The 230,686-nt window shown below is 67.9% G+C and carries 200 protein-coding genes (1 of these 200 cut by a window edge); 89 read left to right on the top strand and 111 right to left on the bottom strand.

What is annotated here, in order from left to right; all coding sequences use genetic code 11:
* The 4 genes in view from ABD231_RS14540 to ABD231_RS14525 are tightly spaced (at most 6 nt apart) and all read right to left on the bottom strand, a layout consistent with a single transcriptional unit that may run on beyond the window.
* Positions 1-900, bottom strand: the 5' portion of a protein-coding gene (locus ABD231_RS14540) for an ROK family glucokinase (RefSeq protein ID WP_344150680.1). Its footprint begins 60 nt before the window's first position; only the first 900 of its 960 coding nucleotides appear in the window; it begins with the start codon at positions 898-900; its stop codon lies off the left edge, out of view.
* A complete protein-coding gene (locus ABD231_RS14535; protein WP_344150677.1) occupies positions 891-1,271 on the bottom strand; it encodes a hypothetical protein in 381 nt (126 codons plus the stop codon). The genes ABD231_RS14540 and ABD231_RS14535 overlap by 10 nt, the downstream gene beginning before the upstream one ends.
* The gene (locus tag ABD231_RS14530) at positions 1,268-2,557 is read right to left on the bottom strand and encodes an ArsA family ATPase (protein ID WP_344150674.1); all 1,290 of its coding nucleotides are present in this window, start codon (positions 2,555-2,557) and stop codon (positions 1,268-1,270) included. The genes ABD231_RS14535 and ABD231_RS14530 overlap by 4 nt, the downstream gene beginning before the upstream one ends.
* Positions 2,558-2,563: 6 nt before the next feature.
* On the bottom strand, positions 2,564-3,457 hold the full coding sequence (locus tag ABD231_RS14525; protein ID WP_344150671.1) for an SRPBCC family protein: 894 nt from the start codon (positions 3,455-3,457) through the stop codon (positions 2,564-2,566).
* A gap of 118 nt (positions 3,458-3,575) precedes the next feature.
* On the opposite strand from ABD231_RS14525, the gene ABD231_RS14520 reads away from it, so the two are divergent.
* On the top strand, positions 3,576-5,363 hold the full coding sequence (locus ABD231_RS14520; RefSeq protein WP_344150668.1) for an AMP-dependent synthetase/ligase: 1,788 nt from the start codon (positions 3,576-3,578) through the stop codon (positions 5,361-5,363).
* A gap of 1 nt (position 5,364) precedes the next feature.
* On the opposite strand, the gene ABD231_RS14515 is transcribed toward ABD231_RS14520, so the two are convergent.
* A complete protein-coding gene (locus ABD231_RS14515) occupies positions 5,365-5,916 on the bottom strand; it encodes a TetR/AcrR family transcriptional regulator (RefSeq protein WP_344150664.1) in 552 nt (183 codons plus the stop codon).
* Positions 5,917-5,986: 70 nt separating this feature from the next.
* Here ABD231_RS14515 and ABD231_RS14510 point away from each other — a divergent pair, with 70 nt between their 5' ends.
* The 5 genes from ABD231_RS14510 to ABD231_RS14490 all read left to right on the top strand — a co-directional run bounded on the left by ABD231_RS14510 (position 5,987) and on the right by ABD231_RS14490 (position 10,957).
* Entirely contained in the window at positions 5,987-6,958 is a 972-nt protein-coding gene (locus ABD231_RS14510; RefSeq protein WP_344150661.1) for a saccharopine dehydrogenase, read from the top strand.
* Positions 6,959-7,418: 460 nt separating this feature from the next.
* A complete protein-coding gene (locus ABD231_RS14505; protein ID WP_344150658.1) occupies positions 7,419-8,324 on the top strand; it encodes an ABC transporter ATP-binding protein in 906 nt (301 codons plus the stop codon).
* On the top strand, positions 8,321-9,073 hold the full coding sequence (locus ABD231_RS14500) for an ABC transporter permease (RefSeq protein ID WP_344150655.1): 753 nt from the start codon (positions 8,321-8,323) through the stop codon (positions 9,071-9,073). The genes ABD231_RS14505 and ABD231_RS14500 overlap by 4 nt, the downstream gene beginning before the upstream one ends.
* Positions 9,074-9,089: 16 nt before the next feature.
* On the top strand, positions 9,090-10,337 hold the full coding sequence (locus tag ABD231_RS14495; protein ID WP_344150652.1) for a histidine kinase: 1,248 nt from the start codon (positions 9,090-9,092) through the stop codon (positions 10,335-10,337).
* A complete protein-coding gene (locus ABD231_RS14490; protein ID WP_344150649.1) occupies positions 10,334-10,957 on the top strand; it encodes a response regulator in 624 nt (207 codons plus the stop codon). The genes ABD231_RS14495 and ABD231_RS14490 overlap by 4 nt, the downstream gene beginning before the upstream one ends.
* Before the next feature lie 43 nt (positions 10,958-11,000).
* Here ABD231_RS14490 and ABD231_RS14485 read toward each other — a convergent pair whose 3' ends face one another.
* From ABD231_RS14485 to ABD231_RS14465, 5 genes are all read right to left on the bottom strand, one after another.
* On the bottom strand, positions 11,001-11,558 hold the full coding sequence (locus ABD231_RS14485; protein WP_344150646.1) for a hypothetical protein: 558 nt from the start codon (positions 11,556-11,558) through the stop codon (positions 11,001-11,003).
* Between the two features lie 77 nt (positions 11,559-11,635).
* Positions 11,636-12,463, bottom strand: a complete 828-nt coding sequence (locus ABD231_RS14480) for a carbohydrate ABC transporter permease (protein WP_344150643.1) — start codon at positions 12,461-12,463, stop codon at positions 11,636-11,638.
* On the bottom strand, positions 12,460-13,500 hold the full coding sequence (locus ABD231_RS14475; protein WP_344150640.1) for a carbohydrate ABC transporter permease: 1,041 nt from the start codon (positions 13,498-13,500) through the stop codon (positions 12,460-12,462). Before ABD231_RS14475 ends, ABD231_RS14480 begins: the two co-directional genes overlap by 4 nt.
* A complete protein-coding gene (locus tag ABD231_RS14470; protein WP_344150637.1) occupies positions 13,497-14,738 on the bottom strand; it encodes an extracellular solute-binding protein in 1,242 nt (413 codons plus the stop codon). The genes ABD231_RS14475 and ABD231_RS14470 overlap by 4 nt, the downstream gene beginning before the upstream one ends.
* Positions 14,735-15,946: a hypothetical protein gene (locus ABD231_RS14465; RefSeq protein WP_344150634.1), complete on the bottom strand. Its 1,212-nt coding sequence runs from the start codon at positions 15,944-15,946 to the stop codon at positions 14,735-14,737. Before ABD231_RS14465 ends, ABD231_RS14470 begins: the two co-directional genes overlap by 4 nt.
* Positions 15,947-16,049: 103 nt before the next feature.
* Between ABD231_RS14465 and ABD231_RS14460 the strand changes: the two genes are divergently transcribed.
* The 3 genes from ABD231_RS14460 to ABD231_RS14450 all read left to right on the top strand — a co-directional run bounded on the left by ABD231_RS14460 (position 16,050) and on the right by ABD231_RS14450 (position 19,301).
* A complete protein-coding gene (locus tag ABD231_RS14460; protein ID WP_344150631.1) occupies positions 16,050-17,774 on the top strand; it encodes a glycoside hydrolase family 36 protein in 1,725 nt (574 codons plus the stop codon).
* A 13-nt stretch (positions 17,775-17,787) separates the two neighbouring features.
* Positions 17,788-18,777 (top strand): LacI family DNA-binding transcriptional regulator, encoded by a 990-nt coding sequence (locus ABD231_RS14455; RefSeq protein WP_344150628.1) that lies wholly within the window; start codon positions 17,788-17,790, stop codon positions 18,775-18,777.
* Positions 18,778-18,845: 68 nt separating this feature from the next.
* Positions 18,846-19,301, top strand: a complete 456-nt coding sequence (locus ABD231_RS14450; protein WP_344150625.1) for an RICIN domain-containing protein — start codon at positions 18,846-18,848, stop codon at positions 19,299-19,301.
* Here the strand turns inward: ABD231_RS14450 and ABD231_RS14445 are convergent.
* Positions 19,256-20,470: an MFS transporter gene (locus ABD231_RS14445; protein ID WP_344150622.1), complete on the bottom strand. Its 1,215-nt coding sequence runs from the start codon at positions 20,468-20,470 to the stop codon at positions 19,256-19,258. The genes ABD231_RS14450 and ABD231_RS14445 overlap by 46 nt on opposite strands.
* Positions 20,471-20,537: 67 nt before the next feature.
* On the opposite strand from ABD231_RS14445, the gene ABD231_RS14440 reads away from it, so the two are divergent.
* From ABD231_RS14440 to ABD231_RS14430, 3 genes are read left to right on the top strand one after another with little or no spacing between them, the layout of a single operon-like run.
* Complete coding sequence (locus tag ABD231_RS14440) at positions 20,538-21,515, top strand: ArsR/SmtB family transcription factor (RefSeq protein WP_344150619.1); 978 nt, start codon at positions 20,538-20,540, stop codon at positions 21,513-21,515.
* An 18-nt stretch (positions 21,516-21,533) separates the two neighbouring features.
* The gene (locus ABD231_RS14435; protein WP_344150616.1) at positions 21,534-22,178 is read left to right on the top strand and encodes a hypothetical protein; all 645 of its coding nucleotides are present in this window, start codon (positions 21,534-21,536) and stop codon (positions 22,176-22,178) included.
* Positions 22,179-22,238: 60 nt separating this feature from the next.
* Positions 22,239-23,198 (top strand): EamA family transporter, encoded by a 960-nt coding sequence (locus ABD231_RS14430; RefSeq protein ID WP_344150614.1) that lies wholly within the window; start codon positions 22,239-22,241, stop codon positions 23,196-23,198.
* Here the strand turns inward: ABD231_RS14430 and ABD231_RS14425 are convergent.
* The 7 genes from ABD231_RS14425 to ABD231_RS14395 form a co-directional block, all read right to left on the bottom strand.
* Positions 23,191-24,360: an alanine--tRNA ligase-related protein gene (locus ABD231_RS14425; RefSeq protein WP_344150612.1), complete on the bottom strand. Its 1,170-nt coding sequence runs from the start codon at positions 24,358-24,360 to the stop codon at positions 23,191-23,193. The two genes, ABD231_RS14430 and ABD231_RS14425, sit on opposite strands and share 8 nt — an antisense overlap.
* A 194-nt stretch (positions 24,361-24,554) precedes the next feature.
* Positions 24,555-25,652, bottom strand: coding sequence for a glycosyltransferase family 4 protein (locus tag ABD231_RS14420; RefSeq protein WP_344150610.1), 1,098 nt, complete (start codon positions 25,650-25,652; stop codon positions 24,555-24,557).
* Positions 25,649-26,851 carry a M48 family metalloprotease gene (locus ABD231_RS14415; protein WP_344150608.1) on the bottom strand — a complete coding sequence of 401 codons (1,203 nt, stop codon included), beginning with the start codon at positions 26,849-26,851 and terminating at the stop codon, positions 25,649-25,651. Before ABD231_RS14415 ends, ABD231_RS14420 begins: the two co-directional genes overlap by 4 nt.
* Positions 26,844-28,325: a hypothetical protein gene (locus ABD231_RS14410; RefSeq protein ID WP_344150605.1), complete on the bottom strand. Its 1,482-nt coding sequence runs from the start codon at positions 28,323-28,325 to the stop codon at positions 26,844-26,846. Before ABD231_RS14410 ends, ABD231_RS14415 begins: the two co-directional genes overlap by 8 nt.
* A gap of 98 nt (positions 28,326-28,423) precedes the next feature.
* Positions 28,424-29,473: a C40 family peptidase gene (locus ABD231_RS14405; protein ID WP_344150602.1), complete on the bottom strand. Its 1,050-nt coding sequence runs from the start codon at positions 29,471-29,473 to the stop codon at positions 28,424-28,426.
* Between the two features lie 222 nt (positions 29,474-29,695).
* Entirely contained in the window at positions 29,696-29,953 is a 258-nt protein-coding gene (locus tag ABD231_RS14400; protein WP_344150599.1) for a hypothetical protein, read from the bottom strand.
* A gap of 93 nt (positions 29,954-30,046) precedes the next feature.
* The gene (locus ABD231_RS14395) at positions 30,047-31,354 is read right to left on the bottom strand and encodes an NYN domain-containing protein (protein ID WP_344150596.1); all 1,308 of its coding nucleotides are present in this window, start codon (positions 31,352-31,354) and stop codon (positions 30,047-30,049) included.
* 177 nt (positions 31,355-31,531) lie between these two features.
* On the opposite strand from ABD231_RS14395, the gene ABD231_RS14390 reads away from it, so the two are divergent.
* Positions 31,532-33,307, top strand: a complete 1,776-nt coding sequence (locus ABD231_RS14390; protein ID WP_344150593.1) for a DEDD exonuclease domain-containing protein — start codon at positions 31,532-31,534, stop codon at positions 33,305-33,307.
* Positions 33,308-33,348: 41 nt separating this feature from the next.
* Here ABD231_RS14390 and ABD231_RS14385 read toward each other — a convergent pair whose 3' ends face one another.
* On the bottom strand, positions 33,349-35,487 hold the full coding sequence (locus tag ABD231_RS14385; RefSeq protein WP_344150590.1) for an HNH endonuclease signature motif containing protein: 2,139 nt from the start codon (positions 35,485-35,487) through the stop codon (positions 33,349-33,351).
* A 115-nt stretch (positions 35,488-35,602) separates the two neighbouring features.
* On the opposite strand from ABD231_RS14385, the gene ABD231_RS14380 reads away from it, so the two are divergent.
* Together ABD231_RS14380 and ABD231_RS14375 are read left to right on the top strand one after the other, a co-directional pair.
* Positions 35,603-35,890 (top strand): Lrp/AsnC family transcriptional regulator, encoded by a 288-nt coding sequence (locus ABD231_RS14380; protein ID WP_344150587.1) that lies wholly within the window; start codon positions 35,603-35,605, stop codon positions 35,888-35,890.
* Positions 35,891-35,939: 49 nt separating this feature from the next.
* Positions 35,940-38,750: a DUF2510 domain-containing protein gene (locus ABD231_RS14375; protein ID WP_344150584.1), complete on the top strand. Its 2,811-nt coding sequence runs from the start codon at positions 35,940-35,942 to the stop codon at positions 38,748-38,750.
* Positions 38,751-39,090: 340 nt separating this feature from the next.
* Here ABD231_RS14375 and ABD231_RS14370 read toward each other — a convergent pair whose 3' ends face one another.
* Complete coding sequence (locus tag ABD231_RS14370) at positions 39,091-39,564, bottom strand: hypothetical protein (protein ID WP_344150581.1); 474 nt, start codon at positions 39,562-39,564, stop codon at positions 39,091-39,093.
* A 1,092-nt stretch (positions 39,565-40,656) separates the two neighbouring features.
* On the opposite strand from ABD231_RS14370, the gene ABD231_RS14365 reads away from it, so the two are divergent.
* Positions 40,657-41,160, top strand: a complete 504-nt coding sequence (locus ABD231_RS14365; protein ID WP_344150578.1) for a hypothetical protein — start codon at positions 40,657-40,659, stop codon at positions 41,158-41,160.
* A 34-nt stretch (positions 41,161-41,194) separates the two neighbouring features.
* Here ABD231_RS14365 and trpD read toward each other — a convergent pair whose 3' ends face one another.
* From trpD to ABD231_RS14350, 3 genes are read right to left on the bottom strand one after another with little or no spacing between them, the layout of a single operon-like run.
* Positions 41,195-42,238 (bottom strand): anthranilate phosphoribosyltransferase, encoded by a 1,044-nt coding sequence (gene trpD, locus ABD231_RS14360; RefSeq protein WP_344150575.1) that lies wholly within the window; start codon positions 42,236-42,238, stop codon positions 41,195-41,197.
* A gap of 8 nt (positions 42,239-42,246) precedes the next feature.
* The gene (locus ABD231_RS14355) at positions 42,247-42,663 is read right to left on the bottom strand and encodes an Rv3143 family two-component system response regulator (protein WP_344150572.1); all 417 of its coding nucleotides are present in this window, start codon (positions 42,661-42,663) and stop codon (positions 42,247-42,249) included.
* 44 nt (positions 42,664-42,707) lie between these two features.
* Positions 42,708-43,625 (bottom strand): cytochrome c oxidase assembly protein, encoded by a 918-nt coding sequence (locus ABD231_RS14350; protein ID WP_344150569.1) that lies wholly within the window; start codon positions 43,623-43,625, stop codon positions 42,708-42,710.
* Between the two features lie 19 nt (positions 43,626-43,644).
* Here ABD231_RS14350 and ctaE point away from each other — a divergent pair, with 19 nt between their 5' ends.
* The 6 genes from ctaE to ABD231_RS14320 all read left to right on the top strand — a co-directional run bounded on the left by ctaE (position 43,645) and on the right by ABD231_RS14320 (position 51,295).
* The gene (ctaE, locus tag ABD231_RS14345; RefSeq protein ID WP_486336020.1) at positions 43,645-44,358 is read left to right on the top strand and encodes an aa3-type cytochrome oxidase subunit III; all 714 of its coding nucleotides are present in this window, start codon (positions 43,645-43,647) and stop codon (positions 44,356-44,358) included.
* A complete protein-coding gene (gene qcrC, locus ABD231_RS14340; protein WP_344150563.1) occupies positions 44,355-45,248 on the top strand; it encodes a cytochrome bc1 complex diheme cytochrome c subunit in 894 nt (297 codons plus the stop codon). Before ctaE ends, qcrC begins: the two co-directional genes overlap by 4 nt.
* Complete coding sequence (gene qcrA / locus ABD231_RS14335; RefSeq protein ID WP_344150560.1) at positions 45,245-46,294, top strand: cytochrome bc1 complex Rieske iron-sulfur subunit; 1,050 nt, start codon at positions 45,245-45,247, stop codon at positions 46,292-46,294. Before qcrC ends, qcrA begins: the two co-directional genes overlap by 4 nt.
* 5 nt (positions 46,295-46,299) lie before the next feature.
* Positions 46,300-47,979 carry a cytochrome bc1 complex cytochrome b subunit gene (qcrB, locus tag ABD231_RS14330; RefSeq protein WP_344150557.1) on the top strand — a complete coding sequence of 560 codons (1,680 nt, stop codon included), beginning with the start codon at positions 46,300-46,302 and terminating at the stop codon, positions 47,977-47,979.
* Between the two features lie 95 nt (positions 47,980-48,074).
* Positions 48,075-50,519, top strand: a complete 2,445-nt coding sequence (locus ABD231_RS14325; protein WP_344150554.1) for a hypothetical protein — start codon at positions 48,075-48,077, stop codon at positions 50,517-50,519.
* A complete protein-coding gene (locus ABD231_RS14320; RefSeq protein ID WP_344150551.1) occupies positions 50,519-51,295 on the top strand; it encodes an FG-GAP repeat domain-containing protein in 777 nt (258 codons plus the stop codon). Before ABD231_RS14325 ends, ABD231_RS14320 begins: the two co-directional genes overlap by 1 nt.
* Here the strand turns inward: ABD231_RS14320 and ABD231_RS14315 are convergent.
* From ABD231_RS14315 to ctaC, 4 genes are all read right to left on the bottom strand, one after another.
* Positions 51,292-52,527 (bottom strand): L,D-transpeptidase, encoded by a 1,236-nt coding sequence (locus ABD231_RS14315; RefSeq protein WP_344150548.1) that lies wholly within the window; start codon positions 52,525-52,527, stop codon positions 51,292-51,294. The genes ABD231_RS14320 and ABD231_RS14315 overlap by 4 nt on opposite strands.
* A gap of 115 nt (positions 52,528-52,642) precedes the next feature.
* Entirely contained in the window at positions 52,643-53,038 is a 396-nt protein-coding gene (locus ABD231_RS14310) for a cytochrome c oxidase subunit 4 (protein WP_344150545.1), read from the bottom strand.
* Positions 53,035-54,804 (bottom strand): aa3-type cytochrome oxidase subunit I, encoded by a 1,770-nt coding sequence (gene ctaD / locus ABD231_RS14305; protein ID WP_486336019.1) that lies wholly within the window; start codon positions 54,802-54,804, stop codon positions 53,035-53,037. Before ctaD ends, ABD231_RS14310 begins: the two co-directional genes overlap by 4 nt.
* Positions 54,801-55,658 (bottom strand): aa3-type cytochrome oxidase subunit II, encoded by an 858-nt coding sequence (ctaC, locus tag ABD231_RS14300; protein WP_344150542.1) that lies wholly within the window; start codon positions 55,656-55,658, stop codon positions 54,801-54,803. The genes ctaD and ctaC overlap by 4 nt, the downstream gene beginning before the upstream one ends.
* 130 nt (positions 55,659-55,788) lie before the next feature.
* Here ctaC and ABD231_RS14295 point away from each other — a divergent pair, with 130 nt between their 5' ends.
* The 4 genes from ABD231_RS14295 to ABD231_RS14280 are packed head-to-tail and all read left to right on the top strand — an operon-like array spanning position 55,789 to position 58,394.
* Complete coding sequence (locus ABD231_RS14295) at positions 55,789-56,904, top strand: cysteine desulfurase family protein (RefSeq protein ID WP_344150539.1); 1,116 nt, start codon at positions 55,789-55,791, stop codon at positions 56,902-56,904.
* Positions 56,901-57,113, top strand: coding sequence for a sulfurtransferase TusA family protein (locus tag ABD231_RS14290; RefSeq protein WP_344150536.1), 213 nt, complete (start codon positions 56,901-56,903; stop codon positions 57,111-57,113). The genes ABD231_RS14295 and ABD231_RS14290 overlap by 4 nt, the downstream gene beginning before the upstream one ends.
* 13 nt (positions 57,114-57,126) lie before the next feature.
* Entirely contained in the window at positions 57,127-57,681 is a 555-nt protein-coding gene (locus ABD231_RS14285; protein ID WP_344150533.1) for a GNAT family N-acetyltransferase, read from the top strand.
* Positions 57,678-58,394, top strand: a complete 717-nt coding sequence (locus ABD231_RS14280; protein WP_344150530.1) for an SIR2 family NAD-dependent protein deacylase — start codon at positions 57,678-57,680, stop codon at positions 58,392-58,394. Before ABD231_RS14285 ends, ABD231_RS14280 begins: the two co-directional genes overlap by 4 nt.
* Here ABD231_RS14280 and ABD231_RS14275 read toward each other — a convergent pair.
* Both ABD231_RS14275 and ABD231_RS14270 read right to left on the bottom strand, forming a co-directional pair.
* Complete coding sequence (locus ABD231_RS14275) at positions 58,387-61,134, bottom strand: beta-N-acetylglucosaminidase domain-containing protein (protein WP_344150527.1); 2,748 nt, start codon at positions 61,132-61,134, stop codon at positions 58,387-58,389. The genes ABD231_RS14280 and ABD231_RS14275 overlap by 8 nt on opposite strands.
* Positions 61,131-64,706 carry a glycoside hydrolase domain-containing protein gene (locus ABD231_RS14270; protein WP_344150524.1) on the bottom strand — a complete coding sequence of 1,192 codons (3,576 nt, stop codon included), beginning with the start codon at positions 64,704-64,706 and terminating at the stop codon, positions 61,131-61,133. The genes ABD231_RS14275 and ABD231_RS14270 overlap by 4 nt, the downstream gene beginning before the upstream one ends.
* A 227-nt stretch (positions 64,707-64,933) precedes the next feature.
* Between ABD231_RS14270 and pulA the strand changes: the two genes are divergently transcribed.
* Positions 64,934-70,531 (top strand): pullulanase-type alpha-1,6-glucosidase, encoded by a 5,598-nt coding sequence (pulA, locus tag ABD231_RS14265; protein ID WP_344151218.1) that lies wholly within the window; start codon positions 64,934-64,936, stop codon positions 70,529-70,531.
* Here the strand turns inward: pulA and ABD231_RS14260 are convergent.
* A complete protein-coding gene (locus tag ABD231_RS14260) occupies positions 70,524-71,426 on the bottom strand; it encodes a diacylglycerol/lipid kinase family protein (RefSeq protein WP_344150521.1) in 903 nt (300 codons plus the stop codon). The genes pulA and ABD231_RS14260 overlap by 8 nt on opposite strands.
* A gap of 36 nt (positions 71,427-71,462) precedes the next feature.
* On the opposite strand from ABD231_RS14260, the gene ABD231_RS14255 reads away from it, so the two are divergent.
* From ABD231_RS14255 to ABD231_RS14240, 4 genes are all read left to right on the top strand, one after another.
* Positions 71,463-72,809, top strand: coding sequence for a serine hydrolase domain-containing protein (locus ABD231_RS14255; protein WP_344150518.1), 1,347 nt, complete (start codon positions 71,463-71,465; stop codon positions 72,807-72,809).
* A gap of 141 nt (positions 72,810-72,950) precedes the next feature.
* Positions 72,951-73,655: a hypothetical protein gene (locus tag ABD231_RS14250; protein ID WP_344150515.1), complete on the top strand. Its 705-nt coding sequence runs from the start codon at positions 72,951-72,953 to the stop codon at positions 73,653-73,655.
* 49 nt (positions 73,656-73,704) lie between these two features.
* On the top strand, positions 73,705-74,880 hold the full coding sequence (locus ABD231_RS14245; RefSeq protein WP_344150512.1) for an ArgE/DapE family deacylase: 1,176 nt from the start codon (positions 73,705-73,707) through the stop codon (positions 74,878-74,880).
* Between the two features lie 107 nt (positions 74,881-74,987).
* Positions 74,988-77,492, top strand: coding sequence for a PEP/pyruvate-binding domain-containing protein (locus ABD231_RS14240; protein ID WP_344150509.1), 2,505 nt, complete (start codon positions 74,988-74,990; stop codon positions 77,490-77,492).
* On the opposite strand, the gene ABD231_RS14235 is transcribed toward ABD231_RS14240, so the two are convergent.
* A complete protein-coding gene (locus ABD231_RS14235) occupies positions 77,489-78,199 on the bottom strand; it encodes a TetR/AcrR family transcriptional regulator (protein WP_344150506.1) in 711 nt (236 codons plus the stop codon). The two genes, ABD231_RS14240 and ABD231_RS14235, sit on opposite strands and share 4 nt — an antisense overlap.
* A gap of 81 nt (positions 78,200-78,280) precedes the next feature.
* On the opposite strand from ABD231_RS14235, the gene ABD231_RS14230 reads away from it, so the two are divergent.
* Entirely contained in the window at positions 78,281-79,720 is a 1,440-nt protein-coding gene (locus ABD231_RS14230; protein WP_344150503.1) for a DHA2 family efflux MFS transporter permease subunit, read from the top strand.
* Here ABD231_RS14230 and ABD231_RS14225 read toward each other — a convergent pair.
* A complete protein-coding gene (locus ABD231_RS14225; protein ID WP_344150500.1) occupies positions 79,717-80,316 on the bottom strand; it encodes a hypothetical protein in 600 nt (199 codons plus the stop codon). The two genes, ABD231_RS14230 and ABD231_RS14225, sit on opposite strands and share 4 nt — an antisense overlap.
* A complete protein-coding gene (locus ABD231_RS14220) occupies positions 80,306-80,836 on the bottom strand; it encodes an RNA polymerase sigma factor (protein ID WP_344150497.1) in 531 nt (176 codons plus the stop codon). The genes ABD231_RS14225 and ABD231_RS14220 overlap by 11 nt, the downstream gene beginning before the upstream one ends.
* 142 nt (positions 80,837-80,978) lie before the next feature.
* Between ABD231_RS14220 and ABD231_RS14215 the strand changes: the two genes are divergently transcribed.
* Both ABD231_RS14215 and ABD231_RS14210 read left to right on the top strand, forming a co-directional pair.
* Positions 80,979-81,515 (top strand): hypothetical protein, encoded by a 537-nt coding sequence (locus ABD231_RS14215; RefSeq protein ID WP_344150494.1) that lies wholly within the window; start codon positions 80,979-80,981, stop codon positions 81,513-81,515.
* Positions 81,512-82,003, top strand: a complete 492-nt coding sequence (locus ABD231_RS14210; protein WP_344150491.1) for a hypothetical protein — start codon at positions 81,512-81,514, stop codon at positions 82,001-82,003. Before ABD231_RS14215 ends, ABD231_RS14210 begins: the two co-directional genes overlap by 4 nt.
* Here ABD231_RS14210 and ABD231_RS14205 read toward each other — a convergent pair.
* From ABD231_RS14205 to ABD231_RS14150, 12 genes are all read right to left on the bottom strand, one after another.
* Positions 81,975-82,937, bottom strand: a complete 963-nt coding sequence (locus tag ABD231_RS14205; RefSeq protein ID WP_344150488.1) for a glycine betaine ABC transporter substrate-binding protein — start codon at positions 82,935-82,937, stop codon at positions 81,975-81,977. The two genes, ABD231_RS14210 and ABD231_RS14205, sit on opposite strands and share 29 nt — an antisense overlap.
* Entirely contained in the window at positions 82,934-83,743 is an 810-nt protein-coding gene (locus tag ABD231_RS14200) for an ABC transporter permease (RefSeq protein ID WP_344150485.1), read from the bottom strand. Before ABD231_RS14200 ends, ABD231_RS14205 begins: the two co-directional genes overlap by 4 nt.
* Complete coding sequence (locus ABD231_RS14195; protein ID WP_344150482.1) at positions 83,740-84,900, bottom strand: ATP-binding cassette domain-containing protein; 1,161 nt, start codon at positions 84,898-84,900, stop codon at positions 83,740-83,742. Before ABD231_RS14195 ends, ABD231_RS14200 begins: the two co-directional genes overlap by 4 nt.
* Positions 84,893-85,567, bottom strand: a complete 675-nt coding sequence (locus ABD231_RS14190) for an ABC transporter permease (RefSeq protein WP_344150479.1) — start codon at positions 85,565-85,567, stop codon at positions 84,893-84,895. The genes ABD231_RS14195 and ABD231_RS14190 overlap by 8 nt, the downstream gene beginning before the upstream one ends.
* An 80-nt stretch (positions 85,568-85,647) precedes the next feature.
* Positions 85,648-86,004: a HesB/IscA family protein gene (locus ABD231_RS14185; RefSeq protein WP_344150476.1), complete on the bottom strand. Its 357-nt coding sequence runs from the start codon at positions 86,002-86,004 to the stop codon at positions 85,648-85,650.
* A gap of 107 nt (positions 86,005-86,111) precedes the next feature.
* Positions 86,112-87,206, bottom strand: coding sequence for a glycerate kinase family protein (locus ABD231_RS14180; protein WP_344150473.1), 1,095 nt, complete (start codon positions 87,204-87,206; stop codon positions 86,112-86,114).
* A 170-nt stretch (positions 87,207-87,376) separates the two neighbouring features.
* On the bottom strand, positions 87,377-88,567 hold the full coding sequence (nadA, locus tag ABD231_RS14175) for a quinolinate synthase NadA (RefSeq protein WP_344150470.1): 1,191 nt from the start codon (positions 88,565-88,567) through the stop codon (positions 87,377-87,379).
* A 58-nt stretch (positions 88,568-88,625) separates the two neighbouring features.
* On the bottom strand, positions 88,626-89,813 hold the full coding sequence (locus ABD231_RS14170) for a glycosyltransferase (protein WP_344150467.1): 1,188 nt from the start codon (positions 89,811-89,813) through the stop codon (positions 88,626-88,628).
* Positions 89,813-90,244, bottom strand: a complete 432-nt coding sequence (locus tag ABD231_RS14165) for an FAD synthase family protein (RefSeq protein WP_344150464.1) — start codon at positions 90,242-90,244, stop codon at positions 89,813-89,815. The genes ABD231_RS14170 and ABD231_RS14165 overlap by 1 nt, the downstream gene beginning before the upstream one ends.
* Positions 90,244-90,978 carry a CDP-alcohol phosphatidyltransferase family protein gene (locus ABD231_RS14160; RefSeq protein ID WP_344150462.1) on the bottom strand — a complete coding sequence of 245 codons (735 nt, stop codon included), beginning with the start codon at positions 90,976-90,978 and terminating at the stop codon, positions 90,244-90,246. The genes ABD231_RS14165 and ABD231_RS14160 overlap by 1 nt, the downstream gene beginning before the upstream one ends.
* Positions 90,975-91,406, bottom strand: a complete 432-nt coding sequence (locus ABD231_RS14155) for an adenylyltransferase/cytidyltransferase family protein (RefSeq protein ID WP_344150460.1) — start codon at positions 91,404-91,406, stop codon at positions 90,975-90,977. The genes ABD231_RS14160 and ABD231_RS14155 overlap by 4 nt, the downstream gene beginning before the upstream one ends.
* Before the next feature lie 68 nt (positions 91,407-91,474).
* On the bottom strand, positions 91,475-92,686 hold the full coding sequence (locus ABD231_RS14150; RefSeq protein ID WP_344151215.1) for a glycosyltransferase family 4 protein: 1,212 nt from the start codon (positions 92,684-92,686) through the stop codon (positions 91,475-91,477).
* 90 nt (positions 92,687-92,776) lie between these two features.
* Between ABD231_RS14150 and ABD231_RS14145 the strand changes: the two genes are divergently transcribed.
* Together ABD231_RS14145 and ABD231_RS14140 are read left to right on the top strand one after the other, a co-directional pair.
* Positions 92,777-94,483 (top strand): right-handed parallel beta-helix repeat-containing protein, encoded by a 1,707-nt coding sequence (locus ABD231_RS14145; RefSeq protein ID WP_344150458.1) that lies wholly within the window; start codon positions 92,777-92,779, stop codon positions 94,481-94,483.
* Between the two features lie 196 nt (positions 94,484-94,679).
* On the top strand, positions 94,680-96,491 hold the full coding sequence (locus tag ABD231_RS14140) for a right-handed parallel beta-helix repeat-containing protein (protein ID WP_344150455.1): 1,812 nt from the start codon (positions 94,680-94,682) through the stop codon (positions 96,489-96,491).
* 1,467 nt (positions 96,492-97,958) lie between these two features.
* On the opposite strand, the gene ABD231_RS14135 is transcribed toward ABD231_RS14140, so the two are convergent.
* Together ABD231_RS14135 and ABD231_RS14130 are read right to left on the bottom strand one after the other, a co-directional pair.
* Positions 97,959-99,338 (bottom strand): mannitol dehydrogenase family protein, encoded by a 1,380-nt coding sequence (locus tag ABD231_RS14135; RefSeq protein ID WP_344150452.1) that lies wholly within the window; start codon positions 99,336-99,338, stop codon positions 97,959-97,961.
* Positions 99,335-100,351, bottom strand: a complete 1,017-nt coding sequence (locus ABD231_RS14130) for a LacI family DNA-binding transcriptional regulator (protein ID WP_344150449.1) — start codon at positions 100,349-100,351, stop codon at positions 99,335-99,337. The genes ABD231_RS14135 and ABD231_RS14130 overlap by 4 nt, the downstream gene beginning before the upstream one ends.
* Positions 100,352-100,512: 161 nt before the next feature.
* Here ABD231_RS14130 and uxaC point away from each other — a divergent pair, with 161 nt between their 5' ends.
* Both uxaC and ABD231_RS14120 read left to right on the top strand, forming a co-directional pair.
* Positions 100,513-101,919, top strand: a complete 1,407-nt coding sequence (uxaC, locus tag ABD231_RS14125; RefSeq protein ID WP_344150446.1) for a glucuronate isomerase — start codon at positions 100,513-100,515, stop codon at positions 101,917-101,919.
* A 51-nt stretch (positions 101,920-101,970) separates the two neighbouring features.
* The gene (locus ABD231_RS14120; protein ID WP_344150443.1) at positions 101,971-103,521 is read left to right on the top strand and encodes a right-handed parallel beta-helix repeat-containing protein; all 1,551 of its coding nucleotides are present in this window, start codon (positions 101,971-101,973) and stop codon (positions 103,519-103,521) included.
* Positions 103,522-103,530: 9 nt separating this feature from the next.
* Here the strand turns inward: ABD231_RS14120 and ABD231_RS14115 are convergent, their stop codons facing one another.
* Together ABD231_RS14115 and ABD231_RS14110 are read right to left on the bottom strand one after the other, a co-directional pair.
* Positions 103,531-104,877 (bottom strand): O-antigen ligase family protein, encoded by a 1,347-nt coding sequence (locus ABD231_RS14115; RefSeq protein WP_344150440.1) that lies wholly within the window; start codon positions 104,875-104,877, stop codon positions 103,531-103,533.
* A gap of 7 nt (positions 104,878-104,884) precedes the next feature.
* Positions 104,885-106,510: a Wzz/FepE/Etk N-terminal domain-containing protein gene (locus tag ABD231_RS14110; RefSeq protein ID WP_344150437.1), complete on the bottom strand. Its 1,626-nt coding sequence runs from the start codon at positions 106,508-106,510 to the stop codon at positions 104,885-104,887.
* Positions 106,511-106,654: 144 nt separating this feature from the next.
* Here ABD231_RS14110 and ABD231_RS14105 point away from each other — a divergent pair, with 144 nt between their 5' ends.
* The 4 genes from ABD231_RS14105 to ABD231_RS14090 all read left to right on the top strand — a co-directional run bounded on the left by ABD231_RS14105 (position 106,655) and on the right by ABD231_RS14090 (position 112,452).
* Positions 106,655-108,856 (top strand): LamG-like jellyroll fold domain-containing protein, encoded by a 2,202-nt coding sequence (locus ABD231_RS14105; RefSeq protein WP_344150435.1) that lies wholly within the window; start codon positions 106,655-106,657, stop codon positions 108,854-108,856.
* 145 nt (positions 108,857-109,001) lie between these two features.
* Complete coding sequence (locus tag ABD231_RS14100; protein WP_344150433.1) at positions 109,002-110,522, top strand: WD40 repeat domain-containing protein; 1,521 nt, start codon at positions 109,002-109,004, stop codon at positions 110,520-110,522.
* Between the two features lie 99 nt (positions 110,523-110,621).
* Positions 110,622-112,145 carry a fibronectin type III domain-containing protein gene (locus tag ABD231_RS14095; protein WP_344150430.1) on the top strand — a complete coding sequence of 508 codons (1,524 nt, stop codon included), beginning with the start codon at positions 110,622-110,624 and terminating at the stop codon, positions 112,143-112,145.
* Between the two features lie 103 nt (positions 112,146-112,248).
* Positions 112,249-112,452: a hypothetical protein gene (locus ABD231_RS14090; protein WP_344150427.1), complete on the top strand. Its 204-nt coding sequence runs from the start codon at positions 112,249-112,251 to the stop codon at positions 112,450-112,452.
* 1 nt (position 112,453) lies between these two features.
* Here ABD231_RS14090 and ABD231_RS14085 read toward each other — a convergent pair whose 3' ends face one another.
* Genes ABD231_RS14085 through ABD231_RS14065 form a run of 5 tightly spaced genes read right to left on the bottom strand, consistent with a single transcriptional unit; the run spans position 112,454 to position 117,933 of the window.
* The gene (locus ABD231_RS14085; protein ID WP_344150424.1) at positions 112,454-113,725 is read right to left on the bottom strand and encodes an MATE family efflux transporter; all 1,272 of its coding nucleotides are present in this window, start codon (positions 113,723-113,725) and stop codon (positions 112,454-112,456) included.
* Positions 113,726-113,754: 29 nt separating this feature from the next.
* A complete protein-coding gene (locus ABD231_RS14080) occupies positions 113,755-114,531 on the bottom strand; it encodes a WecB/TagA/CpsF family glycosyltransferase (RefSeq protein WP_344150421.1) in 777 nt (258 codons plus the stop codon).
* A complete protein-coding gene (gene gmd, locus ABD231_RS14075; RefSeq protein ID WP_344150418.1) occupies positions 114,528-115,517 on the bottom strand; it encodes a GDP-mannose 4,6-dehydratase in 990 nt (329 codons plus the stop codon). The genes ABD231_RS14080 and gmd overlap by 4 nt, the downstream gene beginning before the upstream one ends.
* Positions 115,514-116,443, bottom strand: a complete 930-nt coding sequence (locus tag ABD231_RS14070; RefSeq protein ID WP_344150415.1) for a GDP-L-fucose synthase family protein — start codon at positions 116,441-116,443, stop codon at positions 115,514-115,516. Before ABD231_RS14070 ends, gmd begins: the two co-directional genes overlap by 4 nt.
* Positions 116,443-117,933, bottom strand: coding sequence for a sugar transferase (locus ABD231_RS14065; RefSeq protein WP_344150412.1), 1,491 nt, complete (start codon positions 117,931-117,933; stop codon positions 116,443-116,445). Before ABD231_RS14065 ends, ABD231_RS14070 begins: the two co-directional genes overlap by 1 nt.
* Positions 117,934-118,173: 240 nt before the next feature.
* On the opposite strand from ABD231_RS14065, the gene ABD231_RS14060 reads away from it, so the two are divergent.
* Positions 118,174-118,491, top strand: coding sequence for an IucA/IucC family protein (locus ABD231_RS14060; protein WP_344150409.1), 318 nt, complete (start codon positions 118,174-118,176; stop codon positions 118,489-118,491).
* A gap of 396 nt (positions 118,492-118,887) precedes the next feature.
* Here the strand turns inward: ABD231_RS14060 and ABD231_RS14055 are convergent, their stop codons facing one another.
* From ABD231_RS14055 to ABD231_RS14000, 12 genes are read right to left on the bottom strand one after another with little or no spacing between them, the layout of a single operon-like run.
* The gene (locus tag ABD231_RS14055) at positions 118,888-120,039 is read right to left on the bottom strand and encodes a glycosyltransferase family 4 protein (protein ID WP_344150406.1); all 1,152 of its coding nucleotides are present in this window, start codon (positions 120,037-120,039) and stop codon (positions 118,888-118,890) included.
* A complete protein-coding gene (locus tag ABD231_RS14050) occupies positions 120,036-121,319 on the bottom strand; it encodes an MATE family efflux transporter (RefSeq protein WP_344150403.1) in 1,284 nt (427 codons plus the stop codon). Before ABD231_RS14050 ends, ABD231_RS14055 begins: the two co-directional genes overlap by 4 nt.
* The gene (locus tag ABD231_RS14045) at positions 121,316-122,503 is read right to left on the bottom strand and encodes a polysaccharide pyruvyl transferase family protein (RefSeq protein ID WP_344150400.1); all 1,188 of its coding nucleotides are present in this window, start codon (positions 122,501-122,503) and stop codon (positions 121,316-121,318) included. The genes ABD231_RS14050 and ABD231_RS14045 overlap by 4 nt, the downstream gene beginning before the upstream one ends.
* 1 nt (position 122,504) lies before the next feature.
* The gene (locus ABD231_RS14040) at positions 122,505-123,467 is read right to left on the bottom strand and encodes a glycosyltransferase family 2 protein (protein ID WP_344150397.1); all 963 of its coding nucleotides are present in this window, start codon (positions 123,465-123,467) and stop codon (positions 122,505-122,507) included.
* Complete coding sequence (locus ABD231_RS14035; protein ID WP_344150394.1) at positions 123,464-124,117, bottom strand: phosphatase PAP2 family protein; 654 nt, start codon at positions 124,115-124,117, stop codon at positions 123,464-123,466. The genes ABD231_RS14040 and ABD231_RS14035 overlap by 4 nt, the downstream gene beginning before the upstream one ends.
* A gap of 9 nt (positions 124,118-124,126) precedes the next feature.
* Complete coding sequence (locus ABD231_RS14030; protein ID WP_344150391.1) at positions 124,127-125,443, bottom strand: glutamate-1-semialdehyde 2,1-aminomutase; 1,317 nt, start codon at positions 125,441-125,443, stop codon at positions 124,127-124,129.
* Positions 125,440-125,988, bottom strand: coding sequence for a dTDP-4-dehydrorhamnose 3,5-epimerase (gene rfbC, locus ABD231_RS14025; protein ID WP_344150388.1), 549 nt, complete (start codon positions 125,986-125,988; stop codon positions 125,440-125,442). Before rfbC ends, ABD231_RS14030 begins: the two co-directional genes overlap by 4 nt.
* A 4-nt stretch (positions 125,989-125,992) precedes the next feature.
* A complete protein-coding gene (locus tag ABD231_RS14020) occupies positions 125,993-127,111 on the bottom strand; it encodes a class I SAM-dependent methyltransferase (RefSeq protein WP_344150385.1) in 1,119 nt (372 codons plus the stop codon).
* A complete protein-coding gene (locus tag ABD231_RS14015) occupies positions 127,105-127,758 on the bottom strand; it encodes a PIG-L deacetylase family protein (protein ID WP_344150382.1) in 654 nt (217 codons plus the stop codon). Before ABD231_RS14015 ends, ABD231_RS14020 begins: the two co-directional genes overlap by 7 nt.
* The gene (locus ABD231_RS14010) at positions 127,758-128,588 is read right to left on the bottom strand and encodes a sugar phosphate nucleotidyltransferase (protein WP_344150379.1); all 831 of its coding nucleotides are present in this window, start codon (positions 128,586-128,588) and stop codon (positions 127,758-127,760) included. Before ABD231_RS14010 ends, ABD231_RS14015 begins: the two co-directional genes overlap by 1 nt.
* A 27-nt stretch (positions 128,589-128,615) precedes the next feature.
* Positions 128,616-129,845, bottom strand: coding sequence for a methyltransferase domain-containing protein (locus tag ABD231_RS14005; protein WP_344150376.1), 1,230 nt, complete (start codon positions 129,843-129,845; stop codon positions 128,616-128,618).
* On the bottom strand, positions 129,845-130,921 hold the full coding sequence (locus tag ABD231_RS14000) for an NAD-dependent epimerase/dehydratase family protein (RefSeq protein WP_344150373.1): 1,077 nt from the start codon (positions 130,919-130,921) through the stop codon (positions 129,845-129,847). The genes ABD231_RS14005 and ABD231_RS14000 overlap by 1 nt, the downstream gene beginning before the upstream one ends.
* A 160-nt stretch (positions 130,922-131,081) precedes the next feature.
* On the opposite strand from ABD231_RS14000, the gene ABD231_RS13995 reads away from it, so the two are divergent.
* Positions 131,082-131,855 carry a class I SAM-dependent methyltransferase gene (locus ABD231_RS13995; protein WP_344150370.1) on the top strand — a complete coding sequence of 258 codons (774 nt, stop codon included), beginning with the start codon at positions 131,082-131,084 and terminating at the stop codon, positions 131,853-131,855.
* Here the strand turns inward: ABD231_RS13995 and ABD231_RS13990 are convergent.
* Positions 131,834-132,400 (bottom strand): RBBP9/YdeN family alpha/beta hydrolase, encoded by a 567-nt coding sequence (locus ABD231_RS13990; protein ID WP_344150367.1) that lies wholly within the window; start codon positions 132,398-132,400, stop codon positions 131,834-131,836. The two genes, ABD231_RS13995 and ABD231_RS13990, sit on opposite strands and share 22 nt — an antisense overlap.
* Between ABD231_RS13990 and ABD231_RS13985 the strand changes: the two genes are divergently transcribed.
* The 12 genes from ABD231_RS13985 to ABD231_RS13930 all read left to right on the top strand — a co-directional run bounded on the left by ABD231_RS13985 (position 132,395) and on the right by ABD231_RS13930 (position 149,148).
* Positions 132,395-132,943, top strand: coding sequence for an Lrp/AsnC family transcriptional regulator (locus ABD231_RS13985; RefSeq protein ID WP_344150364.1), 549 nt, complete (start codon positions 132,395-132,397; stop codon positions 132,941-132,943). The genes ABD231_RS13990 and ABD231_RS13985 overlap by 6 nt on opposite strands.
* 89 nt (positions 132,944-133,032) lie before the next feature.
* Positions 133,033-134,355, top strand: coding sequence for a nucleotide sugar dehydrogenase (locus ABD231_RS13980; RefSeq protein ID WP_344150361.1), 1,323 nt, complete (start codon positions 133,033-133,035; stop codon positions 134,353-134,355).
* On the top strand, positions 134,352-135,575 hold the full coding sequence (locus tag ABD231_RS13975) for a glycosyltransferase family 4 protein (RefSeq protein ID WP_344150358.1): 1,224 nt from the start codon (positions 134,352-134,354) through the stop codon (positions 135,573-135,575). The genes ABD231_RS13980 and ABD231_RS13975 overlap by 4 nt, the downstream gene beginning before the upstream one ends.
* Before the next feature lies 1 nt (position 135,576).
* Complete coding sequence (asnB, locus tag ABD231_RS13970; RefSeq protein ID WP_344150355.1) at positions 135,577-137,493, top strand: asparagine synthase (glutamine-hydrolyzing); 1,917 nt, start codon at positions 135,577-135,579, stop codon at positions 137,491-137,493.
* A 12-nt stretch (positions 137,494-137,505) separates the two neighbouring features.
* On the top strand, positions 137,506-139,776 hold the full coding sequence (locus ABD231_RS13965; protein ID WP_344150352.1) for a bi-domain-containing oxidoreductase: 2,271 nt from the start codon (positions 137,506-137,508) through the stop codon (positions 139,774-139,776).
* On the top strand, positions 139,773-141,725 hold the full coding sequence (locus ABD231_RS13960; RefSeq protein ID WP_344150349.1) for a heparinase II/III family protein: 1,953 nt from the start codon (positions 139,773-139,775) through the stop codon (positions 141,723-141,725). The genes ABD231_RS13965 and ABD231_RS13960 overlap by 4 nt, the downstream gene beginning before the upstream one ends.
* Before the next feature lie 153 nt (positions 141,726-141,878).
* A complete protein-coding gene (locus ABD231_RS13955; protein WP_344150346.1) occupies positions 141,879-143,090 on the top strand; it encodes a Wzz/FepE/Etk N-terminal domain-containing protein in 1,212 nt (403 codons plus the stop codon).
* Positions 143,087-144,709: a YveK family protein gene (locus ABD231_RS13950; RefSeq protein WP_344150343.1), complete on the top strand. Its 1,623-nt coding sequence runs from the start codon at positions 143,087-143,089 to the stop codon at positions 144,707-144,709. Before ABD231_RS13955 ends, ABD231_RS13950 begins: the two co-directional genes overlap by 4 nt.
* On the top strand, positions 144,706-145,938 hold the full coding sequence (locus ABD231_RS13945) for a hypothetical protein (protein ID WP_344150340.1): 1,233 nt from the start codon (positions 144,706-144,708) through the stop codon (positions 145,936-145,938). The genes ABD231_RS13950 and ABD231_RS13945 overlap by 4 nt, the downstream gene beginning before the upstream one ends.
* Positions 145,938-147,137 (top strand): glycosyltransferase, encoded by a 1,200-nt coding sequence (locus ABD231_RS13940; RefSeq protein WP_344150337.1) that lies wholly within the window; start codon positions 145,938-145,940, stop codon positions 147,135-147,137. The genes ABD231_RS13945 and ABD231_RS13940 overlap by 1 nt, the downstream gene beginning before the upstream one ends.
* A gap of 45 nt (positions 147,138-147,182) precedes the next feature.
* Positions 147,183-148,775, top strand: a complete 1,593-nt coding sequence (locus ABD231_RS13935; protein WP_344150334.1) for a right-handed parallel beta-helix repeat-containing protein — start codon at positions 147,183-147,185, stop codon at positions 148,773-148,775.
* Positions 148,776-148,824: 49 nt separating this feature from the next.
* The gene (locus ABD231_RS13930) at positions 148,825-149,148 is read left to right on the top strand and encodes a hypothetical protein (RefSeq protein ID WP_344150331.1); all 324 of its coding nucleotides are present in this window, start codon (positions 148,825-148,827) and stop codon (positions 149,146-149,148) included.
* Positions 149,149-149,193: 45 nt separating this feature from the next.
* On the opposite strand, the gene ABD231_RS13925 is transcribed toward ABD231_RS13930, so the two are convergent.
* The 4 genes from ABD231_RS13925 to ABD231_RS13910 all read right to left on the bottom strand — a co-directional run bounded on the left by ABD231_RS13925 (position 149,194) and on the right by ABD231_RS13910 (position 152,724).
* Positions 149,194-149,790 carry an RNA polymerase sigma factor gene (locus ABD231_RS13925; RefSeq protein WP_344150328.1) on the bottom strand — a complete coding sequence of 199 codons (597 nt, stop codon included), beginning with the start codon at positions 149,788-149,790 and terminating at the stop codon, positions 149,194-149,196.
* A gap of 45 nt (positions 149,791-149,835) precedes the next feature.
* Complete coding sequence (locus ABD231_RS13920) at positions 149,836-151,362, bottom strand: sugar transferase (RefSeq protein ID WP_344150325.1); 1,527 nt, start codon at positions 151,360-151,362, stop codon at positions 149,836-149,838.
* 274 nt (positions 151,363-151,636) lie between these two features.
* Complete coding sequence (gene pspAA / locus ABD231_RS13915; RefSeq protein ID WP_344150322.1) at positions 151,637-151,912, bottom strand: PspA-associated protein PspAA; 276 nt, start codon at positions 151,910-151,912, stop codon at positions 151,637-151,639.
* A complete protein-coding gene (locus ABD231_RS13910; RefSeq protein ID WP_344150319.1) occupies positions 151,909-152,724 on the bottom strand; it encodes a PspA/IM30 family protein in 816 nt (271 codons plus the stop codon). Before ABD231_RS13910 ends, pspAA begins: the two co-directional genes overlap by 4 nt.
* Before the next feature lie 165 nt (positions 152,725-152,889).
* On the opposite strand from ABD231_RS13910, the gene ABD231_RS13905 reads away from it, so the two are divergent.
* From ABD231_RS13905 to ABD231_RS13845, 13 genes are all read left to right on the top strand, one after another.
* The gene (locus ABD231_RS13905) at positions 152,890-153,480 is read left to right on the top strand and encodes a DUF3043 domain-containing protein (RefSeq protein WP_344150316.1); all 591 of its coding nucleotides are present in this window, start codon (positions 152,890-152,892) and stop codon (positions 153,478-153,480) included.
* A gap of 18 nt (positions 153,481-153,498) precedes the next feature.
* Positions 153,499-154,509 (top strand): aldo/keto reductase family protein, encoded by a 1,011-nt coding sequence (locus ABD231_RS13900; RefSeq protein WP_344150313.1) that lies wholly within the window; start codon positions 153,499-153,501, stop codon positions 154,507-154,509.
* Positions 154,506-154,715, top strand: a complete 210-nt coding sequence (locus tag ABD231_RS13895; RefSeq protein ID WP_344150310.1) for a hypothetical protein — start codon at positions 154,506-154,508, stop codon at positions 154,713-154,715. The genes ABD231_RS13900 and ABD231_RS13895 overlap by 4 nt, the downstream gene beginning before the upstream one ends.
* Positions 154,716-154,741: 26 nt before the next feature.
* Positions 154,742-155,437, top strand: a complete 696-nt coding sequence (locus ABD231_RS13890; protein ID WP_344150307.1) for an SCO2322 family protein — start codon at positions 154,742-154,744, stop codon at positions 155,435-155,437.
* On the top strand, positions 155,437-156,525 hold the full coding sequence (locus ABD231_RS13885; protein WP_344150304.1) for a CbiQ family ECF transporter T component: 1,089 nt from the start codon (positions 155,437-155,439) through the stop codon (positions 156,523-156,525). The genes ABD231_RS13890 and ABD231_RS13885 overlap by 1 nt, the downstream gene beginning before the upstream one ends.
* Positions 156,522-158,132 carry an ABC transporter ATP-binding protein gene (locus ABD231_RS13880; protein ID WP_344150301.1) on the top strand — a complete coding sequence of 537 codons (1,611 nt, stop codon included), beginning with the start codon at positions 156,522-156,524 and terminating at the stop codon, positions 158,130-158,132. The genes ABD231_RS13885 and ABD231_RS13880 overlap by 4 nt, the downstream gene beginning before the upstream one ends.
* Positions 158,129-158,938, top strand: coding sequence for an ECF transporter S component (locus ABD231_RS13875; RefSeq protein ID WP_344150298.1), 810 nt, complete (start codon positions 158,129-158,131; stop codon positions 158,936-158,938). Before ABD231_RS13880 ends, ABD231_RS13875 begins: the two co-directional genes overlap by 4 nt.
* Positions 158,931-159,458 carry a bifunctional adenosylcobinamide kinase/adenosylcobinamide-phosphate guanylyltransferase gene (locus tag ABD231_RS13870; RefSeq protein ID WP_344150295.1) on the top strand — a complete coding sequence of 176 codons (528 nt, stop codon included), beginning with the start codon at positions 158,931-158,933 and terminating at the stop codon, positions 159,456-159,458. The genes ABD231_RS13875 and ABD231_RS13870 overlap by 8 nt, the downstream gene beginning before the upstream one ends.
* Positions 159,455-160,228, top strand: coding sequence for an adenosylcobinamide-GDP ribazoletransferase (gene cobS, locus ABD231_RS13865; RefSeq protein ID WP_344150292.1), 774 nt, complete (start codon positions 159,455-159,457; stop codon positions 160,226-160,228). Before ABD231_RS13870 ends, cobS begins: the two co-directional genes overlap by 4 nt.
* Positions 160,229-160,587: 359 nt before the next feature.
* The gene (locus ABD231_RS13860) at positions 160,588-161,772 is read left to right on the top strand and encodes an ROK family transcriptional regulator (RefSeq protein WP_344150289.1); all 1,185 of its coding nucleotides are present in this window, start codon (positions 160,588-160,590) and stop codon (positions 161,770-161,772) included.
* A 114-nt stretch (positions 161,773-161,886) separates the two neighbouring features.
* Positions 161,887-162,963, top strand: coding sequence for a substrate-binding domain-containing protein (locus tag ABD231_RS13855; RefSeq protein WP_344150286.1), 1,077 nt, complete (start codon positions 161,887-161,889; stop codon positions 162,961-162,963).
* A gap of 136 nt (positions 162,964-163,099) precedes the next feature.
* Positions 163,100-163,915, top strand: coding sequence for an ATP-binding cassette domain-containing protein (locus ABD231_RS13850; RefSeq protein WP_344150283.1), 816 nt, complete (start codon positions 163,100-163,102; stop codon positions 163,913-163,915).
* Entirely contained in the window at positions 163,912-165,210 is a 1,299-nt protein-coding gene (locus ABD231_RS13845) for a sugar ABC transporter permease (RefSeq protein ID WP_344150280.1), read from the top strand. Before ABD231_RS13850 ends, ABD231_RS13845 begins: the two co-directional genes overlap by 4 nt.
* Positions 165,211-165,363: 153 nt before the next feature.
* Here ABD231_RS13845 and ABD231_RS13840 read toward each other — a convergent pair whose 3' ends face one another.
* From ABD231_RS13840 to gcvT, 7 genes are all read right to left on the bottom strand, one after another.
* Positions 165,364-166,422 (bottom strand): ABC transporter ATP-binding protein, encoded by a 1,059-nt coding sequence (locus ABD231_RS13840; protein WP_344150277.1) that lies wholly within the window; start codon positions 166,420-166,422, stop codon positions 165,364-165,366.
* A gap of 20 nt (positions 166,423-166,442) precedes the next feature.
* A complete protein-coding gene (locus ABD231_RS13835) occupies positions 166,443-167,573 on the bottom strand; it encodes an ABC transporter ATP-binding protein (RefSeq protein ID WP_344150274.1) in 1,131 nt (376 codons plus the stop codon).
* A gap of 32 nt (positions 167,574-167,605) precedes the next feature.
* On the bottom strand, positions 167,606-168,598 hold the full coding sequence (locus ABD231_RS13830) for an ABC transporter permease (protein ID WP_344150271.1): 993 nt from the start codon (positions 168,596-168,598) through the stop codon (positions 167,606-167,608).
* A 94-nt stretch (positions 168,599-168,692) separates the two neighbouring features.
* Positions 168,693-170,450 (bottom strand): ABC transporter substrate-binding protein, encoded by a 1,758-nt coding sequence (locus ABD231_RS13825; protein ID WP_344150268.1) that lies wholly within the window; start codon positions 170,448-170,450, stop codon positions 168,693-168,695.
* A gap of 41 nt (positions 170,451-170,491) precedes the next feature.
* Positions 170,492-171,499: an ABC transporter permease gene (locus ABD231_RS13820; RefSeq protein WP_344150265.1), complete on the bottom strand. Its 1,008-nt coding sequence runs from the start codon at positions 171,497-171,499 to the stop codon at positions 170,492-170,494.
* A gap of 387 nt (positions 171,500-171,886) precedes the next feature.
* On the bottom strand, positions 171,887-174,736 hold the full coding sequence (locus tag ABD231_RS13815) for an AfsR/SARP family transcriptional regulator (protein WP_344150262.1): 2,850 nt from the start codon (positions 174,734-174,736) through the stop codon (positions 171,887-171,889).
* Between the two features lie 102 nt (positions 174,737-174,838).
* Positions 174,839-175,945 carry a glycine cleavage system aminomethyltransferase GcvT gene (gene gcvT, locus ABD231_RS13810; protein ID WP_344150259.1) on the bottom strand — a complete coding sequence of 369 codons (1,107 nt, stop codon included), beginning with the start codon at positions 175,943-175,945 and terminating at the stop codon, positions 174,839-174,841.
* A gap of 97 nt (positions 175,946-176,042) precedes the next feature.
* On the opposite strand from gcvT, the gene ABD231_RS13805 reads away from it, so the two are divergent.
* Positions 176,043-177,536 carry a leucyl aminopeptidase gene (locus ABD231_RS13805; RefSeq protein WP_344150256.1) on the top strand — a complete coding sequence of 498 codons (1,494 nt, stop codon included), beginning with the start codon at positions 176,043-176,045 and terminating at the stop codon, positions 177,534-177,536.
* A gap of 17 nt (positions 177,537-177,553) precedes the next feature.
* Here ABD231_RS13805 and ABD231_RS13800 read toward each other — a convergent pair whose 3' ends face one another.
* Together ABD231_RS13800 and ABD231_RS13795 are read right to left on the bottom strand one after the other, a co-directional pair.
* Positions 177,554-177,850, bottom strand: coding sequence for a cupin (locus ABD231_RS13800; RefSeq protein WP_344150253.1), 297 nt, complete (start codon positions 177,848-177,850; stop codon positions 177,554-177,556).
* A 6-nt stretch (positions 177,851-177,856) separates the two neighbouring features.
* Entirely contained in the window at positions 177,857-178,531 is a 675-nt protein-coding gene (locus tag ABD231_RS13795) for a DUF2848 domain-containing protein (RefSeq protein ID WP_344150250.1), read from the bottom strand.
* Positions 178,532-178,622: 91 nt separating this feature from the next.
* Here ABD231_RS13795 and ABD231_RS13790 point away from each other — a divergent pair, with 91 nt between their 5' ends.
* Positions 178,623-179,927, top strand: a complete 1,305-nt coding sequence (locus tag ABD231_RS13790) for an MFS transporter (RefSeq protein WP_344150248.1) — start codon at positions 178,623-178,625, stop codon at positions 179,925-179,927.
* On the opposite strand, the gene ABD231_RS13785 is transcribed toward ABD231_RS13790, so the two are convergent.
* The gene (locus ABD231_RS13785) at positions 179,914-180,552 is read right to left on the bottom strand and encodes a GntR family transcriptional regulator (protein WP_344150245.1); all 639 of its coding nucleotides are present in this window, start codon (positions 180,550-180,552) and stop codon (positions 179,914-179,916) included. The two genes, ABD231_RS13790 and ABD231_RS13785, sit on opposite strands and share 14 nt — an antisense overlap.
* Positions 180,553-180,581: 29 nt before the next feature.
* On the opposite strand from ABD231_RS13785, the gene ABD231_RS13780 reads away from it, so the two are divergent.
* Positions 180,582-181,352, top strand: a complete 771-nt coding sequence (locus ABD231_RS13780) for a carbon-nitrogen hydrolase family protein (RefSeq protein WP_344150242.1) — start codon at positions 180,582-180,584, stop codon at positions 181,350-181,352.
* A 7-nt stretch (positions 181,353-181,359) separates the two neighbouring features.
* On the opposite strand, the gene ABD231_RS13775 is transcribed toward ABD231_RS13780, so the two are convergent.
* Complete coding sequence (locus tag ABD231_RS13775) at positions 181,360-181,677, bottom strand: hypothetical protein (RefSeq protein ID WP_344150239.1); 318 nt, start codon at positions 181,675-181,677, stop codon at positions 181,360-181,362.
* A 160-nt stretch (positions 181,678-181,837) separates the two neighbouring features.
* Here ABD231_RS13775 and lpdA point away from each other — a divergent pair, with 160 nt between their 5' ends.
* From lpdA to ABD231_RS13760, 3 genes are all read left to right on the top strand, one after another.
* Positions 181,838-183,229, top strand: a complete 1,392-nt coding sequence (lpdA, locus tag ABD231_RS13770; protein WP_344150236.1) for a dihydrolipoyl dehydrogenase — start codon at positions 181,838-181,840, stop codon at positions 183,227-183,229.
* Positions 183,230-183,384: 155 nt separating this feature from the next.
* A complete protein-coding gene (gene sucB, locus ABD231_RS13765) occupies positions 183,385-185,289 on the top strand; it encodes a 2-oxoglutarate dehydrogenase, E2 component, dihydrolipoamide succinyltransferase (RefSeq protein WP_344150233.1) in 1,905 nt (634 codons plus the stop codon).
* 129 nt (positions 185,290-185,418) lie between these two features.
* On the top strand, positions 185,419-186,309 hold the full coding sequence (locus ABD231_RS13760; RefSeq protein WP_344150230.1) for a TIGR01777 family oxidoreductase: 891 nt from the start codon (positions 185,419-185,421) through the stop codon (positions 186,307-186,309).
* Between the two features lie 187 nt (positions 186,310-186,496).
* Here ABD231_RS13760 and ABD231_RS13755 read toward each other — a convergent pair whose 3' ends face one another.
* On the bottom strand, positions 186,497-188,932 hold the full coding sequence (locus ABD231_RS13755; protein WP_344150227.1) for a protein kinase domain-containing protein: 2,436 nt from the start codon (positions 188,930-188,932) through the stop codon (positions 186,497-186,499).
* 72 nt (positions 188,933-189,004) lie between these two features.
* On the opposite strand from ABD231_RS13755, the gene lipB reads away from it, so the two are divergent.
* Complete coding sequence (gene lipB, locus ABD231_RS13750; protein WP_344150224.1) at positions 189,005-189,721, top strand: lipoyl(octanoyl) transferase LipB; 717 nt, start codon at positions 189,005-189,007, stop codon at positions 189,719-189,721.
* A gap of 379 nt (positions 189,722-190,100) precedes the next feature.
* Here lipB and ABD231_RS13745 read toward each other — a convergent pair whose 3' ends face one another.
* Positions 190,101-190,313 (bottom strand): helix-turn-helix domain-containing protein, encoded by a 213-nt coding sequence (locus ABD231_RS13745; RefSeq protein ID WP_344150221.1) that lies wholly within the window; start codon positions 190,311-190,313, stop codon positions 190,101-190,103.
* Positions 190,313-190,792: a DUF2975 domain-containing protein gene (locus ABD231_RS13740; protein ID WP_344150218.1), complete on the bottom strand. Its 480-nt coding sequence runs from the start codon at positions 190,790-190,792 to the stop codon at positions 190,313-190,315. Before ABD231_RS13740 ends, ABD231_RS13745 begins: the two co-directional genes overlap by 1 nt.
* Positions 190,793-190,935: 143 nt before the next feature.
* On the opposite strand from ABD231_RS13740, the gene ABD231_RS13735 reads away from it, so the two are divergent.
* A complete protein-coding gene (locus ABD231_RS13735; protein WP_344150215.1) occupies positions 190,936-192,672 on the top strand; it encodes an MFS transporter in 1,737 nt (578 codons plus the stop codon).
* 17 nt (positions 192,673-192,689) lie between these two features.
* Here ABD231_RS13735 and ABD231_RS13730 read toward each other — a convergent pair whose 3' ends face one another.
* The 3 genes from ABD231_RS13730 to ABD231_RS13720 form a co-directional block, all read right to left on the bottom strand.
* On the bottom strand, positions 192,690-193,652 hold the full coding sequence (locus ABD231_RS13730) for a LysR family transcriptional regulator (protein WP_344150212.1): 963 nt from the start codon (positions 193,650-193,652) through the stop codon (positions 192,690-192,692).
* Between the two features lie 108 nt (positions 193,653-193,760).
* A complete protein-coding gene (locus ABD231_RS13725; protein ID WP_344150209.1) occupies positions 193,761-194,933 on the bottom strand; it encodes an ABC transporter permease in 1,173 nt (390 codons plus the stop codon).
* Positions 194,930-195,811 (bottom strand): ABC transporter ATP-binding protein, encoded by an 882-nt coding sequence (locus tag ABD231_RS13720; protein WP_344150206.1) that lies wholly within the window; start codon positions 195,809-195,811, stop codon positions 194,930-194,932. Before ABD231_RS13720 ends, ABD231_RS13725 begins: the two co-directional genes overlap by 4 nt.
* Before the next feature lie 231 nt (positions 195,812-196,042).
* Here ABD231_RS13720 and ABD231_RS13715 point away from each other — a divergent pair, with 231 nt between their 5' ends.
* The gene (locus ABD231_RS13715) at positions 196,043-196,924 is read left to right on the top strand and encodes an RNA polymerase sigma-70 factor (RefSeq protein ID WP_344150203.1); all 882 of its coding nucleotides are present in this window, start codon (positions 196,043-196,045) and stop codon (positions 196,922-196,924) included.
* Between the two features lie 43 nt (positions 196,925-196,967).
* Here the strand turns inward: ABD231_RS13715 and ABD231_RS13710 are convergent, their stop codons facing one another.
* Complete coding sequence (locus tag ABD231_RS13710) at positions 196,968-197,153, bottom strand: hypothetical protein (RefSeq protein ID WP_344150200.1); 186 nt, start codon at positions 197,151-197,153, stop codon at positions 196,968-196,970.
* Entirely contained in the window at positions 197,150-197,890 is a 741-nt protein-coding gene (locus tag ABD231_RS13705; RefSeq protein ID WP_344150197.1) for an SDR family oxidoreductase, read from the bottom strand. Before ABD231_RS13705 ends, ABD231_RS13710 begins: the two co-directional genes overlap by 4 nt.
* Positions 197,891-198,007: 117 nt before the next feature.
* Between ABD231_RS13705 and ABD231_RS13700 the strand changes: the two genes are divergently transcribed.
* Entirely contained in the window at positions 198,008-199,147 is a 1,140-nt protein-coding gene (locus tag ABD231_RS13700; protein ID WP_344150194.1) for a low temperature requirement protein A, read from the top strand.
* Here ABD231_RS13700 and ABD231_RS13695 read toward each other — a convergent pair.
* A complete protein-coding gene (locus ABD231_RS13695) occupies positions 199,119-199,781 on the bottom strand; it encodes a response regulator (RefSeq protein WP_344150191.1) in 663 nt (220 codons plus the stop codon). The two genes, ABD231_RS13700 and ABD231_RS13695, sit on opposite strands and share 29 nt — an antisense overlap.
* The gene (locus ABD231_RS13690; protein WP_344150188.1) at positions 199,778-201,124 is read right to left on the bottom strand and encodes a sensor histidine kinase; all 1,347 of its coding nucleotides are present in this window, start codon (positions 201,122-201,124) and stop codon (positions 199,778-199,780) included. The genes ABD231_RS13695 and ABD231_RS13690 overlap by 4 nt, the downstream gene beginning before the upstream one ends.
* Positions 201,125-201,180: 56 nt before the next feature.
* Between ABD231_RS13690 and lipA the strand changes: the two genes are divergently transcribed.
* The 3 genes from lipA to ABD231_RS13675 all read left to right on the top strand — a co-directional run bounded on the left by lipA (position 201,181) and on the right by ABD231_RS13675 (position 204,338).
* Positions 201,181-202,119, top strand: coding sequence for a lipoyl synthase (lipA, locus tag ABD231_RS13685; protein WP_344150185.1), 939 nt, complete (start codon positions 201,181-201,183; stop codon positions 202,117-202,119).
* Between the two features lie 17 nt (positions 202,120-202,136).
* Entirely contained in the window at positions 202,137-202,832 is a 696-nt protein-coding gene (locus tag ABD231_RS13680; RefSeq protein WP_344150182.1) for a DUF4191 domain-containing protein, read from the top strand.
* Between the two features lie 225 nt (positions 202,833-203,057).
* Positions 203,058-204,338, top strand: a complete 1,281-nt coding sequence (locus tag ABD231_RS13675; protein WP_344150180.1) for a class I SAM-dependent methyltransferase — start codon at positions 203,058-203,060, stop codon at positions 204,336-204,338.
* Here ABD231_RS13675 and ABD231_RS13670 read toward each other — a convergent pair.
* Both ABD231_RS13670 and ABD231_RS13665 read right to left on the bottom strand, forming a co-directional pair.
* Positions 204,335-204,853 carry a hypothetical protein gene (locus ABD231_RS13670; protein ID WP_344150178.1) on the bottom strand — a complete coding sequence of 173 codons (519 nt, stop codon included), beginning with the start codon at positions 204,851-204,853 and terminating at the stop codon, positions 204,335-204,337. The genes ABD231_RS13675 and ABD231_RS13670 overlap by 4 nt on opposite strands.
* A gap of 59 nt (positions 204,854-204,912) precedes the next feature.
* Positions 204,913-205,371 (bottom strand): RDD family protein, encoded by a 459-nt coding sequence (locus ABD231_RS13665; RefSeq protein WP_344150176.1) that lies wholly within the window; start codon positions 205,369-205,371, stop codon positions 204,913-204,915.
* A gap of 192 nt (positions 205,372-205,563) precedes the next feature.
* Between ABD231_RS13665 and glnA the strand changes: the two genes are divergently transcribed.
* The 3 genes from glnA (at position 205,564) to ABD231_RS13650 (ending at position 208,806) form a co-directional block, all read left to right on the top strand.
* Positions 205,564-206,988: a type I glutamate--ammonia ligase gene (glnA, locus tag ABD231_RS13660; RefSeq protein ID WP_344150174.1), complete on the top strand. Its 1,425-nt coding sequence runs from the start codon at positions 205,564-205,566 to the stop codon at positions 206,986-206,988.
* Between the two features lie 179 nt (positions 206,989-207,167).
* On the top strand, positions 207,168-207,443 hold the full coding sequence (locus tag ABD231_RS13655; RefSeq protein ID WP_344150172.1) for a hypothetical protein: 276 nt from the start codon (positions 207,168-207,170) through the stop codon (positions 207,441-207,443).
* 322 nt (positions 207,444-207,765) lie between these two features.
* On the top strand, positions 207,766-208,806 hold the full coding sequence (locus ABD231_RS13650; RefSeq protein ID WP_344150170.1) for an LLM class flavin-dependent oxidoreductase: 1,041 nt from the start codon (positions 207,766-207,768) through the stop codon (positions 208,804-208,806).
* On the opposite strand, the gene ABD231_RS13645 is transcribed toward ABD231_RS13650, so the two are convergent.
* From ABD231_RS13645 to ABD231_RS13625, 5 genes are read right to left on the bottom strand one after another with little or no spacing between them, the layout of a single operon-like run.
* Positions 208,795-209,349, bottom strand: coding sequence for an HAAS signaling domain-containing protein (locus tag ABD231_RS13645; protein WP_344150168.1), 555 nt, complete (start codon positions 209,347-209,349; stop codon positions 208,795-208,797). The two genes, ABD231_RS13650 and ABD231_RS13645, sit on opposite strands and share 12 nt — an antisense overlap.
* The gene (locus ABD231_RS13640; RefSeq protein WP_344150166.1) at positions 209,346-209,696 is read right to left on the bottom strand and encodes a PadR family transcriptional regulator; all 351 of its coding nucleotides are present in this window, start codon (positions 209,694-209,696) and stop codon (positions 209,346-209,348) included. Before ABD231_RS13640 ends, ABD231_RS13645 begins: the two co-directional genes overlap by 4 nt.
* Before the next feature lie 52 nt (positions 209,697-209,748).
* The gene (locus tag ABD231_RS13635; RefSeq protein ID WP_344150164.1) at positions 209,749-211,320 is read right to left on the bottom strand and encodes a DUF6297 family protein; all 1,572 of its coding nucleotides are present in this window, start codon (positions 211,318-211,320) and stop codon (positions 209,749-209,751) included.
* 28 nt (positions 211,321-211,348) lie between these two features.
* Positions 211,349-211,990, bottom strand: coding sequence for a heme ABC exporter ATP-binding protein CcmA (gene ccmA / locus ABD231_RS13630; protein WP_344150162.1), 642 nt, complete (start codon positions 211,988-211,990; stop codon positions 211,349-211,351).
* Complete coding sequence (locus ABD231_RS13625) at positions 211,987-212,622, bottom strand: O-methyltransferase (RefSeq protein ID WP_344150160.1); 636 nt, start codon at positions 212,620-212,622, stop codon at positions 211,987-211,989. Before ABD231_RS13625 ends, ccmA begins: the two co-directional genes overlap by 4 nt.
* A gap of 90 nt (positions 212,623-212,712) precedes the next feature.
* Between ABD231_RS13625 and ABD231_RS13620 the strand changes: the two genes are divergently transcribed.
* On the top strand, positions 212,713-213,693 hold the full coding sequence (locus ABD231_RS13620) for a carbohydrate kinase family protein (protein WP_344150158.1): 981 nt from the start codon (positions 212,713-212,715) through the stop codon (positions 213,691-213,693).
* 8 nt (positions 213,694-213,701) lie between these two features.
* Here ABD231_RS13620 and ABD231_RS13615 read toward each other — a convergent pair whose 3' ends face one another.
* The 9 genes from ABD231_RS13615 to ABD231_RS13575 are packed head-to-tail and all read right to left on the bottom strand — an operon-like array spanning position 213,702 to position 223,323.
* Positions 213,702-214,388, bottom strand: coding sequence for a GntR family transcriptional regulator (locus ABD231_RS13615; protein WP_344150156.1), 687 nt, complete (start codon positions 214,386-214,388; stop codon positions 213,702-213,704).
* 45 nt (positions 214,389-214,433) lie between these two features.
* On the bottom strand, positions 214,434-215,711 hold the full coding sequence (locus ABD231_RS13610; protein WP_344150154.1) for an alpha/beta fold hydrolase: 1,278 nt from the start codon (positions 215,709-215,711) through the stop codon (positions 214,434-214,436).
* On the bottom strand, positions 215,708-216,529 hold the full coding sequence (locus ABD231_RS13605; RefSeq protein ID WP_344150152.1) for an ATP-binding cassette domain-containing protein: 822 nt from the start codon (positions 216,527-216,529) through the stop codon (positions 215,708-215,710). Before ABD231_RS13605 ends, ABD231_RS13610 begins: the two co-directional genes overlap by 4 nt.
* Positions 216,526-217,329 (bottom strand): ABC transporter ATP-binding protein, encoded by an 804-nt coding sequence (locus ABD231_RS13600; RefSeq protein ID WP_344150150.1) that lies wholly within the window; start codon positions 217,327-217,329, stop codon positions 216,526-216,528. The genes ABD231_RS13605 and ABD231_RS13600 overlap by 4 nt, the downstream gene beginning before the upstream one ends.
* On the bottom strand, positions 217,326-218,309 hold the full coding sequence (locus tag ABD231_RS13595; protein WP_344150148.1) for an ABC transporter permease: 984 nt from the start codon (positions 218,307-218,309) through the stop codon (positions 217,326-217,328). The genes ABD231_RS13600 and ABD231_RS13595 overlap by 4 nt, the downstream gene beginning before the upstream one ends.
* Positions 218,306-219,265, bottom strand: coding sequence for an ABC transporter permease (locus ABD231_RS13590; protein ID WP_344150146.1), 960 nt, complete (start codon positions 219,263-219,265; stop codon positions 218,306-218,308). Before ABD231_RS13590 ends, ABD231_RS13595 begins: the two co-directional genes overlap by 4 nt.
* A 6-nt stretch (positions 219,266-219,271) precedes the next feature.
* Positions 219,272-220,966, bottom strand: coding sequence for an ABC transporter substrate-binding protein (locus tag ABD231_RS13585; protein ID WP_344150144.1), 1,695 nt, complete (start codon positions 220,964-220,966; stop codon positions 219,272-219,274).
* Positions 220,963-222,810, bottom strand: a complete 1,848-nt coding sequence (locus tag ABD231_RS13580) for a glycoside hydrolase family 127 protein (RefSeq protein ID WP_344150142.1) — start codon at positions 222,808-222,810, stop codon at positions 220,963-220,965. The genes ABD231_RS13585 and ABD231_RS13580 overlap by 4 nt, the downstream gene beginning before the upstream one ends.
* 57 nt (positions 222,811-222,867) lie before the next feature.
* Positions 222,868-223,323, bottom strand: coding sequence for an ester cyclase (locus tag ABD231_RS13575; RefSeq protein ID WP_344150140.1), 456 nt, complete (start codon positions 223,321-223,323; stop codon positions 222,868-222,870).
* An 81-nt stretch (positions 223,324-223,404) separates the two neighbouring features.
* Between ABD231_RS13575 and ABD231_RS13570 the strand changes: the two genes are divergently transcribed.
* Entirely contained in the window at positions 223,405-223,998 is a 594-nt protein-coding gene (locus tag ABD231_RS13570; protein WP_344150138.1) for a TetR/AcrR family transcriptional regulator, read from the top strand.
* A 658-nt stretch (positions 223,999-224,656) separates the two neighbouring features.
* Here ABD231_RS13570 and ABD231_RS13565 read toward each other — a convergent pair.
* A complete protein-coding gene (locus ABD231_RS13565) occupies positions 224,657-227,176 on the bottom strand; it encodes a polynucleotide kinase-phosphatase (protein WP_344150136.1) in 2,520 nt (839 codons plus the stop codon).
* A complete protein-coding gene (locus ABD231_RS13560) occupies positions 227,173-228,579 on the bottom strand; it encodes a 3' terminal RNA ribose 2'-O-methyltransferase Hen1 (protein ID WP_344150134.1) in 1,407 nt (468 codons plus the stop codon). The genes ABD231_RS13565 and ABD231_RS13560 overlap by 4 nt, the downstream gene beginning before the upstream one ends.
* Before the next feature lie 225 nt (positions 228,580-228,804).
* On the opposite strand from ABD231_RS13560, the gene ABD231_RS13555 reads away from it, so the two are divergent.
* A complete protein-coding gene (locus tag ABD231_RS13555) occupies positions 228,805-229,116 on the top strand; it encodes a hypothetical protein (protein WP_344150132.1) in 312 nt (103 codons plus the stop codon).
* A gap of 27 nt (positions 229,117-229,143) precedes the next feature.
* Here ABD231_RS13555 and folE read toward each other — a convergent pair whose 3' ends face one another.
* Entirely contained in the window at positions 229,144-229,755 is a 612-nt protein-coding gene (folE, locus tag ABD231_RS13550) for a GTP cyclohydrolase I FolE (protein ID WP_344150130.1), read from the bottom strand.
* Positions 229,756-229,830: 75 nt separating this feature from the next.
* Between folE and ABD231_RS13545 the strand changes: the two genes are divergently transcribed.
* Complete coding sequence (locus ABD231_RS13545; RefSeq protein WP_344150128.1) at positions 229,831-230,526, top strand: helix-turn-helix transcriptional regulator; 696 nt, start codon at positions 229,831-229,833, stop codon at positions 230,524-230,526.
* Positions 230,527-230,686 lie beyond the last annotated feature (160 nt).

The following is a 230,686-nucleotide window of genomic DNA, read 5'->3' as shown; positions in this document are numbered from 1 at the left end:
GCCCAGCTGAGCGAGCCCGAACGACGGGTGCGGCCGGTTGGCCTTCGCCGGAAGGTTCTTCTCGAAGGCGACCTGGGCCGACTTCATCAGCAGCTCCTTGGCCGCGCTCACACCACCACCGATGACGATCGTGGTCGGGTCGAACAGCGTGGCGATACTCGCCAGCCCTTCACCCAGCCACCGGCCGAGATCCTCCAGCAGCTCCATCGCGCACGGATCCCCCGCGGCGGCCGCCTCGGTGATCATCGGCCCAGTCAGCTCAGCCGGATCAGTGATCCCGCCCACGCTCAGCATCTGCGCAGCGGCCAGCGAGCCAGACTCCGCCTGCGCACGCCCCTCGCGCACCAGCGCCCGCCCAGACGCGTACTGCTCCCAGCAGCCCCGCGCTCCACAACCACACCGATGACCACCCGGTACGACGCGCATGTGGCCGAGCTCGGCGGCGACACCATGCGCGCCACGCAGCAGCTCGCCGTCGATCACCACGCCACCGCCGATACCGGTACCGACCGTGATGCAGACCATGTGCTCGGCGTCCCGCGCGGCACCGAAGGCGAATTCGCCCCAGGCCGCGGCGTTGGCGTCGTTCTCGACCACCACCGGGATCTTCAGCTGCTCAGCGACCCGCGCCCCGAGCGGCTCGTCCCGCCAAGCCAGGTTCGGCGCGAACAGCACAGTCGACCGGTCCGACGAAACGAACCCGGCCGCACCGATCCCGACCGCCTCCACCTCATGGGCGGCGATCAGTTCAGCGGCCGCGTCGACGATCGCCGCAGCGGTGGCGTCGACCGAGTCGGCCGGGGTGTCGCGATGGGTGCGGGCACCGATCGTGCCGTCCGCGTCCACGACACCGGCGGCGATCTTCGTCCCGCCGACATCGATACCGATGGTCAGTCCCATGGTTCGGGGTCCTCACTCACGTCGATCCGGTCCACCTTCGGCGGAGCCGGCTCCTCTTCAGACTTCGAGGAACGCGACGCTGCGTCCTCCTGCTTCTGCCGGGCGACCTCGGCCGCCGACTCCAGCAACGTACGGACCGAGCCGAGCACGTGGGCGGCGGCTGTCGAAAGCTGCTCGATCGTCTCCGGGCTGGTGTTGCGCACCTTGTTGATCAGCTGGCACACCGGGCACCAAACACAGTCCGGCCCGGCCTTGTGCTCATGCGAATCAGCCGGCTCTTCAGCTGTGTGCTCACCAGCAGCAGCCTGCAGTACGGCGAACAGCTTGGCGGCCTCCTCGGCGACCGACCCCACCGTTTCCTTGGGGCTCACCGGCTCTCCCCAATCGCAGCCTCGCGCGGCTCCTGCTGAGCGTTGTACTCAGCCGTCAGCCCCTGAGCCAGCTCGGACGCCGTCTCGATCGGCAGCGGTCGCGCCACCTCGCGCGGCGAGAACCGCACCTGCAGCCGCCCGTCATCCAACCGCGCCCCGGCCACCACACCCCGGGCAAGCGCCGCCGGCAACGGCAGCACCCGCCGGTAAGACCCGACCGTGATGATCAGCTCATCACCGTGACGCGCCAGCTCGAGTTCCGAAGCGGAGGCCAACGGCAACGGCATCGTCAGCGTGTACGTCCGGCCGTCGGTGTCGATGTGCCGATCCACCCACAACGAAGTCTCTTCGGTAGCCCGCGCGAACGGATCATCCCCGCCGTACATCTCGACAGCGAAAGCGGCCAGCTCCTCAACACCCACCGGCTCACAAACCCGGTACGGCGACTCCCAAATCGGCAACGGCCGGAACGAATCGGCCACCTCTTCCAGGATGCCGCGTTGAGCCGCGACCCACTGCCGTCGCCAGGTGTCGGCGCCGGCCGCCGGGAACACCCGGTTGGCCACCACGCCGTCGACCCGATACCCGTACAGGGACAAGCGTGTGAGCGAACGGCGAGCCTCCGCCACCACCACGGCCTCCGGCGTCAGCACCAGCCGCACCGAAGCGTCCGGGCCGGCCAGCAACGCGCGGATGTCCGCCAGGTCGCTCTGCAACCGGCGCAGCGCGTCGAAGACGGTGTCGTCCGGCATCGGGATACTCGACGACCGGCTCAGGAACGGCCGGAACGTCCGCATCACCTTGCGCTCGGCGTTGAAGATGCGCTCCATGTACCAGTTCAGCGCATCGGGCAGTGCGAGCAGCCGCAGCGTTTCGGCGGTCGGCGCGCAGTCGACCACGATCACGTCCCAGCGGCCGGACCGGACGTGGTCGCGCACCTCGAGCAGCGCGAGCACCTCCTCGGCGCCCGGCAGCACAGTCAGCTCCTCGGCCTCGATCGGGTCCACGCCGACCATGTGCAGCACGGACCGCAGATAGGCCTGGATGTCGCCCCACGACCGCTCGAACCGGCGTTGTGCGTCGATCTGCTGGACGAACAGCAGGTCGTCGATCTCGGTCGGCTCCTGGCCGACCTCGGAGTCGAAGGCGTCCGACAACGAGTGCGAGGCGTCCGTCGACAGCACCAGCGTGCGCAGCCCGCGCAACGCGGCGAGCGTGGCGGTGCCCGCGGCCGACGTCGTCTTGCCGACGCCACCTTTACCTGTGTACAGCAGTACCCGAGTCACGTCTGATCAGGACTCGACGCGCTTCTTGAGCCCCTTCAGGGCTGTGTCGATGATGACCTTCTCGGCCTTGCGCTTGAGCATGCCGATCATCGGGATCGCCACGTCTACAGCCAGCCGGTACGTCACTTCGGTCCCCTCTGCCCCCAGGTCGCGCAACACGTACGCGCCGTCCATCCCCTTGACCATCTTGGCCTCGACCAGCGTCCAGGTGACCTCGTTGCGGGACCAGACATAGTCCAGCGTGTACTCGTCGGAGATCGCGCCGGCGTCGACCTTGAACCGGACCTGCTTGGGCCGGCCGGCCTCGTCGGTGGACAGCACCTGGGTCTCCCGCATCGAGTCGGCCCACTCCGGGTACGCCGCGAAGTCCGCGATCACCGCCATGATCTCTTTGGGGGTCGCGTTCACCACGATGGTCGAGGTGGTCTGTTCCGCCATCGATTCACCTCTTCGCTGCCGGGCCTGCTCAAACGGGTACTGATCGTGCGGGAGTTGCTCAGAGCGAGAGACTATCGCGGGTTGGTGCCCGGTACGTCGCTCGCCTGCGGCGCGGCCCGCTTCGGCTTCGTCCTTGAACGCCCACAACCGCTCCCGGTACTGCGTCACGTACCGTTCCCGCACCCTGGTCAGCGCCCGGCCCCGGACCGGCCGGGCCGGATCGACCCGCAGGTACCAGTGCACGACGACCCCGTCCCGAACCGGCTCCAGCCACCACTCCGCCGTACCGATCGCGGCCCCGGTGACAGCCCAGCGGACCCCCTCCAGACCGCGCCGCTCGGACGGCGTCAGGGTGAGCTCCGGCCACCATTCGTGCCACAGGGTGTCGGAGCCGAGCCGCTCGGCGACGTAGGCTGGATCAGCAACGACCAAGTCGTCGCAACTGATGTCGAGCGTGGGCATGACCGAAAACCTACCTAGAACCTAGTTCCCTGGGTCACATAAACCTGGCTACTTCCGGGTAGGTGACTGTAGCGTGCCGCGAAAGTCGACAATTCGTGACCGACTGAGGAGACCGTGGATGCGTGAGTACGCCGTTCCTGCTGTGACTGAGCCGCCCACCGGCAGCCTGAGCGACCCGGTGTGGGCCAACGCGTCCTCGCATCCCGATTTGCCGGTCTTCAGCCGCCGGTCGGGTGAGGCCTGGCAGGACGTCACCGCGGCCGACTTCGCTGCCGAGGTGATCGGGGTTGCCAAGGGCCTGATCGCGGCCGGTGTGAAGCACGGCGAGCGGGTCGCTCTGCTCAGCCCGACCCGCTACGAGTGGACCCTGATCGACTACGCGATCTGGAGCATCGGCGCGGTCACCGTGCCGATCTACGAGACCTCGTCGCCGTCGCAGGTCCAGTGGATCCTGACCGACTCCGAGGCCGTGGTGGCCGTCGTCGAGAACGCGACCCACGGCGCCGTCGTCGAGTCCGCCCGGGCCGAGGCCCCGGCGCTGCAGGAGGTCTGGCAGATCGAGGCCGGCGCCGTCGACCAGCTCACCGAGCTCGGCCGCCAGATCTCCGACGCCGAGTACGACAAGCGCCGTACGGCGGTAACGCCTGACGACCTGGCCACGCTGATCTACACGTCCGGGACCACCGGCCGGCCGAAGGGCTGCCAGATCAGCCACGGGAACTTCCTCGCCGAGCTGACCCCGGCGGTCAAGATCCTCGACGAGCTGTTCGACACCAACGGCGCGAGCACGCTGCTGTTCCTGCCGCTGGCCCACGTCTTCGCCCGGATCATCCAGGTCGGCTGCGTGATGAAGCGGGTCAAGGTCGCGCACAGCCCGGACGTGAAGAACCTGGTCGCCGACCTCGGTTCCTTCCAGCCCACCTTCATCCTGAGCGTGCCGCGGGTGTTCGAGAAGGTTTACAACTCGGCCAGCCAGAACGCGCACTCCAGCGGCAAAGGCAAGATCTTCGACGCCGCCGCGGAGACCGCGATCGCCTACTCCCAGGCACAGGACAAGGGCGGCGCGTCCTTCGGCCTCAAGGCCAAGCACGCCCTGTTCGACCGCCTCGTCTTCAGCAAGCTCCGTGCGGTCCTGGGCGGCAAGGTCCAGTACGCCGTCTCCGGCGGCGCGCCGCTCGGCGACAAACTCGGTCACTTCTTCCGCGGCATCGGCGTACCGGTTCTCGAGGGCTACGGCCTCACCGAGACCACCGCCGCGGTCGCGGTGAACCTGCCGGACGACATCCGTATCGGCACCGTGGGCCGGCCGCTTCCTGGTGTGACGGTCGGCGTTGCGGACGACGGCGAGCTGCTCTTCAAGGGCGGCCAGGTGATGTCGGGCTACTGGAAGAACGACGAGGGTACGGCGGCCGCGATCGACTCCGACGGGTGGTTTCACACCGGCGACCTGGGTGAGTTCGACGTCGACGGTTTCATCAAGATCACCGGGCGCAAGAAGGAGATCCTGGTCACGGCCGGCGGCAAGAACGTCGCCCCGACCGTGCTCGAGGACCAGATCCGCCTGCACCCGCTGGTCAGCCAATGCATGGTCGTCGGCGACGGCAAGCCGTTCATCGCCGCGCTGATCACGATCGACCCGGAGAACATCGTTCCGTGGGCGACCGCGCACGACAAGCCGACCGACGTCGCCTCGCTGACCAATGACGCCGACCTGATCGCCGAGATCCAGAAGGCGGTCGACGAGGCGAACGGCACGGTCTCCAAGGCCGAGGCAATCCGCAAGTTCCAGATCCTGCCGATCGACTGGACCCAGGAGTCCGGCGAGCTGTCCCTGAAGCTCTCGCTGCGCCGCCACATCGTGATGGCGAACCACGAGGCCGACGTCGAGGCGCTCTACACCAAGTAGTTCAACGCATCAGGCCGGCGAACGCAGTCACTGCTTCGCCGGCCGTGATGCGTCCGTGGTTCAGCTCGACGGTCAACGCCTCGGCCGCGCCCAGCAGGCCGAGGCACCGCAACCGCAGCGCCTTGGGTGCGAGCGATGAGTGCGGCTTGAGCGCCCCCACCATCAGCTTCACGTAGTCGCCCAACAGCTCATGCTGGGCGGCCTCGGCCTCTGGATCACCCTTCAGAGCCGCAGACACCGCCGCAAACTCCGGCAGATCTGTCGCGCAAGCGAAGTAGGCCGCACTCAGGACATCCGCGGTGTCGGCCGCTGACGCAGCACCCTCGAGCGCCTGCGTGACGGCGGCCCGATGCTGCTCGTCGAGCAGCCGATAGAGCGCCAGCAACAACCCCGAGCGAGTCCCGAAATGGTCGTACACGATCGGCCGGCTGACCTCCGCCGCCTCGGCGAGCGTAACCAGCGTGAGCCCGTCGGTCCCCCGCTCGCGGACCACCGCAAGGGCAGCCTCCAGCAGCTGATCGCGCCTTGCCTGTTTGGACATCCGAGCCGCCATGACCCTCCTTGCGTCGCCCCAGATCCTAAGCTACAACTTGTAGCCTACAAAATGTAGCTTAGGAGGAATGATGCACCCGGTACTCATGCTCGGCGGCTCAGGACAAGCAGGTTCCAGTACGGCGGCGATGCTCCGCGACTGGTATCCCGACCTGCCCCTGACCATCGCCGGCCGCGATCTCGCCCGCGCCCAGGGTGTCGCCGACACCCTCGGTACGGCGACCGCCACCACGACCGACCTGTCCCGACAAGACCTCGGTCTGGCGGAGGCGACGTCGTACTCGGCCGTCGTCGCGACCGTCTGGGACCAGCACCTGCACGGTCTGCGCTACGCCCAGGACCACGGGATCCCGTACCTGAGCATCTCCAGCGGCCTGACCGACATCGCCCCCGAGGTGATCGCAACCGCCCAGCGCCCCACCACCGCCCCGATCCTCCTAGCCAGCCACTGGGCCGCCGGCGCGATCACTCTCGTCGCGCTCGAAGCAGCCCGCGAATTCGGCCCGGTCGAAACGATCGAGATCACCGCGATCCTCGACGACCAAGACGCCGGCGGCCCCGCCTCAGCCACCGACATGGAACGCCTAGCCGACGCATCCCCCGCCGCCCTCATCCGCGAGAACGGCACCTTCCGCTGGATCGCCGACACCGCAACCAAGGTCGAAGGACTCGACGGCACCACACTCCCCGGCCAGTACGTCGGCATCCTCGACGTACCAAGTCTCGCCCTCGCCACCGGCGCCCCCAACGTCCGCTTCGCCTTCGCCATGGGCGAATCCACCGGCCGCCGCCACCAAGGCACCCCGTCCCACGACGTACGCATCCGCCTGTCGACCGCCTCCCGCACCACCACCCACAACTTCACCCACCCCGGCGGCCAACGCCCCGTCACCGCCGCCGGCATCGCCCTAGGCGTAGAACGCCTCCTAACCCTCCAAGGCACCCCCGTTGCCCCCGGCATCCACTCCCCCGAGTCCCTCATCAACCCCACCCATGCCCTAACCCGCCTCCAATCCACCGGCGCCCTCCTCACCCAGCACTAGCCGGAACATCTTCGGCGCCCACACCCCCGAAAATCTTCCGACCAGCGCACATCACGCACCCCAGCCCAAGCCCGTCGGCCCCAGGCGACGCGAGCCTCGGTAGCCGGCCTCGCCATCCCGCCCAGCCATCCGCGCGGCCCGCCCACTTGCTTTGTCGGCCGCTTAGCGGTCGAGTCGGCGCCGTGGGCTCGGCCGGGAACGTCCGCGGATGGTTGCTCACCCCGAGCCCTCAAGCCCTCGAACCGGAGATGGGTCCACCCATCAGGTTGTGGGTTCCCCACCCTCATGCGGGTGCAGAACCCACAACCTCGTGGGTCAACCCATGAGATGGCGCCGGGGAAGGGGTTGGCGTGGGTGACGAAGTGTTGGCAGGGAGGGGGTGGGGGTCAGCCGATTGGGGGATGGGGGGTTGAGCTCAACGGGGGATGTGGTGGGCGGGGGTGGAACCGAGACTCGGGGTATGGAATCGGTCGTGGAAGTTCAAGGGCTGCGGAAGTCTTATGGCGGGCGGGTGGTGGTGGACGATGTTTCGTTCACCATTGGGGAAGGGGAGATCTTCGGGATTCTCGGGCCTAATGGGGCTGGGAAGACGACCACTGTGGAGTGCATCTCGGGGTTGCGGGTTGCGGACGGTGGGCAGGTGCGGGTTGCTGGGCTGGATCCGGCTCAGGATCGGGTCGCGGTGACGAAGGTGCTGGGGTCTCAGCTGCAGGAGAGTGAGTTGCAGGCGAAGCTCACCGTGCAGGAGGCACTTGAGCTGTACGCCGCTTTCTACCCGGACCCGGCGGATTGGCGGGCGCTCGCGGAGCGGCTGGGGCTTACCAGCATGCTGAAGAAGCGGTTCGGCACGTTGAGTGGTGGGCAGAAGCAGCGGTTGTTCATTGCGCTCGCGTTGATCGGCAATCCGCGCATCGTCGTACTGGATGAGTTGACGACCGGGCTCGACCCGCGGGCTCGCCGGGACACCTGGGAGGTTGTCGAGGACGTGCGGGCGCGTGGAGTGACGGTTCTGCTGGTCACGCACTTCATGGAGGAAGCGCAGCGGCTGTGTGACCGGATCGCCCTGATCGACCAAGGGCGGATCACCGCGCTCGACACCCCACATGGACTGATCGCACGGTCCGCGGGCTCGACCGTCATCTCCTTCACGCCGTCCGCGCCCGTGGATGACGAGGAGCTGGCTGCGCTACCCGCGCTCGCGTCGGTCGAGCACAAGAACGGGCGGATCACGTTGAGCGGCACCGACGACACTGTCAACGCGGTCATCTCGCTGCTTGCCCGGCACCGCATCACCGCGCATCAGCTCCGCGTCACCGACGCGACCCTCGACGACGCCTTCCTGAACCTGACCGGAGCCACCTCATGAGCGCCGCCACTTCGCCGTACGCCGCTGTTCTGCGGACCGAGACCCGGCTCTTCCGGCGTGAACCCGGGGTCCTGTTCTGGGGGCTGGCGTTTCCGTCGATCCTGCTGGTGATTCTCGGCTCGATCCCGTCGTTCCGGAATCCCGAGGCGGGTCTCGGCGGTCTGCGGACGATCGACGTCTATGTCCCCGTCCTGGTACTGGTCTCGGTGATCACAACCAGTCTGCAGATGCTGCCGCCCGTGCTCACCGGCTACCGCGAGCGCGGCATCCTGCGCCGGATGTCGACGACGCCGGTTCGCCCGGCCGCTCTGCTCTCGGCGCAGATGATTCTGGCCGGTGGTGCAGCCCTGGCCTCGGTGGTGCTCTGCTTGGCGATCGGCCGGCTCGGGTTCGGCGTCAAGCTACCGAGCCAGCCGCTGGGCTACGCGCTCACGCTGGTTCTCACTGCGACGGCGGCGCTATCGCTGGGCGCGCTCATCACGGCTGTGGCGCGGACTGCCAAGATCGCCTCCGCGATCGGCACTGTGGCCTACTTCCCGGCGCTGTTCACCGCCGGCGTGTGGGTGCCGGTGCAGGCGATGCCGAACGTGATGGCACGCATCGTCACCCTCACCCCGTTCGGTGCCGCGGCCGAGGCGCTCGGCGAGGCGGCGCGCGGCGACTGGCCTGCCTGGTCGCATCTCGGCGTACTGGCTGCCTGGGCCGTGGTCCTGTCGGCGGCCGCGATGCGCTGGTTCCGCTGGGAATAGCGTGCAGACTGTGGTCGTGACGACAGCGGGCGACTCCATCGATCGGCGCCGGGCCCTGTTCACCCGGCTGGCGCCGCCCACGCTGCTCGCGCTGTCCGGCATCCTGGCGATCGTCACCTCCGACCTGATCACGCCGGAGCTCTGGAAGCAGCGCCTCGTCCTCGCGCTGGTCGGCGGGGCCGTGGTCCTCCAGCTGGGCTGGCTCTGGGCGGGCCGTCGACGCTCCGAGCCGGACTGGGTCTCTGTTACCTACTTCGTGCTCCGCTGGATGCTGGGTGCCACTCTCGCGCTGCTGAACGGTTTCTTCGCGTTCTTCATGGCCGCGGGGTACTTCGATGCGCACGCCCTCGTCCCCGGACGTCGCCGGCGCCGGCTCGCGCTGTTCGCGTGTTCGGTGCCGATCTCGTTCGCGCAGATCGGCGGTATCCCGACCGACGGGGCGATGGGGTGGATCGTGTTCGGCTGCCTGCTCGGGGTCAACAACGGATTGCTGACCTTCGTCGGGCGGCTGTCGGAGCAGGAGGAGGAACGGTCGCGGGCGCGAGCCGTCACCATCGCCGAACTCCAGCAGGCACACGAAGAGAACGCCGCCCTGCACGCGCAGCTCCTCATCCAGGCGCGCGAGGCCGGTGTCGCCGATGAACGCCGTCGGCTGGCCGCGGAGATCCACGACACGCTGGCCCAAGGCCTGACCGGCATCATCGCCCAGCTGCAGGTCGTCTCAACCACGACCGATCAGAAGGTCGCGGACGAGCATGTCGCCCGGGCGACCGACCTGGCCCGGCACAGTCTCGGCGAGGCCCGCCGCTCGGTTCAGAACCTCGCTCCGGAAGGGCTCTCGTACGACGGTCTCCCGGAGGCGCTGCGCAAGACGGTCGACCAGTGGACGAAGCGCACCGGCGTACCGACTGTCCTGACGGTCACCGGGTCCGCGCAACGGCTGCACGGCGAGATCTCCGCGACGCTGCTCCGCATCACTCAGGAGGCACTCGCCAATGTCGGCAAACACGCCAACGCGTCCCGAGTCGGCGTCACGCTCAGCTTCATGGACGGCGAGGTGACGCTCGACGTGCGCGACGACGGCGCGGGATTCAATCCGCTGGACCTTCCGAACCGCACCGGCACCGGCGGGTTCGGTCTGGACGGTATGCGCGCCCGCGCCGAGCGCATCGCCGGCTCACTCACGGTGGAAGCAGAACCAGGATCCGGTACGGCGGTCTCCGCCCGCGTACCGTTGGTCGTCGACGAACGGGGAACCACGTGATCTCGCTACTACTGGTCGACGACCATCCGGTGGTGCGCAACGGGCTGCGCGGCATGTTCGAGTCGGTCCCCGGCTTCACCGTGCTCGCCGAAGCGTCCAACGGTGTCGAGGCGGTCGCACTCGCGGCCGAGCTCGATCCGGATGTGATCCTGATGGATCTGCGGATGCCCGGTGGCAGTGGTCTCGAGGCGATCGCGGAGCTGCAGCGACGCGGCGCCCGGGCGAAGGTGCTGGTGCTCACGACGTGGGACACCGACACCGACACCGTGCCCGCGATCGAGGCCGGTGCGACCGGCTACCTGCTCAAGGACGCGCCGCCGGAGGAGCTGTTCCTCGGCGTGCGCGAGGCCGCGGCTGGGCGAGCGGTGCTCTCCCCCGCGGTCGCCAACCGGCTGGTCTCCGCCGTCCAATCGCCGGCCCCGAGCCCGTTGGCGGCCCGGGAACGCGAAGTACTGGCCTTGGTTGCGAAGGGCACCTCGAACCGGGAAATCGCCCGCGAGTTGTTCATCAGCGAGGCCACGGTGAAGACGCACCTCAGCCACATCTTCACCAAGCTGGACGTGAACGATCGGGCCGCGGCGGTTGCAAAGGGTTACCAGCAAGGGATTCTGGGTTCCTAGTGGACCCGGTCCGCCGGCAGGTGCGGACCGGACCACCAACCAGCTAGTTACAGATGGTCGGTGACATCACCGTGGTGGGGCTGTCCCAGGCGGCGCACCGGACGGTCGAGTGGCCGTACCAGTTGTGGCCGAACTCGTGCGCTACCAGCAGCGCATCGTCGTTCACACCGCCCATGTACAAGGCGATTCGTTGCCCGGCTCCCCAGTTGCAGCCGACAACATTGCTGCCACCACCGCAGTCGGTGATGTAGCCGTTGCGGCACTCGATCGGAGTACCGCCACCTTCCCGAAGACCCTGCCAGGCTGCTGCACCCTGCCGGATGGCAGCTGCGTGCGACTGACAGGAGGCGGTGATGGTGTAGTTGCGCTGGCTCGGCACCGACCAGCCGCCGGGCGGCGGAGCCAGTACTTTCGCCTTGCCCTTAAGGTCTGCGGGCATCGGGACCACGGAGGTGCCGTGCGGCGCCGAAGCGCTTTGGGCGGTTGTTGTTTCCTGGGCGGGGGACACAGACGCTCCGGCCAGACTGACCGGAGCGGCATACGTGACGACGGCGAGGACCACACTGGCCAGGCCGGACAGCATCAACAGCTTGCGCGCCATTGATTTCTCCTTCTGTGGTGGGGGCGGTTGCCTCACAGGAGGGCGGAGGCAGAAGGTGGCTCCACGTTACCGAACAATTACTTTCCGCCGGTGAAGGTAATCCCTTGCGTGATGTGCTTCTGGGCCGCGAAGAACAGCACCAGGCAGGGCAGTGTGATCAGCAGCGAGGTTGCCATCAGCAACGGGGTGTCCGTGCCGTTCACCGATTGGAACCCGGCCAGGGCCAGCGGCAACGTTTTCCACTGGTCGGAGTTGATGTAGATCGCCGGTCCGAGGAAGTTGTTCCAGTACCCCATGAACAGCAGGATCGAGACCGCGACCACGGCCGGCCTGGCCAGCGGCAGGTAGACCAGCCAGAACGTCCGGAACCAGCCGCACCCGTCCACCACCGCCGCATCGGCCAGCTCGGACGGCATCCGCGCGAAGAACTGCCGGAACAGGAAGATGAAGAACGGCGACCCGAAGAACGCCGGCAGGATCAGCGGATAGAGGGTGTCTATCATCCCGAGGTTGTTGAAGAGCATGAACTGCGGAACCATCGTCACCTCCCCCGGCAGCAGCATCGTCGCCAGCACGATCCCGAACACGATCCCCGAGAACCGCACCCGCAACCGCGCGAACGCGAACCCGGCCAGCGTGCAGGAGAACACCGTCCCGACGATCGGGATCAACGTGGTCAGCACCGAGTTCAGCGTGTACCGCCAGAACGGGAACGACGTCACAGCGCGCCGATAGTTGTCCCACAGGAACTCCTGCGGTACGACGCTCGCCCCGGAACTGCCCACGCCGGCCAGGGACCGCAGTGAGGTGGCGATCATCCACAGGAACGGGTACACGAACACCACCGAGCCGACGACCAGTACGACGTACAGGCAAACTGTGGAGAGCAGGCCCCGGCGCTTCATCGTTTCCTCCGACGCGTAGTCAGCTCGGTCTCGTAATAGACGGCGAAGGCACTCCCCCGCAGCGTCACCGTGGTCAGCGCCAGGATGACGACGAACAGGATCCAGGCCAGCGCGGACGCGTAGCCCATCCGGAAGTTCTGGAACGCGTTGTCGTAGAGGTAGTAGACGAAGAACAGCAGCGAGTCCTTCGGGCCGCCGTTCGCGACGAAGCCCTGGGTGAAGATCTGCAGCGAGCCGATGATCCCGGTGAGGGCGTTGAACAGGATGATCGGCGACATCTGCGGCATGGTCACATGCCAGAACATCCGCAGCGGCCCCGCGCCGTCGATCGCGGCCGCCTCGTACAGGTTCGTCGGGACGTCCTTGAGGCCGGCCAGGTAGATCACCATCGCGCCGCCGACCGTCCACAGGCTCATCAGGATCACCGTCGGCAGCGCCCACGACGCGTCGTTGAACCAGCCCGGTCCCTCGATCCCGACCTTGCCCAGTACGTCGTTCGCCAGCCCGTACTGCGGGTTGAACACCCAGAGGAACAAGACCATCTGGGCCACGCCGGACACCAGGCTCGGCAGGTACCAGACGGTCCGGAAGAACCGCATCCCGGGCAGTTCGGTGTTCAGCAGCAGCGCGACCACGAAGGCGAGCGCGGTCTGCAGCGGCACGCTGATCACGCCGTACAGAAGTGTCACCTTCAGCGCCTGCCCGACCCGCGGGTCCTGGAACGCCTCGGTGTAGTTGGCGAATCCGACGAATTGCGGTGGCGTGATCAGATCCCACGAGGTCAGGCTGACGTAGATCGACGACACCATCGGCCCGACCGTGAAGATCGCGAACCCGATCAGCCAGGGCGAGATGAACATCCAGAACGCGATCGTCTTGTCGGCCCGCGGCCACCGTCGCCGCGCCCCGTACGCCGCCAGCCCGAGGACGGCGTACAGAGCGATCAGCAGGAGCAGGAACGGGACCAGCGGGACGAGGACCGCAGGCACACCCCACGACGCTGCTAGGTCCCGGATCCAGCCGATTGTCGGGTTCACTTCTGCAGCGCCGCCGTGCACTTGGTGGCGAGGTCGGGCAGCACCTTGGCGACATCGTCCTTGCCGGTGCCCAGCGGCGTGTAGCTGTTCATCCCCTTCTCGGCGTCACCGGAGATCTGCGCCTCCCTGGCGACCGAGGGTCCGACCAGGCCTGTCTTCAGCGCGGTCGTGAACGCGGCCAGGTTCCGGTCGGCCGGGAGGACCTTCTCCAGCGTCGCGGTCGACGCGGCGATCACCGGTACGCCGAGGGCCGTGTTCCCCTGGATGAGCAGATCCTGCGCGGCCTGTGCGGTCCCGGCGAACTCGACGAACTTCTTCGCCGTCTCGAGTTGCTTACCGGTCGCCTTCTTGCTGATCGCGAGCCCGTCGACCTCCATCGGGAATCCCTTGCCGGGGACCGGGACCAGCGTCCAGTTCGGCTTGGCGATCTTCGCGAAGTCGGCGACCGTCCACGGCCCGAAGTCGCTGAACATCGCCAGCCGGCCGGCCGCGAACCACTGCGCCTGATCCTGACCCTGTACGTCGGTCGACGTCGGAGCCAACCGCTCCTTCTGCAGATCGACGACGTACTGCGCGGTCTTCACACCGGTCTCGTCGCCGAAGGTGCACGCGGTCACGTCAGCGTTGTAGTAGCCACCCCCGGCGGCGGTGAGCCAGCCGCGGTACCAGAGGTTGCTCGAGCCGAACACGCGCGCCTTGCCGTCACCGTGGGACAGCTTCGCGGCGAGCGCCTTGAACTCGTCGAGCGTCAGCGGGGTCGTTGCACTCGGCAACGGGACTCCGGCGGCCTTGAAGGAGTCCACGTTGATCGCCATCACCTTGGGCTTGGCAGCGAACGGCATCGCGTAGTACTTACCCTCGAACTGCAGCGCCGACGAGATGTTCGGCTGCACATACTGGGCCGGATCAACCTGCTGCTCGGCGAAGCTGGGCACGAACCCCGCCAGACTGCTGTTGCTGATCTCCATCACGGTCGACTGGGTACCGCCCGCGATCGAGGTCTGGATCTTCTGCTCGTAGTCGGCCTGGATCCAGTTGGTCGTCACCTTGGTCCCGGGGTTGGCCTGCTCGAACGCGGCCGCGATCGCCTTCAGCGAGGCGGCCTCGGAGTTCGTCCCCCAGAACGAGAACGTGATGTCGGCGGAGTCCTTGGACGTGTTGCTCGCGGGCTGGCTGGTCGTGGCGCAACCGGCCGCGAGCAGGAGCGCGGCGGCGGCTGGGATCAAACGAAGCTTCATGCGGGGTCCTTAAGGGTGAAGCGGGCCGTCCGGCCCGGTTCGAGGGGATGTGTTTCGGCGCCGACAGTCACCGGCAGCGCGCCAGGTCCGCTGTGCACGGTGACTTCGGTGGCGTGCCGGGCTTCCTGGGTGATGCGCAGATCCCAGTCACCGATCCGCACGTGGTCAGCGGTGAGCCGGCCGATCTCGGCAGGCAGATGGGACTCGATACTCAAGGCCGCGCCTTTGCTGGGACGCAGTCCGAGCAAACCCGCGACCAGATGTTCGACGACGGTGAACGAGATCTCCGGATAGTCGTCCCGGCTGTCGATCAGATGTTTGGTCCAGCGCCAGGCGGACTCGTCGCGCCCGTACTTGAACAGCAGTTCCGGGTAGTAGCTCAACGATTCGATATTCTTCGGCGGATCCGAGTTCATCTTGGACTCGAGCCAGTCGAGCGATTGCTCGTTCCCGCCGAGCCCGAACATCGGCGCCAGCGTGTGCGACTCCAGCCCCCAGTCGAAGTCCAGGCCGTCCTTGGTGACCCCGCGCGCATAGTGCTCGCCGTTCCACCAGGTCTGGTACGTCGCCTGGATCCGATCCGCCTCCGCGTCCCGGCCGAGCTTCCGCAGTACGGCGTAGTGCGTCGCAAGCCCGTCGCCCGCGATCAGCAGAGGCGCTTCGCGCTCGTTGTAGGTCGCGGTGCCGAGGAAGATGTCGGCGGTACCGCCGGCCTCGGGGATGCCGTCACCATCGGCATCGTGAGCCGTGACGAATTCGCCGACGCTCGTCTCGTAGTAGGCCGCGAGGTCGGGGTCGTCGAGCCATCGGCGGTCGCCGGTCCAGTCGTACTGTTCCAGCGCCCGGTAGCAAAGGTCGAACACCGCGGGGATCTCCCGGACGAAGTGCTCGTCGTCGTGATAGTCGAGGGCCGCGATCCGGCCGTCGAAGTGGAACGCCCAGATCGGGAACCATTTCCGGGCTGACGTCGCCGACCGGGCGAAGTGCCGGAACATGGCGAAGTTCTCCGCGTCCAGACCGAGCAGGTGCGCACCGGCGGCCTGGTGGCAGATGTCGCGCGAGTAGAACAGCTCCCGGGACGGATAGCCGGCCCAGTACGACGGGAGGTTGCCCGGGGCCGCGTCGGTCTGGACCCAGTCCAGGGCGCGTCGCGACGCCCAGGCGAAGGCGTCCTCGACATAGCTGGAGTCGGAGCTCACAGTGAGCACTTGCGCTCCTCATATTAGCGGTAAAATTCCTAGCTAAAGTAAGCAGGTAGACCAATTCCGTCAATACTTCAGCCCAGCCGGTTTTACCGCTATAGTCGCCGCCGTGACGACATTCGAGATCCTGGCGGGGTCCGTCCGACGGACCGGTACGGCGACCGGCGCGCGATCGGTGACCGCGCTGCCGGCCGAGGTGCCCGGCGTACTGCGTTTCGAGGTGGTCGCGGACGGGCCGGTGACTCTGCAATGGACGTGGCCGACCGGGGCGGCGGTGACGTTCTGGCGGGCCTCGCAAGGTGCGCGCCGGGAGCTCCCGACCGACTGGGGATCGCGGCGCCGGATCCGCTCGGTCCGGTCCGCGCCGGTCGGCAGCCTGGTCGACGACCAGGACCGCAGTCTGCTGACCGTGTCGCTGTCCGCGCACGTCCGCGGCTGCGAGTTCGCGATCGGGGTGAACGAGGAGACCGCCGAGCAGCTGATCGAGTTGGTTGCCGACGACATCGAATCAACCAGCTTCGTGCTGCGGATCGATCTGCGCGACGTGCACTTCGCCGAAGCGCTGCGCGGCGTCACCGCCGAGTGGACAAACGACCTCGGCGACCGGATTGCCGCCGTACCGGAGATCGCGCGGCAGCCCATGTACTCCACCTGGTACAGCGACCATCAGCACGTGTCGGCCGCAGCCGTCGAGCACCACGCTCGCGCCAGCGCGGCGTACGGGTGTGCGGCGATCATCGTCGACGACGGCTGGCAGACCGACAGCACTGCGCGCGGGTATGCGTACTGCGGTGACTGGGAGCCGACCAGCGGCAAGTTCCCCGACATGACCGAGCATGTACGCCGGGTGCACGAGCTCGGACTGCGTTACGTGCTGTGGATCGCGCCGCCGCTGATCGGGGTGCACTCGAAGGCGTGGGAGCAGCTGAAGGACCGCGTGCTCGGATTCGCCGACGGCGAGGTCGTGGCGGTGCTGGACCCGCGCTACCCCGAGGTGCGCGAGCACCTGGTCGAGTGCTGCGTCCGGCCGGTGCGCGACTGGGGTGTGGACGGACTCAAGATCGACTTCATCGACTCGTGGGCGTGGGACGGTCCGGTCCCGGATGCACCCGAGGCCGACTGCACGTCGATCGACGAGGGTGTCGAACTGTTGCTGCAGGCGGTGCGGGACGCGCTGGGCGATGAGGTGCTGATCGAGTTCCGGCAGGACTACGTGAACCCGCGGCTCTGGCAGTTCGGCACGTTCCTGCGCGCCGGCGACTGCGCGATGGACCCGGTGGAGAACCGAGTCCGCACTATCGACAGCAGATTGCTCGCCGGGGATCGCGCAGTGCACTCGGACATGCTGATGTGGCATCCGTCAGCCACGCCGGAGACGGTGGCGCAGCAGTTCATCGGTGCGCTGTTCAGCACCGTGCAGGTTTCGATGGAGCTCGAATCCTTGCCGGCATCGCATGACGCTGTCGTTCGGTACTGGCTAGCGTTCATGCGCGAGCACTTCGAGGTACTGCAGAACGGTGTCCTGCTGCCGTCGCGGTCGGACGCGCGCTATGCGCAGGTCCGGGCTGTCGGAGCGACGACTGTGGTGGCTGCGTTCACCAACCCGGTGGTGCAGCTCGCTTCGTCGGATCGCTCAGTCGTCCTGGTGAATGGTGGTGGCGAACCGCGACTCCTGGTCGAAGGTGCAGGTCCCGGACCGATTGACCTCGTAGTGTCGGACTGTTCGGGCGCAGAGGTCTACCGCCGTACGACGACTCCGCCTGCCGGACTGTGGGTGGTCGACGTACCGACGGCCGGGGTTGCCCGCATCGACCGGCTCTGCATCAATCAGTGAGGGAGGGGGCTGGATGGTGTCACGACCACGCCGTACGACGGTTGCGGATGTCGCCCGGCTTGCCGGGGTGTCCGCGATGACGGTGTCGAACGTCCTGAACGCACCGCACCGGGTCAGCGACTCGACGGTCCAGACGGTGCAGGCGGCGATCGACGAGCTCGGCTACACCCCGAACCACGCCGCTCGGGCGCTGTCGTCGGGACGCAGCCAGGTGATCGGCCTCCCGCTGTACGACGAGGTCAGCGAGGAGAACCCCGGTCTCGGCGGCTTCCTGCACGGTCTACTCGACGGCCTGGTCCGGGCCGCGGCGGTCTCCGGGTACGGCGTGCACGTGACCACGCCGACCGCGGGAGCAACCGAGATAGCGCTCTACGAGAAACTGATCGCCGCTCGCCAGGTCGACGCGATCGTCGTACTGGAGACGATGCCGCACGACGAGCGGATCGAGTTCCTCAGCCAGCGGCGGTTCCCGTTCGTCGCCTTCGGCCGCACGGGACCGCAGCACCGGCAGTGCTGGGTCGACGTGGACAACGAGACCTCGATGGCCGGCATCGCCCGGCACCTCCGGGAGAGCGGCAGAGAGAGCGCTCTCTACCTGCGTACCGACGGCTCGCTGCCCTGGATCCACCAGCGTGAACAGGGCTTCGTCCGCGAGTTCCCGCGCACTGAGGTTCGCTCCTTCCGGACGCTGGAAGAGGTCGCCGGCTACGTGTCAGAGAGCGCTCCCCCGGATGTTCTCGTCGCTGACAACGACGCGTTCGCGGTGGTCGCGATGCGCGCCCTGCAACGCCGTGGCCTACAGGTCGGCGAGGACGTCGCGGTCACCGGCTTCAACGACTTCCCGTTCGCCAGCATGCTCGACACTCCCCTGACCACCGCCCGCATCCCGCTACGCGACATCGCCTCCTGCCTCTTCGACCGCGCCCTCCTGGAGATCACCGGGGCACCGGATCAACCCGGCAGCCTGGTCACCGCTCCCCTGATCATCCGCTCCAGCGCCTGATTTCTGCGTAGGTTTCCAGCCTGGTCAAAAACGTTGAAAGCGCTTCCCCGCTGCCTACAGTTACTCGAATGCAGATTCGAGCAGCAGGTCTCAGCGCAATCATGTTGGCGGCATTGGGCACGTTGATCGCCCCGGCCGCGTCCGCAGCTCCAGCCTCGGTGACCGCGGCGGTCTATGTCCGGAGCGAAGCCACCAACCTCTGCCTCACGGCGTACACCGACGTCCTGGAAGTCCAAACGACGGTCTGCCAGGGATTCAACGAACAGAAGTGGGAATGGGTGCGCTCGGCGCAGCCCGAGTTCGGGATGCTCAGGAACGTCGCGTCGGGACGCTGTCTCGACGCCAACACGAGCGGCGCCGTGTACAGCAACTCGTGCAACATCAACAACACCTATCAGTGGTGGGCCCGCCAGCCCGACACGTCCATCAGGCACGGCGCCAGCGGTCGGTACCTCGACAGCAACGCGGCCGGCGACGTCTACACCCTCCCCCGCAACGGCAGTGCGTACCAGCGCTGGTACTGAGCGGCTAGGGCGCGGCGCGCGATCATCAGCGTGACGACGGTTCCGCACACGCCGGCGGCGGCGATGGTGAGGTTGGGGGCGACGAAGCTCCCGACCACACCGGCCAGCGCGATGCTCACGCCCTGAATCGCCATCAGCCCGCTCGTCTGCACGGTGAAGAGCCGACCCCGGTACGCCGGATCGGCCGCCTCGAGGATCATCGGATCAACCGCCTGGTTGAACGCATACCCAGCACCAGCGACCGCGAGCAGCACGGCCGCAACCGGCACGGACGGTTTGGCCAGAAAGGCGATTGCGGGCAACTGACTGGCCAGCAGTAGTGGAACGACGAGCCGTCGCCGCAAGGAAGGGGTGAACCTTGCGACGACGAGCTCGCCGAGTACGGTGCCGGCCGCATACCCAGTGAAGAGTGCCCCGGCAGCAGCCGGTGCAGCGCCAGTCTGGGCCGAATAGGCGACCGCCAGCCCATCAGGAACCGCGGAGAATGCCGGTGCCACCCAGGTCAGCAGGATGAGCGGTCGCAACCGCGGGTGAGCGAAGACGTGCCGCAGACCCGACCACGAGTCGCGCACAGTACTGCGACTCCGCTCGCCTGCGGGTGAGTACGGCGTACCGAGTCCGATCAGCAAGGCGGACACGAGGAACGTCACGACGTCGACCGCGAGCATCCAGGGCGCGCCGACCGCCGCCACCGCGGCCGCACCGAGCGCGAACCCGGTCAGCACCGCCACCTGACTGATTGCCCGCAGCAACGAACGGCCGATCGGGAACAGGTCGACCGGCAGCAGGTACGCCAGACTCGCCGAGCGGGCACCGGCGAAGATCGGCGCGATCACGCCGGTTGCCAGCAGCAATCCCAGCAGCGAGCCGACCGGCAACCCCGGGATCAACATCAGCGCAATACATAGCGCACTCAACACGTCGCAGACCACCAGAACGCGGCGCGCCGGGAAGCGGTCGGCGATCGATGACAGCAGGATGCCGCCGATGGCGTACGGGAGGAACGAGCAGGCCAGGACGAGGGCCGAGAGCAACGGTGAACCGGTGCGTTCGAAGATCAGGATCGACAACGCCACTTGGGCCGCAATCGTGCCGAGCATCGAGATGGCATGGGCAACGAACACATTGCGCAGACCGGGAAGACTCAGGACAGTTCGATAGGACCTCACAGCCGAAGACTGTCCGACCTGCACCTCTGCAACCTAGACTTTTGGTTGTGCCCGAAAGTTCGGCCGGATGACCGTCCTGCATTTCACCCAGAGCGACGCGTTGCGCTGCCGGTTCGGAGCGTCGCCGCTGTGGGAGACCGTGTCCGCCGTACGGGTCCTGAACGGGATCCGGCACCGGCCGATGTACGCGCCCTGGGTATCCGCCAAGGCCGAAGCCGCCGCAGGCCTGGACCTCAGCGGACTGCGCGCTGTTCAACCACGCGTCGGTTTCTCGCCGGACTTCCTGACCCCGCCACCCAAGGCGTCCCGGGCGAAGATCAGCACTGAGCTGGCAAGGATCCGCAGTACGCCGATCGACCGGGTCCGGCGGGAGCTGATCCGCTCGCGCGACGAACTCAACAACCCCGGAGCCCCTGAGATCGACCGGATGCTGACCAATCCGGCTCGCGCTCGCGATCGGCTGGCCGATGAGATCGAGAGTGCGTGGCACGCGCTGATCAAGCCTGACTGGCCGAAGATCAGCCGGTTCCTCGAGGACGACATCGCCTATCGCGGCAGCCAGCTCACCGACGGTGGACTGGCCGCGCTCTTCGACGATCTGCACCCGACGCTGAGCTGGGCGGATGATCGCCTGATCGCGGACCGCTATCGCGAACCCGACGCCAGGCTCACCGGCCAGGGCCTATTGCTGGTCCCTGGAGTCTTCGCCTGGCCGTATCTCGTGATGATCGTCGACCCGAACTACCAACCATCGCTGATCTATCCGGCCCGCGGTGCGGCCCGGCTCTGGTCCGACGCGCCAGCTCCCCCGGATCCACTCGCCCGGTTGCTCGGTCGAACTCGCGCCACGCTGCTGGTCGCGCTCGACCCACCGGCCACGACCAGTGCACTCGCTGCGGAGTACCGGTTGGCGCTGGCAACGGTTGCCGAACACCTGGCCGCGCTCCACGACGCCGGGCTCGCGACACGCCGCCGTACCGGTCATCAGGTGCACTACCGGCGTACCGAAGTGGGTCAGGCGGTCATCGACGCATCTGTACAGTGACACGGCCATACTGTCGGGATGAAGATGCGGCACATCCGGCGGTGGCCGGCCTCGCTCGCGGTGGTCGCCGTACTGATCCTGCAACTGCTGGTGCCGACGCAGATCGCCGCGTTCCCGCGCTGGGTGATGCCGGCGCTCGGCGCGTTGCTCCTGCTCCCGCTGATCTGGATGAACCCGTTCCATCTGCGCCGCGACGAGCCATGGCTGCGCTGGGTCGAGCTGGCGCTGCTGGCGGTCCTGGTACTGGCGAACGCGATCTATCTGGCTGAGCTGATCGTCTATCTGAACTCCGGTGCCGCCACCAACGGCATGGTGCTGGTGAAGGCGGCGGCGCTGATCTGGGCGACGAACGTCGTTGCCTTCGGCGTCTGGTACTGGGAGGTCGACCGCGGCGGGCCGTTCGCCCGGGCGCCTGAGCACGAGCGCACCGAGGAGCGGGCGGATCTGCTGTTCCCGCAGATGACCGTCGATCTGCCGGGGTGGGGGAAGTGGCTGCCTGGGTTCACGGACTATCTGTTCGTCGCGTTCACCGCGGCGACGGCGTTCAGCCCGACTGACACGATGCCGCTGACCGCCCGAGTGAAGGTGCTGATGGCGATCCAGTCGGCGATCGCCCTGCTGACCATCGCGGTCGTCGCCGCGCGCGCCGTCAACGTGCTGTGAGACGTGCTGCTGTGAGATGGGCCTCGACAGTCATGTAATGGGCATGAGAACGTTATGCTCATGTACAGCACGAAGTCGGTGGGGCTCGGTTTCGCGATCTTTTCGGCCGTGACTTTCGGTGGCTCCGGACCGTTCGCGAAGGCATTGATCGGCGCGGGTCTGACCCCGCAGCAGGCCGCCTGGATCCGGATCCTGGGCGCGGCGCTGCTGCTGGTCCCGCTCGTCCTGGTCCTCCGCGGTAGCGCGGGACTGCGCGCCGCGCGGGCGTCCTGGAAGCCGCTGGTGCTGTACGGACTGACCGGGATCGCCGGTTGCCAGACGCTGTTCTTCATCGCGGCCAGCAGGTTGCCGGTCGGGGTCGCGCTGATGCTCGAGTTCTCCGGTCCGGTGCTGGTCGTGCTGTGGCTGAAGTTCGGTCAGAAGGTCGCGGTTCCGCGATCGGCCGCGATCGGCGTCGGAATTGCCCTGCTCGGGCTCGCCACGGTGGCCGAGATCTGGTCCGGGCTCACCATCGACCTGATCGGGTTGCTGGCCGGACTCGCCGCTGCCGCGTGCCAGGCGACGTACTTCATCCTGATCGACAAGCTGACCGGCGTCGCCGACCCGCTCGTGATGACGGCCGCCGGCAGCGTGGTCGGTGCGGTCCTGCTCACACTCATCTCCTCGCCGTGGACTGTCCCGTGGCATGTCCTGGTGGACAGCGTCGCGATGGGCGACCGGCATGCACCGGGTTGGCTCCTGGCTGCATGGCTGATCGGGGTCAGCACTGTGGTCGCCTACCTCGCCGGAGCGGCCGCCGTACAACGGTTGTCGGCGGCTGTCGCAGGTGCAGTCGCGTACGTCGAAGTTGTCGCCGCCAGCCTGTTTGCGTTGATCCTGCTGAACGAGCGCCTGACCACCAACCAGGTCATCGGCGGTGTGATCGTGCTGATCGGTGCCTTCGTGGCCCAGTCGTCGGTGGGGAAGGTTGCTCCTGAGGCTCACCGGCCCACCGACGTACTGGATCCCAGCCTCACCTGAGAGAGTCCACGAGCTCGCGGGGCAGGCCGTGGGTTTCGTGCAGGTACTCGTAATCGGTCTCGTCGAGCGACTTGTGGAACCGCTCGTGGCTGAGCACCTTGCGGCCCCGATCGAGCAGGTTGCTGAACCGGATCTCCTCATCGATCAGGATCCGCCGGACCAGCGTCACCGACTCACCCTGATGGAAGTGGTTCAGCGTGTGCTCGAACAGCTCGAGCGGCAGGTCCGACAGCGACCTGGACTCGTCACCACTCCACAGGATGGTGAGCACCCGGCGGATCAGGCGGCGCAGGACGTAACCACGCCCGGTGTTGGACGGGTGCACCCCGTCCCCCACGATCACGATGCTCGACCGCAGGTGGTCGATCACGATGCGCTGCTCCTCGGTGGTGAGGCTCCACAGTCGCGGGATCTGCCGCATCCACGGTTCGAACAGCGAGGTCTCGTACACGGAGTCCTTGCCTTCCAGCAGCATCGTCAACCGCTCGAGGCCGAGACCGGTGTCGATGTTCTGCTGCTGCAGGGTTTCCAGCGAACCGTCGTCGTGGCGTCGGTACCGCATCATCACGTGATTCCAGACCTCGACCCAGCGGTCGTCGGTCGTCGGCGTACCGATCGGGTCTCCGTCACCGGTCCACACGAACATCTCCGAGTCCGGACCGCAGGGACCGATGGGGCCGTTCGACCACCAGTTGTCCTCGGTGGTCAGTTCGATCGGCAGGCCGAGCTCCTGCCAGGTCTGCAACGACTCCTGATCGAGCGGGACCTGACTGTCCCCGCCGAACACGGTCACGTACAGGCGGCGGGGGTCGATGCCGAAGCCCTCGGTCAGCAACTCGTACCCCCAGCGCAGCGTCTGGCCGCTGCCGTAGTCGCCGAGCGACCACGAGCCGAGCATCTCGAACACGGTCAGGTGCGTCGGGTCGCCGACCTCGTCGAGATCCGTCGTGCGCAGACAGCGCTGGATCCCGACCAGCCGGCGACCCATCGGATGCGGTTCACCTTCCAGGTACGGCGTCAGTGGATGCATCCCCGAGGTCGTGAACAACACCGGATCGCCGAGCCGCGGGATGAGCGTGGACCCGGTGGTCGGGATGTGCCCGTGCTGCTGGAAGAAGTCGATGAAGGTGCGAGAAATTGTCTTCTGGAGCGTGGTGGTCATGGTTCTGGTCCTTTTGGTGAGAAGACCGGAACCGAGTCACCTGGCGTCAGAAACGACAAAACCGGCGAACCGTTTCCGGTCGCCGGTGGTGGAAGAAGATGTCAGGCAGCGGCAGCCGGAGAGCACGAAGCTCGTACGGCTGCTACAAGGCTGAACATCTGATGCATACGAGCGAGAGTACACGAACGCACCAGCTAGATGTCCAGTAGTTCTCTCAGCGTGGCCCCGGACCGTTGCCAGGACCACTCCTCTTGAACCCACCGCCGCCCAGCCGCCCCCATCCGCTGCGCCTTCGCTGGATCCTCGAGCAGCTCCACGATCCGCACCCCGACAGCCACCGGGTTGTACGGGTCCACGAGGTAGCCGGTCTCCCCATGCCGGACGGTATCCGCAGTCCCCCCGGAGTCCCCGATCACCACCGGCTTCCCGGTCGCCGACGCCTCCAACGTGACAATCCCCAGCGCCTCCGGCTCAAACCCGAACCGCCGGGTCCGCGTCGGCATCGCGAACACATCAGCAGCATCCAGGTACGGCGGAATGTCCCTCCACGGCACAGGCCCGGTAAACACCACCTCGTCGCGTACTCCGCTAGCCGCAGCCAGCCGCTCCAGCCGAGCGCGATCAGGCCCGCCGCCCACCAGGAGAAGCCGGGCAGACGGCACCGCCGCCAACACCCCAGGCCAAGCCCGAATCAACGTGTCCTGCCCCTTACGAGCCACCAGCCGAGAAACACAAACCACCAGAGGCCCATCCGTACGATCACCTCCGCAGCCCGGGAAGAAGCGCGTGGTGTCGACTCCCGGGGTCAGGCGGCGCATTCGGCGTACTGCGTCCGGTGACAGCGCAGGCGCGATCTGCTCGGCGCACCAGGACGACACCGTGGTTAGCGTGTCAGCGGCGTCGGCTATTCGGCGGAGGGCTTGGCGGGTGCCGGGGACAGTCGCCCACCAGGTTTCGTGACCGTGGCTGATGGCAACGATTCGGTGGGCGCCGGCGCGGCGCAACGACGGTCCCATCAGACCGAGGGGTGCGGCGGCACCGAACAGCACGCGGTTGGCGCCGTACTGGCTCATCAGCTCGACGGCACGCCGAGTCACCCTCGGGGTCGGCAGCAGCATCGACGTGCGGTCGCGGATCACCGGGAACGGCAGCGTGGCGTCGTACTGGGCGTCGCCGGGCTCGCTCGACGTGTAGACGACCAGGTCGGGTAGCTCGTCGCACAACGATCGGACGAACGTCTCGATCCCACCCTGCCGCGGCGGGAAATCGTTGGTGACAACGAGAACCGTCATCGCTGCGCGGCCCAGGCACGCCCCATCGCGATCCGCTCCGGCGCAGTCGGGTGGGAGGCGAACATCCAGTACCGCCACCGGCTCGGCGTCAACCCGGAGATGTTCGTCACCGCGAGATTGTGCTCCATCGCGATGAAGTTCTGCGGATCGTTCGTGAGCCGCAGCGAGTGATAATCCGCGCGCGCCTCGATCCGCCGGCTGACCAGGTTCTGCACCGGCAGGGAGACCGTCGTACCAATCGCGATCAGCGCCAGCAACGCCGCCGTACGCCGTGGATCCGCCATCCTTGCCCCGAGCAACGCGCCCAACAGGACAACCCCGAACGCAGCACCCAGTACGCCGATCAGCGTCCCGTGCAGCACGTCATCCTCAGCCGCATGCCCGAGCTCATGCGCCACCACCAACCGCGTCTGAGCAGGCGGTGTCTCCTTCAGCAGCGTGTCGTAGACAACCAACCGCCGCGTCGACCCGAAGCCCGAAACATAGGCATTCAACGCAGTCGTCCGCCGCGACGCATCAGCAACCAACACATCCTCGACCGGTACGCCGTCCTCCGCCGCGAGCCGCAGGAAGTCATCCCGCTGCGCCCCCGCCGGCATCGACGCAAAGTTGTTGAACCGCGGCTCAACCAGCACCGGATAAGCGAACGAAACCCCGAGCACCAGCAGCGCGGTAACAATGCCCGCAGGCACCCACCAGCTCGTCCGCCGACGCCGCGCCAGCCCGATCAAACAGACCGCGATCACGGCGATCGCCAGCGCCGCCAGCAGCCAGTTCACCGCCCGATCGCGAGCCCACAATCCCCACCCCTGAACCGACAGCCCGTACTCCCGGGTGACCCGCTCGGCCAAAATGTCGGTGGGCAACGTGATGATGCTGGTGAGCAGTCCGAGACCCGCGATCAGCACCGGTACGGCGACATACCACCGGCTGATGCGGAGAGCGTCGTACCAGCGGCGCCCGAGCGGGCTGAAGCCGATCACGAGGGGGGCGACCACCGACAGCACCCACGAGGTAGTTGACCACGGCAACAGCTCGGCTCGGAACGCTTGCTGGCGGGCGATCTCGGCCGGTGTGAAGTCCTGCGCCGGATTAGGCCTCGGCAGGTCGATCAGGTGCCAGGGGGTCGTGCTGACGATCACCACCGCCAGCGCGGCCGCGAGGACGAGAGCCGTAACCCGCGGCGCCCACTTAGACACCAGCGAGCCTCTTGAGGTACTTCTGCCACTCGACGACGAACTCCTGCTCGGTCATCCCCAGGTTCGACTTGAACGCATCAGCCAGCCCGGTCGAGCTCTTCGACGCGTGCACGGCGCGATAGAACTTCACCAGCGCCGACTGCCCCTCGCGCTCCGCGATCAGCCGGCAAGCTAGCCACGCCGACTCATACGCCTGCGACAAATCAGCCGACGACGCGGCGAACGCGTTCGTATCGGGCAGCGTCGCCGGCACCTTGCCGGCCCGGATCGCCTTGAACAGCTCCTTCGCCGCCGACTCGTCCTGCACCGGCACAGCGGTGAACGCGACATAGTCGGCGAACCCCTCCGCCAGCCACAACGGCACCGGCGACGCGGTCGCCGTCGATGCGACGTGCGTGGTCTCATGCGTCAGCACGATCCGGCGGCCCTGCTTGCCGAGCTCCTCGAACAGCTTCGGGTTGGCCACGATCCGCACCGGCGCACCACTCTGCGGCTGATCGAGCTCGGCCATCGTGACGGCCGCGATCTGCGTGTACGTGTTCGGTGCCGCGCCGAGCACGGCCTCCATCTGCGACTGCTTGGCCGGCAGGTACACAACCACCTTCTGCGGCCACGCCTTGCCCCACACCTTGCTCACCGACGTGACCGCCCGGTCCGCGACCGCGACGTACGCCTTCGCCTGCGCCTCGGACTTCAGGCTGATGACCAGGCTGCGCTCCCCCTTGGCGACATCGAGCGCACCCAGCGTCCACACCGGACGCCGCTGCCCCGCAACGAAGCGCTCCGAGAACGAAGCGGCGTACGTCTTCCCGTCCCGGGTGACGAACGTGACCGGAAGAATCGCGCGCGCCGGCTTCACGTCGTACCCGACGAGCTGCCAGGAGACCTCGACCTGCGCGAGCCAGGACGCCGTACCACCGAGCTCCGCCGTGCGATCGGGCGGGAGCGCACCGATGTCGTCGCTGATGTAGCGGAACTGGAAGGTCCCGATCGGCAACTGCTCGAGATTCGCGAAGATCGTCCGCGCGCTCGCCTTGAACGCGGTCGACTGCGGATCAACCGTATCCAGGAAGTCGCTACGGTCATCCTTCTTCACCGCATCGGCCATCGCCTGCAGTACGGCGCCACCGTCGGTAGCCCGCTGAACACCGGCTGCCGCCTCGTCATCAGGCGTAGTCGAGGTCTGCGGATCATGCGAGCCGACCGGCGCATTCGGATCCGCAGGCGCATTGGCGACCTGCCGAAGACCCGCATACCCCGCCCCGGCCACCAGACAGACCGCCAGCCCAATGGCGACCTTCTTGACGATCACTCCACTGAACGGCGACGGCGCCTTAGGCTCCGCCGGCCTGAGCTCGTCCTGGACGTGCTCGCCCTGGCCGACGTGCTCGACAGCGGGCATCGGCACGGTATCGCCCTGCTCGTCGATCACTTCGACCCCTCGCTGCTCACCTGCCCCAGTCAGGCGCGACACTACGTGCCTCCTCCGACAGTAGAGCACTTGGACGGTCGTGAAACGACTCGGCTCCGGGGACGAGACCCCGGAGCCGGTGAGTATCGCAAGCTGACGGGTCAGCCCGGCCGAACGGCTGTGTTGTACGGCATCAGGTCGATCGGGTCGGTCTTGACCGGCTTGCCCGGACGGGAAGCGTGCACGATCCGGCCGTTGCCGATGTACATGCCGACGTGCGAGATCGGGCTGTAGTAGAAGACCAGGTCGCCCGGCATCAGCTGGCTCTTGCTGACCCGGCGGCCCTCGCTGGCCTGCGCCTTCGAGGAGTGCGACAGGGAGACGCCCGCCTTGCCCCAGGCGTACAGCATCAGACCGGAGCAGTCGAACGAACTCGGTCCGTCCTCACCCCACACGTAGGGGTCGCCCATCTGGTTCATCGCGACCTGAACCGCGACCCCGGCGCGGCCGTTGACCGGCACCGGCAGGTCGTCCATCCGGTCACCATCACGGCTGGGACGCGCGTCGCGGGCCTTCTCGGCTTCCTTCGCGTTCTCTTCGGCGATCCGGCGCCGCTCCGCGTCACTGAGCTTGGAGAGAACCTTCTCCGCCGCCTTCAGGTTGGACTTGGCCTCGGCGATCAGCTTGTTCTGCTGCGTCTGCACTGCCTGCAGCTGCGCGAGCTCGCTCTGGGCGCTGCTCTGCAGGTCGGCAACCTTGCCCTGGGCGTCCTGGAACTTCCGCAGTACGGCGTTCTGCTGGCCGGCGAAGGCCTGCGCGGTGGAGGCCTGGCTGAGGAACTGGTCCGGGTTGGAGGACAGCAGCAACTGCGCCGTCGTCGACATCCCGGAGGTCTGGTACCCGGCAACCGCCAGCGAGCCGATCTGACGCTTGACCACGTCGACCTGGGCCTGCTGCTTGTTGATCGCACCCTGCAGAGCTTTCAGCCGAGCCTGCGACGCGGTGATCTGCCCGCGGAGGTCGTTGGCCGACTCACCGGCTTCCTCAGCCTTGTGCTGCAGTGCAGCAACCTGCTTCTTCGCCTCGTCCAGTGTCGGCTTCGGATCGGCGTCCGCTCCCGACTGGATGAACAGCACACCGGCGACGACAGCGGTGCTGGTGATGGCGGCGAGGGCGATTCCCTTGGTGCGGTTGATGCGTCCGGTGGACACAGCCCGGTCGGTCCCTTCCTCTGCTCGACGCCGTCCCCGTCAACCACGCCGGTGGTTCTACAGGCTTAACGCCCGTACCACCCGCGAGGTCACTCCCTCGGCTTCCGCGCTGCCCGGCCGGTCCTATCAACCGGCACCCTGAGGCAACAGGACGTAACAGTAGTGACCGTTTCGTGACCGGTGCAATTCGCCCCTCGGGTTTGATCCAAACTTAACGTCGGATCACCCCAGGCCGACGGCCGTTTCGCCTTCACCTGCAGCGGTTTCGGCAGCAGCGTCGACCTCGACACTGCTGACGGCGTGCACCAGCCGTAACGGAGGCACCAGTCCGGACTCGGCGAGCGCGTCCAGGGCGGCCCGCTCTTCGTCGTCGATGCGGATGGGAGTAGCGCGTTCGGCGGCGAAGCCGAGGACTACTGTTACCACGCAGTCCTGGCAGCCGGGACCACGCATCAGACAGGCGTCGCAGTCGATCAGCACAACGTCCTCCAAAGTGGGGAAGCACCCGGACTTGCGTCCGGCTGAGAAGGACGCTAGAGAACGCCGCCGACAGTTTCTGATCGGCTGCTGAAATCAGGCGCGGGCGATGCGGCTGATCAGGCTGGTTGCGGACAGTGAGCGGGCGCCGAGTTTTCCGACACTCTCGGCTACCTCGCGGTCGGTGGAGACGACGACGATCGGGCGGCCTGGGGGTTCGGCGCGGACGAGTTGGCGGATGACCTCGTCGGCGATGACGCCGGCTGGGCTGAATCGGACGCGGACGCCGCGGGGTGGATTCAGTTGCACGGGGCCGGATAGTTCGGCGCCGTCGAAGACGACGGTTACTTCGATCCGGCGTTGGGCGACCAGGGCGCCTAGTGCTGTGACGAGGCGCTGGCGTTGGGAGTGGAGTGGTGAGGTCGGCCAGGCGGTCTTGGTGACGTTGTAGCCGTCGATGATGAGGTGCACCTGTGGAAGGGCCAGGAGCTCGTCGAACAGGGCTGGGTCGTCCTCGGGCGCGGTCCGACCGACTGGGGCGGCCTCGGGCTCGGTGCCGGCGACTGTGTCGGCCGGGCGCAGGTCACCGCCTGGTGGGAGGGCCAGCTCGCGGCGGAGACCGCTGGCCGCCTCTAACACGGTGTCCAGCAACAGGCGGGTGCGCGTCGACGCCAGCTCGCGCTCTTGACCCGCCGTACGACGGGCTGCGTGTTCGACTGCCTCTAGCTCGGTGATGCGGGCTCGTAGTCGGCGGAGCTCGCGTTCTACCTCGTTGCGGGCGGCATCGACGCGCTCGTCTGCCGTCTCGGCTTCGGTCGTGCGTTGCTCGAGGTCGCTCTGGAGGCCGGTGATGCGTTGGCGGGCCTCGTTGAGTTTGCGGCGCAGGGTGACGTTCTCGGCCTTGAGCTCGTTCACCTGTTCGCGTAGCCGCTCGCGGACTTGGCGAGTCTCCGTGCGGGCTTGATCGAGCTGGTCCGACAGCCGGTTGATGGCCTCGTCGTCCGCTCGTGGCGTCTCGGCCGGGAGCTGGGCGGCTGCGGCGATTCGCAGCTCCCACTCGTCGGGGCGCAGCAAGTAGGCCAGTGCGGCGACCTCGACCGGGTCGGCCATCGGCACCGGGATGCCCTCGGCGACCGCATCACCGAGCTCCGCGTGCTCCCGGCGTACCTGGAACGCGGTCAACCGGCGGAAATGCTCGTCGGTCTCGAGGATCGGGCCGAGCACGGACGCCGAGAGCTTGGCGCGCTTCGCCGGGGCGAAGCTCGCGAACCGGCGCAGCGGCGCCGGGACATCGGTCGCGGGAAGCTGGCCGAGCGCCTGCGCGGCAAGAGTGAGGACTCGTTGCCGGACGGGTTCGGGCAAAGTCGTAGCGGCGGAGCTCGCGGCGGTGCCTGCCTCAGTCACCGGTCCGCAGTCCGGCTGGGGTGACGGCCATCGCCTGCGGCCCGTGATGCAGACCACACCGAACCGGCATGAGGGCCGATTTCCCGGTGATCGCCTGTGTACGCATACCGAGAGGGTAGTCGACTCGCTCGCGTGTCACCTGCGGAATTGTCGGTGGCGGCTCTTAGCGTCGTTGCCATGACCAGCCCGCCGCCGCAGACGCCGCTGCCGATCCGTGGCGTGCAGCCGAGTTTCGACGACCTCGGGACGCCGCTGCACAGCATCACGTTCTGCGTGGTCGACCTGGAGACGACCGGCGGTGCGCCCGGCGAGTCCGGGATCACCGAGATCGGTGCGGTGAAGGTGCGGGCCGGTGAGGTGGTCGGCGAGTTCCAGACGCTGGTGAATCCCGGCGAGCCGATTCCGGCGTTCATCGCGGTCCTGACCGGGATCACCAACCCGATGGTTGCCTCGTCACCCCGGATCGACTCGGTACTGCCGGCCTTCCTCGAGTTCGCCCGCGGCTGCGTGATGGTGGCGCACAACGCGCCGTTCGACATGGGCTTCCTGAAGCACGACAGCCTCGTGCACGGGTACGACTGGCCCGATTTCACCGTCGTCGACACCGCGCTGCTCGCGCGTCGCGTGATCACGCCGGACGAGGCGCCCAACTGCAAACTCGGGACGCTGGCCAAACTGTTCCGCGCCACCACGACCCCGAACCACCGTGCCCTCTCCGACGCTCGTGCCACCGTCGATGTGCTGCACGGATTGTTCGAGCGGGTCGGATCCCTCGGCGTACAGACGCTCGAGGATCTGCAGACCTTCAACTCGCGCGTCGCCCCCGCCGTACGGGCCAAGCGGCACCTGGCCGAGTCGTTGCCACATGCACCGGGTGTGTACCTGTTCACCGACGACCGCGGCGAGGTGCTGTACGTCGGCAAGTCGAAGGACCTGCGGAATCGCGTCCGCTCGTACTTCACCGCCTCCGAAACCCGCAACCGGATCGGCGAGATGGTCGGGATCGCCACCGCCGTCCGCGGGATCGAATGCGGCACCTCGTTGGAGGCCGAGATCCGGGAGCTCCGGCTGATCGCGGAACACAAGCCGCGGTACAACCGGCGCTCCAAGTTCCCGGAGCGGCAGCACTGGCTGAAGGTCACCGTCGAGCCGTTCCCCCGGCTTTCGCTGGTCAAACAGGTGCGTGACGACGACGGCGGCTACCTCGGCCCGTTCAGCTCCCGCAAAACCGCCGAGCGCGCGATGGCCGCACTGCACGAAGCCTTCCCGATCCGCCAATGTACGGCGCGGATGTCGCGGACACCTCGGTTGTCGCCGTGCGTGCTGGCCGAGATGGGTCGCTGCGTGGCCCCTTGTGACGGCCGCATCTCCACCGATTCGTACGGCGAATTCGTGCACAACCTGCGAACCGCGCTGACCGCCGACCCGACCCCGGTCATCGACGCCCTCGACCGGCGCATCGACGTACTGTCTGCCGACGAGCGTTTCGAGGACGCGGCCGTGCATCGCGATCGGTTGAGCGCGTTCGTGCGGAGTTCGGCGCGGATGCAGCGGATGGCGTCCGTCACCAGCTGCGCCGAGATCTGCGCGGCCCGCCGTACCGACGATGGCGGGTGGGAGCTGCACGTGATCCGGCGCGGCCGACTGGCCGCGGCCGGAGTCAGCCCGCGCGGGACGGATCCGCGGCGGTACCTCGACATGCTGCGAGCCTCCGCCGAAACGGTCCTGCCCGGCATCGGCCCGGTCGCCACCGCCTCCCCCGAGGAGATCGACCTGGTCCTGCGCTGGCTGGACCAGCCCGGAATCCGCCTCGTCGAGATGGATGGCACCTGGACCTGCCCGATCACCGGCGCCGGCCGCCACCTCACCCGCATCGACAACGCCAACGCCGACCTCCACCACCCGACCGAACGCCGCCGCCTCCGCCCCCTCGGCCCGGCCCGAGCCAGCTGAGCGGTACGAGCGCTCCAGGGAATGTGCCGAAGTCGGCACCGCTAGAACGGCGGCGGATCCACGAGCGGCTGACCGGTCAACGAGAACCGTGACTGGGTCGACAGCGGGTTGGCAGGCGTCGCGTTACCGGATGCAGGCTGGGGCGACGGCCGCGATCTGCTGAGTGCGGACGGCGGACCGTCGTACGGAGGTTGCGCCGAGGCTGGGGGTGTTTCGGACCGCTGGGTGATCGGGCCGCGGGCTGGTGGGACAGTGGTGTAGCGGTGACCGGTGGGAGCAACCAGGGTGATCGAGCCATCCGGGTGGTTCTCGGTCTTCCAGCCCCAGCGCGGGGTGTCTTTGATGACGTGGTGATATTCGCAGTACGGCGCTAGTCCGGCCAGGCTGGTACGGCCCGTGACGGCGAACGGGGTGCCGTGGTCGCGATCGCATTCGCGGGACGGCCGATTGCAACCGGGCCAGGCGCAGACCGGATGCCGGGCGAGCAGCGTCTCGCTGACCGGCGGGGCTGGGTCGTGGCGGGTGGTCGACGCTTCCAGGACGACACCGGTCGCCGGGTCGGTGAGGAGGCGCCTCCAGGTCCCGCCTTCGGCGATTCGGCGTGCCATCTCGGCGGAGATCGGGCCGTACCCGGTCAGTTCGCACGGATCGTCGTCGAGGCCGAGCAGTGTGTTGACTGGAATCAGCACCTCGATGTGTGGGCGGCGGCGATGCTGGTCCGGCAGACGGCGTTCGAGCCAGTCCAGTCCGTTGTGGACAATGTGGCCGAACAGGTCCGCCACTACATCAGCCCTTCGCTGCTCTGCGCTCCGCCGATCACGCTCGGTCGATTCGGCGGTTTCGGCGGTTTCGGCGGTATCGGCGGTATCGGCGGTTTCGGTGGTATCGGAGGTCTTGGCGCGCACGGAGGCTACGGGAGGGCGGCCCTCGGCGTCACCGCGAGCGCCGGGCTCACGATCGGAACCGCCACTCGCGGGATCGGCTGGTGCAGCAGCAGGCGCGGGCTCCGGGGGCGCGTTGGACGTGCGCTCAGCACCCGGGTCTGACAGCGTCGACTCAGGGGCGGTCGGCCGGCGAGCCATGGGACCTGGGGCGTTCGCAGCGGGGTCGGCGGTGTGGGTCGGGGTGGGGTCGGCGGTGCGGGCCTGGGCGGGATTGGGGCGCTTTGCCAGGTCGGACATGGCCTGGATTGCTACCCACATCTGCTGAATCTGGTCGGCGGTGTGGACGACCCACAGGCCGGCCATGCCGTTGGGCAGGGGGACGATCTTGCAGGTGCGTTCGCCGACGGCCGCTCGATGACGGTCGGCTTCGGTGGCGGCTTGGTGCTTGGCGACCTGGCTTCGGAGAGACCGGCGGAGGTTCGCGTTGGTCTGCGACGGCGCCCGACGCAGGACGTGGGCCTCGACCGACCTTGCGTCGTCGTCGGACAGTCCTCGGGTTGCTTCGGAGATGGCCAGAGCCTTCGACCATGAGAGGGCGCCGGTCCGCAGCGCGGTCATGGTGGCAGCGACGGGGCCAGTGAGATGCAGGGCGGTCTCGATGTGCCGGGTGGCGGTGTTCGTCGACAGGTGTAGTGCTGCGCCGATCTCAGCGGCCCAGGAGCGCTCCGGGTCGACTGGTCGGCCTGACGAGTCGATCACCTCAGGGCGCGGCGTCTCGGCCTCCTGGGCTTTGCGCTGGCGAAAGAACGACGCCATGGAGCCGGCCTTCAGCGCCTCGGCCCAGGACGCCAGCCGCGAGGTCGCCTTGAGGTACTCGATCAAGGCCATCGGTGACAGGCATTGAGGGCGGACCTGTTCCAGGGCAGCCGCCAGGTCGCCGCCGGGCGGCAGGAACACCCAGGCCGGAGCGGACTGGCGCAGCATGAACCGCTCGGCTTCGTCCTGGTCGGCGGACGCCCACAGCTCCCACTCCAACTGGTCGACGGCCGACATCGGCGGGAGGTCGTCGTCGTACAGATCCTCCTCGGTGATCACCGTCGGCGCCTCCGGGTCATCGACGTCGAACACGTTGTCGTAGATGTCGTCGGGTGGCTGGTACGGATCGCTGGGTGGGAAGAAGGTGCCCGCCGGCCGGGAATCGGGCGGCGGAACGATGGCGATCTGCCGGCCCGCTCGGCTCGCGAAACTCCCGGCGAGCTTCTGCTCGTCGGGGGCGCAGGCCGAGTGAATCGTCATGCACTCATATTAGAACACCCGTTCGAATGCGCCAAATCGATGGGTTCTCCGCTGCTCCGGGGGTGGCCGCCACTATGCTTCGGCACGTCCGAGTGTGCTTCGAGGAGAGGACGACATGGTCACCGCGATCGTGTTCATCAAGGCCGATGTCGCGCGGATTCCGGAGGTCGCCGAGCAGGTGGCGGCCATCGCGGGAGTCAGCGAGGTGTACTCCGTGACCGGCGGGCTCGACCTGATCGCGATGATCCGGGTCGCCCACCACGACGAACTCGCGACGGTGATTCCGGACCGCGTGAACCGGGTTCCCGGCGTACTGAGCACGGAGACGCACATCGCGTTCCGCGCGTACTCGACGCACGACCTGGAGGCCGCCTTCAGCCTGGGCCAGGAGGACGGTGTCTGAGGCTCGGAACCACGCCCTTTCTGACACGCGCTGAAGTTACGGTGAACGTATGAGCAACCCTCCCGCAGGCTGGTACCCGGACCCGACCGGGCAGCCCGACACCATCCGCTGGTGGAACGGGAAACAGTGGACCAATCGCACCGAGAAGGAAACGGTCGGTTCCACGGAGCCTGAGACGGTGGATGAGCCTGTCCCGGCTGAGCCTGAGGTAGTCGCTGAGCCTCAGCAGGGTGTGTGGGGGGCTACTGCGTCTACGCAGGAGGGGTCTGGTCCGACATGGGGTGCGACGCAGACTGGGTGGGATACGACTTCACCTCCGCAGCAGGGTGGTTGGTGGCCTAATCCGGACGAGCCGGAGAGCGGGCCGCGGTTGGCCGCGGTCGGGCCGGTGGATGGTGGCGCGACAGTCGAGGTACGTGCGGGTGACGGGCTGACGCCGTTCGAGCGGGCGCGGGCCACCTGGAACGCTCCGGAGATCGCACCGGCGCCGCCAGAGCACTGGACGCAGCAGCCGATTCCCGAGGTGGTTGAGCCCGCTCCCACGTCGCAGTCTGAGGAGCAGATGGCCCCCAACGGGTGGACCCTGCGACTCGCCGACACCCCCGAGGCGGACGCGCCACACGCCGACCCCCAGGCTGGCGCGGCAGCAGATGCGCAGGCAGACACGGCAGGTGTTCACGCGGACGCTCAGGCGGACGCGGCGGCAAGTGCTCAGACGGATGCCGGTACGGCGGCGGGTGCTCATGCGGGTGCCGGTACGGCGGATGCGGCGGCTGGTGCTCACGCGGATGCTGGTGTGGCGGACTCGGGTGATGCTCGGTGGGGTGCTTCGAGTAGTGATTGGGGTGTCGAAGGCGAAACCGACGTCCAGGCGGGCGTCAGTGCTGCTGGCGGTTGGGGTACTGAGGCGGATGTTCCGGCTGAGGCTGGTGGTTGGGGTGTGGAGGCTGACACCGGAGCGCAGACCGCGGCCAGTGGGTGGGGCGCGGAGGCGGACGGTGGGGCGCAGGCTGGTACGACGGGAGCTTGGGCAACCGCGGCCGGCGGCGGTGACGAGGTAGCGGCTGGCGCTGGTGACGTGGCGGCCGCTGGTGGTGAGCAGGGGTGGTCCGACGTGAGTTGGACCCAGGCCCCGAACGCCGCCCGCAAACCCCGCGAGACGAGCGCCGCGGAGCAAACCACCGAGATCCCGACCGCTGAGCCCGACGCCGAAACCACCCAGGTCCAGCCGACCTGGGGAGCACAGACCGGTGACGGTGGTGCGCAGGCTCAGCCGACCTGGGGCGAACAGCCTGGTGACGAAGCTACCCAAGTGCAGCCGTCTTGGGGTGGGCAGAGCGGTGACGAAGCTACGCAGGTGCAGCCGACCTGGGGAGCGCAGACAAGTGACGGGGCCGCGCAGGCTCAGCCGACTTGGGGTGCACAGTCCGGGGACAACACAATCCAGGCACAGTCGAGCGGGCAGCGCGGCGACGACGCCACCCAGGCGCAGCCGACCTGGGGCGGGCAGGCGAATGACGGGGCCGCGCCGGCGACCTGGGGTGCACAGACCGGTGGACAGGCGCAGTCGGGCTCGGGTGGGCAGACGGGTGATGGGGGCGCGCAAGGGCAGTCGGGCTGGGGAGTCGATCCGGATCTGGAGCAGGGGCCGGCTCAGCAGGGCTGGGGGGTTGCGGCTTCGGAGGGGAACACTCAGCTCTGGGGTGTGGATGCGGCTGCCGAGGGCAAGTCGTCGGAGGCTGCGGGTGCTGCGCCTGACAACCAGGTGAGCTCCTGGGGTGGGCAGCAAACTGCGAGTGGTGAGCAGGCGGGCGACGTGTCCTGGGGTGCGCAGTCCTCGGGTGGTGGTCAGCAGGGTGGGGCTGGTGGTTGGGGGGCTGGGCAGGGGGATGGTGGGCCTTGGGGTGGGCAGCAGGCTAGTGGGTGGGGGGCTGGAACCGAGCAGGGCGCGAGTGAGCAGAAGCAGGCTGGTTGGGGGGCTGGGCAGGGCGGGGCGGCTACTACTCAGGCTGAGGGTGGGCCTTGGGGTGGCGGGCAGCAGGCTGGTGGATGGGGTGCGGGGCCGGGGAGCGGTGGGCCTGGTCGGGGTGGGGGTAAGGCCACCAAGAAGAAGTCTGGTGGGAGTTCGAAGAAGAAGTCTTCGGGTGGGGGTGGCGGGCGGTCGGGGGCTAAGTTGCCGTTGATCGTCGGTGGTGGGATCGCGTTGGTGATGCTGGTGGTCGCCGCGGTGTTCCTGATCGTGAATCCTGGTGACAAGAAGAAGGCGGATCCCGGGCCGACGACGCCGACCAGCCAGCCGACGAACCAGCCGACCGGCGCGACCAAACCCGGTGAGTCGAAGAATCCGAAGCTGCACGAAGGTGAGCGGATTGCGGCGACCGCGATCTCGTTCCCGCGTCGTACCGGGTTGTGGTCGGACCGCAAGCGGCTGGTACCGCAGTTGCTCGACTCGAGCGGGCAGTACATCGTGCTGCAGCAGAAGTTCGACGGGACCAACAACTGGTACGCGAACATCTTTGTCGGTGCCTTGGGCAACCAAGCCGGGTACGGCGGGGACCCGAAGGCGAGCGCGCTGGCGCTGGCGAACGAGGTGCCGGCGTCGCTGTACGGCGGGATCGCGATCACCCGGAAGCCGGGGCTGAACGGCCAGGTGAAGCGGTCGGACAAGTCCGGCTGGTTCGTGCAGCAGACGATCACCGCCAAGTCGGGCAAGGTGACCGCCCGGGTGCTTACCCTGACAGTGGCCGTTTTTGACCTCGGGGACGGGACGGCCGTCGCGTACATCAGCGACATCCCCACCAACCGCCCAGACCTGAAGGCGGCCGAAAGCCAGGCCTACAAGGGAATCAACGTTGGCTGACAACGAGAACAACTATCCGCCCCCACCACGGTCCGGCCGGCACAGCGCACCACCACCGCCGCCCGTAGCCCCCGCACGCCCGCCAACGGAGGCGGAAACGCCGCCGCTCGCCGGTGGCACTCCCCCGGCCGCGGGCGGTCCGGGTGCTCCGCCAACCGGTGGGCTGGGCAATGCGCCGGTCGCGGGTGGACTGGGTACTCCCCCGGTTTCGTCGGGTGGATCGGATGACGTGTTGATGGGGCAGTCGCCTGCGCCTGCGCCGCCACCACCTCCGCCACCGCGCTCCCCCGCGCAGGGGTCGCCGGTGGGTCAGGCTCCGGGGTATGCGCCGCAGGGCGGATCACAGCCGGGACCGCAGTTCGCGCAGCACCCCGGGCAGGGCGCGCAACCGCCTGCACGTCCGTACGGCGACCAGTCCGCACCCTCCGGCCCACCGGCACAGCCGGCACAGCCGGGTCACCCCGTGCAGGCAGGTCAACCGGGGCAGCCCCGTCAGCCAGCACGGCCGGGAGACTCCGGAAACCCAGTGCAGCCGGCGCCGCCACAGGTGCCAGGTCAGCCTGGACAGCCGGTGCAAGCGGCTCAGCCAGTGCAGCCGGGACAACCCGGTCAGCGGGTGCAGGCGGGTCAGCCTGGGCTGCCGGGACAGCCCGGACAGTTGGGTCAGCCAGTGCAGGCAGGTCAGCACGTGCAGCCCGGTGAGTCCGCACACCCAATGCAAGCGGGTCAGGCGAATCAGGCGGGTCAGCGTGGGCTGCCGCCGGGGCAGGAAGGGTTTGGGCCGCGGCCTGGGCAGATGACGGCTGGGCCGCATGGCCGACCGCCTGTGCATGGGGCGGCCTCGGCACCGGCTGGGCCGGCGGGTCCCCAGGGTCCGCAGGGCGGGCAGGGAGGTGTGCCGCAGGGCAACGGGTCAGGTGGACCGCAGGGTCAGCGGTCGGGCTCTCAGCCTGCGGTGGGCCCGACGTGGTCGCAGGCTGGGCCGGCGGGTCCCCAGGTACCGCAGGGCGGGCAGGGTGTTCCGCAAGGCAACGGACCGGGTGGGCCGGCAGGTCCGCACGGGAACGAGCCAGGCGGGTTGCCGGGTCAGCGGGCGGGCACTCAGGCCGGAGTTGGGTCTGCTGGACCGCAGGGTGGGCCGGCAGGTCCGCAGGGCGCGCAGTGGGGTGTTCCGCAGGGCAACGGGCCAGGTGGGCCGCAAGGGCAGCGGCCGGGCAATCAGCCTGGCGGTGTGCCGGGTGGGCCGCAGGGCGGGCTGGCTGGATCACAAGGCGGGCCGAGTGGGCCGCAGGGCGCGCCGGCTGGATCACAAGGCGGGCCGAGTGGGCCGCAGGGCGCGCCGGCTGGATCACAAGGTGGGCCGAGTGGGGCTCAGGGTGGGCCGAGTGGTCCTCAGCAGGGTGGGCCGAGTGGGGCTCAGGGTGGGCCAGTGCAGTACGGGCCTCGGGCTGGGCAGGCGGGTGCGCCGGGTGGGCTGCCGTCGTACGCGCAGCAGGCTCAGCCGGCGTCTGCGCAGCAGGTTGGGCGGCCCTCGGCTGCACAGCAGGGTGGGCAGAGGGCTGGTGGGCCGGGCGCTGGGTCCGGTGGCGAGCAGGCTGGTGGGGTGGCGCAGCAGGCTGGTGGGGCTGGGACGGGAAGTAAGCGGGTTGGGGTGCCTGAGGCTGAGGGGTATGGGGTGGTTTTGAGGCCTGGTGGGGATTCGGGGGCTCGGGCTCGGTTGGTTGGGGCTTTGGTTTTGGTGGTGGCTGCTTTGACGGCTACTGCGTTGAGCGTCGGGTGGATCTGGACTCGGGCTGATGCGGTTCAACCCGTCTCGTTGCCTTCGGGGAATCCGGGGTTTCGGACGGTTAGTCCTTCGGTCAAACCTTCGGAGACGCCGCCGCCTCGGGGAGAGGTGTTGGGGGCGTTGATCGTTGCTGCCAACAAGGACACGATGCCGATCATGGGGTCGGCGTGGACGAACACCGGCGAGCGGTCGGGGCAGTACGGCGGGGCTGCGATCTGGCTGACCGTGCACGAGAACTACAACAAGGAAGCCGACTGGGGGAACTACGTCTCGTTCGGTCAGCTGACGCCGACGTTCAAGGTGACCAGTACGCCGGCCGGGTTGAAGGCGGCCGCCACCCAAGCCGGGTCGCGGGCGATCATCGGGCTGTACGGCGAGGGCGCGAAGATCTCCGGTACGACGCACAAGGCGATCACCGTGGATGGGCACAAGGGGCACGAGATCACCACGCGGGTGGCGGTCAAGGCGCCGAAGCTGAAGGAGACGTTCTCGACTGTGCTGATCGCGGTCGTCGACCGCGGGGACGGTACGGCGGCGGTGTCGATCGGGGACATCGCAGGGACGACGCCGACGTGGATTCAGGTGTGGCGGACGAAGGTCAGCGAGATCAAGATCAGCCGTTGAGAACCGGCGGGACGCGAGTCCCGCCGGCCAACAGCTAGCCGCGCACAGTCGCGCAGGCGGCGATCCAGCGGTCCAGGACGTCCTTGGCCGCGCCGGAGTCGATCGCCTCGGCGGCGAGGTCCATCCCGGCCCGGATCCGCGCGGTGATCGGGCCCTCGACCGGGGTGTAGGCGGCAAGCGCCGCCCCGGCGTTCAGCAGAACGACGTCGCGCACAGCGCCCGCTTCGCCTTCGAGCAGCGACCGGACGACCTTGGCGTTGTACGGCGCGTCCGCACCCTTCAGCGCATCCGCCGACACCGGCTCGATGCCGAGATCGCGCGGGTCGACCGTGAACGGCCCTTCCACCTCTCCGCCACCGACGTTCCACACCTGCGACGTCGTACGGGTGGTGAGTTCGTCCAGCCCGTCGTCGCCGTGGAAGACCAGCGCGTCGATCCCGCGCCGGGCCAGTACGCCGGCCATCAGCCCAGCAACGCGGGCATCGCCGACGCCGACCGCCTGGGCGGACGGGTCACCGGGGTTCGCCAGCGGCCCAAGGAAGTTGAAGGTCGTCGGTACACCGAGCTCCCGCCGCGGTACGGCGGCATGCCGCAGCGCGGGGTGGAATGCGGGCGCGAAGCAGAAGGTGATCCCGGCCTGCTCCCCCACCTCGGCGACCTGCGCTGCGGTGAGGTCCAGCGGAATCCCGAGCTCCTCCAGTACGTCGGCCGCTCCGCATGCCGAGGATGCGGCGCGGTTGCCGTGTTTGACGACCTTCGCACCGGCGCCGGCGGCAACGATCGCGGACATCGTGCTGATGTTGACGGTGTGGGCCTGGTCGCCGCCGGTACCGACGACGTCCAGGGTCCGGCCGGGGACCGAGATCCGGGTCGCGAAGTCGCGCATGGTCGTGACCAGGCCCTCGACCTCGGTGACTGTCTCGCCCTTGGCGCGGAGTGCGATGACGAAGCCGGCCAGCTGGGCCGGGGACGCGGCGCCGGACAGGATCTGCTCCATCGCCCACGCAGTGGCGGTGACCTCGAGGTCCTCGCCGCGCAGCAGCGGGTTGAGGACCTGCGGCCAGGTGTAGGCGGCCATCGCCGGGATCAGGTGGTGGCGGGCAGCTTGGCGACCACGGCGCGGAGCAGGTCCGCGGTGACCTCGGCGAACCGGACCGGGTCGATCGGGTGCGAGACCGCGGCCTCGGCGCGCGACCAGGTGGCCAGCCAGGCGTCCTGCGGACGGCCGGTGATGACCAGGACCGGCGGGCAGTTGAAGATCTCGTCCTTCAGTTGCCGGGCGATCCCCATGCCACCGGCCGGCACTGCTTCGCCGTCCAGGATGGCCAGGTCGATCCCGCCCTTGTCCATGGTCTTGATCACGGCCGGCTCGGTCGCACACTCGACGTACTCGAGGGCAGGCAGATCGGCGGCCGGGCGCTTGCCCAGCGCGAGCCGGACGGACTCCCGCGTCGTACGGTCGTCGCTGTAGACGAGAACCTTCAGCGGACGCTCTGAGCTCATCGATTCATCCCAAGCTGTGAAAAAGGCGACTGGACAGCTGAATGCTACCGGGGTGTCTGTTCAGCCCGGCGCGCCTGTTCCTCCAACCGGTCCAGGCGGCGGTCCTCGCGGCGCGCCTCACGCTGCGAGTCGCGCACCCACTGGACGAACAGAACGCCGAAGAACACCAGCCCGACGATGTCGCCGGAACCCCACAGCAGGCCGCCGGCGATGAACTGGTCGTGTAGTGGCGAGGGCGGCCAGGAGCGTTCGAAACTCGTGTACCAGTCCTCGGCGATCAGCTTGTTCGCGGACATGATCGTGATCCCGAGGAACGCGTGGAACGGCAACGTGAGGAACGTCATGATCAGCCGGAACGGGTAGATCACCCGCCCCGGGACCGGATCGATGCCCAGCAGCGGCCAGAAGAACAGCGATCCGACCAGCACGAAGTGGAAATGCAGCAGGTCGTGCAGCGCGGTCGAGCGCAGCGTGGCGTCGTAGATGCCGCTGAAATAGAGCACCCAGGGGCTCAGGACGAACAGCGTGAAGCCGATCAGCGGGAAGCAGGCGACCTTCGCGATCCGCGAATGCAACACGGAGAGCAACCATTTCCGGGGCCGCTGGGGCAGCGTCCGCAGCGCCAGCGTGACCGGCGCGCCGAGCGCCATCATCAGCGGCGTCAGCATCGACAGGACCATGTGCTGAGCCATGTGCACGCTCAGCAGCACCGTGTCGTAAGTGCCCAGCGCCGATTGGGTCGCGATCACCGCGCTGCCCAGCCCCAGTCCGACGAACGCGACGGTCCGCCCGACGGGCCATTTGTCACCGCGTTTGCGGAGCTGGCGGACGCCGTACAGGTAGAGCGCACCGGCCGCGATGATCACGGCGAGTAACACCGGTTCGAAGGTCCAGGCCGTCAGCAACCGCAGGGGTGTGAACGGCGCGATCTGGTCACCGGGCCCGGCGTGGAGAGGAAGCACCTTTCAACAGTAGTGCGACATGCATGGGGGTGGTCGTAGTACTTCCGGGGTGGACCGACATAATGACGGCGTGGCCACTGCAACTGCGCTCCCAGCGTCTCGTGAACACGGACACCACGACCGTCCCAGCATGGTCAGTGTCGGCACGATCGTCTGGCTAGCGAGCGAACTGATGTTCTTCGCCGCTCTGTTCGCGGCGTACTTCACGATCCGGTCGGTGACGACCGCGACCGCGGCGCCCGGGACGGAGACGCTCTGGGACGCGTCGACGGAGATGCTGAACATCCCGTTCGCGCTGACCAACACGCTGATCCTGGTGCTCTCCTCGGTGACGTGCCAGTTCGGCGTCTTCGCGGCCGAGCACGGCCGGGTCGGCCGGGTCGGCTCCGCGGCGAACTTCCTCAAGTGGGGGATGCGTGAGTGGTTCATCCTCACGTACCTGATGGGCGCGGTCTTCATCGCCGGCCAGGTGACGGAGTACGCCACGCTGATCCACGAGGGCATCACGATCTCGTCCTCGCCGTACGGGTCGGTGTTCTACCTGACCACCGGCTTCCACGGCCTGCACGTGACCGGCGGCCTGATCGCCTTCGTGTTCGTCCTGGCCAGGACCTACATGACCCGCAAGTTCACCCACGAACAGGCCGTCTCGGCGATCGTCGTGTCGTACTACTGGCACTTCGTCGACGTGGTCTGGATCGCCCTGTTCGCGACCATCTACCTGCTCAAATGAGTGAGAAGAGAACCTCCTTGTCACCGGCGCGCTTTCTCTCCGCGCGACGACGGCACCGGTCCGCCGGCCTCGTCGTGCTCCTGTTCGGCCTCCTGGCAGTGGGCTCGGCGTACGCCGCGTTTGCCCCTGGCAGCGCGGTGGCCGACAACTCGGCCCAGTCCCAGCAGATCGAAGAGGGCAAGAAGCTCTTCGCGGTCGGCTGCTCCAGCTGTCACGGCCTGAACGCCGAAGGCAGCGGGAACGGCGAGGGCAAGATGGCCGGCCCGTCGCTGATCGGTGTCGGTGCGGCCGCGGTCGACTTCCAGGTCGGCACCGGCCGGATGCCCGCGATGCAGCCGGGCGCCCAGGTCCCGCGGAAGACTCCCACCTACACGCCGGAGGAGATCGAGGCCCTGGCCGCGTACGTCGCCTCGCTGTCCCCGGGCCCGGCCGTTCCGGCGACCGACGCGTACGACATCAGCAAGGCCACCGACGAGCAGGTCACCCGTGGTGGCGAGCTCTTCCGGACCAACTGCACGGCCTGCCACAACTTCGCCGGCAAGGGTGGCGCGCTGCCCAACGGCAAGTACGCGCCGTCGCTGATGAACGTCGACCCGAAGCACATCTACGAGGCGATGCTGACCGGTCCGCAGCAGATGCCGGTCTTCTCCGACCAGGTGATGCTGCCGGAGGACAAGCGCGACATCATCGCGTACCTGCACGCGCTGCAGGAGCAGAAGGACCCGGGTGGCTTCGGTCTCGGCCGGCTCGGCCCGGTCTCCGAGGGTCTGTGGGGCTGGCTGGTCGGTATCGGCCTGCTGGTCGTGGTGGCGGTCTGGATCGGCGCCAAGGGCGTGAAGGCCAAGGGCCCCGGCGCAGCACACAAGGCTGAGGGGGCGAGCGCCGAATGAGTGACAAGAACCTGCCTGTGAAGGCGGACGACGAGCACCACGGCACGGTCGAGGTGGCCGAGCCGATCGCGGATCCGGGTCTGGAGCCGCACGAGTACCGGATCACCGATATCGACCCGAAGGCCGCCGACCGGGCGGAGCGTCAGGTCGCGACGATGTTCACGCTGGCCGGCCTGCTGGCCCTCGGCGCCTGCGTCGCGTACTTCGCGATCCCGCGGGACGCGATCCTCGAGTTCGGTCCGCTGTCCGGTAACGCGAACAACATGACGCTGGGCCTGTGCCTGGGCGTCGGGCTGTTCCTGATCGGCGCCGGGGCGATCCAGTGGGCCAAGCAGCTGATGGTCGACACCGAGATCGTCGAGCTGCGGCACGACGCCAACTCGTCGCCGGAGCAGAAGGCCGACATCATCGAGGGCTTCAAGGAGGGTGCGGCCGAGTCCGGCTTCGGCCGGCGCAAGCTGATCCGCCGCTCGCTGCTCGGTGCGATGGGCCTGCTCGGTCTGCCGGCCATCGTGCTGCTGCGTGACCTCGGTCCGCTGCCGGGCCGCAGCCTGTACAACACCATCTGGGCCAAGGGCATCCGGGTCGTCAACGACGTCACCGACCGCCCGATCAAGCCGTCCGACCTGGTCGTCGGCCAGCTGGTCAACGCGCAGCCGGCCAACCTCACTCCGCTGCAGGAGGAGAGCGCGGTCGAGTACCAGAACGCCAAGGCGAAGGCCGCGGTGATCGTGGTCCGGATCGAGCCGAACAAGATCCGCACCAAGCCCGGTCGGGAGAACTGGGGTATCGACGGCATCCTGTGCTACTCCAAGATCTGCACCCACGTGGGCTGCCCGATCTCCCTGTACGAGCAGACCACGCACCACGTGCTCTGCCCGTGCCACCAGTCGACGTTCGACCTGGCCGACGGCGCGAAGGTGATCTTCGGGCCTGCTGCCCGGCCGCTGCCTCAGCTACCGTTGGCAGTGGACGCAGAGGGCTACCTGGTCGCGCAGAGCGGCTTCACCGAGCCGGTCGGCCCGAGCTTCTGGGAACGAGGGTGACACCAGTGTCAGACACGAAAGAAAAGCCTGCCGCGACGGCGGAGTTTCCGCCGCCGGTCAAGTGGGTCGACGACCGCCTGGGGATCGGCAAGATCGGCCGGAAGAACCTGCGCAAGGTCTTCCCGGACCACTGGTCGTTCATGCTCGGCGAGATCGCGCTGTACAGCTTCATCATCCTGATCCTCACCGGCATCTTCCTGACCTTCTGGTTCAAGCCGTCGATGGCCGAGGTCGAGTACCAGGGTTCGTACAGCCTGCTCAAGGGCCTGCACATGTCCGAGGCCTACGCGTCGACGCTGGACATCTCGTTCGACGTCCGCGGCGGTCTGCTGATGCGGCAGATCCACCACTGGGCGGCGGTGCTGTTCATCGCCGCGATGATGGTGCACCTGCTCCGGATCTTCTTCACCGGCGCGTTCCGCAAGCCGCGTGAGCTGAACTGGGTGATCGGCTTCGGGATGCTGTTCCTCGGCATCATCGAGGGCTTCATCGGCTACGGCCTCCCCGACGACCTGCTGTCGGGCACCGGGCTGCGCATCACCCAGGGCATGATCCAGGCGTCCCCGATCATCGGGACCTACCTGAGCTTCTTCATCTTCGGCGGCGAGTTCCCGGGTGACGAGTTCGTGTCCCGGTTCTTCACCGTGCACGTGCTGCTGATCCCGGGGTTGATCCTGGCCCTGGTCACGGCGCACCTGTTCCTGGTCGTGTACCACAAGCACACCCAGTACGCCGGTCCCGGGCGGACCGAGAAGAACGTCGTCGGCTACCCGCTGATGCCGGTCTACATGGCCAAGGCCGGCGGCTTCTTCTTCGTCGTGTTCGGCATCACCGCGCTGATGGGCGCGCTGCTGCAGATCAACCCGGTCTGGCTGTACGGGCCGTACAACCCCGCCGAGGTGACGGCCGGCTCACAGCCGGACTGGTACATGGGCTGGCTGGAAGGCTCGGTCCGCATCATGCCGGGCTTCGAGTCCCATTTCTGGGGCGTCACGCTCAGCTGGAACCTGCTGATACCGGCGCTGCTGATACCACCTGCCTTCGTCACGCTGGTCGCGCTGTATCCGTTCATCGAGAGCTGGATCACCGGCGACAAGCGGGAGCACCACCTGCTGGACCGGCCGCGCAACGTGCCGACCCGGACCGGTATCGGTGCCGCCTTCATCACCTTCTACGGCCTGCTGTGGATCGGTGGCGGTAACGACCTGGTGGCGACCCACTTCGACGTGTCGCTGAACAAGGTGACCTGGTTCCTGCGGGTCGCGGTGTTCCTCGGTCCGGTGCTCGCCTTCTGGGTGACGCGGCGGATCGCGATCTCGCTGCAGCGCGCCGACCAGGAGCGGCTGTTGCACGGTCTGGAGTCGGGCATTATCGTCCGCTCCCCCGACGGCGGTTACTCGGAGCGGCACACGCCGATCTCGAACTTCGAGGCCTACGAGCTCACCGCGCACGACCGGCTCGTCCCGTACGAGGTGGGTCCGGAGACTGACGACAACGGGGTTCGCGCTCCGCGCCGGGCACTGAACAAGGTGCGCGCCAAGCTGAGCCGCTTCTACTACGCGGACGCGGTGCAGAAGCCGACCGCGGCGGAGATCGAGGACGCGCACTCGCACGGTCACGACGACGACGTGCACGAGCTGACCGAGACGGACGCCTTCCACGAGGTCACGCCCGACAAGCACTGACGCAGTACCGAGAACGCCCCTGGCTGAGGCCGGGGGCGTTTTTCGTTGTGGTCTAACTGCTTGCGCGCGTCTTCGGTATGTCGAAAACTTCTTCCATGCCGCCCGAACTGTCTCGACGACGCGCCCTCCAACTGGCCGGTGCTGCGACTGCTGCCGGTCTGACATCCACCAGCACAGCAGCCAGTACGGCGGCCGCCGCGCCTGCCGCAGCTGCCCACGCCCAGCAGGCTCAGGCGGCGGGTGTGTTCGGCGAACCAAATGTCCAGGAGGCCCTGCGGTGGTGGGCCCCACAGCGGGGTGTCTGGACCCCGGTCGGGTGGAAATCGCACCTGTTCCGGTTCGACATGTTCTACAACGGCACCATGGTGTGCCAGCCGGCGGTGGCGCTGCCGGTCGGTCACCCCAAGCCGTACCTGGACGCCTACGTCAACAAGGACTTCCAGGTGACCCCCGTGATGCCGGACCGCGGGGTCATCCCGCCGATGCCGACCGGGCGCTACTACCTGTACAAGGGTGACTTCGGAGTCGGCATCCAGGGCTGGCAGCAGGACAAGCACACGCCGGTGCTGTGGACCGAGCACCGGCGGCAGGAGGGCGTCGTACTGCGTCAGTCGGTGTTCGCGCATCTCCGCGGTGCTCCTGACGTCCAGACTGCGCTGGAGCCGATCTACGCATGGACGCGGTTCTCGATCGAGCAGGTGAGTGAGGTGCGGCCGCCGGCGTCGTTCTCCTTCGTTCTGCGGCTCAGCAAGGCATACATCAAGCACCGGATCGATCCGCCGCAGCAGCAGGACGCCTTCGTCACCATGGAGGTCATCCCGGCAACGGCTCCACTCGACACCACTCTGAAGATCGAGCAGGTCTTCAACCCCGGACCGGAGCCTGTGCCCGCCCGGGTCTTCGACGGCGCCGGACTGGTCCGGATGGCCGTCAGCGTGCCCGGCGCGACCACGCTGACCGGCGCCAACGGGGTGTACGACCTCACGGTGAACATCCAGGCTCGCAAGGGCGCGTACGTCGACGTACTGGTGCCGATGCTCCCCCAGCCGCGCGCTGAGATCGACGCTGAGCTAGCCCTCGGGTACGCCGGTGCTCTCGCGCAGGCGGAGACGTATTGGGCCAGGAAGCCGGCCACCGCCGCGTCCGTCAGCACGCCGGAGCCGTATGTCGACCAGTTCTTCCGTCGCAGCGTGCAGTTGGCCGAGATCATCGGCGAGAAGAGCCCGGACACCGGCAAGCACACCTTCCTGTCCGGCTCCTACGGCTACGACATGCTGTGGAGTACGCCGACCTCGATGGTCAGCCACATGTTCCTGGACCTCCTCGGCTACCACGACGTGGTGGCGTCGCATCTGGAGCTCTATCTGGCGGTCCAGGGTACGGTGGAGCCGCCGGGTGACGACTACAAGCAGTTCTCCCGTGACGGCTTCTTTGCCACCCCAGCGCAGCTGCAGCCGTTCCACTGGCTCAGCGACCACGGCGCGATCCTGGAGGCTGCGGCCAGGCACGTGCTACTCAGCGGAGACCAGGCCTTCCTGAACCGCTGGCTGACTCCGATCGTGAAGGCCTGCGAGTTCATCCAGCGGGCGTGTCAGTACCAGGGGCATGCGGCGGTGAAGGGGCTGATGCCACCGGGCAAGGCGAACGACACCGCCCAGGTCCAGCAGGCGATCTCGAGTCAGGCCTGGATCCACCGTGGTCTGCGGACCGCAGTACAGCTGCTGCAGCGGATCTCGCACCCGCGGGCGAACGAGTTCGCGCAGCTCGCCGACTCCTTCCGGACCATCTACGCGAACACACTTCGCCAGGAGGCGACGACTGCGCCGCGGTGGACCGATCCGAGCGGCGTCAAGCATCCGATCCTGCCCAGCAAGTTCTACGGCAACGAGAGCGCCTGGCCGGACCTGGAGGCGTTCGACGGTGGCGCCCTGATGTCGGTGTACGCCGATCTGCTCCCTGCCGACGATCCGCTGATGACGTCGTTCGTCGAGTTCTTCCGGGTCGGCCCCAACGTGGCCAACTTCGACCCCGCACACCACACCGCGCTCGACCGGGTCGTCCTGGACCACGAGCAGAGCAGCGGTGAGCCCTGCTACAGCTGGAACCTCTTCCACAGCTGGCAGCGAGGCGACCGCGCACACTTCCTCGAAGGGCTGTACGGGCTGCTCACCGGCGCGATCTCGCCGGACACGTTCATCTCCGGCGAGCACCGGCACGGCATGTACGGGACGCTCTTCACCCAGCCGCTGATCACCTGGGCCGCCCGGCACGCGGTGATCGACGACGCGGTGACTCTTGGTGAGCTGCACCTGCTGCGGCTCTGCCCGCTCGCCTGGATTTCGAAGGACTCCGAGACGGTGTTCGACAAGATGCCCACGCTGTTCGGGCCTTTGTCGCTGCGTTTCCGGCTGTCCGCTGATGGCAAGACCCTGAACGTCACCCACTCCGCCCTGGCGCAAAGCCCGAGCAGGATTACGGTTCACCGGCCACCGGTCCCCGGACTGGAGCGGTTGGTCGTCAACGGAACGGAGGTCAACTGATGATCGACGTCACTGGCGACGGCAAGGCCGACATGGTGGTCCGCCGGAACGGCCGCCTCATCGTGTACCCGCACAACGGTCAGTCGGCGAGCAATCCGTGGACGACTTCCTACGACACCAACACGACGGGGTGGGACATCGCCCGGGTGATCTTCCTGGCCGACGCGACCGGCACCGGCAAGGCGGATCTGGTGATGGTCCGCAACGACCAGACCCTCCACGTGTATCCGCACAACGGGCTGAGCGGGAACGCGGCCGGCTGGAATTCGCCGTACGCGACCGGCCTCACCGGCTGGGACATCGCGGACTGGATCGGGATGGGTGACCTGACCGGTGACGGCAAGCCCGACCTGGTGAGCCGCCGCCGCGACGGCAGCATGTGGACCTACCCGCACAACGGCAAATCCGGTACGGCGGCCAACTGGACCGGACCGTTCAGTGTCGGGGTGAACTGGAACTCGGCCACCGCCCTGCTCGTCGGTGATGTCACCGGCGACGGACGTGCCGATCTGGTGGCCCGGGACGGGTCCGGGAACCTGACTGTCCATGTGACCGCGACAGGCGCTCAGATCGCCGCAGGGAGCGGCTGGGGGCTGGCCAATGTGATGTTGCTGCAGGACGTGACCGGGGACGGTCGGTTGGACATCACCGTCCGTGACAGCGATGGCGCCGCGTGGGTCTATCCTCACAGCGGCGCCACCACCAGCAATCCCTGGTCCCAGGGTCGCTACTCCGCCGGCGGCGGCTGGCAGGGAGCGAGCCTGATGGCCCTCTAGCTCAGTGCTGAGCCTTGCTTGTACTTCTCGTAGGGCAGGTTCCAGTCGGTCCAGCCGTTACCGGCGGTCATGTACCGCTTGGTGCCGGTCACCACGACGGGGTCGCCGCGCAGCGTCTGGTTGAAGAACCATTGACCGTTGGCCAGGCTCATCCCGACGCAGCCGTGGCTGACGTTGGCGCTGCCCTGGCTGCCGCTCGACCACGGGGCGCCGTGGATGAACTCACCGGAGCTCGTCACCCGCTGGGCCCACTTCACGTCGTGGATGTCGTAGTACTCCGGGTCGCCGGGCTGAATGCCGACGGTCCGGGCGTCCATCCGCTTGGTGGCGAACTTCTCCATGATCACCTTCACCCCGCTGCGGGTGGTGAAGCCGTCCTTGCCGGCGGTGATCGGGATGGTGCGGGCCAGCTTGCCGTTGATGGTCACCGTCATCGTGTGCTTCGCTACGTCGACCTTGCTGACCACCGACTTGCCGATCGCGAACTTGATCTCGCGGCTGGCGGCACCCCAGGTGCCGTTGCCGGCGTTCACCCCGGCGGTCTTGATCAGCACCGTGACCTTGGTGCCGGCCGGCCAGTAGGCCTTCGGCCGGTAGTTGACCTGCTTGTTGTTCACCCAGTGCCAGCTGCCCTCGACCGGGACCGAGGTCTTGACCTCGAGCCGCTTCTCGACCGCGGCGCGGTCGGTGACCGGGTTGTTCCAGTAGATCTGGATCGGGAGCGCGACGCCGACGGTCTCGCCGTTCAGCGGGACGACCGAGGCCTTCAGGTTCCTGGTCGCCTTCAGGGTGGTGAAGCTCGAGGAGATCGGCACGTTCGCGCCGTCGGTGCCCTCGGCCGAGCCGGTCAGCGTGTACGTCGCTCCGGGCTTGACCCCGGGGCCGGCCGTCCACTGGGTCTTGTCGGCGTTCAGGGCGCCGTCGACGGTGTCACCGTCGTCGTCCTTGAGCGTGACCGACTTGATCGTGCCCACCGAGGTGGTCACGGTCACCGGCTTGTCCGGCGCGACCGCCTTGGCGCCGTTCGCCGGGACCACCGCGACATTGGCCGCGGCCGGGTTGTCCGACGGCGTCGCCGAGGTGCCGGGGGGCGTCGACACACCCGGCGTACTGCTGCTCTGGGTGCCACCGGGGCCCGGCTTGGCGCCGCCCTCGGTGTCGCTGCACGCGGTGCCGGCCAGCAGCATCGCCGCGATTCCCACCACGGCCAGGCCGTGTTTCCTGCTTACCATTCCCCAGTTCTCCCCTGTATCCGTCAACCGCCGCCCAGCGTAACCCGTCGTTCCTCAGACGCACGAAAACGCCGTCCGGTTGGCCCGGACGGCGTTCTCATGATGGTTTCAACTACTAGTGGGCGTGATCCCCGCGGTAGTACTCGAAGATGAAGCCCGACAGCGTGACGATCCCGATCGCGCACCCGGCGATGAACAGCCACCAGCCGAAGACCAGGCCGAGCACGACCACCGACAGCGTGAGGGCGCAGAACAGCGGCCACCACGAGTGCGGCGGGAAGAAGCCGAGCTCACCGGCCCCGTCCACGATCTCGGCTTCCTTGCGGTCCTCCGGACGGGCGTCCATCCGGCGGGCGGTGACGCTGAGGTAGAACGCGATCAGCAGCGACAGGAAGAACGTCATCACCAGTGCGGTGGTCCCGGTCGGGTCCTCCGACATCAGCCAGTAGATCGGCGTGACGACCAGTACGAACACGCTCAGGAGTCCGAAGACCCAGGCCTCGACCTTCACGCGCCGTCCTTCCCTTCGTTCTTCGCCGCGTTCTCCTCGAGCAGGGCCACGCGGCCCTGGTCCTCGCCGGCATCGAGCAGGTTGTCAGCTGCGGCCCGGTTGGCCGGGTACTCGGCGAGCGCCAGCTCCGGGTGGTGCAGGTCGAAGGCCGGGCTCTCGGACCGGATCCGCGGCAGCTTGTCGAAGTTGTGCCGCGGCGGCGGCGAACTGGTCGCCCACTCCATTGATCGGCCCCAGCCCCACGGGTCGTCGGTGTTGACCAGCGGTGCCTTGCGGGACTTGTAGACGTTGTAGAAGAACGGCAGCATCGACAGGCCGAGCACGAAGGCACCGACGCTGGAGACCTCGTTCAGCGTGGTGAAGCCCTCGTTCGCCCCGTACGACGCGTAGCGCCGCGGCATGCCCTCGACGCCCAGCCAGTGCTGCACCAGGAACGTCGTGTGGAAGCCGATGAACAGCAGCCAGAAGTGCAGCTTGCCGAGGCGTTCGTCGAGCATCCGGCCGGTCATCTTCGGCCACCAGAAGTAGAACCCGGCGAACATCGCGAACACCACCGTGCCGAAGACGACGTAGTGGAAGTGCGCGACCACGAAGTACGAGTCGGACAGCTGGTAGTCCAGCGCCGGCGAGGCCAGGATGATGCCGGTCAGGCCGCCGAACAGGAAGGTCGTCAGGAAGCCGATCGACCAGAGCATCGGGGTCTCGAACGAGACCGATCCGCCCCAGATCGTGCCGATCCAGTTGAAGAACTTCACCCCGGTCGGGACCGCGATCAAGAACGTCATGAACGAGAAGAACGGCAGGTTCACCGCTCCGGTGACGAACATGTGGTGGGCCCACACCGCCACCGAGAGGATGCCGATACCGAGCGTCGCGGCGACCAGGCCGATGTAGCCGAACAGCGGCTTGCGGCTGAAGACCGGCAGGATCTCGGTGATGATGCCGAAGAACGGCAGCGCGATGATGTAGACCTCTGGATGCCCGAAGAACCAGAACAGGTGTTGCCAGAGCAGTGGACCGCCGTTCCCGGCGTCGAAGACGTGAGCCCCCAAGGCTCGATCCGCCTCCAGCATCAGCAGCGCGCCGGCCAGGATCGGGAAGGCGATCAGGACCAGGATCGACGTCACCAGGATGTTCCAGGTGAACATCGACATCCGGAACATCGTCATCCCCGGGGCGCGCATGGTGATGATCGTGGTGACGAAGTTCACCGCACCGAGGATGGTGCCCAGACCGGCCATCCACAGACCCATGATCCACAGGTCACCGCCGATGCCCGGCGAACGGACCGCGTTCGACAGCGGGGCGTAGGCGAACCAGCCGAAGTCGGCGGCACCACCGGGGGTGAAGAAGCCGCTGATCGTGATCAGGCCGCCGAACAGGAACAGCCAGAAGCTGAACATGTTGAGCCGCGGGAACGCGACGTCGGGAGCACCGATCTGGACCGGCATGATCACGTTCGCGAAGCCGACGAACAGCGGCGTCGCGAAGAGCAGCAGCATGATCGTGCCGTGCATCGTGAAGAGCTGGTTGTAGACCTCTTCGTTCACGATCTGCAGACCCGGCTTGGCCAGCTCGGCCCGGATCAGCAGCGCCATCACGCCGCCGATCAGGAAGAACGCGAACGACGTGATCAGGTACAGGTGACCGATCAGCTTGTGATCGGTCGTCGTCATCCACTTGACCGCGATCTGGCCCTTGCTACGCCGCCGCGGCAGTGCCGCACTCGTCCCGATGGCGCCGGAGCGCTCGGCGAAGTCGGTCATTTCCCGCCCTCCTGCTCACCGTGACCAGGAATGGTGGTCGCGTCCTTGCCGCCGACGGCGGCACCGGTCTGGCCGCGGTCGGCCAGTTCCTTGAGGTGCTGGTCGTACTCGGCGCGGGTGACCACCTTGACACTGAAGATCATCCGGCTGTGGTAGAGCCCGCAGAGCTCGGCGCACTTGCCGGCGAACGTACCGGTCTTGGTCGGCGTGACCTCGAACTTGTTGGTCCGGCCCGGGATCACGTCGAGCTTGAAGTAGAACGACGGGACCCAGAAGGAGTGGATGACGTCCGGCGAGGTCAGGTCGAAGTGCACCGACTCGTTCACCGGGAGCCACAGCTCGGCGGGCTTGTCGAGCGTTCCGGTCTCCCAGACGCCCTCCTGCCCGTTGACCTGCTCCTTGTAGTTGAAGGTCCACTGCCACTGCTGGCCGACCACGTTCACCGTGTGCTGGGGCGTGCCCGACATCCTGGTGATCTGGTTGCCGTGCTCGACGGTGTAGAAGAAGAGCACCCCGATGATCGCGAACGGGGCCAGCGTGTACAGCACCTCGAGCGGCAGGTTGTACCGCACCTGCTTGGGTGCCTCGTCGTTGCGCTTGCGGTAGCGCACCACGACGTACAGGATCAGGGCCCACACCGCGACGCCGATGATCAAGGCCGCGATCCACGCGCCGATCCAGAGACTGCGGACAGCCTCGGTCCGGTCCGAGGCGGCCTCGGGGAGACCGAGTCGTTTCCACTGCTCAGTGGTCTCCGACGAACAACCGGTCAGCAGCACGGTGCCGAGCACCGTTGCCGCCGCGGCCAGCAGCCGTCGTTTCGCCGGACGTGTGGCGCGGGCAGGACCTGCCATGCGCTCCTCCACTCCGGACGTGCCGTTCGAACCCACGGGGCGCCTTTCCCTTCCCAAGTGAGACTGACGACCAAACACTACTGGACACCAAACGCCGTCCTGCGCATAGGTAGGCCTTAGCGTTTCCCCTGTGGATGAGCGTGGGTACTTGGACGCTGCGTCGGCGGAGCCTCTGCATCCGGCCGCGCGGGAAATGTTGCTCTCGGCAGTGGATTCCGGGTGGGCCGATCCGGTCCGCCTGTACCACGAGGGACGGACGGCCCGGCTGCTGCTGGACAACGCCCGGGCGGTACTTGCCGAGGGCGTCGGAGTGCGCCCTGACGAGCTCTACCTGACTACCTCCGGTACGGCGGCCATCCGCACCGGACTGTCCGCCGTACTGGCTGCTCGGCGGCGGGTCGGGGCGGCTGTCATCCACAGCGCGGTGGAGCACTCCGCCGTACTGCATACGGCTGGTGACGCCGGTGTGGAGGTCGGGGTGGACCTGCTGGGCCGGGTGGACCTGGAGGCGTTTGCCGAGGCGGTCCGGCAGCCCGGGGTCGCGGTGGCGGTGCTGCAGTCGGCCAATCACGAGGTGGGTACCCGGCAACCTGTTGAGGCGGCAGCAGCGGCCTGTGGCGACGTACCGCTGTTGGTCGACGCAGCGGCGTCGCTCGGGCACGACGTCGTACCGGGTGGGTGGTCGGTGCTGACGGCGAGTGCGCACAAGTGGGGTGGTCCGGCCGGTGTCGGGCTGCTGGCGGTTCGGAAGGGCACCCGGATCGCTCCGGCCTGGCCGATGGACGAGCGGGAGGACGGCCTCTCCCCCGGGTTCCCTGACGTTCCCAACCTGCTGGCTGCGGCGGCCGCGCTGCAGGCCCGGCTGGCGGAGGCTGCGGAGCTGGACCGGCAGCACCGGGCCTGGATCGCGGAGATCCGGCAGCGGGTGGCCGCGGATGTTGCTGATGTCGAGGTGGTGGGTGATCCGGAGGACCGCCTGCCGCATGTGCTCATGTTCTCGTGTCTCTACGTGGACGGCGAGGCGTTGGTCACCGCACTGGACGCTTCGGGCTTCGCTGTTTCCAGTGGCTCCGCCTGTACGTCGAGTACGTTGCGACCGTCACATGTGTTGGCGGCGATGGGTGTGCTCACCCACGGCAATGTCCGGGTCTCGCTGGCGCGGACGACGACGTACGGCGAGGTCGACCGGTTCTGCAGGGTGCTGCCGGGGATCGTGGCGCGGATCCGGGCGGAGGTTGGGATGTGAACGTGGAGCTGGACTGCCGTGGGCTGCTCTGCCCACTACCGGTGATCAAACTGGCCAAGGCACTACCGACTGTCGCGGTGGGCGAGACCGTGACCGTGCTGGCCGATGACCCCGCTGCGGCGACAGATATCCCCGCGTGGTGCCGGATGCGGTCGCAGGAGCTGGTTTCGGCCGCCGAAAATGTGTATGTGGTCCGGCGGGTCAGCTGACACACTCCGCTGCGTGACCGACTTTGCTGACAAGCCGACGCTGACCGGGGAACTCGTCGTACTGCGACAGGTGACCGAGGACGACTACCCCGCGCTAGCCGTCGCTATGGACGACCCGGATGTGGCTCGGCTGACGGGCAGCCACGAGGAGATCGGCGAGGAGCGGGCCCGGCAGTGGTACCGGACCCGGCAGGACCAGACCGACCGGCTCGACCTCGCGATCGTCGACAAGGCTTCCGGGCTGGTTGTCGGTGAGGCGGTGCTGAACGAGTGGGACCCGGACAACCAGTCCTGCAACTTCAGGATCCTGATCGGGGCATCCGGGCAGGGTCGTGGGCTCGGGACCGAGGCGACCCGGCTGATCGTCGGCTACGGGATCGAGAAGATCGGCCTGCATCGGATCAGCCTCGGTGTGTACGCATTCAACCCGCGGGCCCAGCGTGCCTACGAGAAGGCCGGGTTCGTCGTCGAGGGCGTGTTCCGGGACGCGTTGCTGTGGGACGGCGAGTGGGTCGACGAGGTCATGATGTCGGTCCTCGCGACAGAGTGGATACAGTCCGGGGCGTGATCGACGCTGCGCACATCGCCGTACTGACCGGGGCAGGGATCTCCACTGCCTCCGGGATCCCGGACTTCCGGGGGCCGCAAGGGGTGTGGACGAAGAACCCGGCGGCCCAGGCGATGTTCGACATCGACGAGTACGTCGCTCGGCGCGAGGTGCGGGTGGAGGCGTGGAAGTTCCGGCTCGCCGCACCGGCGTGGACGGCCGAGCCGAACGCCGGTCATCTCGCACTGGTCGAGTTGGAGCGGCAGGGCCGGCTGACCGGTCTGATCACGCAGAACATCGACGGCCTGCATCAGAAGGCCGGGTCGGCACCGGAGTTGGTTCACGAACTGCACGGCACGGTCTGGTTCGTCGACTGCCTGCAGTGCGAGCGGCGGATCCCCATGGCCGACGTACTCCCCCGGCTGGACGCCGGTGACGAGGACCCGGCGTGTGAGGTGTGTGGCGGCATTCTGAAGTCCGCCACGATCTCGTTCGGCCAGGCGCTCGACGTGGTCGTCCTGGACGCCGCAGTCGCCGCCACCGAGGCTGCTGACGTGTTTGTCGCGATCGGCACGTCATTGCAGGTCTACCCGGCCGCAGGGCTGTGCGACATTGCCCTGCGAGCGGGTAAACCACTCATCATCCTGAACGCGCAGGAGACGCCGTACGACGAAGAGGCGGCGACCGTGCTGCGCACTCCGATCGAGACGACCCTGCCCGGCTTGTTCAGCTGAGCGAACCGCCCAGGTCGGCCCAGCCGCTCCACCCCGAACCGAGGGCGGACTGCCACGACGTCCGGAGCTTGCCGTCGGCATCGATCGTGAACGTCACGCCGGCTCCTCCGACGCTGTCGATGTTGCGGACGTCGGAGTAGGCCACCTGCTCTCCATTCAGCTTCCCATCCTGCCAGTTGCCGCCGGGAGTGAGCTGCCACATCACCCAGCCGCGGTTGTCGGCCCCACGGACGGACAGGCTGAGTCCGCCGGTGTTGTCGAGGGTGACTCGTGGGTTGCCCTGGGCGGTGATGCCACCCAGCCGGGCCAGTCCGGTGAAGGCGGCGCCCCGGGACGGCTGCCAGGTCGTGGAGACCGCGTTCTCGGGGGTCCGGTAGAAGACGCTGAACGCGCCGCTGTAGCTCATCACCAGGTCCGGGTCGGAACCGATCGAGCCCGGTAGCTGCTTCCACGGCACCCAGGCGCTGCCGATACTCGGCTGCCAGCTGTTCTGCAGCTTGTTGTTCGTGTCTCGCACCACCATGACCATCAGACCGTCAAGACTGACGTCCACCGCGGGCTTGCCCACCATGGTGGTCCCGCCGATCTTCTCGAACCGCCAACCACCGTCGCGCTGCCAGATCGTGACTGGCACACCGTCGGTACCGCGGACGAACAGGCTGATCAGTCCGTCGTCCCCGACCACGGCGGCCGGGTCACCACCGACGACGAGGTCCACCACGATCTCCCAGGCGCTCCAGTCGCCGCCCGGGGCGCTCTGCCGACTGGTCCGGATCCGGCCGTCGGCGTGGCGCACGAAGGCTGTCAGCCCACCGTCGCGCCGGACCACGACCTCTGGCTTCCCAGCGGCGTCCACCGGCCACAGGTTGACGAACGGATCCCACGTGCTGCCGGCGGTCCGCTGCGACGTGCTCTGGATCATGCCGTTGCGGTTCCGCTCGAACACCGACATGGCGCCGTTGTCGTGCCGGACGACGTCGGTCCCCCGCGCAACGCCGGCGAGATCGAGCAGGTCGTCCAGAGTGCCCGGCACCGCGAGCCGGAACGACGTGTTCGCGTCGTTCAGCGCGGCGTAGATCTCTTCGCGCCGGGCCCGGTAGCCGGTCAGGTCACCAGCAGCCTTGGCCTGCAGCGCCCGTACGGCGGCAATACCGGCCCGGCTCCTGCGTTCGGTCCGGGCCAGCCAAGGCTCGGAGTCGCGCAGGAACGATGGATTGCCGAGCCCGGCCCGCAACTCCGCCGGAGCGGCACCCAGACGAGCGAGGTAGTCGGTCAGTGCAGCAGCCGGAGCGGTCAGGTCGCGGCTGCCTCGATAGGCGTCGATGAATGCGCGCACGTGTGGCGTGAGAGGCGCCGACGAGTCAGCGGTGAGTGCCGAGCCTGTGTGTACCTCGGCGTACCGGCGCAGCGCATCAGCGGCCGGACCACCGAGCTCGGTGAGAATCCGCTGCCAGGCCGCCTGCGGCTGGTAGGCGGTGGGGTTCCAGGCGTACTCCGCGGCGGTACCCAGGGCGATCAGTGACGGCTCCGCCTCCTGCATCTCGTTGATCAGGAAACCCGTCGCGTACTGCGGCAGTCCGGCGTCCCGACCGACGAGCGGACCGAGGTGCTGGGCTGTCGGGGTGTAGTCGTTCACCGGGTAGTTGTCGAAGATCAGCAACTTGCGGCCACCGAACGCCGCCGACGCCGCAGCCGCGTCGTCCGTGGTGATCGTCGGTGACACCACCTCCCGACCGGTCCAGAAGATGTCCACGTCGGTCGGGATCAGTGCGGCGAACCGGGTGCGGTACGGCGTCGTGCCGGTACCCCAGTAGTCGGTCGGAACGGTGAGCAGCCGGGCGCCGGGGTGGAACTTGACGAAGCGTTCGTAGACGTCGTTGACCACATGGGCCTGGGCCGCCCCGAGCGGGCTCGCATCGGAGCCGAAGTAGCGCTCGTCCTCAGGACAGCGGAACTCGCCGCCGACGTCGTCCCAGCCGATCGCGAACGTCCGCTCGCCCAGGTCCCAGAGCTGCTGGTACCTGGCGATGAGTGCGTCCTTGTCCGCTTGACGGATGTGGCAGATCCCGTACCGCTTCGCGATTTCCGGCGAGGCGTTGGCCTCGGGGTTGATCCGGTAGATGAACTGCACCTGGTTCGCCTTGGCGCGCTCGATCGCCGCGCGCATCCGTTCGGCATCCGCGTCGGCGTAGCGCGTGCGCCACTCGGCACCTGCGGTGTGCGGGTCGCCACTGACCGTGTACTGGAACGCGTTCATCCGGTGCCGGCCCAGGAAGTCCAGGTGGTTCAGCAGGTCGGCCTGCTGCCAGGGCTGGCCGTAGAACGACTCCATGCCACCGCGGAGTGCGAACGCCGGCTCGTCGACGATCGCCACGCTGGGCACCGAGCCGGCCTTGGTCAGCTGGGCGAGCGTCTGCTCACCGTAGAAGGTGCCGGCCGCGTCATGGCCGACCAGGACTGCCAGTTTCTCGCCCTGATACGAACCGACGCCGAGGACATAGCCACCGGGTTTCAGACCGGCGGCGGACGGCAGGGACCAGGCCGACAACGCACCGGCGGCGCGTGCGCTCGCCGTACCGGTCTCTCTGACCACGGTCGGCCCGGACAGGTCGGAACCGAGGCGGCGGATCGACTGTGGTGCTGGAGACAGGGTGGGCAGGTCGTCTGCTGCGGCGGCCGGGGCTGTTGTGGTCAACAACCCCGCGCCGAGCGCAGCGACCAGTAACCAGTGGCGCTTCACCAGGTGTCCCGCTTGAAGCCGGTCGTCGGGTCCCATTCCCAGTGGCTCAGGGCTGTGGTCGACTGGGCGAAGATGTGCTGCTGGTTGTTGTAGACCGACGCGGCCGGGTCGGACTGGACCTGACCACCCCAGTTCGCGAAGGTGATCTTGTCGGTCGGCTGGTCCCACCACCAGTGGTACAAGGTGTCGTCAGCACCTCTGGCCACCACGTGTTGCTGGGTGCCGTAGCGGTAACCGGCCGGAGTGCCCTTGAAGGCGGCCGGTGCGCCGGTCCACTTGTCGCTGCGAAGTCCGTCCACGTCGGACCACCAATGGAACAGCTGTCCGTCGGCGGCCTTGGCGAAGGCGTGGTTCTGGCCGTCGTAGGTGAAGGTCGTCGGATCGGAGTACGCCTCGCCGCCCCAGGACTCGACCTGCGGTTGGGGAGCGTCTGCCTTCCACCACCAGTGATACAAGCGGTTGTCCGTGCCCCGGGCTACCACGTGCAGCTCATCGCGGGCGGCGAAGGCGGACGGCTTACCTGCGATCGGTACGGCGGCCTTGGGCCAGGTGTTGACCTGCTGACCGCTCGCTGCGTCCCAGGACCAGTGCGTCAGACCACCGTCAGCCGAGCGTGCGAAGACGTGGCGCTGGTTGCCCCAGACCACCGGTGCCGGGTCGGAGTAGGCCGCCCCACCCAGGTCGGCCGTCTGGACTGCTGCCTGCCCTTCGGTCCAGGACGAGGTGAGCAAGGTGTCGGTCTTGCTGCGCGCGAAGACGTGCTGCTGGTTGTCGAAGGCCAGGCCGACCGGCTTGCCCTCGACCGGACTGGCGGCGGGCCACACATCTCGCTCCACACCGATTCCCGGAGAGAACCACCAGTGCTGGATCCCGTTGGTTGCCGGTGCGAACACGTGGTTCTGGTACTTCCACGCGAACGCCGACGACCCTGCCGGCTCCTCCGGCCCCACGGCCGAGCCGGAGCCGTACACCTCCAGCTCGTCCATCAGGGTCACCGTGCCGGGGTCCGTGCCGCGGTGATTGAACGACACCCGGACCCAGCGCGCCTGCACCGCCGGGAACGCGATGTCGTACCAGACCTTCGACTGCCCGGCCGGGTCGACACCGGTGACCGTCTTGCGCGCGGTGTAGTTGGTCCCGTCCGTGCTGGTCAGAACCGTCAGCTCGTCCGGACGGTAGTGCTGGTACTCCTCGTAGGCATGCACCTTCGCCTCGGCGACCCGCTGCACCGAGCCGAGGTCGATGGTCATGTCGGTGTAGCGGTTGGCGTTCTTGATCGTCTTCCAGCCGACGCCCCGCAGGTCCGACCAGTCATCCCCGATCTGGCCGTCGGTGAGCTGGCGATTGCCCTCATCCGGCTGATCGTCCGGGTTCGGCAGCAGGTGGTACGTCTTGCCGGCCGCCAGGTTGGCCTGGGCCAGCCGGTGCCCGGAGACCTCGAACGAGTTCAGCTGGTACGCCGAGCTTCCGCCGGTCACCTCGAGTCGCAGGTAGCGCGCTTTGCCGACGAATCCGATGAAGTCGTCACCGCCGTCACCTGTGGTGGTGGAATAGGCGTCCACCCAGTTGGTGCCGTCGTACGAGGTCTTGACGCGGTAGTTGTTCGCAGGAGCGGCGGACCACTTGAGGTGGATGCCGTCCAGCCGGCTCTGGTTCCGCAGGTCGATCTGGAGCCACTGCGTCCCGGTGGCCGGGCGCCAGCCGGTGACGTCGTTTCCGTCAACCGCCTTGCTCGCCTCGAACCCGGCGCCGGCAGACGAGCTGCTGGTGGCGGTCTTGTCGAGCGCGTGGTCCTGAGCGATCACCGGCAGGCCGGCTGCCGCATCCAGGGCCATCCGGCGGATGCGCTGCTGGAAGGTGGTGTCCATGACGTACTTGTCACCGCGCTGCGCCATGCTGGTGGCAAGGTCCTTGGCCAGGCCGGGGTTGCGCTTCCCCAAGAGGTTCAGGATTTCCCAGTCCTCGATGCCGTCGCGCAGCGACTCGTAGCGGGGCGAGGACTCGAAGGTCATCCGGCTCGGGTTGGTGTCCGCCCGGACGATGAAGCCGTCGCCCTTGCCGGGCTGGTCGTTCATCGGGTACTGCCAGTTCATCCAGGCCCAGTGCAGGTAGCCGGTGACACCGCGCGAGTAGGCGTACCACATGGTCATCCGCTGGTGCCATTGCGGCTGGTCGACGAACCTGTTCAGGAAGTTCCCGGCCGGACCGATGCAGTTGTACAACCAGAGCTGCTTGCCGTGGTCGTCCCGCTCTTTGTCGTACGTGGCCCGGTGCCGGTCGTACTCGTCGAGGATGGGGATGATGACGTCGGCTTCCTTGGACTGGTCCACGCCCGACCAGAGCATGGCGTCACCGATCTTCACCTCGGGCCAACGGGCGCGGATGGTGCGCTCGAGGGTGAACCACGTCGGGCTGCCGGCCTCGTCGGAGACGTGGTGCCACCACATCTTGTCCCAGCCCTTCTCGATCAGGTGCGCCCGCAGTGCGGGGAAGAACTGGTCGTTCCACTTGGTGGCCGGGGTGGAGTCCCAGTCCACCCAGCTGAAGGAAGCCTGCGTGGTCCCCGGAAGGGTCTTCCCGAGCACCTCGGTGAGGAACTTGCCCTGTGGCCGATTGGGGTCGTACCACGGCGACCTGCGGTCGTCGTGCGGCCCGGACATCGTGAAGCCTTCCAGGCGCTTGATGTGCCCGGCCCGCATGATCCGCTCGACCACCTGGTCGAAGCGTGTCCAGGTGAACTGGTAGTTGCCCGCGTCGTCCACCTTGCTGCCGCCCTCGCGGAGCAGGTGGATCACCGGCAACTGCAGGTTGTTGCCGCGGTACCTGGCCTGCATGGCGGCGTAGTTGTCGACGATCTTCCACCAGGCGTCGTCGTACCGCTTGACGTGGTAGGTGAGCTCCACCGTGTCGCCGGCACCGTGGTCCCAGGAGGACGGGCCGAGCATGTTGTGCCACAGGACGTTCGTGAACTCGCTGTCCTTGGTCGGCGGGATCACCACGTCGCGCACGTTCGCCGTGATCGGGACCTGGATGTCTCCGACGCTGGTCCGGACCGTCACCGTGCCGGTGTAGAGACCACCGGCGGCCGTGGTCGGGATGTAGGCGCGGATCCAGATCGACTGGGTCTTGTCCGGCTCGACCGCTAGCGACGGGTCGTTCTGCAGCCGGTCCGGAAACAGACCGGCGCCGGTGCGGAGCAGCGGCGTGACCGACGAGTTGTAGTTGAGGCTCTCGTAGCCGACGAAGTTGTAGCTCAGGTTGGACGCCGCGATAGAGCCCGCGGGACCGGTCAGCGCCGTGAAGTCGACACCGGTGATGGTGTACGCCGGCGAGCGGCGCAAGACGATCTGCGCTCCCTCGTAGTCGTTGCGAGCCGTGTCCAGGGTCAGGTCCTGGCCGGACTCGGCGGACGGCCGGCTGTCGCGGAAGACCGAGGTGTACGCCGACTCCGTCCAGACCGACAGTCCACCGGCAGACGGACGTACTGCTTGGGCGGGCGGGTTCGGTGGACTGATCGTCACCACCAACGCACTCGCGAGCGCAAGCGCGAAAAGCTTCCAGGGACGGCGCACGGGGACCTCCTGCACATCGGGCGGACGTCCATCGTCAACCGCTGCGAGCGAGAGCGCCAAGCATTGGTCTAGACCTTTTGATCCTGGTGAAATCACCGTCCGTTTTGTGACGTTCGAAGCCTTCCGTGCCTCTGTAGCCCGGGCTAGCGTCCCCGGGGACCAGGCACTGGGAGGGGACAGCAATGCGCGGGTTGAGGCGTTGGACAGCAGGGATAGCGGCCGCAGTGATGGTGCTCTCGGGGCTGGGGGCTCCAGCACAGGCACAGGTGTCGGCGGACAGGGTGATCACGCTCGCCGGCTCACTGCAGAGTGAGCTGGGTTGTCCGGGTGACTGGGACCCCGCCTGCACGGCGAGCAGTCTCGGTACGGCGGCGCCGTACACGAAGGTGTTCGACGTACCGGCCGGGTCGTACGAGTACAAGGTCACCGTCAACGGGAGCTGGGACGAGAACTACGGCGCCGGTGGGGTGCTGAACGGACCGAACATCCCACTGCGGATCGAGGGACCGGCCAAGCTGTCGTTCAGCTACGACGACAAGACGCATGTGGTGTCAGTGCGACCGGTGGAGCTGGCCGGGCCGGGAGTGACAGCAGCCGACAAGGCACTGGCCACACCGAGCCTGCGACAGGACCTCACCAAGGAGCGGTTCTACTTCCTGATGGCGGACCGCTTCGCCAACGGGGACAAGAGCAACGACTCCGGCGGTCTGACCGGCGACCGGCTGCAGACCGGGCTCGATCCGACCGACAAGGGCTTCTACCACGGTGGTGACCTGACCGGAGTCATCCAGAAGCTCGACTACATCAAGGCACTCGGTACGACGTCCATCTGGCTCACGCCGTCGTTCAAGAACCGGCCGGTGCAGGGTGCGGGCGCCGACGTGAGTGCGGGGTACCACGGCTACTGGATCACCGACTTCACCCAGATCGATCCGCACCTGGGAACCAACGCGGACATGAAGCAGCTGATCGACCAGGCGCACCGCAAGGGGATGAAGGTCTTCTTCGACATCATCACCAACCACACCGCCGATGTGATCGCATACCAGTCCGGTCAGTACGGCTACATCCCGAAGTCGACGACGCCGTACAAGGATGCGGCCGGGAACGTCTTCGACGACAAGGCCTATGCCGATGGTGACACGTTCCCGCCGCTGGACCGCAACACCTCGTTCCCGAACGTGCCGGTCTTCAAGACGCCGGCCGACGAGACCGTCAAGGTCCCGGCCTGGCTGAACGACCCGACGCTCTACCACAACCGCGGTGACTCGACCTTCGCCGGCGAATCGGCCGAGTACGGCGACTTCGTCGGGCTCGACGACCTGTTCACCGAGCAGCCGCGAGTGCGGGACGGGATGATCGACGTCTACAAGACCTGGGCCGAGCTGGGCATCGACGGCTTCCGGATCGACACCGTCAAGCACGTCAACCTCGAGTTCTGGCAGAAGTTCTCACCCGCCATCCTCGCTGCGGCTCGTAATGCCGGCTCCAAGAAGTTCTTCATGTTCGGCGAGGTGTTCGACGCGGACCCGAAGTTCATGTCGACCTACACGACCGCCGGTGCACTGCAGGCGACGCTGGACTTCGGGTTCCAGCAGAACGCGGTGACCTTCGCCAAGGGCGACCCGGCGACGAAGGTCCGAGACTTCTACGCGAACGACGACTACTACACCGATGCGGACTCGAACGCGTACCAGCTGCCGACGTTCCTCGGGAACCACGACATGGGCCGGGTGGGCACGTTCCTCAAGCAGGGCGGTGCCAACGGGCCGGAGCTGCTCGCCCGCGACAAGCTGGCGCACTCACTCATGTACCTGACGCGCGGCCAGCCGGTGGTCTACTACGGCGACGAGCAGGGCTTCACCGGTCGGGGTGGTGACAAGGACGCACGGCAGGACATGTTCGCGACCAGCACCGGCGACTACGCCGACGACGAGGTTGTGGACGGCACCGGTACGACGACGATCGGCACCAAGGACCGGTACGACGTCAACGCGCCGATGTACAAGCACATCGCGGCCATGGCAAAGGTGCGCGCGCAGTACCCGGCACTGTCGGACGGCCGACAGGTGCACCGGTACTCGTCGAACGCCGGTGGGCTCTACGCGTTCAGCCGGATCGGTGCGGACAACGTGGAGTACCTGGTGGTCGCCAACAACGCGACCACGGCCAAGTCCGCGACCATTCCGACGTACGGGTCGCACACGTGGCTCAAGCCGGTCTATGGCGGCGCCAAGCCGGTGCGGACCGACCGCGAGGGGCGGGTGCTGCTCAGTCAGCCGCCTCTGTCGGTGACTGTGTACCAAGCTCAGAGCAAGGTGCCTGCACCTTCCAAGGCTCCTGCTGTCTTTATGAGCGCGCCTGAGCCGGGTGGAGTGGTTGGAGGGCGTGCTGAGATCGGTGCGGCCGTTCCGGCGAACACACCGGTCACCGTGACCTTCGGCTACCGCCCAGTGGGTACGACGGCTTGGCAGCGGCTCGGCTCTGACGACAACGCGCCGTACCGGGTGTTCCAGGACGTCAGCGGCGTGCCGAAGGGGACACTGCTCGAGTACCGGGCTGTACTGCGGGACTCGGCGGGCCACTACTCGGTGTCGGGCTCGTACGGCGTGGTCGGCGACGCACCGAAGCCGGGTGGCGGCGGTGAGACCGGACCGGTCGTCCAGCCGGCCAATGTGAGTGTGCCTGGTGATCACAACAGCGAGATGGGTTGCCCGGCGGACTGGTCGCCGGACTGCGACCAGGCGCAGCTGGTGCTCGACCCGAAGGACAAGGTGTGGAAGCGCACCTACACGATCCCGGCCGGTGAGCACGCGTACAAGGCAGCGCTGAACAAGAACTGGGATGTGAACTACGGCGCCGGTGGTAACCAGAACGGCGCCAACATCTCCTACACCGCGCCGGCCGGGCCGGTGACGTTCTACTACGAGCAGGGCCGGCATTTCGTCACCTCCACTGCGGAGGGGCCGATCATCACTGTGCCTGGCTCGTTCCAGTCGGAGCTGGGCTGTCCGGCCGACTGGGACCCGTCCTGCATGCGACCCTGGCTGACGGACGCCGACGGTGACGGTACCTACACCTGGTCGACGAGTGAGATCGGAGCAGGCAGCTATGAGGCCAAGGTCGCGCACAACCTGTCGTGGGACGAGAGCTACCCGGCTCAGAACGTACCGATCACCGTGCCGGGTGATGGACTCGTCGTCACGTTCTCGTACGTGCTCGCGACCCATGCGCTCACTGTGACGACCACCAAGCCCGGTGCGCAGCCGGACCTCAGCCAGGCCAAGGCGTACTGGCTGTCCCGCGACACCCTCGCCGTACCGGCGGTCGCCCATCCGGAGCGGTCGCGTTGGCGGCTGCACTGGTCGACGACCGGCGGGCTGAAGGTCGACGCGGATGACATCGGCGGTACGTCGGTCGGGTTGCGCTACGACCCGCGTGAGGTGCGCCCCGGGTACACCACGTTGCGGCTCGACCAGGGAGACGTACGGAAGATCCTGACCGGACAGCTCGGACTGGCTCAGTACGACGATGCTGGGCGGCTGCTGGATGCGACCGGTGTACAGATCCCCGGTGTGCTCGACGATGTGTACGGATCAGCCAGCGAACGCACGTATGGCGTGAGCTGGAGCGGAAGCACACCGACCTTCACGCTGTGGGCTCCAACTGCCCAGGGCGTGGCACTGCTGGTCGGCGGGCAGCGGTTGCCGATGCAGCGCGCTGACGACGGCTCCTGGTCGGTCCGGGGCGCGCGGTCGTTCAAGAATGCGCCCTACCGCTATGAGGTGCAGGTGTACGCGCCCAGCACCGGCAAGGTGGAGACGAACGTCGTCACCGACCCGTACTCGGCCGCACTGACCACCGACTCAACCCATTCGGTCGCAGTGGATCTCAACGATCCCGCTGGCAAGCCTGCGCTCTGGTCGAACACTGCTGCACCGAAGTTGGCGCAGTCCGTCGACTCGACGATCTACGAGCTCCATGTCCGGGACTTCTCGATCAGCGACCCGACTGTGCCGGCCGCTCATCGCGGCACGTACCTCGCCTTTGCGGATGAGGGTGATGGGACGAAGCATCTGCGGACGTTGGCGAAGGCGGGTCTGAACACGGTTCACTTGTTGCCGACGTTCGATATCGCCTCGATCCCGGAGACTGGTCAGCAGACACCTGTCTGCGATCTCAAGTCGTTCCCGGCGGACTCCGAGCAGCAGCAGGCCTGTGTGAGCGCGGTGGCAGCTAAGGACGGTTTCAACTGGGGCTACGACCCCTTCCACTGGCTGGCGCCGGAGGGCTCCTACGCGACACAGAAGGACGGGCTCGCGAGAGTCGCCGAGTTCCGCACCATGGTCGGTGGACTGCACCGGTCCGGGCTGCGCGTCGTACTGGACCAGGTCTTCAACCACACGCCCGCAGCCGGGCAGGCGCCGACGTCCGTGCTGGACAAGGTCGTGCCCGGGTACTACCAGCGGCTGAACGCGACCGGCAAGGTCGAGACCTCGACCTGCTGCAGCAACATCGCCACTGAACACGCCATGGCGGAGAAGATCATGGTGGACGGCACTGTGAGCTGGGCGCGCAACTACCGCGTCGACGGGTTCCGGTTCGACCTGATGGGGCACCACACCAAGGCCAACATGCTGAAGGTGCGGGCCGCGGTCGACAAACTGACGCTGGCCAAAGACGGTGTCGACGGCAAGAGCGTCTACCTGTACGGCGAGGGCTGGAACTTCGGTGAGGTCGCGAACGACGCCCTGTTCGTGCAGGCGCGTCAGGGCAATCTCGGTGGCACTGGAATCGGCACCTTCTCCGACCGGCTGCGTGATGCGGTCCGGGGCGGCGGTCCGTTCGACGACAACCCGCGGGTGCAGGGCTTCGGCTCCGGTGCGGCCAGTGACCCGAACGGCGACCCGATCAACGGCTCGGCGGCGGACCGGGCCAAGCGCCTCGCGCACGACACCGATCTGATCCAGCTGGGCCTGGCCGGCAACCTGCGCTCGTTCAGCTTCCGCTCGGCAGAGACTGGCGCGACGGTGCGCGGTGATGCGGTCGACTACAACGGCTCCCCCGCCGGGTACGCCGACCAGCCGGCTGAGGTGGTCACGTACGTCGACGCGCACGACAACGAGACGCTCTGGGACACCCTGACCTTCAAGCTGCCAACGGACTTGCCGATGGCAGACCGGGTCCGGATGAACACGCTGTCGCTGGCGACGACCGCACTCGCGCAGACGCCGTCGTTCTGGCATGCGGGTGCAGACATGCTGCGCAGCAAGTCGCTGGACCGGAACTCCTACGACTCCGGCGACTGGTTCAACACGCTGGACTGGACCGGCGCCGACAACGGCTTCGGGCACGGTCTGCCGCCGAAGACGGACAACGAGGCGAAGTGGGCCTACATGAAGCCGCTGCTCGGCAATCCGGCGTTGAGGCCGAGCGCGACCGACGTACAGACTGCTTCGGCGGCCGCTGCGGACCTGTTGAAGCTGCGGTTCTCCACACCGCTCTTCCGGCTCGGTTCGGCGGACCTGATCAACGCCAAGCTCAGCTATCCGGTGAGTGGTTCGACACCTGGTGTTGTCACGATGCGCATCGACGACACCGTCGGTCCGAACGTCGACCCGGCGCTCAAGGGCGTACTGGTCGTCTTCAACAGCACCGGGTCGACTGTCACGCAGACAGTGCCCGGGCTGGCGGGACAGCCGGCGGCGTTGTCCCCGGTGCAGGCCGGCGGCTCTGACCCGGTGGTGAAGCAAACCACCTGGACCGCCGCGTCCGGCACGATCCAGGTGCCGGCGCGCACAGTCGCCGTACTGGAAGTTAGGTAGTCGGTACCCGGACCACTAGCGATGACGGATCGACCTCGGCCGTGAGAGTGCGGCCGGGGTCGATCATGTCGCCGTCCAACTGACGCCGGGCCACGCGGTCCGTCGTGACCTGGATACGGTGGCCGGTGAAGCGCTCCAGGTGACGTTCGCGCCAGGGCTTGATGACCAAGCCCAGGACGAGCCGCGGCCAGTGGCTGATGCGTCGGGGCGCCAGGACGACCAGGTCGATGACTCCGTCGTCCGCCGTGGCGTCCGGCAGCAGTGGGATGTTCGCCTGCAGCGTGCCGACGTTGCCGATCACCACAGTGCGGGCGCGGCGGCGGATCGGCGGCCGGTCGTCGACTGTGAGCTCGACCCGGACCACGGGGTGGTTGAGGTTCTTCACCGTCGACCATACGTACGCCGCCCAGCCCACCCGCTTCTTCAGATCGTCCGGGGCGTCGTCGATGATCGCGGCGTCCAGCCCCAGACCGGCCATCACCACGAACCGGTCGTCCGGCAGGTTGTCGCCGGAGATCCGGACGCTGTCGATCCGGCGATCGGTCCCGTCGAGGACCTCGGCGAGCGCGGTGTCCAGATCGAGCGAGATGCCCAGGTTGCGGGCGAGCAGATTGCCGGTACCGGCGGGCAGGACCGCGACCGCGATCCCAGTACCGGCCAGCTCGGCGCAGACCACCCGGACCGTCCCGTCACCACCGGCCACCACGACCAGGTCGACGCCCGCGGCGATCGCCTCCTGGGCCATCGTGACGCCGGCATCTTCGGCCGTGGTCTCGAACCAGGACACCGCGCCGGCACCGCGCGCGGTCAAGGCATCGCCGACGGTACGGCGGAACTGTTCGACGTCTGCCTGCTTGATCGGGTTGACGATCACGGCCGCATGCCAAGAACTCAACTGATTTTGTCCGTCCGGGAAGATAGCGTGCCTGGGGTGAGCAGCCTTCCACGCAGTACCCCAGAGGACCAAGGACTATCCGCCGCCGCGATCGACGCGTTCGTGGCCGCCATGGACGCGTCCGAGCAGGAGTTCCAGACCGTGATCCTGCTGCGGCACGGACACGTCGTGCTGGAGGCGGAGTGGGCGCCGTACCGGCTGGCCGATCCGCACACGCTCTACTCGGTGTCGAAGAGTGTCACCGCGATCGCGATCGGGCTGGCCGTCGACGCCGGGCTGCTGACGATCGACGACAAGGTGGTCTCGTTCTTCGGGCCCGAGGACCTGCCGGAGACGATCAGTGACAACCTGGCCGCGATGTCGGTGCGGCACCTGCTGACGATGAGCACCGGGCACTCCGAGGACACCGTCGAGAAGATGAGCCAGGACCGCGGGTGGGTGCGGTCGTTCCTCGGTTTCGAGGTGCAGCACGAGCCCGGTGCGCCGTTCGTCTACAACAGCGGCGCGACCTACATGCTGTCCGCGATTCTGCAGCGGGTGAGCGGTGAGACGCTGCTCGACTACCTGCAGTCGCGGCTGTTCATGCCGCTCGGGATCACCGAGGCGACCTGGGGATCGTCGCCGGAGGGGATCAACTTCGGCGGCTGGGGGCTCAGTCTGAGCACCGAGTCGATGGCGAAGATCGGGCAGCTCGCGCTGCAGCACGGCGTCTGGGAGGGTTCGCAACTGGTCCCTGCCGAGTGGATCGAGGCCGCGACCACCAAGCAGGTGTCCAACGACAACCAGACCAACACGGACAGCCGACTGGGCTACGGCTTCCAGTACTGGCGCGGCCGGCACAACACCTACCGGGCTGATGGCGCGTTCGGTCAGTTCATCCTGGGCATCCCCGATCACGACGCGGTGGTCATCGTCACCAGCGCCGCCTCCAACATGCAGGCCGAGCTGGACCTCATCTGGGATCACCTGCTGCCTGCCCTCGAAGGCAAAGAGGTGCCGGTCGTGGCACGCCCCGAGGTGCTGGAGATCCCGGCACCGACCGGCCCAGCAGCGCAAGGTGGCGACGGGCAGACCTACACCTTCGGTAAGAATCCGGGTTTCCTGGAGTCGGTCCGCTGGGACGCCGACGGCAGCGCGTCCCTCACCTTCGGGTCGGACACCCACCTCTTCACCGCCGGCGGCTGGCGCGAGAGCGACGCCGGCAGTGAGCGGGTCGTTACTACTTCGTACGGCGACGGTGACGCACTGGTAGCGACGATCCGCTGGCTCGAGGGGCCGCACTCGGCGCGTTTCAGCTGCCGGATCGCCGACGGGCGGATGACGCTGGACGGCCGGCTGAATGTGTCGTTCGCACCGACGGAGTTCACTCTCACCTCGGAGTGAGGGCCCAGGGCAACGGGTGCTGACCTGATCGGGCAACGCGGTCCCGCCGAACATGCACGATCAGGTCGATCCCCCACCGGGGTGGGCTTCGGCTGTCTAGCGTGGCGGACAGCCAAAGTCATCACACCTTAGGGGACCTCCATGCGCTCCACCCTGTCGTTGCTCGCGGCAACTGGCCTGCTGGCGACCGGCCTCGCGGCCGCCGTACCCGCTCAGGCCGCCGCACCCGCTGCCCCGCAGGCCGCCGCTGAACTGCCGACGTGCTACCCGGCGGTGCCGGAGCGGCTCGTCATGAACAACCGCCAGACGCACTACACGATCACCTACGGCAAGGGCTGCCCGGCGAACCTGTACAACGCCGACTGGCACGGCCGTCAGAAGGGTGACCCGGACAACATCCTGATCGAGTTCCTCAACGGCAGCCGGCAGGCCAAGTTCACCCTCTACTCGGAGGTCTCGCCGGTCGGCGTCGTGACCTTCACCGGCGACGAGGACGGCGAGGACTCCGAAGGCAACGCGGTGGCGAAGCTGGCGACCTTCAACCGGATGAACAAGTTCGTCTCGGCCGTGGACCTGACCGTCACCAAGTCGCGCGGCGTCTACACACTGAACACCGCGGCCGGCAACTACCGGCCGGCGATCAACAAGTTCGTCCCGTGGGGCGGCAAGGAGATCGTCCTGCAGTACAAGCAGGCCGGTACCTCGACCTGGAAGCAGCTCACCAAGGTGAAGGCGGGCTCGAACGGCAAGGCCAGCTTCCGGTGGAGCTCGGCCGCCACCTTCAGCTTCCGCGCCTACATCGCCGGCAACAGCGTCGTCTGGGACGACTACTCCCCCGTCCGCTAGCCACGATTCCTTCCCCACCCCACCACCCCGGTCGTTAGGGTTGGGCGGTATGACGACCGCCGAAGAACAGCGTCTGCTCGCCCGGATCGACGAGGACCTGCTGCTCAGGGTCTGTACGGCGTTGGTCCGGGCGACCGGCCAGAATCCGCCCGGTGAGGAGGCCGCGACCGTCGCCGTCCTCGACGCGGTCGGCCGCGAACTCGGACTGACCGTGGAGACCACGACGGTCGAGCCCGGGCGGGACAACATCAGTCTGAGTGTCGGCAACGGCACCGGCCCGGGACTGCTCCTGCTCGGCCACACTGACGTCGTACCGGTCGGTGCCGGCTGGACCACTGATCCGTACGGCGCGGAGATCCGCGACGGCCGGATTTACGGACGTGGCGCGACCGACATGAAGGGCGGGCTGGCTGCCGCGGTGGCCGCGCTCGCCGCCTTGCGAGACGTTGAGTTGAGCGGCCCGGTCGAGTTGGCGGCCGTGGTCGACGAAGAAGAGACCGGCAAGGGCATCCGCGCCTTCGTGCGGGATAACACCCGCTCCTACGCGGCGTGTATCACCGCCGAGCCGACGGATCTGCAGACGATCATCGCGGCGCGTGGCGACTCCTATCTGCGGGTCGCCGTACACGGGCGCGCGGTCCACGCCGGCAACGCGGCGGCCGGCGCCAACGCGATCTACGGCGCGACCGCGATCATCACCGAGATCGAGCGCCTGCACGCCGAGCTCGCCGCGGATCCGCATCCGCTGCTCGGTCCGGCGACCTGGAGCGTCGGCCAGATCAACGGCGGTACCGGCGGATCGATCGTGCCGGCCGAATGCGTTGTGGTCGCCGACCGCCGGCTGCTGCCGGGCGAATCCCCCGCGGCCGTCCTCGACAACCTGCGTGACCGCGTCGCCGCCCTGCACCTGGAGGACCGCGGGCTGACGGTCGACCTGGACATGCCGATGGAGATGCCCCCGTTCGAGACTCCGGCCGACGCCGAACTGGTCGAGATCACCGAGGCCGCCCGCCGCGATGCCGGTGGTCCAGACGTTCCGCTGGCCGGGTGGGGCGCGGCCTGCGACGGCGGGTACGTCGACCGCGACCTCGGCATCCCGGTCGTCATCCTCGGACCGGGTTCGGTGGCGCATCAGGCGCACCGCGCCGACGAATCCGTCCCGATCGCCGAGCTCACGATCGCCGCCCGCGCGTACCTGCTGGCCGCGGTCCGGCTGCTCGGCTGAGCCGGACACCGCCGGTGAGGCGGCTCACACCACCAATAATTCATCACTTATTGAATTCTTGGTCCCGCGCCCGTTAACCTCCTGCTAAGGCTCGGGAAGGGGCGCACATGACCAACTGGGTGGTCGAACTGGGACAGGTGGGCGCCGGCGAACTGGATTCGGCCGGCGGCAAGGCCGTCAACCTGGGCATCCTGCTCCGCGCCGGGTTCCCGGTCCCGGACGGTTTCTGTGTGACAACCCCGGCGTACCGGCAGGTCGCTCCGGCGGCCGGCGACGCGGCGTCGAGGCGGGAAGCGATCCTCGCGACCGCAGTGCCCGCTGACATCGAGGCGGCGATTCGCTCGGCCTACGCGGAACTGGGGACCGACGTTCCGGTGGCCGTCCGCTCGTCGGCGACGGCCGAGGACCTCGGCTTCGCGAGTTTCGCCGGGCAGCAGGACACGTACCTCGACGTGGTCGGGGCCGACGCCGTACTGGACGCCGTACGGCGTTGCTGGGCGTCACTGTGGACTGATCGCGCCTGGAGTTATCGCGAGACCAACGAGGTCGATCAGGACACGGTCGCACTCGCTGTCGTCGTGCAGCGGATGGTCGACGCGAAGGCCGCAGGCGTGTTGTTCACGGCGAACCCACTGACCGGCCGGCGCAACGAGGCCGTCATCGACGCCGCCCCCGGACTCGGCGAGGCGGTTGTCTCTGGTGCGGTGAATCCGGACGACTTCGTCGTCGACACCGCCAGCGGCGCGATCCATGAGCGGAGGCTCGTCCATGACTGCCTGACCGATGAGCAGGTGCGCGCCCTGGCGACGCTCGGCGGGCAGGTGCAGGCGCACTACGGGACACCGCAGGACACCGAGTGGGCACTCGATGCCGAGGGCAAGCTTTGGCTGACCCAGGCCCGCCCGATCACCACGCTCTACCCGATTCCGCCGCAGCGGATGGACGGCTCGAGTCCGCGGATCTACCTGTGCGCGAGTCTCGCGCAGGGTCTGGTCCGGCCGATCACGCCGATGGGACTGGCCGGATTCCGGTTGATCGCGACCTCGGTGGCCGAGCTGTTCGGTGCTCGGGTGGACGAGCCGCTCGACGGACCACCGGCGTACACGGAGGCCGGGCAACGGTTCTTCGTCGACCTGACCCCGGCCGTGCGCAGTACGGTCGGCCGGGCAATCGTGCCGCGGGTGTTCGACGTGATGGAGGCGCGATCGGCCGCCGTACTGCGACATGTCTTCGAGGATCCGCGCTTCGCCGTACTGACGTCGTCGCGCCGGGAGGCCGGCGGTCGGCTCGCGCGAGTGGTGCTTCGGAGGGGTGTACCACTCCGCGTGCTGGCCGCCATCCTGTCGCCAGGTCTCGCCCACTTCCAGGTACGCCGGACTTCCGCACGACTGGATTTGCTGCTGGCGGCCGCTTCGCGTTCGGCGACCGCGCGACTGGACTTCGTCGAGCGGCTGCTGCGGCGCGAGGTTATCCCGTTGATACCGCGACTGCTGCCCGCACCGGCCGCGGGATTCCTGATGCTGGCCGTTGCGCGGAAGGTGCTCGGCAAGGTGGTTCAGCCGGGCGAGCTGCAGACCGTGCTACGCGGGCTACCGCACAACGTGACGACCGAGATGGACCTCGAGCTGTGGTCGCTGGCACAGCGGATTCGTGCCGACGAGGCGTCGGCCGAGGCCTTCGAGGAGTCGGCCGAGATTGTTGCCGAGCGCTACCGATCCGGTGGACTGCCGAAGGTCGCACAGGACGGACTGTCCGATTTCCTCGGCGTCTACGGTCATCGCGCGGTGGCTGAGATCGATCTCGGACTGCCGCGCTGGTCGGAGGACCCGGCCCACCTCATCGGCGTTCTGTCCAACTATCTGCGGCAGACCGATCCGGCGCTGGCCCCCGATCTCCAGTTCAAGGCGGGTTCGGCGGCAGCCTCGGCGAAGATCGCCGAGCTCGCGCTGCGCGTCAGCCCGCTGCGGGGCCGGATCGCGCGCTTCACCCTCGGCCGGACCCGCGAACTCGCCGGTCTGCGCGAGACTCCGAAGTACCTCTTGGTCCGAATCCTCGCCGCCGCCCGCCGGGAACTCCGTCAGGTCGGCGCCGAACTGGTCGCGGCCGGCCGCCTCGACTCCCCCACCGATGTCTTCTTCCTCGATCTGCGCGAGCTCCGGTCGCCAGTCGACCTGCGGGCGATCGTCACCGAGCGCCGCGCGGCCTACGACCAAGAGCTGCGCCGCCGCCGGGTGCCGCGACTGATCGAGTCCGACGGTGTCGAGCCCGAGACGCTGGCGATTCCCCGGGCCGCCGAGGGCGCGCTGATCGGCAGCCCGGCGTCGGCCGGCACGGTGACCGCGAAGGCCCGGGTGATTCTCGATCCGGTCGGTGCTCACTTGGAGCCTGGCGAGATCCTCGTTGCGCCCTCGACCGATCCGGGCTGGACACCGTTGTTCCTGACCGCCGGTGGGCTGGTGATGGAGATGGGCGGTGCCAATTCGCACGGCGCGGTGGTGGCGCGGGAGTACGGGATTCCGGCGGTGGTCGGCGTACCGGATGCCACCACCCGCCTCGCGACCGGCGACCTCGTCACGGTCGACGGCGCCGCCGGGACGGTCGAGAAGATCTAGTCCTTCTCGGCCAGAGAGGCCAGGCCGGCGGCGATCACCGTGATGCCGAACTCGAAACGTTCGTCGCCGTCGGCACCTGAGGTCATGGGCACCGCCAGCGCGACGGTGAACGGGAAGCGGTCAACAGGGAGTTGCTTGAAGAACTCCGACATCTGAGTGGTGAAGTGCGTGACATCCTCCGGCGTCCAGGCCGCGGCATTCTGAACGGTCTCCTCGAAGGCGACCGCGGTCACGTAGAGCGGGATCAGATCGACCGCCCACGCGGCGGCCTGGTCGGGGATTCGGCCGGCCTTGAGGATGGCGAGAATTCGCTCGGTCATCAGCAAGGCCTGCTCCCCCAGCGGGACATTGCCGATCGCGGCGCGCGCGACGCCCGGGTTCGCGCGCATCACGCGGATCATCTCGCGCATCGCGTCCTTGAGCTGCTCCTGCCAGCGCTCCGGATCAGGCGTCTCGGGGAGCTTCATCTGCTCAGCCGCCCGGTCGACCAGCAACTGGTCGAGCTCGCTCTTGTTCGCGACGTGCGCGTACAGCGAGGCCGGACCGGTATCCAGCACCTGGGCGATCTTCCGCATCGACACCGCGTCGTACCCCTGCTCGACCATCAGCCGCATCGCGGCGTCGACGATCCGCTCGCGGGTCAACGGCTCCTTGACCGGGCGGGCGGGTTTGGCCGGACTGATCGGCTGCCACGGGGACTGGGTCATACGAACACTGTACTTGACACGAACAACGTTCGCGCGTAGAACAGTGTTCGTCAACGAACACCGTTCGCATTGGAGCCATCGATGAGCACCCCCACCCTCGCCACGGACCCCGTGGCCGCCGAACCCACGGCGTACCGGTGGCGCTGGATCGTCCTCGCCACCGTGCTCGTCGCCGAGATCATGGATCTCGTCGACGCCACCATCGTCACCATCGCCGTTCCATCTATCCGAGTTGAATTGGGCGGATCCGAGTCCGCCATGCAGTGGATGCTGGCCGGCTACACCCTCGCCTTCGCGATCGGTCTGATCACCTTCGGCCGGCTCGGCGACCTGGTCGGGCGCCGCCGGCTGTTCCTGATCGGCGCAGTCGGCTTCACCCTCGCCTCCGCCCTCTGCGGGCTGGCCACCTCGCCGGAACTGCTGATCGGCAGCCGGGTCGCGCAGGGCGTGCTCGGCGCGGTGATGATCCCGCAGGGATTCGCGATCCTGAAGTCCGTCTTCCCGCCCGCGGAGATCGGCAAGGCGTTCGCATTGTTCGGCCCGGTGATGGGTCTGTCCGCGGTCGCCGGCCCGATCCTGGCCGGTGTCCTGATCGACGCCGACTGGTTCGGCCAGGGCTGGCGGATGATCTTCTTCATCAACGTCCCGATCGGCCTGCTGGCCATCTTCGGCGCGCTGCGCTTCATGCCCGAGCTCAAGACCGCCGGTGCGCAACGACTCGACGCGGCCGGAGTCTTCCTGGTCAGCCTCGCCTCCGGGCTGCTGATCTACCCGCTGGTCCAGGGCCGCGAGCTCGGCTGGCCGGTCTGGTCGATCGTGATGATGGTTGCCTCGATCCCGGTCTTCGCACTCTTCGTCTGGCGCGAGCGGCGCTCCGGCAACCCGGTCATCGATCCGTCCCTGTTCCGCAATCGCGGGTACGTCGCCGGTCTCGCCGTGATCACCACGTTCTTCCTCGCGATGTCCGGGTTCACGCTGGTCCTCAACCTGTTCACCCAGCTCGGACTGCACTACAGCCCGCTCAAGGCCGGCCTCTCGATGGTGCCGTTCTCACTGGGCATCGCGATCGGCGCGCCGCTGTCCGGCGGACTGCTCGCGCCGAAGCTCGGGCGCACGGCGCTGCAACTCGGCGTCGCGATGATGACGCTGGCCATGGGTGGCATGTGGTTCACGCTGCACCACTACGGTGACGCCACCACGGTCTGGAACCTGGTCCCCGCGATGCTTGCCTGCGGCATCGGTTCCGGCATGGTGTTCGCGCCGCTGTTCGACATCATCCTGGCCTCGATCGACGACGAGGCCGCGGGCTCGGCCTCCGGCGTACTGACCGCCATGCAGCAGTTCGGCGGCGCGATCGGCGTCGCCGTCCTCGGCACGGTCTTCTTCCAGCTACTGCCCGATCACGCCTTCCTCGGCGCCACCAAGACGACCGTCCTGGTCGCCATCGCCCTCTTCATCGTCAGCCTCGCCGTCACCTGGCTGCTCCCGAAGCGCGCCCGCGAAGGACTCTCAGCCCACTAGGGCAACCGGCGGTTGAGTGAGAAGAGGCGGCCGAGGACGGGCATCAGCACGATGTTCAGGCCGTGCAGCACCCCGATGATCAGCAGGATCCCGCCCAGCCGGGCCGCCTCGAAGGCGACCTGGCTGGGCAGCACGTTCAGCCCCCAGGACTCACGCGGCTCGAAGGTGACGGTGAACAGGATGTACGCGGCGAAGATCAGGTAGTAGACGATGTCCGTCAGCACGATGTAGCTCTTGCCGGTCTGCGGATTGTCGTGGAAGACATCCGCGGCATAGGCCCGGCCGAAGCGTTTGATGAACGGGCCGAGCCAGAGCGCGAGCCCGATCAGTACGGCGGTCGTGAACAGTTCGAGAATCCACCAGTTCATCAGCAGGTGTCCGTTCTTCCGCGGGGTGACCAGCAAGACAATTGCCGTGAGCAACGAAGCGACGGCGACCGCGACCAGAACGCCGTACCGGATCCGGCGGCGCCGGGCCCGATCGTCGGCGATGCTGCCGAGGACCCGGTCGAACAGGTCGGGCGAGGTGGTCCGCGGCTGCGCCGGCCCGAGTGCCTCGTGCAACCTCCGCTCAATGGGCGACTGGTCACTTGTCATCCGGCTCCTCCAAATGGGTCTTGAGCGAATGCAGACCGCGTCGCAGATGGGTCTTCACCGAGTTCGGCGACAGTCCGAGGGTCTTGCTGATCGCGTCGATCGACAGCTCGAGGTAGTACCGCAGTACGACGCAGTCACGCTGCCGGCGCGGTAGATCGCGGAGCGCCTCGATCACCTCGCGACGGCTCTCGTCCTCGGCCGCCAGGTCCTCCGCGGAGCGCTCGTCCACCTCGGCCGGTGGCCGGTGCCGCAGCGAGACCAGACCGCGCCGGTTGTGGTCGCGAGCCAGGTTGATCACGATCGATCGCAGGTACGCCGCCGCGCGATCCTGATCGTTGATCCGGTGCTGGTTGCGGGCCAGCCGCAGGAACGCCTCCTGAACCAGGTCTTCGGCAGCGGTCCGGTCGTCGACGAACCACCGGGCCAGCTGGGTCAGCCGCGCTCCCTCCGCCCGGAACAGCGTGACGACCAAGGCGTCGGAATCCGCCCCGGCGCCCACCAGTCTTGCGGTTTCACTCATAGCCCCCATCACTTTGACGGACGAGTGAGTCGATCAACCGGGTGACAGCGCGAGGAGCTTATTTTCCGTGTCACCCGGGCCGGTTCACGGCCCGTCTGTAGAAGTGATCCTGCTTCCCAGCATGGACCCGATAGGGGGAGTCATGACAGTACCCAGGTATCTCGCAGCGACAGCGGCGGTCCTACTGACCACGACCGTGGTCAGTATGGCGCCCGCCCAAGCCAGTAGCCCCGCCGAGGTGGTGCGGGCTCGCGGCAACCTTCGTGATCTGCAGCTCGGCACCGCCGGGCCGTTCGACCACGCGCGCGCCAAGTTCCTGATGGTCCAGCGACAGGGCCGCAGCCTGGTGATCCTGAAGGTGCGCGGGATCGACCAGTCGGTGGCCGGCCGCGAATTCGGCGCCCACCTGCACACCGGCCCCTGCGTCACCGGCAACGGCGCCGCGGCCGGACCGCACTACAACTCCGACACCGTCGCCGGAATCGTCCCGCCAAGGGTCGATGCCACCACCGAGGTGTGGCTGGACTTCAAGGTGACCCAGGCCGGGCGAGGGTTCGCACTCACCCGCGTCCCGTTCACCCCGCTGCCAGGCACCCGCGCGGTCGTCATCCACGAGCTGCCGACCGACCACCACGGCGCGGCGGGCCCACGCCAAGCCTGTCTGCCCGTGTCCTGGTGAACATTCCTCGTGCCGCTGCCGCCGGCTTCGCGCTCGGCCTGGCGTGGGGTGCGGCGGCACGGGTGTGGATGCGACTGATCTCGACCGACCCCGAGTTCAGCTGGAGCGGAACCGGCTTCATCCTCGGTTCCACCGCTCTCTGCGGCCTCACGTTCGGAGTCCTGTACGGCGTCCGTTCCGCCGGCCGGTCGCGTTGGTGGCGACTGCTCGCCCTGGTCTGCGTGGTCGACCTGGCCGGGCCCGGGATGGTCTTCATCCCGGCCCTGCTCCTCGGTGGACTGTTGTGGTTCGGACGACTCTGGTCGCGGTCGGCCGGCGTGCTCGGGATTGCGGGCGGCGTCCTGCTGTTCTGGTGGATCAGTCGACAAGACCCGTCCGGGGCCGGCCTCGTGACGACGTACGGAGGGTTCCTGCTGCTGTCGCTGGCGGTGTCGATTGCCGCGGCCGAGCTGTACAGGCCTAGTCCCGCAGTACGAATCCTTCCTTGACCAGCCAGTCCATGGCGACGTCGGCGGGCTCGCGGCCGTCGACGTCGACCTGGGCGTTCAGGTCGATCAGCACCTCATCGGTGAGCTTGTCCGAGACGGGCTCGAACAGCTTCGGCAGCTGCGGGTAGCGGTCGAGCACCTTCTTGCTCACCACCGGCGCCACGTTGTACGCCGGGAAGTACTTCTTGTCGTCCTCGAGCACGACCAGGTCGAGTGACTTGATCCGGCCGTCGGTGGTGAAGATCTCGCCGAACAAGCAGTCGCCGTTCTGAGTGGCGACGTACACGGCGCCGGTGTCGAGGGTCCGGACCTGGTTGCGCTGGACGCCGCTACCGAGCGGAATGCCGTAGTGCTTGAGCATCGGCTCGAAGCCGTCGTTGCGGTTGGCGAACTCGGACTCGACGCAGAACGTGCGCTCCTTGGCGGGTAGCGACGCGACCTGCGAGAGCTTGCTGATCTTCAGCCGCTCGGCCGTCTTCCGGGTGACTGCGAACCCGTAGCTGTTGTTCATCGGCGCCGGCTTCAGCCAGATCAGTCCGTACTTCTCCCGGTCCTCCTTGGCGACCGCGTCGTACTGCTGCTGCTTGTCCGGGATGCCGCTGTCATGGCCGAGGTAGGAGATCCACGCGGTCCCGGTGTACTCCCAGGCGAACTGGATCTGGTCCTGCAACATCGCCTGCCGGGACGTGTCGCTGCCCGGCATGTTGGTCAGGTCCTTCACCTCCGCGCCCGCCGACTGCAGCAGGATCGCGGCGATCTTGCCGAGAATCAGCTGCTCCTGGAAGCTCTTCGAGCCGATCCCGATCGTCAACCCATCCAGGGCTACGGACTTCAGCGGTCCGTTCAGCGACCCGGTCGGCACGAAGCCGCCGCTGGTCCCGAGACCGCAGCCTGCGAGCACGAACGCCATACCGAGGGCTAGTAGCTTTTTCATCCCAGTCCCCTCGGCCGGGTGACCTCTTCGAGGACGCGGCCCGCCCAGTCGATCAGCAACGCCAGCGCGGCAACCAGGATCGCGCCGCTGATCAGCACCGGGTATCTGAGCAGCCGGATGCCTGTGGTGATCAGGCTGCCGAGTCCACCGGCGTCGATGAACGTGGCCAGTGTCGCGGTCCCGACGACCAGGACGAGCGCGGTCCGGATCCCGGCCATGATCACCGGTACGGCGAGCGGCAACTCGATCCGGCCGAGCACCGACCGGTTCGACATCCCCATCCCCCGGCCGGCCTCGACCAGGGTTCGATCCACCCCTTGCAGGCCGACGATCGTGTTCCGCAGTACCGGCAGGATCGCGTACAGGCACAGGGCGAGGATCGCGGTCCAGAAGCCGAAGCCGAGCCAGATCGCGAGCAGCACGATCAGCCCGATCACCGGCGCGGCCTGTCCGGCGTTCGCCACCGCGACCACAAGCGGCGCGGCCCGCCGCAGCCGGGGGCGGGTGAGCGCGATCCCCAGCGGTACGGCGATCGCGAGCACGATGACCGTGGCCACCAGCGTCAGCTTCAGGTGCTCGACGGTCAGCCGGCCGAGCAACCCCCAGTCCAGCTGACGCTTCTCGATCGAATCCAGCTCGGCCTGCGACCGCCAGATCGCCCAGCCAGCCAGCACGAGCGCCACGAACAACGGCTGCCCGATCATCAACCCCAGACTCGGCCGCCGAGGCTGACTACTCGCCAGACTCGCCGCCGTCGCCTTCGCATCGGCAAGCCCCTCGGGCGGCCTGGTGTCTAGTGTGGTCACGCGACGACCTCGGCGGTGGGGTTGTGTTCTTCGTGGGTTTCCTGGATCCGGGTCAAGACGGCTTGGAAGTCGACGACACCGAGATACTCGTCCCGGCGACCGGTCACCACCGCGCTGCCGTGGCTGCAGACCAGCATCGTGTCGAGGGCGTCGTTCAGCGTTGCCCGGCGGTCGATGGTGACGAGGTCGATGTCCTCGTGAGGCGCAGGAACCCGGTCCACGTCCAGCAGGTCGCGGGTCCACATCCAGTTCACCGGCCGCCGTTTCGCGTCCAGGATCACGACCGAGTCGTCACCGGCCGCCTGTGCAGCCCGCAGTACGTCGGCCGCCGCGTCCCCGATCTGTGCGACGGTCGGGCGGCCGAGGTCAATCTCGCTGACCCGGCTCAGCGTGAGCTGTTTCAGCGCGGCACCGGCCCCGACGAAGTCCGCGACGAAACGGTCGGCCGGATTGGCCAGGATCGCCTCCGGTACGTCGTACTGGGCGATCTTGGCGCCCTCGGTCAGGATCAGGATCCGGTCACCGAGTTTGACCGCCTCGTCGAAGTCGTGGGTGACGCAGACGATCGTCTTGCGCAGCTCCTCCTGGATGCTGAGCAGTTCGTCCTGCAGCCGCTGCCGGGTGATCGGGTCGACGGCTCCGAACGGCTCGTCCATCAGGATCACTGGCGGGTCAGCGGCCAGGCCGCGTGCGACACCGACCCGTTGCTGCTGACCGCCGGACAGCTCACGCGGGTAGCGATCGCGATACCGCGCCGGGTCGAGGCCGACCAGCTCGAGCAGTTCGTCGACACGTTCCGCCGTACGGCGTCGGTCCCAGCCGAGGAGTCCCGGGACCAGCGCGATGTTCTGGGTGACCGTCATGTGCGGGAACAGGCTGCCGCCCTGGATCACGTACCCGATCCGGCGACGCAGATCGTCGTCGTGCTGCCGTCCGACCTCCTCACCACCGATCCGGATCGTGCCCGAGGTCGGCTCGATCAGGCGGTTGATCATCTTCAGCGAGGTCGTCTTGCCGCACCCGGACGGGCCGACGAACATCACGATCTCCCCGGCCGGGATGTGCAGGCTGAGGCTCTCGACCGCGGCGCGCTTCTGGCCCGGGTACCGCTTCACCACATCGATCAGCTCGATGTCGACACCGGTGGTTTCAGACACGAATACCCCTTGAGGTGGTCAGGCGGCCGGCGAGCAGCAGCAGAGCATCGAGGACAAGAGCGAGCAGCACCACTCCGAGGGTGCCGACCAGAGCGGAGTTGAGCGCGTTCGCGCCACCGATCTGGGTGAGTCCGGTGAAGATGAAGCTCCCGAGCCCGGGCCCGAGCACGTACGCCGCGATGGCGGCGATCCCCATCGACATCTGCGCGGAGACCCGGACCCCGGCCAGGATGACCGGCCAGGCCAGCGGCAGTTCGATCCGCATCAGCGTGCGGACGGCGCCCATGCCCATTCCGCGGGCGGATTCGATCAGGGCGGCGTCAACCCCGGCCAGGCCGACGACGGCGTTCCGCAGGATCGGCAGGGTCGCATAGAAAGTGACCGCGATCACGGAGGTCGCCGTACCGATGCCGGCGCTCGGGATCAGCAGACCGAGCAGCGCGAACGACGGGATGGTCAGACCGATCGCGCTGACCCCTCCGGCGAGCGCGACGACTCTTGGGTTGCGGTGCACGAAGACTGCCAGCGCCACGGCGAGCACGGTCGCCAGCAGCACGCACTGGATCACCAGACTCAGATGCTGATAGCTCTGATAGAGCAGCTGAGCGTGCCGCTCGGTGATGTAGTCCCACATATGCGGCTCGTACCCAGCAAGCGTTCGCTTCACACGAACGCCAGGTCACGCGGCGTGTCGGAACAGGCCGAAGCCCCCGATCACCAGTGGTGGCCGGGGGCTTCAGGGGTAGATCAGTTGAACGAGTCTCCGCAGGCGCAGGAGCCGGTCGCGTTCGGGTTGTCGATCGTGAAGCCCTGCTTCTCGATCGTGTCCACGAAGTCGATCGACGCACCCTTGAGGTACGGCGCGCTCATCCGGTCGGTGACGACGCTCACACCGTCGAAGTCGGCGACCACGTCACCGTCGAGGTTGCGCTCGTCGAAGAACAGCTGGTACCGGAGCCCGGAGCAGCCACCCGGCTGTACGGCGACCCGGAGCGCGAGGTCGTCGCGGCCTTCCTGGTCGAGCAGCGCCTTCACCTTTGCTGCGGCCCCGTCGGTGAGGAGCACACCCGTGGCGACGGACTGCTCGGTCTGCGCTTCAGTCATTCCTGACTCCAGTCATCTCGCAAAAATCCTGTCAACACCGGTCAACCTCACCCGGTCCGCGAACATTCCCATGGTCGCACACCTATTTTGAGGATCAAGAATCTTGCTCACCGCGCCCACGTCTTGGCCACCCGCTCGGCCACCGCGGCCAGCGACCCGTGCGGGTCCGCGAAGGCCTGTTCCTCGCCCACCGCGTCGACCAGCGAGTACGCCGATTCGACCCCCATCGTGCGCATTTCCCGGGATCCGATCAGCACCTTGCCGGCCAGAACCACACACGGCCGCATCGCGTCGTTCGCGACCTTGGCCACCCCGGCGATCACCTTGCCGTCGCGGGATTGGAAGTCGAACGCGCCCTCGCCGCTCAGCACGAGATCGACCTTGGCGGCCTTCTCCTTCAGCCCGGTCAGCGCCGCGACCAGGTCGATCCCGGAGACCCGCTCGGCGCCCAGCAGCAACAGCGCGTAACCGAGCCCGCCCGCCGCGCCCGCGCCCTTCTGGTCGGCGGTCTTCCGCCCGGCCAGCTCCGCGAACTTGGTCAGGTACCCGTCCACCGCAGGCTTGCGCTCGTCAGTGATGCCCTTCTGGGTCCCGAAGATGTTGGTCGCGCCGCGCAGCCCGAGCATCGGGTTCTCCACGTCACTCGCCGCCACGAACTCGACCCCGGCCACCCGGGCCAGCGCGGGCTCCAGGTCGACCGACGTCAACTCGGCCAGCCCGGCGGCGCCCGCGGCCAGGTTGCCGTCCACCGCGGTCGCACCCAGTGCGGCCAGCAGCCCGGCACCCGCGTCGTTCGTGCCCGAACCGCCCAGGCCGAGGATGATCCGCCTGGCCCCGGCATCGATAGCCGCGGCAACGAGCTGACCCACGCCATACGTCGTACCGTCCTCTGGCCGCCGGTCCTTCGGCTCCACCAGGTGCAGGCCGCACGCCTGCGCGGTCTCGATGTATGCCGTCTCCCCCGCGAGCAGCACAGTCGCCGGCGTGTCCTCGCCCAGCGGCCCACGCACCGTCACCGCCAGCAGCTTCCCGTCCACCACCGCGGATAGCACGTCGATGAACCCCGGGCCGCCGTCAGCCATCGGCGCCACCAGCACCTCAGCCTGCGGATCCCGCCGCCGCCACCCTTCCTCGATGGCCGCAGCCGCCTCGACCGCGGTCAACGTCCCGGCAAACTTGTCCGGCGCAATCAGCACTCGCATGCGCACATCCTCCCCCACTCACCCCGGAAAGCGCTCCCCAGCCACCACCCGGACACTTCCCCCCAGCGCCATCTGATGGGTTCCCCCATCAGCTTGTGGGTTCCCCACTCGCATGCGGGTGCAGAACCCACCACCTCATGGGTTGACCCATCAGGTGCCGTCGGACGGAGTTAGTCGCGGGCTGACTTGCCCGGGAGGGCGAGCATCCGGTCGAGCGCGATCTTGGCGTAGTGCTCGGTGGCGGCGTCGACCTTGATCGGGTTGACCACGTGACCGGCGACCAGGTTCTCCAGTGCCCAGACCAGGTGCGGCAGGTCGATCCGGTTCATCGTGGCGCAGTAGCAGACCGTCTTGTCGAGGAAGACGATGTTCTTGTCCGGGTTCTGCTTGGCCAGCCGCTGGACCAGATTGAGCTCGGTGGCGACGGCCCACGACGTACCGGGCTCGGCCTTCGCCAGCGCGTTGATGATGTACTCCGTCGACCCGACGTAGTCAGCCTTGGTGACGACCTCGTGCCGGCATTCCGGGTGCACGATCACGTTCACCCCGGGCACCCGCGAGCGCACGTCGTCGACCGACTCCGGCGTGAACCGCCCGTGCACCGAGCAGTGTCCGCGCCACAGGATCATCCTGGCGGCCGTCAACTGCTCCTTCGTCAGCCCACCACCCGGCTTGTGCGGGTCGTAGACGACACACTCGTCGAGCGAGATGCCCATCTGCAGTACGGCGGTGTTCCGGCCGAGGTGCTGGTCCGGCAGGAACAGCACCTTCTCGCCCTGCTCGAACGCCCAGGCGAGCGCCACGTCGGCGTTGCTCGACGTACAGACTGCGCCGCCGTTGCGACCGCAGAACGCCTTGATGTCGGCGCTGGAGTTCATGTAGGTGACCGGGACCGTCACGTCGGCCACCCCGGCGTCCGCGAGGGCCTCCCAGGCGGCCTCGACCTGCTGGATCCGCGCCATGTCCGCCATCGAGCACCCAGCCGCCAGGTCCGGCAGGATCACCGTCTGGTTCTCGTTGGTGAGGATGTCAGCCGACTCAGCCATGAAGTGCACACCACAGAACACGATGTACGGCGCATCCGGCCGGTTAGCCGCGTCCCGCGCGAGCTTGAACGAGTCGCCGGTGACATCAGCGAACTGAATCACCTCGTCACGCTGGTAATGGTGACCCAGCACGAACACCTGGTCACCCAGCGCAGCCTTTGCCTTTAGAGCCCGCTCAACCAGGTCCGGATCGGATGCCGGAGGCAACGCTCCGGGGCACTCGACACCCCGCTCGGAGTGCGGATCGGTGTTCTGGCCCAGGAACAACAGCGGCAGGGACTTCGGCCCATCGGCAATCGTCGTCACGTCAATCATCGTGCCACGTCCGCCGACACCCGCCGCGTGTCCCCCGTCACTGCCCGGATCGTGAAACTCAGTGGGAGACGTGGGCTCCGGCGTACCACTTGGTGAGCAGGTCCGGTAGGCGGTCGGGGCCCCAGCGGTCGACGGGGGTGATGCGGCCGTCGAGGGAAGCCAGGCCTTTCGCCAGACCTCCGACTGGATCGCCTTGCCAGGGGACGACGACGCCTTCGCCGGGGCCGACGATGACGGAGGGGCCGCCGCGGTCGAGGCAGACGACGGGGCAACCGGAGGCGAGAGCTTCAGTGACCGCCCACCCGGCGGCTTCGCGCAGAGCAGGAGCCAGTACGGCGTCCGCCCGGAACATCGCGGCAAGCACCGACTCACGGGGTAGCTGGCCGGTGAATTCGACGCGGTCGCGGACCCCGAGTTGCAGGGCGAGCCGCTCGGCGCGCTCCCAGTCCGGGCCGTCACCGATGATCCGGAGCACCCAGTTGGCCGCCTCGGGGCGGGCGAGTGCGCTGATCGCGAGTAGCACGCCCTTCCACGGGATCAGCCGGCCGACGAACAGTGCGGTCTTCACGCCCGGCGGCCCGAACGGCTCGTACGGGCCGGAGGCGGTGAAGCGGCTGATCGCGACATTCGGCTGGACGACGATCTCGCGAGCGTACGAACGGAAGGTCTCGGCGACATCGTTGTTCTGGGCAACCATCAGATCCGCGGTCCGGGCTGCCTTGCGCCCAGTCAGGTGCCGGCGGATACCGGTGTAGACCCGGCGCACCAGTTCGCCGACCACACCGCGCGGTCCCAGCCAGTGCGCCATCGACAGCGGCGCGGTCGTCGAACCACCGACCGGCCCCCAGATCACCTTCGCCGACGACGGCCGAACCACACCCGCCGCCATCCAGTCGACGGCAAACGTCAGATGGTGAATGACGTCGTACGAGTGCTCGGCGTGCAACTCACGCGCGGTCCGCGCGGCCAGCCGCTGCCACAGCGGGTAGTACCAGTACACATCCGCGGGCCGTCGCCGCAGCTTCAGGACCCAGCTGGGCAGCTCGAGCGGTACGACGGTCAGTCCGGGCACCGGCCGGATCGCGAGCTCGTCGGCGATCTCGTGAGCGAACTTCCGCCGGGTCAGCAGCCACACGTCGTGATCGCGGGCCGCGGCCTTCGCCCACGCCCAGCCTGCGCCGGGCTCCGAACCGCCCTGGGGCCGGCACGCGTACGCGCTGATCAGGACCTTCGGACGGCTCGTCATCAGTTCATGCCCTCCAGCAGGCGGCGCAGATCCGTACTCGAGGTGGACGCCGTGTAGGGGAAGTAGTGCACCTGCGCCCCGACCTCACCGAGCAGCCGCTCGAGCCGGGTCCCCTTCTCCGTGCCCTTCCAGTCGTCGCCCTTGAACAGGACGTCGTACCGGAGTTGTTTCCACATCTCGAACTTGTCGCTCGACCAGTCGCTGACCACCTCGTCGACCAGCCCGAGCGCCCGCACGACATCCATCCGCTCGTCATGCGGAACGACCGGCGGGCGGCCCTTGATCCGGGTCACCACATCGTCCTCGACGACCCCGGCGATCAGGTGGTCACAGTGCTCGCGGGCCCGGCGCAGGATGTTCAGATGACCGATGTGGAACATGTCGTAGACACCCGGCGCGTAGCCGACACGGCCCATGATCAGATCGGCCATCAGCCGCGCACCGGCTGCAACGCAGCCATCTCCCGGTACCACTTGGCGACGGCCGCCGCCAGGAACAACAGGTTGATCGCGAGCAGGCCGCCGTACAGGACGGCGAACAGCGACGGGGTGCCGAAGGCAAGGAAGACCAGGCACAGTACGCCGTAGTCGGTCGGTGCGATCAGCAACGACTTCAGCACGGAATCGCCACGCTGGTTGGGTTTCTGGGCACCACCATGACCGCGGCGCAGCTGGTCGATCAGGATCAGCCCGAAGAACAGCACCGATGACAAGCAGAGGTAGGCCAGCGGGATCAGCAGCACCAGCTCGTTGCTAAAGGCATCGAACCGGTAGAACGAGACCAGTACGGCGCTGTGCAGCAGCACGATCTTCACCGCGTCGATCATGTGATCCAGCCACTCACCCAGCGGCGAACCGCCACCCCGCAACCGCGCCAACTGACCATCGGCGGAATCGAGCCCGTACCCGAGCACGAGCAGCGCGGTCACCGCCAGCGCCAGCCCGAACGACGGCCGCACGGTCGCGACCAGCGCGATCCCGGCCAGCGAACACAGCCCGCTGGTGATGCTGACCTGGTTCGGCGTCCGGCCCGCCAGAAACGCGGTCGCCGCGAACACCCGCCCGATCCGCCGATTCACGAACCGCGAATAAGCCGGCGTACCAGCCGAAGGCTTCTGTGCCCTGGACAACCGGGCGACGACCTCGCCCAAGGAGCCGGCGGTCATGCCACCGAGCTGCGGGACTGCCGCTGGTCGATCGCGGCGCGCAGAATCGTGCTGCTGGACATCCGCACATCGGGAAGCTCGTGCATACCTGGTACGCCGTTCAGGTCGTCCGCACCGAGGACACCGTCGACGTCGGCCGCGAACACCAGCCGACCGGTCAGCAGGTGGTTGTCCACGTCGTCGATGACGACAACCTCGTCGACCGCTCGCAGGTGCTGCAGAATCTGGACTCGCTCGACCAGCGGCACGAACGGCCGGGCTCCCCAGGCGTCCATCGCCCACTCGTCGGTCAGCACGCCGACGACCAGCCGGTCGCACGCCTGGCGGGCCCGCTCGAGCACGTCGAGATGCCCGACGTGGAACAGGTCGAAGACCCCGGCCAAGAATCCTTGCTGCGACAAACTGTGTTCCCCCTGCGGCTCCCCCACGGAGCGTCCTGGTGCGCGGCCGGGCCGATGTGCGGCCTGACCGTCAGCGGTGACCCTATACCTCTGCGTCACGACGTGCCCATACCGGATCTTTGGCGTCCCTTCCGGAAACCTTCGCCGCGCGCGTGCTCGGCGATCGCATTCGTGTAGATCCTTTCGGTGGCCGCGAGGTCGCGCTCCGGGGTGAAGCGGTCCAGGTAGACCTGGCGGGCCCGCTCGCCGAAGGCTACCGAAGTCGCCGGATCCGTCACCAGCCCGATCGCCTTGCGCAGTCCCTCCGGGTCGCCGGGCTCGGCCAGCGCACCGGTCTCACCGTCGTCCACCAGCTCCGCCAGCGCGCCGAGCCGGGACGCAACCACCGGAACGCCGTGCGCGAACGCCTCCACCACCACGAGTCCGAAGGTCTCATACGAACGCGCCGGTACGACGACGGCGCGCGCGGATCGCAGCACATCCATGCAATCCGCCCACGGTAGTTGACCAAGAACCTGAATCGACAGGTCTTCGCGGGCCCGTTCCTCGGCCTCGGCGCGCAGTGGACCGTCCCCGATCACCACCAGCTTTCCGAGCGAGGAATCCCAGGCCCGCAACAGATCCGCGAACCCCTTGTCCTCAACCAGCCGCCCGAGGAACACCACCGCATCACCCGGCCCGGTCCGGACCCGGCCGTCATGCGGCACCGCATGCGGTTTCACGACGATCCGGTCCGCATCGAATCCATGAGCGACGTACCGCTCCTTCACGAACTCCGACGGCGCGATCAGCTTGGTGACATACCGCTGCCAGGTGTGCATGGTGTTGTGGATGCCGATGCTGGTTGCCAACGGCAGCGTCTGCACACGGGACTCGCGGTAGCAGCTGTGCCGCACACCGGCCAGCGGAAGCTTGCCGACACAGGAGTCACAAGGACCACCGTCGCGCTGCAGTACGGCGTTCGCACACATCAGCCGGAAGTTGTGCAGAGTCGCCACCACCGGCAGGTCCAACCGGTGCGCCGCACGCAGAACCGAAGGGCTGAACAGCGGGAAGGTGTTGTGCACATGCATCACATCAGGCCGGTTCGCTTGCAATAGCTGTGTTAAATCGCGTTCGGCCGAAAATGACCATACGGAGCGGAACGGTAACAATGCGCGATCTTTTCGGCCCATCTCGGCGATGTCGTCGCTGTTCCGAGCGTAGAAGTCGATCTCATGTCCTGAGTTACCCAGCAAATCAACCGTTTGCGCGACGACGGTGTTCTCGCCGCTGGGTTGACCACTCCGGTAACGGTTGTGCAACATGGCGACCCGCATGGCACTACCTTAAGTCTCGCGGTGGCTACGGCTGGTGTATCCAGGCCGGTGTCGAACCGCAAACCCCGGAGGGTTTCCTTGAGCAGTAAGCGCTCTACGGCATGGTTCGCAGCGTTCATCGCTGCTGCCGTCGCGGTCGTTACGGTCGCCCTCCCGGTGATCGCACACGAGAACAACGCCACCAGTGCCGTGAAGTCACGCGCGAATTCGGATCCCTCGATCGCGCGGGGCAAGGTGCCCACCCACCACGCGTCGAAGCCCGCCACCAACCACCCGTCGTCGAAGGGCACAGCGGGTGGGCAACCGTCGTCGAAGAAGCCCGTTCCGTCGAAGGCCCCCACCAAGCCCACGGTGCCGGTTCCTTCCGTCACTGCGCCGACTGTGCCCGTCGTCGACCAGGGCTCGGCCGGTCCCGCCCTCGCGGGTCCCTGCCGCGGCGTGTCGATCGATCCGGGCGACGACGCGGCGAAGGTCGTCAGTGCGGCAGCAGCCGGTACGACGTTCTGCTTCGCGGCCGGCGTCCACCGGATCAGCACCACGATCCGCCCGAAGGCGAACCAGGTGCTGGCGAGCGCGGATCGCGCCGTACTGACGGGGTCGGTGCCGTTGACCGGGTGGACCGCCGACGGCGATCGCTGGGTCGTCCGCGGGGTGCTGCCGGCGGCGTACGGGAAGTCTGGGCAATGTGAGGACAACAAGGCGAACATCTGCCACCTGCGGGAGCAGGTTTTCGTCGACGGAGCACATCTGACCCGCGTGGCGAGCCTGGCGTCGGTTGCTCCGGGGACGTTCTACGCCGACTACGCCGCGGACGCCGTGTACATCGGCAGCAACCCGACCGGGCATTCGGTCGAGATGTCGAAGACCGCGACGGCGATCGAGTCGGGCGCGACCGGAGTGGTCGTGCGCGGGCTGACCATCGAGCACTTCGCTAGCGCTCCGCAAGCCGGTGCACTGGTGTCCGGCCCATCGTGGAAGGTGACCGCGAACGACGTCCGCTGGAACCACGCGGTCGGCGTGATGCTGGTCAAGGCGAACAACACCAAGGTGGACCGGAACCTCATCCACCACAACGGCCAGCTCGGCCTCGGCCAGTACAGCTCGGCCGCGGCCGCCGTGACCCGCAACGTGATCAGCGAGAACAACACCGACGGCTTCTGGGCCGCCGACTGGGAGTCCGGCGGCATCAAGTCGACCCGCTCCTCCGGCACGGTCAGCGGCAACGTGATCAAGGCCAACCGCGGCGTCGGCATGTGGGCCGACGTTGCCGACGACGGCCGCGTGATCAGCGGCAACAAGATCACCGGCAACGCCGCCGACGGCATCCGCTACGAGATCAGCCGCAACGGCGTGATCGAGAACAACACCATCACCGGCAATGGTTTCGGCACCGGCCGCGGCTCCGGTACGTCGCTGTGGGACGGCGGCGGTATCAACGTGAACACGTCGACCGGCGTGAAGATCCGCGGCAACTCGGTCTCCGGCAACGTCAACGGCATCACCATCCAGTCCCGCACCCGCGGTCTCGGCCCCTGGGGCGCCTACGTCCTCCGCGACATCGAGGTCACCGGCAACACCGTGACCATGACCGGCGGAACTGCGGCGACCGGCATGGTCCAGAACACCGCCTCCCCGGTCCCGGCCGGCGAGGTCACGTTCACCGGCAACAAGTACGTACTGGACGCCCTCGGCGCCAAGCGGTTCGCCAAGTTCGGCACCAAGCTGACCGCCGACGGCTGGCAGGACGCCGGCCTCGACACCATCAGCACCTTCCTGGCCAACTGATCACGCGCGCGCCGCAATTACTGTTCGCAACCGAATTCGCGCTGCGTGATCGGTGCCCTCTGCAACGTCTGTAAATTTGGTGCATAAAGCAACGGAATGAGGGTTGCAATGACTACCCGACGTAGTACGCTGCTGACTTGAAGTCGCGCCTTGGGGGGTGCGCCGAGGAACTACGTTGCCCCCCGGAGGCTCCTCAGTGAAACCACCGCTCACCGTTCTCGCAGTAGTTGCCACCGGCACCCTCACTGCTGCTCTGCTTGCCCCCCACGCCCAAGGCACCCCCGCTGCCGCCCCGGACAGCCCCGTCGGCATCCGCCTACCCGACGACGCTGCCCAGGGCGCAGTCCCCCGCCCCACCGCCCAGCTCCTCACCGCCCACCCCGGCACAGCCCCCCAGCCGGCAGCTGACTCGCAGGCCCCCGACGACCCGCAGGACACCTCGGGCGAAGACACCTGGCGTCTCCACCCAACCGATGATCTCGAGTCTGGCAACGACCTGATCGCCATCGGGCCGGCCGACGATCCCACCGGCAAGCCGACCCCCGGGACGCCTACGCCAGGACCGACCACTCCGACGCCGACCGCTCCCCCGACCACGGACCCGACGACTCCGCCTCCTGCGAATCCCGCGTGTCCCGGTGTGCAGATCACGCCGGAGGACGATGCGGCCAAGGTGGTGGCGGGTGCTGCGGCCGGGACGACGTTCTGCTTCACCAAGGGACTGCACCGGATCGGCACGACGATCGCCCCGAAGTCCAACCAGGTGCTCACCGGCGAAAACGGCGCAGTGCTGACCGGATCGATCCCCCTCACCCAGTGGGCGGCAAATGGTGACAACTGGGTGACCACGGGAGTGCTGCCCCCGGCGTACACGCAGACCGGGCAATGCGAGGACAACGTGGCGAACATCTGCTACCTCCGCGAACAGGTGTTCGTGGACGGTAAGCACCTCACCCGCGTCGCCTCCCGCGACAAGGTTGCCGCTGGCACCTTCTACGCCGACTACACCGCGAACGCCGTCTACCTCGGCACCGATCCGCGCAAGAAGGCGGTCGAGATGTCGAAGACCGCCACCGCGATCGCCTCCAACGCAGCCAGCGTGACGGTCCGCGGCCTGACGATCGAACACTTCGCCACCGCACCCCAAGGCGGCGCCCTCGTCCTCGGCCCGAAGTGGCGCGCCACCGGCAACGAGGTCCGCTGGAACCACGCCGTCGGCGTCATGCTCGTGAACGCGGACGGCGCGACCCTCGAGAAGAACAGCATCCACGACAACGGCCAGCTCGGCGTCGGCCAGTACAGCACGACCAACGGCACCATCACCGAGAACGACGTACGGAACAACAACACCGACGGCTTCTGGATCGCCGACTGGGAATCCGGCGGCATCAAAACCACCTGGTCGAACGGCGGCACCGTCACCGGCAACCTGATCAAGGACAACCGCGGCGTCGGCCTCTGGAGCGACGCCTACGACGACAACCGCACGTTCAGCGACAACACCATCGTGGACAACGCCGCCGACGGCATCCGCTTCGAGATCGGCCGCAACGGCGTCATCGAGAAGAACCTCGTCACCGGCAACGGCCACGGCACCGGCCGAGGCTCCGGCAAGTCCCTCTGGGACGGCGGCGGCATCAACATCAACACCTCCTCGAACGTCACAGTCCGCGACAACGTGGTCGGCAACAACGTCAACGGCATCGCCATCCAGTCCCGCACCCGCGGCTCCGGCCCCTGGGGCGTCAACCTCCTCCGCGACATCACCGTCACCGGCAACCTGATCACCATGCGCGGCGGCACCACCGCCACCGGCATGGTCCAGAACTCAGGCGCCGTCATCCCCGCCGGCGAGGTCACCCTCGACAAAAACACCTACCGTCTGGACAGCCTCACCTCCACCCGCTTCCAGAAAACCGGCCGCTGGTACACAGCCCGCCAATGGCAACAAGAAGGCCAAGACCCCACCAGCACCTTCACCCAAAACCGCCTCCCCCCACCCCGCTAAACCCCGCCCCCTCACCAGACCTGCCATTCCCCTCGCCAGCCACCCCGTGCGGACCGCCCCCACTCACCAACTCCCGCCCCACTCCCGTCCCCACGCTCAACCATCACTCAGCAACCACCCCCAACCCCACTTGGTGAGTGCCCCACGTCCGCCACCCGCCCGAGCCGGTAACAATTTCTCAAATACCACCCAATAGTTACCGACCCCGAACCCACCCAAGCTCCACGCACCCGCCGACCTCAGTCGGAACGGTTCGCGGATGGTGCCGCACGACCGTCTCCCGCTAGTCGGACGATTTTCGGGTCCAGGCGCCCGAAAATCCTCCGACCAATTGATGCACCGATGCGGCCGAGCACCTACTGCACTGGTTGCCGCCGCTGCGGCCGACTTGCAGAAAGACGTGTGGCTGGCCGCCCCCGTGGCTGAGCCGCTCGGCGAGGCCGGCAACCGAGCTGAACGCCGCCTGAGGCGAACGGGCTTCGGTTGCCGCAGATCACATACGGCCGGCGACCAAACTGACCGTTGCATGGGGCCGACGGGCTTCGGTTGCCGCAGATCACACGCCGTCGGCGACCGAGCTGACCATCGCCTGGGGGTGCCGGCTAGGTGGTAGGAGACCAACTGCCGCCGGCAACCAAGCCGAACGTGCCTGGGGCCGACCGGCTAGGCGACTGCAGACCGGGAGCGGCTTGCGACCGAGGCGAACTTGGTCTGAGGCTGACCAGCTAGGTGGCCGCAGACTAGATGCCGACGGCGATCGAGATGAGCGCAGCCCGGGACGACCGACTGTGGTTTCTGCAGGCGAGGGACGGGCGCCTGAGGCGGGGCTTGTCGAGCGCGGGTCCGGCCGCGCCGCCGTACCCGTGGAACAGCACGGCGGGAGCGGATCGGTCGCACGATGCTCGGCTTCGTCGCTGGAGGTGGTCGGCGGGGGCTGGGGAGTCTTCGCCTGGGGGCCTGCACCGGCTGGGCGTTCGGCTCGCCCGGCTGCCGCTTCAGGCTTGTGTCTGGCGGGAGATGTCGGACGGGTGTGAAGGGACATGTCGGACGCTTGGTGGCGGCCGTTCGTTGGTGGGTCGTGCTGGGTGGATCTGGTGGTTCCGATGGACGTTCGACTCCGCCAGTCAGTCAGCCACTCGCCCTCGGCACGCAGACCAGTCAACCAACCGCCCTCAGCAACTCAGACCAGCTGATCGGCTGTGCCCACCGCGACGGGTCAGATGGCATGCCTCGTTGCTGTCGGCGGCAACCACAGCCCGTCAGCCGTAGGCGGCGTGCACCTCGGTCGCTGGCCTCGCCAAGCGGCTCAGCCATAGACCCGGCCAGCCACCCCTCCCTCTGTAAGCCGGCCGCAGCGGCGGCCAAGCAGAGGCTGCGTGCCCGGCCCCAGTTGGGGCGGCGGGGTGTTGAGGCGGGTGAGGTCGCCGACTGGCTGGGCGGGAGGGGGCCGACGTGGCGAAGGGTGGGTTAGGGGCGGGTCAGGGTGGTTACGTGGGTGATTAGGAGGTCTCGGAAGGGGGTGGAGGTGGCGAGGGTGGGGGTGAAGATGGTGTTGATGGCTAGGAGGGTGTCGACGATTGCCGTGGGGGTGGTGGCGTTGGTCAGGGCTTTGGTGAGGAGGGGGGCTTGGGGGTCGTCGAGGGTGGGGGCGGTTTTGGCGTAGACCATCCAGGCGGCTACGGCTAGGGCCAGGGTGGTGGGTTCGGCGCCGGCCGCAAGGCGGTCTTCTACTGTGCCTAGGAGGCGGACGGGGAGTTTTACGGAACCGTCCATGGCTACCTGGGTGGTGCGGTGTTTGAGGGCTGGGTTGGCGAAGCGCTCCAGCACGGTGGCGCCGTACGACGGGAGGTCTAGGCCGTCGGGTGGGGTGAGGGTGGGGATGACGTCCTCGGTGATGAGGGTGTGGGCAAGGGCGGCGAGTTCCTCGTCGCGGACTGCTTCGGCGATGGTTTCGTAGCCGCGGAGGGCGCCGAGGTAGGCGAGCATTGAGTGGGTGGCGTTGAGGATGCGGAGCTTGGCTTGCTCCCAGGGGGCTACGTCACCAGTGAGGACTGCGCCCGCCTGCTCCCACGCGGGGCGAGGGCCGGCGAAGTCATCCTCGATGATCCACTGCAGGAACGGTTCCGCGACCACAACCGCTTCGTCTCGTACGCCGAGCAGGCGGGCGGCCTCGTCGCGGTCGGCGTCGGTGGTGGCCGGGACGATGCGGTCCACCATGCTCGCGGGGAAGCGGGATGCCTCGAAAACCTCGGGCACCTTGCCGAGTGCTTCGAAGTACTCCGCGACCAGCCGGCGGAGGAAGGGGCCGTTGGCAACCAAATTGTCGCAGGAGACGATCGTCAGCGGGTCGTTGCGGCGGGCCAGCGCGGCGGCCAGTTGGCCGACGACGGTGCGTGGCGGGCGGCCGGTGAGGTCGGCTTGGATCTCTGGGTCGTCCAGGTCGAGTGCGCCGTTCTTGGCGCGGTAGCCCTTCTCGGTCACCGTCAGCGTCACGACCGAGACCGCAGGGTCGGCGATCCGGGCCACGACCGCCTCGGGGTCCTCAGGCGCGGTGAGCACCTCACGGATGCTCCCGATGACCTGGGCCGTCGGATCCCCGGCGCCACGCTCCAGAACGGCGTACAGGCCGTCCTGTGGGGCCAGCTGTTCGCGGACGGTGGCTGAGCGCTGGCTCACGCCGCTGATGCCCCAGCGGGTATCGCCGGTCAGTGCGGCCGCGCGCTCGGTGATGACAGCTTGGTGGGCGCGGTGGAAGGCACCGAGGCCGAGGTGTACGACACCGACCGAGAGGGACCGCGGATCGACGGCGGGGGCGACGGGCAGGTGGGCGAGACTCAACCTGTTCACGGTGACCTCTTTCGGCCTTTGGGGGACGGTGCCGGGCCGGTGGAGTTGCGGACGATCAGCTCGCCGGTCAGTGCGTTGCTCCGCAGGATCGGTGGCACGGCCTCCGGCATCGTGATCAGCCCGATCAGCGTCTCGACGGCGATCTGGCCTGCGCGCTGCTGTGGCAGCCGGATCGTGCTGAGTGCCGGGATCGCCATCCGGGACATCTCGATGTCGTCGACGCCGAGCACGCTGAGGTCGTCAGGTACCGAGATTCCGCGGGCGTGCAGGCGGGACAGCAGGCCGATCGCGATCAGGTCGTTGTAGGTGACGACGGCGGTCGCCTCGGTGGCGACGACCTGATCCGCTGCGGCGACACCGCCCTCGTAGGTGGGCGCGAAGTTCCCGACCTCGATCAGCTCGACATCCCGGGCGGTAGCGGCGGCGCGCAGACCGACCGTGCGGTGCTGATTCGACCAGGAGGCATCCGGGCCGGCCACCCAGGCGATCTGGCGATGGCCGAGTGCGACGAGGTGTGCCAGCGCCTGCCGCATCGCGTCCTCGTCATCGAATCTGATGCCGGTGACGCCCATGACGCCCCGGTTGATCAGCACGACGTTGGTCTCCTCGGCGATCGCGGCGAGGTCTTCGGCGCTCGAGCGGGGTGAGCAGAGGACCAGACCGTCGACCTGCTTGGCCAACGCCCGGATCAGGCCTGCCTCGACCGCGGGCTCCTCGTCGGTGTCGGCGACGAAGACCGCGATGTCGTCACGACGGGCCCGGGCCTGGACACCCTTGACCACGCTGGCGAAGAACGGGTTGGCGACGTCGGGGACGACGAGGCCCACATTCCCGGTGCGGCCGGTGATGAGTCCGCGGGCAGCCCGGTTCGGGTGGTAGTGGAGCCGCTCGACGGCGATGGCCACTCGGGCGCGGGTGTCCACATTCACCATGTCCGGCACCGAGAGCGCGCGGGACACGGTGGACGGAGACACGCCGGCGAGCAGTGCCACGTCACGAATCGTCGCGGGCATCGCCACCTCCTCCGGCCGGAATGCGATCAGTCTGCAATCCGTTGCAATCGACTGTCAAATCGACCACGCGACACGCCGATTTGCCTTGCTGACGAAGGACTGCAATCCTTTTCAGTACTCGCCTCAGTCGAGCGTCGCAGCCGAACATTTCGGAGGTCCTCATGCCCAAGGCCCTGCAACCCCATCCCGATCGCGCCCTGCCGGCCGGGGAGTCACGCGACCTGGCGCGCCGGATCCACGCGTCGACGAAGGATCTGCCGCTGCTCTGCCTGCACGGGCACGTCGACATCAGCCTGTTCGCGGCCGACGAGCCGTTCGGCAACCCGGCCGAGTTGCTGGTGATCCCGGACCACTACGTCACCCGGATGCTTGTCTCCCAAGGAGTCTCGCCGGATCGACTGGGTCTCCCCCGTCGCAACGGCGCGCGGACCGCCGACCCGCGTGACGTCTGGCGGGAGTTCTGCGCGCACTGGCATCTGTTCCGCGGGACGCCTAGCCGGTACTGGCTGGAGCACGAGTTCGCCGAGGTGCTCAGGCTGACGGCCCACCCATCGCCCGAGACGGCTGACGAGCTGTACGACCAGATCTCGGCGCGAATCGCCGAGCCCGACTTCCGGCCGCGGGCGTTGCTCGACCGGTTCCGGATCGAGCTGCTCTCCACGACCGATGCCGCAACCGATGACCTCGCCCTCCATGCACAGCTCGAGGCGGAGCTGCCCGGCCGGGTGATCCCGACCTTCCGGCCGGATGCGGTGGTTCACCTCGATCGGCCCGGCTGGAGCTACCTGGCCGAGCAGCTCGGACAGCTCGCCGAGGTCGACACCTCGACGTACGGCGGCTATCTGGAGGCAATCCGGAAGCGGCGGCAGGTGTTCGTGCAAGCGGGAGCGAAGGCGACCGACCACGGGCATTTCAGTGCGGCGGCGACACCGCTGTCCGACGCGGAGGCCGAGCGAATCTACGCCGACGCGCTCAAGGGTCAGGTGTCGACCGAGGATGCGGCGGCGTTCGCCGGGCACATGCTGTTCCAGTCGGCGGTGATGTCGGCCGACGACGGGCTGGTCATGCAGCTGCACCCAGGCGTCCTGCGGGACCACGATCCGGCGATCCACGCGACGTACGGGCCGGATCAGGGGCATGACATCCCGGTCACGACCGAGTTCACCCGTTCGCTGCGGCCGCTGCTCGAGCGGTTCGGGCATGCGGAAGGCTTCCGGATCGTGCTGTTCACCGTCGACGAGACGACATACTCGCGGGAGCTCGCGCCGCTGGCCGGCGTGTATCCGGCGGTCCGGCTCGGAGCGCCTTGGTGGTTCCTGGACAGTCCTGGTGGGATGCGGCGGTTCCGGGAGCTGGTGACCGAGACGGCCGGCTTCTACAACACGTCGGGCTTCGTGGACGACACCCGTGCGTACCTGTCGATTCCGGCGCGGCACGACCTCGCCCGACGGATCGACGCGGGCTATCTGGCCGACCTGGTCGTGCAGCATCGGCTGGACGAGGAGGACGCGTTCGAGGTCGCGCAGGACCTGGCCTACAACCTCGCGCGGGACACGTACCTGAGCTAGCTGTAGTCTCCACCAGATCTGTACGGCTGGGTGGGCTGGAAGGAACGTTGGATGAGGCGTCGGGTCATCGTGGGCGGCGTCCCCCTTCAATGGGCAGCTGTCGCGGCCGGGTTCGCGTTGCTGCTCAGTGGATGCACGAGCGGCGACGACGGGTCCGGGAAGGCCGGTCCGGTGACGACGACGGTGACCGTTCCGACGGAGCCACCGGCAGCGGCGGCCGCTGTGCTTGGGCCGACTGGGCCTCGTACGGCGAAGGCTTGCAGCGGGGTGGAGATTGCGGTTGGCGCGGATCCGCAGCAGGTGATCGACGGGCACCCGGCTGGTACGACGTACTGCTTCGCGAAGGGATTGCACCGGATCGGCACGCCGATCGTGCCGCGGGACGGCGACCGGTTTGGTGGTGGGCCGGAGGTCGTGCTGACGGGGTCGAGGGCGCTGACCGGTTGGGTGCGCGATGGCGATCGTTGGGTGGTGCGCGGGGTGCTGCCGGCGGCGTACCCGCTCAAGGGGCAGTGTGAGGACAACCGGGCTAATCCTTGTCAGCGCGGGGAGCAGCTGTTCGTCGATGGCAAGCACCTGACGCGGGTGATGAGCCTGGGCGAGGTGAAGCCGGGGAGCTTCTTCGGCGACTACTCGATCAACGCGGTGTACGTCGGCGATGACCCGAGTGGGCATGAGGTCGAGATGTCGCGGACGACGGCCGCGTTCACGGGTCGCGCCGAGCGGGTCACCGTGACTGGGTTGACGATCGAGCGTTTTGCGTCGCGACCGCAGGGTGGGGCGCTGGAGGCTGGTCGTGGCTGGCGTATCACGGGGAACGAGGTTCGGTGGAACCATGCGGTCGGCGTGATGCTGATCGAGGCCGACGGGGCGCAGGTGAGTCGGAACACGATCGCCGACAACGGGCAGCTCGGGCTTGGACAGTACAAGTCGGCGGACGCGCGGGTCACTGCGAACCTGGTGACTCGGAACAACACCGATGGGTTCTGGATTGCCGACTGGGAGTCGGGCGGAATCAAGTCGACGCGGTCGTCGGGCGAGGTTTCCGGGAACGACATCATCGGGAACCGCGGGGTCGGGTTGTGGAGTGATATCGCCGAGTACGACCGGCGGATCAGTGCGAACCGGATCCGGGACAATGCGGCGGACGGGATCCGGTACGAGATCAGCTATGCGGGTGTGATTGAGAAGAACGTTGTTGAGGGCAACGGGTTTGGCACCGGTCGGGGGTCCGGTGGGAGTCTGTGGGACGGCGGTGGGATCAACGTGAACACGTCTGCGGGTGTTCAGGTTCGCGGGAACCTGGTGAAGGACAACCGGAACGGGATCTCGATTCAGTCCCGTACTCGCGGTGAGGGTCCGCGTGGGCGGTATGTGCTCAGTGATGTGGTCGTCGAGGGCAACCTGATCGTGCTGAACGACGCCGGGTCGAGCACTGGTGTGGTCGAGAACAAGGGCTCCCCCACGACGTCCGGTGCCATCACTTTCCGCCGCAACAGCTACCGGCTGCCCGGCAGCACGCGCTTCGCCTACCGCGGCAAATCCCTCACCTGGCCGCAATGGCAAGAAGCCGGCTTCGACCAAGACTCAGTCGCCAGCTGACCCTTCGGCTCAGCGGGTGGCTGGGGTTGGGCGTTTGGAGCGGTGGCGGATTCGGTCGGCGTCGCAGATGGCGGCGGCTACCAGTAGGTGGACGGTCATAGAGGACAGGTCCGACAGGCCGCTCTCGTTCAATGACGCAGCACTCACGTAGCCCATGAGGAGGGCACCGCACGCCCGGATGTAGGGCGTGGGCGCACGTAGGACGGCGATCCAGGCGAGGATGACTGCCAGGGCAACGATGATGACCGCAAGTAGGCCGGTTTCCCAGTAGAGGCCTAGCCAGCTGTTGTCGATGGCCATGACGTCGATGTCGCCTTCGCCGCGTCGTAGCAGCACTCGTTTGTTGCCGAGACCGTGGCCGATGATCGCGGTCTGGATCGAGACCTTCTCGTCGAGGACCGCCTGCCAGCTTGTGGTGCGGCCGCTCAGGGAGCTGATCTGACGGGTGCCCTGGCCGCGCAGCAGCCAGGTGTGTAGCGACCCGATCATCAGGAAGGCCAGACCGAGCAGAGCCGGTACGCCGAGGGTTGCCAACCGACCGAACCACGTCTTGCGGGTGAGCAGGAGCGCGAGCACCAGGCCGAAGGCGATTGCCGCGGCTGACGTGCGCGTGCGGCTGGCGGCGATGAGGATGACGCCGAGACCGATCAAGGCTCCCGACGGTACGAGGGACAGCTTCTTGCAGATGAAGCCGATGAGCGCCAAGCCGAGCAGGATGGCGCCGACCTCGCCGACCCGGGGCGGCAGCATCGGGATGATGACACCCTGGAGGCGATAGCCGGTACCGAAGGAGCTCAGGGGTCGCCATGCCTGGCTTGGCGCATACGCCAGGCTCAGGACCACGGTGATCGCCAGCAGGATGTGCGCCCAGAAATGTGCGCGGACGAGCCGCTCCGGCACCTGCACGAGCGGACGCCACAGCAGGAACACGAGCACGAGGCCGATCAGGAACCGCGCCAACCGGGTCAACGGTCCCAGCGGCTCAGCCAGCAGGAACGCGGTCGCCGTCGCGAACATCACGTACAGCACGTAGAGGGTGCCGGTCGGATTGACGCGGGTCCGGAAGCCGGGCTTGGTGGCGGCTAGCGCGATCAGGAAGATCGCACCGAGCAGCAGCCCCTTCATCACGCTGTTGGTGGAACCCGTCGTCCCCTGGGGCGCAGCGACTCGCGAGGACCACGGCTGCACGCCGAGCACGAACAAGCACCACAGCGCGAGCCAGAACCACGCTGGCTTCTCCGACGGCGTCTCGACCGTCCCCGGGACCGCCTGGGCCAGCCGGTCCCGCCGCGGCGCCCAGCCGTGGCCGACTCGATACTCCGCTCCCCGACGGAACAGCTCTGCGCCTGATTGCATGGCGCAGTCAGCGGATGTGGGGGGTGGGAGATTCGGTCGGCGTGTAGTTGAGCGGGATGCCGAGAGTCTCGTCGTGGTCGGAGGCGCCGATCAGTACGACGCCGAGCACCGGAGCACCGGCGTAATGGAGAGCCGCGGTGAGGCGGGCGACGTCCATCTCCTTGTCGTGGCCGACCTGGACCACGAGCACAGAGGCCTCGACGGCGGCAGCGAGCGGCGAGATGCCGTGCCGACCGACCGCAGCCGGGCCGTGGATGACGACCGAGTAGCCCGGCGGGAGGTCGGCGATGATGCCGGGCACCAGCGACGGGCCGACTGCGGAGGCGGTCTCCTCGTGGTTCAGGCCGGGCGGCAGGACATACAGGTCGGCGACCGTGCCGGGACGGAAGAGCTTGCGGGCGCGGATCGCGCGGGTCGCGGCCGGCTCGACGACGAGGTCGGTCAGGCCCTCATGACCGGTCACGTGCGGAAGAACCGGCGTACCCTCCACGTCGGCCAGGACGAGCAGCGTCTCGCGGCCGTCGCGGGCGTTCGCCTCGGCCATCGCCAGCGCGATACCGGCCGCGTTCGGGCTGGTGGATGCCGAGACCACGAGCAGTGCGCCCGCGCCTCCCCCGCCGAAACTGCGCGGGTTCAGCTCGCGACGCGCCAGCGCTCCGCTCGCTTCGGCGCCCAATGCAGTGATCTCGTACTGCGGGAGCTCGGGCGCGGACCGGTGCCAGAACCGCCGCCGGTTGCCCTCGGAGGCCGCGATCACCGGCGAGCTCGAGGCTCGGGCCGCCTGGTCGCGGGTCAGGATGTACGGCGTCAGGTGCGACCGAAGCAGAGCCAGACCGAACCCGAGCACCAGTCCGAGGATTCCGCCGACCAGGATGTCGCGCGCGACCATCGGCGACGACGAGGCGGTGTCGGTCGTAGCCGGGGTCACCAGCTCACTCCCGGCGCCAACACCGGTCAGCGCCTTCCGCATGGCCGCCGCATCGTCGGCCGCTTGCCGGGCCTCGGTGGCCAGCCCGACGCGCTGGTCGCGCAGCTGGCTCGCAGTCTGGGTGTCGCCGCGCTGAACAGCCTCGTCGATCTGGCTGACCAGCGATCGCGACTGAGCAGTCGCTGTCTTCGCACGGTCCTGCGCCTGGCTGGCCAGTGTGGTCAGCAGCGCCTTGGCCGCGTCGTTGCGTTGCTTCAAGTACGTCGTCGCGATCGCGTTCGCGCGCTGAACCGCCTGAGCCGCGGTCGGCCCGTCGGTCGTTACAAGGTACGCGTTGTCGGTGACCGCCTTCACCCGGGTCACCGCGGCGAGGTCCTGAATCGTCTGGTCGGACGTCGGCAGCCCCAGCGACTCGGCGACAGTGCGCAGCAACCGCGGACTGGCCATCACCCGTGCCTGGGTCTCGGCCGGCAGGTCCATACCGAGCGGACCGGTCTTGTCGGTGCTGCTCGGCAGCTTCCCGACCAGGGCCGGCGGTACCGCCGGGCCGATGACGAGCTGGCTGGAGGCCGTCCAGCGCTGGGTCTGGGACAGCGCGAAAACCGATGCCCCGATCAGACCGAGCACGATGCAGGCCATGATCAGCCACTTCTGCCGTAGCAGTGACTGAGCGGTCTCCCGCCAGACCACAGTGCCCGGTTCCATCCCTACCTCATTCCGTCGACCAGCGCCTCAGGATAGCTACGACGGCAAGGCGTGGCGAGTCGGTCTCGCTGAGTGCCCTACTCTTCATCCCAAGGTCGCGGGGGCGAGTGAGGGACCGGTTATGTCCGAGGGGGACATCGCAGCATGAAGAGATGGTTCGTTGCGTCGATCGCAACCGCCACAGCATTGGTCGCCGCAACGCTGATCTACGCGCCGGCGGCGCAGAGCACCGAGGCCTCGTTGTCGGCTACCGACAGCCCGGTCTGGCAGACCAATGCCAGCGTGCAGGGTCTGACCGTCGCCGCCGGCAAGGCGTACGCCGGAGGCCGCTTCACCAGCGTCCGGCCGCCAGGTGCTGCCGCTGGGACGAGTGAGGTCGCGCAGGCCTACCTGGCCGCGTTCGACCAGGGCACCGGCGCACTGGTCAGCTCGTTCGCCCCGGTCCTCAACGACCAGGTGTACGCCGTGGCTGCGACCGCGGACGGTTCCCGGATCTTCGTCGGCGGCGACTTCACCACGGTCGACGGCGTCACCCGGAACCGGATCGCCGCCTTCGACACCGCCACCGGCACGCTCGTCGCGAGCTGGAAGCCGAGCGTGTCCTACCGGGTCAAGACGATCGCCGTCTCCGGCAACACCGTGTACTTCGGTGGTTCGTTCGGCCTCGTGAACGGCCAGGACCGGCCTCGCCTCGCAGCGGTGGCCGCGGACACCGGCGCCCTGCTGCCGTTCGCCCCCAACGTCAACGGCGACGTGTACGCCGTCGACGCGGCCGACGACGGCTCGAAGCTGTACGCCGGAGGCCAGTTCGGTCAGGTCAACGGCACCAGCCAGAACACCGTGGCCAGCCTCGACCCGGCGACCGGCGCGGTACTTCCCTTCCCCGGGGCGTCCGCCGTACCGCCGCCGAATGGGTCCTGCACCACCCGCGTGAAGTCGATCGACGCCAGCGGCGACACCGTCTACTTCGGCAACGGTGGTGACGGCGGCGGCTGCTTCGACGGCACCTGGGCGGCCGACATCGCGACCAACGCACTGAAGTGGAAGAACCAGTGCCTCGGTGCGACCGAGGCGGTCAAGGTCGTGAACGGCTGGCTCTACAAGGGCTCGCACGCCCACGACTGTGCGAACCAGGGCGCCGGCGGCTTCCCGCAGGGCTTCGGCTACCGCTTCCTGCTCAGCCAGAAGCTGACCGACGGCACACTCGGCCCATGGTTCCCGAACACCAACGCCGGTCCGCCCACCGAGGTCGGACCGCTCGCGTTTGCGACCGGCGGCAGCGACCTGTGGGTCGGCGGAGATTTCACCACCTCGAACGGCGTCGCCCAGCAGGGGCTCACTCGCTTCACGAACGCGAGTCCGGGGGCCGCACCCGCGAAGCCGGCCAAGCTGACGCCGTACAGCGTCGAGCCGGGTGTCGTGCAGATCCACTTCCCGACTGTGGTCGACAACGACGACAGCACGCTGACCTACCGCCTGCTCAAGGGCTTCAGCAACACCACCATCGCGACCTGGACCGCCAAGTCGACGCCGTGGGACCGCCCCTGGCTGCACTACACCGACACCGCCGTGACCCCAGGTGAGTCCACCAACTACCGGGTCGAGGTCACCGACGGTACGACGACGCTGCGCGGCAACTACTCCGACGCGGTAACAGTGGCGAGCGCGAAGTCGACGGCGTACGACCAGATCATCGGCTCCGACGGCCCGCAGGCGTACTGGCGGCTCGGTGAGCCCTCCGGTACGACGACCTCGGTCGACTCGTCCAGTCAGAGCAACAACGGCACCTTCACCGGTATGTCGCTCGGCGCGGCCGGTGCGATCGCTGGGAACACCGCTGTGTCCACCAGCACGACCAGCGGCCGCATGGTCGGCGAAAAGGCCTACAGCATGCCGCAGCAGTTCACTGTCGAGGCCTGGGTCAAGCAGAGCTCGACACGCGGCGGCCGGATCATCGGCTTCGGCAGCTCCAAGACGGGCAACAGCGCCGGTGGCGGCGACCGGATGCTCTACATGCGCTCGAACGGCGCGATCCTGTTCGGCGTCAACGACGGCGCCCAGCGGACCGTGACCAGCCCGTCGGGCAAGAACGACAACCAGTGGCACCACGTGGCCGGCACTTTCGACAACGGCCTGCTGAAGCTGTACGTCGACGGAGTCCTGGTCGGCAGCACCAGCACCGGTACGGCGGCGCTGTACTACGGCTGGTGGCGGATCGGGTACGACAACACGAGCACCTGGACGGGCGGCGGGGCCACCCAGACCGGTCTCGGCATCGACGAGGCGGCCGTCTACCCCTACGCCCTGAGTCCGGTCCAGGTGCAGGGCCACTACGATGCGCGGTGAGCATTCTGTCGGGGAGTTGTAGCACAAAGTCATAACGTGGTGGGGGGTCGGTTCCCAGCCGACCGCCCACGGCGCTAGTGTCCGCAGCTGGTGCGTCGTGCGGCACGCGCCGTCGACTGATCCCCCGCCCAGTCAAAGGAACTTGATGAAGAAGCTAGTTCTGGCCCTCGTCACCGCGGCGGCCGTCGTCGCCGCGGCGCTGATCCCGTCCGGTGCACCGGTCGAGGCTGCGTCGAAGGGCTTCGGCTCCGCGGTCTCCGCGGTCAAGCAGACGGCCTGGCAGACGAACAGCAGCGTGAACGCGCTGGCGATCGCGGGCAACACCGTGTACGCCGGCGGTCTCTTCACCAGGATCCGCCCGCCGGGCGCGGCCAAGGGCCAGCGGGAGTCGGTCCGCACGTACGTTGCCGCCTTCAACAAGACCACCGGCGCCCCGACCACCTTCGCCCCGAAGCTCAACGGCGCGGTCTACAGCATCGCGACCAGCCCCGACGGCAAGTGGGTCGTGCTCGGCGGCGACTTCACCACGGTGAACGGCGTGAAGCGCAGCAAGGTCGCTCTGTTCAGCGTGGCCACCGGCCAGCTGGCCGCCTCGTGGGACCCGGTCGTCGCGGCCCGGGTGAAGACCCTGGCCGTCTACGGCAACAGCGTCTTCATCGGCGGCGCGTTCACCAAGATCGACGGCCAGGTCCGCAACCGGGTCGGCGCTGTCACACTCAGCACGGGCGCACTGCTCAAGTGGAACCCGAACGCCGACGACGACGTGTACGCGATCGCCACCTCCGACAACGGCACCCGGGTGTTCATCGGCGGCCCGTTCACCACGATCAACAGCCGCGATCACTACTCGGTCGCGATGGTGAACAGTACGACGGGGGCCGCGCTCGCGTTCCCCGCCGCGGCCGGGATCCCGGAACCGACCTGGAACTGCACCACCCGGGTCAAGGCCATCGACACCCTCGGCAACCGGGTCTTCATCGGCAACGGCGGTGACGGTCCCGGCTGTTACGACGGGATCATCGCGGCCGACGCCACCACCGGCAAGATGCTCTGGCAGAGCAACTGCCTGGGCGCGAACGAGGCGCTGAAGGCGATCGACGGCTGGCTCTACAAGGGCTCGCACGCGCACGACTGCAGCCAGGACGGCTCGTTCGGCGACGGCACCGGCACGCACTTCCTGCTGGTCCAGAGTGTTGCCAACGGCAAGATCGGCCCATGGTTCCCGAACACCGACGCCGACCAGAACAGCACCACGAAGGTCGGCCCGCTGGCGTTCGCCGGTGACAGCACCGGCCTGTGGGCCGGCGGCGACTTCCTGCATGTCGCCGGAAAACCCCAGCAAGGACTCACCCGGTTCAGCAGTGCGCCGGGTGGCGCGTATCCCGCCGTACCGAAGGCTCCTGGCCTGACGGCGGGCCGGGCCAAGGTCACCATCAAGTTCACCGATGTCTACGACCTCGACAACATCACGCTGACGTACAACGTCTTCCGCGGTAACACCAGGATCGGGTCCTACAAGTACAACTCGTACTACTGGGACAAGCGGAAGTCCTACACGGTGACCGACACCGGAGTGAAGTCCGGCCAGACGGTCGGCTACCGGATCGAGGTCACCGACGACCGGAATACCGTCAAGAGCTCGACAGCGACCGTCAAGGTCCAGTAGAACCATGGGGGCTGCCCGCACGGGCGGCCCCTTCGCATTCGCCCGCCGGCCGCCTGCCGGTCCCCGGAGTACATTTGAACCCGAGGGGGGTTCATAAAAGTGAGGAAACTTATCGCTGCGCTCGGCGCGGCAGGTCTCGGCGTTGCCGGGCTCCTGGTCGCTCTGCAGCCGGCCCAAACCGCAGTCACCACCGGTGGCCCGCTCACCGCGCTGCCGGCTTCGGCCTGGCAGACCGACGCGAGTGTGCTCGGCCTGGCCGTCGCCAAGAACAAGGCGTTCGTCGGTGGCCGCTTCCTGAACGTCCGTCCGCCGGGCGCCGCCCCGGGCGCCAGCCAGACCAGCCGGACGTACCTGGCCGCGTTCAGCACCAGCTCCGGTGCGCTCGACACCTCGTTCAACCACGTGCTGAACGGCGTGGTCTGGTCGATCGTCGCGTCGCCGGACGGCTCGCGGATCTATGTCGGCGGTGACTTCACCAAGGTCGACGGTGTCACCCGGAACCGGGTGGCCGCCTTCGACTCCACCACCGGCGCCCTGATCGCGAACATCAAGCCCAGCGTGTCCTACCGGGTCAAGACGCTCGCCATCGGCGGCAACAGCCTGTACTTCGGTGGTTCGTTCGGACTCGTGAACGGCGTCGCCCGCAACCGCGCGGCGGCGATCAGCACGGTCGACGGCACGTTGCTGCCGTGGAACCCGAACGCCGACGCCGACGTGTACGCGATCGACGCGGCCGACGACAACTCGAAGGTCTACCTCGGTGGCACCTTCACCAAGATCGGCACCACCAGCCGGTGGGCCGTGGCGAGTGTGAACAACTCGACCGGTGCGATCCTGCCATTCTCCGCGGCCTCCGCCGTACCGAACCCGACCTCGACCTGCAAGAGCCGGGTCAAGGACATCGAGACCGTCGGCACCAAGGTGTACTTCGCCAACGCCGGTGACGGCGGCGGCTGTTTCGACGGCACCTGGGCGGCCGATGTTGCCACCGGCAACCTGGTCTGGCGGAACACCTGCCTCGGCGCCACCGAGGCGATCACGATGGTGAGCGGCTGGCTGTTCAAGGGCTCGCACGCCCACGACTGCAGTGCGTCCACGGCCGGGCCGGCGTTCCCGGAGGGCACCGGCAACCACTACCTGCTGCTGCAGAACCCGGCCGACGGCAAGCTCGGGCCCTGGTTCCCGAACACCAACGCCGCAGCTCCGACGCAGGTCGGTCCGCTGGTCTCGGCGACCGGTGGCACGGACCTGTGGGTCGGCGGTGACTTCACCAAGGTGAACGGCGCCAATCAGCAGGGCCTGACCCGCTTCACGAACCTCGGGAACGGCGCGCTGCCGCTCGGCCCGGCGTTGCCGACGCTGTCCAACGCGGTCACCAAGCAGGTCAAGGCGACCGTCCAGACCTCGGTGGACAACGACGACATCACGCTCACCTACCGCCTGCTGCGCGGCGCGGCGAACGTGGTGGTCGCCACCACCACCGCGAACTCGACGTTCTGGAGCCGGCCGAGCATCACGCTCACCGACCCCAACGCGCCGCTCGGTTCGCAGATGTACCGCATCGAGGTCACCGACGGGAAGAACACCGTCCGCGGCGGCTACTCGACCATCACGGTCAAGTAGCTTTCGGCAGGGTTCCACGTCATACCGGGGTCGTACGTCGTACCGGCAAAGTAGGTTCTGTCGGGCGATGCCGGCCCCGGTTCGGGTTCGGGATGCTGTTCTCATGACACGTCGGACTCTGCAGCTGATCGGTACGGCGCTGGCCGGAGCAGCACTCGCGACGGCTCTGCTGATCGGGCTGCACCGGCCCGGGGCACGGCTGTGGACGACCGCCGCGTCGTTCGCGCTCACTGTGGCCGCCCAGCTCCGCTGCGGGGACGCCCCGGTCACCCCGACCGAGTTCGACGGCCTACTAGACCGCAGGTAGCTCAGGCGTTGGCTCGGCGGCGGTGGGCGGCGATGGCTCGGTTGGCTTGATGCCACCACAGCAGCAGCGTGCAGAACGACGCACCGGCCAGTCCCCAGGCTGCGCCGCTGGCACCGGCCAGGAAGGCGCCTCCGACGCCACAGACGACCAGTGCGACCGATGAGACCAACCGGACGCCCAAACCGCGGTTAGCGGCCGCCAGTGCCCGCAGAATCGCGAAGGCGCCCGCATTCGAGGCGCCGAAGGCCTGAAGCAGGATCACCGGGATCAGTACGGCGTGTGCCTGCGCCCAGACACCTGGTCCCAGCAGCTCGCGGCCGACGACTGGTGGGAGCAGCAGGAACACGGCCCCCCAGGCGAGCGCTCCAGCCCCAACACCCAGTGAAATGGCCAGACCGACCAGCCAGAGCCGACGGTAGGAGTGCCGCAGCGCACGGCCTGCTTCGGGGACCGAGATCATCCGGATGCCCTGGTTAAGCACGTTCACCGGACCGAGCAGGACCTGGGCACCGCGGATACCGGCGGTGGCGGCCAGCCCGGCTGCTGCGGTGATCCCGAGCATGTAGACCTGGATGGTGCCCGAGATCGCCAGCATCTCCCCGACGTACTTCGGGGTCAGGTCCCAGTTCCGGCGTACCCACTCTCGGATCAGCTGGCGACGCGGCGCGAGCCCGGTCTGGAAACGCCCGGCGACGGCAGCGATCACCGCGCCCAGTCCCCAGGCCAACGTGAGGGAGAACGCGGACGCGGTGTCGGTCAGATACAGGCCGCCGAAGATCGCCAGCATGCTGAGCAGCCAGATCAGGTCGTTCAGGAAGGCCTTGTAGCCGTCCCCCACGACGAAGAACGCCCACCGCCACGCGTCCTGCAGCAACAGCCCGGGCAGAGTGACCGCGAAAGCGATCAGCACCCCACGAGACGGCACGCCCGGGAACAGTGCGATCGCGAGACCAACGAGCAGCCCGAGAAAGCCCAGTAGCAGCGCGGTCGCCGTACTGGCTCGGACTGCGCGCTCCCAGGCCGAGGTGCGGCCGTCGGTGGAGTGCCGGACGGCCAGTGGCTCAGTGGAGATCGCCCTGGAGACGTTGAGCGCAATCGTGTAGCCACCGAAGGCCAGCGCGTACACACCGAAGTCAGCGACCGAGCTGGACCGTGCCACCACCACACCGACGGCCAGGTTGCTCAGACTGGACAGGGCCTGGTCAGCCAACCCCCAACCTGCGCGACCGGCCGGTCCGGCCAGTCGACTGAGTTTGGGGGGCCGGACCATCATTCGCTAAACCTACTCAGCACCCCCGCACGTTACACAGCACGTGGCGGGCGGCGCAGGATGCCGATCCCGAAACGCGGAATCCCGATCAGATAGCGCTTCCACAGCCGCCGCGGCTCCTTGTAGAGCCGATAGCTCCACTCCAGTCCGGCACGCTGCATCCACAGCGGTGCGCGGTCCAGCCGCCCGGTGTGGAAGTCGAACGCCGCACCGACGCCGATCAGGATCGCCGCGTTCAGACGCTCGCGGTGCTCGGCCATCCAGCGCTCCTGTTTCGGAGCGCCGAGTCCGACCCAGATGATGTCCGGCCGCGCCGAGTTCATCCGGTCCACCGTCTCGGCGTCCTCGGCCTCGGTCAACGCCCGGTACGGCGGGCACTCGACCCCGAGCACCTTCAATGCCGGGTGCTGTTCCTGGAACCGCATCCGCAGCTCGTCGGCCACACCCTCAGCACCGCCGTAGAAGTACTGCGTCCAACCGCGCTCGGCGGCCTCGGTCATCACCCGCTCGAGCAGGTCCGGCCCAGCCACCCGGTCCATCTGCTCGAAGCCGGCCTTCTTGCCCGCCCAGACCAGCGGCATGCCGTCCGGTACGACGAGACCGGCGGTGTTGTACACCTCGGTCAACCGCTCGTCCGCCTTGGCGTGCAGCAGCGCGTTCATGTCGGTGACGCAGACCAACTGCCGCTCACCGTGGTCGATCCAGCGCTCGAACGTCGCCACGGTGTGATCGAGATTGGTCACGCTGACCTGGATGCCGAGTACGTCGACCCGGTCCGCTGCAGTGGCAGGGGCCTCGAGATCGGTCATCGGTCGTCCTCCGGGGTCAGCAGGGCCAGATCCGCGTCGACCATGATGCGGACCAGTTCGGGTACGTGGGTCTGGGCCTTCCAGCCCAGCTCGGTGTTCGCCTTCGACGCGTCACCGATCAGTGAGTCGACCTCGGTCGGGCGCTCGTACCGGGAGTCGTGATCGACGAACTCCTCCCAGTCCAGCCCGACATGATCGAAGGCCAGCGACACGAAGTCTCGCACCGAGTACGACGTACCGGTCGCGATCACGTAATCGGCCGGAGTGTCGTGCTGCAGCATCCGCCACATCCCCTCGACGTACTCCGGCGCGTACCCCCAGTCCCGGCACGCATCCAGGTTCCCCAGATACAGCCGCTCCTGCTTGCCCAGCTTGATCGCGGCGACCGCCCGGGTGATCTTCCGCGTCACGAAGGTCTCACCTCGCCGCGGCGACTCGTGGTTGAACAGGATCCCGTTCACCGCGAACATCTCGTACGCCTCGCGGTAGTTCCGCGTCATCCAGTACCCGTACAGCTTCGCGGCCCCGTACGGCGAGCGCGGGTAGAACGGGGTCGACTCGTTCTGCGGGGGTGGCGTCGCACCGAACATCTCCGATGACGACGCCTGGTAGAACCTGCAGTCCAGACCGATCATCCGGATCGCCTCGAGCAGCCGCGTCGTCCCCATCCCGGTCGTGTCACCGGTGTACTCCGGCTCGTCGAACGACACCCGCACATGCGACTGCGCGGCCAGGTGGTAGACCTCGGCCGGCTGGATCGAGGCAAGCAACGTCACCAGCCGCGAGCCGTCGGTCAGATCCCCGTAGTGCAGGAACAACCGCTTGCCCGTCTGCTGCGGATCCTCGTACAGGTGGTCGATCCGTTTGGTGTTGAACGTCGACGCCCGCCGGATCAGGCCGTGCACCTCGTAGCCCTTGGCAAGCAAGAGCTCAGCGAGGTACGAGCCATCCTGCCCGGTGATCCCGGTGACGAAGGCTTTCTTCATACAGCGTTCTCCAAGTACCAGGCGTAGGTGGCGGCCACTCCGTCGGAGAGGTCGATGGTCGGCTTCCACCCCAACGCCTGCAAGCGACTCACATCGAGCAGCTTGCGCGGCGTCCCGTCCGGTTTGGACAAATCGTTGCCAATGGCCCCTTCGTAGCCCACGACGCGGGCAACCAACGAAGCCAGTTCCTGGATCGTCACGTCCTCGCCGACACCGACGTTGATCGGCTCCGGCTCGTCGTACGTCTCCAGCAGATGCAGGCACGCGTCGGCCAGGTCGTCCACATGCAGGAACTCCCGGCGCGGCGTACCACTCCCCCACAACACCACCTCCGGCGCGCCCGCGACCTTCGCGTCGTGGAACCGCCGGATCAACGCAGGCAACACATGCGACGACGTCAGATCGAAGTTGTCGTTCGGCCCGTACAGGTTGGTCGGCATCGCCGAGATCCACGGCAATCCGTATTGACGCCTAACCGATTGGACCTGCAGGAGCCCGGCGATCTTGGCGATCGCGTAAGCGTCGTTGGTCGGCTCCAGCTCCCCGGTCAGCAGACTCGACTCGCGGATCGGCTGCTCGGCGTACTTCGGATAGATGCACGACGATCCGAGGAACAACAACCGCGGCGTCCGTACGTCGAGGGCCGCGTCCATCAGGTTGACCTGGATGCGCAGGTTGTCGCTGAGGAACTCGGTCGGGTGATCGCGGTTGGCCAGGATCCCGCCGACCCGGGCCGCGGCGTCGATCACCACGTCCGGCCGGTGCTCGGCCAGGAACGCGAACGTCGCCTCGCGGTCCCGCAGATCCAGCTCGGACGACGAGGCACCGATCAGCCGGGTGTGCCCGGCCGCCTCCAGCCGCCGCCAGATCGCGGAGCCGACGAGGCCGCGATGGCCCGCCACATAGACGGTCGCATCAAGTTCCATCAGTACGCTCCCGCGCCGTAGAACACCGCACGCGCGGTCTTCCAAAGAATCAGCAGGTCGAGTGTCATCGACCAGTTGTCGACGTACCGCAGGTCGAGCCGGACCGACTCGTCCCAGGACAGGTCGCTGCGGCCACTGACCTGCCACAGGCCGGTGATCCCAGGCTTGACCAGCATCCGGCGGGAGTCGTCGGCAGCGTACAGCGCGACCTCCTCGGACAGCGGCGGCCGGGGGCCGACCAGCGACATCTCACCGCGCAGGACGTTGAACAGCTGCGGCAGCTCGTCCAGCGAGAAGCGCCGGATCCAGCGGCCGAGCGGCGTCATCCGCGGGTCGTCGCGCATCTTGAAGATCACGCCGTTGCCGTCGCTCAAGGCGTAGAGGTCACCGAGCCGCTGCTCGGCATCGGCGTACATGCTGCGGAACTTGAGCATGGTGAACTCGGCGCCCGCGCGGCCGACGCGCTGCTGGCGGAACAGCACCGACCCTGGGCTCGACAGCCGAACCGCGACCGCCAGACCGATCAGCAGCGGCGACAGCAGGATGATCATGCCGAGCGCGATGATCCGGTCGAAGACGGCCTTCATCAGGTGTGGTCCACCACTGACCGACGGCCGCTCGAGGTGCAGGAGCGACAGGCCGGCGACCGGGCGGACCGAGATCCGCGGACCCGCGACCTCGATGATGCCTGGCGAGACGATCAGCTCGATCCCGCGCTGCTCCAGCGCCCAGGACAGCCGGCGCAGCGAGTGACCGACCAGCTCGGGGTCGGTGGAGATGGCGACGACCTCGACCGCGTGCCGGTCGGCGGCGGCCAGGATGTCTGCCTCGTCCAGCTCGTCGGCGTGCAGCGGCCCGTCGGTCACCTCTTCGGTGCGCGGACGGCAGGTGGCGACCACCCGGAATCCGTCGGTCGGCCGACTCTCGAGGTGCTCACACAAGGTTGCGGCCGGGACGCTGTGCCCGACCACAAGAACCCGATGCATACAACGACCTCGAACCCGGTGCCGGTGCAGATCCTTCCGCAGCGCGTACCGCAGGCACAGCGCGGCCGCACACATCACCGGAATCGCCAGTACGACGAAGCCGCGCGCGATCTCGGTCTTCGTCACGTACGACGCCATCGCCACGGCCGCGGTCAGCCCGACCCCCGACCGCAGCAGCGACCGGAACTCGTCCGGCCCGGTCCCGAAGTACCGGGGGTCGTAGCCCTTGGACAACGCGACCGCGGCCACCCAGGCCAGCGGCAGCAAGCTGCTCACGATCAGATAGCCACTGCCGACCCCCGAACCGAACCGGGCCAGCAGCGCCACGAAAACCCCGAGCATCGCGGCCAGCAGATCACCACCGACGGCGGCCCAGCGGTACACCCCGAGCCAGCGAGGTTCGGTCGAGCGCGACGACCGGGGAACGATGGCGGGAACCTCATGCGGAACCACCCAGAGTGGACGGCGGCCGTCGACCGCGTCCGGCGCCTCAGCTCCGCTCACTCCGCTTCCTCGTGTCTGCGCGTCATACCTGTCAAACGGTGATCACCGCACTAAGTGACGGTGAAATCCTGGTTTCCTCGCTCTCAAAATTCACCCGCATGTTGACGGCGAGTCACGGCAGGTTACTACGCGCCGCGGTGTACTGCGACCACCGACGCAGAACCGTTGCAGAGAACTTGCACGGACCACGAACTTAGGCAACCCTAATCAAGTAGTCGCACCCACTACCAAAGGAGTCCGGTGACCACCATCGACGACCTGATCGGTTTCGGCCTCGACGCGTACCGCAGCTACGCGCCGGATCCGGAGGCGCCGGTGTGGCTGGCCGCCCGACGCGATCGGGCCAGTTGCGCCGTACTAGCCGAGACCGTCCCCACCGCGGAGCTCGCCCCCGAGTCACAGGCCGAGTTCGCCGCAACCCTGGCCGAACGCGGCCTGGACGTCACCGAGTTCCAGCTGATCGCCGTCCACCCCAGGCAGTGGGCCCAGCGCCTAGCCACCCGCTGCGCCGGCGAACTAGCCAAACGCAACCTCGTCCTCCTCGGCGCCAGCGCCTAACTCATGGCGGCCCGCAAGACGGCCCCCTCCACCACCTCACCCCCACCTCGCCCCCAAAGAGCAGCCGTCCACTCCTGAACACCCCCGCTGCTCTTTGTGCACCCACCTCATCTTTGTGCACCCACCGACCACCCTGAGCTCGCGAAAATGACTGGTGGGCCCTCAAAGTGCGATCTCGTGCACAAAGACAAGGCGACCCACCTTTGGGGGTGCCGAGCCGCACGGTGGCTTCGGTCGCGGGGCCGGGACCACAGCCGTGCTCGAGTGTGGGGAGTTTGCCGCTGGTAAACGATGGAGAGCAGCACGGAGCTCACACTCGACGGCGCACTCGTCACATTGGGTGCCACGCGCGCGACATGGGCGCCACGCCCGCCAGATGGGCACCACGTGGGCCTGTTAGTGGGTTACGGCGCGGGCGGTGTGGTGGAGGAAGGTGTGTAGCTGGCGGCCGACTACGTTGGCGGCGAAGTTTTGTTCGAAGGTGGTTCGGGCGGCCGCGGCTAGGCGGGACCTGGTGGCGGGGTCCTCCATCAGGCCGATCAGTACGTCGGCGGCCGCGTCGGCGTCTTCGAGGGGCCAGAAGAGGCCGTCGGTGCCGGGGTGGACTACGTCGGGGATGCCGCCGACGGGGGCTGTGATGACGGGGAGGCCTTCGGCCATGGCTTCTACTAGGACTATGCCGAAGCTTTCCATGGTGGCGGTGTGGCAGTAGACGCGGTGCTGGCGGACGATCGGGCGGGGGTCCGGCTGGTAGCCGAGGAAGCGGATCTGGTCGGCGATGCCTAGGTCGGTTGCCTGCTTCTGCAGGGCGGCACGCTCGGGGCCGTCGCCGACGATGGAGAGGGTGTAGCGATGGCCGCGGGCTGCGGCGGCGCCGAAGATGCGGAGCAGGTGGGCGTGGTTCTTGCGCGGTTCGAGTCCGCCGATGGTGACGAGGTCCGCGACAGGCGAGGGCGCGACGGCTGGGCGCGGGCTGTCGGGGACCGGGTTGGGGACTACTGCGCTCGGCACGTTGTGCAGGGCAGGGATGCGGGCTTCCAGTTGGGACTTGTTGAAGCTGGAGACGTAGACGATGCCGTCGAGCCTGCTCAGTACGTCGGTCTCGTGCTGCTGGATCGAGCGGAAGAGAGTGCCGTCGCGTGGGATCTCGCCCTTGTCGGCCCACTCGTCGGCCTGCGAGATGTTCAGGTGCGCGACCATCACCACCGACTGGGTGGTGCGGACCCGGAGGGCGACGCCGGCGCTGATCGGGCACTGGGCATAGATCACCGCGTCAGGGCGCGAAGCCAGGTGTCGGCGGAGAGCCGCTTCGAGGTAGCGGGCGTGCCAGTACTCGTGCCAGCGGATTCCGGCCGGTCGGCTGATGCGGCGGATGCCGATGCGGGCCGCGAAGATCGGGAGGACGAACGGCGACCGGGCCGAGAATGGGCTGACCACGCTGACCGGTTCGGACTCTGCTCGTAGGTAGGCGTCGAAGGTGCGGACGTGACTCTGCAGACCGGATGGGCCCTCGAGTCTCATCAGCGTCGCGATGACCACTTCTCTCATGCCGGCGCTCCTTCGGGTGACAGGTGCGCCGAACCGAAGTGCTCGTGCTGTGCCTTCTGCAGCCGGCTCCACCAGATTCCGCCGCCGACGATCGAGGCGATGGCGGTCCCCCACACGGCGCCTTGGGCGCCCCAGAAGACCGCGCCGACTGCAGCCATCGCGACGAAGAGCGTGGTCACGACGATCTGGCATTGCATGGTCAGGTCGGCTCGGCCGAGAGCGCGCAAAGCAGCCGACGGACCCACGTGGGTGCACCCCGCCGCACAACTCACCACGATGCCCAGCACCAAACCACGCGCGTCGGCCCAAACGTCACCGAGCACCAGCCGCCCGATCCCCAGCGGGAACGTGATCATCACGGTCACTCCCCACGCGAGAGCGACAACCGCCAGCCCACCACTCAAGGCGGCGCCAAGGCGAAGCAGTGCACGACGGCCGCGAGTCAACGCCCGAGCAGCCTCCGGAACCGCTACCTGGCCGACGCCCATCAGCAGCGCAGCCACCGGCCCGATCACCATCTCCGCGCCACGAATCGCACCGGCGGCCGCGAGACCACCGGTCGTCGCGACCACGAGCGCGCGGATCTGACCACTAGCACCCAGTACGACGTTCTCCACCAGGAACCGCATGCCCAGATCGCGGTGCTTGCGCAGCCAGCCCAGAGCGAGCCCCGGCCGCGGCAGGATCCGCGCCTGCCAGATACCGAACAGTCCCGCGACCCACGCCGTACCGCCGAACACGAGGAGCGCAAAGGTGATGCCGCGAACATCGGCGGCGTACCCGACCGCGAGCACGCCAACCATCAGCACGGACCACACGGCGTCGTTGACGAACGTCTTGGCGCCTTGACCCGCAGCGAAGAACGCCGACCGCCAGCTGTCCTGGAACATCAACCCCGGCAGAACGATGCCCAGGGCAATGAACGCGGCGCCGGCCTCGGATCCCGGCGTGATCTGCTTCAGCACCACGCCAAGTCCCACACAGATCAGACCACTCAGTACGCCGACGAACAGCGCGACCCCACCCGCAGCGGCGACCGCCTGCCGCCAACTGTCCTTCCCTGCCGCACTGAACCGAACCATCACCGCATCGGTCGACAGCGCCCGCGAGCAATTGAGCGCAATCGCGTACGCGACGAACGCCAGCCCGAGCGCGCCCAGACTCGCAGCCCCCATCAGCCGGGCCACGAACACCCCGAGCAGGAAGTTGCCGAGGCTGGACACCGCCTGATCGGCGATCCCCCAGCTCAACCGCCCGAGGACCTGCTTGCGCACGCTCACGATCGGCCCCCGAACAGTACGGCGGTCAGGTCGGCGAACTGCTCGTCCAGCCGCCCCCGAACCATCCGCAGCCGTTCGTCGATGGTGCCGACCACCCGCACCCGCTCGCCTTGGAGCGCCGCGAACTGCTTGTACAGGCGTTCGGCATCAAGCTCGCGAATGTCCTGGAACCACTCCTCGACACCGAACTGCTCCATCACCGCGAGGTGCTTGCGTCCGTATCCGATCGCGATCGTCGGCTTGCCGAGCTTCAGCCCGAACAGCACGGTGTGAAAACGGGTGCCGATGACGGTGTCGACCGTGCCGAGCTGATTCATCAGCTCATCGGTGGACGTGAACGGTTCGTACACCACGTGCGCCGACTGGACTCGGGACTGCACATCCAGCACAACTGCCTCGTCGGCCTCGTCGCCGATCAGCAGCCGGACGCGGCGCCCGTCGGCCAGCAGACGCTCGACGAACTGCGTCATCTTGGCCGTGTACTCCTCCTGGATCTGCTCGGCGTGGGCGCGGTCCTCGTCACCACCGGGGAACGCCATCACCCCGACACCGACGGAGTCGCCGGCCGGAGCGATCGGCAGCGTCGGCAACGCGAAGACGAGGTCCGGATAGACCTGATCGGACAGACCGGCCATCCGCATCTTCTGCGCGGCGCCCAGCGACTGCTCGTCGCGGAACGAGCGGTAGTAGGCCAGCCGGGCGGACCGCGACAGTAACCAGCCGTTGACCCGTTCGCGGATCACGTTCGCGCCCACGCTGACGAAGGCGACCTTGACGCCGAACAGCTTGCCCGACAGCGACATCACGAACTGCGACCACGGCAGCTCCCACGGCCGCTGCGGCAACGTGGTCTCCAGCACGCCCATCCCCGGAATGACGACAACGTCGTGCCGCCGGACCCAGGACATGATCCGCCAGGTGTCGATCACCGACCCGGCGACGATCCGGCCGAGTGACACCGCCAGCCGGATCGGCTTCGGACCGCGTGCAGGTTGCGAGCCGGCCAACCAGCCGAGCTGCGCCGCCGGTACGCCGTACCGTTCGGTGACTCGCTCCGGTCCGGAGCACAGGCTGTCGAGAACCGCGTCCGGCCGCTCTGCCTTCAGGTAAGCCAGGACGGCTTCGAGGGTCGCATCGTTGCCGATGTTCCCCGAACCGAGCCGGCCGAACAAACCGATCCGCACGTCAGCGCCCCTCGGATCCGGCGACGACGGCTGCGACCGACAGCGTGTCGATCGCGCCGTAGTGCTGAATCGGCTCCGGCCGTACGGCGCCTGGCAGGCGACGCGTCACCCGGCTCGTCAGCCAATCCCGGATGTGCCGTTTGCAGGCGCGCTTGTCCGCGGCGCTCAGCGGAGACCGGCGTACGGCGGCGTAGTAGCCGAGGATGTATTCGGCGACCAGCCGGATCGGCGGGTGCACGAGTTTGTTCGAGCGCTTCGGATCGAGATTGCGGGACCAGCTGCTGATGGTCGGGTTCGCCTGCAGGGCACGGCCGTCGTGGTGCCGGCGGAAGTACAGCCACTCCGGCACCTGGAGGAATCGGCCGTGCAGCACCAGCTCGGCCATGAACACCTGGTCTGCGTGATAGAAGCTGCCGTGCGGCTTCACCTTGCGCAGCACGTCCGACCGGATCACACCGTAGAAGTCGTCGGCCTGGATCGCGCCCGGCAGATCGGCGTCCCGCAGCTGGCTCCGCAGTCGCTCCGGCGCCTCCGCCGCATCGGTGTGCAGCGGGTATTCCAGCGCCTGGATGATGTTGTCCTCGCCATCGATCGCGGCGGTGTAGGTGTGCGTCAGTACGGCGTCCGGGTTCGCATCCAGCAGGTCGATGCACTTGGCAACCAAGTCCCGTCCCCACAGGTCGTCGCCGGAAGCCCACTTGAACAGCTCACCGTGGCTCTTCTGGAAGACGAAGTCGTGGTGCGGTGCGGCGCCGACGTTGTGGTCCTGCCGACAGAACGTGATCCGCTCGTCGCGCGCGGCGTACTCGCGGCAGATGTCGTCCGTGCCGTCCGTGGACGCGTTGCTGGACAGGATCAGCTCGAAGTCGGTGTACGTCTGGCCGAGGACCGCGTCCAACGACTGCGCGAGATACTCCTCGCCGTTGTAGACCGGTAGGCCGATGCTGAGTCTGGGGTGTGTCATGAGTGGCTCCCAACTGAGTCGACGGCCGCAGGGCGGTTGATCCGGTGCACCGGATCGAGGAGGCGCGGCGAGGCCGCGAGAGTGACGATCGGTACGGCGAGCAGGCCGCCGCCGACCACGTCGGTGAACCAGTGCATGGACAGCAGGAGCAGTGAGAAGCCCATGGTGAGCTCGGCCACGAGCACCAGCCACCAGGCCCACAACGGCGGACGCTGCCGCCAGACGAGCAGAATCCCGCCCAGGCAACTGAGCAGGATGACCATGTGACCGGAGGGATAGGACCCGTTGAACAGGCCCACGTCGTTGTGCGGATCCGGTCGTCCGAGAATCGCCTTGCTGGCCTGTGTCAGGAACACGGTCACCACGGCGAGGCAGCCGACGTAGATCACCGGCCACCAGGACTTCCGGCGTACGGCGGCGACCGCACCGGCCACCGCAAGCGCGGCGAGGGCGACCGGTGGGCCGGCACCATCGACGACGTTGCCGAAGACCAACTGCCACGGTCCCCAGACGTCGTCGGGTCGGAACACTTCCTTCAGCGTGCGATCGAAGCTGTCGGTCGGTTCGACTGTGACGAACACGGCCAAGGCCAGGAACACCGCCAGACAGATGAACGCCCAACGGTGTGCCACTGCCAACTTCGGTCCCACGCTGCTCCTTTATGCGTACTTACGGAAGACAGGCTGAACAGGACGCCCCGGCAGGAACGCCGAGACGTCTTGGGCGTCGAGCGCCTTGCGATAGACCGTGCAGGCCTGCGCGACCACCTCGACGGTTCGCTCGATATCCGCATCGGTGAGCGCGCTGCTGACCACGAACGATGGGCCGATCACGCCACCGAGGATCAGCTCGCGCAGGAAGAGCGTCCGGTACGGCTGCGACGGGGCGAAGTTCTCGTCCAGCGTCGCGAAGACCAGGTTGCTCGCCCGGCCGCGGACCAGCACGTGGTCCTCGACACCAGCGGCCAACGCGACCTCGCGGACTCCGGCGGCGAGCTTGTCCCCGAGCTCGTGCAGCCGCGCCGCGATCCCCTCCTCGGCGTACACGTCCATGACCGCCATCGCCGCGGCGAGGGCATGCGTCTCGGCGCCGTGCGTGGTGGACAGCAAGAAGACGCGCTCGTTGGTGTCGCGCAGACCGCCACGTTCCATGAACTCGCGCTTACCGGCCAGGGCCGACACCGCGAACCCGTTGCCGAGTGCCTTGCCGAACGTCGAGAGGTCGGGCGTCACGCCGTACACGCCTTGAGCGCCGGCCTCGGAGAAGCGGAAGCCGGTGATCATCTCGTCGAAGACCAGCAGCGCGCCGTACGAGTGGACGAGGTCGCGCAGTCCCTCCAGGTACCCGGCCGGCGGCTCTTGCTGGGTCGCCGCTTCCAGGATCAGGCAGGCGATCTCGCCGTCGTACCGGCGAAGCAGCTCCTCGGTCGCGGCCAGATCGCCGTACGGGAAGGCCACGGTCAGGTCGCCGATCGCGTCCGGGATACCGGCCGCCATCGGGGTCCGGGTGATGAACCAGTCGTCGGTCGAGAAGAAGGCGTGGTCGGAGCAGATCGCTACCTTGGTCCGGCCGGTGATCGCGCGCGCCAGCTTGACCGCGGCAGTGGTCGCGTCCGAACCGTTCTTGGCGAACTTCACCATGTCGGCGGTCGGCACCGAGGCCAGGAAACGCTCGGCTGCCTCGAGCTCGAGGATGCTCGGACGGACGAAGTTGCTGCCGTGCTCCAACTGACCACGCACTGCCTCCACCACGCGCGGGTGCGCGTGACCGAGGCTGACTGCGCGGAGGCCGGAGCCGTACTCGATGTATTCGTTGCCGTCGACATCCCAGACATGGGCGCCGAGGCCGCGCTCGATCACCGGCGCCATGTCCTCGGGGTACTGGTCGTCACCCTTGGCGTAGGTGTGCGCACCGCCGGGGATCGCCTTGTGCAGCCGGGCGTTGGCGGCGATCGACTTGTCGAAGGATTTACTCATGAAAGCCTCGCAATCGCTTCGGCCAGGGAAGGCGCAGCGAGATCCCGCTCGGACATGAGCGTGACCGGCAGCGGCCAGTGGATGTCGAGGTCCGGGTCGTCCCAGCGGATCGAGACGTCCTCGGACGGGTCGTGCGCGCGGTCGATCCGGTACGACACATCGGCCGGCTCGGTGAGCGCCTGGAACCCGTGCGCGCAACCCGCCGGCACGTAGACGGTCACCTGGTTCTCACCGGTCAGGTCGAAGGTCTCGCGCTGCCGGTACGTCGGTGAGTCGGGCCTCAGGTCCACGACCACGTCGAGCACGGCGCCGTACGAGCACCTGACGAGCTTGGCCTCACCGGCGCCGGCGCGGATATGCATTCCCCGTACGACGCCCTGCCGCGACCGGGAAATGCTGTCCTGCACGAAGGCGTCCGGATCGAGCCCGGCGTTCTTCAGCACGTCGCGATCGAACGTGCGCGAGAAGAACCCGCGCTCGTCGACGTGCGGCGTCGGCCGGAAGATCAGCGCACCGGCGATACCTGCAACCTGTTCTACCTGCATCAGCTCATCGCCTCAGCTCGTGCGGCTCGGGAAGCGGAACCAGGTACGTCGCACCCCAGCCGCCGTCGGCCTCGAGCTGGGCGATCACCTCTTCGGCGATATCCCAGGTCAGCACCAGTACGACGTCCGGCCGGGCAGCCTTCAGTTCGTCGACCGGGCGGATCGGGACCATGCAGCTACCGGGGATCCGGCGACCGTGCTTACCCGGTGCCTTGTCGACAGTGAACTCGAGCAGATCCGTGCCGACATTGCTCAGGCCGAGCAGGACCGGTGCCTTCGAAGGAGCGCCGTACCCGAGGACCTTGCGGCCGGCGGCCTTGTGCCGGGTCAGCTCGGCGTGCAGCGCACCGGCTGCATGCGACGCGGCCTCGTGCAGGCTGGCCAACTGGATCTCGTCCGCGATACCGGCGGCCTCTTCGTCGGCCAGGACGACATCGACGGAAGCATCCGGCTTGGCGTCCGCGGTGTGCCGGAGCATCACCATCAGGCTGCCGCCGAACATGTCCACCTGCTTGACCGATTCGATCGTCAGACCGTTGCGAGCGGCAATGTTCCCGACCGCGCGCAGCGACTGGTACGACCAGTGCCCGTGCCGGATGGTGTCGAACTGGTTGCCGACGAACAGCGGCAGCAGGTGGTGGAACTCCATCACCAGCAGACCGCCGGGAGCGAGTCGCTGGGCCCGCAGCTTGAAGCTCTCCCCCATGGCCGGTTCGTGGACGAGACCGTGTACGTCGACGACCAGGTCAGCCTTCTCACCATCACCGGCTAGGCGCGACCCAGCGGCGTACAGGTGGTCCAGCCAGGAGCCGCCGTGCGGGCTGCCGAACTCGAAGACCACGCCACCGGCGAGCTCTGGGTAGTCGCGCAAGATCTCCTTCACCGACGACTCGGCGTGCGCGAGGCTCGTCGCAGACTCGACCGCCAGCGGCTCCTCGGCGATCTGCGCCTCAACCGGACCGAGCTGAACCAGCGTGCAGACGCGGCACAGCCACAGCGACAGCGGATGGCGCGGGTCCGGACCAGGCGTGTCAGCGGCCGGGAACAGGTCAGCCGTCGGCTGATCACCGAGATCCACGACCGGCACGACGTCCGTGCTCGCACACCCCCGGCAGTTCACCACGTCAACATCCCCTTACCGGTCGTGAAGGCCTCGGCGTACCGGGCTCGGCATTCCATCCCGCGCAGCCGGGCGAGTCCGGTGAACGTCTCTTCGTCGAACCAGTCGTGCGGAACCTGGGACGGGTACGCCTTGTGCAGCCGCGCGACCTTCTCGCGCATCTGCTCCTCGGTCAGGTCGACGTACAGCCAGGGCCGGCTGAGGTCGCCGTCCCATTTCGGGATCTCGTAGTGCAGAACCAAGTGATTACGCCAGACCGTCGGGGCCAGCTCGGCGATCAGCCGGTGGTCCTGGTGCGCGTCGTGCTTGCTCGGGGCAAAGACCAGGTCCGGGGCCCGGCCGGCTCCGCGAGCCGTTGCTTCGAGCAACTCCTTGGTCTCGTTCCAGTGCGCGGGCAGCCGGCCGTCCGGCAACCCGGCCGACGTGACGGTCACCTCGCACTCCGGCAAGAACAGCTCCGCCGCATGCCGTGCCTCGTCGAGACGCAGCGGCGTACCGGTCGCGATCACGAACTCGGCGGTCAGCTCCGGGACCGACTCGGCCAGCTTGAGCAGCGTGCCGCCGCAGCCGATCTCGATGTCGTCCGGATGGGCGCCGAGAGCAACGATGTGGACCGGCCCGTCGATCAGGCCGAGCTGGAACGGGAGCATCAGAGCGCCACCACTACTGGCTCGGTGGACAGCTGGCCGTTCGACCGGCGGTTCTCGTGCGCCCACAGCGCCCACGGCTTCTTGCCCGAGCGGTAGAGCTCCTCGAGCTGACTGCGCTCCTTCAGGGTGTCCATCGGCGCCCAGAACCCGTGGTGCGGGATCGCCTCGAGCTTGCCGACCGCGGACAGCCGCGGGAACGCGTCGCCGACCAGATCCTCGCCCTCGTTCAGGACGTCGAAGATCTCCTTCTTGATCACGAAGTAGCCACCGTTGATCCACACGTTCAGATCGGCCGCCGACCGCAGCCCGGTGACGCGCGAGTCCGTACCGAACTCGACCACGTGGAAGGATGCCTGTGGCGGGACCGCGAGCAGACTCGCCGTCACGTCGCTGGAGATCACGTGGTCGACGATCTTGTCCATCGGCGCATCGGTCAGTACGTCGCCGTAGTTGGCCAGGAAGACGTCGTCGTCCTCCAGGTACGGGCGGACCCGGCGCAACCGCTCACCGATGCTGGTGTCGATCCCGGTGTCGACGAAGGTGATCTTCCATTCGCTGATGTCGGAGTCGAGCAGCTCGATCCGCTGCCCGCCCTTCGTCATCACGAAGTCGTTGGAGACCGTCTCCTCGTAGCGCAGGAAATACTCCTTGACCGCGGAACCGCCGAAGCCCAGGCAGAGGATGAACTCGGTGTGGCCGAAGTGTGCGTAGTACCGCATCACGTGCCACAGGACCGGCCGGTCGCCGATCGTCATCATCGGTTTCGGTGCGGAGTCCACGCCGCTGCGCATCCGCAGCCCGAACCCTCCGCAGAAGATCACGACCTTCATCGGATTTCCCTTCCCCCCACAAACGTTCTAGATGACTTCGAGACGCGGGATCGGTACGACGAACTTCGCGCCCCACTCCCGTGCGTAGCCGAGCTGGTGGACGATCTCGTCGCGCAGGTTCCACGGCAGGATCAGGATGTAGTCGGGGCGCGTCTCGGCCAGGTGTTCCGGCGCGAAGATCGGGATGTGTGTCCCGGGCAGGAACAGCCCGTGCTTGTGCGGGCTGCGATCCACCGTGTACGGCAACAGGTCCTCGCGGATCCCGCAGTGGTTCAGCAGCGTGTTCCCCTTACCGGGAGCGCCGTACCCCGCGACGGTCTTGCCGTCGCGCTGCGCCTGGATCAGGAACTCGACCAGCTCGGCCTTGATCGTGAAGACCTCCTGGGCGAACCCGGCGTGCCCCTCGACCGTGTGCAGACCGGCGTCCGCTTCGTCCTTCAGCACCTTGCCGACCAGCTCGCTCGGCTCACCGGCGTTCTCGACGGGCGTGCTGAAGACGCGGATCGAGCCGCCGTGGCTGGCGAGCTCCTGGACGTCGACCACCTTGAGGTCGGCCTTCTCGAGGGCGAGCGAGGCGGTCTTGAGCGACAGGTAAGAGTAGTGCTCGTGGTAGATCGTGTCGTACTGACGACGCTCGATCAGGCGCAACAGGTGCGGGAACTCCAGCGACACCAGGCCGTCGTCCTTCACCAGCGCGCGCAGGCCCTTGGCGAAGTCGATGATGTCCGGGACGTGCGCGAACACGTTGTTCCCGGCAACGAGGTCGGCCTTCCCGTGCCGGGCCGCCGCGTCCGTGCCGGTGGCCTCGCCGAGGAAGTAGCTCTCGGTCCGGATGCCCTTCTCGTTCGCGATCGCGGCGATGTTCCCGGCCGGCTCGATGCCGAGCACCGGGATGCCGAGGGCAACGGCATGCTGCAGCAGGTAGCCGTCGTTGCTGGCGGCCTCGACGATCAGACTCTCGGCGCCGAGGTCGAGGCGCTCCTGCATGTCGACGACGAACCGGCGGGCGTGCTCCACCCAGCTGGTCGAGTACGACGAGAAGTACAGGTAGTCGGAGAACACGTCATCGGCCGCGACGTACGCCGGGAGCTGGACCAGCAGGCAGTTGTCGCAGATCCGCACGTTCAGCGGGTAGAACGTCTCACCGGCGTCGATCTGGTCGGCGCGCAGGAAGCTCTCGCACGGCGGTGACATCCCGAGGTCGACGAAGGTCCGGGTCAGCTCTTCACCGCACAGGCGGCACTCTACGGCGGCCATCAGTTGCTCTCCTTGAAGAAGTCAGCCAGCGGGCCGGGGAACTGCTCGTCGGTCTGGCGGACCAGCTGGCTGTCGACCAGGTTCTTGTCGAGCAGCTGCTGGATCCGGCGCAGGCGGACGAACTGGGCCGACGTGAAGTCGTCGTAGGTCAGACCGTGCTGCTGGTAGGCGGCGTACATCTCCTCGACGCCCTTGCGGACCGTCCACTCGAGCTTGAGGCCCGGGAACGTCTCGTTCAGCTTGCTGAAGTCGACCTTGTAGTTGCGCAGGTCCGGGCCGGCGCCGTCGGCGATCGACAGCGTCGATCCGGGCACGACCTGGCGGACCATCTCGGCGATGTCGCGGACCTGGACGACGTCCTCGGACCGGCCGACGTTGAACGCCTCGTCGTGGATCAGGTCGCGCGGGGACTCCAGCACTTCACCGAACGCGCGGCTGATGTCCTCGATGTGGACGAGCGGCCGCCACGGGGTGCCGTCGCTCTCCAGCCGCACCTGGCGGGTGGTCAGCGCGACCGCGGTCAGGTTGTTCACCACGATGTCCAGCCGCAGGCGCGTCGAGGCGCCGTACGCGGTGGCGTTGCGCAGGTACGTCGGGCTGAAGTTGTCGTCGGCCAGCTTCGACAGCTCCTGCTCGGCCAGCGCCTTGGTCTCGCCGTACGCCGTCACCGGGAACATCTCGGCGTCCTCGCCGACCGCCTCGGAGCCGGCCGCGCCGTACAGGCTGCAGGAGGAGGCGAACAGGAACCGCTCGACTCCCGCATCCTTGGCCGCCTGGGCCACGTTCAGCGTGCCGCGCAGGTTGACCGAGTACGTCGCCTCCTTGTCGAGGTTGCCCAGCGGGTCGTTCGACAGAGCGGCCAGACAGACCACCGCGTCGTACCCCTCGAGCTCCTTGGCCGTGACGTCCCGCATGTCCCGCGGTTTGCGGTCGCCGATCGGCTCCGGCCCGCCCAGCAGGTCACAGCCCTCGTACAGTCCGGTGTCCAGACCGTCCACCACATGTCCCGCAGCCCGGAGGAACGGCACCATGACGGCCCCGATGTAACCCCGATCGCCGGTGACCAGCACTCTCATCCGTACGCTCCCTCACCCCGACACTCCCCTGTCGCCTCATACAGATCCGCGTCGAGCCGTCCTGATACATCGAAAACGCGATGCCCTGTATCAACTTGGTTGTGACGCAGCTCTCTTGAAGGTCGCCGCCCGGGCGGGGCGGTGACATGAGGGGACGCCCATGAGCGTCATCGGATCTGCCAAGGGCCTGCTCCGCGAGGCCGTCGACCGGCTCACAGTCCGCTTGGGACTCGGCCACTCCGAGGAACGGCTCGCACACGATGCGCGGTCGTACTGGGCACAGACCAACGCACCCAACTGGCGGGGTAACTCACACTTCCAGGACGCCGACGTCTTCACGAAGGTCGACTGGACCTCCGTCGGCACAGGCCACTGGGAGCTCTTCTCGAAGCTCGCCGGCCCCGAGGTGAGTCTGAACCGCATCGTCGAGTGGGGCTGCGGTGGGGGAACCAACGCGGTCGCGTTCGCACCGCACTGCCGCGAATTCATCGGCGTCGACGTCAACCGCGACAGCCTGGCCGAATGCGCCCGCCAGGTCGGCGACGCCACCGCGTTCACGGGTGTGGAAGCCGACCTGACCAACCCCGAGGCCGCAGTCGCCCAGATCGGGGAGGTCGACCTCTTCCTCTGTCTCTATGTGCTGGAGCTTGTCCCCAGTCCGGACTATGGCCTCCGTCTGATGCGGATAGCCCACAGTCTCCTGCGCCCGGGCGGCCTGGCCTTCGTCCAGATCAAGTACCAGACCGCCGACTGGCGCACTGCCCCACGACGGCACCGGTACCGCGAGTCAGTCGCTGCCAGCATGACGACGTACCCGATCGACATCTTCTGGACCCAGATGGCCGCGCTGGGGCTGACTCCGCTGTCCTGCCACCTGGTCCCGCACAACAACCTCGACCACCGCTACGCGTACTACCTGCTGCGCAAAGCCTGACGTCCGAGACCGGCGACGAAGCTGGTCAGGAGCCGCTGACCGAGGACCCAGTCGTCCAGCTTGCTCTCGGAGTTGATGTGCCCGAGCTCGCCGGTGGTCACGAGAGGTATCTGCCAGTCACCGGCGATGCGCGCAGCGGCGTCGAGCGTGCAGTAGGGGTCGTTGTCGCTGGTCACCAGTACGGCGGGGATGCTGACCGCCGTCCCCGCGTCGTCGAAGGTGGATAGGAGCTCGGTGGGATACGTCTCGGCGCTCTGGTCGGGTGGTGCGACCAGGAAGGCGCCGCGTACCTGTGCACGATCGGCAGCCGACGCGAGCCAGTGCGTGACCGCGTAACACCCGAGGCTGTGCGCAACCAGCACCACCTCGTCGTCATCGCTCGCCCGAACCGTCCGCTCGATGGCGTCGACCCAGTCGTCCCGCTCCGGATGCGTCCACGACGCCACCTCGATCCGGGTTGCACCAGGCAACCAGTCCGCCTCCCAGATCGACTGCCAGTGGTCGGAATCCGAGCCGTTCCAGCCCGGGACGATGATGTAATGCATGCGCGAGTCCCCTCGATCGGTCGAGCCGCCATCGTGCCGGACTCCGCGCATCGCGACACCGCCGTCCCGATGATTCCGAAGCAGCCGGCGCCGGACAGGACGGATCCATTGGACGACATCGACCGGAAGATCCTGACCATCCTCCAGCAGGACGGCCGCCTCAGCGGAGCCGACATCGGCCGCCAGGTGAACCTCTCCCAGCCCGCCGTCTCGGCCCGCATCCAGCGCCTGGAACGCCAAGGCGTCATCAAGGGCTACACCGCCGTAGTCGACCCCACCCAGGTCGGCCTCACCATCCACGCCGTCATCCGCCTCCGCACCACCCACGCCAGAATCCCCGAGGCCCTGGCCCTCTTCCGCGACCTCCCCGAACTCACCACCGCCTACCGCCTCACCGGCGAAGACTGCTTCCTCCTCGACATCCACACCCCCGACACCGCCACCCTCCAACGCGTAGTAGACACAGTCGGCCGCCTAGGCCCCGCCAGCACCTCCCTAGTCCTGGACACCTACGAGCGAAAGCCCCTCCCCCTCCCCCAGTGACTTTCGGCGAATTTTGGGTGGGGTGTATCAGCGGGGGCGGGTGAGTGCTCTTCTGTGCGCTGCCATGTTCTGAGCCTGTGGGGGGCGTTATGAAGGTTGCCGTATTCGGTCTTGGGTATGTGGGGTCGGTGACTGCGGCTTGTCTGGCTGCGGCCGGGCATGACGTGTGGGGTGTCGATGTCGACACTGCCAAGGTCGGTCCGATCACCGAGGGCCACAGTCCGGTGGTCGAGCCCGGCTTGGACGAGTTGGTCGCGGACGGGGTGACCGGGGGGCGGCTGCATGCCACCACGGATCCTCGGGTCGCGCTGGATCGGGCTGACGTTTCGCTGATCTGTGTGGGTACGCCGTCTACTCCGGCGGGCAGCACGGATCTGACGTACATCAAGCGTGCGGTGCGCGATATCGCGGAGGCCGCGCATGTCGTCGTACCGCCGGAGTCCGGGTTCCACAGCATCGTGATCCGGTCGACCGTGCCGCCGGGGACGGTGGACGAGGTGGTCGCGCAGGTGCTGGCCGATGTGCCGCCGCCGGCTGGGGTGACTTTCGGTACGGCGATGTGTCCGGAGTTCCTGCGGGAAGGGTCCGGGCTGGCCGACTTCTACGAACCGCCCTTCGTGGTCGTCGGCACGCAGTTCCCGCACGTTGGTGTCCAGCTGACTCAGCTGTTCGGGTTCCTGGGACAGGACGTCCAGGTGGTCGACGTGCGAACCGCGGAGGCGCTCAAGTACGCCTGCAACGCGTTCCACGCGACCAAGGTCTCGTTCGCGAACGAGATGGGCCGGATCTTCCGCAACTACGGGGTCGACTCCCGTGAGGTGATGCGGTTGTTCGTCCAGGACACGAGCCTGAACATCTCGCCGTACTACCTGAAGCCCGGGTTCGCGTTCGGTGGCTCGTGCCTGCCGAAGGACCTGCGGTCGGTGCTGCATCTGGCCCGGGTCAACGACACCGAACTGCCGCTGCTGGCCGGCACGCTGGCCACGAACGAGCGTTCGGTGAGCGACGTGGTCGACCGGGTCGTCGCCGGTCCCGGTCGTGAGGTCGCGCTGCTCGGTCTGAGCTTCAAGGTGTCCACCGACGATCTGCGTGAGAGCCCGAACGTCGAGCTCGCCGAGCGGCTGATCGGCAAGGGCTACAACCTGCGCATCTACGACGCGATCGTGAACCCGAGCCGCCTGGTCGGCGCGAACCTGCGGCACGTCGAGTCCAAGCTCCCGCACCTGCAGCGGGTGCTCACCGACGACCCGGCCGCGGCACTCGACGGCGCCGATGTGGCGCTGGTGAGCGCCACGGACACCGCGGCGATCGAGGCTCTGCTGGCCGCCCCACCGGCCCGGACCATCGACCTCAGCGGTCGTCTCGGCAACGACGTCGAGGCGCTGCCCGGATACGAAGGGGTGGCCTGGTGAGCCCGCGTGTCCTGATCATCATCCAGAACCTGTGGGTCCCGTTCGACCGCCGGGTCTGGGAGGAGTGCAAGGCGCTCAAGGGCGCCGGGTACGACGTGACCGTGGTCTGCCCGAAGGGTCCGGGTGACCCGTCGTACCAGGTGATCGACGGCGTCGCCGTACACCAGTACAAGGCCTACGCCCCCGGTGGCAGCAAGGCCGGGTTCATCGTCGAGTACGCGTACTCGTTCCTGATGACGCTGCTACTGGTGCTGCGCGCCCGCAAGGCCGGTCGGTTCCAGGTGCTGCAGGCGTGCAACCCGCCGGACATCTTCTGGCCGATCGCGATCCTGCTGCGCCGGCTGGACCGGACCAAGTTCGTCTTCGACCACCACGACCTCTGCCCGGAGCTGTTCCAGTCCCGGTTCGGCGGTACGACGTCCCTGCCGTACAAGGGACTGCGGTTCCTGGAGAAGATGACGCACCGGACCGCGGACCACGTGACGTCGACCAACGACTCGTATCGGCGGATCGCGATCACGCGCAGCGGCAAGGCCAACCACGACGTCACCGTCGTACGAACCGGACCGGACCCGGAGAAGCTGCAGCGCGTCCAGGCCGACGAGTCGTTGCGGGACGGCCACAAGTACCTGGTCACCTACATCGGTGTGATGGGCCCGCAGGACGGCGTCGACATCGTGGTCCGCGCGGCCGACCACATCGTGAAAGAACTGGGCCGGACCGACATCAAGTTCACGCTGATGGGTGGCGGCGACTCGTTCGACGAGGTGGTCGCGCTGCGCGACGAGCTCGGGCTGCAGGAGCACATCGAGTTCACCGGCCGGGTGCCGGACGAGACCGTGCGCGCGGTGATGTCGACCGCGGATCTCGGTCTGTCGCCGGACCCGAAGAACCCGCTGAACGACGTCTCCACGATGAACAAGACGATGGAGTACATGGCGTTCGAGTTGCCCGTCGTCGCCTTCGACCTGGTCGAGACGAAGGTGTCGGCCGCCGAGGCCGCCGTCTACGTCGAACCGAACGACGTCGCGAAGTACGGGCAGGCGATCGTCGACCTGCTCGACGACGAGGTCGCGCGGCGCCGGATGGGACGGTTCGGCCGCGAGCGGGTCGAGCAGGTGCTCGCCTGGAAACACCAGCAGAAGGCGTACCTCGGAGTGTTCGGGCAACTGACCGGCCACGTGACGCCGATCAGCGTCGTCCGCGCCACGGGAGCCTGACGTGTGTGGAATCGCCGGCTGCTACCAGCAGCACGACGGGATGGCACTGGCCGAGGCCATGAGCGACCGGATCGCACACCGCGGTCCGGACGCTGCTGCGATCTACCGCTTCCAGGAGGACGACGTCTCCGCCGTACTGGCGCATCGACGGCTCTCCATCATCGATCTGTCGTCCAGTGCGGACCAGCCGTTCAGTAAGCGCGGTCTGACGCTCTGCTACAACGGCGAGCTCTACAACTACAAGGAACTGCGGGCGGAGCTCGCGAAGTCCGGTGTGTCGTTCCGGACCAACTCGGACACCGAGGTGGTGCTGGAAGCGTGGCGTCGCTGGGGTCCGGACGCACTGCAGCGTTTCCGCGGCATGTTCGCGTTCGCAATGCTCGACGAGGAGAGCGGCAGCCTGTTCCTGGCCCGCGACCCGCTGGGCATCAAGCCGCTGTTCTTCCTGCGCCGCCAGGGCGGTGTGGTCTTCGCGTCCGAGCTGAAGGCACTGGTCGCCGCGGTCGGGCCGGAACTGCGCACCGAGCCCGGTGCGCTCATTTCGTCGATGCTCTACTACTGGCTGCCGGAGCAGCGCTGCTCGATCGACGGTGTGGAGAAGCTGCCACCGGGGTCGTGGGCCGAGTTCCGGCCGGACGGTAGTAGCCGGCACGACACGTACTGGCGCGTGACCGACGTCGCGACCGAGGCTGCGGCTGGTCCGCCGGCCGATCTGCGCCAGGTGATCGAGGAGTCGGTCGCCGCGCACATGGTGGCCGACGTGCCGGTGTCGACGTTCCTGAGCGGTGGGCTCGACTCAAGCCTGGTGACCGTGCTGGCGAAGCAGATGGATCCGTCCGTCGACTCGTACACGATCACCTTCCGGTCGCAGGACCAGAAGCTCGAAGCGATGCCGGACGACGCGATCTACGCGCGCAAGGTGGCACAGCAGTTCGGGATCGACCTGCACGAGATCGAGATCGCCCCCGACGTGGTCGACCTGCTGCCGCGGATCGTCGACATCCTCGACGAGCCGATCGGCGACCCGGCCGCGATCAACACCCTGCTGATGTGCGACACCGCACGGGACGCTGGGGTCAAGGTGCTGCTCTCGGGCATGGGCGCCGACGAGCTGTTCGGTGGGTACCGCAAACACCTCGCGTGTGTGATGGGAGCGCAGTACCAGCAGCTTCCCGGCGTACTGCGGAACGGTCTGATCGGCCCGACGGTACGGCGGCTGCCGGTGACCGTCCGCGGCCGCGGACTGCGGTATGCGCGGTGGGCCAAGCGGTTCGAGACGTTCTCGAACCTGCCGGAGGAAGAGGCGTTCCGGCGCAGCTACACCATGTACGACGGGGATCAGCTGGCCGGGCTGTTGAGTCCGGACCTGGAGCCGTATGTCGGGAAGCTGCTGTCCGAACACAGCGACCTCTACCACGACACCACGCTCGACGATCACGTGAACCGGATGTGCCTCGCGGACTCGCGGATGTTCCTGCCGGGGCTGAACCTCGCGTACACGGACCGGTCGTCGATGGCCGCGTCGACTGAGGTGCGGACGCCGTTCGTGGACCCGATCGTGGCGCGGGCCGCGTTCTCGATCCCGGGTAGTCAGAAGATCCACCGGCGGGTCAGCAAGCTGGCGCTGAAGAAGGCGGCCGAGGCGTGGCTGCCCAAGGAGATCATCTACCGGCCGAAGGCGTCGTTCAGCGCACCGCTGCGGGCCTGGATCCGCAACGACCTGCGTGAGCTGGTCGACGACACGCTGCTGCGTGGTGAGCTCGTCGGCAGTGGCTTCCTGCAGCAGGCCGCCGTACAGCGTCTGGTCGATGACGAGCGGGCTGGGCGTGAGGACTACTCGAAGCAGATCTGGCAGTTGCTGACCCTGGAGACCTGGACCCGCAACATGCGGTCGCTGGGCGTCTCGATCACCTCTTAAGGACTTGAACATATGAAGCAGGTTGCGCAGAACTACAAGTCCGGTGAGCTGGCGGTGCTCGACGTACCGCCGCCCGGGTGCCAGCCCGGTGGGGTGCTGGTGCGGTCGCTGTACTCGCTGATCTCGACCGGTACCGAGCTGATGAAGGTCGGCGAGGCCAAGCTCTCGCTGGTCGGCAAGGCGAAGGCGCGGCCGGACCAGGTGAAGAAGGTGCTCGACACCGTCGCCCAGCAGGGTCTGCGGAGCACCTACCAGAAGGTGATGAACAAGCTCGACTCCTACACGCCACTGGGCTACTCGCTGTGCGGTGTGGTTGTCGAGGTCGGCGCTGGTGCTGAGGAGTTCAGTGTCGGACAGCTGGTCGCTGCCGCGGGCAACGAGTTTGCGCTGCACGCGGAGTACAACTGGGTGCCGGTGAACCTGTGTGTCCCGGTGCCGGACGGCGTGCCTGCTGAGCAGGCCGCGTTCTCCACCGTCGGTGCGATCGCCATGCAGGGCGTGCGACAGGCAGAGGTCCAGCTCGGCGAGACTGCCGTGGTCATCGGCCTCGGCCTCGTCGGTCAGCTCTGCGTGCGCCTGCTGGTCGCCGCCGGTGTGCGCGTCTTCGGCATCGACACCGTCGAGGACCGCTGCCGCATGGCCGAAAAGGCCGGCGCCCTAGCCTGCTCCTCCCCCGACGAAGCCGGCGTTGCGTCGCTCGAGCGTTCATTGCTAGAGGCATCCAACGGCCTGGGCGCCGACCACATCCTGCTGGCCGCCGGCGGCCACTCCAACGGCCCCGTAGAAACCGCAGCCCGCCTCGCCCGAGACCGCGCCCGCGTAGTAGACATCGGCAAAACCAAGCTCGACCTGCCCTGGAACGCCTACTACGACAAAGAGCTGGACGTCCGCTTCTCTCGCTCCTACGGCCCCGGCCGCTACGACGACCGCTACGAACTCCAAGGCATCGACTACCCAGCCGGCTACGTCCGCTGGACCGAACGCCGCAACCTCGAATGCTTCGTAGACCTGATCGCCCGAGAACAAATAGACATCCAGTCCCTGATCGCCGGCACCTTCCCCATCGCCGACGCCACCGACGCCTACGCCAAACTAAGCACCGGCTCCCTCCCCGGCGTCGGCTTCCTCTTCGAATACCCAGATGTCGACCAGGCGGTTGGCAACACGGCGAGCCCCGGAGCGGGCGCCACAGGCACCGCGTCGGGCGCCGCCGATGCGGATGCGGCGCCGCAAGCCGCCGAAGGCACCTCAGCCACCGGGGGCGAGGCTACTGCGGCCCCCCTCTCCCCCACCAAGCGCCGCGAGCCGGCCGGAGGGCCGGCGAGCGGCGCCGCTCGGCTTGGGTTTATTGGTGCGGGCAACTACGCGTCGAGCATGCTGCTGCCGCACCTGCAGAACAACACCAACGCAACGCTCGCGAGAGTGGCGACCAACAAGTCCCTCTCCGCCGCGAACGCCCAGCGGAAGTTCGGGTTCGAGGAGATCTCGACGAGCTCCCAAGAGGTGCTCAACGACGACACCCTCGACGCGATCTTCGTGGTGACGCGACACAGCACTCACGCCGACCTCACCTGCCAAGCACTTGAAGCAGGCAAAGCAGTCTTCGTGGAGAAGCCGCTCGCGCTCACCACCGAAGACGTCGACCGGATCGTGGCGACAGTGGAAGCGACCGGCAACGACCGGCTCATGGTCGGGTTCAACCGAAGGTTCTCACCACTGCTCACCGACCTGAAGCAGCGCTTCGGGACCCCCGGCGGCAACCAGTCGATCCGGTACCTGGTGAACGCCGGCAAGCTCGACCCGTCCAGTTGGTACCTGGACCAGGGCAAGGAGGGCAGCCGGTTCGCCGGTGAGGGCGGGCACTTCATCGACACCCTCGCCTGGTGGCTCGACAGCCTGCCGACCGACGTGTACGCCGTACCAGGCCCGGAGCACGGCGATGTCGTCATCACGCTCAAGTTCGCCAACGGCAGTGTCGGCACGATCAGCTACGTGAGCGGCGGCAATTCGCGGTTCCCGAAAGAGACGATCGATATCACCGGTGGCGGCCGCAACGCGCGCCTCGACAACTTCGCCAGCGCCTCGGTCTGGACCGGCCGCAAACCGGCCACCAAGAAGGCCCGCGGCACCGACAAAGGCCAGCGCACCGAACTGGAAGCATTCGTCAACGCCGTCAAGCACGGCACCAAGATGCCCATCTCATTCGACGCGCTCATCGCCACCACTCGCGCCACCATCTCAGTAGACCGCAGCCTGGCCTCCGGCGCCGCGGAAAAGGTATGAGCCGACAACCCATCGGGTGGTACGTCCGGCGCCTCCGCCGGATGTCCCCCACCGAACTGATCTGGCGCACGACCGACCACGCACGACGTACTGCCTGGGCCTACCAGCAAGTCCGGCCCGGGCAGGACTCCGCAGCGCCACACACCCTCCGCAAGGACCTGACCTTCGGTACGACGCTCCCCCCGCACGCGGCCCGCGCCGTACCGGAGGATGCGCACAAGGCGATCATCGAGACCGCCGACGCGATCATGGCCGGCCGTCTCGAGGTGCTCGGCACCGACCGCACCGACCTGGTGACGCCGGACTGGTTCCGCGACCCGATCACCGGGCGCAGGTCCGACCCGGCGCAGTACACGTTCAAGCTGAACCACCGCAACGAGGACCTGGTCGGCAACATCAAGCAGGTGTGGGAGCTGTCCCGCCACCACCATCTCACCCAGCTGGCCGCCGCCTGGTACCTGACCCACGACGACCAGTACGCCGACCGCGTCGCGGAGCAGCTCAACGACTGGTGGCGCACGAACCCGTTCCTGTCCGGCGTGCACTGGGCCAGTGGCATCGAGATCGGCATCCGGCTGATCAGCTGGACCTGGATCCGCCGCCTGCTCAACGACTGGCCGGAGATCACCGACCTGTTCGAGCACAATGAGCTGGCGCTGAACCAGCTCTACTGGCACCAGCGCTACCTGGCCGCGTTCCAGAGCAGAGGGTCCTCCGCCAACAACCACGTGATCGCAGAGGCAGCCGGACAGCTCGTCGGCACCTGCGCGTTCCCGTGGTTCCGCGAGAGCGCCAAATGGCGCACCGACGCGGCCGCGCTGCTCGAACGCGAACTGGCCGCCAACACCTTCCCCTCCGGCGTCAACCGCGAGCTGGCGACGGACTACCACCGCTTCGTCTCCGAGCTCGGTCTGTACGCCGCTCTGGAGGCAGACCTGGCCGGACACCCGCTGAGCTCGTCCACGTGGTCTCTCCTGACCCGCACAGTGGATGTGTCCGCAGCCATCGTGGACAGCACGCTGCGCCCACCACGCCAGGGTGATGACGACGAGGGCATGGTTCTGGTTCTCGACCCGCCCAACATCCACAGCTGGTCCGCCTACCTTGCACTGGGCGCAGCCGCGGTCGGTGCGGCCGACTGGTGGCCGCAGGTCCCCGCAACGGCGACCTCGACGCTGGTCGGCGTACTGGTCAAGGGCAAACAAGGCGACCGCCCGGCTGAGCGACCGGGGCACTTCAACGACGCCGGTCTGACGATTCTGCGCAGTACCGACGACGGCCCGGAGATCTGGGCTCGCGGCGACGCTGGACCGCACGGCTTCCTGTCCATCGCGGCCCACGCGCACTGTGACGCGCTCTCACTGGAGGTACGCGCCGGTGGCGTCGACATCCTCGCCGACCCCGGCACGTACTGCTACCACGGTGAAGAGGAATGGCGGAACTACTTCCGCTCCACGATCGGCCACAACACCGTCGAGGTGAACCGGACCGAGCAGTCCGTCTGGGGCGGCGCATTCCTCTGGCTGCGCGGCGCCACCGGTCAGGTCCGCCAGTACGACGGCGCCCGCGGCACGTGGGATGCCGAACACGACGGGTACCGCGTCGGCGACACCCCGGTCACGCACCGGCGGAACGCCGTACTGGATGGCGGTGCGCTGCGTGTCGAGGACCACCTCGACGCGGCCGCCGACGTACGGATCGCCTGGCACCTAGGCCCGGATGTGACCGCGGAACTGGACGGATCCACCGCCCGCCTGCAGTGGCCGGACGGTACGGCGCTCGCCGAGCTCCCGGCCGGATTGACCTGGACCGCGCACCACGGTGGTGACGACCCGCTACTGGGCTGGTACTCACCGCGATTCGGCCGTAAGGTCCCGATCACCACACTGATCGGCGCCGGGCGGATCAGCCCGGACACGCCGGCGGTCAGCACGTTCCGTTTCCGCTGACGGGTGTATCAGGTCACGCCCTAGCGCCTCTATTACTGCGAACCAAGGTAGTCGTTCGCTTGGAGGGGGCACTGTGAACGAGCGCAGCGAGAGAACCAATAAGCACTGCCGCCATTGCGCTCAGGGTGTAGCCGAGCGCAGCGAGGCGGAGGCATGAGCGCACAGCAGTTGGATGTGAAGAAGTCGTGGCAGGCCATTCGGCGGAGCCGGTTGCTGGTGGTCATCGCGGCCGTCATCGGACTGCTGCTCGGCGTGGCCTACGCCTTCGTGCGGCCGCCGATGTACTCGGCTGCCGCGCTGGTCGTGCTTCCGCCGCCGCAGATCGTGGCAGGCGCCACGGCCGGCTCGCAGAGCATCGACACTCAGGTGTACATCGCCGAGAGCGGCCCGGTCCTGCACAGCGCCGGCCAGAACCTGCAGCCCGCGCTGGCCACCGAGGTGGTGCGCGAGCGGGTCAAGGCGATGGCCGTGACCGACGACGTGATCCGGATCGAGGCCAAGGGCACCTCCGCCCGCGAGGCCGTCCGGCTCGCCAACGCGGTCGCGCAGGTCTACCTCGTCTTCGTCACGACCGACAAGCAACTGCCGGGTGACCTCGGCAAGCGCACCGGCGCTCGGCTGCTGGAAGGCGCCGCGGAGGCACGCGGCGGCAGCATGCTGCTCCACGCCGGCACGTACGGCGGTCTGGGCGCACTGCTCGGTGCCATCGCCGGGGCGATCATCGTGCTAGCCCGGGCTCGCGGTGACCGCCGGCTGCGGTTGCGCGACGAGATCGCCGACGCGGTCGGCCTGCCGGTCCTGGCCTCGGTGTCGTCGTACGCCGCGCAGGATCCATCGGACTGGGCAGAGCTGCTGGAGAACTACCACCCCACCGCGGTCGACGCGTGGAGTCTGCGCAAGACCCTGCATCACCTCGAACTGGATGTGAAGGGCGGTCCGCCGACCTCGCTGACCGTCATCTCGTTTGCAGACGACGACAAGGCGCGCTCACTCGGGCCCCAGCTCGCGGCGTTCGCTTCGACGTTCGGTGTCACCAGTTCGCTGGTGATCGAGCAGGTCCACCAGGAGCCGCGCGGATCGGCTTCGCTGGACATCTACCTGACGCTGGTCGACCGGGCCGAACCGCAGCTCGACGGCGAGCGCACCACGCGCACGATCATCGCGCTTTCGGCGGGCACCGTGACGGCCGAGGAGCTGGCCCGGCTGGCCGTCGCGACCACCGCGGACGACCGCACCATCGACGGCATCGTGGTCACCGATCCCGATCCGTTCGACCGGACCATCGGGCGGGTCGCGCAGTCGCAGCGGCGCTCCGGCTCGCGGCTCCCGACGCTGCTCACCGGCACGGCAAGGCGGACCCGATGACGAACCAGCAGTACTCGGAGCCGGCTGGTTCCGCCAGCTCATGGGATGACCGGGACGGTCTGTTCGACACCGAGCGCTCATCCGCCTACCCACCGGACAGCCTGGTCACCTTCCGCTTCCTGCGGGACGCGATCGTCCGGCACCGCCGGCTGTGGATGCTGCTCGCACTGATCGGCCTCGTGGGCGGCCTCGCCTCGAACTATGTGCTGCCGTCACCGCACACCGCGGCGGCCCGGGTCCTGATCACGACCCGCGAGGGCGAGGACCCGCCGAAGGCGATGGCGACCGAGGTCAGCCTGGCCACCACCAGGACGGTGGCCAACCGGGTGATCGACTCGCTGAACCTCACGGTGACACCGGACGTGCTCCTGGAGAGCTTCACGGTGCTGCCGATCACCAGCCGGGTGCTGGAGATCACCGCGACCGCGAAGTCCGACGCCGAGGCGACCACCTTGGCCACGACGATCGCACAGACGTTCCTGAAGTTCCGGCGCGAGCAGATCGCGCTGCAGGACGTGCCGCTGCGCCGCGACCTCACCACCGCCCAGAACGAGGCGGCCCTGGCCCGACAGGCCGTTGTGGCGTCCGGCGACGACCCGGCCGATCCCAAGCGCCCGAACAGCACGGAGATGACCCGGCTGAACGCCGCGCAGGACAAGGTGAAGTTCGTCCAGCAGCAACTGCTGGACTCGACCACCATCGCGTCGAAGATGAACAGCAGCCGGCTGCTCGACGCGCCGGCCCCGGTGCCCACTTCCTTCAAGCGCATGCTGGCGCTCAAGATCGGTACCGGCCTGATCGCCGGACTCTTCCTCGGGCTCGGCTTCGTCGTCGTCCGCGCGCTGATCTCGGACCGGCTGTGGAAGCGTCAGGACATCTCGAACGCACTCGGCGCCCGCGTCCGGCTCAGCACCGGCCGACCGCCGCGGCGACTCCCCCTCGGCAGGCTCCTGCGCCCGAGGCAGTCGAGGCATCGCGGGGTCCGGCTGTTGTCGCAGCACCTCGGCGGGCGGATCATCTGGGCCGAGCGGCCGTCACCGGCGCTGGCGGTGGTCAGCGTGGACGACGTACAGACCTGTGCGCTGGCCGTGGCTTCCCTGGCGGTCGCACTGGCCGACGAGGGCAAGCACGTCCTGGTCGCTGACCTCACCGGACACCAGAAGCTCGCGTCGAAGCTCGGAGTCACCACGGCGGGTACTCAGGATTCGAGCTTCAATGGTCCGGATCGTCGGATCACGGTGCACCTGCCGGAGAAGGACGCGCTGCTGCCCGAGGGCTGCTACCTACGGATCGGCGACACGAACCGCCCGTCCGGCACCGGCGACGTACAACTGGATGCTGCTTGGGAGATCGCTGACATCGTGCTCGTGCTGGCGACGCTGTCACCGGCGCTGGGTGCCGATCACCTCGGTAGCTGGGCTTCGCGCGCGGCCGTCGTCGTGACGGCCGGACGGACGTCGGCGACCAAGCTGAAGGCCACCGGAGACATGCTGCGCCTGGCCGGTCTCGAGATCGACTCCGCGATCGTGCTGCACGCGGACAAGACCGACGAGGGTGTCGGCGTGGCCGAGGCGGAGGCGGCTCCCGTCTCTGCCGACGTCGAGATGTTCTCGCGATGAACGCACTGGCCACACTCGGGGCTCGGCTCGCGCCGAAGCCCGGCTTCCGCCCGGTCCCGCCCGAGCGGCGCCGCCGGCGGCGGGTCCAGCTGGTCTGGGTACTGATGGTGATGAACGTGCTCACGTTCTTCCCGGACTCGCGGCTGCTGGTCCCGATCCCGAGCGCGCTCGGCCGGCTGATCGCACAGGGCTCGCTGCTGCTTGCTCTGGTCCTGGTCCTGACCGTGAACCGGCCACTGCGGGTGCGGCCCAGTGTGTTCATCTTCCTGGCATCACTGCTGGTCACCGAAGCCGTCATCTCCAGCCTGCGGGCGGAGTTCCTGGTCGGTGCGCTGTACCGCTCCGGCCGACTGCTGATCTTCGTCGTCGTGCTCTGGATGCTGTCGCCGTGGTGGACGCGGCGCGATCTGCTCCTCGTCCGGACCCATCTGATGATGCTGTGGGCAGTCATCGGCACGGTCGCCGCGGGTCTGCTCGCATCGCCCGGAGGCGCGTTCGTCGACGACCGGCTGACCGGCATCCTGTGGCCGATCCCCGCAACGCAGGTCGGTCACTACGCAGCGGTTGCCACCGGACTGACCACCGTCCTGTGGATGGCCGGTCTGCTGCGCCGAGAGGTCGCCCTGATCAGTGTGCTGGTCACGGTCCCGGTGCTGCTGCTCACCCACACCCGCACAGCTCTGATCGCCTTGCTGGTCGGCGGAATCGTCGCCGGGCTCAGCCTGTTCACGGCCCGCGCCCGCGCGCGGCGTACGTTCGCGATCGCCATCGGGGTGTTCTCGGTTGGGGCACTGACCATGGGCTCCGTGGTGACAACCTGGCTGGCCCGCGGTCAGGACACCGAGCAGGTCACCGCGCTGACCGGACGCCGCCTCGTCTGGGACGCGATCCTCGCGCAACCGCGGACGACGTTCGAGACCCTCTTCGGTTTCGGTCTGTCCAACAAGTCGTTTACCGGGTTGCCGATCGACAGCAACTGGCTCGGGACCTACTACGACGTCGGCCTGCTCGGTGTCGCGTTCAACATCGCGATGGTGCTGTTCGTCTTCGTCGGTGCCTGGTTCACACCACAGGGCCCACGGCGGGCGATTGCGTTGTTCATCGTCGCGTACTGCGTCGTGGCGTCGTTCACCGAGACCGGGCTGAGCGAGGCGTCGCCGTACTTCCTGGAGCTGACGCTGGCGGCATCACTGGTGTATCCGAGACCTTCCCGAGACGGCGGCGACTGATGAAGATCCTGCTGGTTCACAACAGATATCGGTCGACCGCGCCGAGTGGCGAGAACCGGGTCGTCGACCAGGAACGCGAGGCGCTCGCGGGGCTCGGTCACGACGTGCGCCTGTTCGAGCGGCAGAGCGACGAGATCGAGGAATGGCCGGCCTGGAAGAAGGCCACGCTGCCCGCGCGCGTGATCTGGAACCCGACGAGCAAGCGCGACCTGGCCGCCGAACTGAAGGACTTCCAGCCGGACGTGGTGCATGTGCACAACACGTTCCCCGTGCTCAGCCCGTCGGTGCTCTACGCCTGTCGCGCGGCGGGTGTGCCCGTGGTGATCACGTTGCACAACTACAAGTTGCTCTGCGCAAGCGGTGACTTCTATCGCGAAGGCTCGGTCTGCCACGACTGCGCCGGCGGCAACCCGCTGCCCGCGATCCGCAACAGCTGCTACCGCGGTTCGAAGCTCGCCACGGCGACGACGGTACTCAACACCCGCTCCCACCGGCGTACCTGGCAGAACCTGGTCTCGGCGTACCTGTTCATCTCCGAGTCGCAGCGCACCCTGCTGGCCGGGATGGACTTCGACCCCGACCGCAGCTTCGTCCGCTACAACTACGTCCCGTACGACGGCCCGACCGCGCAAGCCCCGAAACGTCAGGTGACGTATGTCGGCCGGCTGGATGCCGCCAAGGGCGCGCCGCTGCTGATGAAGGGCTGGGACGCGTACCGCGCGATCGCCGGTGACGACGCGTTGCAGCTGGCCGTCGCCGGTGGCGGTCCGATGCTCGACGAGGTGACCGCCTGGGCTGCCGAGCGGCCTTCGGTGCACCTGCAAGGGATGCTCAGCAAGCCCGAGATCTTCGGGCTGATCGGCGAGTCACGAGCCGTCGTACTGCCGTCGGAATGGGAGGAGACGTTTGGTCTGGTGGTGGTCGAGGCGATGGCCGTCGGCGTCCCGTTGCTGGCGTCCGGACACGGTTCCTTCCGCGAACTCGTAACCGACGGTGTCGACGGCGCGTTGTTCGATCCGGGCCGTCCCGACGAGCTGGCCAAACTCCTGCTCGACGTGGACGCCTGCCCCGACCGGTACGTCGACTTCGGTCGCAACGCCCGGACGACGTACGAGACAGTCCACGACCCGCAGTCCAATCTCGAGCAACTGCTCGACGTCTACCGCTTCGCGATCGCCAACCCGGTCCCGAGCAGGTAGCCCGTAGCTTGCCCCACCAGCCCGCCAGGCCCCGAAGGAAGAACCATGGAACAGCCCACCAGGTGGTACCGCTCACGACGCGCCGTCGTCGGCGGAAGTGCGGTCGCGCTGGTCGGACTGGTGTCAGCCGCGGCCCTGATGACCGGCGGTGCGCCGATCCTCGGCGGCAACGGCAGTGGCGGTGCGACGACCACACCGGCGAAGTCGCTGACCGCGCCGGGTAAGCCGCCGTCCGCGATCTGCGGTGCGGCAGCTCTCAACGGTCCGGCGACGCCACCGGCCGGCGCGGTGACGGTGACCACCAGCCAGAACGTGCAGGACCTGACCGTCCAGCACCCGGCCGGTACGACGTTCTGGCTCAGCCCGGGCACGCACAAGCTGCCGGGCGGGGAGTTCGTCCAGGTGATCCCGAAGGCGGGCAACCGGTACGTCGGCGCGCCCGGCGCCGTACTGGATGGTGCCAACAGCAACCGTTACGCGTTCACCGGCTACGCGCCCAACGTCAAGATCAGCAACCTCACCATCCAGAACTTCGGCGTACCCAAGGGCAACAACGACGAAGGCGTGGTGAACCACAACTCCGCCACCGGCTGGACCATCGAGTCGAGCACGATCCAGAAGAACGCCGGCGCCGGGCTGATGATCGGTAGCAAGAACGTCGTCCGGGGCAACTGTCTGCGGGACAACGGCCAGTACGGCTTCAACGCGTACAACCCGACCGAGGTCCTGGCCATCACTGTCGAGCGCAACGAGATCACCGGGAACAACACCGACGACTGGGAGAACCTCCGGCCGGCCTGCGGGTGTACCGGCGGCGGCAAGTTCTGGACGGTGACCGGGGCCGCGGTGCGCGGCAACTGGATCCACGACAACCACGGCCCGGGGCTCTGGGCCGACACGAACAACACGGCGTTCACGATCGAGGACAACTACATCTCGGGCAACTACGCCGAAGGCCTGATCTACGAGACCAGCTACAACGCCCTGATCCGGCGGAACACCTTCATCCGCAACGGACTCGGCAAGGGACCGGAGAACGAAGGCTTCCCGGCCCCGGCGCTGTACATCTCCGAATCCGGTGCGGACAAGCGGGTGGCCGGGCAGTTCGGGCAGATCTTCGAGGTCACCGGCAACGTCTTCACCGACAACTGGTCCGGCGTCATCCTCTGGGAGAACGCCGACCGGTTCGCGGGATCGCCGGCCAACACCAGCACCGGGTCCGGCACGCTGGTGAACCCGGACGTGGTCACGATCAAGACCTGCAACGCCAAGAACATCGCCAAGCAGCCCTACCTGAGCGACTGCCGCTGGAAGACCCAGAACGTCCGCGTGCACGACAACACGTTCAACCTCGACCCCGAGAAGCTCGGCGCCAAGTGCGCGTCGAACGCCGGCTGCGGGTACAACGGCATCTTCTCGAACTGGGGCACCTTCCCGGACTGGTCGCCGTACAAGGCCCGGACGATCGAGGACGCGATCACCTTCAAGCAGGCCAACCGGTTCTACGCCAACACCTACAGCGGTCCGTGGAACTTCATCGTGCACGAGCAGGGCAACTCGGTGAACTGGGCGGCCTGGCAGGGTGCGCCGTACGGACAGGACGAGGACTCCGTGATCAAGGTTTCCGGGGAGCGCTGAGACGCCGATGGCCCTCCCGCCCCCCGAACGAGTCGGCACACAGATCGCGATGACGCGGTCCGTGGGCTATGCCGCGTTCGGGCGGCACGAGCGGGATCTCGACGTACTCGACGTGATCTTCGACAGCTGGGTCGACGCACCGGGCCACGAAGACCGCCGGCAACTGCGGTTCGCCGGACACGGCATCACGCTGGACGTCGACGTACAGGGTCAGGCGGAGCTGACCGTCGAGCTGCGGGTGACGCCGTGCGGACCGGTCCAGGTCGAGTCCCGCGGGGCCGACGGGCCCGGCGACACCCGCTTGGTGAGCTTCCTGCTGCAGTGGCCGAACAGCACTCAGCGCCCGGTCCGCACCGCCTGGATCATGCTCTGATCCAAGCGGCCGACCGGGCGCTGTTGCTCACTCAGTACTGCTGTTTCAGGAGGCAAGCAGCAATCTGAGTTTGTCCAGGCAACGACCCCGGATGGGGCCGATGCTGCCGATCGGGATCCCGATCTTCTGCGAGATCTCCGCGTACGGCGCGGGCGGGTCGGCCATCAGCATGCCGAGCAACTGCTGCCACCGGTCCGGCAATGTCTCCAGTGCCTCGCGGACATCGGCAGCCCGCTCCAACGCGATCATGTCGGCATCCAGCTCGGGCTGGTCGCCCGGCTGCTCCTCGAACGCCGTCGACTCGTAGGTCAGCAGCACGCGCTTGCGAAACGCCAGTACACGCAGGCATTCGCGGCGCGTGGTGACGACCAGCCAGGCGCCGACCCGCTCGGGGTCGACGCGGTGAATGTGCTCAAGCAACCGCAACCACACCATCTGAGAAACATCTGCGGCATCGCTGTCACTGAGCCGGAAACTACGGGTGACGGCCCAGACGAGCCGCGCATAATGATCGACCAACCGGCTCCAGGCCCCCTGGTCCCCGGACGCGGCCTGGATCACCAGGGTCGCGGCCTCGGACCGGACTGTCACCTCGGTCGTCTCGGAATCAGTACCGGATTCGGCACTGAGGTGTTGCACCATGAATTCCCCCCTCGGGAATGCACCGCTCTTTTGTTGTCGTGCGATTCAGTAGGCGCCGTCGCTCCCGAGGACGGCGCGGGCGGTCTTCCAGAGAATCAGCAGATCGAGCGCGATCGACCAGTTGTCGGCATACCGCAGGTCGAGCCGCATCGACTCTTCCCAGGTCAGATCGCTGCGTCCGCTGACTTGCCACAGCCCGGTGAGTCCCGGCTTGACCAGCATCCGGCGCGAGTCGTCGATCGCGTACAGCGCGACCTCGGACTGCAACGGCGGGCGCGGGCCGACCAGTGACATCTCCCCCCGGAGAACGTTCACCAGCTGCGGCAGCTCGTCGATCGAGAAGCGGCGCAGGTACTTGCCGACCCGGGTCACCCGGGGGTCGTCGCGGAGTTTGAACAACACTCCGTTGCCCTCGTTCAGGGCGACCAGCTCGGCCTTGCGCTCCTCCGCGTCGACGACCATCGTGCGGAACTTGAACATCGGGAACTGCTCCCCGCCCCGACCGACCCGGGTCTGCTTGAACAGCACCGGGCCCTTGCTGGTCAGCTTCACCAGCGTGGCCGCGACGAGCAGGATCGGTGACACCGCGAGCAGCATCAGCACCCCGACGACACGGTCGAAGACCGCCTTCATCAGGTGCGGACCACCGCTCACCGACGGCCGCTCCAGGTGCAGGAGCGACAGCCCGGCCACCGGCCGGATCGAGATCCGCGGACCGGCCACCTCGACGATGCCCGGCGAGACGATCAGATCCACACCCCGCTGTTCGAGCGCCCACGACAGCTTGCGCAGCGAGTGCCCGGCCAGCTCCGGATCCGACGCCACCGCGACGACATCGACGTCGTACTGGTCGACGGCCGCCAGGATGTCCATCTCGGTCCGTCCGAGCCGGTCCGACACGGGCTCCTCGAAGACGTCACCACGCGGCAGACAGCTGGCCACCACGACGTACCCGTCGGCGGGCCGCTCCTCCAGGTGCCGGTGCAGCGTGATCACCTGGTCGTTGCGGCCGACCACCAGCACCCGGCGCATGCACCGGCCGGCGAACCGGCGCCAGGAGATCTGCCGGTGCAGCACCCAGCGGCCGGTCATCGCCGCCAGACACGTCATCGGCACCGCGAGCAGCACGAAACCACGAGCGACCTCGCTCTTGGTCGCGTACGACGTGATCGCGACCGCGGCGGTCAGCGCCACCGCGGCCCGGATGATGGACCGGAACTCCTCCGGCCCGGTACCGAAGTACCGGCTCTCGTAGCCACGGGCCAGCGCCACACAAACCAGCCAGGCGACCGGGATCAAGGCCCCGATCACCAGATAGGCGAGATTGATCTGGGCCCCGAACCGGCCGAGCAACGCCAGCGAAACCCCGATCAGCGCCGCGGTCAGGTCACCGGCGAGCGCAGCCCGCCGGTACTTGGCCACCCAGCGCGCCTCGGTGAAACGTGCCGCTCGCGGCACGGTCGCCTGCACCTCGTCCGGAACAACCCAGACCGGCCGACGACGTTCCCCCGAGGCCGCCGGCCGCAGATCAGCCGGTTCGGCCAACCCCTCGGACATGACAAACTCAGTCACGCACAGTCACCCCCCACAGGTGAACTTCGACGCCCGTGACCAACCCACTCCCCGTCACGGACAGTCGTCCAACGCCGCCCCCACAACGGCGTGGCAGAACAGTACTACGTCAGACCGGGGGCGAACAGTATTGACAGCGAGTGTTTACCCCTGCGCAACGCAGCGTGGATCGCTGGACACACTGCGGACAGAACCCCGAGGAATTGAAGAACCCCGAGAACCGGTAGCGGTTCTCGGGGTTCTTGCCGACGCTACCGCGACGGAAGGGGGGCGATCAGCCGGCGATCAGGCCGTCGCCGCTGATCAGTTCACGCATCTCGGCCAGCGAGCTGTCGCTCGGCGGCAGGATGGCGTCGGAGTCGTGCAGCACTTCGTCCGGCACCTTCTCGCCGGACCGGACAAAGTCGAGCAGGGCGGCGAAGGCGGTCCGGAAACCGGCCTCGTCACCGGCCGCGACGGCCTTCTCCAGGTCGCCGTCGACCGAGTTCAGCTGGTCGAGCTTGTCGTCGGCGAGCTGCCACTGGCCCTCACCCATGATGCGAACGATCATCTAACGTCTCCGTCTTGTGGTCGCGCCGGCTCCGCTACCGGCTGTTGCACTGGCTGGGCGGGTTGTGCGGCTGCCCCGGGCGCCTCACCGGACAACTGCTTGGGGGCGCTGCCCCCGGAGAGCTGGGCCTTCATCGCGGCCAGCTCGTCCTCGACACCGGAGGTGGACGACATCCGCTCCAGCTCGAGGGTGATGCTGTCCTTCTGCGTGCCGGTGGCGTCGTCGAGCGCGCCGGAGGCCAGCAGCTCGTCGATCGCGCCGGCCCGGGCCTGCATCTGCTGGGTCTTGTCCTCGGCCCGCTGCACGGCCAGACCGACGTCGCTCATCTCCTCGGAGATACCCGAGAAGGCCTCGTTGATCCGGGTCTGCGCCTCGGCCGCGGTGTAGGTGGCCTTGATGGTCTCCTTGCGGGTCCGGAAGGACTCGACCTTGGCCTGCAGGCGCTGGGAGGCCAGCGTCAGCTTCTCCTCCTCACCCTGCAGCTGGGCGTGCTGGGTGGTCAGGTCGTCGATCTGCCCCTGCAGCCCGGACTTGCGGGTCAGGGCCTCCCGGGCCAGGTCCTCGCGGCCCATCGAGAGCGCCTTCTGCGCCTGGTCCTGCAGCTTGGCCGACTGCGCCTGCAGCTGCGAGGCCTGCAGCTCCACCCGCTTCCGGCTGGTGGCCACGTCGGCCACTCCCCGGCGTACCTTCTGGAGCAGCTCGAGCTGCTTCTGGTACGAGTAGTCAAGGGTTTCGCGAGGATCCTCGGCCTTGTCCAGGGCGGTGTTCGCCTTGGCCTTGAAGATCGTCGACATCCGCTTGAAGATGCTCATCGATATCCGTACCCCTTCTGTGCCGGAGCGTCGACCCGGCGTGCGTGTCAACCACCCTATGTCCCTACGGGTCACCACACCATCGGGACAGGCCCGGATAAAGTGGTGTCCACATCCGGGGACCACCCCGAGTCGCGATGTCCTGCCGAATGAGGTTCAGACCCCGTGTTCCGTCGTACCAAGTCCGATACAACAACACCCACCGTACCCGCCGAGCCACAGGCCAAGCCGGGCGGCAAGGGTCGGCCGACCCCGTCGCGCAAAGAAGCCGAGGCGGCCCGGAAGGCGTCGTACAAGAAGCCGCGCAACCGCAAGGAGGCGTCGGCACTGCGCCGGGAGAAGATGCGGACCGAGCGGGCCAAGATGCAGTCCGCGCTGCAGACGGGTGACGACCGCTACCTGCCGGCCGCCGACAAGGGCCCGGTACGGCGCTTCGCTCGCGACTACGTGGACGCGCGCTACTCGGTGATGGAGTTCGCGCTGCCGATCCTGCTCGTGGTGTCGCTGGTCGGGGTCGTGTTCTCGCGGGAGTTCCCGTGGCTGGCCGGGCTGGTGAACATCTTCTTCCTGGTGATGATTCTGGTCATCGCGGGTGACTGGTTCCTGCTGTCGGCGGGCCTGAAGAAGGCGGTCGGGGTGAAGTTCCCGAGCGAGCCGGTGAAGGGCATCGGGTTCTACGCGGTCCGGCGGACCATGCAGATGCGCCGGTGGCGGCTGCCCAAGCCGATGGTCAAGCGCGGCGAGAAGCCCGTCTGACCAAGTAGGGTCGGGGTCATGGACTTCCGCTATCTCGGCAACAGTGGTTTGAAGGTCAGCGAGATCTCGTACGGGAACTGGCTCACACACGGTTCCCAGGTGGAGAACGATCAGGCCAAGGCGTGTGTGCAGGCGGCCCTGGAGGCCGGCATCACCACGTTCGACACGGCCGACACCTACGCGAACACCAAGGCCGAATCGGTTCTTGGTGAGGCGCTGGCAGGTGAGCGGCGCGAGTCGCTGGAGATCTTCACCAAGGTCTACTGGCCGACCGGACCCGGCGGACCGAACGACACCGGTCTGTCCCGCAAGCACATCCACGAGTCGATCAACGGGTCGCTGAAGCGGCTGCGGACCGACTACGTCGACCTCTACCAGGCGCACCGGTTCGACACCGAGACGCCGCTCGAGGAGACCATGGAGGCCTTCGCCGACGTGGTCCGCCAGGGCAAGGCGCTCTACATCGGGGTCTCGGAGTGGACCGCGGAGCAGCTGCAGGAAGGCCACCGGCTGGCCCGCGAGCTGCGCATCCCGTTCGTGTCGAACCAGCCGCAGTACAGCATGCTCTGGCGCACCATCGAGGCCGAGGTGGTCCCGGCGTCGGAGGAGCTCGGCATCAGCCAGATCGTGTTCTCCCCGATCGCGCAGGGCGTGCTGACCGGCAAGTACCTGCCGGGGCAGCAGCCTCCGGAGGGATCCCGGGCGACCGACGCGAACGGCGCCAACATGATCAAGCGGTTCCTGAACGACGACGTCCTGACCCGGGTCCAGGAGCTGAAGCCGATCGCCGACGAGGCCGGCCTGTCGCTCGGCCAACTGGCCGTCGCCTGGGTCCTGCAGAACCCGAACGTGGCCTCCGCGATCGTCGGCGCCTCCCGGCCCGAGCAGGTCGTGGAGAACGTGAAGGCCGCCGGCGTGAAGCTCGAGGAGACCGTGCTGAAGCGGATCGACGAGACGCTCGGCAGCATCATCGAGCGCGACCCGGCCAAGACCGCGCAGAACTCCCCGCAGACCCGGCCCGGCTCATGAGCTGGGTGTGGCGGTTCGAGACCGCGACCGGTGCCGTCGTCGACCCGAGCGAGGTCGGCGGCACCGAATTCTCCGCGCAGGGCGACGCCGAGAGCTGGCTGGGCGAGATCTGGCGCGAGCTCACCGAGAAGGGTGTCGGGCAGGTCTTCCTGCTCGAGGACGGGCGTGAGGTGTACGGCCCGATGAGCCTGGAGGCGCAGGAGTAGCAAGCCGTAGCGGTTACCCTGCTGCGGTGACTGTGAAACGACTGCTTCTGAGCTTGGTGGCGGGACTCCTGCTCGCAGGGACCGCCACCACGCAAGCGCATGCCGAGGACGGCTTCAAGTTCTGGGGCTACTACCAGTGGAGCTCGGGCCAGTGGTCCTTCGCGCAGAAGGGCCCGGACGGCGTCGTACCGGCTGATGGGTCCGTGGAGGGCTGGCGGTATGCGCTCGGTGGCGCCAAGCCGCGAGTGCCGCGGGCTGCTGGTGACTTCGAGGCGATCTGCAAGGACGTCCCGGCCGAGACGGGCAAGAAGCGGGTGGCGGTCGTGATCGACCCCGGTACGGCGGAGGACCAGCCGACCGGCGAGCAGGCCGGCACTCCTGCCGGGACCTGTGTGGTGACGGATCCGAAGTCCAACGGGGCGCAGGTGCTGGCCGCGGTCGGACCGACACGGATCGAGAAGGGTCTGACCTGCGGGATCGGCGGCTACCCGTCCAAGGGGTGCGGTGAGCCGGTGAAGAACATCCAGGTCCCGGCGACCGATCAGCCGGTGCAGTTGCAGATCGACAACCCGGTCGGCTCGTCGAAGGTACCGGCTGGATCGGTGGCGGACGACAACAAGGGCAGCGGCACCTGGGTGCCACTGATTCTCGTGGTGGTGCTCGTCGGCGCTCTGGCCGCGGGTGGTGTGGTTCTGGTGCGCCGCCGGCGCACGAGAGCGTAGTGCGTGCCGTCCACCGCCTGACGCTCCCCCGGGCGCTGCATCCGGGGGCCTGGTGGCTGTGGGCTCTCGGGATGGCGGTCGCCGCCAGCCGGACCCGCAACCCGGTGCTGCTGGCACTGATCCTTGCGGTGACCGGGTTCGTGGTGGCTGCCCGTCGTACTGATGCTCCCTGGGCGCACAGCTTCACTGCGTTCCTCAAGCTCGGTCTGATGGTGATCGGGATCCGCATCGTCCTGCAGGCGTTGCTCTCGACGCGCTCGCAGGGGAACTTCGTGCTGTTCACGCTGCCGCAGATCCCCTTGCCGGACTGGGCTGCCGGGGTCAAGCTGGGTGGGCAGGTGACCGCTGAGGCTGTCGTCACGGCTCTGTACGACGGTGGCCAGCTCGCGGTGATGTTGTGCTGTATCGGTGCGGCCAATGCGCTGGCCAGTCCGCGGCGGCTGCTCAAGTCGTTGCCGGGGGCCCTCTACGAGATGGGTGTGGCCTGTGTGGTCGCTCTGACGTTCGCACCGCAGCTGGTGACCGACGCGCGCCGGATCCGGGCTGCGCGGCGGCTTCGTGGCCGGACCCGCGGGTCGTTCCGGACCACGGCCATGCCGGTCCTGGAGGGTGCGCTGGACAGGTCGGTGGAGTTGGCTGCTGCGATGGACTCGCGCGGCTATGGGCGGACTGCTCAGGTACCGCGTCGCCAGCGGCGGATTACTGGGTTGTGTGTGCTGTTGGGGCTGCTGGGCATTCTGCTCGGGGTCTACGCGCTGCTGACGGATTCGCTCGCGTTTCCGTTTGCACTGACCGCACTGGCGATCGGACTGCTGCTTGCGGTTGGTGCGCTGGGCATCGGTCGGCGGCGGGTGACGCGAACGCGCTACCGGCCCGATCCGTGGGCACTGCCGGAGTGGCTGGTGACTGCGGCCGGTGCTGCGGCTGCCGCTGTCATGGTGGTCGCTGCGGTCCGCGGGGTGCACGGACTGCTGCTGGCGGGACCACTCGTCGTACCGCCGATTCCGGTGCTGCCGGTGGTCGGCGTACTGATCGGCCTGGCACCGGCGCTGGCCGCGCCTCCTATCCGGCAGGGGGCCGCGGCGTGATCGAGTTCGACCACGTGACAGTCACGTACGACGGCGCTGCGGCGCCCGCCGTACGGGATGTGAGCTTCACGGTGCCTGAGGGTGAGTTGGCGCTGGTGATCGGGCGGACCGGTTCCGGTAAGTCGACCCTGTTGCGGGCGATCAATGGGCTGGTTCCGCACTTCACCGGCGGCACGCTGGCTGGGCGGGTGTTGGTGAACGGGCGGGACACGCGGGAGTACCGGCCGCGCGATCTGGCTGATGTGGTCGGGTTCGTCGGGCAGGACCCGATGACCGGGTTCGTCACGGACACCGTTGAGGACGAGCTCGCGTACAGCATGGAGTCGCTCGGTACGGCGCCCGACGTGATGCGGCGTCGAGTCGAGGAGACGCTGGATCTGCTGGGGCTAGCGGACGTTCGTGACCGCGCACTGACGTCACTGTCCGGTGGCCAACGGCAACGAACCGCTATCGGCGCGGCGCTGACCTCGCATCCCGCTGTGCTCGTGCTGGACGAGCCGACCTCCGCACTGGACCCACAGGCGGCTGAGGAGGTGCTGGCCGCGTTGCAGCGGCTCGTGCACGACCTGGGCGTCACTGTGGTGATGGCTGAGCACCGGCTCGAGCGCGTGGTGCAGTACGCCGACCGTGTGATCGAAGTACCGGGCGGGATCGGACTGGTGTCGACCGGGCTTCCTGCCGACCAGATGGTGACCGCACCGGTCGCACCGCCGGTGGTGGAGCTCGGCCGGTTGGCTGGGTGGTCTCCCCTACCGCTGTCGGTGCGGGACGCACGGCGAGCCGCTGTGGCGTTGCGGAACCAGTTGGCTGATGTGAAGCCGTTGCGGCGTCCTGCTGTGACCGGGGCTGAGCTGGCCGGCTGCAAGGACCTGATCGTTGGCTATGGGGCCGTGACCGCCTTGCGTGGGGTGTCGCTCAGCATCCGGGCCGGCGAGATCGTCGCACTGATGGGCCGCAACGGCGCTGGCAAGTCCACGCTGCTCAATGCGCTAGTGGGAATCGTGCCGCCGCGCTCTGGCACAGTGACCGCGGCTGGAGCCGACCCCCGTCGTACTCGACCGGCCAAGCTGGTCAAGGCGGTCGGACTGGTACCGCAGGAGCCGGCTGACCTGTTGTATGCGGCAACAGTCGTCGACGAGTGCGCTGGCGCGGACTCCGACTTCCGCGTGCCCGCTGGGACCTGTCGGGCGGTGCTGGAACGACTGGCACCGGGTGTGGACGACCAGCTGCACCCACGGGACCTGTCCGAGGGACAACGCCTGTGTCTGGCATTGGCCGTCGTACTGTGTGGTGCACCGCCGCTGTTGCTGCTGGATGAGCCCACTCGCGGTCTGGACTACGGCGCCAAGCGGCGGCTGGTCGAGATCCTGCGTGAACTGGCTGCGGCCGGCCATGCGGTCGTGCTGTCGACACACGACGTCGAGATGGTGGCTGAGGTCGCCACTCGAGTGATGGTGCTCGCAGACGGCGAGCTGGTGAGCGAGGGCGAGACTGCGACCGTTGTGGCGGACTCCCCCGCGTTTGCACCGCAGGTGGCGAAGATCCTGGCGCCACTGCCGTTCCTGACCGTTGGCGAGGTCGCTACGGCTCTGGAGCGCGCCTCGTGAACCTGATCCGACTGCGGCCGCGCAGTACCGGCACGCTGTTGCTCGCGTCTCTGGTTGGCGTGTTTGCGTTCGCTTGGCCACTGCTCTGGCAGACCGACCAAGCAGGAGAGTCTGCGATCGGTCACACGACCGATGCGCCTTGGCTGTTCGTCTTGCTGCTGCCGCTGCTGGTGGCCGTCGTACTGGCTGAGCTGTCCGAGTCCGGGATCGATGCGAAGGTCGTGTCCCTGCTGGGGATGCTGGCAGCGGTTGGGGCTGCACTGCGTGCGCTGGGTCCGGGGACGGCTGGTTTGGAGCCTGGGTTCTTTCTGCTGGTGCTGGCCGGACGTGCCTTTGGGGCTGGGTTCGGCTTCGTTCTGGGGTCGGTGTCGCTGCTGGGTGGTGCGCTAATCAGTGGTGGCGTCGGACCGTGGATGCCGTTCCAGATGTTCGCCTGTGCGTGGGTGGGCTGTCTGGCCGGCCTGCTGCCGCGGGCGGGCGGGCGACTCGAGGTGCTGCTGCTGGCGACGTACTCGCTGGTTGCTGGTGTCTTGTACGGCGTGGTGATGAACCTGTGGTTCTGGCCGTACGCCACCTTCGGCAGTGACTTCTCGTTCATCCCGGGTGACGCGCTGGTGGACAACCTGCACCGGTACCTGCTGTTCGTCGTGGCGACCTCGCTTGGGTGGGACATCCCTCGCGGCGTGCTGTGCGCCGTACTGGTGCTGGTGCTCGGACGGCCGGTGCTGAACGCGTTCCGCCGTACCGCCCGGAAGGCTGCCTTCGACACCCCGGTGGTTTTCGAGCCAAGGAGTCCGCATGCCTGACCGCACCCTCATCCTCGGCGGCGCCCGCTCCGGCAAGTCCGTAGCGGCCGAGCGGCTGCTGGCCGACGTACCGAGCGTCCTGTACGTCGCCACTGGCGGAGACGACTCCGGTAGCGCGGAGTGGGCTGCGCGCGTGGCCAAGCACCAGGCCCGGCGGCCGTCATCGTGGGGTCTGGTCGAGACGATCGACCTCGTCCCGCTGCTCTCGGAACCCGGTCAGCCGCTGCTCATCGACTGCCTGACGCTCTGGCTGTCCCGGACCATGGACGCCCTCGAGATCTGGCCCGACCTGACCCGCGCAGCCCTGGTCGAGGACCGCATCGCCGCACTGACCGCGGCGTGGGCCGAGACCCCGCGCATCGTGGTTGCCGTCAGCAACGACATCGGCTCCGGTGTGGTCCCCGCCGACCCCGGTACCCGCCTCTTCCGCGACCTGATGGGCCGCCTCAACACCAGCATCTCCCTCGCCTCCGACCAGGCCCTCTACACGATCGCCGGCCGAACCCTCCCGCTCACATGATCGATTCGCTACGCCTCGCCTTCGGCCTGCTCACCATCCTCCCCGCCGGAATGCCGTCCCACGTCGACCGCGTGGTCGGGCGACGAGCGATGATCCTCGCCCCGCTGGTCGGCGCCGTACTCGGCGCAATCGCAGCCGGCGTGGTCGCCCTCGCCCAGTTGGTGCGACCGGACGCCGACCTGCTGGCCGCCGTACTGGGCGTCCTGGTCGTAGCCGCCCTCTCCGGCGGCCTGCACCTGGACGGTCTCGCCGACTTCGCCGACGCCCTAGGCAGCCGCCGAGACCGCGAAACCATGCTCCGCATCATGAAACAAAGCGACATCGGCCCCTTCGGCGTGGTCAGCATCGTCGGAGTCCTCCTGGTCGACGTAGCCGCCCTCACCGCCTGTCTCCAGGCCAACCTCGGCTGGCAAGCCATCCTGATCGCCACCACCGCCAGCCGCCTAACCCTCCCCTGGACCTGCCGAACCACCATCCCCCCAGCCCGCCCCGAAGGCCTAGGCGCCCTAGTAGCCGCCACAGTCCACCCCCGAACCGCCCTATTCACCACCCTCGCCGTACTGGTCCCCACCGCGACCCTCAGCTGGCTCACCCTCCCGATCGCCGCCACCATCGCGACAGCCATCGCCGTACTGCTAGCCGTCCTCACCGCCCTAGCCACCACCCGCCGAGCCCAATCCGCCCTAGGCGGCACCACCGGCGACGTCCTAGGCACCGCCATAGAACTAACCCTCCCCATCACCCTCCTAACCCTCGCCCTAACGCCCTGAGCCAAAGGTGGGTCGCCTTCTCTTTGTGCACGCGCCGCATCTTTGTGAACCCACCAACCGTTTTCGCGTCCCCAAAACGATCGGTGGGTACACAAAGTCGCGCATCGTGCCCAAAGGTGGGGCGGCGTGTCTTTGGGCGCGGAGGAGGGGGTGGGGTGGATCGGGGGCGTGGCGGGGAGGGATCGGGGGCGTGGCGGGGAGTGGATCGGCGTGGTTGGGGTTGCGTGGGGGGTGGGGGCGGTGGGGAGGGATAGGGTCTGGGGCGGGGCGTTGGGGGTTTGAGTGAGGCGGAGGATCATGTCGGCGGTTGTCGGGCGGTGTGTGGGTGCAACCACGCCGCGATCCGTTATGTTTATGTAATGAACGCAAGCCGCTCCGCGCCTGGGTCGCAGACTTCGCTGCGCGAAGCCAATCGTGCGCGCGTTCTGGGGGTTGTCCGGCAGCACGGTCCGTTGACGCAGGTCGAGATCGCGGCCGCGTCCGGATTGTCGGCCGCGACCGTGTCGAACATGGTGCGCGAGCTCGACCAGGCCGGCATGGTCGGGCTGTCGCGCAGCATTCGCAACGGACGTCGCGCCGTACTGGTGAGCCTTGCGTCTGGTGGTGGATTGTTGGCTGGGGTTGCGTTTGGGGAGCGGGACGTCCGGGTCGCGATCGCGGACGAGTCTCGCGAGATTCTCGCGCAGCAGTCGATGCCGCTGCAGGCTGATCACGCGGCCGATGACGGGATGGAGCGGGTGGCGCGACTGCTGGCCGACTTGTCCGAGACCGTCAGTTCCGGGGTCGAGGAGATTGCCGCGATCGGGTTCGGGCTGCCGACACCGGTCGACTCAGTGAGTCATCAGGCCGGGTCTGACGCCGTACTGCCGGGTTGGCGTGGAGTGAATGTCGCCGAGGCGATGACCGGCTATCTGCGTGCACCCGTTGCCCTCGACAACACCGCGAATCTCGCGGCCCTCGGGGAGCTGCGGAACGGCGCACTGCAAGGGGTTCAGAACGGTTGCTACCTGAAGTTCTCGTACGGCGTCGGCGCCGGCATCGTCCTGAACGGCGAGATCTTCCGCGGCTCGGCCGGTACGGCGGGCGAGATCGGGCACGTGACGATCGACGAGAACGGGCCGATCTGCCGCTGTGGTAACCGTGGTTGCCTGGACACGTTCGTCGGATCCCGGGCGCTGATCAGCAGCCTGGCCGCCTCGCACGGACCGCTTCGGCTCAAGGACATCGTGCACCGGGCACTGGCGGACGACGTCGGCTGCCGCCGGGCGATCGAGGATGCCGGCCGCCGGGTCGGAGTCGCCGTGGCCGGGCTGGTCAACCTGCTGAACCCTGAGGTGATCGTGGTCGGCGGTCTGCTCGCCGAGGCCGGCGACCTGGTCCTGCTCCCCCTTCGGGAGGCACTCGACCGGTGCGCGATCCCGAGCGCGGCCGCTACCGTCGAGCTCCGACCGGCTGCACTGGGTGACGAAGCCGACGTACTCGGAGCCATTCATCTCGCGTCGCTGCTCAGTCACAGTCACGCCACGCAGTCACTGGTGAATTAGACAGTCGCGTAACAACGATATGTCTATTTCTTGAATTCAAGTCTTGACGTCAAAGCCGGGATGGGTCTTGACTTCGGTCAGGCCTACTCGGGCCTTCACGTCAAGGAGTCGCATATGTCCGTGTCAGTACCTCGTCTCGTCGGCCTCGGCCTCGCCGTCTCGGCCCTTGCCGTCTCGCTGGTTGCCTGTGGCTCCGACGACGGCGGCTCCGGGAGCGGTTCGAAGAGCGGCGGCAAGAAGATCGCCCTGCTCCTCCCCGAGTCCAAGACCACCCGGTACGAGGCCCTCGACCGGCCGCTGTTCACCGAGGCCCTGAAGGCGGCCTGCGCGGACTGCGAGCTGATCTACAGCAACGCCGACCAGGACCCGGCCAAGCAGCAACAGCAGGCCGAGGCCGCGCTCACCCAGGGTGCGAACGTGCTCGTCCTGGACCCGGTGGACGGCAAGGCCGCCGCCGCGGTCGTCGCCTCGGCCAAGGGCCAGAGCGTCCCGGTGATCGCCTACGACCGGTTCATCGAGGGCGCCAACTACTACGTCTCGTTCGAGAACGAGGCCGTCGGCAAGCTGCAGGCGCAGACCCTGGTGGACACCCTGAAGGCGGCCGGCAAGACCTCCGGCAACCTGGCCATGATCAACGGTTCGCCGACCGACCCGAACGCCGCCGACTTCAAGAAGGGCGCGCACAGCGTGCTCGACTCCAGCGGTTTCAAGATCGCCGCCGAGTTCGACACCCCGGACTGGAGCCCGGACAAGGCCCAGGCCTGGATGGAAGGCCAGCTCAGCGCCATCAAGAACGGTCTGGTCGGCGTGTACGCGGCCAACGACGGTACGGCGGGCGGCGCCATCGCAGCGCTCAAGGGTGGCGGCGTGACCCCGCTGCCGCCGGTCACCGGTCAGGACTCGGAACTCGCCGCGATCCAGCGGATCGTCTCCGGCGACCAGGCGATGACCATCTACAAGGCCGTCAAGCCGCAGGCCGAGGCCGCCGCGAAGGCTGCCGTCGCCCTGGCCGGCGGCGGCAAGGCCGAGTCGACCGGTGACTTCAAGGGCGTCCCCTCGACGATCCTCGACCCGGTCGCCGTGACCAAGGCGAACATCAAGGACACCGTCGTCAAGGACGGCATCTACAAGGTGACCGACATCTGCACCGCGTCGTTCCAGGCCGCCTGCACCGCGGCCGGCCTGAGCTGACCCCCGCCGCCGGTTCCGCCCCGAGTGAGGTCGAGGCGGAACCGGCGTCGGATGTTTGTTCGTTGCCTTGTCGCCCTACCCCGACAGCGCCCACGCCGGGATCATGGGCAGAACGAAGCCTCAGGAGGCTGATCGAGTGACTGTCATTCCCACCCCCGCCCCGCCCGGCACCTCGACGGTGCTGGCGCTGCGGGGCATCTCCAAGCGGTTCGGGGCCGTGCAGGCCCTGAAGAACATCGAGCTCGACGTCCGCGCCGGTGAGGTGCTCGCCCTGGTCGGCGACAACGGCGCCGGTAAGTCGACGCTGGTGAAGACGATCGCCGGGGTCTACACCGCCGACGACGGCACCATGGTGTTCGACGGCAAGGAGGTGCGGGTCGGGAGCCCGGCAGAGGCTCAGCAGCTCGGCATCGCCACCGTCTTCCAGGACCTCGCCCTGTGCGACAACCTGGACGTCGTCGCGAACCTCTACCTCGGCCGCGAACTGCGCAAGGGCCGGGTGCTGGACGAGATCGAAATGGAGCGTTCCTCCTGGCAGCTGCTCCGGCAGTTGTCGGCCAAGATCCCCTCGGTGCGGATCCCGGTGGCCAGCCTCTCTGGCGGCCAGCGGCAGACCGTCGCGATCGCCCGCAGCCTGCTCGGCGATCCGAAGGTCGTGATGCTCGACGAGCCGACCGCGGCACTCGGGGTCGCCCAGACCGCCGAGGTGCTGAACCTCGTCGAGCGGCTGCGCGAACGCGGTCTCGCGGTCATCCTGATCAGCCACAACATGGCCGACGTGATGGCGGTGGCCGACCGGGTCGCCGTACTGCGTCTGGGCCGTAACAACGGCGTCTTCCAGGTCAGCGAGACCAAGAGCCAGGACATCATCGCCGCGATCACCGGCGCGACCGACAATGCCGTCTCCGAGCGCGCGGCGCGCCGGACGCGGGAGGAGGGCTCGGCATCATGACCGTGCACGGATCCGAGACCCGGCCGCAGGACTCCAACGGCAACGGCGACGCGGCCGTCACCGCGGACCAGCTGCCCGCCGACCTGCAGGACGAGCGCCTGATCGCCAGCCGTGGCGTCAGCGGCGCGATCTCCGCCTTCACCAGCCGGCTGCGCTCCGGCGACCTGGGTTCGGTCCCGGTGGTGATCGGCCTGATCATCATCTGGGCGGTCTTCCAGATCGCCAACGGCTCGTTCCTGTCCAGCCGCAACCTGGTCAACCTGACCCTGCAGACCACCTCGATCGGGGTCATTGCCCTCGGCATCGTTCTGGTCCTGCTGCTCGGCGAGATCGACCTGTCCGTCGGTTCGGTGAGCGGCCTGGCCGCGGCCGTCCTCGGCGTCACTTTCGTCAACCAGGGCTGGCCGTTGGTGATCTCCTTGATCATCTCCGTCGTGCTCGGGCTGGTAATCGGCCTGTTCTACGGAGCGCTCTTCACCAGGTTCGGTGTGCCGAGCTTCGTGATCACGCTGGCCGGTCTGCTCGGCTTCCTCGGCCTGCAACTACTGGTTCTCGGCAAGGAAGGCACCCTGAACTTCCCGTTCGACTCGGCCTTGGTCGGCTTCGCCGCCCGCAGCTTCCTACCGCCGGCCCTGTCGTACGGCCTGATCGCCGTCGTCGTCGTGGCCTACGTGCTCACCCGCCTCCGCGCCCGCGGCGCCCGGCTCGCCGCCGGCCTGTCCGCCGCCCCGCACTCGATGATCGCCATCAAGGCCGTCGCCCTGGCCGCCGTACTGGCGATCCCAGCGATCATCCTGAACGGCGACCGCGGCGTCTCGTCGATGTTCCTGCTCTTCCTGGCCCTCGTCGTCGTCACCGACTTCGCCATCCGCCGAACCCGCTGGGGCCGCTCGGTCGTCGCGGTCGGCGGCAACGTCGAAGGCGCCCGCCGCGCCGGAATCAACGTCCGGATGATCTACCTGTCCGTCTTCGCCGCCTGCTCCACCTTCGCCGCCGTCGGCGGCATCCTCGCCGCCGCCCGCCTGGTCGCCGTCGGCCAGAGCAGCGGTGGCACCGACACCAACCTGAACGCGATCGCAGCCGCCGTCATCGGCGGCACCAGCCTCTTCGGCGGCCGCGGCTCGGCGTACTCCGCCCTCCTCGGCGCCTTCGTCATCATGTCGATCCAGAACGGCCTGGCCCTGCTCAGCCTCGACTCCAGCGTCCGCTACGTAGTCACCGCCGGCGTCCTCCTGATCGCCGTCACCATCGACTCCCTCAGCCGCCGCAGCCGCCAAGCCCACGGCCGAGCCTAACCACCCCCAGACCCGGTGGGCCCCCTCCTGACCCCCTGCGCGGCGGGGGCCCACCGGTTCCAACCTCAGGCATCCGGCTACGGCTGGACCTCCAAGGAGGGCCAAACAAGTAGACCCCCTGCCCGGTAGGCAGGGGGTCTTTTTGCTTGCAGGTCAGGCGATCTCGGCGACGAGGTCGACCTTTGGCTCCGCGAAGTGGCACGCTGCGGCGTGGCCGGGAGCTGACTGCGGCTTGCCCTCGAGCTTCGGCTCCTGCGTTGCGCAGATGTCCTCGGCCTTCCAGCAGCGGGTGCGGAAACGGCAGCCGCTCGGCGGGTCGATCGGCGAGGGTACGTCGCCGACCAGCCGGATCCGTTCCTTCGGCGGTACGCCGCGGATCGTGCCGAGGTCGGGAGCCGCGGACAGCAGCGCCTGGGTGTAGGGGTGCTGCGGGGCGCCGTAGATCTGCTCGCGCGGGCCCTGCTCGACGATCTTGCCCAGGTACATCACTGCGACCTCGTCACAGAAGTGACGGACCACGCCGAGGTCGTGCGCGATGAACACGAAGGCGATCCCGAGGTCACGCCGCAGGTCCTCGAGCAGGTTCATCACCTGGGCCTGGATGGACACGTCGAGCGCGGAGACCGGCTCGTCGGCGATGATCACCTCGGGCTCGACCGCCAGCGCCCGGGCGATCCCGATGCGCTGCCGCTGACCGCCCGAGAACTCGTTCGGGTAGCGGTTGTGGTGCTCGGGGTTCAGGCCGACCCGCTCCAGGAGCTCCTGGACCCGGCCGAGCTCCTCGCCCTTCTTGACCAGCTTGTGCACGCGCAACGGCGTACTGATGATGTTGCTGACCGTCTGGCGCGGGTTCAGCGAGCTGTAGGGGTCCTGGAAGACGATCTGCAGCTGGCGGCGGAACGGGCGCAGTTCGCGCTCCTTCAGCCGGGCGATGTCGGTGCCCTTGAAGTTGATCTCACCCGAGGTGGGGGTGAGCAGCCGGGTGATCATCCGGCCGGTGGTGGACTTGCCACATCCGGACTCGCCGACCAGGCCGAGGCTCTGCCCCGCCTTGAGGTCGAAGCTGACCCCGTCGACGGCCTGGACGACCTTCTTCGTCCGGCCCAGGCCGGCGGCTTCCTTGATCGGGAAGTGCATCTTCAGGTCGCGGACCCGAAGCAGCGTCTCGCCCTGAGCGGCCGGCTGGTCGATCGGACGTACTGTGTCGCTCATCTGTCTCCTCAGTCCGCTCGTCAGCTCAGTCTCGGCAGGACTTCGGTCTCGTAGATCGAGGCCTTGTCGTGCAGGTGACAACGGGACGTGTGGGCTCCGGCGCCGTCGACCGGCAGCAGCTCGGGCAGTTCGGTGGTGCAGCGCTCACCCTTGACGCGGTCCTTGTACGGGCAGCGCGGGTTGAACGAGCAGCCGCTCGGCAGGTTCAGCAGGCTCGGCGGCAGACCCTTGATCGGGCGCAGCTTCTCACTCGCCGCCGACACCGTCGGGATCGACTCGAGCAGGCCCCAGGTGTAGGGCATCCGCGGGTTCGCCAGCACGTCCTCGGCCGTCCCGTACTCGACGCAGCGACCGGCGTACATGACCAGTACGTCGTCCGCCATCTCGGCCACCACACCCAGGTCGTGGGTGATCAGGACGATCGCCGAACCGAACTCCTTCTGCAGGTTGTTCAGCAGGTCCAGGATCTGCGCCTGGACGGTGACGTCGAGCGCGGTGGTCGGCTCGTCGGCGATGATCAGCTTCGGGTCGTTGACCAGACCCATCGCGATCATCGCGCGCTGCCGCATACCACCGGAGAACTCGTGCGGGTACTGACCGAAGCGCCGTACCGGGTTAGGGATGCCGACCAGGTCGAGCATCTCCAGGGCGCGCTTCTTGGCGACGTCCTTGGAGACCTTGTGGTGCACCCGGTAGGCCTCGGAGATCTGGTTGCCGACCGTGTAGAGCGGGTGCAGCGAGGACTGCGGGTCCTGGAAGACCATCGCGACCGCGTCACCGCGGATCTTCATCAGGTCGTTCTCGGACAGGCCGATCAGCTCGTCACCGCCGAGCTTGATCGATCCGGTGATCTGGGTGCGCTTGCGGTCGTGCAGGCCCATCACGGCCATGCTGGAGACCGACTTGCCGGAGCCGGACTCACCGACGATCGACAGCGTGCGGCCGAGCGGTACCGAGTAGCTCAGTCCGTTCACCGCGCTGACGATGCCGTCGGCGGTCGGGAACTTGACCGTCAGGTCCTCGACCACGAGGTACGGCGTCTCGCCGCTGGGGTTCATGAGGCCGGCACGGCGCTCACGGGTCGCGACCGACGGGCCGCGCTTGGCCGCTGCCGCCGCCGCGGCCGGCTGCTCGCCTGCGTTCTCGGCCATGCTGTCCTTCCGGTCTTCTGGGGCGGGAGTGGTCACGAAAGCCTCACCCGCGGGTCGATCAGGCTGTAGCCGATATCCACGATGAAGTTCATCGTCACCAGCACCACGGAGGCGACCAGCACTGTCCCCATGATGACGGGCAGGTCATAGGTCTCCAAGCTCTGCAGGACCAGGTTGCCCAGGCCGGGCAGGTCGAAGATCCGCTCGGTGAAGATCGCGCCGGCCAGACTGCCCGCGACATCCAGACCGAAGATCGTGATGACCGGGATCATGCCCGAGCGCAGCGCGTGCTTGTAGGTCACCTTCCGGTCCGACAGGCCCTTGGCCCGCGCCGTCCGGATGTAGTCCTCACTCAGGGTCTCCACCATCGAGCCCCGCGAGTACCGCGCGTACGCCGTGCAGTTGTAGATGCCCAGCACCAGCCAGGGCGTGAGCAGCCCGGCCGCCCACTTGCCCGCGTTGTCCGTGATCGGCGTGTATCCGCCACGAGGCAGGATCGGGTACAGGATCGTGAAGTACAGCGAGATCATCAGCGCCACGATGTAGTACGGCACCGAACTGAGGATCAGGGTGCTGCTCATCAGCGCCCGGTCGCCCAGCGTCCCGCGTCGCTTCGCAGCCATCGAGCCTACGAAGACACCGATCGTCAGAACCAGTACGGCGTACCCGGCGACCAGCGACACCGTGACCGGCAGCCGGTCCTTCAGCATCTGCGTGACCGGCCGGTCGTTCTTGAAGGAGTACCCCAGGCAGGGTGCTTTGCAGTCCTGCACGACGCCAGACGTCTCGAAGGTCCGCCCGGCGAAAATGCCCGCGGTGTACTCCGCGAACTGCTGCACCTTGGGCTGGTCCAGGTGCAGGTTCTTCTTGATCTCGTTGTATCGCTCCTGGGTGCAGTTGCGATCACCACAGATCGCGGCGGCCGGGTCGGTCGGCGCGACGAAGAACAGCGCGAAGGTCGCGATCAGCGTGACCAACACGACACTGAGCGCGCTGACCAGGCGGCGCGCCACGAAGTAGAGCACGAGGTGTCTCCTCACCGAGGGGGGTGGTGACCGGCTGGAAGGCCGGTCACCACCCCTGCTTACTCAGATCAAGCGAGATCCGTCAGCGAACCGGTTACGGCTGCTTCAGGTACAGCGACGTGAACTCGGGCATGCCCTGCGTCATGTCGTTGACAGCGTGACCGATGTTCTTACCGACCGGGAAGGCACTCGCCGAGTAGTACAGCGGAACCAGCGGCAGGTGATCCTGCAGGATCTTCTTGTCGATCTTCGACCATTCCTTCAGCTGCGCGTTCGGGTCGAGGTCGGCCACCCGGTCGATCTCGGCGTCCAGCGCCTTGTCCTGCAGCTGACCGATGCTGTTGCCCAGCTCGATCGCGTCGGACTTGAACAGCACCGGGAACCAGCTGGTACCCGACGGCCAGTCCGAGCACCATCCGGCCGGGGTCTTGCCCAGGTTGACCGGAGCGTTCTGGTCACCGGTCAGGGTCCGGATCTTGGCCTTCGGCACACCGGTGGCCTTGACCTTGAAGCCGGCCTTCTCGAAGACCTGCGTGCGCAGCTGGTTGACCTGCGTCGCGATCGGGTCGTCGTTGGAGAAGTACCAGGACAGTTCGAAGTTGGACTTGCCCAGCTTCTCCAGCTCCGACTTCACCTCGGCCGCGACGGCCGGGTCCTCGGCGCCCTTACCGGTACCGACGAGGCCCGGCAGTTCGTACTTCTCGTAGCCCGGAACGGCCGGCGGCAGGATCGTCGAGGCCGGGAACGAGCTGTCCGGAGCCTGGCCGGAAACCTTGCGCCAGGAGTCGAACGGGTACGCCTTGGCGATCAGCCTGCGGACCTCGAGCGGAATCTTCCGGGTGTCCATCGGCCAGGTGATGGTGCACGGGCCGGGGCCCTTGACCAGCTGGCTCGGGTCCTTCAGCTCCGGGTAGAGGCTGACGTCCAGGTTGCTGTAGTTCAGCGCGCTGGCGTCCGGTCCGGCCGAGGCCAGGACCTGCCGCTGCACCTTGATGGTGTCCTGAGCGAACTTGAAGTCGAACTTGTCCGGGTACTGGTAACGCACCGGGTCGCTGTTCGGGTCCCAGTTCGGGTTCTTCGTCAGCTTGAGCTGGCTGCCCGCGGTGTACGACTCGACCTGGTACGGGCCGGTCGTCATCGGGTGCTGCTCGTAGTTCTTCTTGGTGTCCTTCGACTGCGGGATCGGCGTGAACATCGGGAACGCCGCGTAGTACGGAAGGTCGTTGAACTTCTTGTCCAGCTTGATGATCAGCGTGCTCTCGTCCGGCGTCTCGACACCGGCGTAGTTCTCGCCACCCGCGACGTACGGGCCCTTGTACTTGCCGCCGTCCTTGAAGAACTGCAGCTGGTACGTCGGTCCGGCGTCGTACAGGTCGTGCGCGAAGGAGCGCTTGATCGCGTACGCGTAGTCGGCAGCCTTGACCGGCGTGCCGTCCATGTACTTGATGCCCTGCTTGAGCTTGAACGTCCAGGTCAGGCCGTCGGCCGACGGCGTACCCAGGTCCTCGGCGAGGTCGGGCACCAGGATCGGCTTGCCGGTCTTCTCGTCGAGCTTGTACTGGGTCAGCGCCCGGTACATCAGCTTGCCGATCTGGTTACCGTCGACGTAGTACGTGTTCGTCGGGTCGAAGGTGTCCGGCGTAACGTCCGAGAGGACAGTGATGGTGCCGCCGGACTTGGCGCCCTCGATCGGCTTCGCCGGGCCCTTGGCTGTCGGGTCGGTCGCCTTCTCCTGCGCGCCGCCTACGTTGCCGCCGCCTTGGTTGCTACCGCTGTTCGACGACGGGCTGCCGCAGGCCACGGCGGCCAGCATGACCGTCGCCGCCACCGCGGTGATCCGTTTCCACTGCATGGTTGTGTTTCTCCTTTTCTGCCGCTCGGGGCAACGCCGGGCTACCGGCGGGTCTTCGGGTCGAAGGCGTCGCGGACCGCGTCTCCCAGCAGCGCGAGTGCGAGCACCAGAATGGTGATGCCCAGCACCGGCAGCCAGAGGTAGATCGGGTCGGCCTTGAACCAGTTCGTGGCGGTGGCGATCGTCTGGCCCCAGGACGGGACGGGCTCGATCAGGCCAACACCGAGGAACGACAATCCGGCTTCCGCTGTTACGTACGCCGGGAGCGCCAGCGAGGCCGAGATGACGATGGGAGCCACCAGGTTCGGCAGCAGTTCCTTGAACAGCACTTGCCGCGTCGGCACCCCGATGGCCTTGGCAGCGAGCACGAACTCGCGTTCGCGCAGGGACAGCACCTCGCCCCGGATGATCCGGGCCAGGCCGGCCCAGCCGAAGAACGACAGCACGAAGATCAGCACGAAGAATCTGATCTGTGCCTGCTCGGCCGGCGTCAGGTTGAACGAACCGCCGCGCAGCTGCTCGACGATCGGCACCATCGCAATCGCGAAGAGCAGGTACGGCAGGCTCAGCACGAAGTCGATGACCCAGGAGATGACCCGGTCGACCCAGCCGCCGAGGAAGCCGGCCAGCAGACCCATCACGACACCGACGACGGTGCCGAAGATGGTCGCGACGAACGCGACGATCAGCGACGGCCGGGCGCCGTACACCCAGCGGGCGAAGTTGTCGCGACCGGTCTTCGGCTCGACGCCGAACCAGTGCGCGGAGTTCGGGCCGTTGACCGGGAAGCCGTAAGCGTCGACCAGGTCAGGGTGGAAGGTGCCGATGTCGGAGCCTTCGAGCTTGGTCAGCAACGGCGCGAAGATCGCGAGCAGGATGAACAGCAACACGATGACCGCACAGGTGATCGCGACCTTGTCCTTGCGGAGCCGGTCCATCGCGATCCGGGTCGGCGACTTACCGTGCGCGACACCTTTGGCCCGCTCGGGCTCCGCAGAGGCCGGGTGGTCCTCGATCCCAACGGTCGAGTCTGGTGACCCAATGCTCATTCGCGCTCCGTCAGCTCTGTCAGCCGGTTGATGGTGGTCAAAAGTCCGGCGCCGGTCTGTAGATCGTGCCGCACATTCGCTCGCTGGAAGGGCCTGCGTCAAATCCCCTTGACACCGGCTAAACCCCCCAGCCGCGCGCTAGCCTGCCTGACACTGTGACACCAAACCAGCGGTGCTCGACAGCAGTGCACAAATCGTTACCGGAACGGGTACTTGACCGGAACATTTGCCCCCAACGGTCACTGTTCGCAGTCGATCCTTCGCGAAACGCGTCGGCACAGCACCGACAGTGGCCAATTTGTGCCACAAAATAACAGAATGTAACAATTCCGGCCGGTCTGGGCGATCTTCGTCCGGCAGTCCTGCGCCAGCCCCATCAGGGCCTGATCAGCTGGTCCGGGAGGGCAGTCCGAGCAGCTTCCGCTGGCGCTCCACCTCGAAGCGCGACAGGTCGGTCGAAGCGATCTGCAGAGCCCGGCCGAGCTCCCGCCGGGCCCGGTCCAGCTCACCTCGGGCAACGGCCAGCCGGGCCCATCCGACGGCGTTGGCGATCTCCCCCGATTCGTCCCGGTGCCTGCTGAAGAGATCCGCAGCGACGCCGAGCACCCGCTCCGCGTCATCCAGCCCGCCTGCCGCGACCATCGCCGTTCCCGCGCAGTTCTCGACGTACGCGAGACCGAGGTTGTCGCCCAGCCGCTCGACGATCTCGCGCGCCTGGCCCACGACGTCGTACAGCTCGTCGAGGTGCTCCGCACCCAGCCCAGGACTGTCGAGCAGGCACTTCGCGAGATGCACCAGCCGGATGGCGTGCAACCGGTTCCCCGGCTTGTCGAGGGCGAGGACTTCGCGCAGATCCGCCTGGGCCTCGGCATTCCGCCCGAGCCACTGCAGGGTGACGCCGCGCGTACTCAATGCGCGAGCCGTCGACGATGCCGCCTCCGGGATCGCACCTGCCAGCGCAAGCATCTCGTCGACCATCTCCAGCGTGCGGTCGAAGTCGGTCCGCAACTGTGCGCCCCAGGCAACCTGCTCCAGCGCCCGGTTCCGGAGCTCGACGTTGCCGGAGCGAACCGCCGAGTCGAGCGATTGCTCGGCCAACTGCACCAGCGCGTCCGGCGGCGCCCCGCTCTGGGCGTGCACCACCCACAGGCTCCGGTCCAGGTCCGCCTCGAGGTCGACGTCGCCGGAATGCGCCGTCGCGTCGCGCGCAACCTGCAGAACCGAGATCCACATCTCGCGGAGGTCGCGGACGGCAAGGAACCCCTTGAACCGCAGCGCGAGCAAACCCGCCGTCCGGGGCGCAACCCGAGCAGCCAGCAGAACAGCCGCATGGACTACTGGTGCCTCGACATCGAGCCAGGGCGATCCCGCGACAGCAGCCGCGACAGTCCCGCGCAGCAGCCGCTCCTCCCCCACGTCGACGACCACGCTGGTCGCCATCGCATGGTCGATGCTCCCGTCGGCAGTCGCCACGAGCCGCAGGACAGTCTCGACGTACCGCAACTCGACCGCGGTCCGCTCCTCCACGCTTTGGAGCAACTCGACCGCAAACGCGCGGACGAGGCCGTGGACGCCGTAGCGGGGTGGGGTTAGGCGGCGGAGCTGGATGAGGCCTAGGGCTGCCAGGTTTTCGAGTACGGCGGCAGCGGTCGGCTCGTCGGTGTTGAGGAGTGGGGCGGCGACCCAGGGGGCGAACTCGTCGGCGCCGACGAGAGCCAGGTGGGCGAAGAGGCGGCGGGCCTCGGTGGTTGCTGTGCTGAGGGTTAGGTCCAGGCTGGCTCGGACGGCTCGGTCGCCGGCTACTAGGTAGTCGAGGCGTTGGGACTCGTCGGCGAGGGTTTGGACTACCTCGGCCACGTCTTCGCGGATGAGGGCTAGGCGGGCGCCGACGATGCGGAGGGCTAGTGGGAGGCCGGCGCAGTGGGGAACGACCTCGGCCACCCGCGCCGATCCCAGGCCGGAGACTGCGCCTAGGAGCTCGGCGCTGGTCTCGTCGGAGAGGGGGCGGAGTTCTCGGTGGGTGGCGTCTTCGAGGCCGAGCATGGGGCGGCGGGAGGTGATGATGACTGCGCCACCGGCAGGGAGCAGCGGTCTGAGTTGGCCGGCGTCTATGGCGTCGTCGAAGACTAGTAGGACCGACTTGTCGGCCAGGCGGCTGCGGAGTAGGGCTGAGCGCTCTTCTAGGGACTCGGGAAGTTCTGAGCCCTCCACGCCGAGTGAACGGAGGAGCTGTCCGAGGACTGTTCGGGGCGGGAGACTCTGCCCGTTCACGTCCTGGAGGCGCGCGAACAGCTGCCCGTCGGGGTACGAATCGGCCAGCTGGTGTCCCAGCCGGACAGCCGCCGCAGACTTGCCGGTGCCGGCTGCGCCATAGAGACAGACAACGGCCGGTACGCCGGTGCGCGCGGGACCGAGGAGTGCCGCCGACAACTCCTCCAGTACGTCATCCCTGCCGATCAGCAGACCCACGTCGGCCGGGAGCTCACGTGGTGCCGCAGAAGGAACGGTGAGGTCGAGTGACGGATCCTGGCGGAGGATCGCGACCTGGAGGTCCCGCATCTCGGCCCCCGGCTCAAGACCGAGCTCTTCGTCCAGACGCCGTACAAGAGCTGTATAGACAGACAGTGCATCGGTCTGACGGCCAGAGCGGTAGAGGGCCAGCATCGAGGCAGCCGCGAACGTCTCGCGGGTTGGCTGGGCGGCTGTGAGGTCGGCCAGGCGTGGGAGGAGCTCTTGGTGGTGGCCTAGGGAGAGCTCTGTGGTCAGCAGCAGCTCCTCGGCCGCCCAGTGCTCTTCTTCTAGGCCACCACACAGGCGCTGCCGGACGTCCTCCGTAGTGACGTCCGCCAGCGCAGGTCCGCGCCAGAGCCCCAGAGCGTCCGTCAGAAGCTTGCTGCGCTGTTCCAGGTCGTCCTGCTGCCGGGCCTGCGCCACGAGCGTCCGGTACTGCTCTATATCGGTGCTACCCAGCGGCGCCTGGATTGCGTACCCCTCGCGCCCACTGGTCAGCTCCACCTCGAGCACAGTGCGCAGCCGGGAGATGTAGACCTGCAGCGCGCGCCGGGGGTTGGTGGGCATCGCGTCCGGCCAGAGCAGCTCCATCAGCCGCTGGGCGGCCACCGCCTTGCCGGGCTCCAGGAGCAGTACGGCGAGCAACAGCCGCTCCTGGCGGCGCTTCAGGGAGACCTGGTCGCTACCCGACCAGATCTGCACCGGACCGAGCAGGCGGAATTCCACTGGCTCATGGTAAGCGCGTGGTAACAGGCCTGCCCAAAGATCTGCCTTACCGCCCCGATAGGAAAGGCATGGCCATGACGCGAGCGTGGGACTGGGGCTGAATCAGCCCTCCCGGACGTTGACGGTGACGAAGGGTGGCTTGACCACGTCGAAGGCCTCCTGACGGCCTCTGATGTCGACGGTCACCTGGTCACCCTCCTTCACCGACGCGTCCAGCAGCGCGAGCGCGATGCCCTTCTTCAGCGACGGCGAGAACGTCCCGGACGTCACCTCTCCCAGTGCGGTCCCGGAGGAGTCCAGCACGGACATGTGCGGTCGCGGGATACCCCGGCCGACGGCCAGCAGGCCGCGGAGGATGCGAGCGGGCCCGGCCTCCTTCTCGGCGCGCAGCGCGGTGTCGCCCCAGAAGTGCTCCTTCTTCCAGCCCACCGCCCAGCCAGACCGTGCCTGCACCGGAGTGATGTCCGGGCTGATGTCCTGACCGTGCAGCGGGTAGCCCATCTCGGTCCGCAGCGTGTCCCGCGCGCCGAGTCCGGCGGGGACGATGCCGTACGGCGCCCCGGCCGCCAGCAGCGCGTCGAACACCGCAACCGCGGCAGCGTTCGGTACGACGAGCTCGTACCCCCGCTCGCCCGTGTAACCGGTCCGGCACACCACAACCGGCGTACCGGCGAAGTCGGCCACTGCAAACGACATGTAGTCGTGGCCGGTCGGCAGACCGATCGCCTCGACCACGTCGTCGCTGTTGGTGCCCTGTACGGCGAGGATCGCGTAGTCGTCGTGGGTGTTCTTCACCACAACCCCGTCCGGCGCATCGGCCTGCAGCAGGCGCACCACCTCGGCGGTGTTCGCGGCGTTCGGGATCAGGAAGACGTCGTCGTCAGCGTGCAGGTAGGCGATCAGGTCGTCGACCACTCCCCCGCGCTCGTTGCAGCACAGCGTGTACTGCGCCTGGCCCGGTGCGATCTTGCCGAGGTCGTTGCTCAGGCACGCGTTCACGTACGCCGCCGCACCGGGGCCGGTGACCGTCGCCTTGCCCAGGTGGCTCACGTCGAAGACGCCCACCGAGCTCCGGACCGCGGTGTGCTCCGCGACCACACCGGAGTACTCCAGTGGCATCTCCCAGCCGCCGAACTCGGCGAACTTGGCGCCGAGCGCGACGTGGCGCTCGTGCAACGGGGACTTCTTGAGTTCTGGCGATCCGGTCATGGAGGGGAAACTACCTGACGCGTAGCATGCGAAGGCAGTATTCACGTACCGTCACGACCGGCAATCTGCGCACCGGTCAAGGAGGACTGAGAATTTCGTGAGCACCATCACCCTGAGCAAGTCCGATGCGGCCGGTGTCAAAACCGACGCGGTCGTCGTCGGCGTCGTCAAACTCGGCGGCGCGGTGACCCTGCCGGCCGGCACCGAGTCGCTCAATGCCGCGTACGGCGGGCAACTGGTGGAGGTGCTGTCCGGACTGGGCGCCACCGGCAAGACCGGTGAGGTGACCAAGGTGCCGGGCCCGAAGCCGGGCAAGTCGGCGAACCTGATCGCCGTCGGCCTGGGCGAGGCCCCCGACGGCACGCTGAAGACCGAGGACCTGCGGATCGCCGCCGGGACCGGTGTCCGGGCCACCAAGCTGACCCAGACGGTCGCGTTCGCCCTGCCGACCCCGGACGCCGAGTGCGTCCGTGCGGTTGCCGAGGGCGCGCTACTCGGCCGCTACGCGTTCACGGCGTACAAGTCGGAGAGCTCGACCGACCAGGCCGGAGCGCTGACCGTGCTGACCGACCTGGCCCGGACCAAGGAGGCCAAGGCGGCGCTGGAGCGCGCCGAGGTCACCGCCGAGGCGATCCGCCTGGTCCGCGACTGGGTGAACACCCCGCCGTCGGACCTGCACCCGGTCGAGTTCGCCGCGCACGCGGTGAAGCTGGGCAAGGACTTCGGCGTCAAGGTCGAGGTGCTCGACGAGAAGGCCCTGGTCAAGGGCGGGTACGGCGGAATCCTCGGCGTCGGCCAGGGTTCCACGAACCCGCCGCGGCTGGTCCGGTTGAGCTACACGCCGAAGAAGCCGGTGACGCACCTGTCGTTCGTCGGCAAGGGCATCACCTTCGACTCCGGCGGTCTCTCGCTGAAGACGGCGAACGGCATGATCAGCATGAAGTCCGACATGGCCGGCGCTGCCGCCGTGATCGGGGCCACGCTGGCGATCGCGAAACTCGGCCTGCCGGTTCAGGTGACGACGTACGCCGCGATGGCGGAGAACATGCCGTCCGGTTCGGCCGCGCGGCCGTCCGACGTACTGACCATGTACGGCGGCAAGACCGTCGAGGTGCTGAACACCGACGCCGAAGGCCGGCTCGTGCTCGGCGACGCCCTGGTGCGCGCGTCCGAGGACCAGCCCGACCTGATCGTGGACGTGGCCACGCTGACCGGCGCCTGTGTCGTTGCCTTGGGCACCAAGGTGGCCGGCGCCTTCGCCAACACCGACAGCGCCCGGGACCGGGTCGTGGACGCCGCGGTCGCGGCCGGTGAGCCGATGTGGCCGCTGCCGATCCCGAGCGAGATGCTCGACAAGCTCAAGGCACACTCGAAGGTCGCCGACCTGGCCAACATCACCGGCGAGCCGTGGGGCGGTGCTCTCGCGGCGGCCGCGTTCCTCGGCGATTTCGTTGCCGACGGCATCGACTGGGTGCACCTGGACGTGGCCGGGCCGGCCTTCAACGACGGCTCCGCCTCCGGCTACACGCCGTCCGGCGGCACCGGGTACGCCGTACGGACGTTGGTCGAGCTTGCCGCGTCAGCCAGCTAGGTAACGGATTTCGAGCATCAGACAGCCGTCGGCCGTGATGTACGGGCCGTGCGGCATCCCTGGCGGCCGACACGCGTAGTCGCGGGGTGGAACGTCTGCTCGAGGGTGAGATCGGTCAGCGATCCCTCGAGCAGATACACCTCCTCGACGTACTCGTGCGTGATCACGTCGGATCCTGACGTCGTACCGGCCGGCCAACGAGCGAGCCGCGTCAGCGTGCCGTCGGGTGCTGTGCTCAGCACCCGCTGCTCGATCCCATCGGCCGTCATCCAAGCGAGGTCGCCGGTCGCGAAGAACTCCCGTTCGTCCTTCACGAGAGGTCAGTCCCAGGCTTCGGCGAGTTGCTCGACGCTGTAGACGATCCGGCTGGTCACGCCGCGCGGATCGGTCAGCTCCACCCGCCAAGCGTCGGCGAACTGGTTGACGCCGGCAATCATCGGGATCGTGCCGCTGAGCAGCACCGTGCCCGGCACCAGGCGGTCGCCGAGCTCCTTGATCCAGTACGACGGGGGCAGCAACTGCGCGAGCGTTCCATCCTGGATGAGCTGCTCGGTGCCCCCGTGTCGGACCCACGCCTTGAGCGTGAACTGATCGAGCTCGCTCTCGATGTCCTTGAGGGGCCACGCGATGTCGCCCAGCACATCCGGAGCGGACTGCTTGCTCCAGGCAACGCCGTGCACCTCGAGCGCCCGGTCGGTGTGGTCGCAGGCCACGGTCAGCAGCAGGTCCTCAGGGGTGTCGCCGACGACCAGCGCCCACTCCGCCTCGCCGGATGTCTTGGCATGCGCGACCTGGACAACCTCCGGCCGGCCCACCAGGGACGCCGACAGCGGATAGAGCGTCGGAATCCGGGTCGGAGCCGGTACGCCGAGCTCGGCCAGCTCGTCGACGTGGTGCTGGACCTGTTCGGTGTCGCGACCGGCATACCCGGCGTTCAGGGCGTAGCGGACGGTAACCTCCCGCTCACCACCGGCGGGTAGGGCGAAGCGCAGCATCTGGAATCCTCCGAATTTTCTGTTCCGGGAGCTTGCGTGAACACGTCGTATACAACGAGTATGGGGCAATCCCCCAAGGAGGTCCACCTCGATGTCCAGCCCCACGACCGACACCACGGAGCGCCGCGGCCTCTACAAGGCGTTCGCCGCCAGCCTGTCCGGCACCTCGCTGGAGTGGTACGACTTCGCCGTCTACAGCTCCGCGGCCGCACTCGTCTTCGGCGACCTCTTCTTTCCCGGTAGCGAGCCGCTGACCGGCACCCTGCAAGCATTCGGTACGTACGCCGTCGGCTACATCGCCCGCCCGCTCGGCGGCATCTTCTTCGGGCGACTCGGTGACGTGATCGGCCGCAAGCGCGTACTGGTCGCCACACTGCTCCTGATCGGCGTGGCCACGTTCTTCATCGGTCTACTGCCGACCCACGCTCAGGCGGGCGCACTGGCACCCACTCTGCTGGTGGTACTGCGATTCGCGCAGGGCGTCGGCGTGGGTGGCGAGTGGGGCGGTGCGGTGTTGCTGAGCAGCGAGTTCAGTCAGCCCGGACAGCGCGGCTTCTGGGCATCTGCCGCACAGGTCGGTCCGCCACTCGGGACTCTGATGGCGAACGGCGTACTGGCTCTGCTCGCCGGACTGCTGTCGGAAGACCAGTTCCTCAGCTGGGGTTGGCGAGTCGCGTTCCTGCTGTCGGCTGTCCTGGTCGCGTTCGGTCTGCTCATCCGGTCGAAGCTGGAGGAGACGCCGGTGTTCAAGGAGCTGGAGGCCCGTGGGGACCGGCCGACTGCTCCGGTGACTGAGGTACTGCGGACGCAGCGCCGACCGCTGATCGCGGCCATCCTGGCGCGGGTCGGGCCCGATGTGCTCTACGCGATGTTCGCGGTGTTCGTGCTCACGTATGCGACCAAAGAGCTCGACATGAGCCGCGGCCAGGCAGTGACCGCCGTACTGATCGGCTCTGCCTGCCAGGTCGCGCTGATCCCGTTCGCTGGTTACCTGTCCGACCGTTACGGCCGCCGGCTCGTCTATGGCATCGGTGCACTGGGCGGAGCGGTGTGGAGTGTGGTGTTCTTCGCTATCGCGTCGTCACTGGGGACTCTGGTGATCGGAGTGGTCATCGGGCTCGTGTTCCACTCACTGATGTACGGACCGCAGGCGGCGTTCGTGTCGGAGCAGTTCACCGCGCGACTGCGGTACACCGGCAGCTCACTGGCCTACACGTTCGCTGGAGTGATCGGTGGCGCGCTGGCCCCGCTGGCCTTCACGTACTTCCTGGCGAAGGCCGGGACCGGCTACGTGATCGCTCTGTACATCGTGGTCGCCTGTGCGGTCACTCTGGTCGGCCTGCGGCTTGGCCGCGCAGTGGTCGACGACGAGGACCTAGCGCTCAGCCGTGCATAAGAATCGAGCCAGTGGTGTCCAGGTGGCCGAGGATCGCCATCTCGGCCACTTCGGGCTGACCGGTTGCCAGGCCGTCGACAATGGCCTGGTGTTCCGCCAGCACCTCCTGCCGACGCGTCTCGCTGCGCTGCAACGCGACGATGCCAAGCAGCACGTGCTTGGCCCGCAGGTTCTCGTAGAGCCGACCCAGGACGGAGTTGCCGGCCGCAGCGACCAGCAACGCGTGGAACTGACTGTCGAGCTCGATGAACTCCTTCGCGTCGCCCTGTACGACGATCGCGCGCTGCTGCTCGAGTACGTCGGCCATGGCCTGCACCGGCGCGTCGCCGGCCGCGAGCGACGTGGCTGCGGCCCAGGTCTCGATCACCCCACGCGCCTGCATCATCTCGGCGATCTCCCGGCCCGGAACCGGCGCGACGAACGCCCCGCGATGCGGGACGAGCTGCACCAGATCCTCGGCCGCAAGCATCAGCAAGGCCTCGCGCACCGGGGTCCGCGAGATGCCGACCTCGGTCGCGACCGCCTGCTCGTTGATGAACGTCCCCGACACCGCCGGATCACTCAGCACCGTGCCCCGCAGGTACTGGTAGGCACGGTCCCGGCCGGAATCCCCACTCAATTGCATACTCAATGTATACAGGCACGGAGGTCCTGATGACAGATCTGCGCGTGGCTGCGGCCCAGCTCACCACCGGTTCCGACCCGGTGTCCAACCTGGCGGCCGCGACCGACGCCGTACGGCGGGCTGCCGACGGCGGAGCCGAACTCGTCGCGCTGCCGGAGGCCACCCTGGCCTGCTTCGGCACCGAGCTGCGCACTGTCGCCGAACCGCTCGACGGCCCGTTCGCGACCGGGCTGCGCAAGCTGGCGGCCGATCTCGGGATCGTCGTGGTGGCCGGACTCTTCGAGCCGTCCGACGACGGGCGCGTCCACAACACGCTGCTCGCGACCGGGCCGGGCGTCGAGACGTCGTACCGGAAGATCCACCTGTACGACGCGTTCGGGTCCCGCGAGTCGGACACGGTTGCCCCGGGCAACGAGCTGGTCAGCTTCGAGTACCGGGACGTGACCATCGGGCTGGCGACCTGTTACGACTTGCGGTTCGCCGACCAGTTCAGCGCGCTCGGACGACTCGGTGCCGAACTGATCGTCGTACCGGCGTCTTGGGGTGCCGGACCGGGCAAGGAAGAGCAGTGGGACCTGCTGACCCGGGCGCGGGCCGCGGACGCGCAGGCGTGGCTGCTGGCGTGCGGACAGGCCTACACCGCTCCCCAGGGCACCGACCCGCTGGGCATCGGCCGCAGCAGCCTGACCACTCCCCTGGGTCACACCGCGGCCCGGCTCGATCACACTCCCGGCACCCTGCACGGGGTCATCGACACGTCGGTCGTCGAAGGTGTCCGGGCCCGGGTCCCCATCCTGTGAGCGGCCTTTAGATCAGGCCTTCCTTCTTGCGACGCGCGTTGTACTCGCGCATCCGCGGCGGGTAGCCGACCACCGCGGCGTCGTACGACGGGATGCCCAGCTTGTTCGCGAAGTTGTGCGCCCACTGCACCGAGGGGACCCGGCGACGGGTCCACTCACCGTCGATGGCGACCAGGAGCAGCGTGTACTCGGTCACCGCGGTGCGTGGCTCGACGAAGCCCTCGACTCCCTGGCGGCTGAGGGCGAACTCGCGCAGGTGCGCCTGGTCGGGGGTGTCCGACTTGCGCATCGTTCCGGCCTTCTGCCGGCTACCGAACCACTTCATGGAGAAAGTGTCCCTCATCACCGCAAGTTCAGGTCAGAAAGTCGCGGTAACGGTTTCTGCCGAAAGCGGCAATCGGCTGTGATCGCTCGTGCGAAGATGACGCCGGGCCGGAACCGCGATCCGGAGCCGTCCCGCCGACCACACGCCCACGGAGGAACCTGTGACGAACCCGGCAGACAGCAGCGGTACGACGTACGACCTGGTGATCCTCGGCGGCGGCAGCGGCGGATACGCCGCGGCCCTGCGCGCCGCGACCCTCGGGCAGTCGGTCGCCCTGGTCGAGAAGGACAAGGTCGGCGGCACCTGCCTGCACCGCGGCTGTATCCCCACCAAGGCGCTGCTGCACGCCGCCGAGGTGGCCGACTCCGCCCGCGAGGGCGAGCAGTTCGGCGTCCGGACGACGCTCGAGGGTGTCGACATGGGTGGCGTGAACAAGTACAAGGACGGCGTCGTCGACCGGCTGTTCAAGGGACTGCAGGGCCAGCTCAAGGCCCGCAAGGTGACCGTGATCGAGGGCGAGGGACGGCTCACCTCCCCGACCACGGTCGAGGTCGGCGGGACGACGTACACGGGCCGTAACGTCATCCTCGCCTCCGGCTCGCACTCCCGCTCGCTGCCCGGTCTCGAGATCGACGGCCAGCACGTGATCGCCAGCGAGCACGCGCTGACGCTCGACCGCGTGCCGGAGTCCGCGGTCGTCCTGGGCGGCGGCGTGATCGGTGTCGAGTTCGCGTCCGCGTGGACGTCGTTCGGGACCAAGGTCACCATCGTCGAGGCGCTGCCGCGGCTGGTGCCGGCCGAAGACGCGGACTGCTCGAAGACCCTCGAGCGGGCCTTCCGCAAGCGGAAGATCGCCTTCAAGACCGGTACGCCGTTCGAGTCGGTCAAGGTCGTCGACAACGGCGTCCAGGTGACGGTCGCCGGTGGCGAGGTGATCGAGGCCGAGGTCCTGCTCGTCGCAGTCGGCCGCGGTCCGAACACGGCCGGCCTCGGGTACGACGAGGTCGGGGTCGCCCTCGACCGCGGTTTCGTGACCGTCGACGCGACGCTGCAGACCAGCGTGCCCGGCGTGTACGCCGTCGGTGACATCGTGCCCGGATTGCAGCTCGCGCACCGCGGTTTCCAGCAGGGCATCTTCGTCGCCGAGCACCTCGCCGGTCTCGCGCCGACGCCGATCGACGAGGCCGGTATCCCGCGCGTCACCTACTCCGAGCCCGAGGTGGCGTCGGTCGGGCTGACCGAGGAGCAGGCCCGCGCGAAGTACGGCGAGGTCGAGATCCTCAACTACAACCTCGGCGGTAACGGCAAGAGCCAGATCCTGAAGACCGCGGGCTTCGTGAAGCTGGTCCGGGCCAAGGACGGCGCGGTCGTCGGCCTGCACATGGTCGGCTCCCGAGTTGGCGAACTGATCGGCGAAGCCCAGCTGATCTACAACTGGGAGGCCTACCCCGCCGACGTCGCGCCGCTGGTGCACGCGCACCCCACCCAGAACGAAGCCCTCGGCGAAGCGCACCTGGCGCTCGCGGGCAAGCCATTGCACTTCCATGAGTGACAACAGCCACGAGTGAGATTCGGCCGGGGCCGCTGGCGTGCCCTAGTAAGTTTGTGACCGGCGGGTAATCCGGGTTCGTACGACCCGCGTCCCGCCCGAGCCAGCGGCACCGTAGGCTGACACTCGACCGATCAGACGAAGGAGCAACGACCGTCATGCCGACCTCTGTATCCCTGCCGGCCCTCGGGGAGAGCGTCACCGAAGGAACCGTCACCCGCTGGCTCAAGCAGGTCGGTGACACGGTTGCCGTCGACGAGCCCCTGCTGGAGGTCTCGACCGACAAGGTCGACACCGAGATCCCCTCCCCCGTCGCGGGCACCCTCCTCGAGATCAAGGCCGCCGAGGACGAGACCGTCGAGGTCGGCGCCGAACTGGCCGTCATCGGTGACGCCGGCGAGTCCACCGGCTCCGCCCCCGCCGAGGCCCAGGCCGAGGCTCCCGCCGAGCAGCCTGCTCCCGCCGAGGCCGCCCCCGCGGCTCCGGCCGAGTCGGCGCCCGCTGCCGAGGCGCCCGCCGCCCAGGCCCCCGCCGAAACCCCAGCCCCGGCTGCTCAGGCTGAGACTTCCTCCAACTCTTCGGCCGAAGCGGCCTCAGCCCCCGCGGCCTCCTCGGCCGCATCGGGCACCTCCGTGACCCTCCCCGCCCTCGGCGAGAGCGTGACCGAAGGAACCGTCACCCGCTGGCTCAAGCAGGTCGGCGACGACGTAGCCGTCGACGAACCCCTCCTCGAGGTCTCCACCGACAAGGTCGACACCGAGATCCCCTCCCCCGTCGCCGGCAAGCTCCTCGAGATCAAGGTCGCCGAGGACGAGACCGTCGAGGTCGGCGCCGAACTCGCCATCGTCGGCTCCGGCGACGCAGCCCCGGCTGCCGCACCCGCCGCCCCTGCGGCCGCCCCGGCAGCTGCTGCACCCGCAGCCGCACCGGCCCCGCAGGCAGCTCCAGCTCCCCAGGCCGCCCCCGCCCAGGCTCCGGCCGCAGCGGCGCCCGCCCCCGCAGCCGCACCGGCCGCATCGGCACCGGCCCAGGCCCCCGTGGCCGCGCCGGCCCCGCAAGCGGCTCCGCCCGCGCAAGCCCCGGCTGCGCAGGCACCCGCCGTACAGGCTCCGGCTGCTTCGTCGAACGGCGCGTCCACCGACGGCCCGAACTACGTGACCCCGCTGGTCCGCAAGCTCGCGGCCGAGCACCAGGTCGACCTCAACGCCGTCCAGGGCACCGGCGTCGGCGGCCGCATCCGCAAGCAGGACGTGATCTCCGCAGCCGAGGCCCAGAAGGCCGCCGCGGCAGCACCGGCCGCCGCCCCGGCAGCAGCAGCTGCACCGGCCGCGAAGGCCGCGTCGATCAGCCCGCTGCGTGGCACGACCGAGAAGATGAGCCGGATCCGCAAGGCCATCGCCTCGCACATGGTCAACAGCCTCAAGGTCTCGGCGCAGCTGACCACGGTGGTCGAGGTCGACGTCACCGAGATCGCCAAGCTCCGCAACGCGAAGAAGGCCGAGTTCGAGGCCCGCGAGGGCACCAAGCTCTCGTTCCTGCCGTTCTTCGCCCTCGCCGCCATCGACGCGCTCAAGCAGTACCCGAAGCTGAACGCGTCGATCGACGAGGAGAAGGGCGAGATCACCTACCACGCTGCCGAGCACCTGGGCATCGCGGTGGATGTCGAGCGCGGCCTGATGGTCCCGGTCGTGCACAACGCCGGTGACCTGAACATCGCCGGTCTGGCGAAGAAGATCGCCGACCTCGCCGACCGCACCCGCAACAACAAGGTGACGCCGGACGAGATGGCGGGCGGCACGTTCACCATCACCAACACCGGCAGCCGGGGCGCCCTGTTCGACACCCCGATCCTGAACCAGCCGCAGGTCGGCATGCTCGGTACCGGCGCCGTCGTCAAGCGCCCGGTCGTCATCACCCACCCCGAGCTCGGCGAGACCATCGCCATCCGCCAGATGGTCTACCTGGCCCTCACCTACGACCACCGCCTGGTCGACGGCGCCGACGCGGCCCGCTACCTGACGGCCGTCAAGCAGCGCCTCGAAGAGGCCCAGTTCGACGTCTGATCCACCCGCAGTACTGCGCGACCCGGCGCCGGTTCCGTTCCGACGGACCGGCGCCGGTCGTCTTTCCAGCCGTAGTTTTCGGCCCTCGTTTTTGGGCACAGAGCGAACTGTCTGCAAGGAGCGAACTGGATGAAGTACGTGCTCGCCGGCGCCTCCGGCTTCCTCGGCCAGTCCCTGGCCCGCGACCTCGCCGCCGACGACCACGACGTCATCCGCCTGGTCCGCCGTACGCCGTCCGGTCCCGGCGAACTCCAGTGGGACCCGGCCCGCGGCGAACTCGACCTCGCCGCCATCGCCGACGCCGACGTCCTGGTCAACCTGGCCGGCGCGAACATCGGCCGCCCCTGGACGCCGACGTACCGCAAGGTCCTGCGCGAGTCCCGCGTCACCACCACCGCGACTCTCGCCAACGCAGCCGCCCAACTCGACCGCCGCCCCGCCCTCCTCACCCAGAGCGGCGTCGGCGGCTACGGCCTCGACTGCGGCAACGAGATCCTCACCGAAGACTCCCCTCTCGGCGACGGCTTCCTCGCCGACGTGGTCCGTGTCTGGGAAGGCGCCCTCGAACCAGCCCGCGCCGCCGGCTGCCGAGTAGCCGCCCTCCGCACCGGCGTCGTCCTCGCCCGCATAGCCCCCGCCTTCCAGCTCCTGACCCTCCCCTTCCGCCTCGGCCTCGGCGGCCGCTTCGGCTCCGGCAAGCAGTACTTCCCCGTCGTCTCCCTCACCGACTGGCTCCGAGCCGTCCGCTTCGTCGCCGACCACGAAACCCTCACCGGCCCGGTCAACGTCACCCTCCCCACCCCCGCAACCAACGCCGAGATAGCCCACGCCATCGGCACCGCCCTGCACCGCCCGGCTGTCGTCCCTGTACCCGCCGCCGTCATGCGCCTGGCCCTGGGAGAGTTCGCGTGGGAACTCCTCGGCAGCAACCGAGCCCTCCCCACCCGCCTCGAATCCGCCGCCTTCACCTTCACCCACCCCACCGCCCCCGACGCCGTAACCGCCGCCCTCACCACCTGACCGCGTGTAGGTGGGGAACATCTCGTGCCCACCCGGCCCAACAACCACCCCACCCAGCAACCACGCCTGCCCTTGTGCACGGGTGGGGAACATCTCGTGCTCAAACAGCCCGAACAACCACCCCCCTCGCCACAGGGCGAGCATCCGAGGTGCAGATCGGTGCTGCTCTGGCGACAGCGCCGCGGTATCAGGGTGGGGTGATTGTGGTGATGCGCCAGGTGGGGGTGTTGGCGCGGGGTGGTGATGCGGATCGAGTGAGGGTTATTAGGCGGGTGGTGGGGGTGCCGGGCGGGAGGGGTGTCCGGGTGCCGGATTCGTGTACTGCTTGGCCGGCGACGAGGTGGTCGGTGGTGCGGAGGGTGACTGTGGTGGGGGTTTGGTGGGTGATGGTGGTTTTGTCGATCTGGATTCGTAGGCCTTGGATGTGGATGTGCTGCTTGCGGTAGTCGGCGAGGAGGGCGCGGTCTGATCGCCAGGGTTGGCTGCCGGGGACGTAGATCTTGTCGAGGGTTGCGTTGTCGAGGGTGCGGAATGCTTGTGCCCGTTGGGAATCCAGCGCGCGCAGGGTGGCGAGCCAGTCGGCAACGGATCGGCCGACGGTGGTACGACGAGGCACCGGTGGAGTGGTGGGATTCGCCCTGCCCGGAGTCGCGGGAGCTGTCGGGCGCATGGTTGCGGAGGCGGGCTGGGTGGGCGGGCCGGCCGGGGTTGCAGGGTCTGTCAGGGTGGGCGGGGTCGCGGGGTCGGTCTGGGTTGGTGGGCGGGCTGGCGTTGTGAGGCGAGGGGCCGGGCTGGCTGGGGTTGTGGGGTTGGCGGTCGGGGTCGTTGCTGGGGCGGAGATGGTGGTGGGGGTGTCGGAGTCGGTGAGGACTGCGCGGGCTGCGAGGCCGAGGCCTAGGACGACTGCGATTCCCAGGCCTATCGCGGCCGAGACGCCGTACGCGGGATGGGCTAGGCGGTAGCGGAGCTCGGTTAGTGGGCGCGACAAGTTGAGGCGTGCCCACCAGGTGTGTCGTCGGCGCCAGACCGTACGTCGGGTGTGGCCTCGTTTGAGTGTGGGTCCGTGTGCGGCCGCGTTGGACGGTTGGTCGCCGGTGGTGTTTGAGCTGGTGGACGGTCGCCGGGGAGTGACGAAGGGTATGGCGTCTGGGGCACGCCTTTCGGCGATGGGGACGGGTGGTGCGGACCAACTGATGGCGGGCTCGACGTGGGTGGTGCCGATGAGGTGGGTGCTGGCGGGGTGGACCACGTGGGTTCTGATGAGGGGCTTGGAGGTCAGGCGGGACAAGGGGTTGGGCGTGGGGTCGGCGGTACGGCGGGTGAACTTGGGGAGGAGCGTTCGACGGCGCGGTTTGGGGCGGCTGGGCATGGACTTGGCTGCTGAGGGCTCGGGGGCGGTGGGTTGTGGGACGGTCGGGGCAGGTCGCTTGGGTGGAGCCGGAGCGAGTGGCGTACGGGACCGCTCGATGGGGTCATCGTCGTCCGAGGCGGGCGGCGACGTAGTCGCGCGCCAGTCGGGCACTGACGCGGCAGCCTCCGGATCGGAGGACGACGCGGTCGCGTGCCAGTCGGGTGGCGGTGTAGTTGCGTGCGAGTCAGGCGGTGGGGCGTCACTCGACGTGGGTGGGGTGGTCGCGCCCCAGTCGGGTGGCGACGCGGTCGCCGGCGACTCGGCGGTCGTCGGCGGGTCAGAGGGCGGCATGGTCGCGTGCGGATTGCGCGATGCGGTGGCCTGCGGGTCGGGCGGTGGGACGTCGGTGGGCGCCGTGGTCGCGTGGACGTTGGACGGCGGCGCAGGCGCGTGTTGGTCGGGCAACGGCGCGGTCGCCTCCGGGTCGGAGGACCGCACGGTTGCGTACAGGTCGGACGGCGGCGTGGTTGCGTGCCAGTCGGGCGGGGCTGCGGTCGGCTGTGGGTTGGGCGGCGGCGTGGTTGTGTGTCGGGCGGGTGGCGGGTCGTCGTCTTCGCCGAGGTTGATTGGTTCGGGCGTGATGAGGGATTGGAGGTGGGTGGATAGGCGGGGGGCTGGGGTTTGGGTGAAGAGGGTGGGCGGGAAGAGGGTGGCGGGGCCGCCGGCTTGGATGGCGATGGTTGAGAGGGCTTGTAGGTCTGCGGTGTGTGATGGCGGGTCGGCTGGTGGGGTGGGTAGGGGGTGAAGGAGGTTCAGGGTGTGGAAGGTTGCGTCGGTGAGGACGGGGCGGCCTTCGACGTCTATCAGGATGTTGGGGGCGGTTAGGTGACCGTGGGTCAGGCCGCAGTGGTGGAGGTAGTGGAGGGCGTCGGCCAGGGGGCTTAGGAGGGTGACGATCTCGCCTGGCGACATGGGTCCCCGGCGTCGGAGGACCTCGGTCAGGTTGAGGGCGACGACGTACTGACTGAAGACGAGCCACTCGGACGCGGTCTCGCGGACCTCCAGCACGCGGGCGATGTGTGGGTGGGTGATGCGTTGGAGAACGATGAGCTCGTCACGGAACTGCTCCTCTCGCTGGATTGCGGTCACGGGGATGCGTCTGAGCACGGCATGGCGGCCGGTGGCGAGGTCGCGGACCTGCCAGAGGGTGCCGGCCGATCCGGACCCGAGCCTCCGGCGCAGGCTGTAGCCGGCGAGGTCTTCGGGTGCCATGCCAAGAGGATGCACCGATCGCCGCAAGCCCCGTGGAAGTTATCCACAGGCCACCGGCCTACACTCGATGGCGTGAGGGCTATCGAATACGTGGAAGCCGGATTCGGTGCCGGCGCGGTGGACTACCAGACGGCGTGGGACGAGCAGCGGCGTCTGCATGCGGCGGTTGCCGAGGGCACCGGTTCGGACACGGTCATCCTGCTCGAGCACCCGCCGGTCTACACCGCCGGCAAGCGGACCGAGCCGCACGAGCGACCCCTCGACGGTACGCCGGTGGTGGATGTCGACCGCGGCGGCAAGATCACGTGGCACGGGCCTGGGCAACTCGTCGGGTACCCGATCGTCAAGCTGGCCTCACACGTGTACGTTGTCGACTACGTTCGTCGGCTGGAGGAAGCCCTGATCGCGGTCTGCGCCGAGCTCGGTGTCACGACCGGACGGGTGAAGGGACGCAGCGGCGTCTGGGTCGCGGCCGACGAGCGTGGCCGGGAGCGGAAGATCGCCGCGATCGGGATCCGCGTGACCCGTGGTGTCACCATGCACGGGTTCGCGCTGAACTGCGACAACGACCTCACGTGGTTCGACCGGATCGTCCCGTGTGGGATCTCCGACGCCGACGTGACGACGCTGTCGAAGGAGGTCGGCCGCGATGTTCCAGTGACCGAGGTGCTCGAGTCGGTGAAGCGTCACCTCGACACGTTCCTGTCCTGGCAGCCCTACGACCGCTCCCCCGACATCGCCCACCCCGAAGACCCAGCCACCGGCATCACCTACGGCCTCACCGTCTAACCACAGCACTCGCCCATGCCGTGCTGGGACGCAGACTCCAGCCACTCACCAACTCCGGTCAGCCAACCAGCCGCACGCTCGGGCGCCCGTCGAGTCCGATTCCGGGTGCTGGATGCTCCTATGGATGTCAATCGGCGCTGCCCACGCCCACCCTGATCCCCAAAGGTGGGTCACCTTCTCTTTGTGCACGAGATCCATCTTTGTGTATCCACCAGTCACTTTTCGGGGCTCTATGTGGTTGGTGGGTTCTCAAAGATGAGCGGGGTGCACAAAGAGCAGCGAGAGGGTTGGGAGTGGGGGCGGTCCCCGGCAGCCGAGGAGACGTGCAGGGTGCGAGCGGACGGTGGACGGGGGTCGGGCGTCCGCTGCCCCCGTTGGGCTACTCGGTTTCTTCGGTCCATTCGAGGAGGTCGCCGGGTTGGCATTCCAGGACTCGGCACATGGCTTCCAGGGTGCTGAAGCGGACTGCTTTGGCTCGGCCGTTCTTCAGTACGGCGATGTTGGCGGGGGTCAGGCCGACGCGTTCGGCGAATTCGCCGACGCTTAGTTTGCGGCGGGCTAGTTCGACGTCGATGCGGACGACGATCGGCATCAGATCACCGCTTCCATGTCGGTGCGCAGGGTGGTCGCTCGTTGCAGTAGCGCGCGGAGGACGACCATCAGCAGGCCGATCACGGTGATGACGACTTCCAGTAGGAGCAGGACCATTGGTAGGCCTGGGTCGTCTGCGTGCACGACGACCCAGACGAAGATCGTGCCGACGACGAGCCAGACGCCGGCGATCGCGCCGAGGATCAGGTTCACCCAGAAGACGGCGGCGGTGGTGAAGATGCGGTCGCGCTTGACCATGGTCAGCAGCTGCCAGGTCGAGACGACCACGACTTGCACGCACAGCACCACGAAGGCGGCGACGAAGGTGGCGGGCCAGCGTAGGGCCGCGTCCTCGGGATTCACCTGGGCCTGATGGCGGAACTGACCGGGCAGCGACAGGGTCTGGAACACGACCAGGATCGCGAACAGCACCACCAGGAACACCCGGAGCGCGGCGACCGCTCGATTCTCACTCAGCATGTATCGAGAGTCGCTGGTAATCTATCGATTGTCAATCGTCTGGTTGGGTCGTGAGGTGCGGCGTGCACTGAAAGTAGTCAGGTGTGCGAGCGGCTGCGAAGTGTCTGCCGGGCGTGACGGTCAAACGTCGCTACGGTGGAGGCGTGTCCAAATTTCTTGGCTTCTTGCTTGGGGTTGCGGTCGCATTGGCCGGGCCGGCGGTGTTCGGGGTGCTCGGTGCGCCGGGCGGTATCCAGCTGAATACCAAGGGGATGGCGCTTGCCTACGGTGTAGGTGCGCTCGTCTTCTGGGCTGTCGTGTCGTACTTCTCGGGCGCGGCCGCGATCGGGGCGTTCCTTGCATTCGGCACCCTTGTGTACTGCTGGCTGTGGATTCCGAACCGGACCACGAACTTCCTCGATGATGTGCCCGGGGTGACCACGGGCATGGTCGAGGGGACCAAGCAGTACACGCTGAACGGCGTCGTACCGATCCTGACGGTGATCTCGCTGGTGTACGCGATCCAGCTCATCGTGCGGAGCGTGCAGCGTCGGCGGAGCGCGCGGGTCGAGGCCGAGCGGCTGCAGCGCGAGCAGGAAGCCGCGCAGGCGCAGCAGGAGGCGGCGGCTGCGGCGGTGTATCCGGTTGCTGCAAGCAACTACCCTGCTGAGTCGTACGGCGGGGTTGGGTACGCGGCACCGTCGTACGAGCCGTCCAATCGGTACGGCGATCTGTTCGACGAGGAACCGGAGCGTCCGCGGAACCAGGCGGATGAGCAGACTGCGCAGTTCCCTGTCGCGGAACCTGCGCCGGAGCGGACTGCCGCGTTCCCGGTCGTTGGTGATGAGGTTGCCTACAGCAACGATGAGACGGTGCTGGTTCCGTCCGACCGCGACGAGACCGTCGTCGCGCCGATGCCGGAGGCCGACGAGGTCACGGTGATCGCCTCGGACGAGTCGGACGCTGACCGTGCGGCCGAGGAAGAAACCAGGAACGTCGCACAGCAGGCCCCCGAGGCTGAGCCTGTAGCTGCTGCCCCGGAGGTTGTCGCGCCCGAAGCTGTTGCGCCAGAGGCTGACGCGCCCGCGGGTGGAGCGCCGGTTGCGTCCCCATTTGCTCCTGCGGCCGAGCAGACCGCGGTGGCTGAGCCCGCGGCGGCCGAGGACGAGAGCGGTGAGGGAGCCGGGCGTGAAGCCGAGGCTGATGCGCGGGAGGCTGGTGCGCCGGGGGCTGGGATGCCGGAGGGTGGGGTGCCCGGTGGTGGCGCTCCTGTAGCCGCTGCGCCGGAGGCGGCGCCGGCGCCGGTTGCTGAGGCGCCCGTTGCTACCCCACCTGCTCCTGCGGCCGAGGAGACCGCGGTGGCTGAGCCCGCGGCGGCCGAGGAAGAGAGCGGTGAGGGTGCCGGGCGTGGAGCCGAGGCCGACGTGTCGGCTGCTGCGGTTGAGGAGCCTGCGGCGGGGGCCGATGGTTCGGACGACCGGCCGGACGGCCCCGCGGGTGGTGGGCCTGCCGGTGGCGGGTCAGCGGGCGGTGGGTCGACGAGTGGTGCGCCTGCAAGTGGTGTGCCGGCGGGCGGCGGAACTGCAGGCGGCGCGTCGGCGAGTGGAGCTGAAGGCGGCGGGACCGCGGGTGGTGGGTCGGCGAGCGGTGGACCTGCCGGTGGTGGGTCGGCGAGCGGTGGGTCGGCGAGTGGTGGGCCTGGGGGGTTTCAGGCTGTGCCTTCGGCGTCGGCTTCGGCGGGTGGGGAGCCTGTGGTTGGGCGGCAGGGGTTTGCGGAGCCTGAGCGGGTGGGGCAGCAGTATCGGGAGCGGATGGAGGACCCGGAGGACACGGGCGAGTTTCATGTGAGTGCTTTTGAGGGGCCGTTCAACAACCCCGGGATTCGGCCCGCGGGGGCCTGACAAACGCGGGACCGGCCTCAGGCCACGTGCATGTGGTGGTGGGGCTGGTCTCGGCGGGCGTGTTCGGCCAACGCTTCGTCGTAGGCGGCGGTGGCCATGGTGAGGACGTCGGGGGCCATTTGGGCTCGGGGGGAGTCGGTGCTCCACGCCAGGAGTAGGCGGCGGTGGATTGGGTCGCCGGTGAGGGGGCGGGTGATGACGTCGCGGGAGAGCATTCGGTACGACGTGGGTGAGATCAGCGCGACGCCTTGACCGCTGGTGACGAAGCCCATCAGGACCGACGTGTCCACGGAGTGGTGTTCGACCTTCGGCTGGAAGCCGGCTTGTTCGCAGGCGGCTCGGAAGAGGACGTGGAAGCCGCTGTCGTCCGGCGGTTCGCCGATCCATTCCTCGTTGGACAGGGCGGCCAGGTCGATCTCGGCGGGGCCTAGCGTGGCGGCCGGGTGGTCGGCGGACATGACGACGTACGCCGATTCGGATTCGACGACTGTGCATGCTTCGACGCCGGTGGGGAGCCGCAGCTCGAAGCCGGGGAACTCGCGGAGCAGGGCGAAATCCAACCGCCCGCTCTCCAACTGCTGGAGCAGGACGCTCGTGGACCACTCGACCTCGATGCTGACCTGTTCGATCTGACCGTGGTCCCGCAGCCGGTGCGCGATTCCGGACATCGGTGCGGTCGGGAAACCGCCGAGCCGTACGGCGCTGGACTCGACCGCGGTCATCGCGGAGACGGTGGCCGAGAGGTGGTCGACGTCGACGAGGATGGCGCGGGCGCGGTCGACGGCGTACCGGCCTAGTGCGGTCGGGGTGACGCCGGTGCGGGAGCGTTCGAAGAGCTCACCGCCGAAGGCGGCCTCGATGCGTTTGAGCTGCGCGGTGAGGCTGGGCTGGCTCACCTTGAGCCACCTGGCCGCCCGGCCGACGGACCCTGCCTCGGCAACCAGGACGACCACTCGGAGATGGCGCAGCTCCACATTCATGCATGCAGACCGTAGTCCACGTCCACACACAGCACACAGGGACCTAAGATTGCGGTTCCGTTACAGCCCGGGCTAAACCTGTAACGCTCGCCCGGGCTGTAACGATAGTCACCCAGCTTCGAGCGCCAGCGCCTCGCGATAACCGAGCCGGCGGCCGGTCTTGAGCAGCGTGCGCTCGTACAGCCGGGCTCCGAGCCGGATGATCAGCACGGTGGCCACGAGCAGGATGCCGATCGCCGCCAGCGGCTGCCAGAGCGGTACGTCCTCGGTCAGCATCCGGCCGGGCATCGACATCGAGGACGCGATCGGGATGAACGAGGCGATCTCCCGAGCCTCCGATCCGGCGAAGACCGCGAAGAAGAACGGGATCATCAGGATCATCTGCCCAGGCAGCGTCGTGGACCCGAGGTCCTCCTGCCGGGTCGCCAGCGAGCCAGCCACCGCCCAGAGCCCGGCCAGGGCGACGAACCCGAGCACGAAGAAGACCACGAACCATCCGGCCACCGGTGCCACGACCGACAGGATGTCGAGCTGGTCAGTCGCCGTCAGCCCGATCACCGAGGCGATCGCGATCACCAGGATCTGGCTGAGCGCGAGGACCGTGTTGCCGAGCACCTTGCCCCACAGCAGCGACCGGATCGGTACCGAGGCGGCGAGGATCTCGACGACCCGGCTCTCCTTCTCCTGTACGACGCTCTGCGCGATCATCATGCCGAATCCGAGCGCGGTCATGTAGAACACCAGCGCCAGCCCGATGTTCACGAAGTCGGACACGTACCCCGGCAGCGGACCCGGCTCGAGGATCTTCTCCGTCACCTGCGTACCCGCCCGCAACTGCTCAGGCGTCAGCTTCACCGCACCAGCGTTCTTCTCCATCCCGACCTCGGCCACGGCCGCGCGCAAGGCGACCCCAGTCTCGGAGCCCACCTTGTCCTTGCCGACCAGGACGTACCCGTCAGGTCCCGGCAGCAACGCGACGCTGGCATCGGTGTCCGTCACCGCCCGCTCCGCGGCGGCCTGATCCGCAACCCGCAAGGCCTCGTAGCCATCGCCGCCCTGCGTCTTCGAGGCCCGCTGTACGACGGCCGCTCCCCCGTCGTCGATCACCGCGATCTTGTCCGGGCCGCTGCCACCGGCCAACAGCGCCGGCAGGATCACCGCGGCCAGGACGACGATCAGCATCACCAACGTCGAGCCGATAAAGGTCTTGTCGCGCAGCTTCGTGGTGATCTCGCGCTCGGCGATCAGCACCCAGGGCCGATCCAGTGTCCGGTCGTTCATCGGGTCGCCTCCCGGAAGACGTCGCTCAGGGCTACCCGCTCCGGCCCGAACTCCAGGACCGGTCCACGGCTCATCGCCTGCTGAAGAATCTGTTGTGCGACAGCCGAGTCCTCGGCGTCGAAGAGCGCCGTACCGCCGGCCACGTCGCGGACGTGCAGACCGGGCAGGTCACGCAGCCAGCCGGCGTCACCGTCGACCACCAGCCGGTACGTCGGGGTCTGGCTCGCGGCGAGTTCCGCAACGGGGCCCGCGGCAACGACCTTGCCACGGGACAGCACCACGAGGTCGTCGCAGAGCCGCTCGACCAGGTCGAGCTGGTGGCTGGAGAACAGCACCGGAACCTCCGGAGTGACCTCCTCGCGCAGCAGGTCCACCATGGCGTCGACGGCCAGCGGGTCGAGGCCGCTGAACGGCTCGTCCAGTACCAGCGCGATCGGCTCGTGGATCAGTGCCACCGCGATCTGCACCCGCTGCTGGTTGCCCAGTGAGAGCGTCTCCAGTACGTCGGTCGCCCGCTCGGCCAGTCCTAGCCGGGTCAGCAGCTTGTCGGTCCGCTCGGTGGCCTTGTCCACCGACAGACCGTGCAGCCGGCCGAAGAAGACGAGCTGGTCGCGAATCTTCATCTTCGGGTACAGCCCGCGCTCCTCCGGCATGTAGCCGAAGTCCCGCCGTACCTTCTGTGTCAGTAGTTCGCCGTGCCAGCGCACCTCGCCGGCGTTCGCGGCCAGGACGCCGAGGATGATCCGCATCGTCGTCGTCTTCCCGGCACCGTTGGCTCCGACGAACCCGGTCATCCGCCCTGGTACGACGTCGAATGTCACGTCGTCCAGCGCCAGCTGTTCACCGAACCGCCGAGTGAGTCCAGCCACCCTCAGCATCCGTCACCTGTCCCTTGTGTCACACCGCCTCCTTCTGGAGGTGACTCAAAGTTAGCCACTCCGGACCCTGCCGATCGTCGGCCGCCAGGGTGATCACCGGTGTCATCCGCACGGTGGAGAGCCGAGTGGAGAGCCGAGTGGAGACCGGGGACGTGGGCTACGCCACGGTGCCCCGATGTCACATCTGGCGTGTCCGGACGGTCGGGACTTGTGACAGCGCGACGAGGGAGGATGATGACGACTGTGAGCGACGACCTCGAACAAGCGGCCGCGATCTTCAACGAGGTGCGACCGAGGCTTTTCGGCATCGCCTACCGGATGCTCGGCAGCGCGAGTGAGGCCGAGGACATCGTGCAGGACGTGTGGCTGCGCTGGCAGCTGGCGGACCGCAGTGTCGTGCTCAACCCGGCGGCCTACCTGGCCACTGCGACCACCCGGCTCGCGATCAACGCGACCCAGTCGGCCCGGGTACGGCGTGAGTCGTACATCGGACCGTGGTTGCCGGAGCCGGTCGACACCAGCGCGGACCCGTACCTCGGTGCGGAACGGGGTGAGGCGCTGGCGTTCGCCGTACTGCTGCTGATGGAGCGCCTGTCCCCCAATGAGCGGGCCGCGTACGTACTGCGGGAGGCGTTCGACTACCCGTACAGCCAGATCGCCGACATCCTGCAGCTGAATGAGCCGGCGGTGCGGCAGCTGGTCAGCCGGGCCCGCAAGCATGTGGACGGTGAGCGGCGCGTCGAAGTGGATGCGGCCGAGCAGCAGCGGCTACTGACCGCGTTCGTGCATGCGGCCAAGTCCGGGGACCTGGTGGAGCTCGAGGGGCTGTTCGCGGCCGATGTGACGAGTGTGTCCGACGGAAACGGCAAGGCGCGCGCATCGAAGTTCCCGGTGGTCGGGTCGGAGCGGGTGGCGAAGTTCTTCCGTTCCTTCCACACCCGGTTCTGGGTCGGTGTGGAGGTCGTCTGGACGCAGCTGAACGGCGGTCCGGCGGCGCTGGTGACCGTGGACGGTCAGGTGCGCACCATCATCACGGTCAGTGCGTCCACCGACGGCATCTACCAGATCAACGTTCAGATGAACCCGGACAAGCTGGAGCGGATCAAGACGTGAGGAGACCCTGGGGGTGTGCGGCCACACACCCCCAGGGCCGGTCTCATTCCTCCAGAGCCTTCTCCGCGGCTAGCAAGCTGCGGAGGCTGGCCTGCTCCATCGCCTCCTCAGCCGGGTCCACCGTCCACTGCTCCACCGGCAGCTCAACATCCGGTACGGCGGACTCCAGCGCACCGAGCTCCGCCTTCGTCTCGGCCTCCAGCTCGTGCAGGAAGTCGTCGCTGGTCATTTCTTCTCCCAATCGCCGTAGTGGATCCGGCCGAGCACTGCGTCGCCGACCGGTACCAGTGCGTCCTCGCTGACGACAGCGCCGTAGTACAGCGCCTCCGGGTCCGTCACGACCTCGCGGGGGTCGTTCAGCTCGGCCAGCGCCTTGCGGAAGAACTCATCCATCCGGCTCAACTCCGGTCCGGCGATCTCGACCCGTGCGTTCAGCGGCTCGCCAACGGCGACCTTGGCGACCTCGTCGGCGACGTCGTCACCGGCGATCGGCTGGAAGTTCACCGGCTGGATCCGGACCTTGCCGTCGACCTCGGCGCTGTCGGCGATCGGCTTCACGAACTCGAAGAACTGGGTCGCGTGCACCAGCGAGAACGGGATGCCGGAAGCCTCGATCAGCTCCTCCTGGGCGATCTTGGCGCGGAAGTAGCCGATCTGCGGCGAGCGCTCGGTGCCGACGACCGACAGCGCGACGTGGTGGCCGACGCCGGCCCGCTTCTCCGCGGCCAGCACGTTGGTGGTGGCCGTGCGGAAGAAGTCCAGCACCGCCTGGTCCTCGAACGACGGGGAGTTGGACAGGTCGATGACCACCGACGCACCGGTCATCACCTCGTCCAGGCCCTCGCCGGTGAGCGAGTTCACGCCCGAGTTGGGCGACGCCGCGACCGCTTTGTGCCCGTGTGCCTCCAGCCGCCGCACGACCTTCGATCCGATCAGCCCGGTGCCGCCAATCACGACGATCTTCACAACCCGCTCCTGCCTGCCAGGCGCCCGACTGGCGCCACTCACCAGTCAAGACAGGGCACCGCATCCAGTTGTGACATCGGCTGTCACAGCGGCGCCGGCTCGGCTGTCTTCACTGGTATGGCGACCACCCGTATCCGGGCCCGGATGACCGCGCGGCCGATCGACGAGGAGCACCGGACCTCCAGCCCGCTCGAGCTGCTGTTCGACCTCACCTTCGTGGTGGCGGTCGCCGCGGTGACCGCGGAGTTCGCGCACAGCATCGCCGACGGCCACGTCGAGGTGCTCAGCTTCCTGCAAGTGTTCTTCTCGATCTGGTGGGCCTGGATGAACTTCACCTGGTTCGCCTCGTCGTACGACACCGACGATCTGCCGTACCGGCTGCTCACCATGGTGCAGATGGCCGGAGTGCTCGTGCTGGCGGCCGGCGTACCGTCCGCAGCTGCTTCGGGCGACTACCGCACCGTGCTGATCGGGTACCTGATCATGCGAGCCGGACTCGTCCTCCAGTGGCTGCGCGCGGCGTACGAGAACCCCGCAGGGCGCAGTACGGCGCTCAAGTACGCCGCGGGAATCACAGCAGCTCAAATCGGCTGGCTACTCGCTTTGACCTTCGCGGATCTCGCACTCCCCTGGTTCGTGCTGCTGGTCGTCGTTGAGCTCTCGGTACCGCGGTGGGCCGAGCGCGGACCGCAGACCACCTGGCACCCGCACCACATCGCCGAGCGGTACGGACTGTTCGTGATCATCCTGCTTGGCGAGAGCGTGCTCGCGGCCAGCCGCGGTGTCGAAGCCGCTGCGGACCACCTCAGCGCGTCCTTCCTGCTGGTCGCCGGAGCCGGACTGGTGCTGCTGTTCGCGCTCTGGTGGCTCTACTTCCTGCACCCGTCCGGTGAAGGCCTCAGCGAACGCCGCCAGCACTCCTACCGCTGGGGCTACGGTCACTTCTTCCTGTTCGCCGCACTGGCCGCGCTGGGCGGTGGACTGGAGGTGGCGGTCGAGGAGACCACTCACGCACCACAGTCAGTCGGGTACGCCGTTGCTCTGCCAGTGGCTGTGTTTCTGAGCATGCTCTGGCTGGTCCACGCGCCGATCGTCAATCCCCCGGTCACACCGCTGATCTTCGTGCTGATCAGCGTGGCCGTCGTACTGGTGCTGCCGCTGGTGCTGTCCACGGTCGGCGTGGTCGTCGGGTGCGCGGCAGTCGTCGTACTGCTGGTTGGCGCAGTACTCAGCCGGCCAGATCGTCGCCAGGCGTGACCAGCCCACACTCGTAGGCGAAGACAACAGCCTGGACGCGGTCCCGTAGCCCGAGCTTGAGCAGCACTCGGGAGACATGCGTCTTGACCGTGGCCTCGCCGACGTACAGCTGATTGGCGATCTCGGTGTTGGTGAGGCCGCGTGCAATGAGCCCAAGGACCTCACGCTCGCGCTCGGTCAGGTCGGCGATCAGATCCGGGCGGTAGACGCGCTCGCCGCCACCGGTGAACCGCTTGATCACCCGACGGGTCACCTCAGGCGCGAGCAGCGCGTGGCCCGAGTGCACGACCTGGATCGCCTCGACCAGGTCCTCCGGTGCAGTGTTCTTCAGCAGGAACCCGCTGGCTCCCGCACCGAGCGACTCGAACAGGTAGTCGTCCCGGTCGAAGGTGGTCAGGATGATCACCTTGCCGGCGTCCGCCGCGACGATCTTCTGCGTTGCCGTGATGCCGTCCATCCCAGGCATCTGGACATCCATCAGTACGACGTCCGGCCGCAACTGCAGCGCGAGCTCGACCGCCTTCTCGCCGTCGGCCGCCTCACCGACCACCTCGATGTCGGACTCGACCGACAGAATCATCCGGAAGCCGGCCCGGACCAGGTCCTGGTCGTCGACCAGCAGCACGCGCATCATTCACTCACCCCTTGTCGCACCGGAATCCGCACCCGGACCCGGAATCCTCCCACCGGCCGCGGGCCGATCTCGCTCTCACCACCGAGCAGGCTGACCCTCTCACGAATCCCGACATGGCCCAGCCGGCTGCCGACGGAGGCGTGCTTGGGACGGCCGTCGTCGATCACCTCGAGCTCAACCGCGTCCGCCAGGTACCGCAGGGTGATGTGCGCGCTGCGCGCAGTCGAGTGCTTGCGAACGTTGGTCAGCGCCTCCTGGGCGATCCGGTAGACCGAGACCGACACCGTCTGCGGAAGCTCCTGCAGCGAACCGATCTGGTGGAACCCGACCTCCAGTCCCTGCCCGTTCACTTCGGCGATCAGAGCCGGCAGCCGGTCCGCACCGGCCTGCGGCGCCTTCTCATCCGGCGCATCGACATCCAGATCGGGGTCTGCGGCCCGCAGCATGCCGAGCAGTTGGCGCATCTCGTTGACCGCGGTCCGGCTGGACTCCTCGATCACCCCAAGCGCGTTCTTGGCCGCCTCGGGGTCCTTCTCCATCACCCGGCGCGCTCCCCCGGCCTGCACACCGATACTGCTGATGTGGTGCGCGACCACGTCGTGCAGCTCACGGGAGATCCGCAGCCGCTCGTCGATCACCGCCCGCCGCGCATTGGCCTGCTGCTGAGCGGCCAGCTCGATGGCCTGCTGCTCCAGCTCCGCCCGCTGCCGCGCCACGCCCCACGCCGTCCGGCCCCAGTGGTAGGCGCCGAAGAAGTACAGGACGTTCAGCGCGACCGCGAGGATCACGGCCGAGACGTACGGCGATGCGATGCCCTTGTTCGGGCCGGTGATCTGGTTCATCTGCAGCGCGTCGAGGAAGTTCTTCGCCAGCCAGCCGAACATCCCGATGAACACCACCGCCGTCGTGACCTTCAGCAGGCGGCGCTCCCGGGCCCAGGCGACCGCGGCGTAGATCGCCATGAACATGACCACTTGCGTGACGAGGTTGCCGGCGTACGCGAACGGCGCCCGGATGCCGGTCAGCACGAACAGTACGGCGACCAGCAGCATCACGGGGATCGGAGCGACCCGGCGGAAGCACAGCGGCAGCACACCGGCAGCGGCCAGCACGTACGACTCCACGCCCCCCAGACCGAGGTCGACCGCCATCGGCGCGGCGGTCCGGGACAGCTCGGTGCCGACGACCGCGAGGGCGGCCATCGCGAGCCCGAGGATGATGTCGTGACGCCGCTCCCGGGCGGTCGGGCGGGGCCGGATCCAAGCCCGCTCGGTGGTCGGCCGCTCCGGCGGCGGACCGGGGTCGGCGGTGGCCGGCGTACTGCCGAGTTCAAGGGTGGCCATAGCTCATCAGCGTACGGGTGATTGGCCCCTGAACAGCGGCGCGTACCCTGGGAGCTGTGACGATCGCCCCTGAAGGACGGAAGCTACTCAGGCTCGAAGTGCGCAACGCGGAGACCCCGATCGAGCGCAAACCCGAGTGGATCAAGACTCGCGCCAAGATGGGCCCGGAGTATCAGGCCCTCTCGAAGCTGGTGAAATCCGAACAGCTGCACACAGTCTGTCAGGAAGCCGGCTGCCCGAACATCTTCGAGTGCTGGGAGGACCGGGAGGCGACGTTCCTCATCGGTGGCGACCAGTGCACGCGGCGCTGCGACTTCTGCCAGATCGACACCGGCAAACCGGAGGACCTGGACCGCGACGAACCGCGCCGGGTGGCCGAATCGGTCCGGACCATGGGTCTGCGCTACGCAACCGTGACCGGTGTGGCCCGTGACGACCTCGAGGACGGCGGTGCGTGGCTGTACGCCGAGACGATTCGGCAGATCCACGAGCTGAACCCCGGTACCGGGGTCGAGATGCTCGCGCCCGACTTCAACGCCGTACCGGAGCAGTTGGCCGAGGTGTTCTCCTCGCGGCCCGAGGTGTTCGCGCACAACGTCGAGACGGTGCCGCGGATCTTCCGCCGGATCCGGCCCGGCTTCCGCTACGAGCGCTCGCTGGACGTCATCACCCAGGCCCGCGACTACGGCCTGGTGACCAAGTCCAACCTGATCCTCGGGATGGGTGAGACCCGCGACGAGGTCAGCCAGGCACTCAAGGACCTGCACGCGGCCGGCTGCGAGATCATCACCATCACCCAGTACCTGCGGCCGTCCGTGCGGCACCACCCGGTCGAGCGGTGGGTCCGGCCGGAGGAGTTCGTGGAGATGCAGGCCGAGGCCGAGGAGATCGGTTTCGCCGGTGCACTGTCCGGTCCGCTGGTACGGTCGTCGTACCGCGCCGGACGGCTGTACCGTCAGGCCGTTGAGTCACGTATGAACGCCCCGCAGGCTTAGACCAGGACAAGGTAGAGATGGCCAAGAACGACGCGCCCGCCGAGAAGACCAGCCGGCTCAAGCAGATCCGGTCGGCGTACCAGCTGACCAAGAAGTCCGACCCCAAGGTCGGACTGGTGCTCGCCGGGATCTTCCTCGGCATCGTCGCGGTGTTCGTCGCGGTCGGGTACTTCGTCGGCCCGCTGCTGGTCTGGATCCCGCTCGGTGTCGCGCTCGGCTTCCTGGCCGCCACGATCATCTTCGGCCGCAAGGTCGAGAAGGCGGCGTACAGCCAGATCGAGGGCCAGACCGGCGCGGCCGCCTCCGCCCTGCAGACCCTGCGCCGCGGCTGGAACGTGACGCCCGCGGTCGCGGTCACCAAGAACGCCGACATCGTGCACCGCGTCGTCGGTCGGCCGGGCATCGTCCTGGTCGGCGAGGGCGCACCGAGCCGGGTGAAGAACCTGCTGGCCGCCGAGGGCAAGAAGCACAGCCGGGTCGCCGGCGGCGCGCCGGTCATCCAACTGATCGCCGGTCAGGGCGACGACGAGATCGACATCCGCAAGCTGACCAAGCACGTCATGAAGCTCCCGGCCGCCCTGCAGCCGTCGGAGATCACCGACCTGCTGCAGCGGCTGAAGGCGCTGGACGCCGTCCGCCCGCAGGTCCCGATGCCCAAGGGCCCGGTGCCGACCAGCATGAAGGGCGCCCGGCAGGCCATGAAGGGCCGCTGAACCTCAGATCGATCGGCCCCCGCCCACCCCAGGTGAGCGGGGGCCGACGTCTGTCCGCCCCGGTACCCAGCGTCACTGGTCTGAACCAGAAAAGCGGGGGTAACCGATGGGCTTCAGGGGCGTTTGACTAGGCGTGGGGATTTCCTGTGCCTTGTGTCGCAGCAACCGGAGGGCAATCGGCCTTAGAGTGCGGCCAGGACGGTTCAAGGGGTGAGGTAGAAAGTCATGACGGATCTGATGCCGGCGGTGCACCAGCCGGTGGCCGAGACATGGCCCACGCTGGCCAGACCGCGGTCCAACCCGGTCCGCCGGGTCGGCGCGCTGGCCGCGATCCGGATGATCGCCAAGGACCTCCCGGCCACCATCCACCTGGACAACAAGTCGTACGGCGCGGGTGGCCCGGCGATGCGGGTGCACCGCAGCGCGGCGTTCCTCGACCGGCTCGGACAGGACGCCGGCTCCGGATTCGGTGAGGCGTATCTGGCCGGCGACTGGGACCCCGAGCCGGGGACTGATCTGGCCGATCTGCTGGTGCCGTTCGCCGAGCGGTTCAGCAACGAGGAGACCCGGCACCTGCTGCCGAAGTGGGCACAGTCGCTGCGCTGGCTGGTGACTCGTAGCCAGCCCGGCGAGCAGGAGAACGACCGGGCCGGCGCCCGCGAGAACATCAGTCGCCATTACGACCTGAGCAACGCGATGTTCTCCGAGTTCCTCGATCCGAGCCTGACCTATTCCGCTGCCTACTTCGGCACGCCCGATCCGACGCTCGGGCTCGGCGAGGCGTCGTACGACGAACTGAACCAGGCGCAGCTGAACAAGCTCGACGCGATCCTCGACGCGGCCGGCGTCCAATCCGGCTCCCGCGTGCTCGACATCGGTTGCGGATGGGCCAGCCTGGCCATCCGTGCCGCCCAGCGCGGCGCCTGGGTCACCGCGATCACCATCGCTTCCCAGCAGGCGCTGCTGGCTCAGCGGCGCATCGCCGATGCCGGGGTGGGCGACCGCGTGCAGGTCGCGCTGCGCGACTACCGCGACCAGATCGGCGAGTTCGACGCCGTACTGAGTGTGGAAATGATCGAGGCGGTCGGTGAGAAGTATTGGCCGGTCTACTTCGACGCGATCGAACGGCGGCTCGCGCCCGGTGGCGTCGCCGTCGTCCAGGCCATCGTGATGCCGCACGAGCGGATGCTCGCCACTCGCAACACGTTCACCTGGGTGCAGAAGTACATCTTCCCCGGCGGCCTGATCCCCTCGGTCAAGGTGATCGAGGACGTCACGGCTGAGCACACCGGCTTGCAGACCGAGGTCCTGCGGCACCTCGGCGCCGACTACGCCCGGACGCTGCGGATCTGGCGCAACCGCTTCATCGACCAGTGGCCGGCCATCGCCGGCCTCGGCTTCGACGACACCTTCCGCCGGATGTGGGAGTTCTACCTCGCGTACTCAGAGGCTGGCTTCCGCACGCATTACCTGGACGACGTCCAGTTGCGGTTCACGCGGCGCTAGACCGCACGGAGGTTCAGGATTGCGCGGCCGCCGCCGATGTACGGGAGGCGGAGGTTCAGACCGGGCTTGTCGAGTGAGTGAGGCAAGGACCCGCCGCTGCAGATGACGCCCGAACCGCCCGGCCGGAAGTTGAGGATGCAGCCGGGGGCCAGTTGGCCGCTGCCCCCGCCGTACCGACCGGTGATCGTGAAGGGGACGAACTTGCCGATCTTGCCGAACTTGAGCGCGCCGCCGCGGAAGCGGACCGTGGTCGACGGTCGGATCAGGATCTCGCAGTTGCTGTCGCTGCAGGCCGCGTAGTTCGAGCCGTCCATGGCCGTTGGCGCGGGCTTGGGCGTCGGCTTCGGCTTCGGCGTTTGGGTGGGCGTCGGCGACGACTTGGGGGGTGGCGTCGCCGACGCCGTCGGAACGCTCGCGCTGGGGGATATCGCGACCCGGTCCCCCGATGAGCCGCACGCAGCGAGCATCAGCAGTGCTACGGCGAGTACGGCGGTTCGGGTCACGGCGAGGTTCACGCTCCCGATCCTGGTACGGCGGGCGCTCGCCGAGACCGCAGTGGCAGGGAACTGCCAGGTCAGCGGCGAACGACGATCGTGTTCGCCGCGCGATCGTGCAGTCCGCGGCGATCGCGGTCGTAGATGACCGCGGGCAGGACGAGACACAGCAGTACGGCGCGGATGACACCACCGAGGAGTCCGACCTGAGCGCCGTTCTGGCCGGCTTTGACGTTGAGAACGCGGAGTCCGCACACGCGGTGACCGATCGTGCCGCCCGCCAGCCCGGCCAGGATCGCGGTCATCCCGAAGAACGTGACCAGTTGCGCCGTACCGAAGTCGTTGCCACCCGCCCAGATGGGCTTGCCCGTGACGGCGGACGCGATCAGGCCCGCGATGAACCAGTCGAGCAGCAGCGCGAGGATGCGGCGGCCCCAACCGGCGGCCGAGCCCGGACCGTCGGCGGGCAGGCCGAGCCGATTGCCCGGAAATCGAAACTCATCGGAGGGTCCTGTGCCCGGCTGGGCCGATGATGCCATGATGGCTAGCCTACGGAAGCGTCCCGGGACGGCCACATGGTGGTCAGGAAGATCTCAGGGCGTGACCGGCGTACACCAGTGGGTCAGCGCGGACACGCTGGGCGTAACATCCGCGAAACATTGGGGTCACCGCCGAGAAACCGGCAGGCCCTACGTTCAGTTGCAATCTCTGAGCCACCCCGAGGAGTACGTATGTTTTCCAGCGCTGAGGAGCTGCTCGCCTACGTCAAGGACGAGGGCGTCGAGATCGTCGACGTCCGGTTCTGCGACCTGCCGGGCATCATGCAGCACTTCACCGTCCCGGTGTCGTCGTTCGGTCCGGAGGTCTTCGAAGACGGCCTGGCCTTCGACGGTTCGTCGGTCCGCGGTTTCCAGCAGATCCACGAGTCCGACATGAAGCTGCTGCCGGACCCGACCAGCGCCTACGTCGACGAGTTCCGCAGCGCGAAGACGCTGGTGGTCAACTTCTTCGTGCACGACCCGCTGACCGGCGAGGCGTACTCCCGCGACCCGCGCAACATCGCCCGCAAGGCGCAGGAGTACCTGAAGTCGACCGGTATCGCCGACACCGCGTTCTTCGCCCCCGAGGCCGAGTTCTACGTCTTCGACGACGTCCGCTTCGAGACCAAGGCGAACTCCTCGCACTACTCCATCGACTCGGTCGCCGGCGCCTGGAACACGGGCCGCGTCGAGGACGGCGGCAACCGCGGCTACAAGGTCCGCTACAAGGGTGGCTACTTCCCGGTCGCGCCGACCGACCACTTCGGTGAGCTCCGCGACGACATCACGCTGGCCCTGGAGCGGTCCGGCCTGATCGTCGAGCGCGCCCACCACGAGGTCGGCACCGCCGGCCAGGCCGAGATCAACTTCCGCTTCGACGAGCTGCTCAAGGCCGCCGACGACGTGATGAAGTTCAAGTACATCGTCAAGAACACCGCCTGGCAGGCCGGCAAGACCGCGACCTTCATGCCGAAGCCGATCTTCGGCGACAACGGCTCGGGCATGCACTGCCACCAGTCCCTGTGGACCAACGGCCAGCCGCTGTTCTACGACGAGTCCGGGTACGGCGGCCTGTCCGACACCGCCCGCTGGTACATCGGCGGCCTGCTCAAGCACGCCCCGTCGCTGCTCGCCTTCACCAACCCGACGGTGAACTCCTACCACCGCCTGGTCCCTGGCTTCGAGGCCCCGGTCAACCTGGTCTACTCCAGCCGCAACCGCTCGGCCTGCATCCGGATCCCGATCACCGGCTCCAACCCCAAGGCCAAGCGCATCGAGTTCCGCTGCCCCGACCCGTCGGCCAACCCCTACCTGGCCTTCGCCGCCCAGCTCCTGGCCGGCCTCGACGGCATCCGCAACAAGATCGAGCCGGCCGACCCGGTCGACAAGGACCTCTACGAGCTCCCCCCGGAGGAGCACGAGGGCATCGCCCAGGTCCCCACCTCCCTCCCGGCCGTCATCGACGCCCTCGAGGCCGACCACGAGTTCCTCCTCGAAGGCGACGTCTTCACCGCGGACCTCATCGAGACCTGGATCGACCTCAAGCGCACCCAGGAAATCGCCCCCATCCAGCTCCGCCCCCACCCGCACGAGTTCGAGCTGTACTACGACGTCTGAGTTCCAGCCGTCATCCCGAAGCCCACCCGGTGTCCCGCCGGGTGGGCTTCGTCGTTCCGCGGCGGGCGACTTGTGGTGCTGCGGAAGGGGCGGGGCGGACCGCCAACACTCACCAACTCTCCGCGGCTCGGCCGGTTCACGCTCAGCGTCTCCCGTTCGGGCGACTCGGGAGAGGTTTGGTGAGTGGCACAGGTCCGCTCACCCGGGTCCTCGAGCGCAAACCGTTCAAGTTCCACGTCGAGCGCGAGTCCTCCGGTCGCCCCATCGACTTCACCCACACAGGTCTCATCTCGCACGTCGAGGTGAAAGGACCCGTCGTGCATGACATCGCGGCGGAGGACGTCCGCGGAATCGCGCTCGCCACGACAGCCGACGTACCGAGGTTCTCTCCCCTCGTCCACGAGGCGCTTCGCCTGTTCCCAGCCCTGGCCCATGACCCGAACGACAGGACGTAGTCGTCTACGTATGCCGTGCCGCACGCCTGGGCCGCGAGCGAATTGCCGCGCCACGGTGAACACCTCCTGTTCTTGTGCAGCTGTCGCGGCGAATTCCCTTCGCAGCCGAGTGGATGCGGTTGCTAGGTTCCGGGCATGACTGGTGTCGATCAGGTACTCGCGGCCGCACCCGTCTGGTCCGGTCAGTTGTCCGCGGCGGGCCTCCACAGCCGGCCCGGGCGGGTAACGCCTCCTGCACCACAAGCGAGCCGCACGAGTGGGTAGACAACCGCACAGTGAGACGGTCCAACTGAAGTAAGTTGGTCGACATACTCTCGTACTTATGACCGCCGAATTCTTGTGGTACATCCCGAATCAGGTCGAGCCTGGGCATCGCGGTGATGATGCGACCAGTGGGCACAACAGTCTTGATCGGCTCACCGAGTTGGCGTTGCTTACTGAGCAGCATGGGTGGGGTGGGGCGCTGCTGGGGACTGGGTGGGGGCGGCCGGATACGTTCACGGTGGCGGCGGCGTTGGCGGCTCGTACGACGACCTTCAGGCCGCTGGTGGCGATTCGGCCGGGGTATTGGCGGCCGGCGCATTTTGCTTCGGCGGCTGGGACGTTGGATCAGTTGAGTGGTGGGCGGCTGCTCGTCAACATCGTGTCGGGGCAGGACAACCTCAAGGCGTACGGCGACTCCGAGGGCGACCAGGCCCAGCGATACGCGCGCACGAAGGAGTTCCTCCAGCTAGTGCGCAGGTTGTGGACCGAGGAGAACGTCACGTTCACCGGCGACTACTTCCAGGTGACCGACTCGACGGTCGCCACGCGTCCCGTCGTACCTCCGAAGCTGTACTTCGGTGGGGCGTCAGAGGCGGCTCAACGGGTCGCCGCGACCGACGCGGATGTGCAGTTGTTCTGGGGCGAGCCGCTGGACGGGATCACGCAACGGATCAGTCGCCTACGAGAGCTCGAAGACGAGCTTGGTCGGGAGCACAAGCCGCTCGAGTTCGGGTTGCGGATCACCACGCTTGTCCGCGACACCACCGAGGAAGCCTGGGCCGACGCCGAGGCCAAGGTCGCGACGATGGCGGAGAACGCCGGGGACCGCGACCACCGGTGGTTCAAGGCGGTCGGCCAGCAGCGGCTGATCGACCTCGCAGCACGCGGCGACGTACTCGACGACAACCTCTACACGGCCCCCGGCAAGTACGGCGGCGGTGGCGCCGGTACGACGTGGCTCGTCGGATCCGCCGAGGACGTCGCGAAGTCGCTGAAGAAGTACCAGGACCTCGGCATCACGCACTTCATCCTGTCCGATACGCCGTACCGCGAGGAGACCATCCGCATCGGCGACCAGCTGCTACCGCTACTCCGCTGACCGACCCGGCCGCCCGTTCTTGATCAGCACGATGAAGGTGAACACCGGCGCCAGGAGCAGCAGGACGGCCAGTGGGATACCGACGACCCTCGGCAGCGTGTCGCCGAAGTCGACGGTCGCGAACACCTGAGCCGATGCAAAGCCGAACGGCGTGACCAGCGTCCCCAGGAGTTTCTCGCGGGTCGTCCACCGATCCGACGTCCACAGCAGGACGACTCCGGCCACCCAGCCGGCGAGGAAGATGTAGACGCCGACCGGCAGCAGAATGAGCGTGGCGATATCGCGCCCACGCAGCCGCGGCTGCGCCGAAGGTCGCTCAACGAGCACGAGGCCGTCGGTCGCGGCGGCGACGATGTCGGCCGGATCGCCCAACTGCTTGAGCATCTGCCGGATGTCGTCGTCCGATGTCGCACCCGCCGCCCGGGCCTCGGCGATATGCGAGGTGACGTCCACGATCAGATCGGTACGCCGTTCCTCCGGCAGCGGCTCGGCTGCCATCACCAGGTCGCTGAGGTACGCCGCGACCAGTCGGTCCGCACTCATTTCCGTCTCCCCTCGTTGCCGCGCCGCAGGATCGCGTCGACCGACGTCCGAAACCGTTCCCAGTCCGCGGTGAAGTCGGCCAGGGCCTGTCCGCCCTCGGCCGTCGACCGGTAGTACCGCCGCGGCGGTCCCGACTCGGACTCGCGCCAACTGGTCTCCACGAGCCCCTCCCGCCGCAAGCGCGCCAGCAGCGGGTAGATCGTGCCCTCCGTGGTGACCATCCCGTCGATCTCCCCGAGCTCCTTCACCAGATCGAACCCGTACCGCTCCTCCCCCTGCAGCAACGCCAGCACGCAGTACTCCAGCGTCCCGCGCCGCAGCTGGGTGAAGACCTTCTCGGCTACCATGCGATACAAGGTACCTGTCCACACCAAGATAGGCCAGCAGGAGGTCAGCCCGTCAGTCGGTCTTCGGGCGCAGCGAGAACATCACGGCCAGGATGAAGCCGGGGATGACGAGCAGCCACGTCGAGCTCAGGCCGAGCAGGACCGGCGCCAGGCAGATCAGCAGTACGTCGAAGCCGCGCATCGGCTGCGAGAACAGCCCCGGCGGGATCGCGCCCATCGGCGAGGCGACCAGCGGTCCGCTGTACGACGGGGGCCGCGCCGACGCCTGTCGCACCGCGCCCGCGATCACGCCCGCGCCGACGGCGAACGTCGCGGCGCCACTACCGAGGATCGGGTACGCCGCCAGTGCCCACACGACCGTGATGAGCCCGGGCGCGATCGCCATCAGCACGCGGAGTTCGCGCAGGTCGTAGCCGAGTGCGCGCACAAGGCCCTTGGACCGGCACACCGACCGCAACCCGTCCATCAACGGCCGGATCGCCGCGAACCCGGCGAACCCGGCCGCGATCGGAACCAGCGGATCGAAACCGGCCCCGGCCACCGCATAAGGCACCACGAGCAGCGCGAACGCCATCACCAACCGCCGCGGCCACCGCAGAATCCGCACGAACTCCCGGTGGATCAGCGCCCCACCCTGGGACCCACGCCCCCGCCGAGTCTTCGCACGCCCCTTCAACCGCCAATGCCGCCCGGCCACCACATCAGCCAACATGCTCGGATCCAGACTGCTCGCCGCACCAGCCAGCCCGGCCAGCAAGTCACCGCCGGCGATCACATTCGTCCGAGAGAGCCGGCCGAGCGTCCGTGCGGTCAGGAGCACCAGACCGAGTACGACGACGAGCGCGACGACCACGATCATCAGCAACCGCATTTGATAGGGCTCGATAGTGGGCCCGAACCCGAACCACAGCTGGTTGTTCGGAGCCTCAGTCGACATGACGATGATGACGTTGGCCCACTGGATGTTCTCCGGGTCCTTGAACCGCTCGACCGCGAGCCACACCGCCGGGATCACCGCCGCGACGAGGAGCAGGTCGGCCACCCGCAACGTCCACCACGTACGCCGCGCGGTCTGCTGAGCCCACACCGTCACACACGCCGCGCCGATCATCAGCGCCGTCGTCATGACCGTCAACTCCACGAGCGACGCGTACGGCTCCCCGAGCACCGCCCAGGCCACCAGCGATACCACGCCGCCGAGCACCGCCGTACCGGCGATTGCCTTCCAGTACGTCGGGCGCAACAGCGCGCTGCGGTTGACCGGCGTACCGAGTAGCCAGAAGCCGGTCGCACGCGAGGCGGAGACCGGGCCGATGCTCAGCAGCACCCGCAAAGTCGTTGCCACCAGCAACGGGAAGATGATGAACGGCAGTGCGTCCCAGAGTCGCCAGCAGTGCAGGGAGTCGCACGTCGTCATGTCGGCGTTCAGGTGTTTGACGACGTTGCCGCCGGTGGCCCCGAGCATGGCTAGCGTGAAGATGACGAGGTAGACGTCTTCGAAGAGCTGGCCGAACGAGCGGTCGGCGTGCTTTCGCCGGGTCTCGCGCATCCACTTGCGGAGGGCGCGGGGACTGGGGATCGCGCCGAAGTGGGCCGGGTCGAAGGTCACCGGGCCGTCGCTCATGACGCGCCCTCCGAGGGCTCAGGAACCGTCATGGCAGCGGGGTGAGGGTGACGACGGAGTCCGCGACCGCCTCGACTAGCGACGGCTCGTGGCTGGCGAAGAGAATCGCCGTACCCGACTTCTTCTCCTCTACGAGGCGCTCGGCCAACCACTTGACACCGTCGACGTCCAGGCGGGCCTCGGGCTCGTCCAGGACCATCAGCTTCCGCGGGCGCACCAGAGCGGTCGCCAACGCCAGCCGACGGCGTTGACCGGACGACAACGAGCCCGGCAGCTGATCCGCGGCCGGCAACAGCCCGATGTCGTCCAACAGTGTGTCGACGAGGTCTTCGGGTGTCGCGTTGCCGTGGGCTCGGGCCAACAAATCCAAGTGCTCGGCCGCGGTCAGGTCGGGGAAGAAGTCGAAGTCGTCCAGCAGGGTGGCGACGTCGCGGCGGACGGTTTCGGACCGTTCGTCGATGGGCTGGCCGTCGAGCAGGATGGTGCCTGCTGCCGGGTCGGCCGCGCCGACGATGCATTTGAGCACGGTGGTCTTGCCCGCGCCGTTCGGCCCGACGAGGGCGATTGCCTGGCCGGCGTTCAGGGTGAAGGTGAGGCCCTCGATCACCGGCCGATCGCCGTACTTGTGCTGCAGGTCCTTGATCGCCAGCCGCGGCGTCGCCTTGCTCACTTCTTGCGGACCAGGGTCAGTCCGTCGCCGATCCCGAGGATCGTCACGTCGACGCGCTTGTCCGCCGCGATGTGGGCGTTGAACTCCTTGCGGTCGGCGGGACCGTCCGCGTTCACCACGCGGCCGCCGGCCAGCGTGTTGTCGAACAGCAGGATGCCGTTCGGGCGGATCAACGGGACCAGCTTCTCGAAGTAGTCGACGTACCCGGGCTTGTCGGCGTCCACGAAGGCCAGGTCGAACGACCCGTTCAGCGAGGCGGCGAGCGCATGTCCGTCACCGATCCGGAGCTCGACCTTGTCGCTCACCCCGGCCCGCTCCCAGTACTTCCGGCCGATCGCGGTCCACTCCTCGCTGGCGTCCAGGCAGATCAGCTGCCCGTCGTCGGCCAGGCCGCGCGCGATCGCGAGCGCGGAGAACCCGGTGAAGGTCCCGATCTCGACCGCCCGCCGGGCCGAGACCAGCCGGGTCAGCGTGGTCAGCAGCCCCGCCTGGTCGGCCGTCGTCAGCATCTCGGAGACGTCACCGAGCGCCTGGGTCTCGGCGACCAGCTCGGCCGCGATGTCGTCCAGCGGTGTGCCGTGCGCCACCATGTAGTCGTGCAGCTCGTCGGTTACCTGAACTTGTGAGCCCATAAGTACCCCTCCATGTATTAAGACGGTCGCCTGTAGTCTCTATGGGTTGTCCAAAGGCCGCACAAGCACCCCACCCGAGGAGCACCCCGCATGCAGATCGCCGTCGCCGGATCGATCGCGACCGACATCCTGATGACGTTCCCGGGCCGGTTCAAGGACCAGTTCCTCGAGGAGCAGATGCACAAGGTCTCCTTGTCGTTCCTGGTCGACGAGCTGGTCGTGCACCGCGGCGGCGTCGCGGCGAACATCTGTTACGGGATGGCTCAGCTCGGCCGCCCGTCGCTGCTCCTCGGCTCGGTCGGTGCGGACTTCGCCGAGTACGGCGCCGCGCTCACCGAGGCCGGTGTCGACGTGTCGCACGTGCGTGTCTGCGAGAACGTACACACCGCCCGGTTCACCTGTACGACGGACCTGGACGCGAACCAGATCGCCTCGTTCTACACCGGCGCAATGGCCGAGTCCCGCGAGCTCGACCTGGGCGCGATCCACGCGGCCGCGGGCGGGATCGACCTGGTCCTGGTCGGCGCCGACGACCCCGAGGGCATGCTGAAGCACACCGAGCTGGCCCGCCAGCACGGGATCGCGATCGCCGCGGATCCGTCGCAGCAGCTGGCCCGGATGGACGGGACGGACATCCAGCGCCTGATCGACGGGGCGACGTACCTGTTCAGCAACGAGTACGAAGCCGGCCTGATGGTGCAGAAGACCGGCTGGAGCCACGACGAGATCCTGAGCAAGGTAGGAGTCCGCGTCACCACGCACGGTGGCGACGGTGTCGTGATCGAGAACGCCGACGGCATCATCACCAAGGTCCCCGCGGTCCCGGCCCCGGCGCTGGTCGACCCGACCGGTGGCGGCGACGCCTTCCGCGCCGGCTACCTGACCGGCCGCGCGGCCGGTCTCGAGCACGAAGTCTCCGCCCAGGTCGGCTGCACCCTGGCGACGACCGTCCTGGAGAAGGTCGGCACCCAGGAGTACACCCTGGACCGCGCCCAGTTCCTCGAGCGCATGTCCAGCGCGTACGGCGCCGACGCGGCCGACACCGCGCAGCAGGCGCTCAAGCTCTCCTGAACACGACGTCACTCGGCCGGTGAGCGGGCCCACAGCCCGCGCACATGGCCGATGTGGCGGCGCATCAACTGCTCCGCGCCATCGCCGTCGCGCGCCTCGACCAGCTCGAGCAGCTCGTGGTGCTCCTCGGCCGACGCGACCAGGCGCCCGCTCTCGACGAGCGGGGTGAGCCCCAGCAGCCGGGTCTGGGAGCGCAGGTCGGAGACGACGTCAACGAGCTTCTGGTTGCCGGAGTACGCGAGCAGCGTGACGTGGAAGACCCGGTCCGCCTCGATGTAGGCGATCAGGTCACCGGCCTCGGCCGCCACCACGATGTCATCGGCCAGCCGCCGCAACTCCGGGAAGTCGTCGGCGGGAATCACCGGTACGACGTCGCGCATCGTCGGCGGCTCGATCAGCTGCCGGAGTGCCGCCAGGTTGTCCAGGTCCTCCTCGGACACCTCGGTGACCCGGAAGCCTTTGTTCCGCAGCGAGATGACCAGGCCCTCCCGGACCAGGTCCAGCATCGCCTCGCGGACCGGTGTCGCGGAGACCCCGAAGCGCGCCCCGAGCATCGGCGCGGAGTACACCTCGCCCGGCTCCAGCTCACCGGAGATGACGGCTGCCCGCAGCGCGTTCGCAACGCTGTCGCGCAGGTTCTCGCGCTGGTCCAGCCGCCGGACACTCGGCAGCGGCCCGATCGAATCGGCAGCCATCTCCACCTCCCTGGGGTCACCGGCCATTGTCCTGCACCCCCGCCGTCACCCCGCGACGCCACCCCCGACAGACCGGACTAGCTCGGTCAGCCGCTCAAACACGCGATCGGAGCCAAGGCCGTCGTGCTCGTGCTCGTTCGTGACCCACGCCTGCACATTGCCGACCCGTCGTGCGGTGTCCAGCTGCAGCCCGGAATCGACGTACATGTCGTCGAAGTACACCGCCGCAGCGACCGGTACGTCGTTCGCCGCGAGCCGCTCGACGTCGTACAGCTGCGGCCAATGCGACCGCTGCGCGAGCACCTCCACCGCCCCCTGGAACGGGCGCAACCCCTGGATCTCAGCGAACATCCAGGGATACATCATCTCGCCAGTCAGCAGCAGCGGCCGAGCATCCTCCGCAAACTCCGGACGCAGCGCCCGCTCCGCCTCGGCCGCCCACCTGGCCGCGCCGGATCCGGAGCCGTAGATGCTCTCCTGCAGCGCCGCGAACAGCGGTCCCGTCCGGTACGACGTGAGCGCGCGCACCTGCTCGAGGAACGTGTCGGACAGCTCGTCGCCGTCGAACGCTTCGTCGACCAGCCAGTGGATCCGCTCCAGCCCCGGCTTCATGCCGAAATCGATGCCGATCGACTGGAACCGCCGTACCGTCAGCCGGTCCCCGTCGACGAGCCGCACGTCGTCGCCCGCGAGCCGGTCCGCGATCCGGCCGATCTGCTCGACATCGTGCGGGTACCGCGCGTAGTACGACCGCGTGCGCGCGGCCACCCGGGGATAGGTCCGCCGGTACACCTCAGCCGCGGACGGCTCCAGCCCGGGCAGTCCCCCGGTCACGTAGCAGGCAGCCAGCCCTTCCGGCGCAGCAGACAGATAAGTCAGAGTCAGGAACCCGCCATAGCTCTGACCGAGCGTCGACCACCGACGACCCCCGAAGACCGTCTTCCGCAAGTGCTCGGCGTCCGCGACGATCGAGTCGGCCAGGAAGCACGCCAGATAGTCAGCCCCCTCCTCGGCCGACATCGACGCCATCCGCCGACCGCTGACCGGCGTACTGCGACCGGTTCCGCGCTGATCCATCAGGATCACCCGGAACGTCTTCAGGGCCTGCGCGATCCACGGAACCGAGCCGGCCGGCCGCGGGCTCTTCCCACCAGGTCCGCCCTGCAGGAACAGCAGACACGGCAGGTCCTCGTCCTTGCGCATCGGATCGACGAGTTCGCGCGCGAAGACGGTGATCGACTCCGAGGCCGGGTCGGACCAGTCCAGCGGGACCTCGACCGTGTGCTCGCGGACATGCAGATCGGGAATTGTGTAGCTGATCATGACGCGACCTTTCGCTGCCGGCGCTTGGCGTCCCACTCCGGATTGATCCGCGGTACGGCGGCCAGCAGGGTTCTCGTGTAGTCGTCCTGAGGATCGCCGAAGACCTGTTCGCGGGTGCCGAGTTCGACGATCCGGCCCTGGTTCATCACGGCCACCCGATGGCAGATCTGCCGGACCACTGCCAGATCGTGCGCGATGAAAATGTAGCTGAACCCGCTCTCGGCCTGGAGCCGCATCAGCAGTTCCAGGACCTGCGCCTGGATCGACACGTCGAGCGCCGACACCGCTTCGTCGCAGATCACCAGCCGCGGGTTCACCGCCAGCGCCCGGGCAATCCCGATCCGCTGCGCCTGGCCGCCGGAGAACTGGGCCGGGTAGCGCCGGCAGTGGTCCGGGTTCAGTCCGACCCGTTCCATCAGCTCCTGCGCGGCCGCCCGGTATCCCGCGGCCGGCTTGATCCCCTGGTAGGCCAGTGGCGCGGTGATGATCCGCTCCACGGTGTACCGCGGATTCAACGACGAGAACGGATCCTGAAACACCACCTGTACGTCGTTCCGGAACCGCGCGAGGTCCTTGCCGCGGGCCCGGGTCACGTCCTGGCCGTCGAACACCACCGTCCCCCGGGTCGGCTCCAGCAGCCGGGCCGCGATCCGCGCGGTGGTCGACTTCCCGCTGCCCGACTCCCCCACGATCGCGAGCGTCTCGCCGAGGCCGACGTCGAAACTCACGTCGTCCACCGCCGTGAACGTCGACTTTCGCCCGAGCGCTCCCGGGGTACTGAACTCCTTGACCAATCCCTGCACCTGCAGCAACGTCATGACGCAACCTCGTCGTCGATCCTGGGTACGGCGTCCAGCAGCATCCGCGTGTAGTCGTGCTGCGGATCCGAGAACACCTGCTCGGCCGTTCCGTACTCGACCGGATCACCGGAGCGCATCACCAGCACCCGCTGCGCGATCGAGCTGATCACCGCCAGGTCATGGGTGATGAAGATCATCCCGGTCCCGGTGGTCGCCTGCAGTTCGGCCAGCAGCTCAAGGATCTGCGCCTGCACGGTCACATCCAGCGCGGTCGTCGGCTCGTCGGCGATCAGCAGCGACGGCGAACAGCACAACGCCATCGCGATCATCACTCGTTGCCGCATGCCACCAGAAAACTGGTGCGGGTACTGGTCGATCCGCCGGCCTGCATCGGGGATCCGGACCCGCTCCAGCGCCTCGACCACCACCTGCCGGGCCGCCTTCCGCGAGCCGCCGCGATGCGTCCGGTACATCTCCTCGATCTGCAGTCCGACCGTGTAGTACGGGTTCAGCGACGACAGCGGGTCCTGGAACACCATCGAGATCGCGTTCCCGCGGATCGGCCGCAACTCGCGATCCGAACGACCGAGCAGCTCGGTCCCGTTCAGTCGCACGCTGCCCGTCGTACGGGCGCCTCTCGGCAGCAACCCGAGTACGGCGAGGGCCGTCATCGACTTGCCGGACCCGGACTCGCCGACGATGCCCAGCGTCTCGTCGCGGCCGACGGTGAACGACACGTTCTTCACCACGTCGACCGGACCACGTCCGGTCGGCAGCGTGACGGTCAGATCCTCCACCACGAACAATTCATCGCTCATGCCGGCACCAGCCGAACGCGCGGATCCAATGCGGTGTACACGAGGTCGACCACCACGTTGCCGATGACAACGAAGAAGGCGGCCAGCAGAGTCACCGCCATGATCACCGGCTGATCGTTCTTGGCGATCGAGTCGGCGGCCAGCTTGCCGATCCCGTTCAGCCCGAACACGGTCTCGGTGATCAGCGCACCGCCGAGGAGCCCGGCGAAGTCCATCCCGAAGATCGTGGCGATCGGCGTCAGTGCCGGGCGCAGTGCGTGCCTGCGCAGGATGAGCCCGCCGCCCAGTCCCTTGGCCCGCGCGGTCCGGTAGTAGTTCTCGGACAAGGTGTCGATCACATTGCTCCGGGTCAGCCGCGCATACAGACAGGCGTAGCCGACGGCCAGCACGACCCAGGGCATCAGGTACGACTCGAACCACAGCACGGGATCGTCACCGAACGCCGGAGCCGAAGGAAACGGCAGTACCTGGAGCTTGACCACCAGCACGTACTGCAACACCAGCGCGAGCACATAGTTCGGCACGCTCACCCCACCGAGCGCCAATGCCATCGCAGTCCGATCCCACCACGTGCCTTGCTTGACGGCACTGATGAGACCGCCGATCACACCGGCCAGGAGCCACAGTACGGCGGCGCCGACAGCGACCGTGATGCTGACGGGCAGGCGGCTGGTGAGCATGCTCCAGACCGACTCGTTCGTCTGGAAGCTGTAGCCCAAACAAGGCGCCGGGCAGTGCACCGAGCCGTAATCGCGCCCGGCCACGATGCCGCGCAGGAACTCCCCGAACTGCGTGAGGATCGGCTGGTTCAGCCCGAGCACCGAACGAATCGAGTCGATCCGCTCCGGCGTACAGGTCTTGCCGCAGATCATCACCGCCGGATCCGGCGAGAGCTTGAAGAAGATCAAGTACGTGAACAGACAGACGGCCAGCAGGATCACCACCACCCCGCCGAGCCGCGCGAGAACATAGCGCGTCATGACGGCGCCTCACCCCGATCGATCGCGGTACGGATCTTGTCGCCGAGGACAGTCAGCGACAGCACCGTCAGGAACAGGAACGCGCCCGGGATCGCGAAGAACATCGGATCGACCGAGTACCAGCTCACCGAACTCGAGATCATCTGGCCCCACGACGCGGTCGGCGGCGAGACTCCGACGCCGAGGAAGGACAGGCCCGCCTCGGTCCCGATGTAGCCGGGGATCGCCAGCGTCGTCATCACCACGATCGAACCGCGCAGGTTCGGCAGGATCTCGCGGAACACCACTTGCAGCTCCTTGGCACCGGACGCCCGGGCCGCCTCGACGAACTCGCGACCGGCCAGCGTCATCGTCTGCCCCCGGATCACCCGCGCCAGGTACGGCCAGCCGAATGCGCTGATCACCACCACCAGCAGCACCGGGCGGTTGCCGGCCGGCAGTGAAGACAGGATCGCGATCATGAAGATCAGGGCCGGGAACGCCATCAGGAAGTCCATCACCCGCGAGATCACCTGATCGACCCAGCCGCGGTAGAACCCGGCCAGCATGCCGAGAACGACACCGAGGATCCCGGTCAGCAGAGTCGCCGCCAACGAGATCGTGATCGACACGCGAGCGCCGTACACGATCCGCGCGAACAGATCGCGCCCGTTCTGCGGCTCGACGCCGAACCAGTGCTCGCCGCTGATCCCGCCCAGCGCGCCGCGCGGCACGCCGCCGAGGCTGGAGTCGATCGCGGCCGAGTCGAACGCGTACGGGCCCCAGCCGCTGAGCTTGGTGATCAGCGGAGCGGCCACTGCCATCAGGACCACGATCGCCAGGAACAGCACGCAGGCCAGCGCACCTTTGTCCTGGGTCACGATCCGCAGGATCCGCCGGGCCGAGGCCGGGGACCCACCGGCCGCCGCCGGGGTCCCCACCTCCTCGACCTCGAGCAGGGTCGGGGTCGTTGTCATCGGCTACTACTTCCCCGCGTTCCGGAGACCGACCGACACCAGGTCGATACCACCGGAGAAGCCGTCGTGCAGATACGCGCCGGCAATGTTGCCGCCGACAAGCATCAGCACCTTCTCGTACAGCAGCGGCACGACCGGCGCGAGTGCCATGACCTGCTTGTCCAGTTCGCCGTACGCCGCGTTGGCCGCCTGCACGTCGGTGAGCCCGGCGATCTCGGTGATCCTCGCGTTCACCGCCGGGTCGTTGAGCTGGGCAAGGTTCGAGTTGCCCTTCGGAGTGATGTTCCGGCCGTCGAACAGCGGCGGCAGGAAGGTCGCGCCGGACGGCCAGTCCGGGCACCAGCCGGTGATCGCCGCGTCGTGCTGCTGCGACGTCGTGCCGATGACCTCGTAGTACGTCGCGGTGTCGATAGTGTTGATCTTGACCGCGATCTTCAGCGGCTCGAGGGCCTGCTGGATCGCCACCGCCATCGCCTGCATCTTCGGTTGCGCACGGATGTCGAGCGTGAGTGGGAAGCCGCCATCGAAGCCGGCCTCGGTGAGCAGCTTGCGCGCGGCCTCGACATCACCCTTGTGGTCGGGACTCGGATAGGGGTCGTAGTCGACCCGGCCGGCCACCGTCGGCGGCTGAATGCTGGTGGCGATATCGGCCAGTGCCGAACCGCCGACCGCGTCCCGGACCGTCTGCTTGTTGACCGCGAGGTTGATCGCCTGCCGGACCTTGACGTTGTCGAACGGCTTCTTCGTGGTGTTGAGACCCATGTACGTCGTACAGCCGTTGATGCCCGTCATCGTCCGCTGCTTGAGCTGCGGAGTCTGGATCCGGGCCACACTGGCCGCCGTGACAGTACCGGCGATCGCGTCGGCGTCCGTCCCCTGCCCGGCGATCATCCGCTCGTCGATCGTGGCGGGATCGAGGCCGAACGTCCACTGGAACCCGTCCGGGTTCGCGCTGCGGATCGCGTCGCTCTTCTTGTCCCACTTGTCGTTGCGGACGAGCTTCAGCGTGGCACCCGGCTTGAACTCGGACACCTTGTAGGGACCGGACGCGATCGGCTTGCCGTCCAGCTGGTTCCCGGCGCCCTGCCCCTTCGGCACCGGGGTGAAGGTGTTCTGCGCGACGACACTGCCGAAGTCCGCGAACGGCTTCTTCAGATGGAACACGACCGTCTTCGCATCCGGCGTCGTGATGGTTGGCAGATCACCCGACTTGTACGGTCCCTGGTACGACGCCGGCGCGTCGATCAGCTGCTTCGCGTACGGCGACCCGATGCCGACCTCGGGGTCCCAGGCACGCGAGACACCCCACTTCACGTCGGCGCTAGTGATCGGCGCTCCGGTCTCGAAGAACAATCCGTCCTTGAGGGTGAAGGTCCAGGTCTTGCCGCCGTCGGACGCCTTGCCAGTGTCGGTCGCCAGGTCCGGGACGATCTTGGTGCCCTCGGCACCGGCTGCGGCGCCCTGGGTGGTCAGCGTCCGATAGATCAACCGGTAGAAGTTGTTCACGCCGCCGTCGAAGCCGCGCGCCGGGTCGAGATGCGAGAACGCCGCGTTCGCGAGGACCTGCACCGTGCCGCCCTGGGCCGCCTTGCTGCCGGGACCGCCGGAGTCACCGGTGGCCCCACTCCCGTTGCCACCGCACGCGGTGAGCGCGAGGGCGGCCGAGGCCACCATCCCCACCAGCATGGAAGTTCTCTTCATCTGCCTTCTCCTTCGCTTCGCAGCCACACGCGCATGGCCAACGCCTCACGGTTGCCCCACAGGAAGTACGGAACGAACGTCACCGGTACCGGGCTGCCGACGGGCTCCTCGGCCCGTCCGGTCAGCACGGGGTAAAGCTCACGCGGCGGAACCGGTGCCGCCGCCGCGGTCAGATCGAGTACGACGTGATCGTCCTGCCGCCGGGCAGTCGCGGCCTGGACTGCCGTCACCGACAGCAGCAGGTCGTCGACCGGTGTCGCGGAATCTTGTTGCTCGACGCAATAGACCAGCGGACCTCGCGCAACCGCGATCGCCCCGCGGGTCGCGTCAAGGTACGGGTGCGACCCATGCGCTCTAGGTGCCATCGGCAACGAAAGCTTGACGACCTCACCGGCGGCGAAACGACGCCGTACCGTCGCCCATCCCGATGGCACCGGTTCGCCGTCGAGCCGCGCGTCCTGCGCCCAGGACGGGATCCGCAGCACGATCGCCTGCTCGGTCGCCGGCGCGTCCACCACGGTGACCGCGATCTCGCCGTCCCACGGATAGTCGGTGCCGACCGTGACCGTGAACTCCCCGGTGCTGATCCGCGCGTCGGCGTACATGCCGATGGTCAAGGTGTTCTCGGCGGCCGTGGCGAGGTGGTCCTGCAGCTCCGACATCCAGCGGATGATGTTGGGCGGGCAGCACGGGCAGCCGAACCACGCGCGCCGCAGCGGCTCACCACCGCTCTCCGCCCCGGACCGCTGCTCGTGATCCGGCCGCCGCTGCAACGGGTTGTCGTAGAAGAACGCCGTACCGTCCGCCGACAGACCCACGGCGTAGGCGTTGTAGAGCACGGTCTCGTAGACATCGAGGTACGACGCCTTGCCCGTGGCGAGGTACATCCGCCAGGCCCACTGCATGAGCGCGATCGCCGCGCAGGTCTCGGTGTACGCGCGTTCGGACGGCAGCTCGTATCGGTCACCGATCGCCTCGTCGGAGTGCCGACTGCCCAGCCCACCTGTCAGGTAGAGCTTGGTCGCGACCATGTCGTCCCACAGCCGCTCCAGCGCGGCCAGCATCGTCGGATCGCCGGTCTCGAGGTGGATGTCGGTCGCCCCGGCCGCGAGGTAGGCCATCCGGACCGCATGCCCGATCACCGACGGCATCTCCCGGAACGGGACGTGGTCCTGGAAGTACTCCCCCGGGAAGATCGTCCGCACGAGGTTCCCGCGGCCGCGGCGCTCGACGAACAGCTCAGCCGTGGACAGGTAGTCCTGCTGGCCGGTTTCTCGATAAAGCTCGACCAGCGCCATCTCGACCTCGGGATGACCGTCGATCCCCGGCTCGCCGTCCGGGCCGAACTTGGTGACCACGAGGTCCGCGAATCTGCGGGCGACGATCAGCAGCCGGTTGTCCCCGAGCTGCCGCTTCGCCGCTATCGCCGCCTGGACGAGGTGCCCCAGGTTGTAGAGCTCGTGCCCCCAGGCGAGGTCCGACCACGGCTGCTTCGGCTGGTCCGGGTCCTGGAAGTACGAGTTCAGGTAGCCGTCGTCGGCCTGGGCCTGCTCCAGCAGGCCGACGACCTCGTAGTAGAACTCGCGCGTTCCGGCCGGTACATCGTCCCGGCCGGCCTCGTAGGCGAGCCCTTCGACGGTCTTGTAGAGATCGGTGTCGAGGAACGGATACCGGCCGCGGTACGGGCCGACGGCCGGATCGGCGAGCCGGCGGAGGTTGTCGAGGTTCCCGGCGGCCCGCAGCTCCCGGATCGCGTGCGGGATCGTCGCCGCCCGGTTCCGTCGCTGCCACGCGTGCAGCAGACCACCGGTCAGTTCTGTGCGCAGCTCAGTACGGTGTGACATTGCACAAACCATAGGTGCAATGTCACACCTTGCCAAGCGATAACGGGAAGCCTTTTCCTACGCCGTCAACTTCTCCAGTACGCCGGTCTGCGCGAGCAGGGCGAATCGGTCCGGGCAGCCCCAGTGCTCGACGATCCGCCCGTCGACCACCCGCGCCATCTCGAACAGCGCCATGTCGATCGGCGCGTTGCTCGGCGGTCCGAAGAACCCGCCGGTCGCGGTCCCCCGGGCCCGGCCCCGCGCCCACGCCACATCGCCGACGACGACGGAGTCTTCGAGCGTGTAGACGAGATCCGGCATGATCGAGTGCACCTGCCGGATCGCCGCCTTCACGTTCGCCCGCGCGTCATCGCCGGCGCCGGCCAGCCCGAACTGGTGCTCGACCATGTCCGGCGCACACACCTCGTCGACGATCGCGTCGTTCCCGGTCGCGAATCCCTCGTGCAGGATCCGCTCCAGCACCGCCAGCGGACCGACCTTCGCCGTACCCGTCAACGTCTTGTACGCAGCCATCTTTCCCCCTGGGAATCTCGATGCACTCTCTGTGCACTCGATGCAGTGTCACTGCACTGAACACAGTGATAGTGTGCCCACATGGCCGAAGCTGTCAAGTCCTATCGCCAGGTACAGGCGGAGGAGACGCGGATCCGGATCGCGCAGTCCGCGCGCCGGCTGTTCGCCGACCAGGGCTACGGGGCGACCAGCATCGACGCGATCGCCAAGGACGCCGGGGTCGCGACCCGCACGGTGTATTCGGCCTTCGGCACCAAGCGCGAGATCCTGTCGCTGATCTGCGACATCTGGCTGGCCGAGGCCGGTGCTCTCGAGCGAGCCCAAGAGGTCTTCGCGATCGAGGACCCGACCGCCCGCCTCCGCGGCGCCGCCGGCTGGCTCACCAACTTGTACGCCGCGGGCTTCGACGTCGTACTGATCTTCGAAGCCGCCACCGACGAGAGCCCCGAGACAAAGGCCCTCCTCCGCTCCAAACTAGCCGGGCGGAACCAAGTCATGGACGCAATCATCGAGTCCCTGCAACCGGCCCTCCGCATCCCCCTCAAACAGGCCCAAGCCGTCTACCGAGCCCTGGCCGCCCCCGGCGTCTACCAAGAACTAGTCAACGAATCCGGCTGGACCCCAGCCGAATTCCAACAGTTCGTAGCCGACTCCCTAACCCGCCAACTCCTCTAACCCCGCCAAATCCCAGGGCCGTGAACAACAAGTGGTGGCCACGAACAAGGCATAGCCTGTCCCCACCCACCACGTGGTGACCACACCCCCACTCCTCACCGGGTTGGCGGTGCTCTGCGGCGGCATCTGCTGGGTGCCCCATACCGGCTGGCCAAGGCCGGTCAGGTTGGCGTCAAGAGTGGTGCTGTACGGCGGCGCCGGGGAGCGCTACCCCACCGAATCGGGTGGTAGGAGTCCCCGGCCTTCACCCACGTGATGACCGCTCCTCCCCAAACCGGTTTGGGGAGCAAACCCTCCCCCCGAACCGCCGAGCCGACCGCCCTCGGGGCCTGTCCGTCGTCGGCACAGCCGGGGTTGCCTGTCGAGTTGAGGGGTTGCCCACTGAGAATCTCGATGGGCAACCCCCCAACTGGAGGGATATCCCCTCAGATCACCACCACCAGCACCCGAGCCCGAGCGACCGTCAGCTCGTTGGCGTCCTCACTACCAGGCAGCAACTACAGCCCGTCAGCCCCAGGCAACGTTCACCTCGGTCGCCGACCTCGCCATCCAGCTCAGCCATAGTCGACCCCGGCCACACTCCCTCTGTAAAACGGCCGCAGCGGCGAGCAACCACCGCCGCACGAGACCGGCCGCATCCGAGCGGTGCGCCCACCCGTCACAACCTCGGGTCGACCGGCTCCGACTCCAGCGCCAACACCGCGAAGACGCATTCGTGGATTCGCCACAACGGTTCACCTCGGGCGGCTCGTTCCAGGGACTCGATGCCTAGGGCGTATTCGCGGAGAGCCAATGAGCGTTTGTGGCCTAGGTTGCGGTCGCGGAGGCGGGCGAAGTTGGCGGGCTCGGTGTAGTCGGGCCCGTAGATCAGGCGCAGGTACTCCGGTCCGCGGACCTTCAGGCCTGGTTGCGCGAGACCCTTCGCGGTCCGGACGAGGTTGGCGGCCGGTTTCACGACCATGCCCTCACCGCCCGCACCGGTCAGCTCCTCCCACCACGCCACACCCTCGGCCCAGTCAGCCTCACCAACGAACAGCCGCCGGGTCGGCGTGATCACGTTGGGGCCGGCAGCAACCATCCGGTCCGCGATCCCCAGGTGCCAGGCATGCGGTCGTTCCTGGTACGTCGCTCCCTCGGAAGCCAGCACCTGGAACGGGGCGAGCCGAACGCCGTCGAGCCCCGTGGTCGGCCAGCAGTACCGCCGGTACGCCTCGGTGAATCGGTCGGCGTTGACCGCGCGCTGCGTCATCGTGGCCAGCAATTCGCCGACATCCAGACCGGCATCCACCGCCGCCGACAACGCAGCGGTTGCTGCAGGCAACGACGTACGGGCGGCCGCACCGACGGCGGCGTACTGGTTGCGGAGCAGGTCTTCGGCCTTCGCGCTCCACGGCAGCAGCTCGGCATCCAGCAGCAGCCATGACGTGTCGAGCTCCTCGAACAACCCAGCCTCGACAGCGACCGCGCGCAGTCGCGACAGCAGCTCGTCGGTCAACGCAGGGTCGAAGAACGAGCGACCGGTGCGCGTGTGAATCGCTCCACGACCGGCCAAGCCAAAGCGCTTCTGGGCAACATCGTCGTCCCGCGTCAGCAGCACGATCGCCCGCGAACCCATGTGCTTCTCCTCGCACACCAGCTCGGTTACGCCCTGCCCGCGATACGTCTCGAAGGCCTGCAGCGGGTGCTCGAGCAACCCCGGCAACGGAGAGGTCGCGACCGGGCTCATCGTCGGCGGCAGGTAGAGCAGGAACCGCGGGTCGATCGCGAACCGGCTCATCACCTCCAGCGCCGCCCCGGCCTGCTCGGCGCGGACACTCAGTCGACCGTGCGACGACGTCTCGATCACGCGCCGTCCGGTGACATCGGTCAGTTCCAGTACGTCGGGCTCCCGCTCCGGGGCCGATGCCACATGCAACGGTTTCGCCGGGGCGTAGTACTCCTTGGCCGCCTGGACCTGCACCAGCTCGCGCTCGGGATAACGCAGCGCGGTCAGCGACCCACCGAAGACGCAGCCGGTGTCCAGGCAGATCGTGTTGTTGATCCACTCCGGTTCCGGGGTCGGCGTGTGACCGTAAACGACGGTCGCGCGACCGCGGTACTCGTTCGCCCACGGATACCGCACCGGCAGACCGAACTCATCGGTCTCCCCCGTCGTTTCGCCGTACAGACAGAAGGAACGGACTCGGCCGGAGGCGCGACCGTGCATGCGCTCAACCAGACCGGCGTGCGAGACAACGAGCTTGCCGTCGTCGAAGACGTAGTGCGAGATGAGCCCGTCGATGAACGTCGCGACCTCAGCCCGGAACTCGGCCGACTCGTCCTCGAGCTGCGCCAGCGTGGTCTCGAGACCGTGGCTGACCTTGACGTTGCGCCCCTGCAGGGCACGCAGCAGCTTGTCCTCGTGGTTGCCGGGCACGCAATAAGCGTTGCCTGCAGCAACCATGCCCATGACCAGCCGCAGCACACCCGGGCTGTCCGGACCGCGGTCGACGAGGTCCCCGACGAAGACGGCTCGCCGCGTCGGGTGCTGAGCGTCGACCGAACGACCCAACGAGTCCCGGGTCAGCGTGTAGCCGAGGTCGGTCAGCAGCTGCTCGAGCTCCGGCCGGCACCCGTGGATGTCGCCGATGATGTCGAACGGACCTGTCTGATCGTTCAGGTCGTTGAAGAGCCGGGTTCGTTCGATGCTGACGGCATTGATCTCCTCGACACTGCTCAGCACGTGGACCTTCCGGAACCCCTCGCGCTTGAGACTCCGCAGTCCACGCTTCAACTGACCAAGCTGCCGAGTCACCACCTTCGCACCGAACTGCCGATCCGCCCGCTGCTCATTCCGCTCGACCGCAACCCGCTCCGGCGGGTCGAGCACGATCGCGACTGGCAGTACGTCGTACTCGCGGGCCAGCGCGACGAGCTCCCGCCGCGCCTCCGGCTGCACGTTAGTCGCGTCGATGACGGTCAGCCGACCGGCCGCAAGTCGCTTACCTGCAATGAAATGCAGCACCTCGAAGGCGTCCTTGGTGGCCGCCTGATCGTTCTCGTCATCCGAGACCAGACCACGGCAGAAGTCGCTCGAGATCACCTCGGTCGCCTTGAAATGCTTCCGCGCGAAGGTCGACTTCCCCGACCCGCTCACACCGACCAGAACCACCAGAGACAGCGCCGGTACGTCGATCATGCGGCCACCTCCGTACGGCGGAACAGGGCGAGCTGAGTCGGCGGACCAACCTCGGGGTCATCGGGGCCAACCGGCCGGAACTCGACCGCATACCCATACCGCTCACCGACACCCGAAGCCCACGTCTGGAACTCGGACCGCGTCCACTCGAACCGGTGATCAGGGTGCCGGAACTCGCCCGCCGGCAGGGATTCGAACCGCACGTTGTACTCGCTGTTCGGCGTGGTCACGACAACCGCGGCCGGACGCGCAGCCTTGAAAACCGAGTGCGACAACGCAGGCAGACGCGGCGGATCGACGTGCTCGATGACCTCCATCAACACGGCCGCATCCAGACCGGTCAGGCGCTCATCGGCGTACGTCACCGAGGACTGCAGGAACCGCAGCCGGTCCCGTTGCCGGTCGGGCAGGTCGTCGTAGCGCAGCCGCCGCTTCGCCGAGATCAACGCGCGCGCCGAGACATCGGTCCCGATCAGTTCGCCGATCATCGGATCCTTCAGCAACTCCCCCACGAGCGCGCCCTCACCACACCCCACGTCCACGATCCGCCGCGCGCCGAGCTCACGCAGTACGGCGGCAACCGTCGTACGGCGCTCGACCGCCAGCGACACGGGGCCCTCCGACTCAGGAGCCTCGTCGGCCACCTCGACGCCGTCGGCCTCGGCCAGCCGCTCCAGCGCGTCATCGGACAAGTAGCGCCGGTGTGCGAGATAGCGGTGCGAGATCAGGTCCTTCTCGGGGTGTGTGCCGAGCCACCCAGCGCCGGCCCGGACCAGCTTGTCGACCTCGTCGGAGCCGACCCAGTAGTGCTTCGCGTCGTCCAGAACCGGGAGCATCACATACAAGTGATTGAGTGCGTCGGCGAGCCGGACCACGCCGGTCAGCCGCAGATCGACGTACCGGGAGTCACCCCAGGTCGGGACCTCCGGGTCGAGCGGGACCGGGCGCGCATCGACGGTCCAGCCGAGTGGCGCGAACATCCGCTCTGCGAGCTCCGTGCCGCCACGGCACGGCAACGCCGGCACGTGGATCTGCAGCGGGATCGGTGCGGCGGCGAGGTCGGGCCGGGCGTCGCAGCGGCCGATCATCGCGGTCCGGAAGAACTTGCTGAGCGCGACCGCGAGCAGGCTGGAGGCGGCGTACGGGCGGTCGTTCACGTACTGGCCGAGGGTGAACCCTTCGGAGGATTTTCCGCGGCCGGCCCGGACCAGGGCGATCGGGTCGATCTCGAGCAGCACGGCCGCCGTACAGCGCTCGTCGGTGGCCTCGGGGTAGAAGACATGCGCTGTGCCACCGGTGATATCGGTCCGCTGCGGTCGTCCGGGATTCTTGTGCAACAAGTACCCGAAATCGCTTGCGGGAAGGTCGAATCCGGCCAGGTCGGTGGTCAGCGTCAGGAACACTGCGCCATTCGATCATGTCAAGCGTTCAAAGCCGTTGTCCTTTTACCGATCGGAGCATGAGACACGCCTGATCATCTCTGGCGTGTCGGGCACTTTGGTTCTAGCTTGTTGTGCAGCACCAGAGTCGCTACAGATCGTTCTTCCCCGCTGACACTCGGTTCTTGTCCCCGGTTTGTGGCGAGCGCCCAACCGCGCCCGTTCCGGGCTCATCACGGGGAAAGGACTATGAAACCGCAGACCTTCGAACTCCTGCGCTACACCGACATCAGCGGGGTCTCCGGGACCGGCATCGTCGCTGAAGGCTGTGTCTTCACCGACGGTTCGGTGGCGCTGCGCTGGCACGGCGCCAACCCCTCCACGGCCGTCTGGCCGGATCTCGACTCCATCCTCGCCGTCCACGGCCACTGCGGCGCCACCGTCGTGCGCTGGCTGGACGTCAGCGAGATGGAACCGGTCCCTGGCACCGACCTGCTGCCCGGCGAGGTGGCGCACATCCTCGCCACCGGGCGGCTCACCCACAAGGCGGTGTCCGCCTGATCTGAAGGGCTTCGGCTGGCCGCCGGACTACGGGGTGAGGCCGGTCAGCGCGAAGAACTCCTGCCGGGAGCTGGGCTTGTCCCGCAGGATGCCGTGCAGTGCCGACGTGACGGTCTTCGAACCGACCGCGCGCACGCCACGCAACGACATGCACTGGTGCTCGGCCTCGATCACGACCCCGACACCCTGCGGCGCCAGATGGTCCTGGAGCCAGTCGGCGACCTGCTTGGTCAGCCGCTCCTGCACCTGGAAATCGCGCGCGAACAACTCGACCACCCGGGCCAGCTTCGACAGCCCGAGGATCCGCTCCCCCGGCAGGTACCCGACGTGCGCCACACCCTGGAACGGCAGCAGGTGGTGCTCACACAGCGACTGCACCGGGATGTCCTTGGCGAGCACGAGCTCGTCGTACCCCTCGTCGTTCGGGAAGGTCGTCAGCGCGAACTCGCGCGGCGTCAGCATCTCGGCGTACGCGTTGGCCACCCGGCGTGGGGTCTCGGCCAGGTGTGAGCTCTGTGGGTCGCGGCCGAGCGCCTTCAGCAGGTCCGCGACCGCACGCTCAGCGGCCGGCAGGTCGATCTGGGCCCGGCTGGCCACGATATGGAGGGGCACCGCTTCGAGATCGGCCGAAATCGCCATCTGCACACTCCCTGAGAGTTCAACGAACAGACATCATACTGTTTCACCAACCGATGTTGTCGATAGAATCATCCGGTGGACAACCACTGGAAGGCCATCGCGGTACTCGAGGAGCCCACCCGGCGCCGCCTCTACGAGCACGTCGTCGCCCAGCCCACCCCGGTCAGCCGCGACGACGCGGCCGCCGCCCTCGGCCTCCCGCGCACCACCGCGGCCTTCCACCTCGACCGCCTCACCGACGAGGGCCTGCTCGCCTTCTGCTTCGAGCGCCGTACCGGCCGCACCGGCCCCGGCGCCGGCCGCCCCGCCAAGCTCTACCACCGATCCGACACCGAGATCGAGATCAGCCTCCCCGAACGCCAGTACGCCGTCGCCGGCCGCCTCCTCGCCGCCGCCATCGAAGCCGCCGAGTCCACCGGCACGTCCCCCCGAACCGCCCTCGACCGCATAGCCCACGAGTACGGCGAAACCCTCGGCCGCACCGAAGCCCCCCTCCTCGACATCCTCGAACGCCACGGCTTCGAACCCCGCCCCGACGGCAACGACATCGCCCTCGCCAACTGCCCCTTCCGCCGCCTGGCCGCCGACCACCCCCACCTCGTCTGCCACATGAACCTCAACCTCCTAGCCGGCCTAACCACCGCCACCGGCAGCTCCCTGGAACCCCGCCTAACCCCAACCCCCAACCACTGCTGCGTCCGCCTCATCGGCACAGGCGGACCGCCACCACCCACTAACTCCCCTCCTCGCGACCCGACCCGCAGCCGCTGAGCGTGAAACCCGCGCCCCGCGCCGCATTAGACGGTGCTGGCGATCCGGCAGTCGGCGGCCGAACCCGACGTACCCGCGAGCGGGGGTTGCCTATCGAGTTGGGGGGTTGCCCATCGAGTCGGGGGGGGTTGCCCATCGAGTTGGGGGGTTGCCCATCGAG

The sequence above is a fragment of the Kribbella yunnanensis genome (assembly GCF_039529655.1).
In the GTDB taxonomy this organism is placed as follows: domain Bacteria; phylum Actinomycetota; class Actinomycetes; order Propionibacteriales; family Kribbellaceae; genus Kribbella; species Kribbella yunnanensis.
Note: the sequence above shows the minus strand (reverse complement) of the source record. Positions and strands in the feature narration are given on the sequence as shown.

Excerpts from the sequence above, each read along its gene's own strand:
- ABD231_RS14525 (WP_344150671.1), bottom strand. The coding sequence starts at position 3,457 with ATGCCCACGCTCGACATCAGTTGCGACGACTTGGTCGTTGCTGATCCA.
- ABD231_RS14520 (WP_344150668.1), top strand. The coding sequence starts at position 3,576 with ATGCGTGAGTACGCCGTTCCTGCTGTGACTGAGCCGCCCACCGGCAGC.
- ABD231_RS14515 (WP_344150664.1), bottom strand. The coding sequence starts at position 5,916 with ATGGCGGCTCGGATGTCCAAACAGGCAAGGCGCGATCAGCTGCTGGAG.
- ABD231_RS14510 (WP_344150661.1), top strand. The coding sequence starts at position 5,987 with ATGCACCCGGTACTCATGCTCGGCGGCTCAGGACAAGCAGGTTCCAGT.
- ABD231_RS14505 (WP_344150658.1), top strand. The coding sequence starts at position 7,419 with ATGGAATCGGTCGTGGAAGTTCAAGGGCTGCGGAAGTCTTATGGCGGG.
- ABD231_RS14500 (WP_344150655.1), top strand. The coding sequence starts at position 8,321 with ATGAGCGCCGCCACTTCGCCGTACGCCGCTGTTCTGCGGACCGAGACC.
- ABD231_RS14485 (WP_344150646.1), bottom strand. The coding sequence starts at position 11,558 with ATGGCGCGCAAGCTGTTGATGCTGTCCGGCCTGGCCAGTGTGGTCCTC.
- ABD231_RS14480 (WP_344150643.1), bottom strand. The coding sequence starts at position 12,463 with ATGAAGCGCCGGGGCCTGCTCTCCACAGTTTGCCTGTACGTCGTACTG.
- ABD231_RS14470 (WP_344150637.1), bottom strand. The coding sequence starts at position 14,738 with ATGAAGCTTCGTTTGATCCCAGCCGCCGCCGCGCTCCTGCTCGCGGCC.
- ABD231_RS14455 (WP_344150628.1), top strand. The coding sequence starts at position 17,788 with ATGGTGTCACGACCACGCCGTACGACGGTTGCGGATGTCGCCCGGCTT.
- ABD231_RS14450 (WP_344150625.1), top strand. The coding sequence starts at position 18,846 with ATGCAGATTCGAGCAGCAGGTCTCAGCGCAATCATGTTGGCGGCATTG.
- ABD231_RS14440 (WP_344150619.1), top strand. The coding sequence starts at position 20,538 with ATGACCGTCCTGCATTTCACCCAGAGCGACGCGTTGCGCTGCCGGTTC.
- ABD231_RS14435 (WP_344150616.1), top strand. The coding sequence starts at position 21,534 with ATGAAGATGCGGCACATCCGGCGGTGGCCGGCCTCGCTCGCGGTGGTC.
- ABD231_RS14430 (WP_344150614.1), top strand. The coding sequence starts at position 22,239 with ATGTACAGCACGAAGTCGGTGGGGCTCGGTTTCGCGATCTTTTCGGCC.
- ABD231_RS14425 (WP_344150612.1), bottom strand. The coding sequence starts at position 24,360 with ATGACCACCACGCTCCAGAAGACAATTTCTCGCACCTTCATCGACTTC.
- ABD231_RS14420 (WP_344150610.1), bottom strand. The coding sequence starts at position 25,652 with ATGACGGTTCTCGTTGTCACCAACGATTTCCCGCCGCGGCAGGGTGGG.
- ABD231_RS14390 (WP_344150593.1), top strand. The coding sequence starts at position 31,532 with ATGACCAGCCCGCCGCCGCAGACGCCGCTGCCGATCCGTGGCGTGCAG.
- ABD231_RS14385 (WP_344150590.1), bottom strand. The coding sequence starts at position 35,487 with ATGACGATTCACTCGGCCTGCGCCCCCGACGAGCAGAAGCTCGCCGGG.
- ABD231_RS14380 (WP_344150587.1), top strand. The coding sequence starts at position 35,603 with ATGGTCACCGCGATCGTGTTCATCAAGGCCGATGTCGCGCGGATTCCG.
- ABD231_RS14375 (WP_344150584.1), top strand. The coding sequence starts at position 35,940 with ATGAGCAACCCTCCCGCAGGCTGGTACCCGGACCCGACCGGGCAGCCC.
- ABD231_RS14370 (WP_344150581.1), bottom strand. The coding sequence starts at position 39,564 with ATGCGGCCCAGCCGTCATCTGCCCAGGCCGCGGCCCAAACCCTTCCTG.
- trpD (WP_344150575.1), bottom strand. The coding sequence starts at position 42,238 with ATGGCCGCCTACACCTGGCCGCAGGTCCTCAACCCGCTGCTGCGCGGC.
- ABD231_RS14355 (WP_344150572.1), bottom strand. The coding sequence starts at position 42,663 with ATGAGCTCAGAGCGTCCGCTGAAGGTTCTCGTCTACAGCGACGACCGT.
- ctaE (WP_486336020.1), top strand. The coding sequence starts at position 43,645 with ATGCATGGGGGTGGTCGTAGTACTTCCGGGGTGGACCGACATAATGAC.
- qcrC (WP_344150563.1), top strand. The coding sequence starts at position 44,355 with ATGAGTGAGAAGAGAACCTCCTTGTCACCGGCGCGCTTTCTCTCCGCG.
- qcrA (WP_344150560.1), top strand. The coding sequence starts at position 45,245 with ATGAGTGACAAGAACCTGCCTGTGAAGGCGGACGACGAGCACCACGGC.
- ABD231_RS14325 (WP_344150554.1), top strand. The coding sequence starts at position 48,075 with ATGCCGCCCGAACTGTCTCGACGACGCGCCCTCCAACTGGCCGGTGCT.
- ABD231_RS14320 (WP_344150551.1), top strand. The coding sequence starts at position 50,519 with ATGATCGACGTCACTGGCGACGGCAAGGCCGACATGGTGGTCCGCCGG.
- ABD231_RS14315 (WP_344150548.1), bottom strand. The coding sequence starts at position 52,527 with ATGGTAAGCAGGAAACACGGCCTGGCCGTGGTGGGAATCGCGGCGATG.
- ctaD (WP_486336019.1), bottom strand. The coding sequence starts at position 54,804 with ATGACCGACTTCGCCGAGCGCTCCGGCGCCATCGGGACGAGTGCGGCA.
- ctaC (WP_344150542.1), bottom strand. The coding sequence starts at position 55,658 with ATGGCAGGTCCTGCCCGCGCCACACGTCCGGCGAAACGACGGCTGCTG.
- pulA (WP_344151218.1), top strand. The coding sequence starts at position 64,934 with ATGGTGCTCTCGGGGCTGGGGGCTCCAGCACAGGCACAGGTGTCGGCG.
- ABD231_RS14250 (WP_344150515.1), top strand. The coding sequence starts at position 72,951 with ATGCGCTCCACCCTGTCGTTGCTCGCGGCAACTGGCCTGCTGGCGACC.
- ABD231_RS14245 (WP_344150512.1), top strand. The coding sequence starts at position 73,705 with ATGACGACCGCCGAAGAACAGCGTCTGCTCGCCCGGATCGACGAGGAC.
- ABD231_RS14240 (WP_344150509.1), top strand. The coding sequence starts at position 74,988 with ATGACCAACTGGGTGGTCGAACTGGGACAGGTGGGCGCCGGCGAACTG.
- ABD231_RS14235 (WP_344150506.1), bottom strand. The coding sequence starts at position 78,199 with ATGACCCAGTCCCCGTGGCAGCCGATCAGTCCGGCCAAACCCGCCCGC.
- ABD231_RS14230 (WP_344150503.1), top strand. The coding sequence starts at position 78,281 with ATGAGCACCCCCACCCTCGCCACGGACCCCGTGGCCGCCGAACCCACG.
- ABD231_RS14225 (WP_344150500.1), bottom strand. The coding sequence starts at position 80,316 with ATGACAAGTGACCAGTCGCCCATTGAGCGGAGGTTGCACGAGGCACTC.
- ABD231_RS14220 (WP_344150497.1), bottom strand. The coding sequence starts at position 80,836 with ATGAGTGAAACCGCAAGACTGGTGGGCGCCGGGGCGGATTCCGACGCC.
- ABD231_RS14215 (WP_344150494.1), top strand. The coding sequence starts at position 80,979 with ATGACAGTACCCAGGTATCTCGCAGCGACAGCGGCGGTCCTACTGACC.
- ABD231_RS14205 (WP_344150488.1), bottom strand. The coding sequence starts at position 82,937 with ATGAAAAAGCTACTAGCCCTCGGTATGGCGTTCGTGCTCGCAGGCTGC.
- ABD231_RS14185 (WP_344150476.1), bottom strand. The coding sequence starts at position 86,004 with ATGACTGAAGCGCAGACCGAGCAGTCCGTCGCCACGGGTGTGCTCCTC.
- ABD231_RS14180 (WP_344150473.1), bottom strand. The coding sequence starts at position 87,206 with ATGCGAGTGCTGATTGCGCCGGACAAGTTTGCCGGGACGTTGACCGCG.
- nadA (WP_344150470.1), bottom strand. The coding sequence starts at position 88,567 with ATGATTGACGTGACGACGATTGCCGATGGGCCGAAGTCCCTGCCGCTG.
- ABD231_RS14170 (WP_344150467.1), bottom strand. The coding sequence starts at position 89,813 with ATGACGAGCCGTCCGAAGGTCCTGATCAGCGCGTACGCGTGCCGGCCC.
- ABD231_RS14165 (WP_344150464.1), bottom strand. The coding sequence starts at position 90,244 with ATGGCCGATCTGATCATGGGCCGTGTCGGCTACGCGCCGGGTGTCTAC.
- ABD231_RS14160 (WP_344150462.1), bottom strand. The coding sequence starts at position 90,978 with ATGACCGCCGGCTCCTTGGGCGAGGTCGTCGCCCGGTTGTCCAGGGCA.
- ABD231_RS14150 (WP_344151215.1), bottom strand. The coding sequence starts at position 92,686 with ATGTTGCACAACCGTTACCGGAGTGGTCAACCCAGCGGCGAGAACACC.
- ABD231_RS14130 (WP_344150449.1), bottom strand. The coding sequence starts at position 100,351 with ATGCCCGCGACGATTCGTGACGTGGCACTGCTCGCCGGCGTGTCTCCG.
- uxaC (WP_344150446.1), top strand. The coding sequence starts at position 100,513 with ATGCCCAAGGCCCTGCAACCCCATCCCGATCGCGCCCTGCCGGCCGGG.
- ABD231_RS14120 (WP_344150443.1), top strand. The coding sequence starts at position 101,971 with ATGAGGCGTCGGGTCATCGTGGGCGGCGTCCCCCTTCAATGGGCAGCT.
- ABD231_RS14115 (WP_344150440.1), bottom strand. The coding sequence starts at position 104,877 with ATGCAATCAGGCGCAGAGCTGTTCCGTCGGGGAGCGGAGTATCGAGTC.
- ABD231_RS14110 (WP_344150437.1), bottom strand. The coding sequence starts at position 106,510 with ATGGAACCGGGCACTGTGGTCTGGCGGGAGACCGCTCAGTCACTGCTA.
- ABD231_RS14105 (WP_344150435.1), top strand. The coding sequence starts at position 106,655 with ATGAAGAGATGGTTCGTTGCGTCGATCGCAACCGCCACAGCATTGGTC.
- ABD231_RS14100 (WP_344150433.1), top strand. The coding sequence starts at position 109,002 with ATGAAGAAGCTAGTTCTGGCCCTCGTCACCGCGGCGGCCGTCGTCGCC.
- ABD231_RS14090 (WP_344150427.1), top strand. The coding sequence starts at position 112,249 with ATGACACGTCGGACTCTGCAGCTGATCGGTACGGCGCTGGCCGGAGCA.
- ABD231_RS14085 (WP_344150424.1), bottom strand. The coding sequence starts at position 113,725 with ATGATGGTCCGGCCCCCCAAACTCAGTCGACTGGCCGGACCGGCCGGT.
- ABD231_RS14080 (WP_344150421.1), bottom strand. The coding sequence starts at position 114,531 with ATGACCGATCTCGAGGCCCCTGCCACTGCAGCGGACCGGGTCGACGTA.
- gmd (WP_344150418.1), bottom strand. The coding sequence starts at position 115,517 with ATGAAGAAAGCCTTCGTCACCGGGATCACCGGGCAGGATGGCTCGTAC.
- ABD231_RS14070 (WP_344150415.1), bottom strand. The coding sequence starts at position 116,443 with ATGGAACTTGATGCGACCGTCTATGTGGCGGGCCATCGCGGCCTCGTC.
- ABD231_RS14055 (WP_344150406.1), bottom strand. The coding sequence starts at position 120,039 with ATGAGAGAAGTGGTCATCGCGACGCTGATGAGACTCGAGGGCCCATCC.
- ABD231_RS14040 (WP_344150397.1), bottom strand. The coding sequence starts at position 123,467 with ATGACACACCCCAGACTCAGCATCGGCCTACCGGTCTACAACGGCGAG.
- ABD231_RS14030 (WP_344150391.1), bottom strand. The coding sequence starts at position 125,443 with ATGAGTAAATCCTTCGACAAGTCGATCGCCGCCAACGCCCGGCTGCAC.
- rfbC (WP_344150388.1), bottom strand. The coding sequence starts at position 125,988 with ATGCAGGTAGAACAGGTTGCAGGTATCGCCGGTGCGCTGATCTTCCGG.
- ABD231_RS14015 (WP_344150382.1), bottom strand. The coding sequence starts at position 127,758 with ATGCTCCCGTTCCAGCTCGGCCTGATCGACGGGCCGGTCCACATCGTT.
- ABD231_RS14010 (WP_344150379.1), bottom strand. The coding sequence starts at position 128,588 with ATGAAGGTCGTGATCTTCTGCGGAGGGTTCGGGCTGCGGATGCGCAGC.
- ABD231_RS14005 (WP_344150376.1), bottom strand. The coding sequence starts at position 129,845 with ATGGCCGCCGTAGAGTGCCGCCTGTGCGGTGAAGAGCTGACCCGGACC.
- ABD231_RS14000 (WP_344150373.1), bottom strand. The coding sequence starts at position 130,921 with ATGAGAGTGCTGGTCACCGGCGATCGGGGTTACATCGGGGCCGTCATG.
- ABD231_RS13995 (WP_344150370.1), top strand. The coding sequence starts at position 131,082 with ATGAGCGTCATCGGATCTGCCAAGGGCCTGCTCCGCGAGGCCGTCGAC.
- ABD231_RS13985 (WP_344150364.1), top strand. The coding sequence starts at position 132,395 with ATGCATGCGCGAGTCCCCTCGATCGGTCGAGCCGCCATCGTGCCGGAC.
- ABD231_RS13990 (WP_344150367.1), bottom strand. The coding sequence starts at position 132,400 with ATGCATTACATCATCGTCCCGGGCTGGAACGGCTCGGATTCCGACCAC.
- ABD231_RS13980 (WP_344150361.1), top strand. The coding sequence starts at position 133,033 with ATGAAGGTTGCCGTATTCGGTCTTGGGTATGTGGGGTCGGTGACTGCG.
- ABD231_RS13965 (WP_344150352.1), top strand. The coding sequence starts at position 137,506 with ATGAAGCAGGTTGCGCAGAACTACAAGTCCGGTGAGCTGGCGGTGCTC.
- ABD231_RS13960 (WP_344150349.1), top strand. The coding sequence starts at position 139,773 with ATGAGCCGACAACCCATCGGGTGGTACGTCCGGCGCCTCCGCCGGATG.
- ABD231_RS13955 (WP_344150346.1), top strand. The coding sequence starts at position 141,879 with ATGAGCGCACAGCAGTTGGATGTGAAGAAGTCGTGGCAGGCCATTCGG.
- ABD231_RS13950 (WP_344150343.1), top strand. The coding sequence starts at position 143,087 with ATGACGAACCAGCAGTACTCGGAGCCGGCTGGTTCCGCCAGCTCATGG.
- ABD231_RS13945 (WP_344150340.1), top strand. The coding sequence starts at position 144,706 with ATGAACGCACTGGCCACACTCGGGGCTCGGCTCGCGCCGAAGCCCGGC.
- ABD231_RS13940 (WP_344150337.1), top strand. The coding sequence starts at position 145,938 with ATGAAGATCCTGCTGGTTCACAACAGATATCGGTCGACCGCGCCGAGT.
- ABD231_RS13935 (WP_344150334.1), top strand. The coding sequence starts at position 147,183 with ATGGAACAGCCCACCAGGTGGTACCGCTCACGACGCGCCGTCGTCGGC.
- ABD231_RS13930 (WP_344150331.1), top strand. The coding sequence starts at position 148,825 with ATGACGCGGTCCGTGGGCTATGCCGCGTTCGGGCGGCACGAGCGGGAT.
- ABD231_RS13925 (WP_344150328.1), bottom strand. The coding sequence starts at position 149,790 with ATGGTGCAACACCTCAGTGCCGAATCCGGTACTGATTCCGAGACGACC.
- pspAA (WP_344150322.1), bottom strand. The coding sequence starts at position 151,912 with ATGATCGTTCGCATCATGGGTGAGGGCCAGTGGCAGCTCGCCGACGAC.
- ABD231_RS13910 (WP_344150319.1), bottom strand. The coding sequence starts at position 152,724 with ATGAGCATCTTCAAGCGGATGTCGACGATCTTCAAGGCCAAGGCGAAC.
- ABD231_RS13900 (WP_344150313.1), top strand. The coding sequence starts at position 153,499 with ATGGACTTCCGCTATCTCGGCAACAGTGGTTTGAAGGTCAGCGAGATC.
- ABD231_RS13895 (WP_344150310.1), top strand. The coding sequence starts at position 154,506 with ATGAGCTGGGTGTGGCGGTTCGAGACCGCGACCGGTGCCGTCGTCGAC.
- ABD231_RS13870 (WP_344150295.1), top strand. The coding sequence starts at position 158,931 with ATGCCTGACCGCACCCTCATCCTCGGCGGCGCCCGCTCCGGCAAGTCC.
- cobS (WP_344150292.1), top strand. The coding sequence starts at position 159,455 with ATGATCGATTCGCTACGCCTCGCCTTCGGCCTGCTCACCATCCTCCCC.
- ABD231_RS13860 (WP_344150289.1), top strand. The coding sequence starts at position 160,588 with ATGAACGCAAGCCGCTCCGCGCCTGGGTCGCAGACTTCGCTGCGCGAA.
- ABD231_RS13855 (WP_344150286.1), top strand. The coding sequence starts at position 161,887 with ATGTCCGTGTCAGTACCTCGTCTCGTCGGCCTCGGCCTCGCCGTCTCG.
- ABD231_RS13845 (WP_344150280.1), top strand. The coding sequence starts at position 163,912 with ATGACCGTGCACGGATCCGAGACCCGGCCGCAGGACTCCAACGGCAAC.
- ABD231_RS13840 (WP_344150277.1), bottom strand. The coding sequence starts at position 166,422 with ATGAGCGACACAGTACGTCCGATCGACCAGCCGGCCGCTCAGGGCGAG.
- ABD231_RS13835 (WP_344150274.1), bottom strand. The coding sequence starts at position 167,573 with ATGGCCGAGAACGCAGGCGAGCAGCCGGCCGCGGCGGCGGCAGCGGCC.
- ABD231_RS13825 (WP_344150268.1), bottom strand. The coding sequence starts at position 170,450 with ATGCAGTGGAAACGGATCACCGCGGTGGCGGCGACGGTCATGCTGGCC.
- ABD231_RS13820 (WP_344150265.1), bottom strand. The coding sequence starts at position 171,499 with ATGAGCATTGGGTCACCAGACTCGACCGTTGGGATCGAGGACCACCCG.
- gcvT (WP_344150259.1), bottom strand. The coding sequence starts at position 175,945 with ATGACCGGATCGCCAGAACTCAAGAAGTCCCCGTTGCACGAGCGCCAC.
- ABD231_RS13795 (WP_344150250.1), bottom strand. The coding sequence starts at position 178,531 with ATGCTGCGCTTCGCCCTACCCGCCGGTGGTGAGCGGGAGGTTACCGTC.
- ABD231_RS13790 (WP_344150248.1), top strand. The coding sequence starts at position 178,623 with ATGTCCAGCCCCACGACCGACACCACGGAGCGCCGCGGCCTCTACAAG.
- ABD231_RS13785 (WP_344150245.1), bottom strand. The coding sequence starts at position 180,552 with ATGCAATTGAGTGGGGATTCCGGCCGGGACCGTGCCTACCAGTACCTG.
- ABD231_RS13780 (WP_344150242.1), top strand. The coding sequence starts at position 180,582 with ATGACAGATCTGCGCGTGGCTGCGGCCCAGCTCACCACCGGTTCCGAC.
- ABD231_RS13775 (WP_344150239.1), bottom strand. The coding sequence starts at position 181,677 with ATGAAGTGGTTCGGTAGCCGGCAGAAGGCCGGAACGATGCGCAAGTCG.
- sucB (WP_344150233.1), top strand. The coding sequence starts at position 183,385 with ATGCCGACCTCTGTATCCCTGCCGGCCCTCGGGGAGAGCGTCACCGAA.
- ABD231_RS13760 (WP_344150230.1), top strand. The coding sequence starts at position 185,419 with ATGAAGTACGTGCTCGCCGGCGCCTCCGGCTTCCTCGGCCAGTCCCTG.
- ABD231_RS13755 (WP_344150227.1), bottom strand. The coding sequence starts at position 188,932 with ATGGCACCCGAAGACCTCGCCGGCTACAGCCTGCGCCGGAGGCTCGGG.
- ABD231_RS13745 (WP_344150221.1), bottom strand. The coding sequence starts at position 190,313 with ATGCCGATCGTCGTCCGCATCGACGTCGAACTAGCCCGCCGCAAACTA.
- ABD231_RS13740 (WP_344150218.1), bottom strand. The coding sequence starts at position 190,792 with ATGCTGAGTGAGAATCGAGCGGTCGCCGCGCTCCGGGTGTTCCTGGTG.
- ABD231_RS13730 (WP_344150212.1), bottom strand. The coding sequence starts at position 193,652 with ATGAATGTGGAGCTGCGCCATCTCCGAGTGGTCGTCCTGGTTGCCGAG.
- ABD231_RS13725 (WP_344150209.1), bottom strand. The coding sequence starts at position 194,933 with ATGAACGACCGGACACTGGATCGGCCCTGGGTGCTGATCGCCGAGCGC.
- ABD231_RS13720 (WP_344150206.1), bottom strand. The coding sequence starts at position 195,811 with ATGCTGAGGGTGGCTGGACTCACTCGGCGGTTCGGTGAACAGCTGGCG.
- ABD231_RS13715 (WP_344150203.1), top strand. The coding sequence starts at position 196,043 with ATGATGACGACTGTGAGCGACGACCTCGAACAAGCGGCCGCGATCTTC.
- ABD231_RS13710 (WP_344150200.1), bottom strand. The coding sequence starts at position 197,153 with ATGACCAGCGACGACTTCCTGCACGAGCTGGAGGCCGAGACGAAGGCG.
- ABD231_RS13700 (WP_344150194.1), top strand. The coding sequence starts at position 198,008 with ATGGCGACCACCCGTATCCGGGCCCGGATGACCGCGCGGCCGATCGAC.
- ABD231_RS13695 (WP_344150191.1), bottom strand. The coding sequence starts at position 199,781 with ATGATGCGCGTGCTGCTGGTCGACGACCAGGACCTGGTCCGGGCCGGC.
- ABD231_RS13690 (WP_344150188.1), bottom strand. The coding sequence starts at position 201,124 with ATGGCCACCCTTGAACTCGGCAGTACGCCGGCCACCGCCGACCCCGGT.
- ABD231_RS13680 (WP_344150182.1), top strand. The coding sequence starts at position 202,137 with ATGGCCAAGAACGACGCGCCCGCCGAGAAGACCAGCCGGCTCAAGCAG.
- ABD231_RS13675 (WP_344150180.1), top strand. The coding sequence starts at position 203,058 with ATGACGGATCTGATGCCGGCGGTGCACCAGCCGGTGGCCGAGACATGG.
- ABD231_RS13665 (WP_344150176.1), bottom strand. The coding sequence starts at position 205,371 with ATGGCATCATCGGCCCAGCCGGGCACAGGACCCTCCGATGAGTTTCGA.
- glnA (WP_344150174.1), top strand. The coding sequence starts at position 205,564 with ATGTTTTCCAGCGCTGAGGAGCTGCTCGCCTACGTCAAGGACGAGGGC.
- ABD231_RS13650 (WP_344150170.1), top strand. The coding sequence starts at position 207,766 with ATGACCGCCGAATTCTTGTGGTACATCCCGAATCAGGTCGAGCCTGGG.
- ABD231_RS13645 (WP_344150168.1), bottom strand. The coding sequence starts at position 209,349 with ATGAGTGCGGACCGACTGGTCGCGGCGTACCTCAGCGACCTGGTGATG.
- ABD231_RS13640 (WP_344150166.1), bottom strand. The coding sequence starts at position 209,696 with ATGGTAGCCGAGAAGGTCTTCACCCAGCTGCGGCGCGGGACGCTGGAG.
- ABD231_RS13635 (WP_344150164.1), bottom strand. The coding sequence starts at position 211,320 with ATGAGCGACGGCCCGGTGACCTTCGACCCGGCCCACTTCGGCGCGATC.
- ABD231_RS13625 (WP_344150160.1), bottom strand. The coding sequence starts at position 212,622 with ATGGGCTCACAAGTTCAGGTAACCGACGAGCTGCACGACTACATGGTG.
- ABD231_RS13620 (WP_344150158.1), top strand. The coding sequence starts at position 212,713 with ATGCAGATCGCCGTCGCCGGATCGATCGCGACCGACATCCTGATGACG.
- ABD231_RS13615 (WP_344150156.1), bottom strand. The coding sequence starts at position 214,388 with ATGGCTGCCGATTCGATCGGGCCGCTGCCGAGTGTCCGGCGGCTGGAC.
- ABD231_RS13610 (WP_344150154.1), bottom strand. The coding sequence starts at position 215,711 with ATGATCAGCTACACAATTCCCGATCTGCATGTCCGCGAGCACACGGTC.
- ABD231_RS13605 (WP_344150152.1), bottom strand. The coding sequence starts at position 216,529 with ATGACGTTGCTGCAGGTGCAGGGATTGGTCAAGGAGTTCAGTACCCCG.
- ABD231_RS13600 (WP_344150150.1), bottom strand. The coding sequence starts at position 217,329 with ATGAGCGATGAATTGTTCGTGGTGGAGGATCTGACCGTCACGCTGCCG.
- ABD231_RS13595 (WP_344150148.1), bottom strand. The coding sequence starts at position 218,309 with ATGACGCGCTATGTTCTCGCGCGGCTCGGCGGGGTGGTGGTGATCCTG.
- ABD231_RS13590 (WP_344150146.1), bottom strand. The coding sequence starts at position 219,265 with ATGACAACGACCCCGACCCTGCTCGAGGTCGAGGAGGTGGGGACCCCG.
- ABD231_RS13585 (WP_344150144.1), bottom strand. The coding sequence starts at position 220,966 with ATGAAGAGAACTTCCATGCTGGTGGGGATGGTGGCCTCGGCCGCCCTC.
- ABD231_RS13580 (WP_344150142.1), bottom strand. The coding sequence starts at position 222,810 with ATGTCACACCGTACTGAGCTGCGCACAGAACTGACCGGTGGTCTGCTG.
- ABD231_RS13575 (WP_344150140.1), bottom strand. The coding sequence starts at position 223,323 with ATGGCTGCGTACAAGACGTTGACGGGTACGGCGAAGGTCGGTCCGCTG.
- ABD231_RS13570 (WP_344150138.1), top strand. The coding sequence starts at position 223,405 with ATGGCCGAAGCTGTCAAGTCCTATCGCCAGGTACAGGCGGAGGAGACG.
- ABD231_RS13565 (WP_344150136.1), bottom strand. The coding sequence starts at position 227,176 with ATGATCGACGTACCGGCGCTGTCTCTGGTGGTTCTGGTCGGTGTGAGC.
- ABD231_RS13555 (WP_344150132.1), top strand. The coding sequence starts at position 228,805 with ATGAAACCGCAGACCTTCGAACTCCTGCGCTACACCGACATCAGCGGG.
- folE (WP_344150130.1), bottom strand. The coding sequence starts at position 229,755 with ATGGCGATTTCGGCCGATCTCGAAGCGGTGCCCCTCCATATCGTGGCC.